The sequence below is a fragment of the Pseudomonas abietaniphila genome (genome assembly GCF_900100795.1).
In the GTDB taxonomy this organism is placed as follows: Bacteria; Pseudomonadota; Gammaproteobacteria; order Pseudomonadales; family Pseudomonadaceae; genus Aquipseudomonas; species Aquipseudomonas abietaniphila.
The window spans coordinates 115343-343285 of sequence record NZ_FNCO01000004.1; the positions used below are offsets into that span (position 1 = coordinate 115343).

Consider the following 227943-nt stretch of genomic DNA (forward strand, 5'->3'; position numbering starts at 1 on the left):
GGCGTGCGCCTCGGCAGGCACGCCGATGCGCAGGATCCCGGCAAACTGTCCGGCCATGTGCGTCATACGGCTTTCCAGCCAATTACCACCGTGATTTGCAATGCACGATGCGATCTGTTCGACCTGCCCCGGTTTGTCGGGGGCAAATACGGTGACGATAAGATGATCCACGGTCGATTCCTCTTCTTTACGTGTCCACAAGCCGGTGTGTGCGGCCTGCGCGGCTGTCGGGCAAGTATAGGCAAGGGCTCGTTGCGCGCCCGACTGCTTCCATGAGAAACAATCTGTGTACCATTTCCATAATTCTCTGGAACAATTCACAGGTTTTTTGAGAACATCCGTAACCCCGACGTGACCAAACGTGAAAATCCAGTCGCTCGGTGACATATTTAGTCTGATTTTCACACCGCGACGCATCATGTAGTATTCCGCCGCGTTCACTACATAAACGTTGGAACAATGCCTGACCCCGCATCGCCGCTCGTTGAAACCTGTTCCGCAAAGCGCACAACGCCTTTCTTTCAGGTCCTCACGGCCCCGGCCCAGCCGCCAGCAATGGCATGATCTGGCAAGGGCGAGCGGTTGATGTCGATGGCTTTAACAAGAGAGCGCTCGAGATTGAAGCGCAGATAGCTGAGCAGAGTGAGGCAAGCAATGACTGAACACGTTCAAGTCGGTGGCCTTCAGGTCGCCAAAGTCCTTCTGGATTTCGTGAACAACGAAGCCCTTCCTGGAACCGGTATCGAAGCCGCCGCGTTCTGGGCCGGCGCCGACAAGCTGATCCACGAGCTGGCGCCGAAGAACAAAGCCCTACTCGCCAAACGTGACGACTTCCAGGCGCGCATCGATGCCTGGCACCAGTCCAATGCCGGCAAGGCGCGCGACGCTGCCGCCTACAAAGCTTTCCTGCAGGAAATCGGTTATCTGCTGCCAGAAGCGGCGGACTTCCAGGCCTCGACGCAAAACGTCGACGAAGAAATCGCCCGCATGGCCGGTCCGCAACTCGTGGTGCCGGTCATGAACGCCCGTTTTGCCCTCAACGCTTCGAACGCCCGCTGGGGCTCGCTGTACGACGCGCTGTATGGCACTGACGCGATCAGCGAAGAAGGCGGCGCCGAAAAAGGCAAAGGCTACAACAAGGTCCGCGGCGACAAAGTCATCGCGTTCGCGCGCGCTTTCCTGGACGAAGCCGCGCCACTGGCCGCCGGCTCCCACGTCGACTCCACCAGTTACAAACTGGTCGACGGTGTATTGATCGTCGGCCTCAAGGGCGGCAGCAACACCGGGCTGCGTGACGACGCACAGCTGATCGGCTTCCAGGGCGACGCCTCGGCGCCCACCTCGATCCTGCTCAAGCACAACGGCCTGCACTTCGAAATCCAGATCGACGCTACCAGCCCGGTCGGCCAGACCGACGCGGCGGGCGTCAAAGACGTGCTGATGGAAGCGGCGTTGACCACCATCATGGACTGCGAAGACTCGATCGCGGCCGTCGACGCCGATGACAAGGTCGTGGTCTACCGCAACTGGCTGGGCCTGATGAAGGGCGATCTGTCCGAAGAGGTCTCCAAGGGCGGCGCGAGCTTCACCCGCACCATGAACGCCGACCGCGTTTACACCTCGCCTAAAGGCGAAGCCGTGACGCTGCACGGCCGCTCGCTGCTGTTCGTGCGTAACGTCGGTCACCTGATGACCATCGATGCCATCCTCGACAATCAGGGCAACGAAGTGCCGGAAGGCATCCTCGACGGCCTGCTGACCAGCCTGGCGGCAATCCATAACCTCAAAGGCAATACGTCGCGCGCCAACAGCCGCACAGGCTCGGTGTACATCGTCAAACCAAAGATGCACGGCCCGGAAGAAGTCGCGTTCACGAGCGAGCTGTTCGGCCGCATCGAGGACGTCCTGAGCCTGCCGCGCAACACGCTGAAGGTCGGGATCATGGACGAGGAGCGCCGCACCACGGTGAACCTCAAGGCCTGTATCAAAGCCGCCAGCGAGCGCGTGGTGTTCATCAACACCGGCTTCCTGGACCGCACCGGCGACGAAATCCACACCTCCATGGAAGCCGGCCCGGTCGTGCGCAAAGCGCAGATGAAGGGCGAGAAGTGGATCGGTGCCTATGAAAACTCGAACGTCGACATCGGTTTGAAGTGTGGCCTGCAAGGCCGTGCGCAGATCGGTAAAGGCATGTGGGCGATGCCGGACCTGATGGCCGCGATGCTGGAACAGAAGATCGCTCACCCGCTGGCCGGCGCCAACACCGCCTGGGTCCCATCGCCGACGGCGGCTGCGCTGCACGCGCTGCATTACCACAAGGTTGACGTGTTCGCCCGCCAGGCCGAACTGGCTCAACGCGCACCGGCCTCGGTCGATGACATCCTGACCATTCCGCTGGCGCCGAACACCGACTGGACGCCTGAGGAAATCCAGAACGAACTGGACAACAACTCGCAGGGCATCCTCGGTTACGTGGTGCGCTGGATCGATCAGGGCGTCGGTTGCTCGAAAGTGCCGGACATCAATGACGTCGGGCTCATGGAAGACCGCGCAACGCTGCGTATTTCCAGCCAGCACATCGCCAACTGGTTGCGTCACGGCGTGGTCAATGAGCGGCAGGTGATGGAAAGCCTGAAGCGCATGGCGCCGGTGGTGGATCGCCAAAACGCCAACGACGCGCTGTATCGCCCCCTGGCGCCGGACTTCGACAGCAACATCGCCTTTCAGGCGGCGGTCGAACTGGTTATCGAGGGCACTAAACAGCCGAACGGCTACACCGAGCCGGTGCTGCATCGCCGTCGTCGGGAGTTCAAGGCGAAGAACGGGCGTTAACAAGCCTCGTTAAACAAAAAGGCGGTGGGTCGCAAGACACACCGCCTTTTTTATTTTTCCTGTGGGATCCAGCCCCCACGGTTCTGCCCGCTGTGGCAATTTTCCGCACATCATCGCCGGCAAGCCGAACGGCTACGGCAATAATGACGCCTGTAGGAGCGCGCTTGCCCGCGAAAAGCCGATACATCCGACACATTTTTGCCGAATGTACCGATGCATCGCGGGCAAGCGCGCTCCTACAGCGGACTGCGGGGCGCTACGCCATCCCCAACTCGCGCTTCACCAACCGCAACAGCTGCTTGGTGTTGATCGGTTTGAGCAGAAAATCCACCACGCTCAGGTGCATCGCATCAATGGCATCACGCACGTGGGCGTCGCCCGAGACGATGATGATCGGCAGCGCTGCCCGATCCGAATCACGGACCTGGCGGATCAAATCCAGCCCGTCGCATGGCGCCATGCGCAGATCGGTGATCAGCAGCGCAATGGACGGTCGCGTCTGTAGCAGATGCATGGCACTGGTGCCGCCCGCCGCCGTAATGCAGCTGATGTCGTTGAGGCTGAGGATCTCGGAAAGAATTTCCCTGGCATCCTTGTCGTCATCGACGATCAACACCCGTTGTGGCGATTGCGATGGAGGCGCGAGCATCACCTCATTGAGGGCTTCGCGCTCTTCATCACTCAAAATGTCGTGATCGAACATACCCGTCTCATCTTCCTGTCGACTCCCATTCTGACAGCGCAAACAGACCAAATACGCTGCACGCTTTGTCGGCTTCCTGCCAGGCCGCAACGGCCTCTACGCGGTGCACATCGACATGGTTTTACACCAGGGACCGATGGCCTCCAACGCCTTTTCAATCGCCTAAGACTTACGTCCAATGGGCACTGCCTGATAAGCGGTCGACCATGGAGCCATAAAAACAAGTGGTACCCCCGTCATGAGCAAAGCGGACGCTTTCACCCAGGCAGGCAAAACAGCCGTGTTGCAGAACGTTCACGGCACCATGCAATTCCTGCAAAAATTCCCGCCATTCAACCAGATGGAGCATGCGCATCTCGCGTACCTGGTTGAACAGTGCCAGCTGCGTTTCTACGCTACGGATGAGAGCATCATCAAGCCTGGCGATGGGCCAGTAGAGCACTTTTATATTGTGAAACAGGGTCGGGTGGTCGGTGAACGCCCACATTCGGCCAAAGGCGGCACTGAAACCACGTTTGAAATCACCACGGGCGAATGCTTCCCCCTGGCCGCTCTGCTGGGCGAGCGCGCCACGCGCACCGAGCACCTGGCAGCCGAGGACACGTTCTGCCTGCAGTTGAACAAACAGGCATTCATCAAGCTGTTCGCGCTCTCCAGCGCCTTCCGCGATTTCGCCCTGCGAGGCGTCAGCAGCCTGCTCGAACAGGTCAATCAGCAAGTAAAGCAGAAGGCCGTGGAAACCCTCGGCACGCAGTACTCGCTGAACACGCGTCTGGGTGAACTGGCGATGCGTCATCCCGTGACCTGTTCGCCCGAGACGCCGCTGCGTGAAGCCGTGAAGCTGATGGACGAGCAGCAGGTCGGCAGTATCGTGATCGTCGACGACGCCAAGGCGCCGCTGGGCATCTTCACACTGCGTGATTTGCGTCAGGTGGTTGCAGACGTGAACGCTGACTTCGGGCAGCCGATCAGGCTCAGCATGATTCAGGCGCCCTTCTATTTAAGCCCCGATGCCAGCGCGTTCGATGCCGCCATCGCCATGACGCAGCGGCACATCGCCCACGTGTGCCTGGTCAAGGATCAACGCCTGTGTGGCGTGGTGTCGGAGCGCGACCTGTTTTCCCTGCAACGGGTGGACCTGGTGCACCTGGCCCGAACCATCCGCAGCGCCCCGCGCATCGATTCGCTGGGCAATATGCGCGGCGACATCGTGCAATTGGTTGACCGCATGTTGGCCCATGGCGCGTCCTCGACCCAGATCACCCAGATCATCACGCTGCTCAACGACCACATGGTCTGTCGCGTCATCGAGCTGACGCTGGAGGAAAAAGGTGACCCCGGCATTCCCTTCAGCTGGCTCTGCTTCGGCAGTGAGGGCCGTCGCGAGCAAACGCTTTACACCGACCAGGACAACGGCATTCTGTTCGAGGCCAAAGACGCCGCTGAAGCCGCCGCCATCCGCGGCCGCCTGCTGCCGATAGCCGAGCGCATCAACCAGGGTCTGGCGTTGTGCGGCTTCGCGCTGTGCAAGGGGGGGATCATGGCCAGTAACCCCGAACTGTGCCTGTCGCGGGTTGAATGGGCGCGGCGGTTCGGTTCGTTAATTCGCGAGGCGACGCCGGAAAACCTGCTGTCCTCCAGCATCTATTTCGACTTGCGCGTGGTCTGGGGTGATGAAAGCGCTGGCGAGCAACTGCGGCAGAGCATTCTGGCGCAGGTGGGGGACAACAAACTGTTCCAGCGCATGATGGCCGACAACGCCTTGCGCCAGCGCCCGCCCGTAGGGCGCTTCAAGGATTTCGTGGTGGCGCGCAAAGGCAGCGATAAAGACACGCTGGACCTCAAAACTCAAGGCCTCACCCCCTTCGTGGACGGCGCGCGGCTCCTCGCGCTGGCTAACGGCGTGGGGGCCAACAACACGCTCGAACGCCTGCGTCAGCTGGTGGCCAAAGAAGTCATCGACCCACTGGACGGCGCGGCCTATGAAGAGGCCTATCACTTCATCCAGCAAACCCGGATGCAACAGCACCAACAACAGAGTCGACAGAACCTGCCCTATTCCAACCGCATCGACCCAGACGTGCTCAATCACCTGGACCGGCGGATTTTGCGTGAGTCATTCCGTCAGGCGCAGCGCCTGCAAACCAGCCTGACCGTGCGTTATCAACTTTAAGCGACAGACCATGAACCTGTTTCAGTGGCTAAAACCACCCAAGCGCGCAAAAGCGCCAGACCTTACACCCGAGCAACTGCGGCGCCTGAGCGAGCTGCCCCGCCCTGCGGCCCTGAATGAAAACCCGCTGCGTCAACAACGCTGGGTGGTGCTCGATCTGGAAACCAGCGGCCTGAACATGAGCCGTGACGAGGTGCTGTCCATCGGAGCGGTGGTCATCGAAGACGGCGCTATCGATTTTGGTCAACCCTTCGAGCGCACGCTGCTGCGCCACGATCACAAACTCAGCCCCAGCGTCTTGATTCACGGGCTGGGGCCGAGTGCGATTGCCGCGGGCAGTGAACCGGTCGAGGCGCTGCTGGACTTCATGGAGTTCGTCGGCGACAGCCCGTTGCTGGCGTTTCATGCACCGTTCGATCAACACATGATTGGGCGTGCCTTAAAGGAAAGCCTGGGGTATCGCCTGCAACACCCGTTTCTGGACGTGGCCGAGATCGCGCCGATGCTGTGCCCGCAGGCCTGTCTGCGTCAGGCAGGGCTGGATGACTGGACCGCCTTCTTTGGCTTGCAAGCCGAAGAACGTCATCACGCCAGCGCCGATGCACTGGTGACCGCTGAACTCGCGCTGATCCTGTTCAGCCATGCGCGAAAGCAGGCAATGGACAGCCCCGCACAGCTGGACCAATGCCTGGCCAAGTGGCGACGCAGGCAGCAGTCCCATTCGTTTTGAGCGGATGACGTTTTGTCCGGCTGGTTCACCACAGGCCCTTTGGGAGAGAGCGTGGTCTGGGCGGTATTCCGACGAATGTGGAGAATCAGCGCCATCAACGCTGACTTCCCCACCGCGTTCGTCCGAGTGCGGCCCAGACCCTCGTAACCTCCGACTGCTCCTACAGGTTTCTCGGCGTCACTCGGATTCGCGGCTGACACAGACTCTGTAGGAGCCAGCTTGCTGGCGAAGGCGTCATGTCAGCCGACGTCGTCATTGGCTGTCCCATCGCATTCGCTGCCCTCGTAACCTCGGACGTCTTACAGGTCACGCGTGGGTCCGATGCCTCGCGGATGACGCTCCCACAGGGACGTGCTCCAAATACAGCTTTTAATTCCCCCGCCCAAACCGTTCAGCCGCAGAGTGATAACGACCAATTGCCAGCATTCATTGGCTCTGACACAATCGCGAATAATTCTCGTTAGTTACTTTGTTCTCTTCGGTGCGTCGTGTCGTCACTTCATCGTCCTCAACATCAGCTTGTCGGAACGCTCTATCGCGACCATCGCAGCTGGTTGCTGGCTTGGCTGAAACGCAATGTTGCCTGCCCGCACCGTGCCGAAGACCTGAGTCAGGACACCTTCACACGCCTGCTTGGCCGGGAGCAATTGACCGAACCCCGTGAACCCCGGGCGTTTCTGGTTCAGGTGGCCAAAGGTTTGCTGTTCGACTACTTCCGTCGAGCGGCGCTGGAACAGGCCTATCTCACCGAACTGATGCTGATTCCGGAAGCCGAACAGCCTTCGCTGGAAGAGCAGCAACTGATCCTCGACGACCTCAAGGCCATCGACCGTTTGCTTGGCAAGCTGTCGAGCAAGGCGCGCGCGGCCTTTTTGTACAGCCGTCTGGACGGCATGGCCCATGCCGAAATTGCCGACAAACTCGGTGTTTCCGTGCCCCGCGTACGCCAGTATCTGGCTCAGGGCATGCGTCAGTGCTATGTCGCGCTGTACGGCGAACCGACATGAGCATCACCACCCGCCCGGTCTCCTCGCAAGTGCTCGACGCCGCCATCGCCTGGCAGTTATGCCTGGATTGCGGTCAGGGCAGCGAAGCGGAGCGCGAAGAATTCGCCAAGTGGTACGCCGCGAGTGAAGAACACGCCCGCGCCTGGATGCAACTCGGCATGCTCGACCAGCGCTTTGTCGGCACCACCGGCCCGGCGCGTTCCGCGCTGCTGCGTTCGCGGGAAGGTGTTGGCCGCCAGGTCCGCAAGCTCGGCCGCGGGGTTGCGGGTGTCGCCATCGCGCTGGGACTGACCCTGTTTCTCGGCGACCGTTATCTGCCGGTCAATTACTGGCTGGCGGATCTGCGCACGGCGACCGGCGAGCAACGCACGATTCGTCTGTCGGACAACACCCTGATTCGTCTCAATACCCACAGCGCAGTGGACGTGCGATTCGATGCAAAGCAGCGTCGGGTGGTTCTTCAAGACGGCGAAATCTTCGTGGAAACCGGCAGCCATAACGACCCAAGGCCGTTCATCGTCGAAACCGACGAAGGCAGCATGCGTGCGCTGGGGACGAAGTTTCTGGTCAAGCGCGAGGACAACGGGACGTTGCTGAGCGTCCTGCAGTCCGCCGTCGCGGCTCATCCGCAAGCCGCCGACACCGAAATGATCCTGCGTGAAGGCCAGCAAATGCTGATTCAGCGGCACAGCCTTGGCCCGATGGTTGCGCTCGCGCCCGGAACCGACGCGTGGATGCGCGGCATGCTGGTGGTGGATAACGCACCGCTCAAGGACGTGATCGCAGAGCTGGCCCGGTACCGTCAGGGCCATCTGGGCGTGGCGCCGGAAGTGGCGGATTTGCGGATCACCGGCAGCTTCCCGCTGAAAGACACCGACCTGGCCTTGAAGGCGTTGATGCCGACCCTGCCGGTTGAAATCGAGCAGCGCACGCATTGGTGGGTGACCGTGGTGGCGAGCGCAGCCAAGCCGGCCAGCAAGCTTTAGCGCTGTCACAGGTGAAAAGCTGTGGGAGCGAATTCATTCGCGAGACGGCGGGACGGTCGATAGATATTCATCGCCTGAAATACCTCATCGCGAATGAATTCGCTCCCACAGAGTGGACTTCCTCCAAAAAGCTGGATGGGTCTCCAGCTTCTCGGGGGCAATCCAGAGTGTCGCTCATGCATGAAGTCAAATCGCCCAGCCACAAAGTGTGAATCTAAATTATTTTCGATTAGCCCTATCACTTTCCCGATCTCGTCCGGCACATAGGCATTGAGAACACTTTCCACTCAGGAGCCGCCCATGTCCCGCACGCTTCAAACCCTTCTGCGACCGACCTTGCTCGCTGCCGCTGTCGCCCTTGCGACGCCGCTGGCCTGCACGCAACTGCTGGCGGCCTCTCAGGCGTCCAGCGTTCGGGCCTACAATCTGCCAGCGGCACCGCTGTCGACTACGCTGACGCAGATCGCCAGTCAGGCGGGCATAGCCCTGTCGCTGGACCCGTCGCTGGCCGCCGGCCGTACATCGGCCCCGGTCCAGGGCCAGTTCGACGCACCCGGCGCCATGGCGCAAGCGCTGCGTGGCACGGGTTTGCAGTTGAGCCAGACGCCTGCCGGCACTTACAGCCTGATCGCAGCACCTGAGGGCGTGATGGCACTGCCTGAAACCAGCATTCAGGGGCGTCAGGACGGTTTTGAAAGCGCGTGGGGACCGACCGAAACCTACGCCGCCACTCGCACCGCCTCCGGCACCAAAACCGACACGGCGCTGATTGAAGCGCCACGTTCGATCTCTGTCGCCACTCGTCAACAAATGGACGATCGCGCGGTCCAGAACCTCGACGATGCCGTGCGCTACATGCCTGGCGTTGTGGCCAGCAGCTATGGCAGCGACAGCCGCGCCGAGTGGTTGAAGGTGCGCGGCTTCGAGCCGACCCAGTTCCTCGATGGCCTGCCGCTGCCGAAGGGCGCCTACGTGATGCCGAAGATGGAAACCTGGGACCTGGACCGCGTCGCTCTGCTGCGCGGCCCGGCTTCTTCGGTGTATGGCCAGACGCCTCCGGGTGGCCTGCTGGACATGGTCAGTCGTCGTCCTGAAGCCCAGGCCAGCCATGAAGTTCAGGTTCAGGTGGACAGCTACAACCGCAAGCAGATCAGCTTCGACAGCACCGGCAAGATCGACGATGCCGACACCTTCGAATACCGCGTGAGCGGCGTGGTGCGCGACAGCGGCACGTCGGTCGAGCACATCGATGACAAGCGCTACAACATCGCCCCCAGCCTGACCTGGAACATCAACCCGGACACCAAGCTGACCTTGCTCAGCCAGTTCAACCGCGACGATACCGGCATCACCAGCCAGTTCCTGCCGATTCAGGGCACCAAGTACCCGTCGGCGGCCGGCGAGATTCGCTACCACAAAAATCTGGGCGATCCGGACTGGGAATTCTACGACAAGACCTATTACGCGCTGGGCTACGCCTTCGAAACCCGCCTGAACGATGTCTGGCAGTTCAAGCAGAACCTGCGCTATACCAAGAGCGATCTGTCGTTCCAGGGCATCACCGCCGGCGGTTACTACGGCTCGGTTGCAGATGACGGCACCGTGCAGCGCGGCGCCAACATCGTGAACGAGGACATCAGCCAGTTCGCGCTGGACAACAACTTCCAGGCCGACTTCGACACCGGCATCGTCAAGCACACCCTGCTGCTCGGTGCCGACTACCAGCGCGTCAACCACAACTACAAGTGGCAGTACGGCAGCGCGCCGACCAGCAACATCATCAACCCGGTGTACGGCCAGGACTTCAGCAACGTCGCCTACACCGCGTTCCAGAACTACAACCAGAAGACCGACGACTTTGGCGTGTATGTTCAGGATCAGCTGGCTTTGGACAAATGGCGCCTGACGTTGGGCGGTCGTCAGGACCTGCTCAAGACCAAAACGAAGTTCTACAACCTCGCTGACGAACGTGACGACCGCACCGACAGTGCCTTTACCGGCAACGCGGCGCTGAGCTACGTCTTCGATTCCGGCTTCACGCCTTACATCTCCTACGCCGAGTCGTTTCAGGCGGAACAAGGCGGTGCGGCAGACGTTACTACCGGTCAGAGCAACGCGTTCAAACCCGGCACGGGCAAGCAATACGAAGTGGGCCTGAAATATCAACCACCCGGCAGCGACATCATGTTCACCGCTGCGGCCTATGACCTGACCCGCAAAGACATCGTGCTCAGCGATACCTTCGGCACATCGCGTCCGCTCGGGGAAGCCAAGGTCCGTGGTTTCGAACTGGAAGCGGTGGGTAACGTCACTGAAAACCTGAAAGTGACGGCTTCCTACACCTACGCCAACAGCAAAATGACCAAGGTCACCGATCCGCTGGACAAAAACCGTCCACTGCCACTGACGCCGGAAAACGCCGCCTCTATCTGGGGTGACTACACCTGGCACACCGGCGTGCTCGACGGGTTCGGTGTCGGGTTCGGTGCGCGTTACATCGGCGAAACCGAAAACATTGCCATCGGCAGCTATGGTTTCGTGGCCAACCCGAACTACGGCCACAGCAACGCTTACACCGTCTATGACGCTGCGGTTCATTACGACCTCGGCCGTCTGAACAACTCGCTCAAAGGCGTGAGCGTGTCGGTCAACGCCAACAACGTCTTCGACAAGGAATACATTTCCACCTGCGACGGCTTCTATTGCTACTACGGCGATCGTCGAAGTGTGCTCGCAAGCGTGGATTACAAATGGTAATGGTTTAAACTCTCATTTCTGAAAACAAGGGCCGCTCTTAACAGCGGCCCTTTTAGCTTTCGTTCAACCCGGTATTTGCCCCATGAAGAGCCAAACCATCCGCCGCTGGTCGTTCATCCACACGTGGAGCAGCCTGATCTGCACGCTGTTCCTGCTGATGCTTGCCATCACCGGTGTGCCGCTGGTGTTCCACCACGAGATCGAGGAGCTGACGGGTGGGGCACCGGTCCTCAAGGAAATGCCCGCCAATACGCCGCGCATGGACCTGCAGCAACTGGTGAAAGCCGCCCAAGCGCATCGTCCGGGCGAAGTGGTGCAGTATTTCAGCTGGGACGAAGACGAGCCCAACGGCATGTATGCCTTCATGGGCAAAACGGCGGGTGGCGATCCCAACGACACGCACACCTTCATGCTCGACGCGCGCAGCGGCGAGGCGGTGGAAACCCCATCGGCCAACGGCGGTTTCATGAACATCATGCTGCGTCTGCACGTGGACATGTACGCAGGACTGCCCGGCAAGCTACTGCTGGCCTTCATGGGCCTGCTCTTTGTGTTAGCGATTATTTCGGGTGTGGTGTTGTACGCCCCGTTCATGCGCCGACTGGATTTCGCCACCGTGCGGCCGAACAAATCGACCCGGGTGCGCTGGCTTGACCTGCACAACCTCATCGGCGTCGTCACCTTGACCTGGGCCTTTGTCGTCGGCTTGACCGGCGTGCTCAATGCCTGCGCCGACCTCGTGATCGCGCAATGGCGTAACGATTCGCTGGCCGCGATGGTTGCCCCCTATCGCGATGCGCCACCACTGACGGAGCGCGCACCGGCAACCGACTTGCTGCGCATCGCGCAGACCACCGTTCCGGGCTCGGAGCCATCGTTCATCGCGTTCCCCGGTTCTCGGTTTTCCAGCGAGCACCACTACGCGGTCTTCATGAAGGGCAACACGCACCTGACCTCACACTTGCTGACGCCCGTGCTGATCGATGCCGAAACCCTGAACGTAACCGCGATCGTCAGCAGCCCTTGGTACATGGACGCGTTGCTGCTCTCGCAACCGCTGCACTTCGGCGATTACGGTGGCATGCCGATGAAAATCCTCTGGGGCATTCTCGACGTGCTGACCATCATCGTCCTGGGCAGTGGCGTCTATCTGTGGTGGGTGCGCCGTCGCGCCGCAGCAACCGTCAACGTGCCTCAAGCGGTGGAAGCGGCATGACAAGGCACAAAAAGCACCCGGCGTTCTGGAAAACCTTCGCCAAGCCAACCTGGATCGCACTCCTGACCGCCATCGGCCTGTTCGCCGCGCTGCTGGGCGATGGCGCGTGGGATGTTCTTGCCTGGGTGGGCATGGCGATTCCAGCGTGGCTGAGCATCAAGGGGTTGATGGTGCGCCGCAGGATTTAATGGCGCCAATCGCGTCGGCCGTTCGGCCCGTTGCGGCCGGACATTGCGCAGCGCTCTGGGCCTGACTAGTCTAAGGGCCGGTTCGACCAGAGGAATGCCCATGTCTGCTCCCAGCATGACGCTGTACTACAACGCGGCTTCGCCTTTCGCGCGCAAAGTGTTGATTCTGCTGCACGAAACAGGACAGACAGGACGGGTCAATTTCAAACCGGTCAATGTCACCCCGGTCAATCCTCACCCTGAGGTGTGCCACGACAATCCGTGCGGAAAAATCCCGGCGCTCTGCTTGGCCGACGACAATGTCCTACACGACAGTCGGGTGATCCTCGATTATCTCGACCACCAGCATGTTGGCAATCCTTTGATTCCACGCGACGGCTCAGCACGCTGGAGACGCCTCACGCTGGCGTCCCTGGCGGACGCCGTGCTGGATGCCGCGGTGCTGAACCGCTACGAAACCTTCCTGCGGCCCGAAGAGAAGCGCTGGGACGAATGGGTCGATAACCAGAGCGAGAAAATTTCCCGCTCGTTGGCCTATTTCGAAACCGAAGCGGTCACCGAGCTAAGTGCGCACTTCGACATCGCGTCGATCAGCCTGGCCAGCGCGCTCGGTTACCTCGACTTCCGCCAACCCAATCTGGGCTGGCGCAGCCGCTACCCGCGCCTTGCCAACTGGTATTACGAAGTCAGCCAGCGTCCGTCGATGCTGGAGACCCAGCCACCTGCGTGAATCCCGCAGACTCGCCTGATTTCCCTGTGGGAGCGAATTTATTCGCGAGACGCCGGGACGGTCGATCAATATTCATCGGATGTACCACCGCATCGCGAATGAATTCGCACACAGTTGATCAGCGTCGCCCCTTGGGCCTTCTATCAGCACTCCGGTTTGTCGGCGGTATAACGACGCGCCGGGTTCACCGCTGCGCCGAACTCGCGCAAGGCTTTGGCACCGATCAGCAGCGGGTAGTTGAAGTGGCTGCGGTCGACCAGGTTGACCTCGACGGTACGCTTGACGTTGCCCAGGCACAGTTCCAGGTCCACCACCGGGCGTTTGGTCGGGTCGACCGGTTCATCGTCGTCCTCGCCATCGGAGCGGCCTTTGATACGGCTGATGCGCGACACTTTGTGCTCGTAGACCTTGTTGTCGGCATCCTTGGTGGCCAGGCGGAAACGCACCCAGTCGTCGCCATCACGTTTGAACAGTTCGATATCCTTGGCCGAGAGCGACGCCGTGAGGGCGCCGGTGTCCATTTTCGCCTTGAAGGTCTCGCCAATTTCAGAGACCTGAATGTATTCATAGCGACCATACAACGTCGGTTCGGCGGCCATGACGGGCAACGCCAGCAGGGACAGAAGCGCCAGAAGGGATTTCACGTAACAGATTCCTCGCAATGAATGGGCGTCGCACGGGCCCGATTTTAGACCGCAACTTTGCCGTTCGTTCGCTCACTAAGGTAGAACACGATCCTACGGCCCCGCGCGTGAAACATTTGTGAGCGACCGCTGGATTTGGCTCTCGGGGCATAGCTGCTTATCATTGCCAGCCCTTTTCATGACCACGAGTGATTTATGCGTCACCTGCTCACCGGTATGGCTGTCACGCTGCTGTTGTTGCTCAATACCCTGGTGCTGTTCGGCCCGCTGATGGTCTTCGCGCTGCTCAAACTGGTGTTCCAGAGCGAACTGCGCGACCGCTGCTCGTGGGCGGTGATGTGGATTGCCGAGACCTGGGTCGAGATCAACAAGCTGATCTTCAAGCTGTGCATCCCGACGCGCTGGGAAATCAGCGGCCACGAGGGACTGCGCGGCGACACGTCTTATCTGGTGATCAGCAACCATCAATCGTGGGTGGACATCCCGGCGCTGGTCCAGGCGCTGAATCGTCGCACGCCATTTTTCAAATTCTTCCTGAAGAAAGAACTGATCTGGGTACCGTTCCTGGGGCTGGCGTGGTGGGCGCTCGATTATCCGTTCATGAAGCGCTACACCAAAGCGTTCCTGGCGAAACACCCGGAGCTCAAAGGCAAGGATCTGGAGATCACCAAAGAAGCGTGCGAGCTGTTCAAGCGCCAGCCGGTCACGGTGGTGAACTACCTGGAAGGCACACGCTTTACCCCGGTCAAACACGCCGAACAGGCCTCGCCCTATCGCTACCTGCTCAAGCCCAAAGCAGGCGGTGTGGCGTTTGTTCTTGCCGCTTTGGGTGAGCAACTGGACGCGGTGCTCGACGTGACAGTGGTCTACCCCGGCGCCCGTATTCCCGGCTTCTGGGACCTGATTTCAGGTCAGGTGCCACGGGTGATCATCGACATCCAGACCTGCGAACTCGACCCCGCGCTATGGCAAGGCGATTACGAGAACGACCCGGTGTTTCGCGTGTATGTGCAGGAATGGGTGAATCGGTTGTGGGTTGAGAAAGATGCGCGGATACAGGCGTTGCAGGGAGAACGGACAAGCGGCTGATTCTTTTCAGGCGCGCGCCGAAGACCTTGTTCATGTCGCCCAAGTCAACTCAGCCTTGATCGCCTTGCCCGCTGTCACTGTCACTGTCACTGTCACTGTCACTGTCACTGTCACTGTCACTGTCACTGTCACTGTCACTGTCGATACGCTACTCAAACCTGAAAACAAAGCAACCCTGACCAAAATCCTTACCTGTTACGGCACCTGACAAGTGCCAGGTATCCTCACTAGCTAGAATCGGCCCACTGTAGACTCATCGTGTGCCGTGCATGGGCCATGCAGCCGATCTCGGTAACCCAACTCAAAACCTGCCTTGCAGCCAGTGAAGTCGTCGCAAACCAACTCGCCATTCCCGCTGCAAGGATGTTTCGGGCATGTTCGTCTGGGCAGCTCGGGCTGAAGCCGTAAACGAGCGCCGCCGATCAGAGAACGGCCCGGCGGTATAGGCCAGACGTACACGCCTTTTCAACATGATCGACACGAGTGCCTCATACCCCGCCGTTCGGGATCAGCAGTCAGGCTGCGGCCAGTCCTCCATCAATCAGGTAAATCGCGAAAGAAAAAGTCACGATCGACAGCACTGTACTGACCAGGATGGAGGTCGCGGCTTCACTCTGATAGGCGCCGGTCTGATTCGCGAACATCGCCGGGATAGTCGCCGACGGAAGCGCGCAAAGCAGGATCATCTGTTGGGCGTAAATCCCATGGGTGCCCATCACCACAGTGGCGGCGAACATCAACACGGGGTGAACAAACAGTTTGAGCCCAAGGTTGCCCCACACCTCACCCGACATTTTCAGTCTCTCGGACGACATGATCAGCCCCAGGCACAGCAGGGAAACACCAGGCGTTGCCTTACCGAGAAGATTGAGTGACTCCACAGCAATCGGCGGCAGCTTGAACTGCAGCAGCGAAATCAGAATGCCAAGAGCCGGTGCCCACATCAGCGGACGGCGTACCGCTCCCGACAGGCTCGACACGAACGCCTGGGTGCCACTGCCTTTTCCATCGGCGATAGTCAGCAGCATGGTTGTCAGCGGGATCATCGCAAGGCTCGCGACCAGGTTCAGCACCAGCACCGAATAAATGCTGCCGGCTCCGTACATTGTCGCGAGGATCGGGATGCCCATAAAGGCGGCGTCCGGGTACCCGTTGACGAAGCCCTTGAGTGTTGCGACCTTGAGATTGCGCGTGGTGAACCAGCCAATTGCCAGCGCGATCGCATACATGCCCATGATGCCGATAAACGTGGCCGCTACGAATTTGAAGTCAAAGAGCTGTTCACGAGGCGTGCTCGCCATCCCGACAAATAGCAGTGCCGGGAAAATCCATCCGAGTACCAGCCGACTGATCAGCAGGCTGTCCGAATGAGTGAGCCGGCCCCGCTTGCCAGCGATGTAGCCAAGCGCGATCACAAAGGCGACGGGCAAAATCGGCCCTACGATTCTGTCTAACATGTGCTCAATCCTCGTATTTATTTTTATCAAGAATGTCGTCGTGGCTGATCGATGCCGAAACGGCGGTGGTCGCGTTGGCGTCGATCAAGTGGTCGGTTAGGGTTTGAAGCGGTAGTCTCGAATGACGTCCTGGTCCGGCTCGATTCCAAGCCCCGGCCCTTGCGGCACGTCGATGCGGCCGTTACGCGGGATGATTGCGTCGCCATAGAGTTGTGCTTCGAGATCGAAGTAACGCCACTCGACCAGAGACTTCGCACCCCCCAGGGCGGCACTGCCATGCACGGCGGCCAACAGGCCCGGGCCGTCATAAAAGGCGTGAACCATCACGGTGACGCCATGGGCATTGGCCAGCGCATATACTTTTTGCAGTTCGGTGATGCCGCCCATTTTTGCCGGGCTGGGCTGGATGAAATCGACCGCGCCAGCCTCAAGCAGATGCTGGAAGTCCATCAGCGTCGACGCATTCTCGCCAGCCGCAACCGGAATCCCGCCGTGCTGGCGTACCCGTGCAAGGCCCGCATAGTCTTCCGGCGGCCACACCGGTTCTTCAATCCAGCGCAGGTTCAACGGGCGCAGTTTCTCGGTCATATCCAGTGCTTCACGCACCGACCACGGGGCGTTGACGTCGAGGGTGATCTCCACGCCGGGGCCTGCGGCTTCGCACGCGGCGCGGATGACGTCTGGGTTCACTTCATGCAGCTTGAGATGACGGAAACCACTGTTGACCGCGCGCTGCACATTGACCCGAATCAGTTCAGGGTCGGCATAGCGGATCAAGCTTGCATAGGCCGCGAGCGAAGTGGCTTCGCTGCCACCCAGGAGTTGGTAGATCGGTTTGCCAGCCGCTTTGCCGGCGATATCCCACAGCGCGATGTCAATGGCCGAGAGGCCATAGATGAACGCGCCACTGCGACCGAAGACGTGGAACTTCTTTTGCAGGTCGCCCTGCAATTTCTCGCGCCGCGTGACATCAGTGCCGATCATTTCGGGCGCCAGGATCGTGTCGATCACGACCTTCACTGCCGGTATCGCGGTGAAGCCAAAGGTTTCGCCCCAGCCGACGATCCCCTCGTCCGTGGTGACTTTAACCACCAAGGAATCGACCATCTGCAGGTCTTTCGGCCCCCACACCCCGCCGGCCGATGGACCGCCCGTAGTGAAGGGAATCCGAAGCGGAATAGTTTCGATGCTGGCAATTTTCATAGGGCCTCGCCTCAAGCAGGTTGCGTGGAAGGCGCGGCGATTTTCTGAGTTCGCCCGTGCCAGGTTGAGGCTAACGTACACGACGTCCTGTTGTCCTTCAACTGAACAACATGCGCCTCTCGCAGGCTCCGAGTCTAAAATCTACTCAACTAATTGTTTTATATGGATTTTAATTCTTATTACCAATACGAAATTCAGTTTTAACTGTTGGGAACAAGTCTTCTGATGTAGATTAAGAAGACAAGCGGAAGGATGAAAAAGAATGAGTGAAATGAATGTTCAACCCGTGGCGCGGCGACCTCATCTGGCTGAGCACATCGCCCGCTCACTGAGCGATGAGATTGCGTCTGGACGGTTGCGTCCCGGAGACCGCCTGCCCACTGAACAGTTTCTTTCGCAAAATTTCGGGGTAAGCAGGAACGTCGTACGGGAAGGGATCGCGACGCTTCGAGCGCAGGGTCTGATCCAGTCACGTCAGGGCGTGGGCGTGTTCGTCTCCGCGGCGCCCCAATCGGAGGAGCCTTCCACGCAGCGCAAGCCCACGTCTTTGCTGGACGGTGACAATACGATTCGCAACATGTTCGAAGTGCGGGCCGTACTGGAAAGCCAGGCTGCCGCGCTTGCGGCGACGCACATGACGGCTCACAAGCTGAAAATGATCCAGGCTGCGGTCCTGCGAATGCAGTACGAAGGCGAACCGACGCTGGACACCGTGAACGCCGACCTCGACTTCCATCGGGCCGTGGCCGCAGCATCTGGCAATGACTATCTCGAGACGATGATTCGCACGGTGCTCGAACCGATGCGGGCGCTGATCACCATGAACTTTGCGCGACGAGGCCCGGTGTTCAGCAATATTCCACATGCAGCACGCGGTGAGCATGAGGAGCTTGTGCAGGCGTTGACTGACCGGAATGCAGCGGCGGCACGTCAGATCATGGGGCAGCATATCGTCATTGCAGCATCCCGATTCGGCTACGACATTGCTTTCTTTTAATGTCGATCAGCAGATGGCAGTTGTCTCGTTATCCTACAAGAGAGCTTTCATTCCTGCCTGATACCTGGCCCTTATACCCGGCCGATCATGCCTGCTGTGCGTCAAAGCATTACTTGGCGCCCCACACCCCGCTCAGCGCCGACAACGCCGAACCGCTTGCGCCCTGCTGACCCAGGTATTGCAGGATCACCGGTACAAACTGGCTGACCATGCCGCTGTCCATCCCCAGCGCACCGAAGGCCTTGTTCACGTCGCCCATGCTTTGCACATTGCCCAGCGCGCTGCTGATAGCCGAGTTGCCGTTGCCAGAGCTGCCGCCGAGCATGCTGCCCAGACCGCCGAGGCTACCCAGTGCGGTAGTGCCCGACAGTTGATCGAGGCCCGGCACTGACTGGGTCAGGCTGGAGTAGTCATTGCCGGCCAGTTTGTTCTTGGCCAGTCCCAACAATGCGCCGGTTCCGCCTACCGCTTGTTGCGGCGTGACGTTCAGTTGTGTGCCCAGCGTGTTGAGCAGCCCGGCAGCTTCCGGGGCGGCGGTGGCTTTCTGTTGTCCGCCTGTGGCGCCGGAAACGGCGTTAGCCGCATCGTTCAGGTTGAAGGCGAAGACCGGTGATGCTGCAAGCGCCATCAAAGTCGCCAGTGCAGCGCCGCGTGTGTTTTTCATTGAAACCTTCATTGAACCCACCTCATTTGCCAGAGAACCGGCCATGGCCGGGTAAACACGCGTTGGACCCTTATGCAGAGATAAGTTCCAAAGGCCCAGCCTTCACCGCACCTGAGAAATAGATGCGCCGGCCTGCATCCACTTTATAGGCGGGCAACGTATCCCCTGCATGAGCCGCAAGGGTCGCGACTGCGTCGCCTGACAGGCGGTGGATTTCCCATTTCTCGGACGAGTAAAAAAGGTGAATGGAACTGCGGCTCAACCTGGACTAACCTGCCAGCATTCGGGCGACCAGCGGGGTCGTCGTCGTTTTCATGTCTGGAGAGTGCCCATTTCTTCTGTCGACGCCGATGAACTCCGGCAACTGCTGGCTCAGTGTTCACTGGGTAACCGCCGCGCTTTCGAAAGCCTCTACCGCAAGGTTTCGGGACACTTGTTTGCCGTGGCCCTTCGCTGCATGGGGCACCGCGACCAGGCTGAGGACGTGGTGCAGGAAGCCTTCGTGCGGATCTGGAACAGCGCCTCTCAGTACGATGCCAACCTCTCGGCGCCGATGACCTGGATGGTCAGCATCACGCGCAACAAGGCGATCGATCAGTTACGCAAACACCGCGAAGAGCCGCTGACCGACGAACAGGCCCAGGCGCTGTTCGATCAGGCACCTTCCGCGCACGAGCAAATGGAAAGCCACCGGGATGCCAAAGCACTGCAGCACTGCCTCGACACTCTCGAAGGCATGCAGCGTCAGTCGATCATCACCGCGTACTTCCATGGCGCATCCCACGGTGATCTGGTGACACAGCTGGCCGCGCCGCTGGGCACGGTCAAATCGTGGATACGCCGAGGCATGGAACGTCTGCGCAGGTGCCTCGAATCATGAACTATCGCCAACCCGAACTGCGCCGCGCACTGGCTGCCGATTACGCCATCGGCCTGATGCCCTCGACCGCTCGCAGACGCTTTGAAACCCTGCTGCTGGATGATCCGACACTGCGTGCGGAAGTGGCTCAATGGCAGGAAAACCTGGTCGGCTTGACCACATCCCTTGAGCCTCAACCGGTCCCTGGGCGGGTATGGCAACACATCCTCGCGAGGATCGAACCGCAGCGCCTGCACGTGCCGGAAAAACGGCCGTTCTGGAGCTGGATGCGCGTTACTGCGGTGGCCTGCACGCTGGTCGTCGCCGTCATCGTCGGCGTGATCTATAACCGTGACACGCCTGCCTTCAACGCCACGCTGGTCGCGTCCAACCAGCAACCGGCGCTGACGGTGCAAGCCTTTGACCGTTATCTGAACGTCGAGCCGGTCACCGTAGCGTCTGTGGAAACCGGTCGCAGTCTTGAACTGTGGGCCATTCCGGTAGATGGCGTTCCGGTGTCGCTGGGCGTCATCCCGGACAACGGAAAAGGCCGTGTCGAGCTGAACGAAAGCCAGCGCAAATTGCTCGGGACACAGACCACAATGGCGATCACGCTGGAACCCAAAGGTGGCTCGCCATCGGGCAAACCGACCGGGCCGGTTCTGTACAAAGGGCAGTTGGCATCGTTGTGACGCCGGTCACGGTACAGCGACGTCAATCAGCCTTTGTGGCTCGAAGAGCCGGGCAAGCTGACGCGTCCAGAGCGCCGACCCTGCCCGGAGAGGCGGGCGTCGGCTGAACACGTTGGCGAATTGTTCTCCATTGCGCAGCTTCTCACGCAGGCTCGTGAGCCTGAGTCCGCCTTGATGATCGCGCTCCCAGTAAAGCGGCTCGCTGAAATACCGCACCCGGGTCGCCACTTCCGGCGACGCTTTGATCCCCTGAAGATTCTGCCACCAGGACCTGTCCACGGGCGTTTTCTGCGCCTGGCGATGGGCGTGCAACGACGAGGGTGGCAGTCGTGCGTGGGTAATCAGCGAGAAACCGGACAGCCAAGGCGCCCATAAATGAGAGGCGCCACTGACAAAACATTCGCCCGGTGCAAAATCAGCCTCGCAGTCCTCTTGTTGACGGTACGCCGGTGCGATCCGGACATGCTGCCGATAAGCGGAGCGATACCCCGACTGACACACCTGCTTGGGAATACCCGCCCACATGCAAGCATTGGCATTCTCGAAGAACGCGGTGGAAGAAATCCAGCGCTGCGCATCCGGCCCCAGCTCGTCACTCGCCAATCCGGCGGGCACCACAAAAAAACACACCCCGATCCACACGAAAACCAATGTCTGTAGCGCCCGCATCAACATGTATTGCCCACGACCTGAAAAAAACCGGGCGGACAAATAGCACGCAGAACCGACGCTCGATACAAGCGGGGTCGTAAGTCAAAATTTCCTTTCTAAATTGCAGAAATGCCCTACGCGGTTCACTGCAACAGCTTACGACAGACACAAAAAAAGCGACCCGGAGGTCGCCTTTTTCTTGTCCCTTACGGCATCAAGCCGCGCTGAACAGCTTGTGTGGGTCGATCACAAATTTCTTCGGTACGCCCGCATCGAATTCGCCGTAGCCACGCGGTGCGTCGTCCAGACTGATCACCTGCACGCCGACCACTTCCGCGATGTTGATGCGGTCCCACATGATGGCTTGCATCAGTTGGCGGTTGTACTTCATGACCGGGGTCTGGCCGGTGTGGAAGCTGTGGGATTTCGCCCAGCCCAGGCCGAAGCGGATGCTCAGGCTGCCCATTTTGGCGGCAGCGTCGACCGCACCTGGGTCTTCGGTGACGTACAGGCCGGGGATACCGATCTTGCCGGCAACACGCACCACGCCCATCAGCGAGTTGAGCACGGTGGCCGGAGCTTCCGCCTTGACGCCAGCATGACCGTGACCACGGGCTTCGAAGCCCACGGCATCGACGGCGCAGTCCACTTCAGGCTCGCCCAGCAGTGCGGCGATCTGTTCGTGCAGCGGAGTGTCCTTAGACAGGTCGGCGATTTCGAAGCCTTGGGCTTTGGCGTGCGCCAGGCGAACAGGGTTGACGTCACCGACGATAACCACCGCAGCGCCCAGCAGACGCGCCGAAGCAGCAGCGGCCAGACCCACAGGACCGGCACCTGCGATGTACACCGAGCTGCCCGGGCCGACGCCGGCCGTCACTGCACCGTGGTAACCGGTTGGCAGAATGTCCGAGAGACAGGTCAGGTCGCGGATCTTTTCCATCGCCTTGTCACGATCAGGCAGTTTGAGCAGGTTGAAGTCGGCATAGGGCACCAGCACGTATTCGGCCTGGCCACCGGTCCAGTCGCCCATGTCGACATAGCCATAAGCGCCGCCAGGACGGGCCGGGTTGACGGTCAGGCACACGCCGGTGTGTTGTTCTTTGCACGAGCGGCACAAGCCACAGGCGACGTTGAACGGAACGGATACCAAATCGCCGATCTTCAGGTTTTCGACGCCGCTGCCCATTTCGATCACCTCACCGGTGATCTCATGGCCCAGAACCAGGCCGACCTGGGCCGTGGTACGACCGCGGACCATGTGCTGGTCAGAGCCGCAGATGTTGGTGGATACCACGCGCAGGATGACGCCGTGCTCAATCTTCTTGCCGCGCGGGTCCTGCATTTTTGGATAGTCAATTTTCTGTACTTCGACCTTGCCTGCGCCGAGATACACCACACCACGATTACCAGACATGCTTTCACCTCGCTGAATTGTTTTTATGGATGCAGCTGTGTAACGGAGAAATGCGTTGCTTGGTGTTGCTGCAACGCACTGGTTGCTCTGGTTTGAATTCGTTCATCGGCCCTGTAAGAGCGCTTGCCCGCGACCCAGACGGCGCGGTGTATCAGACAGACCGCGTCCGCGTTCATCGCGGGCAAGCGCGCCTACAGGTCAAAGCACTACAGTCCTGTTGGCGTTCAGGAACACACGCCGTTCAATGTGATACCCCACCGCCCGGGCCAGGGTCAGGCCTTCGATGTCGCGGCCCTTGGCGATCAGGTCCTCGGGGTAGTGACTGTGGTCCACCACCTCGACGCCCTGGGCGATGATCGGACCTTCGTCCAGATCGTTGTTGATGTAATGCGCGGTCGCACCGACCAGTTTCACGCCTTTGTTGTAGGCCTGGTGGTAAGGCTTGGCGCCCTTGAACCCAGGCAACAACGAGTGATGAATATTGATCGCGCGGCCGTCGAGCTTGCGGCACAACTCCGGCGACAGCACCTGCATGTAGCGGGCAAGCACCACCAGTTCAGCCCCTGTGTCTTCGATCACCTGCATCACCTTGGCTTCCTGCGAAGGCTTGTCGTTGGGGTCGAGGGGGAAATGGTAGTAGGGAATGTCGTGCCAGCGCGCCAAAGGTTCGAGATCAGGGTGATTGGACACCACCGCGACGACATCCATCGACAGCTGGTTGATGCGCTGACGGTAGAGCAGGTCGTTTAGGCAGTGATCGGCCTTGGAGACCATGATCACGACTTTTGGCCGGTAGTTCGGCGCCGTCAGCTCGAAGATCATGCCGAACGCTTCACCCCGTTCAGCCAGGCCTGCCCGAAAAGAGGCCTCATTGAAGCCATCAGGCTGACGGAATTCGACACGGATGAAAAAACGGCTGGAGAGCCGGTCATCGAACGAATGGTGCTCGGTGACGTAGCAGCCCTGCTCGAACAGGTAACGCGTCACCGCGTCCACCGTGCCCAATACGCTCGGGCAGTCGGCAGTCAAAATCCAGGTATCGGGGGCGCGGCTCATAGTTATTCCTCGGATCGTTCCCACGCTCTGTGTGGGAATGCAGTTCAGGACGCTCAGCGTCCTTCACATGGGACGCGGAGCGTCCCGGGATGCGTTCCCACGCGGAGCATGGGAACGATCAGTGCTTACGCCGCGACGCCCAGGCCGTACTCAGCGCTCGCGTCCTGCAGCCACAGCCACCAGTAATCGGCGAAGCTGCGGCGGATGACCAGTTCCCAGGTCTCTTCGCCGGTACGACGGATGACCAGTTGCGACTTGGCGAACACGGTACCGACGGCCTTGCCCACCGGGAAGTTGCTTGGGTGGACGTCATAGCTGGTGGACTTCATCAGCACTTCACGGACGTTCGGGCCGGTCAGCTCCAGCAGCGATTGACCGCCACTGACGTTGACCACCTGAATGTGCAGGCCGGCCAGCGCTTCACGCAGCTTCTGTTCGGCCGCGAACTCTTCGCCGGTCGGTACGATCAGTAGCCACTCATCCGGGCCCATCCATTGAATCGAGCTTTCACCACTGGTCACCAGCGCCAGTGCGCCCGGCAGTTCCATGCCCAGCGCCTTGTGCACGCCAGCGGCGAACGCTGGATCGTGGGCATCGCCACGAATAGTCAGGTGGCCCAGCAATTTTTTCTCGCGCAGCACCACACCCGGGTTGGTGCGGCCTTTGCCAACCAGGCTTTTCAGGTCGGCGTGAAACAGAGGTGACTCGACTTTGACGTCGGTCGTGGGCCGCTGTTGGTAAACGTTGGCTGTGGTCATAGAGCACCTGTTTTGAATTCTGTTGTGTTGCCGAAGCGCCTCACTGCAGGAGCGCGCTTGCCCGCGAATGCGCTGTGTCAGTCACCATTGATGTATTCGATCTGACGCATTCGCGGGCAAGCGCGCTCCTACAGGTCAAAACCGTGGGAGCGAACTTTCGCCCTCTTACTCCACGTTCTGCCGGTCACCCTTCGGATCGAAGAACACCGAGGACACGATTTCCGCCTCGATCACCGAGCCATCAGCCTGTGGCGAGAACACACGCTCGCCCATGCGCTTCAGACCGCCCTTCACCACGCCCATCGCGAACGAGTAACCCAGCGAGTTGGCCGCGTAGCTCGACGTCACGTGACCGACCATGGTCATTGGAATCGACTGCTTCGGATCGAACACCAGTTGCGCGCCTTCCGGCAGCCACTTGTTCGGGTCGACAGGTTTCAGGCCCACCAGCTGCTTACGCTGATCACGCACGCAGTCTTCACGGTTCATGCCGCGCTGGCCGATCCACGAGAACGGTTTGGTGCGACCCACACACCAGCCCATGTTCAGGTCGTCCGGGGTCATCGAGCCGTCGGTGTCCTGACCCACGATGATGAAACCCTTCTCGGCACGCAGTACGTGCATGGTCTCGGTGCCGTAAGGCGTCAGGTTGTACTTCTTGCCCGCCTCGGCGATTTTTTCCAGAACGCCCATGGCGTAGTCGGCCTGGATGTTCACCTCGTAGGAAAGCTCACCGGTGAACGAGATCCGGAATACGCGAGCCGGTACGCCACCGACCAGACCTTCTTTCCAGGTCATGAACGGGAAGGCTTCACGCTCCAGATCGATGTCGGTCACTTCGCTGAGCAGCTTACGGCTGTTCGGGCCCGACAGGGTCAGGGTCGCGTAGTGGTCGGTCACGGAGGTGAAGTACACCTTCAGGTCCGGCCATTCGGTCTGCTGATAGATTTCCAGCCATTGCAGCACGCGTGCGGCGCCGCCCGTGGTGGTGGTCATGATGAAGTGGTTGTCGGCGACGCAGGCCGTCACACCGTCGTCGAAGACCATGCCGTCTTCTTTACCCATCAGGCCGTAACGCGCCTTGCCCACGTCGAGCTTGGTCCAGGCGTTGGTGTAGATGCGGTTCAGGAACTCACGGGCATCCGGACCTTGAATGTCAATCTTGCCCAGGGTCGAGGCGTCCAGCAGGCCGACGCTGTCGCGCACGGCTTTGCATTCGCGGCGAACGGCGGCATGGATGTCTTCACCGGCTTTCGGGAAATACCAAGGACGTTTCCACTGACCGACGTCTTCGAATTCGGCGCCGTTCTTGACGTGCCAGGCGTGCAGCGCAGTGAAGCGCACAGGCTCGAAGATGTGACCGCAGTGACGACCGGCTACCGCGCCGAAGGTCACCGGGGTGTAGTTCGGGCGGAACATGGTGGTGCCCATCTCAGGAATCGAGACGTTCAGCGAACGGGCCGCGATGGCCAGACCGTTGACGTTACCCAGCTTGCCCTGATCGGTGCCAAAGCCCAGCGCGGTGTAGCGCTTGACGTGCTCGACCGATTCGAAGCCTTCGCGGGTCGCCAGTTCGATGGCGGCGGCGGTGACGTCGTTCTGCAGGTCGACGAACTGTTTCGGCGCACGGGACGTGCCCTTCTCGTGCGGCACCTGGAACAGCGCCAGAGTCGGTTCTTCGACGCGGCTCAAGGCCTTCGGCATGACGCCTTCGACCAGTTGGAAACCGGCTTCGCTGGCGGCACGAACACCCCCTTCAAAACCGTCGGCCAGCGAGTCAGCCAGTGCGTAGACGCCGTTCACACCACCGACGCAAACACGCTTCTGAGGTGCTTCACCCGGTACGAAACCCAGAATCTCTTCACGCCAGACCGGCTTGCCGCCCAAATGGGACGCCAGGTGAACGATCGGGCTGTAACCGCCGGAGCTGGCGATCAGGTCGCAGTCGAGCCATTCACCAGGGCTGGTCACCTTATGCGCTTTGACATCGATGGCCGCAACGCGAGCACCGGTGACGCGCTTGCTGCCACGGGCCTCGATCACGGCGCTGCCGGTGAGGATGCGGATGCCTTTGGCACGCGCCTCTTCAACCAGTGCGCCACGCGGGTTGTGACGGGCGTCAGCAACCGCGATGACTTGCAGACCGGCGTCGAGCCAGTCCAGCGCAACGCGGTAGGCGTAGTCGTTGTTGGTCGACAGCACCAGCTTCTTGCCCGGCGCCACGCCATAACGGCGAACGTAGGTGGAAACGGCACCGGCCAGCATGTTGCCCGGCACGTCATTGTTGCCGTAAACCAGCGGACGCTCGTGAGTACCGGTGGCCAGCACGACACGCTTGGCGCGGACGCGGTGCATGCGCTGACGCACCTGGCCGATCGGCGCACGGTCACCGAGGTGATCGGTCAGGCGCTCGTGAATGGTCAGGAAGTTGTGGTCGTGGTAGCCGTTCACGGTAGCGCGCGGCAGCAGGATCACATTGGACAGGCCTTTGAGCTCGGCAACGACCGTGGCCACCCACTCCGCCGCTGGCTTGCCGTCCAGGCTCTCGCGGGAATCCAGCAAACTGCCGCCGAACTCTTCCTGTTCATCAGCCACGATCACGCGAGCACCGCTGCGCGCAGCTGCCAGTGCAGCCGCCAGACCCGCTGGGCCTGCGCCGACCACCAGCACGTCGCAGTGGTGGTTCATGTTGTCGTAGGTGTCCGGATCGATTTCGGTCGGCGAACGACCGAGACCGGCCGCCTTACGAATGTACTTCTCGTAGGTCATCCAGAACGATTGCGGGTACATGAAGGTTTTGTAGTAGAAGCCCGGTGGCATCAGCTTGCCGCCGACCTTGCCGAGAATGCCCATCATGTCGGTGTTCACGCTCGGCCAGCCGTTGGTGCTGGTGGCGACCAGGCCCGAGTACAGCGCTTGTTGGGTCGCGCGCACGTTCGGGATCTGGGTGGCTTCGGTCGCGCCGATTTGCAGGACGGCGTTCGGCTCTTCGGAACCGGCCGCGAAGATCCCGCGAGGACGTGAGTATTTGAAGCTACGGCCGATGATGTCGACGCCGTTGGCCAGCAGGGCTGCGGCGAGGGTGTCGCCTTCAAAGCCTTGGTAGGTCTGACCGTTGAAGCTGAAGTTCAGGACCTTGCTGCGGTCGATGCGGCCGCCATTGGGCAGACGATTGGACTGGCTCATACCTTGTCTCCCTTCCCGACGGCTGGAACCTTGTTGACGAATTGCGGCTTGGTGCCAATCGGATAGGTTTCGAGAATTTCGTAAGTCACGGTGTCACGCGTGGCGTTGAAGTACTGACGGCAACCGGCGGCGTGAATCCACAGTTCGTGGTGCAGGCCTCGCGGGTTGTCGCGGAAAAACATGTAGTCGCCCCACTCTTCGTCGGTGCAGGCAGCCGGGTCCAGTGGACGCGGGATGTGAGCCTGACCTGACGCGTGGAATTCCTCTTCGGAGCGCAGTTCGCCACAGTGAGGACAGAAGATGTGCAGCATAGGAATTTCTCCTGTTAGTGGGCGACGGCAGCAGCGCCGTGTTCGTCGATGAGGGCGCCGTTGTGGAAACGGTCGATGGAGAACGGCTTGGCCAGCGGGTGCATTTCGCCTTTCGCCAGGCTCGCAGCGAAGACGTTGCCCGAACCCGGAGTCGCCTTGAAGCCACCGGTGCCCCAACCGCAGTTGAAGAACATGTTCGGCACAGGCGTCTTGGAGATGATCGGGCACGCATCCGGCGTGGTGTCGACGATGCCGCCCCACTGACGGTTCATGCGCACGCGCGACAGCACCGGGAACATCTCGACGATGGCCTGAATGGTGTGTTCGATAACCGGGTACGAACCGCGCTGACCGTAGCCCACCCAGCCGTCGATACCGGCGCCGATCACCAGGTCGCCCTTGTCGGACTGGCTGATGTAGCCGTGCACGGCGTTGGACATGATCACGCTGTCGATAATCGGTTTGATCGGCTCGGACACCAGCGCTTGCAGCGGGTGGGATTCGATCGGCAGACGGAAGCCCGCCAGCTTGGCCATGTGACCCGAGTTACCGGCGGTCACCACACCGACGCGCTTGGCGCCGATGAAGCCTTTATTGGTTTCAACGCCGATGCACACGCCGTTTTCCTTACGGAAGCCGGTCACCTCGGTTTGCTGGATCAGGTCCACGCCCAACGCGTCGGCGGCGCGGGCAAAGCCCCAGGCCACGGCGTCGTGACGCGCGACACCGCCGCGACGTTGAACCGTCGCGCCGATGATCGGGTAGCGGGTGTTCTTCGAGCAGTCCAGGTACGGGATTTCTTCGGCCACTTGCTTGCCGTTGAGCAGCTCGCCGTCCACGCCATTCAGGCGGTTGGCGCTGACACGACGCTCGGAATCACGCATGTCCTGCAGGGTGTGGCACAGGTTGTACACGCCGCGCTGGGAGAACATGACGTTGTAGTTCAGGTCCTGAGACAGGCCTTCCCATAGTTTCATCGCGTGTTCATACAGGTGAGCGGACTCGTCCCACAGGTAGTTGGAACGCACGATGGTGGTGTTACGGGCCGTGTTGCCGCCGCCCAACCAGCCCTTTTCGACCACGGCCACGTTGGTGATGCCGTGCTCTTTGGCCAGGTAGTAAGCCGTCGCCAGACCATGACCGCCGCCGCCGACGATGACCACGTCGTAGACTTTTTTCGGGGTCGGCGTGCGCCACATGCGCTGCCAGTTTTCGTGGTGGCTGAGGGAGTGTTTGAAGAGGCCGAAGCCTGAGTAATGTTGCATGGTGCTACTCCTGACTCAGCGGTAAACCGGGAAATCGGCGCACAGCGCGGCAACCTGACCGGCAACATTGGCCTCGACATCGGCGTCGCCGAGGTTGTCGAGAATGTCGCAGATCCAGCCGGCCAGCGTGATGCACTGGGTGACTTTGAAACCGCGGGTGGTGACGGCCGGGGTGCCGATACGAAGGCCCGAGGTCACGAACGGCGATTGTGGATCGTTCGGAACGGCGTTCTTGTTCACAGTAATGTGGGCGCGACCCAGTGCAGCGTCAGCGTCCTTACCGGTGAGACCCTGACGGATCAGGCTGACCAGGAACAAGTGGTTGTCGGTGCCACCGGAAACCACGTCGTAACCGCGATCGATGAACACCTGCGCCATGGCCTGGGCGTTGTCGATCACTTGCTGTTGATACGCCTTGAAGCCAGGCTCCATGGCTTCCTTGAAGCACACGGCCTTGCCGGCGATGACGTGCATCAGCGGGCCGCCTTGAGCGCCAGGGAAGACGGCAGAGTTCAGCTTCTTCTCGATTTCTTCGTTGGCCTTGGCCAGGATCAGCCCGCCACGAGGGCCGCGCAGGGTTTTGTGCGTGGTGGTGGTGACCACGTCAGCGTACGGCAGCGGGTTCGGGTACAGACCAGCAGCAACCAGACCGGCCACGTGGGCCATGTCCACGAACAGCAGCGCACCGACTTTGTCTGCGATCTGACGGAAGCGCGGGAAATCCAGGGTCTTGGAGTAAGCCGAGAAACCGGCAACGATCATCTTGGGCTTGTGCTCAACGGCCAGGCGCTCGACTTCGTCGTAATCGATCAGGCCGGTCTTGGTGTCGATGCCGTATTGAACAGCGTTGTAGAGTTTGCCCGAGGACGACACTTTGGCGCCGTGGGTCAGGTGACCGCCGTGGGCCAGGCTCATGCCCAGGATGGTGTCGCCCGCTTGAATGAGTGCCAGGTAGACCGCGCTGTTGGCCGACGAACCGGAGTGCGGCTGAACGTTGGCGTAGTCGGCACCGAACAGCTGCTTGGCGCGGTCGATGGCCAGTTGCTCGACCTTGTCGACGTGCTCGCAACCGCCGTAGTAACGCTTGCCCGGATACCCTTCGGCGTACTTGTTGGTCAGACCGCTGCCTTGAGCTTCCATTACGCGCTTGCTGGTGTAGTTCTCCGAGGCGATCAGCTCAATGTGATCTTCCTGACGCTGATCTTCGGCGTTCATCGCTGCCAAGAGTGCATCGTCATAACCCTGGATTTGGTCTTGCTTGCTGAACATCGCGGTTCTCCCAGCGGCGGCGCGGCGCCTGAATTATCGATAGGGCTTTGGATTGCCCCTTGGAAGCGATGGTATGGCCGACGCAGACTGCCTAGATGCCTACGGGCGCCACACAAAGGTGCGTTTACGACATGGATTGGCGGGGAGAGATAAATGCTCGGGCTCAGACCGATGCAGAGGACAAACTGTAGGAGCGCGCTTGCCCGCGATTGCGGCGTATCAGGCACCGTTGCAGTGTCTGGAAGAATGCTTCGCGGGCAAGCGTGCTCCTACAGAGAAGCGTGTTGCAAACAAAAATCCCCGGTCGAGACTAGGGTTTTTTGGGTGCGCATATGTCGCAATCAGACAGATCGACTCGCCGAACAAGTCGCGCGCTGACACGCATGTCCCTTTCTGACATTCCTCTTTATCGCCCCACCCCTTCAGACGAACGGGCGGTAAACCTGTCAAAACTGACAGTATTCAAATGCGCAAAGTGCGTTTACTTTCAATTCAACGGATTGAATAACAGCGGCTGCAAGAAGGAACTTGATTATGAGAACAATCGCCAGGTCGCATACGTTGACGCCTTCAGTCTGGAAGACGCTGGTATCAAAAAAGACCCGCCAGGCGTTGACGCCTGACCCCTTGCTCTTCCTTTCACAGAACGTGTTTCATGATTCAGAAAGACAAGGTTTCGTGAAGCTGAGGGTCATTCAAGAACTGCTGACGCTTGACGCCCTAGTAACAGTCTACGTTGAGGAAACGCAAGAGCTGCTCTCGACCCACGTATCCGTGGCGGACGCCAGATTTTACGCGACGACCCAAGATATCGTTCACCAGAACGGAGCCTTTAACTCCGTCATTCTCAAGGTCATTTCTTATGCAGAGGAAGTGGCGGTAGCCGATATCTATCTATGGGAAATACCCTCAACTGACGAGCCGGAAGCCATCGAGTCTGACTTACCGCTCTATCTTCCCAAAGGTACGAATTTTTATCTCAGCGCTACTGATGAAGACATCGTCGTCGACAGAACTTTCAGAGTGTCCGAGGAAGGCAACGTTTCGATTAACATCCGCACCGTGAACGGAGGCAGTTATTCCAGAATCGTCTCGACATCTGAAGCGGCAAGGTATGTACAACCAGGGGACTATTACGTCGAGAGCGGTTCAACCACGCTGTGCATGGTGTATGGCGTCACCACCCAACCGGACTCTCCGCTAACGCCGGTGATCAAATATACGGCGCTACCGGCTGCACCGAGCCCCGTCACGGCCTCGGCGCATTGCCGATAACGTTTAGCCTTTTTGTGCGACCAGACCGTCCGCCCGGAACATGCCGCGAATACCGCGCACCGCCTGGCGGATTCGGTCCTGGTTTTCGATCAGCGCGAAACGGACGTGATCGTCGCCGTATTCCCCGAAACCGACACCCGGCGAGACGCAGACCTTGGCCTCAAGCAGCATCTTCTTGGCAAATTCGAGCGAGCCCAGGTGCGCATAGGCTTCAGGGATCTTGGCCCAAACGTACATTGAGGCTTTCGGGTTTTCGACCATCCAGCCCAGCTCGTGCAGCCCTTTGACCAGCACATTGCGGCGCTGGCGGTACTGCTCGGCGATGTCGAGCACGCACTGCTGGTCGCCTTCCAGTGCCGCAATCGCCGCGACCTGCAGCGGCGTGAACGTGCCGTAGTCGTGGTAGCTCTTGATGCGGGCCAATGCGTTGACCAGTTCAGGGTTACCGACCATGAAGCCAATCCGCCAGCCGGCCATGTTGTAGCTCTTGGACAGGGTGAAAAACTCCACCGCGATGTCCTTGGCGCCCGGCACCTGCATGATCGAAGGCGCTTTCCAGCCGTCGTAGACGATGTCGGCATACGCCAGGTCGTGAACCACCAGCACGTCGTACTGTTTAGCCAGTGCGACCACGCGCTCGAAAAAATCCAGCTCGACGCATTGGGCGGTCGGGTTGGACGGAAAACCCAGAATCATCATCTTCGGCTTGGGGATTGAACCGCGAATGGCTTTTTCCAGCTCGGCGAAGAAGTCCACGCCCGGCACCAGCGGCACGGAGCGCACCTGGGCACCGGCGATCACCGCACCGTAGATGTGAATCGGGTAACTGGGATTGGGCACCAATACCGTGTCGCCCTGGTCAAGCGTGGCGAGCATCAGGTGCGCCAGGCCTTCCTTGGAGCCAATGGTGACGATGGCTTCGGTTTCCGGGTCGATGTCGACCTCGTAACGCTTTTTGTACCAGCTGGAGATCGCCCGACGCAGACGCGGAATGCCACGCGAAGTCGAGTAGCCGTGAGTGTCTTCACGTTGGGCGACAGTGACCAGTTTTTCGACGATGTGCGGCGGCGTTGCCCCGTCGGGGTTACCCATGCTCAGGTCGATGATGTCCTCACCACGACGACGAGCGGCCATTTTCAGCTCGGCGGTGATGTTGAACACGTAAGGGGGGAGTCGATCGATGCGCGCAAAGCGGCGCGGCGAACCTTGGTCAGCCATGAGATGCCTCTGAAGACGTAAGCGCCCGGAACCGTCCGAGCGACGCTGGTCACTGCGGTGACCTGGTGCGGAAGATAAAGGCGCTGATGGCGGTTTGTCTACAAGGTTTTCAGGGCCATGCAACAAACGGTGAATCGGCGCGAAACCTGTAGGAGCGCGCTTGCCCGCGAATGCGGTGTGTCAGTCACCGATGATGTATTTGATCTAACGCATTCGCGGGCAAGCGCGCTCCTACAGGGGAATTACGTCAGGCGAGAGCATGTCGCAGGCCAAACAACAGCAGGAAATGCAGCGGATAAATCAGATACGCCCAACGCCGCATCGGCCATACCGCGAACGCAGGTCGCCAGCGCAAGAGCGCCAGGCCGAGCCAAGGCCCGATCAGACAGGCAATCAACGCCCCGACCGAAATTGGATCGCCCCACAGCATGCCGTCGATGATCTTCGGCCACTCGTTGCTCAGCAGGCATATCACGCCCGGCAGGACCGCCAACCAAAGCGATCCCCTCAACACGAGCAGGAAAGCGGTCGGCAGCAACACGCCATAGGCGCCAAACATCAGCGACGGCGCGAATGCAACACCGATGCCCAGCGCCAGCACCGCCATGATCCGCATCGGCCACGACCCGCTGCTCGCCCCCTGGGCAACCAGCAGCCCGAGTACCAGCGTCGGCAGCACGTTGAGCGTCGTGACCTCACCGGCCATGTAGAGCCGATACGGCAACTCGGCGACCACTGAAAACATTCCCAGCCACGCCAGGTATTTCCAGCGAATCCCGGGGTCAACCGCTTGCGAAACGCTGCGCCCGACGTTGACTGCAATGGCCAGGCAAAACCACGCAAAGGCCAGCCTGCCGGGCACGTAAAGCCAGTCCGCCGACCATCCGACATAACGCAGGTGATCGAGCGCCATGCTTAACATCGCCAGCCACTTGAGCAGGTCCAGCGCGCGGTCACGCACCGGTCGTATCGCTGAATGTGCCTCGCTCATCGTGCTCCGGTGTTTGACTGAATTTTCTGACGCAAGAATGCATGACCAAACCGTTGAATCTTGGTTACAGTCGCAGCCTTCGATTACAGGGAACCGGCCATGTCAGACCAAAGCCAGCAGTTTGCCAGCGACAACTATTCGGGAATCTGCCCCGAAGCCTGGGCGGCCATGGAACAAGCAAACCATGGCCATCAACGCGCGTACGGTGACGACCAATGGACAGCGCGGGCGGCCGATCAATTCCGTCAGCTGTTCGAAACCGACTGCGAAGTGTTCTTCGCCTTCAACGGTACGGCCGCCAACTCGCTGGCCTTGTCATCGTTGTGCCAGAGTTACCACAGCGTCATCTGCTCCGAAACCGCCCACGTCGAGACCGACGAATGCGGCGCCCCCGAGTTTTTCTCCAACGGCTCCAAACTGCTGACCGCCCGCAGCGAGAACGGCAAACTGACGCCCGAATCGATTCGCGAAGTCGCGCTCAAGCGGGCCGATATTCATTACCCCAAACCGCGCGTCGTGACGCTGACCCAGGCGACCGAAGTGGGCAGCGTGTACTTGCCCGAAGAGCTGAAAGCGATCAGCGACACCTGCAAGGAACTGGGGCTGAACCTGCACATGGACGGCGCCCGTTTCGCCAATGCGTGTGCGTACCTGGGCTGCACGCCCGCCGAGTTGACCTGGAAAGCCGGCATCGACGTGCTGTGCTTTGGCGGCACCAAGAACGGCATGGCGGTGGGTGAAGCGATTCTGTTCTTCAACCATAAGCTGGCAGAAGACTTCGACTACCGCTGCAAACAGGCCGGGCAACTGGCGTCGAAAATGCGCTTCCTGTCAGCGCCTTGGGTCGGCCTGCTGGAAAACGACGCCTGGCTCAAACACGCCCGTCACGCCAACCGCTGCGCGCAGTTGCTCGCTGAGCTGGTGAAAGACATTCCCGGCGTGGAATTGATGTTCCCGGTGCAGGCCAACGGCGTGTTCCTGCAACTGTCAGAAGCCGCCATCGCTGCCCTGACGGCCCGGGGCTGGCGCTTCTACACCTTCATCGGCAACGGCGGCGCACGGTTCATGTGCTCGTGGGACACCGAGGAAGCCCGCGTGCGTGAACTGGCTGCGGACATCCGGCTGGTGATGGGGGCCTGATCGCCCCCGGTCTTCCTGACACCGCGAATGACCCTGTGGGAGCGAATTCATTCGCGATTGGCCGGTTCAGCCGACAGAAATCAATCAACTGGGCCTCCATCGCGAATAAATTCGCTCCCACAGGAATACGTCAGGCGGACTAGAGTGTGCGCACACCTGAAAGCGCTATCACCCCTGCGAAATCACCTTCTCGATCACCTCGACCGTCGCACTGACCTTGTCCTCATAACGGCTCAGCTCATTGGCATGTTGCTGTTTGAGTTCGATCTGCTTCGAGCACAGGTTCAGCGCCGCCAGCACCAGCAGACGGTCGCCGATGAGCGTCGGGTAACTGCGCTTGGTTTCCGACAACGCCGACTTGAGCATGACCACCGCCTCCATCAAGGTCTGCTCTTGTCCGGCAGGTGCCTTGATCGTGTAGTCGTTGCCAAGAATGGAAATGACTTTGGTGGCGTCGCGGTCAATGATCATGCGCTGACCGCACTGACGCTGGTGGCGCGATCAACCAGCGCCTGAATCCGAGCCGCCGTGGCGCCTTGTTTCTCTTCCTGCTCCAGCAGGCTCAACTGCAGACTGTCGTTGTCATCCCTGGCTTGTTTCAGCTCTTCTGTGAGCTGCGCGTTCGTGTTCTGCAGGTCCTGGTTTTGCTGCACCAGGTCACCGACGAGCTTTTCCAACTGGCTAAGGGATGCTTCCAACATTTTGATATCTCAGGCAAATTTCAAAGGGCGCGTACGATAAAGAAAAGTCACTTCAGCTACCAGTGAAATCAGGGCATTCACGCCACTACACCGACCAGAAAAGCACTTGTGTTGCTTCAATCCCGCAAACGCACGAGGGTCCTGATTGACTGCGTTTTGCCCATCTTGTTCCTGCTGTTCGTCAGATCAAGCGCCTGCGACATAAGCGCACAGCAACGGACCACAGGGGTCAAGTCCTCCTCGGGCCGACCGATAAGTATGGATCTCTGGCAACTCTCCCTTCTGCACGCACGGATCGCGGCTTTCTCAGGAACCGTCATGTCCCTACGCAATATGAACATCGCGCCCCGCGCTTTCCTTGGCTTTTCCATCATCGGTTTGCTGATGCTGATCCTCGGCGTCTTCGCCCTGACCCAGATGGGCAAGATCAACGACGCCACGGAGACGATGGCCACCAACAGCATGCCGAGCATCAAGTCGCTGGATAAGCTGACCGAAGCAAGCATTCGTCTGCGCGTGCTGTCCTACCGCCTGATGCTCAATCGCGATCCGGACACCCTGCAGAAAACCGTCGACCTGCTGGCCATGCGTAACAAGCAGATCGAAGAGGCACGGGCGGTCTACGTCAAACTGATCTCGGCTCCTGAAGAACAGGCGGCCTACGATCAGTACCTCTCCTTGCTCAACGACTATCGTCGACTCGAAGACCGCATGAAGTCACTGAGCAGCGCCAACAAACTCGATGAGCTGACCACGCTCCTCAGCGCCGATCTGCAGACCAACTCGGACCAGATGAACGTCGTGCTGGGCAAGCTGGTTGAGATCAATACCCAACAGCTCAATGACGCTAACAAGGATGCGGCGCAACAGTACTCGACCGCCTTCACCATGGTCGTCACGCTGCTGATCATCGCCACCGTCCTGACCCTGCTGTTCGCCTGGCTGCTGACCAACAGCATCACCCGCCCAATCGCCTCCGCGCTGAAAGCAGCTGAAGAGATCGCCGAAGGTGACCTGACCCACACGATTCACGTCGACGGCACCGACGAAGCCGGTCGCCTGCTGACCGCGATGCTGAAGATGCAGTCCAAGCTGCGCGATACGCTGCAGCGTATTTCCGGTTCGGCCACTCAGTTGGCGTCGGCTGCCGAAGAGCTGAACGCGGTCACCGATGAAAGCGCCCGTGGCCTGTCGCAACAAAACAACGAAATCGAACAAGCCGCCACGGCCGTCAACGAGATGACCAGCGCCGTCGAAGAGGTGGCACGCAACGCCGTGAGCACGTCTGAAGCTTCGAAAAACGCCACCAGCTCAGCCAGCGACGGTCGCGATCTGGTGCAGGAAACCGTCAGCGCCATCGAGCGCATGAGTGGCGACGTGCAGAGCACAGCGACCTTGATCGGCAACCTGGCGGACGAATCCCGCGACATCGGCAAGGTGCTGGATGTGATTCGTGGCCTGGCCGACCAGACCAACCTGCTCGCCCTCAACGCCGCGATCGAAGCCGCGCGTGCCGGTGAAGCCGGTCGCGGGTTTGCGGTCGTGGCCGATGAAGTCCGCGCGTTGGCGCACCGCACTCAGCAATCGACCAGCGAAATCGAACGCATGATCGGCAGCATTCAAGGCGGCACCGAACAGGCCGTGAACTCGATGCGCAGCAGCACCGAGCGCGCCGAATCGACATTGAACATCGCCAAAGGCGCAGGCGTGGCGCTGGACACCATTAACAGCGCGGTGGTGGAAATCAACGAACGCAATCTGGTCATCGCCAGCGCGGCCGAAGAACAGGCACAAGTCGCCCGTGAAGTGGACCGCAACCTGGTGAACATCCGTGATCTGTCGACTCAGTCGGCGACCGGCGCTCATCAAACCACTGCGGCGAGCAGCGAACTGTCGCGTCTGGCGGTGGATTTGAACGGTATGGTCGCGCGGTTCAGGTTGTAAAAAATCATCAACCTAGACACATAAACACTGTGGGAGCGAATTCATTCGCGATGAGGCCAAGCCAGGCGATACCTCTATATCGACTGAAAGTCCCATCGCGGATGAATCCGCTCCCACAGGAGTTATGACGCCGAATTAATCAATATTCGATACGAACGTCGCCTTTCGGCACGCTGCAGCACGACAGGATGTAACCCCCTTCCACGTCGTCGTCGGTAATCCCGCCGTTGTGCTCCATCTCCACTTCCCCGCTCAGTTTCATCACCTTACAGGTCCCGCAGATGCCCATGCCGCAGGCTTTCGGGATCATCAAACCCAGCTTCGCAGCCGCGGCATGAACGGTTTCGCCCGGCGCCACGCGAATGCTCTTGCCGGTGTCGGTGAACTCCACCTGGTGCAGTTCGGCCACATCGACTTCCGGCGCATCGGCCGCCTGCTCGGCGTGTTCGACCGCGTCGGCGCGCGCTTCCGGTGGCGTCGCACCAAAGGATTCTTCGTGGTACTGCGCCATGTTGAAGCCGTTGGCTTCCAGCAGGCGTTTCACGGCATTCATGTACGGCGTCGGGCCGCAGCAGAACACTTCGCGCTCCATGAAGTCCGGCGCCATCAGCTCGAGCATCTTCTGGTTCAGGTAACCGCGATAACCGGCCCACGGCTCGCCCAACCCGTGTTTCTCACAGACGATGTGCAGCGAGAAGTTGTTGATCCGCGACGCCATCTGCTCCAGTTCACGGTGGTAGATGATGTCTTTGGGTGAACGCGAGCTGTGCACGAAGACCATGTCGACGTTGGCGTTGGTGTCGTAATACCAGCGCGCCATGGACATGACCGGCGTGATACCGACGCCGCCACTGAGGTAGAGAATCTTCGGATTCGGGAAGTCGATGGCGTTGAACAAGCCGACCGGCCCGTGAACCGCCAGCTCCTGGCCTTCATGCAGGGTGTCGTGCAACCAGTTCGACACCTTGCCGCCCGGCACCCGCTTGATTGTGATCGAGAAGCTGTACGGCACCGACGGCGAACTGGAGATGGTGTACGACCGCATGATCGGCACGCCTTCGATTTCCAGCTCCAGGGTCACGAACTGCCCCGGCTTGAAAAAGAACAGGATCGGCTGGTCGGCCATGAAGCAAAAGGTGCGAACGTCCCAGGTTTCCTGGATCACTTTGACGACCCGCACCAGGTGGCGGCCATTGGCCCAAGTCTGGGTGTTGACCGGGCTGAGGAAACTCTGGGACATACTCACTCTCCACGGCCGACTGTCGGCCTCTTATGGTGGCGATTCTGCGTAACGCACGACGCGCCTATTTACCTATCAGCGACATTCACATACTTATGGCGACCAGGCCCGATCTATAGGGGTTACGTAGTCGGAAACGGATTCGGCCATGTCGCCCATGGATAAGGTTCACGTCGCGCCCGGCTACACACTCGCCGTCATTCGATTACAGATTTTTTATACATAAGGATGAGCGACAGAACGCACCGTCGCCTTGCCTGCAAACCACTCACACACAACCGTATTAGCCACATTCGTAGACCGTTGAAACCACGGTCTGAGGACTTGAAAGATGGACGTCACCGCAACTTTGAGCTTGGGCGATCCGCTGGAACCCGCACGCAAGGCAACCGCTGAAATGCTGCAGAACCGGGAGCGCACCTATTCGCTTCCGCAGCCTTTCTACAGCGATGAGCGGCTGTTTGAAATCGACATGCAGGAAATCTTTCAAAAAGAATGGCTGATTGCAGGCATGACCTGTGAAATTCCGGCCAAGGGCAACTTCCTGACCCTGCAGATCGGCAAGAACCCGATCCTGGTCGTGCGTGCGCCGGACGGCTCGGTCAACGCCTTCCACAACGTCTGCCGTCATCGCGGTTCGCGTCTGTGCACCAAGGAAAAAGGCAAGGTCGCCAAACTGGTGTGCCCGTACCACCAGTGGACGTACGAACTCGACGGTCGCCTGCTGTACGCAGGCACCGAAATGGGCGCTGACTTCGACATGAAGCAGTTCAGCCTCAAGCCTGTGAACTGCAAGGTCGCCGGCGGTTACATCTTCATCAGCCTGGCGACCAACCCGCCGGCCATCGACGAGTTCTTGCAGACGCTGAATCACTACATGGAACCGTACGACATGGAAAACACCAAGGTGGCGGTGCAAACCACCTTGATGGAAAAAGCCAACTGGAAGCTGGTGCTGGAAAATAACCGCGAGTGCTACCACTGCAACGGTTCGCACCCGGAACTGCTGAACACGCTGCTGGAATGGGACGACGTGACCGATCCACGCGCTGACCAGGCGTTCAAGGACCACGTTGCAGCCTCCGCCGCTGCCTGGGAAGCCGAGAAGATCCCGTTTGCTCACGCAAGCTTCGGTCTGCGCAACCGCATCGTGCGCATGCCGCTGCTCAAAGGCACCGTGTCCATGACCATGGACGGCAAACAAGGCAGCCAGAAGCTCATGGGCCGTATCAAGAACCCGGACCTGGGTTCGATGCGCATCCTGCACCTGCCGCACGCCTGGAACCACTGCATGGGCGACCACGTGATCGTGTTCACCGTGTGGCCGATCAGCGCTCAGGAAACCATGGTCACCACCAAATGGCTGGTGCACAAAGACGCCGTCGAAGGCGTGGACTACGACGTCGCGCGTCTGCGTGAAGTGTGGGACGCGACCAACGATCAGGATCGTCGTCTGGCTGAAGAAAACCAGCGCGGCATCAACTCCATCGCCTACCAGCCCGGCCCGTACTCGCAAACCTACGAGTTCGGCGTGGTGAACTTCATCGACTGGTACAGCGCCAAGCTCCTGGAAAACATGGGCGCCGAGCCTGCGCCGTATTTGAAAGGTGTGGCGGTTAATCACGAGTAAGGTTTATCCCTCGGAACCTGTGGGGGCTGCCGCAGGTTACGACGGTGGCGAATGAGGTGTATCAGACAGACCGCATTCGCCACCGTCGTAACCTCCGGCAGCTCCCACAGGTTTTCATGACAGTCCCCTTGACGCCACTCAAGCCTGGTCAAAAAACGATCAGAACTGCGCGACATTAGCCCCACCGCCCCTCAGCACCATCCACCAACAACTTATCCACAGCACAACCCACAGCAATTGTGGGAAAGTCGGTTTCTGGCTGTGCAAAAAGTTAATAAAAACCGTGACTTATTCAATAGGCCATATTACTCCCACGACTGATCATTTATTGACCAAAGTCGTACAGACCACGATTTATATGGCTCGCACGGGATAGCGAACACCTTATCCACAGAAGCGCCAACAGAGATTGTGCTTAACTCGGGTAGCTACGTCATGAGGTGTGGAAAAGTCGCTTGAATGCAGAGAACCGAAGGCTTAAGTCCACTTATTGCCAAAGAAATGCCGGATTGATCAGTTTTTGATCAATCCTTTGAAAGCCCGGGCTTATATGGCTCATAGGCGATGACGAACAACTTATCCACATAAGCGCTAACAGAGAATGTGGGCAACTGTGGACTGGCTCAGACCTTCGGGTGTGGAAAAAAGCGTTTAAAAACCTGCAGATACAGTGGTCAATATTTAATCAAAGGCTCAGAGCCCATCAGATACGTGGCCTGGAGAAGACAGCGAACACCTTATCCACAGGTGCGCTCACAGAGATTGTGAGTAGTTGCGTGGCATGAACACTTCTACTTTTATCTGCTCTCCTTCGTCCAACCCATCGAAGTAGTGGGTTCTCAAACGTTGCATGCCTGGTAATCGGGGACTCGCCGGTTGCGTTCTAGTAATGCTGGCGATACTGCCCCGCACGCGGTTGAGATCATCACTCAACGCCCCTTCAGATGAGGAGGTCACCTGACGAACAGGAAGGGCGCCCGGGATTTTTCGCATGGCCGGCGTTCTGCCGAACAACTGTGCGACTCGGTCAACAGCGGCCCTCCTCAGCTCTTTCCTGGCAACCAGGCTCTGAACACCCAACCCTACGCGGGTCAAGGCTCCCAATGCCGAGATCGCAGTGCCCACATGGGCGACGTAGCGCGCCTGTTTGACACCGGCAAGCGTCAACGTAGAAGCAGCGATTGCGAGGCTTGAACCGGTCAACGTCATTCGTGCAGCCACCAGGGCAGCCCCCACCGGCGGCCCGGCAACGGCGGCTGCTATTACGGTGGCGGCGATGGTAAAAGCGTGAAGGCCGATCGTCAGTACAGGCTGGAGCCAGTCAGGCGTTTGCCCTGTCGGATCTGCATAGTTGACCGGATCACCCAGGCAATAGGCGTAAGGGTTGAGCCCGCCTTTATCAAAGGGGCTTAGCACGTCGGGACGTTGAAAGCGCATCAGCGCAGGGTTGTAGATCCGATGGCCATTACCGAGGTGGTACCAGCCCGTGCCCCGTTCACGTAACTGGCCATTAAAACCCGAGTGGCTGACTGGCGCCGCATGACTGGGGTGTGCGCCATAAGCCGTGTAAGCCATATGACCTGACTCGGACGGCCCGAATCCTGCCAGCACAGTATTGTGGAGATCGGTGGCCAGGAGCAGCGAGCGAAAGGAAGGCGTGCACATCAGGCTGACTCACATGCCAGAAAGGTCTGTGGATAAGCCTAATGCTGCCGTTCGTTGTGGGTAACTAGTAGAAGTGATAGGCCCGCAGGGTCTACCGCACCACCCCTTCCTCCACCAACAACTTCAAAATCGCCGCAGCGCCTTCCTGAGCGCTAACCCCCTTGAGCACCTGTCCCCCACCGCCACTCGCCTTCGCCGTCGCAGCCTTCATGCGATCCGCACCGCTTTTGGCCTTGATGACTTTCAAGCGTTTCGGGCGAGGTTTGGCAGGGCTGAGTTCGGCGCCTGTGAATAACTCGTCAATGACGACGTCGATCTGCTCGACATCCAGCACGCCCCGTTGGGCAGGGCCGTAGGCGCTTTGGCGTGGCTTGGGCGCTGCGTTATCCACAGTGGCGAGAAATGGCAGCCGCACCTTGAGGCGACGACGCTGGCCGCGAGGCAACGCCTGGAGAACCTGGGCCGTGCCGTTGTTCATGGATTCGACCTCCGCCATGCCGACGACCAGCGGCCAACCGAGCTTTTCGGCGAGCAGATACGGCAACATGCCGGAGCCTTCGCCGGTTTCCGCCTGGCTACCTGCGAGGACCAACTGAACGCCGGATTCCCGGATGTAGTCGGTCAGCCCTGGCAAAGCATCCGCGCCCTCAGGCTGTTCCAGGACGTGCAGTTCGCTCAGGCCCATGCCGAGATACGCCCGCAGTGCAGGCTCTTCGGCGTTACCCGCGTGCAATACATGCAAGTTATCCCCAGCCAGTTGCAGGCCAAGCTCCACAGCACGCGCGTCTTGCTCTGCGCGACGCGGACGACCGGATGTTGGATGCGCTCCGATAGACACCAGGCTGATAACGTGGAGCGCGCTTTTATCCACAGGTATTTTTTTGTCAGGCTGCATCGCGTTTCGCCTCATTCCGGTACGCCGCGACGGCTTCGATCAGCGCGTCGAGGATTTCAGCGCTTTCGCCAATCACTGACAAATCAGCACGTTTGATCATGTCGCAGGTCGGGTCGAGGTTGATCGCCACGACTTTGTCGCACGCCCCGATGCCTTGTAAGTGCTGGATCGCGCCCGAGATACCCACTGCCACGTAGACACGCGCAGTGACCCAGGTGCCCGATGCGCCGACTTGGCGATCCCGGGTCATGAAACCATCGTCCACCGCCACGCGGGATGCGCCCTCCGTAGCGCCCAGCGCGGCGGCAGTGCGGTGGAACAGTTCCCAGTCCTTCACGCCATTGCCGCCGGAGAAAATGAATTCTGCTTCGGCCATGGGGATAAGTGCCGGGTCCACGGCGACGGCGCCGAGGTCTTCGATCCGGGCAATGCTGCGCGCGATGGCTGTGGACAACTCAACCGGCAGCGCTTCATGGCGGGTTTCGCTGACGGGCTCGGCACACTCAGCGGCGGCCAGAATCAGGCGCGAAACAGGACGTGAAAGGTCTTCGCGCCCAGCGCCTGCACGGCCTGTGCTGCGTTCGTCCTTGACCTGCCAGACGCGCGTCGCCGGGCGCTCACCCAGACTCGCCGCGAAACGACGGCCCAGCTCACCACCACCGCTGCGGCTATCGGGTAGCAACCAATGGCGGGGGTCGAACTGGTTATCCACAGCCCGAAGTCCCTGCACCCGTTGCTCGGGCGAATAACCGTTGAATTCACTGCCTTCCAGCACCAGCAGACGGTCCACGCCCGCCGTCTCGAATGTGCTCTCCTTATGCTCGCCGAAGACCACCGCCAGCACAGCGCCGTCTTTGCCGGCCAGGCTGTGAGCCAGTCCCAGCAAGTCGCGGTCGTGGCTGCTCAGGCGACCGCCGACCATGTCCGGGACCACCGCGATATAAAAAGCCGGCTCGGCGACTTGGTGCAGGGGCAACTGGACTTGAGCAGCGGCTGAGCGTTTGACGGCCCCGCCCTGCTGCGCGCCGCTGCGATCAATGCGCTTGATGCCGTTCGGGCCGATGAAGCCAATGCCGTGTACATTCTTGCGGATGACGCCGTTGGGCCCCATCCAGCTGGTTTGTGTCGGTTGCATGGCCGCGTGCAGCGGATGCAGACGGTTGCGGGCGATCCACTCGGCACGAGGGTCGCGGCGGATAATGTCGCTCATCAGTGCGCCTCCGCGGGTTCACGTTTGACCGGGGTCGGTTTGGCAGGTGCGGCGTCTTCAATCAGCGCATCGGCCACCAGTTCGGCGATGTCCTTGATCATCGGGCGCGGCTCGACCACGCCCTCGAGCATCGCGGTGCATTGTGGACAACCCACGGCCACCAGTTCTGCGCCGGTTTCGCGGATGTCTTCCATGCGCATGTCGGGGATACGTTGCTTGCCCGGGATGTCGGTGATCGGCGCGCCGCCACCGCCGCCGCAGCAGCGGGAGCGGAAACCGGAGCGTTGCATTTCCTTGACCTCGATACCCAGCGCCTTCAGCACATCACGCGGCGCTTCATACTCGCCGTTGTAACGGCCCAGGTAGCACGGGTCGTGGTAGGTCACGCTGGAGCCTTTGTGCTGCCCCAGATTAAGGGCGCCATCGCCGATCAATTCGGCCATGTAGGTGCTGTGATGCTGTACCAGGTAATTGCCATCGAAGGCGCCGTATTCGTTTTTCAGCACGTGAAAGCTGTGCGGATCGCAAGTGACGATGCGTTTGAAGCTGTACTTGCTCAGGGTCTGAATATTGCGCTTGGCGAGCATCTGGAACGTGGCTTCATCGCCGAGACGACGGGCGACGTCACCGCTGTCACGCTCTTCGAGACCGAGCACCGCGAAGTCGACTTTGGCGGCTTTCAGGACTTTGACGAAGGCGCGCAGCGTGCGCTGGTTGCGCATGTCGAAGGCAGCATCGCCGACCCAGAACAGCACATCAGCCGTCTTCTTCTCACTCATGACATTGAGGTTGAGGTCTGCCGCCCAGTTCATGCGCCCGCCCGGCGCGAAACCGCCCGGGTTGTCGGTGGCGATGAGGTTTTCCAAAACTTCGGCGCCCTTGTTCGGGGTCGCGCCTTTTTCAAGCGTGAGGTGACGACGCATGTCGACGATGGCGTCCACGTGCTCGATCATCATCGGGCACTCTTCCACACAGGCGCGGCAGGTGGTGCAGGACCACAGGGTTTCGGCATCGACCAGACCGTTGACGATCGGTTGATGGGGATTGCCACCGTGTTCGCCGACGGGTTTGCCGGGGTAAGGGCTGCCGGCGAAGTTGGCATCAGTGCCGCCCGCCAGACCGACGACCATGTCCTGAATCAGTTTTTTCGGATTCAGCGGCTGGCCTGCAGCATAGGCTGGGCAGGCGGCCTCGCACTTACCGCACTGCACGCAGGCGTCGAAGCCCAGCAGCTGGTTCCAGGTAAAATCCTTGGGTTTTTCCACACCCAGCGGCGCTGTCGGGTCATTCAGGTCCAGCGGCTTCAGGCCTGTAGAGCGGCCACCGCCAAAACGCTCGGCGCGACGGTGCCAGGCCAGGTGCAGCGCACCGGCGAAGGCGTGCTTCATCGGGCCGCCCCAGGTCATGCCGAAGAACAGCTCGGAAACGCCCCACAGCACACCAATCCCCAGAATGATCGCCAACAACCAACCACCGAAGTTTTCCGGCAGGATGCCCGCAACTGGCAAGGTCACCAGGAAGAAGGATGCGGAGAATGCCAGCAAGCTTTTCGGCAGCCGCATCCATGGGCCTTTCGACAGCCGTGAAGGCGGGTTGCGACGACGCAGGTAAACGAAGATCGCCCCGACGAACATCACCGCCGACATCAGCAGCAGCGCGTAACCGAGAATGCGGTTATGCAAGCCGAAACCGTGGACCAGAATCGCCAGAATGATCGATGCGACTGCGCCGCCCGCCGTCGCGACGTGGGTGTTGGCGATGTATTTGTCCCGCGCCACCACATGGTGCAGATCGACCATATAGCGCTTGGGCATCGCCAACAGGCCGCCCAGCAGATCGACCTTGGACGCGCGACCGTTGCGCCACATGGCCACCCGCCGCAAAGCACCCAGGACACCGAGGCCGAGGGCTGCGAACAGCAGGATTGGAAGAAGGGTGTTCAACATGTGGAGCTCCCAAAGACCAAGGGTCTCGTCAGGGGCTGATCGTTCCCACGCTCCGCGTGGGAATGCATACCGTGACGCCCCGCGTCACTGAAATAGACGCGGCGCGTCCATGCCGGCATTCCCACGCGGAGCGTGGGAACGATCATGTGTAATTAAAAGTCTTTGCAGAGCCGCAATGCGTCATAAATGGCAGCGTGTGTATTACGCTGCGCCACGCAGTCACCGATACGGAACAGCAGGTAGCCATCACCGGGTTGACTCAATGACGGTTGAGGCTGGATCGCGAACAGGGCGTCGATGTCGATCTGGCCCTTGTTACGTGAGTCTTCCTTCAAGCCGTAGTACAGCTCTTCGTCAGGACGCACGCCGTTCTCGATCACCACCTGATCAACCACCCGCTCCTCTTTGGCGCCGGTGTATTCGTTCTCCAGCACCGCCACCAGCTTGTCGCCTTCGCGGTAGACCTTCTCCAGCATCATGTCGCCGGTCATGATCACTTCTTTCGGGTACATGCTGCGGTAGTACGTCGGGAACGACGTACCGCCGATGGCCACGCCCGGCTTGATGTCATCGGTGACGATCTCGACCTGACTGCCTTTGTCCGCCATGAAGTCGGCCACCGACATCCCGGTGAATTCGCAGATGGTGTCGTAGACCAGCACGTTCTTGCCCGGCGCGACCTTGCCGTCGAGCACGTCCCAACTGCTGACCACCAGACCTTCGGCGGCGCCCCAGTGTTCGTTCTGCTCAAGGAACGGATGACCGCCTACTGCCAGCACCACCACATCAGGACGCAGGTCCATGATGGTCGGGATGTCAGCCGCCGTGCCCAGGCGCAAGTCGACCTTCAGGCGCGCCAGCTCCAGCTGATACCAGCGAGTGATGCCGGCGATCTGATCACGTTGCGGCGCCTTGGACGCCGTCACGATCTGCCCGCCGATGAAGTCTTTTTTCTCGAACAGCGTCACGTCGTGGCCCCGTTCGGCCGACACACGTGCAGCTTCCATACCCGCAGGACCGGCACCGACGATCACGACCTTGCGTTTCACGCCGGTGGTTTTCTCGATGATGTGCGGCACGCCCATGTATTCACGGGAGGTCGCGGCGTTCTGGATGCACAACACGTCCAGGCCTTGATACTGACGGTCGATGCAATAGTTGGCGCCGACGCACTGACGGATTTGGTCAACCTGACCCATCTTGATCTTGGCGATCAGGTGCGGGTCAGCGATGTACGCGCGGGTCATGCCGACCATGTCGACGTAGCCGCCTTCCAGAATGCGCGTTGCCTGGTTCGGGTCCTTGATGTTCTGCGCGTGCAGAACCGGTGCCTTGACCACTTCCTTGATACCGGCCGCCAGGTGCAGGAATGGCTCCGGTGGATAACTCATGTTGGGAATCACGTTGGCCAGCGTGTTGTGCGTGTCGCAACCCGAGCCCACCACACCGATGAAGTCGATCATGCCGGTCTGGTCGTAATACTTGGCGATCTCTTTCATGTCTTCATGGCTGAGACCGTCCGGGTGGAATTCGTCACCACAGATACGCAGACCGACGCAGAAGTCCGGACCAACCTCTTTACGCACGGCCTTGATCACTTCCAGACCGAAACGCATGCGGTTTTCGAAACTGCCGCCCCACTCATCGGTGCGCTTGTTGACGCGCGGGCTCCAGAACTGGTCGATCATGTGCTGGTGCACAGCCGACAGCTCGACGCCGTCCAGACCACCGGCCTTGGCGCGTGCAGCGGCGCTGGCGTAGTTGCCGATCACGCGCCAGATTTCTTCCGGCTCGATGGTCTTGCAGGTCGCGCGGTGAACCGGCTCACGGATGCCCGATGGCGACAAGAGGGTCGGCCAATGCTCGCCGTCCCAACGGGAACGACGGCCCATGTGGGTAATCTGGATCATGATCTTGGCGCCGTGCTTGTGCATGGCGTCAGCGAGATTCTGGAAGTGCGGGATGATCTTGTCGGTCGCCAGGTTGACCGACTTCCACCAGCCTTGCGGGCTGTCGATCGCAACGCTCGAAGAACCGCCACAAATGGCCAGACCGATGCCGCCCTTGGCTTTCTCCTCGTAGTACTTCACGTAACGGTCGGTGGTCATGCCGCCATCAGTGGCGTAGACCTCGGCGTGCGCAGTACTGAGGACGCGATTGCGGATAGTGAGTTTGCCGATCTGGATCGGCTGAAACATTGCTTCGAAAGCCATGGCAGGGTCCTCGGCTTACAACGGTTTTACGACAAACAAGCCATCTTCGTGGCCTTCTTCCGAACCGCCATAGACCTGCTCGGCCACGGTGCGAACGGAACTGCCTTTGGCAGCGAGGATCTGGTCCATGGCACCCGCGAACCAACCGGTGAACATGTAATCGACCTTGCGACCCACTTTGCCGTACACATACACGAACGCAGAATGCTCAAGCTTGACGCTGGCGGTGCCTTTATCGAGGTCGATTTCCTCGATCTTGAACAAGCCCCAGCCACGCTGCGACAGGCGGTTCATGTAGTGTTCGAAGACTGCAACGCCTTCGATGCCATGGCATTCGGCTTCTTTTTCGCACCAGTGCCAGGCGGACTTGTAACCGGCCTTATAGAGGATCTCGGCGTAGGCTTCAGCGCCCAGCACTTCCTCGATGCCCATGTGGTTGTTCACGAAGAAATGACGCGGCACGTACAGCATTGGCAAGGCGTCGGACGTCCAGACACCGGTTTCGCTGTCGACTTCGATTGGCAATTGCGGGGCGATCTTGGCCATGGAAACTTAACTCCAGAAAATTCAGGTGATGCCCTCTCCGCGGACGGGAGAGGGAAAAATTCAGTGATGAGGGCGCGTTAAGACTTATTCGCCCCAGACGTCGCCCAAGATGCGGACCCAGTTTTCGCCCATGATCTTGCGTACAACACGCTCCGAATGGCCGCGTTTGAGCAGAGTTTCGGTCAGATTCGGGAACTCGCCGACGGTACGGATACCCAGCGGGTTGATGATCTTGCCGAAGTTGGTCAGGCGACGGGCGTAGCCTTTGTCGTGGGTCAGGTATTCAAAGAACTCCTGGCCATGCCCCTGCGTGAAGTCAGTGCCGATACCGATGGCGTCTTCGCCAACGATGTTCATCACGTACTCGATGGCTTCAGCGTAGTCGTCGATGGTCGAGTCAATGCCTTTGGCCAGGAACGGCGCGAACATGGTCACGCCCACGAAGCCGCCGTGATCGGCGATGAACTTCAGTTCCGCGTCGGATTTGTTGCGAGGGTGCTCTTTGAGACCCGAAGGCAGGCAGTGGGAATAGGTCACTGGCTTCTTCGATTCAAGGATGACCTCTTCGGAGGTCTTGGAACCGACGTGGGACAGGTCGCACATGATGCCGACGCGGTTCATTTCCGCAACGATTTCACGGCCGAAGCCCGACAGGCCGCCATCGCGCTCGTAGCAACCGGTGCCCACGAGGTTCTGCGTGTTGTAGCACATCTGTACGATGCCCACGCCCAGCTGCTTGAAGATCTCGACATAGCCGATCTGGTCTTCGAAGGCGTGTGCGTTCTGGAAGCCGAACAGGATGCCGGTCTTGCCCAATTCTTTGGCTTTGCGGATGTCGGCGGTGTTGCGCACCTGGATCACCAGGTCGCTGTTGTCGCGGATCAGCTTCTGGCTCGACGCGATGCTGTTGACGGTCTGCTGAAAACCTTCCCACACCGAAACTGTGCAGTTGGCCATGGTCAGGCCACCTTTGCGCATGTCCTCGAACAGCTCACGGTTCCATTTGGCAATGATCAGCCCGTCAATAACGATGCTGTCGGCGTGCAATTCGGCTGGGCTCATCAGGCTGTCCCCTTTAGGTTAATCACGGGCCGGAACGTGTGCCGGCGCTTTGGGGCCAGCATATGCCTGAGGGTCGGAGGAGCCGGGTGCAAAAACGACAAGGGAATTGCCGAAAGCGTCAAGAAACGACAATGGGCGACCGCGAGCGTCTGCCGCCTGTGTTTGATAACTGTTCTTTGGCTCGCGCTTGGGCGAGAATTCGCTCCATCACTGAATCGGGAAGCTCCAATGAAGACGATTTTTCTGGCTCTGGCTCTATTCGCGACAGGCGCCCACGCGGCCGCTAACCCCGACGCCTCCCCTTGCGACGGCGTAGAAGATGACCATCAGACCCTCGGGTGCTCAGTGTCTCAACGCGACACGGCGGTCAAGCTGCTGGATGAGAACTTTCAGAACCTGCTGGAGCGGGTGAACACCCAGTACGGCGCCAACAAGGCCGAAGCGAACGACCTGATCGCCAAGCTGAAAACCGCCCAGGACGCCTGGAAGAAACTGCGCGACGCCGACTGCGCCGTTGAAGTCTTCCCGGCCAAACCCGGCAGCGAGGCATTCAACATCGACCAGAACGACTGCCTGGCGCGCACCAGTGATGAGCGCTCGGAGTACGTGGAAAGCATCCTCCAGCCTGAATGACGGTTGAATGCGTTACCCTGATGCCCGTTATCAGCTCAAGGTAGGCACATGAACATCTGCGGCGTAGAAATCAAAGGCAGCGAAGCGATCTTCGCTGTCGCCACTCGCGCATCCGGCGCCCTCGAACACGTGCAACTGGCGATTAAAAAGATCGCTCTTGAAGAGGATGACGAAGCCGTCAACGTCAAAAATTTCGCCACGCAGATCACCCGCTTCGTGCGCGACAACGGCATCGCCCACATCGCTATCAAAAAACGCAGCAAGAAAGGCGAGTTCGCCGGCGGCCCGACCACCTTCAAGATCGAGACGATTTTCCAACTGCTGGAGGACTGCGAAGTGGTTCTGCTGTCACCGCAGACGATCAATGCCCAGATGAAAAAGCACAATTTCGAGCTGCCAGCCGCGCTGAACAAGTATCAGCACGAAGCGTACAAGGCGGCGTGTTCGGCGCTGATGAAGGGCGCTAAGTAAATAGCCCTCGATCGTTCCCACGCTCCGCGTGGGAATGCAGCCCTGGACGCTCCGCGTCCGCTGTTGAGGGACGCAGAGCGTCTGCAGAGGCGCTACCACGCGGAGCGTGGAACGATCAGTAAACTCACTCCCACAGGCTATTTAGCGTCTGCCGAAACAGGTTTTGGCTCACGCGCGGCCCGCCCGCGATCTTCCCTCGGGCACACCACGAACCGCGCCTTGTAGCTGCGCGTGAAATACGACGGCGATTCAAAGCCGCACGCAATGCTGACCTCCAGCACACTCATGTCACTTTGGCGCAACAGTTGCCGGGCTTTCTCAAGCCGCAGGCCGAGGTAGAAGTTACTCGGCGTGTCGTTCAAGTGCAGACGAAACAGGCGCTCCAGCTGACGACGGGTCACCTGAATGCCCTCCGCCAGTTCAAGCGTACTGAGAGGCGGCTCGGTGTGTTGCTCCATCACCCCGATCACCTGCACCAGCTTCTTGTTGTTGATGCCGTAGCGCGTGGCAATCTGCATGCGTTGGTGATCTTTGCGCTGACGAATGCGGCCGAGCACGAATTGCTCGGACACCTTGATCGCCAGGTCCGGGCCGTGCGACTGACCGATCAGGTCGAGCATCAGGTCGATGGACGCCGTGCCGCCTGCCGAAGTAATACGACGGCGGTCGATTTCGAACAGCTCCTGGGTGGCCTGCAATTTTGGGTAGGTTTCCTTGAACGCGTCCAGCGCTTCCCAATGCAGGGTCAGGCGATAGCCGTCCAGCAAACCTGCCTCGGCCAGCACAAAGCTGCCGGTGTCGATTGCGCCCAGCGTCACGCCTTCCAGATCGAGTCGACGCAGCCAGTGTTCCAGTGTCGAGGTGTAAAACTTCAGCGGGTCGACACTGCCCATCACCCACAGCGTTGCGCCCTTTTTCAACGGTTCAAGTGCCGCATCGGCGTTGACCGACATGCCGTTGCTGGCAATCACCGGCCCGCCGTCCATGCTCAGGATGTGCCAGCGGTACAGCTCGCCACCAAACCGGTTGGCGACCCGCAACGGCTCCAGCGCCGAGACGAAGCCCATCATCGAAAAGCCGGGCATGAGCAAGAAGTAAAAATCCTGGGACATCGTCGAGAAATTCCTTGAGAGCACCGCTGACCTTGTAAGAGCGCGCTTGCCCGCGATTGCGGTGTGGCATTCGCGCAGAGGCCGACTGACACACCGCAATCGCGGGCAAGCGCGCTCCTACACGGAACTGAGTTCACAGACTGCTAACCAAATACACCCGTTCCCGAAACGCGGCAACCGCTCAGGTCGCTACCGTGCAAGAGCTTGTCGCCGCTGTGCGTTTTGAAGCGCTTTGGCCTGCGTAGCTTTGCACCTCAAAAGCGGGTGGCAAAAGCCCGCGTCAGACAAACGACCCTGGCCTGTAAGGAACCTCACTCATGAACCACGACGTCATCATCACCTGCGCACTCACCGGTGCTGGCGACACGACCGGGAAAAGCCATCTGGTCCCGATCACCCCGAAACAGATCGCCGCCGCTGCCGTTGAGGCCGCCAAAGCAGGCGCGACCGTCGTGCATTGTCATGTGCGAGATCCTGAAACCGGCAAGTTCAGCCGCGACGTCGAGCTGTACCGCGAAACCATGGACCGTATCCGTGAAGCGGACGTCGACATCATCGTCAACCTGACAGCCGGCATGGGCGGCGACCTGGAAATCGGCCCGGGCGAGCGGCCTACCGATTTCGGCCCGAACACCGACCTGGTCGGCCCTCTTACGCGCCTGGCCCATGTTGAAGCGCTGTTACCGGAAATCTGCACGCTGGACTGCGGCACGCTCAACTTCGGCGACGGCGACACCATTTATGTGTCCACTCCGGCCCAATTGCGGGCGGGCGCCAAGCGCATTCAGGAACTGGGTGTGAAGGCCGAGCTGGAAATTTTCGACACCGGTCATCTGTGGTTCGCCAAGCAAATGATGAAAGAAGGCCTGCTGGACAACCCGCTGTTCCAGCTGTGCCTGGGCATTCCGTGGGGCGCACCCGCCGACACCACCACCATGAAAGCGATGGTCGACAACCTGCCAGCCGATGTGGTCTGGGCCGGTTTCGGCATCGGTCGCATGCAGATGCCGATGGCAGCACAAGCGGTGCTGCTGGGCGGCAACGTACGGGTCGGGCTGGAGGACAACATCTGGCTGGATAAGGGCGTGCTGGCGAGCAACGGTGCACTGGTCGAACGCGCCAGCGAAATCCTCAGCCGCATGGGCGCACGGGTCATGACCCCTGCCGAAGGCCGCGTGAAGATGGGCCTGAAAAAGCGTTTCTGATCCCACCTAAAACCCCACCTTGTAGGAGCGTGGCTTGTCTCTGGGCCGCATCCGGACGATCTGGCGCGAAGCGGCAGCAATTCCGGCGAATGCGGTATGTCGACATATTCCATTCGCTGGATTTACGACCGGTACCCGGCCGATCGCGGGACAAGCCGCGCTCCTACACGTTCTCTGTGAACCCATTTGCGAGTAGTCACCATGACCTTCATCACCAACATCAAAACCTTCGCCGCACTCGGTAGCGGTGTCATCGGCAGCGGCTGGGTGGCTCGCGCCCTCGCCCATGGCCTGGATGTCGTGGCCTGGGACCCGGCGCCGGGCGCCGAAGCCGCGCTGCGCAAACGCGTTGCCAATGCCTGGCCTGCGCTGGAACACAAAGGCCTGGCCGCCGGCGCGTCGCAGGACCGTCTGCGCTTCGTCACGACCATCGAAGAATGTGTGCGTGACGCGGACTTCATTCAGGAAAGTGCCCCGGAGCGTCTGGACCTGAAGCTTGATCTGCACAGCAAGATCAGCGCCGCAGCAAAGCCGAACGCGATTATTGGCTCCAGCACGTCGGGCCTGCTGCCTTCGGAGTTCTACGAAAGCGCTACCCACCCCGAACGTTGCGTGGTCGGCCATCCTTTCAACCCGGTGTACCTGCTGCCATTGGTCGAAGTCGTTGGCGGCAAGAACACCGCGCCTGAGGCCGTTCAGGCGGCGATCAAGGTTTACGAATCGCTGGGCATGCGCCCCCTGCACGTGCGCAAGGAAGTCCCAGGTTTTATTGCCGACCGTTTGCTGGAAGCGTTGTGGCGTGAGGCCCTGCACCTGGTCAACGACGGCGTGGCCACGACCGGAGAGATCGACGATGCCATCCGTTTCGGCGCCGGCCTTCGCTGGTCGTTCATGGGCACTTTCCTGACGTACACGCTGGCCGGCGGCGACGCTGGCATGCGTCACTTCATGGCGCAATTCGGCCCGGCGCTGCAGTTGCCGTGGACCTACCTGCCAGCGCCGGAACTGACCGACAAGCTGATTGACGATGTCGTCGACGGCACCAGCGATCAGCTTGGAACGCACAGCATCTCGGCGCTCGAGCGCTATCGCGATGACTGCCTGCTGGCCGTGCTGGAAGCCGTGAAAACCACCAAGGCCAAACACGGGATGGCGTTTAGCGACTGATCCCGCGCGAAATGCCTCTGATCGTTCCGCACGCTCCGCGTAGGAATGCAGCCATGGACGCCCCGCGTCCCGCATGACGCAGAGCGTCAACCGATACGTGCCCACACAGAGCGTGGGTACGATCATGCTTTAGAAACAGGACATGTCCATGCCCGCACTAACCACCTACAAAACCCCAATCCTCGCCGATTGGGTCGATTACAACGGCCATCTTCGCGATGCGTTCTATCTGCTGATCTTCAGCTATGCCACCGATGCGTTCATGGACCGCATTGGCCTGGCCAGCGATGACCGCGATGCCAGTGGAAATTCGCTGTTCACCCTGGAGGCCCATATCAACTACCTGCACGAAGTGAAACTCGGCGAAGACGTTGAAGTGCGCACCCAGATCGTCGCCCAGGACCGCAAGCGCGTTCAGCTCTACCACAGCCTATTCAAGGCCGGTGGCGAGGAAGAACTGGCGGCCAGCGATCAAATGCTGCTGCACGTGGATCTCGCTGCGGGTCCCAAATCCACGCCGTTCAGCGAACAGTCGCTGGAAGCGCTGCGTCAGCTCACCGAAGCCCAACATGACCAACCGGCTCCCGCTTACGTGGGTCGCGTAATCGGGCTGCCCGCCAAGGCCTGAACCTCACGCCACAGCGCGCTTAGCGGTGGTCGGTGAAGCGACGCTGGCAGTGGGTTCGTCATCCAGCTTAATGAACATCGCCAACACCGGACCCAGCAACACGACAACAATAGATGCACTGAAAGCCGCCATCCAGTTCGTACCCGTTACGTCCAGCAACCAGCCGATCACCACAGGCGAGACGGCCCCCGCCACCGCCATGCCAAAGAACGTGCACGCGCTGGATGTCGCCGAATGCTCATGTGACACCTCTGTGCCGATGACCCACAGTGGGGAATCCGCGAGCTCAGAACAGAAGAACGAGAAGCTCAGGCCGGCCGCACAGATATAAATGTTCTGAGTGAACATCAACGGAATCAACCCGATGATCGACGCCAGAAAGCCAAAGATAATCAGGTCGCGTCGCGAGCGCAGCTTGTTGCCGGTGACCTTGAAGCGCCAGTCCGACAGCATCCCGCCTACCGCTGTGCCTACAGTCCCGCCAAGCAAGACGAACGTTGAAAACAACGCGGTCTTGGACAGGTCCATCCCGTAACGCTGTGTGAAAAACGACGGAATCCAGTTCAGGAAAAACCACAGCACCCAGCCATGACAAAAGCACGTCGCCGCTGCGGGCCAGACTTTGCGCAGCATGGTGGGCCAATGCACGGGGGTTGGCGCTTTGACGGGCTCGATGACCACCGCTTCGACCTGTTTCTTCGACTCCCCGAGAATGAAATACATGGCAAACATGTACACCAGCGTCAGCACGCCAAGGATGATGAACGCCGCACGCCAGGAGAACTGCAGAATCAGGAACGTGACGATCAGCGGTGCCAGCGCGTTGGCCAGCCGCCCGGAAGCATGCATGACACCCTGAGCCGTACCGCGTTGCGCGATGGGGATGGCCCTCGCGATCATCCGCGCCGCCGTGGGATAGATCGGCGCTTCACCAATACCGACGACGAAACGGGCAATCACCAGGATGACCAAGCCACTGACCAGACCCGTGGCGATGGTCGCCACCGACCAGATCACGCCGTACAACAGCATCGCTTTACGTGAACCGATCCGGTCGCTCAGCCAGCCGCCAGGAATCATGAAACAGCTGTAGGCGACCGCAAAGGCCGAGAACATCATGCCCAGGTTGGTATTGCTGAAGCCCAGCTCCTTGCTGATGGTGGGAGCGGCGACCGCAAGGTTCGTGCGGTCGACATACATGATGAAAGCCATGACGCAGAGCAACACGAACGTCAGTGTTGCCCTGCGCTTCTGCGCATGAGTCGGTAACATTTTATCCACCTGTTCTTATCTTTATCGTGGAACGAGCAGTCCGTTCGGACCGCTCGCGTCGCTAATTCGTACAGGGAACCTGTACCGCGACTTACTTGAAGAAGCCCTGGAGCACTTCATAGGTTTCGTCAGGGCATTCTTCCTGCAGGTAGTGACCTGAGGGCACTGTGGCCGTCTGCACGATGTTGGTCGCGTAACGGCTCCAGACTTCTGCGGCGTTGTGGTTACGGCCCACCCCGTCTTTTTCGCCCCAGAGAATCAACGCCGGGGTGTCGACACGACGACCTGAGTCGAAGTCAGCGGTGTCCATGTCCAGATCGATGCCGAACGTGGCCCGGTAGTCTTCGCACATGGCGTGGGTGGTCGCCGGATTCTTGATGCAGCGAATGTAATCGGCCAGCGCCTCGGGCCCGAAAAAGGCGGTTCCCTGGGCGGTTTTCGACAGTTTGCGCAGAATGAAGAACTCAGGATCGGCGTCCATCATCCGCTCAGGCGTCGGCGCATCCTGGGTCATGAAGAACCAGTGCCAGGAGAATTTCGCCCACTGACGCGTGACGTTATTGAGCAGGTGATGCTGCGGCAGCATGTCGACGAAGCCGGCCTTGAGTACTTTTTCTGGATGATCCAGGCACATGCGGTGCAGCACGCGGGCGCCACGGTCGTGCCCGGCCGCATTGAACCGCTCGAAGCCAAGCGACTGCATCACTTCGACCTGATCCTGCGCCATGGCGCGGAACGAATAATCAGAGTGATCACCGCCGCCCTCGGGCTTGGAGCTGTCGCCGTAGCCACGCAGGTCGGTGCACACCACGGTGAAGTCCTTCGCCAGACGTGGTGCGATTTTGTGCCAGGACAGGTGGTTAAACGGGTTGCCGTGCATCAGCAACAGCGGAGGACCCTCGCCGCCGACGACGGTTACGATCTCGGCGCCGCTGGTTTTGACGGTGGTTTTGGTGAAATTCTCGAACATGTCGCCAGCCTCTTCTTATCGATTTTATGCTTGGGTACGAACGTCCTTTTCTGCGGGAAGCATTCCTTGTCTCGGTCTAGGCAGTCGCCACTTCACGTTTGTGTTTGCGTGCCGCAGCGTTGTCTGTCGCGACCCTGAAGGCAGCGGCCATCGCGCCCACGTCCGCCTTGCCGGTGCCGACGATGTCGTAGGCCACGCCGTGGGCCGGGGTCGCGTAAACGGTTTTGAGGCCGCCGGTCAGCGTCACGCCCTGGGAGAAACCCAGTAGCTTGGTCGCGATCTGCCCCTGATCGTGGTACATGATCACCACGGCATCGAAGTCGCCGTTTCGCGCCTTGATGAATACCGTGTCCGACGGAAACGGGCCTTCGCTGGCCAATCCCTTGGCGCGCAGTTTTTCCAGCGTCGGGCGGATGATCGTGATCTCTTCGTCGCCGAACAGGCCGTTTTCGCCATTGTGCGGATTGAGCGCCGCCACGCCGATGCGCGGCGCCGGGTTGCCCAGCGCACGCAAGGTGTCGTGGGCCAGCTGCAGCGCGCCTTCGATGCGGTCCGGCTGGACCATATCAACGGCTTTGCGTAAGGCAACGTGCGAGGTCACGCGAAAGGTCGAGAACTGCGGGATGATATTGACTTCACCGAAGTAGCCGACATGATCGGTCCAGGCTGCGAACATCTGGTGCTCGTCGTGGTAGTTCCAGCCGCCGCGATGCAGACCGGCCTTGTTCAGCGGCGCGAAGCAGATGCCGTCCAGCTCTCCGGCGAGTGCCAGGTCGGTCATGATTTTCAAGGTTTCGCCGGTCAGGCGGCCGGACTCGGCGCTGACCTGCCCCCGCTCGAACAACGAGGGGTCGACGTTGTGCAGGTCCAGCAAGGGAACGGCTTCGCCGGCGTGGTCGGCTTCGCTCAACGTGGAGATTTTGACGTACGGAAGGGTCAGGCCAGCATCGCGCATGCCGAGCTTCAGCACGCGCTCGTCACCGATGATCACGACGTCAGCCCGTTCACGTGCCTGGGGTGTCGAGAGCAGTTTGACCACCAGCTCAGGGCCGATGCCTGTGACATCACCGAGCATTAGTCCAATCAGAGGCTTCATCAGGTGTTTCTCCGGTCAGGGGTGTTGTTCTTGTGGTGGCCCCCATCCTATTCCTGCCTCGATTCACAACAACGTGCAAACCGTGGGTGGCCAATTCACGGAATGTGGTTTCAAGATGTTTCACAACAGGTCTATAGGCTCCCCTCTGTGGGAGCGAATTCATTCGCGATGCTTACCTAAAGGCGACACCTCTCTGTCGGCTGTACCGGCTCATCGCGAATGAATTCGCTCCCACAGCTAGAGCCTGGCCTCCCCCGAAATCGAGCTCCCACAGAATCCCGGGCACAAAAAAGCCCGCATCACTGCGGGCTTTCTGTTTTCGGCTGACCGATCAATTCACGATCAGTTGACCTTGGCGTTCAACTCACCTTTGGCGTAACGCTCGAACATCTTCTCCAGGGAGATCGGTTTGATCTTGGAGGCGTTGCCGGCGGTGCCGAAGGCTTCGTAACGGGCGATGCAGACGTCGCGCATGGCGGTGACGGTTTGCGCCAGGTATTTACGCGGGTCGAACTCGCTCGGGTTCTGGGCCATGAACCTACGGATGGCACCGGTGGACGCCAGACGCAGGTCGGTGTCGATGTTGACCTTGCGCACGCCGTGCTTGATGCCTTCAACGATCTCTTCGACCGGTACACCGTAGGTTTCTTTGATGTCGCCGCCGAACTCGTTGATGATTTTCAGCCATTCCTGTGGAACGGACGACGAACCGTGCATCACCAGGTGAGTGTTAGGGATGCGCTTGTGGATCTCTTTGATGCGCTCGATCGCCAGGATGTCGCCGGTCGGCGGCTTGGTGAACTTGTATGCACCGTGGCTGGTACCGATGGCGATGGCCAGGGCATCCACCTGAGTCTTCTTCACGAAGTCAGCGGCTTCTTCCGGATCGGTCAGCATCTGGCTGTGGTCCAGAACGCCTTCAGCGCCAACGCCGTCTTCTTCACCGGCCATGCCGGTTTCCAGCGAACCCAGAACACCCAGCTCACCTTCCACCGAAACGCCACAGGCGTGAGCCATGGCAACGGTTTCCTGAGTGACGCGCACGTTGTACTCGTAGTCCGCCGGGCTCTTGCCGTCTTCGCGCAGCGAGCCGTCCATCATCACCGAGCTGAAGCCCAGTTGAATCGAACGCTGGCAAATGGCAGGGCTGGTGCCGTGGTCCTGGTGCATGACCACCGGGATGTGCGGGAATTCTTCGATTGCCGCCAGGATCAGGTGGCGCAGGAACGGCGCACCGGCGTATTTACGCGCACCGGCCGAAGCCTGAACGATCACCGGGGAATCGGTCTTGTCGGCCGCTTCCATAATGGCGCGCATCTGTTCCAGGTTGTTCACGTTGAATGCAGGAACGCCGTAGCCGAATTCGGCGGCGTGGTCCAACATCTGGCGCATGCTGATAAGTGCCATTGTCTGTCTCTCTCCCGGTAGGGTCGTTAATCGTGCGTGCCTGCCGTGTCGGCGGCTATTCAAATTATAGGGGCGTAATCCATGATCACCGCCCGGTGTTGCATCGGCCGAGCCGCCTGGCCCGTTAAGGCGCCTTGCAGCCGCGACCGATCAAATCGTTGGTAGCGTCCCAGTAAACCAGGCCTTCGCTGCCCTTGTTGTCGAACGCCAGCACACCGTTGCTGTACAACGCGCCGGATGCACCGGGCGCTGCTTGCAGACGGAAGACCTGCTCGCTCTGATTCAAGCGCACGTCCACCTCTTTGTTCGCTGGATCCGCATACCGCCAGTAAATCTCCGCTTTGCTGTCACAGACCCAGTGGGTCCAGCCCGCAACCGGTTCAGAAGCCTTCATGCTGGCGCAACCGCCCAGCAGCATCAGTGTCGCAAGGGCAATCAAGCCTTTCATTACCACTCCTGGATCCCCTGCGAAGCGTGACGCGTGTCAGTCACTTCGATACCCAGGGGCAGTTCTGTTTCAGATGTTCCGGTACGCCGTCAGTTCAGATTCAGCGACAGGCAACCGGTCCGACAGCGGGCATGAACTCGTATTTTTCCCAGACCTCAGGACCGCCGCGCTTGTAAACGATCGGTACGGTTTCAGCCTGCCAGCCAGCCTGATAGCAGCTGACCTGAAGCAGGTCGGGCGCGGTGCCAGACGCCGCTTGCGCTTCAGGCTTGCTCGCACAACCGACCAATAAACCCGCCATGATCAACAGCGGTAATGGCTTGAGCATCTCACTCCCCTTCACCCTGACCTGACATTCAGGCCTTGGCGCGTTGTTCCAGAACTTCCACGGCAGGCAATACCTTGCCCTCGACGAACTCGAGGAACGCGCCGCCACCGGTGGAAATGTAGGAGATCTTCTCGCCCACACCGTATTTGTCGATTGCAGCCAGGGTGTCGCCGCCGCCTGCGATGGAAAACGCAGGGCTTTCGGCAATCGCTTGCGCCAGCACCTTGGTGCCGTTGCCGAACTGGTCAAATTCAAACACGCCGACCGGACCGTTCCACAGAATAGTCTTGGAAGATTTCAACAAGTCGGCGAAATGCGCGGCAGTTTTCGGGCCAATGTCCAGAATCATGTCGTCATCGGCAACGTCAGCAATCAGCTTGACTGTGGCTTCTGCATCTTCGGCGAATTTCTTGGCGACCACGACGTCGACTGGCAACGGAACGCTGACTTTCGCGGCAATGGCGCGGGCAGTGTCCAGCAGGTCCGGCTCATACAGCGACTTGCCAACCGGGTGGCCGGCAGCGGCCAGGAAGGTGTTGGCGATACCGCCACCGACGATCAGTTGATCGCAGATCTGGCTCAGGCTGTTCAGCACGTCCAGCTTGGTGGAAACCTTGGAACCGGCAACGATCGCGGCCATCGGCTTGGCGGGTTTGCCCAGCGCCTTGCCCAGTGCGTCCAGTTCGGTCGCCAGCAGTGGGCCTGCTGCCGCCACTTTGGCGAACTTGGCAACGCCATGGGTCGAGCCCTCGGCGCGGTGAGCAGTGCCGAAGGCGTCCATCACGAACACGTCGCACAGGGCGGCGTACTTCTGCGCCAGGTCGTCGGCGTTTTTCTTCTCGCCCTTGTTGAAGCGCACGTTTTCGAACAGCACGATGTCGCCCGCTTTCACCTCGACGCCATCCAGGTACTCGGCCACCAGCGGCACTTCACGCCCCAATGCCTTGCTCAGGTAGTCGGCGACCGGCTTGAGGCTGTTCTCGGCAGAAAACTCACCCTCGGTCGGACGACCCAGGTGCGAGCACACCATGACGGCGGCGCCCTTTTCCAGCGCCAGCTTGATGGTCGGCAGCGAAGCAAGAATACGTGCGTCGCTGGTGACGACACCGTCCTTGACCGGGACGTTGAGGTCTTCGCGAATCAGTACACGCTTACCTTGCAGATCGAGGTCGGTCATCTTCAACACGGTCATGAGGCGTTCCCTGTTTTTTACTGTTGTTTATGGATGCTGTGCAAATAATGATCAGCAACATCCAGCATTCGATTGGCAAAACCCCATTCGTTGTCGAACCATGCCAGCACGTTGACCAGCCGCGGGCCGGAAACCCGTGTCTGGCTGGCGTCGATAATGGCCGAATGAGGGTCATGGTTGAAATCACAGCTGGCGTGCGGCAATTCGGTGTAAGCCAGCAAGCCTTTGAGCGGGCCGTTCGTCGCGGCCTCGCGCAGGATGCGGTTGATTTCCAGCGCATCGGTATCACGTGCGACCTGCACCGTGATGTCCAGGCAAGACACATTCACCGTCGGCACCCGAACTGCTTTGGCCTGAATTCGGCCGGCAAGTTCCGGAAGCAGGCGCTCGATACCACGCGCCAGACCAGTGGACACCGGAATGATCGATTGGAACGCCGAACGCGTGCGACGCAGGTCTTCATGATGATAGGCGTCAATCACCGGTTGGTCGTTCATCGCCGAGTGAATCGTGGTGATGGTGACGTATTCCAGGCCCAGCTCGCGGTTCAGCAGATCCAGCAACGGCACGCTGCAGTTGGTGGTGCAGGACGCTGCAGACACCAGCAGCTCTTGGCCCGTCAGGTTTTGCTGGTTGATGCCGTAGACGATGGTGGCGTCGACATCCGCCTCGCTGGCCATCGGCTGTGAAAACAGCACGCGCGGCGCACGAGCGGACAGAAAACGTTCGCCGTCGGCACGGGTGTTGTAGACACCCGAGCACTCGAGCACCAGATCGACGTCGAGTTCGTGCCAGTCGATGCCTTCCGGCGTCGCGCTGCGAAACACTTTGATGACGTGATCGTTGATGTGCAGAAAATCGCCTTCGACCCGCACTTCGCCGGGGAACCGGCCGTGTGTGGAGTCAAAACGCGTCAGGTATTCGAGACTGGCCATGTCGGCCAGATCGTTGATCGCCACCACTTCAAAGCCCGCCTTCGCACCTCGCTCGCACAGCGCGCGCAGCACGCAGCGGCCGATACGACCGTAACCATTGAGGGCGACTTTATAAGGGCGTGACTGAGGCATGGGGGTTCTCAAATTTGGTGGTGTTCAGAGAACCTGTAGGAGCGCGCTTGCCCGCGATTGCAATGTGTCAGCGAAGTATCCGGTGACAGGCAGATCGCAATCGCGGGCAAGCGCGCTCCTACAGAGAGAGCGCAGGCGACTTAGTCTTCCAGCAGCTCTTCTGCGGTGGAGAGGATGTTCTCCAGCGTGAAGCCGAACTCTTCAAACAACAGGTTCGCTGGCGCCGACTCACCAAAGGTAGTCATGCCGATCACGCGGCCTTCCAGGCCCACGTACTTGTACCAGTAGTCCGCGTGGGCGGCTTCGATGGCGATACGGGCGCTGACTTCCAGCGGCAGAACCGACTGCTTGTACTCCGCACTCTGGGTTTCGAAGACGCTGGTGCACGGCATGGACACCACACGCACGTTCTTGCCTTCAGCGGTCAGCTTGTCGAACGCCTGAACCGCCAGGCCGACTTCGGAACCGGTAGCGATCAGGATCAGCTCAGGTTCGCCGTTGCAGTCACGCAGCACGTAGCCACCGCGGTTGATGTTCTCCAGTTGCTGCGCATCGCGAGCCTGATGCTGCAGGTTCTGACGGGAGAAGATCAGCGCCGAAGGACCGTCGTCACGCTCGATGGCGTGCTTCCAGGCCACGGCCGATTCAACGGCGTCAGCTGGACGCCAGCAGTCAAGGTTCGGCGTAGTGCGCAGGCTGGTCAGTTGCTCGATCGGCTGGTGCGTCGGGCCGTCTTCGCCCAGACCGATGGAGTCGTGGGTGAACACATAGATGACACGCTTCTTCATCAGCGAGGACATGCGCACCGCGTTGCGGGCGTATTCCATGAAGATCAAGAAGGTGGCGCCGTAAGGCACGAAACCGCCGTGCAGGGCGATACCGTTCATGATCGCGCCCATGCCGAACTCACGCACACCGTAGTGCAGGTAGTTACCGTCAGCGTCTTCGCCGGTGATGCTCTTGCAACCTTTCCAGATGGTCAGGTTGGAACCGGCCAGGTCAGCCGAGCCGCCGAGGAACTCAGGCAGCAGCGGACCGAAGTTGCTCAGGGCATTCTGGCTGGCTTTACGGCTGGCGATGGTTTCGCCCTTGGCGTTCACTTCAGCCACGTAAGCAGCGGACTTTTCAGCGAAGTCGGCAGGCAGCTCGCCGCTCATGCGACGGATCAGCTCGTTGGCCAGCTCAGGGAATGCAGCGGAGTAAGCAGCGAAACGCTGATCCCACTCGGCTTCGGTGGCGAGGCCTTTTTCCTTGGCGTCCCACTCTGTGTAGATATCAGCCGGGATTTCGAACGGACCGTGGGTCCATTTCAGCGCGGCACGGGTCAGAGCGATTTCGTCGTTGCCCAGTGGAGCGCCGTGGCACTCTTCCTTGCCTTGCTTGTTCGGCGAACCGAAGCCGATGGTGGTCTTGCAGCAGATCAGGGTCGGCTTGTCGCTCTTGCGAGCGGTGTCGATGGCGGTCTTGATCTCGTCGGCGTCATGGCCGTCGACGTTGCGGATCACCAGCCAGCCGTACGACTCAAAGCGCTTTGGCGTGTCATCGGTGAACCAGCCCTCGACTTCGCCGTCGATGGAGATGCCGTTGTCGTCGTAGAACGCGACCAGCTTGTTCAGGCGCAGGGTGCCTGCCAACGAAGCGACTTCGTGGGAAATGCCTTCCATCATGCAGCCATCACCCATGAACACATAGGTGTGGTGATCGACGATGTTGTGGCCCGGGCGGTTGAATTGCGCGCCCAGGGTTTTCTCGGCAACGGCGAAACCGACGGCGTTGGCGAAACCCTGACCCAGCGGGCCGGTGGTGGTTTCAACGCCTGGTGTGTAGCCGTATTCCGGGTGACCCGGTGTGCGGCTGTGCAATTGACGGAAGTTCTTCAGGTCGTCAATCGACAGGTCGTAACCGGTCAGGTGCAGCAGCGAGTAAATCAGCATCGAGCCGTGGCCGTTGGACAGGATGAAACGGTCACGGTCAGCGAAGTTAGGGTTGCTCGGGTTGTGCTTCAGATAATCGCGCCACAGGACTTCAGCGATATCCGCCATGCCCATCGGGGCTCCTGGGTGGCCGCTGTTGGCCTTTTGCACGGCATCCATGCTGAGGGCACGAATGGCATTGGCACGCTCACGACGGCTGGGCATCGCTGATCTCCTGGGGCAGAAAGAAGTGGGACCTGAAAAAGGCGGCCATTTTCCCTCAGGCACTGCTTCGGAGCAATGACAGATACAGTCCGAAGCACGATTTTCCTGAGTTGTGGACGTTTTTTGCTCTGCCTTGTAAGCGATGTGCCCGCAAAAGGCAGAATCACGGCGCCTGGCCGTCGCCACCCATCGACCAATATCAAAACTTTTTGATATTGGTCTTGCAGCCTGTCCGGTCGATAACTAGACTGCCTGCCCTATGAACCTTCGCGTGCCTGCCATTAGCCATGACCAAAGCGACGAACTGGCTGCCTTGTGCAAGGCCGGTGGCGACCCGCTGCGTCTGAATGTGCTGCGTGCGCTGTCGAACGATTCATTCGGGGTGCTGGAACTGGCGCAGATTTTCGCCATCGGTCAGTCCGGCATGAGCCACCATTTGAAGGTGCTGGCCCAGGCGGATCTGGTCGCGACGCGCCGCGAAGGCAATGCGATTTTTTATCGCCGCGCCCTGCCCCACACTGAACAGATCGGCGGCAAGCTGCACGCGGCGCTGCTCGAAGAAGTCGATGGCCTGACACTGCCCGACGACGTACGAAGCCGGATCGGCCTGGTGCATCGTCAACGCGCCAACGCCAGCCAGGACTTCTTCGCCCGCACCGCAGAAAAATTTCGTGCCCAGCAGGACCTGATCGCAGGACTGCCTCAGTACCGCGACAGCCTGCTGTCGTTGCTCGACAAGCTAGGCTTCGGTGCCGACGCGACCGCGGTTGAAGTCGGCCCCGGCGATGGCGGGTTTCTGCCTGACCTGGCGCAGCGCTTCCGGCATGTCACAGGTCTGGATAACAGCCCGGCCATGCTCGAACTCGCACGTGCAATCTGCGAGCAGAAGGCGCTGAGTAATGTTGAGCTGAAACTGGCCGATGCATTGGCCAACGCTAATGTTTCCGGCGACTGCGTCGTCTTGAATATGGTGCTTCATCATTTCGCTGCACCGGCCGAAGCATTGAAACAATTGGCCAACCTGTTGCAACCGGGCGGTAGCCTCTTGGTGACAGAGTTGTGCAGCCACGACCAGAGCTGGGCCAAGGAGGCCTGTGGCGATCTCTGGTTAGGTTTCGAACAGGAAGATCTGGCCCGTTGGGCCATCGCTGCGGGGCTGGTCCCCGGGGAAAGCCTGTACATAGGCTTACGTAATGGTTTCCAGATTCAGGTCCGCCATTTTCAGCGACCGGCTGGCAACACTCACCATCGGTAATACTCAGGAAAACCGTCGAGATGAGCGAATACTCCCTTTTCACCTCCGAGTCCGTGTCCGAAGGGCATCCGGACAAAATCGCCGACCAGATCTCCGATGCGGTGCTGGACGCCATCATTGCCCAGGACAAACACGCTCGCGTAGCGGTTGAAACCCTGGTCAAGACCGGCGTTGCCATCGTTGCTGGCGAGGTCACCACCAGCGCGTGGGTTGACCTGGAGCAGATCGTTCGTGACGTGATCAGCGACATCGGCTACACCAGCTCCGACGTCGGCTTCGACGGCGCGACATGCGGCGTGATGAACATCATCGGCAAGCAGTCCCCGGACATCAACCAAGGTGTCGACCGTGCCAAGCCTGAAGATCAGGGCGCCGGCGACCAGGGCTTGATGTTCGGCTACGCCAGCAACGAAACCGCCGAACTGATGCCAGCGCCGATCGCGTTCTCGCACCAGTTGGTCAAGCGTCAGGCTGAAGCCCGTAAATCGGGTCTGCTGCCTTGGCTGCGTCCAGACGCCAAATCCCAGGTCACCTGCCGCTACGAAAACGGCATCGTGGTCGGCATCGACGCGATCGTTCTGTCGACTCAGCACAACCCTGAAGTCTCGTACGCCGACCTGCGCGAAGGCGTCATGGAGCTGATCGTCAAGCATGTGCTGCCAGCCGAGCTGCTGCACAAAGACACCCAGTTTCACATCAACCCGACTGGCCAGTTCATCATCGGTGGCCCGGTCGGTGACTGCGGCCTGACCGGTCGCAAGATCATCGTCGACAGCTACGGCGGCATGGCCCGTCACGGCGGCGGCGCGTTCTCCGGCAAGGATCCATCGAAGGTTGACCGCTCGGCTGCCTACGCTGGCCGTTACGTTGCCAAGAACATCGTCGCTGCCGGCCTGGCCGAGCGTTGCGAGATTCAGGTGTCCTACGCCATCGGCGTCGCTCAACCGACGTCGATCTCGCTGAACACCTTCGGCACCGGCAAGATCAGCGACGACAAGATCGTCAAACTGGTCCGCGAGCACTTCGATCTGCGTCCATACGCGATCACCACCATGCTCGACCTGCTGCACCCGATGTACCAGGAAACCGCCGCTTACGGCCACTTCGGCCGCACGCCGGAAACCAAGACCGTGGGCGACGACACCTTCTCCACGTTCACCTGGGAAAAAACCGACCGCGCCGCCGCTCTTCGCGCTGCTGCCGGCCTGTAAAACGCCCGGCTGCTTGATGCAGCCGACAGCGTCACAAAAAGCCCCTGTCGATGAGAATCGTTAGGGGCTTTTTGCATTCAGACCCTGCGCGCCACCAGTAAAAACGACGCAGCACTTGCCAGCAGTCCGGCGCAAATGCGGTTGAACAGACGCTTGCCGCTTGGCTTGGCGAACAACCGGCGTGCGTGGATACCCATGTAGCAATAAAGCGCGATGGCAATGCATTCGAGCCCGAGGAACATCGCGCCCAGTTGCGCGAACTGGGTGGTCATTGCGCCGGAACGGTCTACGAATTGAGGCAGAAAGGCGGTGAACAACAGAATCGCCTTGGGATTACCGATCGCGACCAAAAATTCCTGCCGGGCTAATCGCCCCAGCCCGACCTGAGAAACGGTCTCATCGACGTGGGAGTCCGCCCGAGCGCGCCACAGTTGCAGGGCCAGATAAAACAGGTACGCCGCGCCGACCATCTTGATCGCATGAAACAGCCACTCGGAGGTGTGTAGCACGGCGGTCAATCCTGCAGCCGCCAAGGCAATCATGATGGCGAACGCCAGTAAGCGCCCAAGCCCGCCGCTGCAGGCACGCGCGAAGCCATAGCGCGACGCGTTACTGATCGACAGCAGGTTGTTTGGGCCCGGTGCCATGTTCAGGGCGAAACAGGCAGGAATAAAAATGGCGAGGGTCGACAGGTCCATTTTGGTAGGCGTCCTTAGTAGGCGCAGGATTGAAACATCATTTTGCACTCGTCCTGACGCGGCTCAAGGGACAGCTATGCAGCGAAAGCGGGCTCGACTGTACCGGCCATGAAAAACGCGGTAACCAAGCGCAAAGGAACAAAATCGCCCCACATCCTAGCCTTCCCGTCTCAACCCCAGGCAAGGACGCTTCGATGCCGACTCTTCTTCGCACCGCTTTCGGTGTAGCACTCGCCCTCTGCTTCAACTCCGCCCACGCCCAACCCTGCCCCGACTGGCCTCCCGCCAAAGCCCGTAGCGAAATCTCTTCCCTGCACACCCAGATCGAACACTGGAACGACAGCTATCACCGACAGGGTGTCTCGCTGGTGGCCGATGAGCTTTACGACCAGTCAGTGCAACGGCTTTCACACCTTCGTGGCTGTTTTGCCAAACCGGCACCCATCGACGACAACCCGCTGAAGACCGCTGCGGGACCGAACGCGCATCCGGTGCCGCACACCGGCCTCAACAAACTCCCTGACGAACGCGCGGTGCAGGCGTGGCTCAAGGGGCGTGACGACCTGTGGATTCAGCCGAAGGTGGATGGCGTGGCGGTCACACTCGTTTATGAGGGCGGCAAGCTGGTGAAGGCGATCAGCCGAGGCGATGGGAACAAGGGGCAGGACTGGACGGGACATGCCCATCAGATCGCAGCGATACCCCCTCATCTGGCGTGGCAAAAGACACTGGTGTTGCAGGGCGAGCTGTATTGGCAATTGAGCGCCCACGTTCAGGCCGAGGCCGGAAGCCTGAATGCGCGCAGCAAAGTCGCCGGGCTGCTGGCGCGCACGTCCATCACCGAAGAGGACGGCGCAAACGTCGGGTTGTTCATCTGGGACTGGCCCGATGGCCCGGAAGGCATGCAAGACCGCCTGACCGGCCTGCGTGCGCTGGGCTTTGCCGACAGCGCGACCTTCAGTGAGCCCATCGGAAGTTTCGACCAGGCCAAAAACTGGCGCGAGCACTGGTACACGAGCCCGCTGCCATTTGCGACCGACGGCGTGGTCATCCGTCAGGGTGTGCGCCCTTCAGCAGAGCGTTGGCAAGCGAAGGCGCCTTACTGGATCGCGGCGTGGAAATATCCGTTCGCCCAGGTATTGGGTGAAGTTCGCAAGGTGCATTTCAACATCGGCCGAAGCGGGAAGATCACGCCCGTACTGGACATCGAGCCGGTGCAACTGGACGACCGGAAAGTCAGCCGCATCAGCGTGGGTTCCTTCAAGCGCTGGGAGACACTGGACATTCGACCCGGAGACCACGTGGCGATCAGTCTGGCGGGGCTGACCATTCCGCGGCTCGATGGCGTCGTCACACGTAACGTCGAGCGGGTGGAAATGAAGGTGCCTGATGCTGCGGATTACCACCCGCTGAGTTGCTGGCAGCCAACAGAGGGATGCGAAAGCCAGTTCCGGGAACGGTTGAAATGGCTGGGCAGCAAGAAGGGCCTGGGACTTGCGGGCGTAGGACCCGGCACATGGGACAAGCTGATAGACGCCGGACACCTCAATGGTTTGCTGGACTGGATGCCCCTCGAGGGTGCGCAGCTTGCTAACATTCCCGGTCTTGGCGACCAGAGCAGCGCTAAACTGCTGAAGAGTTTTCAGGGAGCGCGCGAACAATCGTTCGCAATTTGGCTCAAAGCCATCGGTTTACCGCCGACCGCAGGCGCTCAGTTGGGTGAGTCGTGGTCAGATCTATCGGCTCGCAGCGTGGATCAATGGCAAGCCGAGGCTGGTATTGGCCCGGGACGTGCGAAGCAGTTAACGGCCTTTTTTCAGGACCCGCACGTGCAAGCGCTGGCCGGACAGTTGCGAGAGCAAGGCATCAAAGGGTTCTAGTCATTTTTTGTCCCGGGCGATTGTGTCGAGCGTCCGGGCACCCGTTTTCAAGGAGCATTCATGAAATTCTTGTCACCGCTGATTGTGTTCACTGCCTGTGGCCTGTTGGCAGCCCCGCTGTTTGCCGCCGAACAGGCTCCCGACTTGAGCGGCTGTGCTGCCAAACGTCAGGACATCAGCACCCAGATCGAACAGGCCAAGGCCGCCGGTAATAGCGATCAGCAGTCGGGACTGGAAAAAGCCTTGAGCGAAGTCACCGCCAATTGCACCGATGCCAGCCTGCTCAAGCAGCAGGAACAAAAGGTGCTGGACGCCAAACGTGAAGTCAGCCGCCGCCAGGCCGATCTGAACAAGGCCATGAGCAAGGGCGACCCCGACAAGATCAACAAGCGCAAAGACAAGCTGGCCGAGTCGCGCAAGGAACTGCAGGACGCACAGGAAGAACTGGAGAAGGTTCAGCCGGATGAAGAGGATGAATAGTCATCAAGGGTGAGGGCTCGACCGATCTCGTTGGGGTTAACCTGCTCAAGAAGACTGAGGCACGATTGATATAGAAGCATGGACCGCTCGAAAGCCTTCGCGAGCAAGCTCGCTCCTACAGGTTCACCAGCGCCCCCGATGACGCGCTTCTGATCAATGATCCCGAAACTCTTTATGGCACGCGTCGCAGGCGTCTTCGACGTTGTTCATCGGCGGGATCATGTTGGCCGGCGTCAACGGCAGTTGCCGGGTCGCAATCACCAGCTCATCGGTACGCCTTTCGAGAATGCCAGCCAGTTCCTGAAAGCGGGCCTGTTTCTGCCACACGGCGTCTTTCGCACTGGTGTGCTCCGACTCTTTAACAGCTGGAAAATGCTTCCACGGCTCGTGAGACAACGCATCCAGCTTCACCGCGCCTTCCGCGAACTTCGGTCCGTCGAACGGCAGCCGCCCGCGCAGCATGCCGCCGATATCTTCGCTGGTTTTGAGCATTTGCTTGAAGATCGCCTTGCGTTGCCCCAGCGGCGAATCGGGATCGACACCCCCGCAAGCACTCAAGGCAAGGGCGCCGATCACCAACAGGCTGATCGCTTTCAACAAAGGGTGTCTTAGCGACAGTTTTCTCAACGCAACGCTCTTCGAGTTCATGGCGACGACTGCTGGAAAAAATGGTCGCCAGTATCTGCGCTCGCCTTGAAAAACCCAAGTGAATGATCGGCATCCCGATCAGACAGAAATGCCAAACAACGCGACGACCAGACCCAGGCCAATAAACCACACCAGCGAGCGCAGCGCCGCGAGGTCCGCCAGGTAGAAAATGATGTAGAGCAGGCGACTGGTAACGAACAGCACCGCCAGCACATCAATGGTGACCAACTGAGCGACGCCGGCAACGTGCGCGATGATCACGCCTGCAGCAAAACCCGGGATGGCTTCGAAGCTGTTCTGTTGCGCCGCATGGGCACGCCGCGGCAAACCTTCCAGCTTGTCGAGAAAGTCTCGCGGGTTGTGGTTCTGCCGGGTACTGAAACGACCACTGCCAAACTTGGCGATCGACGTACAGACCAGCGGCAACAGAATCACGATCAACACGCACCAGAAGGCAACGGTCATATTTGCAGCATCCTTTTTAGAATTTGAATTTCACCCAGAACATTCAGGTAGCACAGGCTAAGAGCCATGGCCGAACGAAAGGTTCTTTCCCATCATGCGGCCATCAAGGCCTGTAGGAAAGTTCTCGCTGCTGTCATGACGCGAGCGATTGGCTAAGATGCCAGCCATCACAGCCGATTTGGCTGGACACCGTGACTCAGGAGCCTGAATGCCTAGCGAAGAAGACACCACCGTCAGTGGTGCAGCGCCCATGATTCCCGACCAACGCCGGGAGCTGATGCTGCGTCAGTTACGCAAGCATCAAGTGCTCAGCGTGCATCAACTGATGGAAATGTTCGATTGCTCGCACATGACCATTCGCCGCGACATCGCCCTGCTCGAACAAAGTGGGCGTGCTTATTCGGTGACCGGCGGCGTACGCATCGCAAGCCAGGTGCACAGTGAACCCAGCCATCAATCCAAGGCAGTGATCGAACTCCCGCAAAAGCAGGCGATGGCCAGACTGGCAGCCGGTTTGTTGCACGCTGAGATGACGGTGTACCTGGACGCGGGCACCAGCACGCTGGAAATCGTGCCGCACATCGTCGCGCTGTCCGGGATGACGGTGGTCACCAATGACTTTGGCGTGGTCAACGCGCTCGCGGATGCGACCCATGTGGACGTGATTCACACCGGCGGCATGCTGGACCACCCGAACCGCTCCTGTGTGGGCGGTCTGGCGGCCGCAACGTTGCGTCAACTGGCGACGGACGTGGCGTTCATGTCCACCAGCTCCTGGGACCTGCAACGGGGCACGACCACACCTTCTGCGCTGAAGGTCGAGGTCAAGCAGGCGGCGATGCAGGCCGCGTCGCGCAGCGTGCTGCTGACCACCAGTTCCAAGTACGGCACGTTCGGCATGTACAAGGTCGCAGGCCTTGAGCAGTTCGACACCATCATCAGCGATGACGGGCTGGCCGAAGGCGCGGCGGAGAGTATTCGGGCGCAGGGCGTCGAGTTGTTGCTGGCGTCGGTGAGTAGAAATCAATAATGTCCAGTCCACGCCGCACGCCCCTCTAGGAGCCGGCTTGGTGAGGACGGCGTTCGGACGAATGCGGTGCATCACCAGCGTCTATGGCGACTGACACACCGCCTTCGCTGCCCTCGTAACCTCGGACGTCTCCTACAGGGACCGGGTTGTTGCATGAGCCTGTGTCCAGGCCTCAGACCTTTGGCCGGCTTGCTGGCGAAGGCATCCGTCCAGACACAACTGATTTGGCGGGTCTCCCGTATTCGCCAGCAAGCTGGCTACAATTGATGCGCGAAGCCCTCAAAACCTCTCAGCACCCAAGCCCCGACACGTATCGGGGCTTTTTTTCGTCGATTAAAAAGCGCCCTATGTTAAGTTTTGTTAATCCAAAAAATTACTTCACATTATCCGCTCATGGGTTCACTATCTTTAACAGATCAGAACAAACACCGTTCGAGTGCCTGACGCAACGATGGCGCTCAACCTGAGGAGAGCATCATGAATAACAAGAATGTCGGCGTCATTGGGCTGGGTGCCATGGGTTTGGGCATCGCTCGCTCCCTGTTGCGCAGTGGTTTCAACGTTCATGCCTGTGATGTCCGTGCTGCCGTGACCGAGCAATTCGCCAGCGAAGGCGGTGTTGCCTGCGACTCTCCCGCCAGCATGGCGGCCGCCTGCGACGTGATCATCACCGTCGTGGTCAACGCCGAGCAGACTGAAACCGTCTTGTTTGGAGAAAACGGCGCCGTTGCAGCGCTTAAACCCGGCAGTCTGGTCATTGGTTGCGCCACCGTTGCGCCGACCTTCGCCATCGAGTTGGGCCAGCGTCTGACCGAAAAGGGTCTGCTGTACCTCGATGCCCCGATCTCCGGTGGCGCAGCCAAAGCCGCTGCCGGTCAGATGACCATGATGACCTCCGGCCCTGCTGATTCCTACGCCAAAGCCGACGCCATCCTCAACGGCATGGCCGGTAAGGTGTATCGCCTGGGCGACGTCCACGGCCTGGGCTCCAAGGTCAAAATCATCAATCAGTTGCTGGCTGGCGTGCATATCGCTGCGAGCGCCGAAGCCATGGCGCTGGGCCTGCGCGAAGGCGTCGACGCCGACGCGCTGTACGAAGTGATCACCAACAGCGCCGGTAACTCGTGGATGTTCGAAAACCGCGTGCCGCACATCCTGAAGGCTGATTACACGCCGCTGTCCGCTGTGGATATTTTCGTCAAAGACCTGGGCCTGGTCCTGGATACCGCCCGCGCCAGCAAATTCCCGCTGCCGCTGTCGTCCACTGCGCACCAGATGTTCATGCAGGCCTCGACCGCAGGCTTCGGCCGTGAAGACGATTCCGCCGTGATCAAGATCTTCCCGGGCATCACCCTGCCCGCCGCCAAAGCCGCCAACGACTGAGGAACCGCAGATGAGCACTTCGACTCCGCGCCCTCTTCTGGGCTGCATCGCCGACGACTTCACAGGCGCCACCGACCTGGCCAACATGCTGGTGCGTGGCGGCATGCGCACGGTGCAGAGCATCGGCATTCCCAGCGCCGAGAGCCTGGCTGAGCTGGACGCCGACGCGATCGTCATCGCCTTGAAATCCCGTACCACGCCCGCGGCTGAAGCGGTCGAGGAATCCCTGGCCGCGCTGCAATGGCTGCGTGACCGTGGCTGCGAGCAGATCTTCTTCAAGTATTGCTCGACCTTCGACTCCACCGCCAAAGGCAACATCGGGCAGGTCAGCGAAGCGCTGCTCCAAGCCTTGAACAGCGACTTCACCCTCGCGTGCCCGGCATTCCCGGAAAACGGCCGCACGATCTTCCGTGGCCACCTGTTCGTGCAGGATCAGTTGCTGAACGAATGCGGCATGCAGAATCACCCGCTGACGCCGATGACCGACGCCAACCTGGTGCGCGTGCTGCAATCGCAGACCCGCAAGAAAGTGGGCTTGTTGCGTTACGACAGCGTCGCCAAAGGTGTGAACAGCGTGCGCGCGCGTATTGCCGAACTGCGCGCTGACGGCGTAACCATGGCGATTGCCGACGCACTGTCCGACGCCGACCTCTACACACTGGGCGAAGCCTGCGCCGACCTGCCGCTGCTGACAGGCGGTTCGGGTCTGGCGCTGGGTCTGCCAGGCAACTTCCGCAAAGCCGGCAAGCTGCGCGACGTCGACGCGGCCCAACTGGAGCAGGTGAACGGCGGCGAAGTCGTGCTCGCGGGCAGCGCTTCGGTTGCCACCAACGGCCAGGTCGCTGCCTGGCTGGACGCCGGACGCCCTGCACTGCGGATCGATCCGTTGGCGCTGGCCGATGGCAAGCCAGTTGTCGAAGACGCGTTGGCCTTTGCCCGCGATGCCGGTCAAACCGTTCTGATTTATGCGACCAGCAGCCCGGAAGAAGTCAAAGCCGTGCAACAAAAGCTCGGCGTCGAGCGCGCGGGCGCCATGGTCGAGGACGCGCTGGGCAAGATCGCTCGCGGTCTGCTGGACGCAGGCGTGAAACGTTTCGTCGTCGCTGGCGGCGAAACCTCCGGCGCTGTCGTTCAGGCGTTGGGCGTCAGCCTGTTGAAGATCGGCGCACAGATCGACCCGGGCGTTCCCGCCACCATCAGCAGCGGCGATCAGCCCCTCGCGCTGGCGCTGAAATCCGGCAACTTCGGGGGTCGCGATTTCTTCGACAAAGCCCTGAAGCAACTGGCCGGAGGTGCTCAATGAGTACTGCAACGAGCGCCGAAAATAAGCTGCGCGATGAGATCTGCGACATCGGCCGTCTGCTGTTCGGTCGCGGCTACACCGTGGGCAGCGCCGGCAACATCAGCGCACGCCTTGAAGACGGCTGGCTGATCACGCCGACCGACGCCTGCCTGGGCCGCCTAGACCCGACCGCCATTGCCAAGGTCAACCTGGCGGGCGAATGGGTGTCCGGCGACAAGCCCTCGAAAACCTTGATGCTGCATCGCGAGGTCTACGACCGCAATCCAGGCGTGGGTGGCGTGGTGCACACCCACTCCACGCATCTGGTGGCGCTGACCTTGGCCGGTGTCTGGCATCCGAACGACATTCTCCCGCCGATCACGCCCTATCAGGTGATGAAGGTCGGGCATATCCCTTTGATTTCTTACGAGCGCCCCGGCTCGCCAAAGGTCGCCGAGCAGGTGGCAAAGCTGGCGAACAGCGTGCGCGGCGTGATGCTCGAGCGTTTGGGGCCGGTGGTCTGGGAAAGCTCGGTGGCCAAGGCGGCTTACGCCCTGGAAGAGCTGGAAGAGACTGCTCGCTTGTGGCTGATGAGCAATCCTAAACCCGAGCCGCTGGACGCAGCGGCCCTGGAAGAACTGCGCCAGACGTTCGGCGTGAACTGGTAACCCGCACAGCACCTTGATCGGAGGCCTTATTCACGGCCTCTGGCACCCCGGCTTTTGCCGGAAACAATAACAACAGGACACAACATGACGCCTCTTATCCTCATGATCATCGCCGGAGCCGGCATCGCGCTGCTGCTGCTTCTGGTGCTCAAGTACAAATTCCAGCCGTTCGTGGCATTGATGCTCGTGAGCATCATCGTCGCGCTGGTTGCCGGGGTAAAACCGAGTGACCTGGTCGCGACCATCGAAGGCGGCATGGGCAAGACCCTTGGCCACATCGCGATCATCATTGCGCTGGGCGCCATGATCGGACGCATCATCGAACTCTCGGGCGGTGCAGAGGCGCTGGCCAAGACCCTGATCAACCGCTTCGGCAACAAGCGAACACCGCTGGCGTTGACCGTGGCCGGGTTCATGGTCGGCATTCCGGTGTTCTTCGAAGTTGGCGTGATCATCCTCATGCCACTGGCTTACGGCGTCGCCCGCGCAGCCCGCAAGCCGCTGCTGATTTTCGCGCTGCCAATGTGCGCCGCGCTGCTCTCCGTTCACGCCTTTCTGCCGCCGCACCCGGGTGCCGTTGCCGCTGCCGGTCAGTTGGGCGCAGACCTGGGTCGTGTCCTGATGTTTGGCCTGCCGATGGTGGCCGTGCTGTGCCTGATCGGCTACGTGATCGCCGGCCGCATGACGCGCAAAACCTACCCGATGACCGATGACATCCGCAGCGAGGTTTACGGTCCGCACATCACCAACCAAGACTTGGTGGATTGGGCCAACAACGATTACTCGAAAACCGCTGATGCCACGCACACCGGTCACGCGCTGGGTCTGGAAGAAAGCGCCAGCAGCCTCGCTGCCCGCCTGCCGAAAGCCCCTGCGCCGGGCGCCGGGATCATCATTGCGCTGATCCTGCTGCCGATCATCCTGATTTTGCTGGGTACGCTGGCAACCACCATGCTGCCCGCCGACTCGACGTTGCGCAGCATCTTGACCGTCCTCGGCGCACCGCTGGTCGCCCTGCTGATCGACACCCTGCTCTGCGCATGGGTTCTGGGTTCGCGCCGTGGCTGGAGCCGCAGTCAAGTGTCCGACGTGATTGGTTCGGCATTGCCGGGCGTGGCGATGGTGATCCTGATCGCCGGCGCTGGCGGTGTGTTCGGCAAGGTGCTGGTCGACACCGGTATCGGTGCGGTGGTCTCCGAAGCCCTGCGCAACACCGGCCTGCCGGTTCTGGCGCTGGGCTTCCTGCTGACACTGCTGTTGCGCGCCGTCCAAGGCTCGACCACAGTGGCGCTGGTGACCACCGCTGGCATCCTCAGCCCGCTGATCGCCACGTTGAACCTCAGCGCCAACCACATGGCCTTGCTGTGCCTGGCCATGGGCGGTGGCGGTCTGGCCATGTCCCACATCAACGACGCCGGTTACTGGATGTTCACAAAATTGGCCGGCCTGAACGTGGGTGACGGCCTGCGCACCTGGACGTTCCTGGTGACCGTACTCGGCACGCTGGGCTTCCTCATAACCCTGCTGCTGTGGCCTTTTGTCTGACCCGGTAGCCTGCTTTCCAGGAGAAAAACATGCCTCGTTTCGCTGCCAACCTCAGCATGCTGTACCCGCAACATGACTTCCTCGCGCGCTTTGGCGCGGCGGCAAGTGATGGCTTCGAAGCGGTGGAGTACCTGTTCCCGTACGATTTCACCGCCGCAGAGATCAAGCTGCGCCTGGAAAATTTCGGTCTGACCCAGGCGCTGTTCAACGCACCGCCGGGTGACTGGGCCAACGGCGAGCGAGGCATTGCTTCATTGCCGGGGCGTGAGAGCGAATTCCGCAGCGGCTTCCAGAAGGCGCTGGAATACGCCGCCGTGCTGGGGAACGACCGCATTCACGTCATGGCCGGCTTGCTGCCCAACGAAGAACTGCGCCAGAAGCACCATGCGGTGTATCTCGAAAACCTGAGCCATGCCGCTTACGAAGCGGCGAAAGTCGGCATCACCGTGCTGATCGAACCGATCAACACCCGTGACATGCCGGGCTTCTTCCTCAATCGTCAGGATCAGGGTCAGGCGGTGTGCAAGGAAGTGGGCGCGGGCAACCTGAAGGTGCAGTTCGATTTCTATCACTGCCAGATCGTCGAGGGCGACGTGACCAGCAAGCTGCGCCGTGACTTCGCCGGCATCGGTCACATCCAGATCGCCGGCGTGCCCGATCGACATGAACCGAACATGGGCGAAGTGAATTACCCATGGCTGTTTGAAGAGATCGACCGCCTGGGTTACACCGGCTGGGTCGGTTGCGAGTACCGCCCCAAAGGCGATACCAGCGAAGGTCTGCAGTGGTTGCGGGACTGGAAGGCGCGTAATCCGGGCTGAGTGACTTCATTAGCCCAACGCACCCCCTTGTAGGAGCTGCCGGAGGTTACGACGGTGGCGAACGCAGTGTGTCAGACATATCGCATTCGCCACCGTCGTAACCTCCGGCAGCTCCCACAGGTCTTATGGTGCCGCACAAGATCACTCGTTAATCACTTCGTCCTTGAACTGATCTTTCACGTAAGTAATTTCGGTCTTGCCGTGCGGTGCTGGCAGACCATCTTCGCCCAGGTTCACGAACACCATCTTCTCGACGGTCAGGATGCTTTTGCGCGTAATTTTGTTGCGCACCTGGCAGGTCAGGGTGATCGAGGTGCGGCCGAACTCAGTGGCGGTGATGCCCAGTTCGATGATGTCGCCCTGGCGTGACGCACTGACGAAGTTGATCTCGGAAATGTACTTGGTCACCACCCGCTGATTACCCAACTGAACGATGGCGTAAATCGCCGCTTCTTCGTCGATCCAGCGCAGCAGACTGCCGCCGAACAGCGTGCCGTTCGGGTTGAGGTCTTCGGGCTTCACCCATTTGCGCGTGTGGAAGTTCATGGTTCGCTCCTGATCGTCTGTCTGTTGATGACCAGCATAGTGCCAGCCCATGGCGTTTACCTCCATTGAGCATCGACTATGGTCGCGATTAGTCACTCGTCATTTAAACGCAACAACCTCTTGGGCTAACTCCCCGTCGCCGCTATAATCGCCACCGCTTCAAAAAACGGTCATCACCGCTTGATACCGTTTTCCCGCCACCTGTCCGAGGGGCGCTGCAGCAGGTCAAACCTGTCAGGCTCGGATGGGGCGTTGTTTGGTCAGGCTCATTGCTGCCGATCAAGCCTTAAACGCACAACGGCGCCCATTCGCACACTACGAATGGAGACTCTTATGAGCGCTGTACTGACGCCCAACGATTTCAACGACTACAAAGTCGCCGATATTTCCCTGGCTGCCTGGGGCCGTCGCGAGACCATCATCGCTGAATCCGAAATGCCTGCTCTGATGGGCCTGCGTCGCAAATACGCCGGTGAGCAACCGCTCAAGGGCGCGAAGATTCTCGGCTGCATCCACATGACCATTCAGACTGCCGTGCTGATCGAAACCCTGGTTGCCCTGGGTGCCGAAGTACGCTGGTCGTCCTGCAACATTTTCTCGACTCAAGACCAGGCTGCTGCGGCCATCGCTGCTGCCGGCATCCCTGTCTTCGCCTGGAAAGGCGAGACCGAAGCAGAGTACGAGTGGTGCATCGAGCAGACCATCCTGAAGGACGGTCAGCCGTGGGACGCCAACATGATCCTCGACGACGGCGGCGACCTGACCGAGATCCTGCACAAGAAATACCCGGCGATGCTGGATAAAATCCATGGCGTCACCGAGGAAACCACCACAGGCGTGCACCGTCTGCTGGACATGCTGGCCAAAGGCGAACTGAAGATCCCTGCGATCAACGTCAACGACTCGGTCACCAAGAGCAAGAACGACAACAAGTACGGCTGCCGTCACAGCCTGAACGACGCCATCAAGCGCGGCACCGACCACCTGCTGTCGGGCAAGCAAGCGCTGGTCATCGGCTACGGTGACGTGGGCAAAGGCTCGGCTCAGTCGCTGCGTCAGGAAGGCATGATCGTCAAGGTCACCGAAGTTGACCCGATCTGCGCCATGCAAGCCTGCATGGACGGTTTTGAACTGGTTTCGCCGTTCATCAACGGTGAAAGCGACGGCACCGAAGCAACCATCGACAAAGCGCTGCTGGGCAAGATCGACCTGATCGTGACCACCACCGGTAACGTCAATGTGTGCGACGCGAACATGCTCAAAGCGCTGAAAAAACGCGCCGTGGTCTGCAACATCGGTCACTTCGACAACGAAATCGACACCGCTTTCATGCGCAAGAACTGGGCATGGGAAGAAGTGAAGCCGCAGGTGCACAAGATCCACCGCACCGGCGCTGGCGAGTTCGACCCTCAGAACGACGACTACCTGATCCTGCTGGCCGAAGGCCGCCTGGTTAACCTGGGTAACGCAACAGGCCACCCAAGCCGCATCATGGACGGTTCGTTCGCCAACCAGGTGCTGGCCCAGATCTTCCTGTTCGGCCAGAAATACGCCGACCTGAGCCCGGCCCAGAAAGCCGAGCGCCTGACTGTTGAAGTTCTGCCGAAGAAGCTGGACGAAGAAGTCGCCCTGGAAATGGTACGTGGCTTCGGCGGCGTCGTGACCAAGCTGACCAAGACCCAGGCCGACTACATCGGCGTGCCGGTCGAAGGTCCGTTCAAGCCGCACGCGTACCGCTACTGATACGTCTGTAGGGAGGGTGTGCCCGGTATTGCGGGCACGCTCTCACAGAAACGACCACCGCCCCATGTAGGACCGCGCTTGCCCGCGATTGCATTTTGTCAGCAACCCATTCGGGTCTGAACCACCGCAATCGCGGGCAAGCGCGCTCCTACATGAGTCGGCGCAAGGCTCAAAACTTCCAAGGTTATGACCATGTCCCAAGACCGTCGCTACAGCTTCGAGTTCTTCCCTACGAAGACCGACGCTGGTCATGAAAAACTGCTCGCCACCGCTCGTACGCTGGCTGGCTACAACCCTGATTTCTTCTCCTGCACCTACGGTGCCGGGGGCTCCACGCGTGACCGCACGATCAACACCGTGCTGCAGCTGGAAAAAGAAGTGAACATCCCTGCCGCGCCGCACCTGTCGTGCGTCGGCGACAGCAAGGACGATCTGCGTGGCCTGCTCACGCAGTACAAGGATGCGGGCATCAACCGCATTGTCGCACTGCGCGGCGACCTGCCTTCCGGTATGGGCATGGCCAGCGGTGAGCTGCGTCACGCCAATGACCTGGTCACTTTCATCCGTGAAGAGACCGGCAGCCATTTTCACATCGAAGTCGCCGCTTATCCCGAGATGCACCCACAGGCGCGTAACTTCGAAGATGATTTGAAGAACTTCGTGCGCAAGGCCAATGCCGGTGCCGACAGCGCCATCACCCAATACTTCTTCAACGCCGACAGCTATTTCTACTTCGTCGAGCGTGCTGAAAAGATGGGCGTCAGCATTCCTGTCGTGCCCGGTATCATGCCGATCACCAACTACAGCAAGCTGGCTCGCTTTTCCGATGCCTGTGGCGCGGAAATCCCTCGTTGGATTCGTAAGCAGCTGGAAGCCTACGGCGATGACTCCGCCAGCATCATGGCGTTTGGCGAGCAGGTGATCACAGAAATGTGTGAGCGCTTGTTGCAAGGCGGCGCCCCTGGCCTGCACTTCTACACGCTGAACCAGGCAGAGCCTAGCCTGGCGATCTGGAACAACCTCAAACTGCCCCGCTGAGAGGCAGGAATTCCCTCTGGATCATCCGGTCACAATAAGGCAACGTTTCACCGGCAGGCTTCGTGATGACGAGGCCTGTTAAAGCCTTCATTGAAACGGAAACCCAAGCAGTTGACCTCCCTCAGTCAGATTACATCGCGCCCCCAACTGGTCTACCTCGTTTTCGGGGCCCAGACCTACCATCAAGAAGCGGTGTTCAGCATCGCGAGCGCTTTGGCCAAAGCAGGCGCCACAACCGACCGGCCATTCGACATCCAGGTGTTCAGCGATAACCCTGAGCCCTATCGCGACTTGCCGGTACGTGTCAGACCTATCGATGCAGACATGCGGCGCGAGTGGAGCGGCCCGCATCACTACCATTTCCGTTGCAAGCACGTCGTTGCACGCCTGGTCCTTGAGGAGGCGGAAAAAGCGATCCTGATCGACACCGATACCTTCTTCCTGGACGGCCCCATGAAGCTGTTTGAGAGGGTTCAACCTGACACCCTTCTCTGCAACGCGTTTCAAATCCGTTATGCCGACTGCAAAGAGACGGTTTTGTACACCGCGCTGGCGAAGACCCTGGCAGAACGGAATCTGGCCGACGATCAAATGAGGCTGGTGAACTCCGGGGTCATCGGGCTGACGCGCAACAATGCACCGATACTCGACACGTCGATCGCGCTGATGGATGAGTTTTTTCCAATGACGCCCGGCGCCATCACGCTGGAAGAGTTCTGCCTGGGCGTGGCCGCCTACCGCTCGCTCAAGATCGATCAATGCGCTGACCTGATTCATCACTACTGGAGCCGCAAGCCTGTGTTTCGCGCCAAGGTCCTCGCGTGGATACGCAAGCACCGTCACGACCCGCTCGGCGCCGGGGCGATGCACGACACCGAAAACGTTTCACCGAAACTTCCTCGGCCCGCCACCTGGCAGCGACTGATGTATAAAACCGCGACGCTGGTGGTGCCCCAGCCACAACGGCAATTTGTCCGAGAGGTTCTCTACGGTTGCTGCGAACACCCCAACGAATTCGACCGAGCGTGCTCACCCGTCTGGTGGGAAAAAGCGTTCAGCAACGCCGAGCACCGCCTGAAGAAGCCGATTGCACCCGCGCAATTGCGCCAATGGCTCGATCACTGGGCCGTTCGCCGTTTGCTGGGGCGCAGACGCACAGCGATCTATCAGCACCTTGTACAGATGCAAACACCTCGCTGACGCCCGGGCCAGAGACGCAGACTCATGTGCGTCTCTGGAAACACCCCTTCTATTTCGCGAGCGGGCCACGTAATCTCGCCCCCATGCCTCAGACTTCCCGACTGCTCTGCGCCGCTTTCCTCGCCTGCCTGAGTTTCAGTGCAATGGGCGAGAAGCTACGTATTGTCACGGAGCCCTGGTCACCCTACGTGACGGTCGATGACCAGCAGGCATCAGGGCTGGACTATGAAATGACGAACATCGTCTTCAAGCGACTCGGCATTGATGTGCAGTGGCAGTTTCTGCCCTGGAAGCGTTGTCTGATGATGGTTGAGCAGGGCGAAGCGGACGGTGTGCTGGACATCTTCAAGGTTGCCGAACGAGAAGACCTGCTCCTGTACCCGAACGAGCCACTGTCGGACGTGAACTGGGTGTTGTTCCAGTCCAACGACAGACCACACCCGTTCAACGCCCTCGACGATCTGCATGGCCTGACCATTGGTGTATCGCCGGGCTATCTGTACACCCCCGAATTCGACACCTCGAGCCTGTTTATCCGTGAGCCCGCGCCGAGTCATGAGGCAAATTTCGGCAAGCTGGTTCGCGGCCGCATCGATTTGCTGGTGACAGACCGCCTCGTCGGCCAGGAAACGATCCATCAGCTCAAGCTGCGCGACAAGGTGAGCCAGCTCCCTCTCGTGCTGGGCCGTCGTCCGCTGTACCTTGCGCTTCGGCGCAACGTGGGCATGGATTTGCTGATGCAGCGCTTCGGCGCAGAACTCAAGCGTTTCAAGCTGGAACCGGCTTATGCGCAGCTGGTGGCACGCTACACCGGAGAGGAACCGCCGACGCTCCCGGCGTCTTCCGGCGATCAATCGGCGATTGGCGTAGAAAAAACCGTTGAGCAGCATGAAAGCAGCGCGTTGTGATTGCTCTGTTATACTCCGGCGTTCCCGCCAGGCTTACGCCCGGATGCTCGGTTTCTCAGAAGACTTCTCGATCACGTCAACAGCGCTTCTTCTTTCACGCGCTTATGCCACGAGTTGAACTTACAGACCGCGACACGACCGGACGGAATTGAGCTTTCCAATGCCAATTTGCGGCGGGCCGATCTTCCCCCTATTCGGGCCCTTGGCCCCAACTTAAGACAGGATTACTCATGTCCTTTGCTTCCCTCGGTCTCTCCGAGGCTTTAGTCAGCGCCATCGAGGCTGCTGGCTATACCCAGCCTACTCCGGTGCAACAGCGGGCCATTCCCGCCGTGTTGCAAGGCCGCGATCTGATGGTCGCCGCTCAGACAGGTACTGGTAAAACCGGTGGTTTCGCCCTCCCGATTCTGGAGCGCCTGTTCCCCGCCGGTCACCCGGACAAATCCCAGCGTCACGGCCCGCGCCAACCGCGCGTACTGGTCCTGACCCCAACCCGTGAACTCGCAGCCCAGGTCCACGACAGCTTCAAGGTCTACGCCAAGAACCTCAAGTTCGTCAGCACCTGTATCTTTGGCGGTGTCGGCATGAACCCTCAGGTTCAGGCCATGGCCCGCGGTGTCGACGTCCTGGTCGCCTGCCCGGGCCGCCTGCTCGACCTGGCCGGCCAAGGCAGCGTTGACCTGTCTCACGTTGAGATCCTCGTCCTTGACGAGGCCGACCGCATGCTCGACATGGGCTTCGTTCACGACGTGAAGAAAGTCCTAGCGCGACTGCCTGCCAAGCGCCAGAACCTGCTGTTCTCGGCCACTTTCTCGGCCGACATCACCGCGCTGGCCGGCAAGCTGCTGCACAACCCGGAACGCATCGAAGTCACGCCGCCGAACACTACGGTCGAGCGTATCGAACAGCGCGTGTTCCGCCTGCCTGCCAATCACAAGCGTTCGCTGCTGGCGCACCTGATCACTCAGGGCGCGTGGGAGCAGGTGCTGGTGTTCACCCGTACCAAGCACGGCGCCAACCGCCTGGCCGAGTACCTGGACAAACACGGCCTGAGCGCCGTGGCGATCCACGGCAACAAAAGCCAGAATGCCCGCACCAAAGCCCTGGCCGACTTCAAGGCCGGCACCGTGCGCATCATGGTTGCCACCGACATCGCAGCACGCGGTCTGGACATCGACCAACTGCCGCACGTGGTCAACTTCGAGCTGCCGAACGTCGACGAAGATTACGTCCACCGTATCGGTCGTACCGGCCGTGCCGGTCGTTCGGGTGAGGCGATCTCCCTGGTCGCGCCTGACGAAGAAAAGCTGCTCAAGAGCATTGAGCGCATGACCAAGCAGAAGATTGGTGACGGCGACCTGATGGGCTTCGACATCAATGCCGTTGAAGCCGAGAAGCCGGAAGTGCGTGAGCGTCCCGACGTGCGCAACCCGCGCAACGCACGTGGTCCTCGTGGCGATGGCCCGAACGGCGGCGGCGGTGGTGGCGGTCGCAAGGACAAGGGCAAAGACAAAGGCAAGGAAAAACCGGCCGCCGCAGCCGCATCGGGCGAACGTCCTGCACGTCCGGCGCGTCAGCAAAAACCTCGCCAAGGCACGCCAACCAGCGAAGCACGCCCTTCGCAGCCGCCTGCAGCGCGCGCTGATCGCGCACCGGACGAGTTTCTGGATGACGAGGTCGACAACTTCGGTAACCGCGCCGATTACGTCAGCCCGTATCAAGGCAAGAACCAGCAAGGTCGCAATCGCCGGCCTGGCGCTCCAGCCACAGGTTCCGCTCCCGCACCACGCGGCCAGGCGCCCGGCCGTAGCGGCCCACGCGGCGGTTCGGCTACGGGTTCGGGCACAGGCGCCAGCACGGGTGCCGGTGCTCCTGCCAAGCGCAGCGGTCCGCGCAACGGTTCGGGTCGTGATGGCCAGGCGCGTCGTGAAGAGCAGCCTCGCAATCGCCGTCCTGCCCGTGAAGATCAGCCTGCCCGTCAAGAGCCCGCCGTGCGCGGCCCTCGCGACGGTCAGCCGGCACCGAAGATCATGCACAAGGAGTCGAAAAGCGATCGCTTCCCGTCCGCCGAACTGCTTGATCAACTGCCGAGCCGCCCACGCGGTGAAAAGCCAGCCCTGCTGACCCGCAATCGCGAAGGCTAAACAGCGCTGACTTTATCTCGGTGAAAAAACGCCCCGACTGGTTCGGGGCGTTTTTGTATCCGGGTGACCGAAATGCTTGCCTGACACACAGCTCCCACAATGAACACCGCTTGGATGAGCGCTTGCCAGCGCGTGAGCAAAGGCCAATAATTGCGTCTAGCTGCGTAGCTACGATGTAGCTACATATTTCAAGAGGTTATTACTATGGCCGCATTACTAAAGAACACCGACGTGCGCTGCCGCATAGATGAGGATTTGAAAGAGCGAGTGACGACCGTGCTTAACGCCTGTGGGTTGACGATTAGCGAAGCAATGCGCCTGTTCCTGCTGCAGGTCGTGGAAGCACAAGGGCTTCCGTTTGAGGTGCGTGTACCTTCGGATAAAACCGCCAAAGCCCTGATTCAGGCGCGAGAAATCCGGAGTCGATTTGATTCTATGGACGAGTTGTTAGAGGACCTGGATGGCAAAGAAGCACCCCAAGCGCACAGAAAGCAACGCGCCAAACCCAAAGCGGGCCCCTCTGCCTAGGCGAGTCGACTTCACGCCGGAGTTTAAAAAATCCTGGGAACGCTACAACAAGGCCGGGCGGCACGACATGAACGTCATGCGCGAGGTCATGGGAATGATCTGGGAAGGCCGGCCTTTACCACCCGAGTATCTTGACCATGAACTTAAAGGCGAATGGGCAGGGGCTCGAGAGTGCCACGTCGGAGGCGACTTCCTGCTGATTTATCAAATGACTGAGCGCCATTTGATCTTCGTCGACCTGGGCACCCATGCCGAGCTTTTCAAATAAAGTCATGGCACGTCCGACAAAAACGCCGCCCATCGGGCGGCGTTTTTTTGTTTCTGAAGCCCGAATTACTTGGCTTTGACGCCTTCGAACGAGATGTCGAAGGTGACGGTGTCGGACTGTGGACCCAGGTCCATCATCTTGCCGAAATCAGAGCGCTTGATGGTGGTGGTGCCGTTGAAGCCGGCACGGTAGCCGCCCCACGGGTCTTTGCCTTCGCCGTTGAAGACGGCTTTGATGACGATGGGTTTGGTGACGCCGTGCAGGGTCAGGTCGCCAGTGACATCAGCGGTGTCTTTGCCGTCAGCATTCTTGCCGGTCGACTTGACGCTGGTGGACACGAACTTGGCGTCCGGGTAGGTCGCGACGTCCAGGAAGTCCTTGCTGCTGATGTGTTTGTTACGCTCAGCGTGGTTGGTGTCAACGCTGGCAGTTTTGATGTCGATGCTGATTTTGCTGTCTTCAGGCTTGGCAGCGTCGAAGCTGAACGTGCCGCTCCAGTCCTTGAACGTACCGGTGATGAAGCTGTAGCCCAGGTGGCTGATCTTGAAATCGATGAAGGCGTGCTGGCCTTCCTTGTCGATGGTGTAATCAGCCGCCATTGCCTGACCGGCGGACAGCAGCGCGGTACCGAGGGCCAATGCAGCCAGTGTCTTTTTCAACATACGTCGTCTTCCTGTTTCAGTTGAGTTGAGCGTCAGGCCTTGCGGCCCAGCATACGAATGAGCGTTGCATCACGATCAATGAAGTGATGCTTCAGGGCAGCCAGACCGTGAAGTACTGCAAAGATCACCAGGGTCCAGGCCAGATACAGGTGCACTTCACCGGCAACGTCCGCCTGGTCGGGCAGTCCGCTGATCAGCGCGGGCACTTCAAACAAGCCAAACACCGGAATCCCGACACCTTCGGCGGTGGAAATCAGGTAACCGGCAAACATCACCAAAAACAGATCGAGGTACAGGAACGCATGCCCCAGTTTGGCAGCGACCCGCACGAAGCGACTGTGATTGGCCGGTGGCGGTGGCGGCGGACTGACAAAGCGCCAGACCACGCGAATCAACATGAACAGGAACAGGGTGATGCCGATGCTTTTGTGCAGATCGGGACCGGCCTTGCGCCAAGTGTCGTAGTAACCCAGCCCAACCATCCACAACCCGAGTGCAAACAACCCGAAAACGGTCAGCGCGACGCCCCAGTGCAGAACGATGCTGACCCAGCCATAGCGAGAAGAAGAGTTGCGTAACTGCATGGTGCGGTTCCTGTAAGTACAGCCTGTTAAAGCTGTGGAAAGACTAGCGGTTTACCTATCGAAAGAAAGCGCAAAATTTCGCTTTGAAATATCAGGAAATCCGATGGAAATTTCCTGTCTTATTCTTTTCCACGGCAGATTAACCCAACGTTATGAACTCCAGGTGAGGGCTGCCTCACCTTAAAACTCAGTCCCCTGATAAACACTCTAGACGCCCCGGTTATTCGCCAGACGAAAAAAAAGCGCGGTCTGCGGACCGCGCCTTTCTCATTTCAGCGTCGAGCTATCAGTTCTTGCTGTCTGCTGCCGGGGCCGCTGGCGTTGCGGCCTTATCGGTCGCAGGCTTGGCCGGCGCTTTCTTGGTGGCCTCGGTCTTGGCCGGTGCCTTGTGCGTCGTGGCTGGCTTGGCCGGGGCTTTTTTCACAGGCTCTTTTTTGGTCGACTCTTTCTTCGCCGGTGCCTTCTTCGCTGGCTCGACAACGGCAGGCTTGGCAGGCTCGACCACTGGAGCAGGCGGCGGCGTAACCGGAGCCGGTGCTGGCGCAGGTGCCGGAGCAGGCTCTGGCGCTTTTTCGGCCGGTTTTGGCTCAAGCTTGGACCCGCCGAACATGTTCGAGAAGAAACCACCAATACCACCGCCGCTTTCTTTCGCAGCAGGCTCAGGTGCTTTCGGCGGAGCGACCTTCACTGGCTCGAACGACTTGCCAGCGGCCAGGTCCTGAACCTGACTTGCGGCGCGTTGACCGGTGCGCAGCGCGCCTTCCAGCGTGCCCGGGTACAGGCTGTCGGTGTGCTCGCCCGCAAACGCTACGCGTTGCAGAGGCCGTTCCCACAAGCGCCAGTATTTGCTGATCTGGCCCGGACCAAACGCCAGGTAGGCGCCACCGGTGGAAGGATCGACGCTGGAGCGACGGATTTCGTAGCCGGTGAACGCGCCGCGTGCCTGCGGGTAGAACGCGTGCAGACGAATCAGCACTTGATCCACCAGTTGCTTGTCACCGAAAGCCTGCATGATCCGCGCGTTGTCGCCCGCGAGGTTGATCACCGCGTTGGCGCCGCCTTTCAGAGCAGGCTCGATCCACAGCATGCCCAGACCGGTGTTGCTGTAGATTTCGCCCGACATGCGCGCCTTGCTGTCCCAGACCGGCGTCTTGAACTTCAGCATGATCTGGTCATGCCAGCCGTAGTTGGTGCTCTTGATCGCGCCCTGATGCTGGGCATCCAGCGCCGGGGTCAGCGTGATCTTGCTCAGTGCACGCAGCGGCACGGCCAAGACCACGTAGTCAGCCTGATAACCCACCGACCCGACTTTGACGGTCACGCCGTCCTTGTCCTGGTTGATGGCCGACACCGGCGAGTTGGTCTTGATCACTTTCAGTTGTTTGACGAACTCTTCTGCCAGCACCGCGCTGCCGCCTGGCAGGCGCGCTGCACGACGGTCACGGTCGTCGACGTTGAGATTGACCCGCGATTGCTGCGCGAAATACAACAGCGACAGACGCGAAGGCTCGTCGTAACGGGTGCGAATCTGCTGATTGATCAACTGACGCGCGGTCGGTGGCAGGTTCAGACGGTCCAGCCAGTTGGCGACGTTGATCTGGTCCAACGCAAACAGCGTGCTGTTGGCGGCCGGGTTTTCCGGATCGGTGATCGAACGCGCCATGTCGTTCAGCGCCGTTTCGTAGCGCTTCATCGCTTCAGCGGTGGCCGGTTGCTTGGCCGCCAGATCCGCGGCAGAAAAATATTCGCCTTCGATCAGATAACCCGGTGTACGCACGAACTCGGGCGCGGGCACAGGCTTGAGCTTGAAGCGATCCAGGTACTGATTGAGCACCGGCTGCGCCTTGGCGTTGCCGATCCACTCGCTGCCCGCCAGGCCCGAACGGCCGCCGACGGTCGGTTTGGCTTCAAGCAAGGTCACTTGCCAGCCTTTGTTTTGCAGCTCGTAAGCCGCCGTAAGGCCTGCCAGGCCGCCACCGACGACAATCGCCGTATGCGGCTTATCTACGGCGAGCGCCGAAGCGCTGACCAGCCCAACCATCACCAGCGCACAGGCGCGCAGCCAACCAGAAAGCATTCAGCAAACTCCGGAATGAAACAGGGGAATTGTCGGATTTTGTTGTCCGATTCTTCAAAGAGCGCGAAGGATACGCCAGCCGTGAAAGGCCCGCCAGCAATGTCCGTCGGGCTCGTTTCCGGTGCCTGCCATGCGCGAAAGAATGCGCTAAAGGTTGTCCCTGCGTGGCGCATTGCATAGGCTTGCGCGATTGTTTGCCCTCGCGATGAGCGAGTCGTCACCAGGAGATTACCGATGGGCCTTAACGACCAGTGGATGCAGCGCGACCTTAAAGTCCTGTGGCATCCCTGCACCCAGATGAAAGACCACGAAAACCTGCCGCTGATCCCGATCAAGCGCGGGGAAGGCGTCTGGCTGGAGGACTTCGAAGGCAAGCGTTACCTCGACGCGGTCAGCTCCTGGTGGGTTAACGTCTTCGGCCACGCCAACCCGCGGATCAACCAGCGCATCAAGGATCAGGTCGATCAGCTGGAACACGTGATCCTGGCCGGCTTCAGTCATCAGCCGGTGATCGAACTGTCCGAGCGCCTGGTGGCGATGACGCCTGAAGGGCTGACGCGTTGCTTTTACGCCGATAACGGGTCGTCCTGCATCGAAGTCGCGCTGAAAATGAGCTTTCACTACTGGCTCAATCGCGGCAAGCCGAACAAGAAACGCTACGTCACGCTGACCAATAGTTATCACGGCGAAACCGTGGCGGCGATGTCGGTGGGTGATGTGCCGTTGTTCACCGAGACCTACAAAGCGCTGCTGCTGGACACCATCAAGGTGCCGAGCCCTGACTGCTACCACCGCCCCGACGGCGTGAGCTGGGAAGAGCACACCCGCACGATGTTTGCGGTCATGGAACAGACGCTGGCCGATAACCACGACACGGTCGCGGCGGTCATCATCGAGCCGTTGATTCAGGGCGCGGGCGGCATGCGGATGTACGACCCGATCTACCTCAAGCTGCTGCGCGAGGCCTGCGACCGTTACGGCGTGCATCTGATTCACGACGAAATCGCGGTCGGCTTCGGTCGCACAGGCACCATGTTCGCCTGTGAGCAAGCGGGCATCCGGCCTGACTTCCTCTGTCTGTCCAAGGCGTTGACCGGCGGCTACCTGCCGTTGGCGGCGTGCATCACCACCGATGACGTCTACGATGCGTTCTATGACGACTACCCGACGTTGCGCGCCTTCCTGCATTCGCACAGTTACACCGGCAACCCGCTGGCCTGCGCCGCAGCCCTGGCGACGCTGGACATCTTCGAGCAGGACAACGTCATCGAGAACAACAAGGCGCTGGCCCAGCGGATGAAAACCGCGACCGCGCATCTGGCGGATCATCCGAATGTCGCGGAAGTGCGTCAGACCGGCATGGCCGTTGCGATCGAGATGGTTCAGGACAAAGCGAGCAAGACGGCTTATCCGTGGCAAGAACGCCGTGGCCTGAAAGTCTTCGAGCATGCGTTGACCCGTGGCGCGCTGCTGCGCCCGCTGGGCAGCGTGGTGTATTTCTTGCCACCTTACGTGATCACGCCAGAGCAGATCGACTTCCTGGCCGAAGTGGCCAGCGAAGGCATCGACATCGCGACACGCAGCAGTGTGAGCGTGGCGGTGAGAAAGAACTTCCACCCGGATTTTCGTGATCCGGGTTGATTGAAATACAGACGCTGATGGTTCCCATGCTCTGCGTGGAAGCGACGGTCTGGACGCTCAGCGTCCATCTGTAAGGCGCTGAGCGCCACGGGATGCATTACCACGCGGAGCGTGGGAACGATCAGAATCTTAAACCTGTGGGAGCGAATTCATTCGCGAGACGCCCGTTCAGTCGACACATCTTCCTCGCCTGAACGATCGCATCGCGAATGAATTCGCTCCCACAGAGAAAATACGCAGTACCTGAAGAATTCACAGAGAAACAACCATGAGACTCTCCCGTTTTTTCATCGACGCCACCCTGAGCATCGGTGAACACGAATTGCCCGAAGCCCAAGCGCATTACATCGGTCGGGTACTGCGCATGGCCGAAGGCGATGCGGTGCAGCTGTTCGACGGCTCGGGTACGGAGTTCCGCGCCACATTGGTAGAAGTCGGCAAGAAGCGGGTACGCGTTCAGGTGGCCGAAAGCTTTGCGGGGCTGCCAGAGTCGCCGTTGCAAATCCATCTCGGCCAGGGCCTGTCGCGCGGCGAGCGGATGGACTGGGCGATTCAGAAAGCCACCGAGTTGGGCGTCACGCAGATCACCCCGATCGTCAGCGAACGCTGCGAGGTTCGTCTCAAGGATGAACGCGCCGAAAAACGTCAGGCCCATTGGCAGCAGATCGCGATCAGCGCCTGCGAGCAGTGCGGGCGCTCTGTGGTGCCGGTGGTCAATCCACCCGTCACGCTGGCGGACTGGCTTAAACACACTGAAGCCGATCTGAAGCTGGTGCTGCACCCGGTGGCCGAGCCGTTGGTCAGCCATGAGAAGCCTGCGACGCTGGCGTTTCTGATCGGACCGGAAGGTGGGCTCAATGACGCCGAAGTCGATCAGGCTCAGGACGCCGGCTTCCACGCCGCCCGCCTCGGCCCTCGGGTATTGCGCACAGAAACCGCACCGGTGGTGGCGTTGAGCGTGGCGCAGCAGCTGTGGGGTGACTTCTAGCTCAACGTTGCACTGATCAACGCTGTGGGAGCGAATTCATTCGCGAAAGAACGTACATCCGGTAGAAACATGTTGGGTGTACCGGCCAATCGCGAATACATTCGCTCCCACAGGTTTCGGGACCGTTCGAAAAAATGGCTGGAATGCCAGGCATCACTCCGGCAATTCCGACTGCCGCCGCCGGGCTTTCGCAGGCTCTGGCCTCGCGCAGGGCAGGAACTCCCCTCTCCCCGGCGTGCCCAGCGCGCTACCATCCCAGACCTTCTCCCCTCGGGCGAAGGTCATCGCGGGCCAGGCACTCAAACGCATACCCTCATACGGGGTGTAATCCACGTTGTGGTGGAGCAGCGTGTTGCTCAGCGCCAGATCCAGCCCCTCGTCCCAGATCACCAGATCGGCGTCTGCACCAATCGCAATGCTGCCTTTGCGCGGATACAAACCGTAGAGCCTGGCGGCGTTGGTCGCTGTCAGGGCGACAAATTCCTGCGGGCTGATCCGCCCCTTGCGCACGCCCTCCGACCACAACAGCGCCATGCGCGTTTCGATCCCGGGAATCCCGTTGGCCACCTCCGAAAAAGGAGCATCCGATCCGTGGGCGCGTTTGCCGTCCGATCCCTCGTAGCGAAACGGCGCGTGATCCGAAGAAAACACCTCGAACGAGCCATTCTGCAAGCCGTCCCAAATCACCTGTTGATTCCCCGCGTCCCTCGGCGGCGGGCTGCAGATACATTTCGCGCCTTCAAAACTGTCGTCGCAGCCCAGTGAATCCGCCGTCAGAAACAGATACTGCGGACAGGTTTCGCCATACACCTTTAAGCCCTGGCTCTGCGCCCAGCGAATCTGCTCGATGGCTTCGCGGCCTGACACGTGCACGATGAGGATCGGCACATCGACCAGCTCCGCCAGCGCAATGGCCCGATGAGTCGCTTCCCGCTCGACCAGCATCGGCCGTGAGGTCGCGTGATAGCGCGGCGCGCTGTGCCCGGCGGCCAACAACCGCTCGGTGAGCCAGGCAATACAGTCGCTGTTTTCGGCGTGCAGCATCACCATCGCGCCATGAGCCCGCGCCACCGACAGGGTTTCCAGAATCTCCCGGTCGTTGAGCTTCAGCGCGTCGTAGGTCATGTAGATCTTGAACGAGGTGTACCCCTCGGCGATCAGTTCGGGCAGCTCTCGGCGCAACACGTCTTCGGTGGGATCGGTGACGATCAGGTGAAATGCGTAATCGATCAGGGCCCGACCGTCCGCGCGGCGGTGGTAGTCCTCGACAGCCGCGCGCAGACTTTGCCCCCTCTGCTGGCAGGCAAACGGAATCACCGTGGTCGTCCCGCCACACGCCGCCGAGCGGGTGCCGCTTTCAAAATCGTCAGCCATGACCGAGCCGTCACCGGTCGGCTGGTCGAGGTGCACATGGCTGTCCACCCCGCCCGGCGTCACGGTCCGGCCGCGTGCATCGACTTCATCCGCAGCGTCCTGCAGGTCCAGCCCGAGGGCAGCGATACGCCCGCCGCGTACACCGATGTCGCACAGGAAGCTGTCTGCGGCGGTGACCACGTTGGCGTTACGGATGATCAGGTCGAAAGCCTGCATGTCGTGTTCTCCCTCAGGCGCGGCTGAGCCAGGCCTTGGCGATTTCTTCGCGGGTGGTGAACCACACGCCTTCATGGGCCTGGGCGTACTCGATGAACTGCTTGATCGCTCGTACGCGTCCGGGACGCCCGACCATGCGCGGGTGCAGCCCGATGGACATCATGCGCAGGCCATCGGCCGCCTCTTCGTACAGCACATCGAAACTTTCTCGCATGTACTCAAGGAAGTCGGACGCCTGGGACAGACCCGGCGAGTTCCAGTAGCGAAAGTCGTTGACGTCGCTGGTGTACGGCACGACCAGGTGCTGCTTGCCCTCGACGTCGACGAAATACGGCACGTCGTCGTTGTAGGCGTCGGAGTCATAGAGAAAGCCGCCCTCCTCGGCCACCAGCCGCCGCGTGTGGACACTGGCGCCATAACGGCAGTACCAGCCCACCGGGCGCTTGCCACAGGTGCGTTCGAACGATTCGATCGCCAGGCGAATATGCTCGCGTTCCTCGGCTTCGGTCAGGCGAAACACCTCCTCCCAGCGATAGCCATGGCTGCAGATTTCATGGCCCAGCTCGACGGCCGCTTTGGCGACATCCGGGTTCTGTTCGAACGCCACGGCGCAGGCGTGAAACGTGGCCGGGACGTTGGCCTTTTGCAGGATGTCCAGGATGCGCCAGATGCCGACGCGCGCGCCGTACTCGTACATCGACTCCATCGCCAGGTTGCGCACGCCCTCGGGAAACTGATAGCTGCCCCACTCGGTCATGCTCTCCTGATCGGGGTCTCCCATGGCCAGCGAGCGTTCAGAACCTTCTTCGTAGTTGATGACGAAGTTGATCGCCAGTCGTGCACCATTGGGCCAGGTGCCTTGAGGGCGCTGCCGGCCATAGCCGACCAGATCTCGAAGGGGTAAAGCCATAGATCCCGTCTCCTGCAACGTTCAAACCGTCGGTAAAACCGCCAGGCCAGGCCTTAGCAGTCGATGTTTTTCAATGCGTCGTGGCCCGGTCCATCCAGGTTCTGTCCCTCGCGGAACGCCAGGCCCATGGCCAGGGTTTGTGCAATACAGAACGCGGCCGTCAGGGAGCGGAAGCCCAGCAACTCGGCGTCGTTGACCTCGATCATCACCGACGCTTTTTGTCCGACCGGGCTGAGAATGCTGTCAGTGATCGCCACGATCGGCGTCCCGGCCGCCATCGCCTGCTGGCAGGCGTCGATGGTTTCCTGCGCATACGGCGGAAAGCTCACCGCCACCAGGACGTCATCGCTGTGCAGCGCACCGACCTGTTCACGCAGGCTGCCACCCAGTCCGCTGATGTGGACGGCGCGGCGTCCTACACGGCTGAGCGCATAGCTCAGGTAGGCCGCCATTGGAAACGAGCGACGCATCCCGACCACGAAGGTGGTACGCGCCTCTTGCAGCAATCCGATGGCTTTCTCGATGGCTTCGACCTGCTCGCCCTCGGCTAAATGTTCCAGCGAGACAATGTTGGCGCGGCTGAACGCCGAGAGCATGGCGCCGACATCCGTCGGATCGTCCAGCAATTGCTCACCGCGGTAGTGGCGGATGCGCTCTTTGAAGCTGCCCTGCCCGGCCTGTTGCAGAGGCTGCTTGAACAGCCGCTGCAGGTCGCTGAACCCTCCGAAACCCAAGGCTTGCGCCAACCGAATAAAGGCAGACGACGGGATACCCGAGATTTTCGCCAAGGCTGCGACGGTGTTCAGCGCGACATCGTGGGGATGTTCGTTCAGGTAATGCGCGGCATCTCGCTGGCGGGCGGTCAGCCGTTCCTGATGTTCGACGATGGCTGAGCGCAGCTCGGCGAGGGTTTGAGGTACAGGCATAAGTTGGCTCGATAAAAGTCAGGATGGACGCAGTTCTGTGATCGCCTGGGCCAGATGCTCTACCAGACGATTTAACTCATCGACGCTGTTGTAGTGAGCGATCGACACACGAACCACGCCGCCATGGCGTGTCAGGCCCAGTTGTTCGATCAGTCGGCGCGCGTAGAAGTCACCGAACCGGATCCCCATACGGTGGTTGTCGACACGCCGCACGATGTCTTCGGACTGAACGCCGTCAACCACGAAGCTGATGGTTGGCACACGGTCGCCATCGGTCACGCGGGATTTGCCGATGATGCGCACGCCCGGGGTTTCCCGCAGAAACGCCAGCAGGGTTTCGGCGAGCAGGTCCTCTTGCACTTCAAAGGCATCGAACGCTGCCTGCATCAATTGACGCGGCGTGCCGCTGGCGCCCAGACGTTGGCCGATGTCGATCAGGTAATCGCTGATCCCGATACAGCCATAAGAGAGTTCGTAGTTGAGGTTGCCCGGCTGCAGCTTGTAGGGGATGACGTCCTGACCAATGAAAAAGTGGTTGAGGCTGGGCAATTCCAGCAGCGCTTCGCGCTTGCCCCATAGCACCGCGAAGTGCGGGCCGAAGGTTTTGTAGAAACTGAACACGTAGTAGTCAGCGCCGCTGGCCTGCACGTCGACCAGACGATGGGGCGCGTAGGCCACGGCGTCGACACACAGCTTGCCGCCCACGGCATGGACCTTGCGCGCGACCTCGGCGACCGGATTGACGCTGCCGAGGATGTTCGACGCATGCGTCATGGCGACGTAACGGGTTTTCTCGCTGAGCAGGCCGTCCAGGTCGTTGAGCTCCAGGTCCAGGCTGTCCGGGCTGACTTCCCACACCCGCAGTGTGGCGCCGCGCTCTTCGCAGAGGCGTACCCACGGCCCGATATTGGCCTCGTGGTCGCAGTTGGTGACGACGATTTCATCACCCGGCTGAATCGACGGTGCGATGGCACGGCAAAGGATCTGCAACAGGTGCGTGGTCGACCCGCCCATCACGCACTCTTCCGGGTAGCGGGCATTGATCAGTTGTGCCACCGATTCGCGGGCCGTCATCACCCGCGCCCCGGCCTCCACCGACTCGCTGTAGGACGCACCCAGTTGCACGGCGCTGTTGAGCAAATAATCGGTGATCCGCTCGGCGACCGGCTTGAGCACCGCGGAACCGCCTGCGTTGTCCAGGTAGGCGTAACCGCTGCTCAGGGCAGGAAACTGACTGCGTACGTAATCGATGTCCAGGGCATTCAAGGAAGTGCTCTCCAAGGTCTGATCAGTGATGCAGGATGGCCTGCAAAAACGCGCGGGTTCTCGGCTCTTGCGGGGCCGTGAAGAAATCGTGCGGATTGTTCTGTTCGATGATTCGGCCGTTTTCCATGAAGATCACCCGGTCGGCGACCTTGCGCGCAAAGCCCATTTCATGGGTCACCACGACCATGGTCACGCCTGAACGGGCGAGGTTCTGCATCACGTCCAGCACTTCGCCCACCATCTCGGGATCGAGCGCTGAAGTGGGTTCGTCGAACAGAATCACGCGCGGCTCCATGGCCATGGTGCGGGCGATGGCGACACGTTGCTGCTGGCCGCCGGACAGTTGTCCCGGGTATTTCGCGGCGTGGGCGCCCATGCCGACCTTTTCCAGCAACAGGCGAGCGCGCTCGTTGGCGTCACGGCGCGACATGCCCCGCACACGTACCGGCGCCAGCGCGACGTTGGCGAGCACAGTAAGGTGTGGGTACAAATTGAAATTCTGGAAAACCATGCCGACTTCGCAGCGAATGCTTGCCAGTTTCGGACCGTTTTCGACCCGCTGGCTGGCCACGCGGATGTCGCCCTTCTGGTATTCCTCCAGCAGATTGATGCAGCGGATCAATGTTGATTTACCCGAACCGGAAGGTCCGAGAATCACCACCACTTCGCCCTGATCGACCGTCAGGTTGATGTCGCTCAACGCCTGAAACGGCCCGTAGAACTTGTCCACACGTTCGATTTCGATGACGGTACTCATGCGTTTTTTCTCCCCGAGCTGTTGCGTCGCTCGATCCAGCTCACCAGTTGCACCAATGGCAGCAGCAACAGCAGGTACATGACGGCAGCGCCCACCAGAGGCGTGGGGTTGGCCGCCAGCGCCTGAGCCTGCGTGGCTTGCTTGAGCAGATCCGGCATCGCCACCACCGAGGCCAGCGCGGTGTCTTTCATGACGTTGATGCAGTTGCTGGTCATGGGCGGCATGACGATGCGCATCGCCTGGGGCAGGATGATGTCGCGCATGGTGTTGAAGAAACTCATGCCCTGGGAGGCTGACGCTTCAAACTGTCCTCGCGGGATGGCTTCGATGCCGGAGCGGAAGATCTCTGCCGAATAAGCGCAGGAGACCAGCGAAAGCGCTGCCGTGGCCGCCGCGAACGACGAAAGACGAATGCCCACGAATGGCAGCGCGTAGTAAATCAGTACGAGCAGAACCAGCAGCGGGATCGAGCGCAGCACATCGATGTAGACCCGCGCCAGAAAGCGAATGGGTGCGAAGGCGTAAAGACGCAGCATCGCCAGCATCAACCCGCCGACCAGGCCGAGAATGATGCTGACCACGCCTAGCATCACTGTCACGCCCAGGCCGCGCAGCATCAGCGGCAGCGCATCGACAAACACGCTCCAGTTGAAGAAAGTCTGTAACAACTCCATTGCGATTCCTTGATAGCGGGCAGCGGCTGGCGTGGGGTGAGCAGTCAGGCATTACTTGAGGACATCAACCACTTTGACGGTGCTGGATTCCGGGTCAGCGTCAGCCCCGAACCACTTCTTGTGCAGCCCCTCGATCACGCCTTCCTTCTTCATGGCGGAGATGATGTCGTTGACCTGCGTCGCCGATTCCCAGCCTTTGGCGTGCATCAGCGAGTACTTTTCGCCGGTCGGAATACGCGCGACCACTTTGTACTGCGGCTTGTCCTTGATGTAGTACAGGACCGCCGGGATATCGCTGATGTAGCCGTCCATACGGCCCGACGCGAGGTCGAGCATGGCCGGTGAAAGGCCTTCGTAGCGGGACACTTCCTTGAACTTGTACTCGGCCTGATGCGCGTTCACCCACATGTCGCCGGTGGAGCCGGTGTCGACGCCGACCACCTTGCCATCCATGTCCTTGAGGCCTGTGATGCCGGATTTGGTCAGGACCGACAGCGACTGGTCACTGTCGTAGTACGGCTGGGCGAAGCCGACCGACTCAAGGCGTTTGGGGGTAATGGTGATCGAGGAAATGGCGATGTCCGCACGCTTGGACTGCACAGCGCTGAACAGGCCGTTGAACGGAATATTGACGAACTCGACGGTTTTGCCTGCACGTTTGGCGACTTCCTTCACGACATCGACTTCAAAGCCGACAATCTCGCCTTTCGCGTCCTGAAACTCCCACGGCACGTTGCCGACGTTGGCGCCGACAGTCCAGTCCGCAGCCCAGGTAGAAGCGGAAAATGCAGTTGCCACGGCCATGCCTAACAGTACTTTCACGTTCATGTCTTGCTCCCCGATTAATCAGTCAGTTCAAGAAGGCCGCCTCACCACTTCACTCGGCGTTTCGAGGATCAGACTAGGATGACGAATCAAATAATTCAACAAATAAAATAAATGAATTAAATGCTTCAATCGGGTGCGAAACGATTCTGGTTTGGTGCGCGCTCGGCAACGCTTACCGGCTGTGGGTGTGCAGAAAATGAACGATGAGCGCGCAGGCTTCCATGCACTGATGCAGCGCATGGATATCGGCAGACAGGGATCGCGGCGTTCCGATGGGTTGGGGCGTACAGTGCAGGAGCAAGAACCCCGCTAAAGCACATACCCCATGATCGCCACAAAATGCAGCAAGCTTCCGGCAATGACGAACAAGTGCCAGATGCCGTGCCAGTGGCGGAAACGTTTGTCGTACGCGAAGAAGATGATGCCGACGGTATAGAGCACGCCGCCCAACGCCAGCCAGGTAAACCCGGCCGTCCCCAGCGCGGCCATCAGCGGCTTGACGGCCACGAGCACGATCCAGCCCATCACCGCGTAGATCACGATGGACATCACTCGCGCCTCAGAACGCGGCTTGATCTCCTGAAGCATGCCGATCACCGCCAGGCCCCAGACAATCCCGAACAGCGTCCAGCCCCACGGCCCGCGCAAAGTCACCAGACAGAAGGGTGTGTAGCTGCCTGCAATCAGCAAATAGATCGAAAAGTGATCGACCTTCTGCATGATCACCTTCGCCCGGCCACGCACGCTGTGATAAACCGTCGAGGCGCTGTACAACAGCACCAGCGCCACGCCGTACACCGCAACACTGACGATTTTCCACACATCGCCGGTCAGACTCGCGATCACCAGCAGCCAGACCGCGCCGATCGACGCCAGTACCGCGCCCACGAGGTGGGTCCAGGCGTTGAATTTTTCTCCGTAGTACATCCGTATCAAACCTCTCTCAGTTGCACGACAGCCTGTAAGGCTCCCGCTTATGACGCCAAAGCGCAATGCATGTGTCAGCCTTGACGAGAATTTAATGCAGCCAGCTCCCGACGACTTCGGCACAATCGGGCGCTCGAAGAACAAGAAAGCGTTCCGGGAACGACACGATGCAGATCGACGAAGAGCTGACCCTCAAGAAGCTGGAAATCTTCCTGGCCTTCATGCGCACCGGCAATCTGGCGCGTGCGGCCGCAGAACTGCAGACCAGCACCGTCAGCGTTCATCGGGCGATTCACTCGCTGGAAAGCGCGTTGCGCTGTCCGCTGTTCAAGCATGAAGGCCGCAACCTGACGCCGATGGAAAGCGCCTACGTGCTGGAAGAGCGCGCGCAGAAGCTGGTGCAGGATGTGCTGAGTACGGTCGAACAAACCCGCGCGGCCGCTGGATTCTCCGCGGCGCGGTTCAAACTCGGGGCGTTGTACTCGCTGACGGTCAAGACCGTGCCGCAGCTGATCATGGGCCTGAAGATCCGCCGCAGCGAGCTTAATATCGATTTGATTCTGGGCTCGAACATCGACCTGTTCTACAAGCTGAAGAACATGGAAGTCGACGCCATTCTGGTGTCACTCAACGAGAGCGTGAACGATCCGGATTGCGAGCAACTGGCGCTTTTCTCTGACGATATCTTCCTGGCCACGCCGGCCGATTCGCCCTTCGCCCAACAAAGCGAGGTCGACCTGAGCGACCTGCGCGAGGCCACCTTCATCACGCTGACCCAAGGCTTCGCCACCCACCGTGACGGCGCACGAGTGTTTCAACAGGCAGGGTTCGAACCGAAAGTGGCGATGCAGGTGAACGACATCTTCACGCTGTTGAGTATGGTCAGCTCAGGCGTGGGCTACGCCCTGCTGCCGGGGAGAATCGCGGCCGTCTACGAGAACCGCGTGCGCCTGATACCGCTGCAGGCGAGGTATCGCATGCAGCAGCACATCGGCCTTGTGTTCCTCAAAGCCCGCGAGCGTGATCCGAACCTGCTGGCACTGTTGGCCGAGTGCCGAATGTATTCGAACCGGTTGGAGCAGGTTTAACGCGTTCCTGGTGGATGGTCGATGACCCACCGCATTCGTCGGAATGCCGCCCAGACCAAGCGCGCTCCTACAGTGTCAGCGTCGCCCCCAAGTCTTCGGAACGCCGAGCTCCCTGTAGGCAGTCCGAGGTTACGAGGGCCGCGAACGCGGTCTGTCATTCAGCATCGCCGTCGGCTGACATACCGCAATCGCAGGCAAGCGCGCTCCTACAGTGTCAGCGTCATCCCCAAGTCTTCGGAACGCCGCGCTCCCTGTAGTAGCAGTCCGAGGTTACGAGGGCCGCGAATGCGGTCTGTCATTTAGCATTGCCGTCGACCGACATACCGCAATCGCGGGCACGCTCCACAGTGTCAACTTCGTCCGCAAATCTTCGGAACGCCGCGCTCCCTGTAGGAGCAGTCCGAGGTTACGAGGGCCGCGAATGCGGTCTGTCATTCAGCATTGCCGTCGACTGACATACCGCAATCGCGAGCAAGCGCGCTCCTACAGTGTCAGCGTCGTCCCCAAGTCTTCGGAACGCCGCGCTCCCTGTAGGAGCAGTCCGAGGTTACGAGGGCCGCGAATGCGGTCTGTCATCCAGCATTGCCGGCGGCTGACATACCGCAATCCCGGGCAAGCGCGCTCCTACAGTGTCAGCGTCGTCCCCAAGTCTTCGGAACGCCGCGCTCCCTGTAGGAGCAGTCCGAGGTTACGAGGGCCGCGAATGCGGTCTGTCATCCAACATTGCCGTCGACTGACATACCGCAATCGCGGGCAAGCGCGCTACGGCCGTCGGCCAGCATCAAAAGCAGGGTGCGTATAGATCCAACAAGATCACCCCAAAATCCCGCGCACGATCAGGAACAACAGCGAAGGCCCCAGCAAGCAGCCCAATGCGGTGTAAAACGCCGCCGTCAGGCAGCCATAGGGCACAAGCTTCGGATCGGTAGCCGCCAGACCGCCCGCGACACCGCTGGAAGTACCCATCAGGCCACCAAAGATCACCGCGCTGCGCGGGTTATTGAGACCGATCATCGGCGCCACGAACGGCGTCACAACCATCACCAGGATGGCTTTGATCAACCCCGCTGCGATCGACAGCGCCATGACTTCGGAGCTTGCACCAATAGCAGCGCCGGTCACCGGACCGACGATATAGGTAACCGCGCCCGCACCGATGGTGGTGATGCTCACAGCGTCGGTGTAACCGAACGCCATCGCCACACCGACACCGGCCACAAACGACGTCCCTACGCCCACGAACAGCGAGAACACACCGACATACCCTGCACGCTTGAGCTCATTGACGCTCACGCCAAAACCGGTGGCGATGATGGCGAAATCACGCAGCATCGCACCGCCCAATAGCCCGATCCCCGAGAGCAACGGTAGATCGACGATGCCTTTCTGCCCGCCAGTGACCGCGCCACCGACATAGGCCAGCGCAAGTCCAAGAATGATGGCGATTGCCGAACCGTGCAGACGTCCTTTGGTAAACGTGCTGGAGATCCAGTACGACACCCACATGGTGATGCCGATGACCGCGAATCCACTCACCAGACCGTAGCCGTTGATAGCTTTCAAAATGGCGTCATACATGCTGATCACCCTACGGTCTTGGTTGAAGGAACAACGACATCGGCCTCAGGCTTTTTTTGACCAAGACGGGTCAATACCGGAACCAATAGAAAGGAAATGACGACAGCCAGGGTCCCGGCAATGATTGCCATCGGACCACCCTTCAACGCACCGTAGACATTTTGCTGCGCGGCCATGGCGACCACGATGGGGATATAGATCGCACTCCAGAACTCCACGCCTTGAGCGGTCTTGCTGTCCAGATAACCACGCTTGCTCAGCCAGCTCCCGAAACCGATCAGCAGCAGCATGGCAATACCGACACCACCGACGTTGGCTGGGACGCCGATCAGTTTGCCGAGGTATTCGCCCACTGATATACCCACCAGCGTGCAGAATGCTAGAAACGCGACACCATAAATAATCATTGTTATTGCCCTCAATTTGCATCGTCGAAGTTGTTGTTTTTGTGTTCCTTCGAAAGCAGCAGTCGGTTATGGGTGGCGACGTTCCTCCTCTCGCGACAGTGCGCTCAGCGTATCCAGCCGGGCGCCCTGGAAGGCGACTGCGGATCCTTGTTCAAAGACGCGCCGCGCCAGCCCCGTGAGGACGGTGCCGGGCGGCAATTCGATGTGCAGGCGTGCGCCACGCTCGTAGGCGGTCTGCACGGTGCTGCGCCAGTCGATGACCCGGCACATGTTGAACGCGAGGTCGTCACGCAATTTGTCGGCATTGAGTACCGGGCGGGCCGTGCTGCCGCTCAGGTACCTCAAGGTCGGCACCTGAACCGAAACCTGCGCAAAGGCCTGCGCCAGGGTTTTCGCGGGCTCGCTCAACAGCTCGCAGTGCGAAGGCACGCTGACCGCCAGGCGTTTGGCCGCCGCCGCGCCCTGCGCTTTAGCCAAGGCGGCGACACGGGCCAGCGCCTGATCGCTGCCGGCGATGACGAACTGGTTGTCGGCGTTGATGTTGGCCAGGTAAACCGGCGTGTCCGGGCTGTGTACCTGCGAGACCAGATGCTCGACCGTGGTTTGATCCAGACCGATCAACGCCGTCATGCCATAGCCCGTCGGGTAAGCGCTCTGCATCAATTCACCGCGCAGTGCCACCAGTCGCACGGCGTCGGAAAAGCTCAACGCACCGGCGATGACCGCTGCCGGGTAAGCGCCAATCGACAGGCCGGCCACGTAATCCGGTGCGCAGTTCTGGGCCATGAGCAGCCTCGAACAGGCGACGCCGGCAATCAGCAAACACAGCTGAACGGCACGGGTGGAACGCAACGCATCGGGCGTATCCAGATCCAGCACGTCCTCGTTGAGCGCATCGCTGGCTTCGCGCAGGCACTCACCCACCAACGGATCGGCGGGCAATGTGTGCAGCATGCCCGGCTGCTGGGCGCCTTGGCCTGGAAACACCCAGAAGCTGCTCATGCGGCACGCTCCTGTAACTGCCACGGATCGTCGACCAGGCGCGCGCCGTCATCAGCCTTGAGCAACACCTGACGCGCTGAGCCCGCCCATTCGCGCAAGGCCACAGCGCCAGCGGGCGTCTGCAGTTGCAGGTCGATTCGGCACATCGCGCCTTCCAGCGCATCGACCAGTGCGGCAGCCTGTTCACGACTGAAGAACGTTGAGGTGCGCAGGACCAGGTCAAGATCGCTGTCCTGATGCAGCACCGCCGTACCAGACGCCAGTTCGAACCCGACGCTCCCTGCAACGCCCCATGGCAAACCCACAGCGTCCAAAACCGGACGAATGTGCCTCAGCGCGCGCACGGCGGGCCAGTCGGCTGCCTGAATATCCGCCGCTTCGAGCAACTCTTCAGGGCGAACACGGCGCGTGATATCGGTCAGTCTCATGGCCATCGCATAACGCTGATCGCGCGAATGACCACGCACACCCACCGCCACCCACCCCTCGGCGACCTTCGCCCGACGCACCACCACCGGCTGCCCCGCGCCAACCACCTCGGTCACCCAAGCGGGAGCATCGGCAGGCACGTCAGCCACGGACAAACCCCACAACAAATCATGGGGCCAGACCGGCAGGCAGCTGTTCATTACCACTGCGCCCGCAGCAGTTCGCGCACTTTCGACGACGCCGAACGGTTCGGCGCGCCCAGTCGCGAACTCAGGTCATTGCCTCCCGCCTGAGCGTCTTTCACCGCGGCCGTCAGGCATTCCTGAACCGCCCTGATATCCGCCGCCGAAGGCTCTTCGATCTGGCTCACCGACAGGGTTTCCCACAACAATCCAAGGCCTGCGTAGCTGTCGATGTCGTACGCCATGGGCGGGATGCTCGCGGCGAGCTTTTCCAGTTCTTCGACGCTACGCAACGTCACGCGAGCGGCCGAAGCCTTGCCCATCGCATGCACCATCACGCCCGGATCACGCAGGGCGATCAGGCGGTTCGCCTGATAACCATGAGCGAGAAATGCACCCGACATCGCCTTGCCGACCAACAGCCCGATCACCGGATGACCCGCCAGACGTGCGCGGGCATAGGCGTCCACCGCACCCGCCAGCGCCTGATGAATGCCTAACGCTTCTTCACGGCGCCCATAGGCCTGGCTCGGCACGTCGATGATTGCGATCAGAGCACGTTTATTCTCGCTCTGGCGATCCAGCTCGATAGCCGTGTCCACGGCGTGCGCCAGGCCCCAGCCTTCCAGTAACCCGACCTCACCGTTGCGGGCGCGAGGAAAACGGTTATCCGGGTCGGCAACCACCGCAAGAAAACGCGCGGGTTGATCGCCCATTGTGCCGTCGGCGGCTTTAACGGACGTGGGCAGCCCCGTCACTTCAACTGCATTGGCCGCCAGCGCGTTGAACCACTTCAAACCACGGGTCGAATAGCTGCTCATGGCTGTTCTCCTTGATACAGGCTGCGCACAGCGGCGGGGTCGATCTGCGTCGTTGTGTCCACTTGACCAAGACGCTGCAGGAACAGCGCGTACTGGCTGCTGCGCTCCTGTTCGGGCTTGCCCTTGTGCAGCAGGTGTTCGACGTGCTGTTGAACGGCGGCAACGTCATCGGCAACGAACGCATCCACCAGGCCGCTGGCATAGCGTTGCTCGCCGCCGGTGATGCTCCAGATGAAAGGCCGGTCGCGCGAATCGTATTCTTCGATGCCCGCCTCCTGCTCGATCACCTGCGGGCCGTTCAGCCCCAGACGCGCTTCCTGAGTCACGACCAGATAACTGCACAAACCCGCCGCGATGGACATACCGCCGAAGCAACCGACGCTGCCCGCCACCACGCCAATCACCGGCTGATAGCGACGCAGATCGACGATCGCCGCATGAATTTCAGCGATGGCCGCGAGCCCGAGGTTGGCTTCCTGCAGGCGCACACCGCCGGTTTCCAGCAGCAACACCGCGGCGGTCGGAATGCCTTTGCGGTTATCCTCGGCCGCCAGCTCCAGTGCGCCGGCCATTTTCGCGCCGCCGACCTCGCCCATGCTGCCGCCTTGAAAGTTGCCTTCGATGGCACACACCACCACCGGCTTTCCGCCGATGGAACCTTTGGCGATCACCACGCCGTCGTCGGCTTGGGGCACCACGCCTTGCTTGGGTAACCAGGGCGACGTCATTCGCGCGAACGGATCGATCAGCTCCCGAAAACTGCCTGCGTCGAGCAGGGCGCGTGCACGCTGCCGCGCACCGAGTTCGACAAAGCTGTGCTGCTTCAACAAGTGGGCGTTATCAGTCATGACCGATCTCCTCGAAGCCCTGCTCCAACCGAAGCCGGACGACACCGGGCGTCGCACCGAAGTCGTGGATGTCGATGCTCATGGCCGGCGGCATCTGGCCGTCGAACATGCGCTCGAAAAGATGCTGCCAGCGGGCTGAACTGCCGTTCACCGACGTGACGACCTGAATGGTCAGTTTGCCCGGCAGACCGGGTTCCAGCATCACCTCAAGGTCACCGGAGCCGACACAACCCACCAGTGCACGTCCCAGCGGAGGCTGGCCAGCGGGGAATTCAAAAGACAAGGTTTCCATGATCAGACGTTCCTCGTTTCATCGCCGAGCGCAGGCTCAAGGCAATCGATAAACAGGCAAGCAGCGAGCAAATCGGCGGCACCACCCGGTGAGGCATTCAGGCTCAGCAATTGCTGATCCAGTTCGTGCAAGGCTCGCCGACCACTGAGGGTCGCGCTGCCACCGGCATCCAGCACACGTTGCGCGCCGCGCTGCATGGTGGAAAGGCCATGTTCGCCCGCGCGGTACAGCACGCAGGTGTCGGACAGCGTGGTCATGATCGCCAGCAGCGCATCCAGCCGCGCATTCTGTTCGCCATGGCCCGTCGCGCGGCTGCGTTGCAGTTGCGGCAACCCCTTTTGAGTGACTGCGGGGAAACCCATCTGCGCTTGTTCGCGCGCGCCCATTGCACCGTATTTACGGGCGACTTCGGCGCCGTGGCTGTGCTGAACCGGCAGGTTTCGATCCTCGATCAGCGCCAGGCAACCCGCACGCAAACCAAGGCCTGCAGCTGAGAGATCAGACGGATCGAGCGCCGCAGCGGTGACCAGCAACCCCAGTGCCCAGATCGCGCCACGGTGGGTGTTCACGCCTTGGGTGGTGCGCATCATCGCGACTTCGCCGTCCCGGCCGATCCGCCCGATCGCCTCGCGCAGCGGTTGGCCGATTTCGCCGATTTCAATGGCGACCTCCGCCATTTCCTTGAACGCAGGCCACAACGAAAGCGCCGAGGCGTGCATCAATCCCAAATGAAGATCCTGGTGCGCCCCGCTGCTGCGTCGGTCGACCAACGCCGGTTTCGGTGACAGATCGGCCTCGTCGATCAGTGCATCCACCGCGAGGTCGGCCAGTCGCTCAGCCAGCGGCAAGGATCGCGCAGAGGCTTCAAACGCTACGTTGAGTGCGCGCATCACCAACTCCTGAATTTCGCAGGCGGGTTGTACAAACCACCGGACCACTCCACCAGCTCGGCGATGCTTTTGGCGGCCAACAGCTCGCGACTGGCGTCGGTGCGACGAATGCCAAGGTCTTCGGGCAACGCGATCAACCCTTCACGGCGCATACGGGCGGTGTCTTTCGGGTTGTGGCGCAGGCCAATAGAGGTGACGCCCGCAACCGCAGCGATCATCGCCTGACGCTCTTCCAGCGTGCGCGCCTTGTACAGGTAAGCGATGCCTTCTTCGGTGAGCAAATGAGTCACGTCGTCGCCGTAGACCATGATCGGCGCCAGCGGCATGCCACTTTTCTTCGCCACCTCGACGGCGTCCAGTGTCTCGACGAACGTGGGCTTGCCGCCTTCCTGAAAGGTTTCGACCATCTGCACCACGAGCTTCTTGCCGCGCTCAAGGTACGCGTCGGTGTCCGGGTTCTGCTGGCGCATGTCGAGCCAGGCGGGCGTGCTGTGACGCCGACCACGCGGGTCATGCCCCATGTTCGGTGCGCCGCCGAAACCGGCGAGGCGCCCACGGGTGACCGTCGAAGAATGCCCGTCGCCATCCACTTGCAGCGTGGCGCCGATGAACAGGTCCACCGCGTACTGACCCGCCAGCTGGCACATCATGCGGTTGGACCGCATCGAGCCGTCGCGCCCCGTAAAGAACACGTCGGGCCGGGCAGCGATGTAGTTTTCCATGCCCAGTTCGGTGCCGAAGCAATGCACGCTTTCGACCCAGCCGCTTTCAATGGCAGGAATCAGGGTCGGGTGTGGATTGAGCGTCCAGTTGCGGCAAATTTTGCCCTTCAAACCCAGGGACTCGCCGTAGGTCGGCAGAATCAATTCGATGGCGGCGGTGTTGAAACCGATGCCGTGGTTGAGCGACTGAACGTTGTGTTTCTCGTAGATCCCGCGAATCGCCATCATCGCCATCAGTACGTGGACGGGCTTGATGTGGCGCGGGTCGCGGGTGAACAGCGGTTCGATGTAGAACGGCTTGTCGGCGACCACCACAAAGTCGACCCACGATGCCGGGATGTCCACACGCGGCAAGTCGCTGACGTCGTCCACCAACTGGTTGACCTGCACGATCACGATGCCGTCGCTGAACGCGGCAGGTTCGATCAGGGCAGGCGTGTCCTCGGTGCTGGCGCCGGTGTAGATGTTGCCCGCGCGGTCAGCCATAAAGCCGGCAGACAGCACGACATTGGGAATCAGGTCGACCAGCAGGCGGGAATACAGCTCGATGTAGGTGTGAATCGCGCCGATTTCCAGCAGGCCGTCTTCCAGCAACTGGCTGATGCGCAGGCTTTGCGTGCCCGCGAAAGAAAAATCGAGCTTGCGGGCGATGCCGCGTTCGAAGAGATCCAGGTGTTCGGCACGTCCGACGCTGGGCATGATCATGTGCAGGTCATGCAACTTGCCGGGATCGGCCTTGACCAGCGAACGGGAGAGGAAATCCGCCTGCTTCTGGTTGTTACCTTCAAGCACCACACGGTCACCGGGCGCAATCAACGCCTCCAGTGCCGCGACGATCTTGTCGGTGGGCAGTACAACGCCATCGGCGAAGGAACGCACTAGCTCGAGCCGCCGCTGCTTTTCGCTGCGACGACGCGACCAGCGCGGGTCAAGTTTCGTTGTTGTAGTCATGCTGACTCCACGAGTTCGCTGTCGTGGACCACATTAGGAGCTTGAGGGTTGAAGCATCAATCAAGCAGGGGCGTGGATCGTTACGGTTAGAGTAATGATTAATCGGCTGTCCTTATCTCGCGATCTGATATCGCGTGCTACGGCCTCCACCTGGCAGCTTCTGCAAACAGCCTTTTTCCAAGAGATCGGACAGATGGCGGGTGGCAGTGGCCTTACTGACCTTGGCAACGGCCTGATATTGCGCGGCACTGATGCCGCCTTCGAACCCAGTCCCTGCTTTTTCAGCGAGTAGATCGCCGTTAAGCAACCGGTTGAGCACCTTGATTTGCTCCAGGGACAAGCCGTCCTTCCTGTGCTGTTGCCAAAACCGCGCGTTGGCCAACACCCGATCAATCCGCAATACCGCCTGATCAAGTGTGTGAAGCAGGATTTGCAGGAACCACGAAAGCCATGGCGTCAGGTCCAGTGCGCCACACTGAGTGGCCTCAAGGATCCGGTAATACTCTTGCCGACTATTAAGAATGTCGGCCGACATGGCATAAAAACGAATAGCCTGATTTTCCCCCTGCGCCAGTGCCAAGTCGGTGATCGCCCTCGTCAACCGTCCATTTCCGTCATCGAAAGGGTGTAAGGTCACGAACCAGAAATGCGCGATACCTGCTCGTATCAGTGGGTCCAGTGTCGTGTCGAACTGGCTGCTGTTGAACCAGTAGAAGAAATCGTCCATGCGTTTCTCCAACCCCTCGCGAGGCGGCGCTTCGAAATGAACGACCGGACGGTCAATCCGACCCGACACCACCTGCATGGGCTCGGATCCTCTCAGAACCCCTACCCGAATATTGTTCGAGAGCAATGCCGACGAGTCAGGGAAAAGCAGACTGTGCCATCGCATCAGTCTTTCTGAAGTCAACGGCGCCTGATGCTGCTGTGTGGCATCAAGCATCAGCTCAGCCAAGCCTTCGCTGCGAGGCGTCACCCGCTCATCACTCTCGATGCCAAGCCGCCGCGCCAGAGATGACCTCACAGACCCGACGTTCAATTGCTCGCCTTCAATAGCGGACGAAGTGATGACGTTCTGCAGCAACGCATCCAGTTCGCTCTGCGCACTGGCATGAGTCCCCGCGGCACCCATCATGCCCATCAGCCTTCCCTGCGCCTGCGTGCAAGCCCGCAAGACAGGCGCCAACGTGTGCGCATCCCAAGTAAAAGCGGGCCATCTGGCACGCTGCCAAATCCATTTCAACGACTGACTCACAGAAACCTCGCGAAGAGTGAGCCGAATAAAACGTCTATTCGGCTCATTATATGAGCCAAATATGCGACCTATTCGGCTCATAGTCCACAGGGTCCAACGAAATATCGGGTAGCCGGTCGTGGAGGATTCGGTAAATGCGGTATGCCTGAAACGGCCAAGGCGTCTGATTTTACTGCCGCTTCGCGCCAGATCGTCCGAGTGCGGCCCAGAGCAAGCGCGCTCCTACGCCTTCGGCAGAAGCGGGGACGCATTTGCGCTTAAGGTTTTTGATTCTGGCCGCAGGCCAGAATCAAAGCCTGAAAACAACTCCGCTCAAATCCCCGGCCCAACCACTTGCACCAACCCCGCGTCCACCAGCCATTGTTCAAGCGCCACCAGGTCGGGGACTTTTGCGACAGTTTCGCCGACCTGCACCGCCGCCAGTTCCAGCTCTGAGAGCGCGACGTCGACGTAGCTGAGCTGGCTGTCGAGTTTGCAGGAACGCGGAATGCCTTGGGTCAGCAGGGCAATGAATTTGAGATCGGGGCGGCCACCCAGGGCGTTGAGCACAACGATGCGAGCCCGGCCACCGACACGGGCGCGACTGCCACACGCGGCTTCGAAGCTCAGCAGCGGCAGGCTGCGGTTGCGCCAGTTGATCGGCCCCAGGTACCACTGGGGTGCGGCCGGGTCGGCGATGCTGTCTTGATAGTCGATCAGCTCGGCCACGGCAACGTTGGGCAGCAGTAAGTGCCGGTCGCTCAACGGAATGAGCAAGCCGGTGAGGCTGGTCAGGCGGGTGGTCTGGGTGGTGGTGTCAGACATGCACATGACTCCAGTGCGCGATGCTCTCCAGCAACGCCGCTTCCTGATAAGGCTTGCTCATGTAGTCGTTTACCCCCAACGCCATGGCGCGGTCGCGGTGTTTTTGCCCGGAGCGGGACGTGATCATGATGATCGGCAAATGCTTGAGCGTTTCGTCTTCGCGCACTTTGCTGGCGACCTCAAAACCATCCATGCGCGGCATCTCGATGTCCAGCAACATCACGTCCGGCGTGTGTTCCTGCAGCAAGGCCATGGCGTCCACCCCGTCTTTGGCGGTCAATACGTTCATGCCGTTGCGCTCAAGCAACCGGCCGGTGACCTTGCGTACCGTGACCGAATCGTCCACCACCATCACCAGCAAGGGCCTGGCCTGCTCGGTCTCGACAAACGGCGTCGGTGCCTGCCCGGAGACTTGAAGCGCCAGCATTCGCGCATGCAAACGACGGATGTGTGCGAACAGGTCGAGAATCAACACCACACGCCCGTCCCCCAGAATCGTCGCGCCGGAAATCCCCTGAACGCCGGCGAATTGCGCCCCCAGGTTCTTGACCACAATCTCTCGAGAACCCGTCAGCGCATCGACCTGCACCGCCACCCATTGGTCATGCACATGCACCAGCAGCACGGGCAGCGGCTGTGTCTGACCCACCAACTTCGGCGGCTGGCCGTTGTTCAACAGTTCGCCCAGATACCGGAGTTCATAACTGCGTTCGCGGTATTGGTAACGCGGCGGTGTGGACTGGTAACAAGCCTCCAGCTCACTGGGCATGACCCGCACAATGCCTTCGACGCTGTTCAACGGCACGGCGTATTGCTCTTCGCCACACTGCACCATCAGGGCGCGATTGACCGACACAGAGAATGGAAGACGAATACGGAAACGCGCGCCCTGCCCCGAACGGGAATCGATGACCATCGAGCCGCCCAGCTCTTTGACCTCGGCATGCACCACGTCCATGCCGACGCCGCGCCCCGATATCTGAGTGATGGTCTCGGCGGTTGAAAAGCCCGCCTGCAAGATGAACTGCAGCGTGTCGTGCTCGCTCAGCTCTGCATCCGGACTGATCAGCCCACGCTTGATCGCTTTGCGACGCACCGCTTCGAAATCAACACCGGCGCCGTCATCGCTCATCTCGATGACGATATCCCCGCCCTCATGGGCCAGACTCAAGGTGATGTGACCCGTCTCCGACTTGCCGGCCGCCAGACGCTTCTCGCCGGTTTCCAGGCCATGATCGACGGCGTTGCGCAGCATGTGCTCCAGCGGCGCGACCATGCGCTCAAGGACGTTGCGGTCCATTTCGCCCTCGGCGTTGACCACGTCGAACCTGACCTTTTTGTTCAGTTCGCCCGACACCTGACGCACGATCCGACGTAAACGCGGCACCATGCGTTCGAATGGCACCATGCGCGTGCGCATCAGGTTTTCCTGAAGCTCGGTGTTCACCCGTGCCTGCTGCAACAAGAGGGTCTCGGCTTCGTGCGCCCGGGTCTCCAGCGTTTCCTTCAGGTCCATCAGGTCGGATGCAGACTCGAACAGCGCGCGTGATAGCTGCTGCAGTTGCGAGTGGCGGTCCATTTCCAGCGGGTCGAATTCTTCATAGCCCGATCGTTCGGACTGATGATCGCGACTGAGAATGCGACCCTGGGTTTCGATGTCCAGACGCCGCAACTGATCGCGCATCCGCTCGATGGTGGTTTCCATCTCGGCCAGGGTGACCTGTGCGTCGCTGACCTGCTGTTCGATGCGGCCACGGAAAATCGAGGTTTCCCCCGCGAGGTTGACCAGATCCTCCAGTTGTTCAGCCGGCACCTTGACCATTTCGGGTCCGGTGCGCTCGGCGTCGGGATCTGCGGCCGCCGCTGGAGCTTCTGCGCCGGGTGCAGGCGCCATCACCACCGGCTCTTCCTGAGGCTTGCTGGCGACTTCCTGGATCGCGCCAGACGACGAATACTGCGCAATGCTGTCGATCAGCAACGCGGGGTTGGGCAGCGGTTCATAACCGCGAACGGCATCGACCATGTCGGCGAGCATGTCGTGGCCGCTTTGCAGCAGACCGTTCAGCAACGCGCTGTTTTTCAGCGCCCCGGACGCCAGCCCCTCATACAACGACTCCAGCTCATGGGCGAGATCCCCGATCGGGACGATTTCGACCATCCGCGCGCCACCCTTGAGCGTGTGCAGGTCGCGCAGCAGGTTTTCGACTTCCAGCGTGTTCTGCGGATCGGCCTGCCAGCGCACCAGCGCCGCGCTGGAGCTCTCGATGATGTCGTCGGCCTCTTCGAGGAAGATCTCCAGCAACTCTGGATCACGCTCGTCCAACGGTTGAATCATCGAGCCGACGTTGCGCGCGCCACCCTCCTGCGGCAGCACATAACAGTGATTCTGGCGGAACCCGCGAATCGCCTCGATCACAGGCCCGGGATCGGCCAGCGGTACGCGGTTCTGCAGTTGTTCGAGCATCAGTGCCAAGTGATCGTGACTGCGCACCAGCAGCTGCGCCAATTCAGGCGTGTACGAGCAACGTCGGTCGATCAGGCCTTCGTACAGCGACTCCAGCTCGTGGCCAAGGTCGCCCACCTCGCCGATTTCAGCCATGCGCGCGCCACCCTTGAGGGTGTGCAGGTCGCGTTGCAGCGACGACAGCGGCAGCGGGTTTTCAGGGTCGTCCAGCCAGCGCTGCAAGGCCTGGCCCGCACCGTCCAGGATATCGACGGCTTCCTCGAGGAAGATGTCGACAATCTCCTGATCCAGGTCATCGCGTGGCAACGTTTGAGGCAGCTCGACCTCTTCGAATTCGGCGTCCACAACCCCCGTGGCCTCACCGAGCTCGGTCACGCTCGTGGCCAGCCCACCCTCGCTCTTGATCACGCCCATCGCGCCAGGATCCAGCGCTTCATCGAGCAACGCGCGCAATGCGTTGACGCGTTCAGGACATGCCTGGACTTGCTGTCCTGCAGCAATCTGATCGAGCATGTTGATCAGCGCTTCATGGGCGTTCTCGGCCTCATGAAAGAACCGTTCACTGACGACAAGGCTGCTTTCTTCCACCGCGCCGTACAGGTCCAGCAAGGCTTCGCACAGCTCGTCCACTTGCGGCAGGTCGGCCATGTGCGCGCCGTGCCCCAGCATGGTCAGCTCATCGAGCAGCGCATTGAGCTCCTGACGCTCTCCCGGGTGCTGCTGCCAGCGCTTGAGCAGGTTGTCAGCGTCCAGCAGGATGTCCATGCCTTCGGCGAGGAAGCTGGCGATGAGCTGCGGATTACGACGGCTGCGCAGCCCGTTGTTGTCGTCGCTGAGGGCCTCGGCCAGGCGCGCATCGAGCAACGCGCGAGCGGCATCGATGAGCGCCGCCGCACCGTCGATCGGCATCAACGGATCGACCTTCAGCTGCGCCAGCCCTTTGTGAAACAGGGGCTCGGCAGACCGCAGCAAGTCGATTTCAGGCTGACCAACCGCCAGCTGGTTGGTCTTGAACTCACGCACCAACTGGTCCAGCGGGCTTGCCAGTTCAGCCATGGGCAGCACGCCCGCCATATAGGCGCTGCCTTTCAAGGTATGCAGCGCACGCAGCAACTCATCGCTGAAGGCCGGAGACTCGTCCAGCGCGGACGCGTCCAGGTAACGGTTGAACGTTTCCAGGTGCGTCTGAGCTTCCTGACGGAAGATCTCCAGCAATTGCGGGTCGAAGCCCTCGTCTTCCGGCTGGACAGACTGAGCAGGCCCCGGCGTGGCAGGCTCGACCCTTCCGCCCTGGGCCAACGCGTGTGCGCGTGCGGCCAGCAGGTCGACATCGTCGCGCTGTCGTTGAACGTCTTCGGCGAAATCACGAATGACGTCCGGCAACAGCATCTGCACATCGACCAGCAACTGATGCACCTGACTGTCGGGCTCGACACTGCCCTCCAGCACGCGGTTCAGCAGGTTTTCCACCGACCAGGCCAGCTCACCCAGAATCAGGGCGCGAACCATCCGGCCACTGCCTTTGAGGGTGTGGAAGGCTCGGCGAACTTCGCCCAGTGCAGACACATTGCCAGCGTCCGCCAACCAGCGCGGCAGGTACTCGCGCAGCGCGGCGAGCACCTCATCGGCTTCCTCCAGAAATACGTCGCGTAGCTCATCATCCACCGCCGCCTCGCCCTTGGGCGGTGGCAACAGACTGGCCGGCACGTGCTGCGCGGGCGGATTGACCGTCGATAAAGGCGTCGCCAGCACTTCGGCAATACTTTTGCTGGGACTGACGAGCGCCTGCCGTTCATGCAGTTCGCTCAATTCTTCGTGACTGATGACCTCCTCGAGCACCGGCAGGTCGACGATGTCCGCGACCGGCGAATAACCCAGCTTGGCCAGGCTCTCTTGCGCCAGATCCAGCACGTGTTCACCCGGCGCTTCCGGGTCTTCGGCCATCCGCTCCAGGTAATACTCGATCCCGATGATGACGTCGGCGAAGTGATCGAGCTGCGACCCGACCGGGCGCGCTTCGTCGACCAATAGATGTTCGACGATGTAATCGTTGCAGGCCGCCAGCAGGCCAGCCGCCCGCGCCAGCGGAATCATCGCCAGCGCGCCGCGTACCTGAATGAGTTGGGCCGACAGCGGTGTCAGCCGTTCGCGATCCAGTTCGCCGTCGATGTAATCGTCGATGACGTCCTTGGCCTGTTGCAGCACAACGCGCGCTTCCTTGATCACCAACTGGTGGATCTGGCTCAGATCCGTGGTGGGCAGGCGACTCTCTTCAGGGCTGCTCTGATCGACCGTACCGGCCATGCCCGCCAACGTCGCTTCGACGTAAAGCAGGGCGCCAGCAACGTCCATCAAGCTGGCGTCATTGGGCTCGTGCTGTCCTTGCGCCATGCCCTGAACCACCGCCAACTGGTCGATGATGACTTTGCGCGGCTGGCCGAAACCCAGCACCGCCAAGGTATCGGCGATCTGTCGGAGCGGCGGCAACAAGGTGTTAAGTTCGCTGACGTGCTGACGATCGCCCCGCACGAAAACATCCAGACGCTCTTTGGTGCGGACCAGTTCGTCACACAGCGCAATGATCACCGAACGCATGGCATCGCGATCAGGCCCCGCCATCCGTGCCCGTTCTTCATTCACGAGCGCGCTTTCCGGCAACGCTTCGGCAAGGCCATATTGATCCTTCAAATCCATCATCCTCTGGGCCTGACTGTCAGACTTGGCGATGTAGAACAGAAGGCTTTTAAGGAGCTCGTCTGGCGCGGGCTGATTGATCCCGGCGATGCCCTGCTCAAGAAGACGCTTGAGCTCCTTGTCAGCATCCTTGAACAGGCTGCGCAGCGCCGGGCTGTTGGTGAAGTTGCCATTGGCCATGGTTTCGACCAGCGCCGACGTGATGCGCCATAGTGGCTCGAGCGGCGCGTCCTTGCACAAGGCTTCGAGGCGCGCAAACACCTTGCCCATGTAATCCAGCTGCGTGTGGACATCCTGCTCGCGCAGCAAGCCTACCAAGGCGGTTTGCAGGGTCTGACGCAGCTTGCGCAGTTTTGCCGGTAATTCGGGGCTGTCCCGCTCGGCCAGGGTCTGGGCATCGAGTGCAGGCACGCTGAGCAGGTGTGGCGAAAACAGACTGGTTTCCGAAAGCAGGCTTTCACCACGGGCGCTGCGCAGATCATTGAGCAGCGGCAACACCACTAGCGGCAAGTCGCGACGAGCGGAATGCACACGCTCCAGATACACCGGCAACTGACTCATCGCTTGATGCAGCAACTGAATCGCTTCGGTCTCTTGAACCACGTGCCCTTGTTGCAGGGCCAGCGCCAGCTGCTCGATTTCCTCGGCGAACAACGCAGCGCCATAGAACTCGATCATCTGCAGGCTGCCGTGCACCTGATGGATGAAGTCCAGGCAGACTTCCATCGCGGACGGGTCATGCGGACGCGCGACGAAGGCGTCCAGCGCCTGCCGTGCGTGCTTGAGGGTTTCGGCTATTTCGCCCTTGACCCACTCCAGGGCCACATAGTCGTGACGGTCAGCCATGGTGGCTCCAGTTGCCCAAGTCGTTTGGCGTGACGATCAATGCTGATCCCTTGATGCCGGCAGTGTAAAACCGGACACCGAGCGGCGCATCTCGCTGGCCATCTTCGCCAGATTACCCATGCTCTGCGCAGTGGCGGCCGTGCCCGACGTGGTTTGTGTGGTGGTCTGCTGGATGACGGTCATGGTGGCTGAAATCTGCTGACCCAACGCAGCCTGCTGTTGCGCGGCATGGGTAATGCTTTCCACAAGCGCGGCGAGCACCTTGGAAACCCCTTCAATTTCTTCCAGCGCCACACCGGCATCCTGCGCCAATCGTGCGCCACGCACCACTTCGGTGGTCGTCTGCTCCATGGAGATTACCGCTTCGTTGGTGTCATTTTGAATCGCCCGGACCAGCGTCTCGATCTGCTTGGTGGCTGACGATGAGCGTTCGGCCAGACGCTGAACTTCGTCCGCGACCACCGCGAAACCGCGCCCGGCATCGCCGGCCATGGACGCCTGAATCGCTGCGTTGAGTGCGAGGATGTTGGTCTGGTCGGCAATGTCGTCGATCAGGCTGACGATGTCGCCGATTTCTTGCGAAGACTCACCGAGGCGCTTGATCCGTTTGGACGTGTCCTGAATCTGCTCGCGAATGTTGTCCATGCCGTTGATGGTGTTGTGCACCACTTCGTTGCCCTTGTTGGCAATGGCCACGGAACGTTCCGCCACCGCGACCGACTCGGAGGCATTCGCCGACACCTGTTCCACTGAGCGGGACATGTCGTTGACCGCGTTGGACGCAGCCGCAATCTGCAGCGCCTGATGTTCGGACGCTGCGGCCAGTTGGGTCGCGGTGGTCTGAGTGTCCTTCACCGCGCCGAACACCTGCTCGGCCGTGAGGTTGATGGTCGCCACCAGCTCGCGCAGTTGATCGATGGAGTAGTTGATGGAGTCAGCAATGGCGCCGGTGAAGTCTTCGGTCACTGAGGCGGCCACCGTCAGATCGCCATCGGCCAGGTCTTCGATTTCATCGAGCAGGCGCATGATTGCCGTCTGGTTGCGTTCGTTCTTCTCGGCGGTTTCGCGCAGCTGACGGTTGGTTTCGCGCACCATCACCAGGCCGATCAGGATGATCGACGCCAGGGCCAGCAAGCCCAGGATGTAGCCGCCGTAGCTGTTGGTGGCACGACCGCCCGCCAGGTGCTCAAAGCTGTTGGCCAGCACCGACGCTTCGTCCAGCAAAGTTTGCGACAGGTTGAAAATGTTGCCTGCAGCCTCGCGCACCTCCAGCAGTTCCGGCGACGTTTCCAGAATTTCGTCTACCGATCCCGACACGAACTGGAACAACTCGGCAATTTCCGCCAGGCGTGCTTTGGCGTCGCGGTCTTCGACCTGAGTGATTTTCAGCGTCGCATTGCCTTCCAGCATGCCGTTGAGTACGCGACCGAACTGGCTGGCGTCACGTCCGAAGGCGTCAGCGGCCTGCACCGCCGTTTCGTCACCCGACAGCACCGTGTTCACCGCCCCCAGAATGCGCTCGGCGAGCAAGGACTGACGCTGGGCAAGCGCGACCTGACTGGCTGGGGCACGGTTCTGCAGAAGAATATCGACGACCTTCTCCGACTCGATCTGCAGTTGCGGAATGGTCTCGGCCAAGGTCGCCGCCACCTGATGCAGGGACAACACGGTTTGTTCGCGGGAGAGAATCACATCCGTGCTTTTTCGCAGGTTTTCCCAGTCAGTCTGCACGGCTTTGAGCTCATCGCCGACTTCAGCAGGCGCAGCGGGCAGGCCGGTGCTCTTGTCACCCTTTTTGAGGTATTGCCAACGGGTATCGAAGTCGTTTCGTGCATCGGCGAGAAGCTTGAACGCCGCTGCCTTGCCGGCCGCCGCTTCCGTGGCGTTCTTGGCGATCCGTTGTGACAACACGCGCAACTCGCCCGCGTGACCGATGTACTGCTTGTCGTAGTTGGATTGCGTGCTCAAGTACGCAAAGTTGACGAACAGCAACATGATAAAAACAATCAGGCCCACGAACAGCGCAATGATCTGCGAGCGGCTGCGTGCGCCTTCAAGTGACTTGCCGGTATTACTCATTTCTCAGGGCTCCGCCTGAAACTCGGTTTGTTTTTGGAGCGCTCGAACGTCGACAGTCGGGATGCACACGACTTACGGCAGGCACGCCCGGTATCGCGGACACGTCCGCGCCTGCGAAGACGATATGCGCCTTCGGTGCTCTGCCCGACCGTATTAAAGCGCGACATCCATGAACCCCGGCGACTGCACCAGGATTCTGGGACTGAACACCCGCCAGGCCTGCTCACGCAAGAATCGACCTTGAACATACGGGGCAATGGCGGGATCGCTGTCTTCGAGCGATTCCGGCATCAGACTGCGTTCACTGAAGTGCTGCATCCCCAGCACCTCATCGACCAGTAACCCGGCGAAGACCTCATGATGATCGATCACCAGTACCCGGCGTTGCTTGCGCAGCGGCGAGAGTTCGTGACCGAAGAAAGCACACAGGTCCATGATTGGCAGCAGTCGCCCGCGCAGGTTCGCGACCCCCTTGACCCAGGGTTTTACGCCCGGCAGCGTTGCATAACGTGGCTCGTGGAGAATTTCATCGACCTCGCCCATCGGCGCCACGTAGTAACGCTCGCCCATACGAAAGCCAATGCCGCTCCAGCCTTGCTGCCGGGTTTCCTGCAAAGGCAGTCCGGCAGCCAGAGAGCGGCAGCGCTGGTCGATATCGAGCAGCAGTTGAAAGGCGGTTTGCGACCGAGCCATGAACGCTGGCCGGCCTTCAGCCCGCCAGGACCGCGTTCAGGGTTTTCATGAGGGTTTCTTCATCCACGGGCTTGGTCAGGTAGTCCCGCGCGCCCTGGCGCTTGCCCCAGACTTTGTCGGTTTCCTGATCCTTGGTGGTGATCATGATCACCGGGATCATGTTGGTGTCAGCGTCTTTGGTCAGCTGACGGGTCGCCTGAAAACCGTTCAGGCCGGGCATGACGATGTCCATCAGCACAGCGTCGGGTTTTTCCTGACGCGCCAGCGCAACGCCGTCCGCACCATTTTCAGCCTTGAGGACCTCGTGGCCGTGTTTTTCCAGCATCCCGGTCAGCTTGTACATTTCAGTCGGCGAGTCATCGACGATCAGAATTCGAGCCATGGTGCTTCCCCATAGAAACAGCCGCCCCTGGGTGAGGGCACGGCATCAAGATAGTTGTTGTTCTACTGCAACGAACCCTGGCACATGGGCCTTGATCGCACTGAGCAGTTCTTCCTTGCTAAACGGTTTGGTCAAAAACTGATCAGAACCGACAATTCGCCCCTTGGCCTTGTCGAACAGCCCGTCCTTGGAGGACAACATGATCACCGGCGTAGACTTGAATGCCCGGTTGTTCTTGATCAACGCGCACGTCTGATACCCGTCGAGCCTGGGCATCATGATGTCGACAAATATGATTCTCGGATGATTATCAGCAATCTTGGCCAGCGCATCGAAGCCGTCTACGGCGGTGATCACTTCACAGCCGACGTTTTTCAACAGGGTCTCGGCGGTGCGACGAATCGTTCGCGAGTCGTCGATGATCATCACTTTCAAAGGGGCTGAATGCTGTTCCATGTCTGCTCTACCATCGCCGCGGCGATTCAGATGGGCTGCCTTCTGCCGGGCGTCTGGTGCTGGTCGGATCGCCAACCCCCTTTCTAGAGGGTTCGAATGACAACTGACGTGACGTCAGATGCCGAGCCTTTTTAGCACACTCTCCAGACGCAATCCATAAAGCAAATGCGCCACGCTTGCCCCTTGACCCCAAGCCTGCGCAGCGCCACCCTGACGCCTGTTTTCGGCCCGTTGCGGCCATTACCGATCAGAGGATATTGCCCCATGAGCATTCGCCTGGGAATTGTCATGGACCCTATCGAGCGCATCTCCTATAAAAAGGACAGCTCGTTGGCCATGCTCCTTGCAGCGCAGGCGCGCGGCTGGTCGCTGTTCTATATGGAACAGCACGACCTTTATCAGGATGCCGGGCAGGCCCGCGCGCGGATGAAGCCGCTTAAAGTGTTTGCCGATCCGGCGCACTGGTTCGAACTGGAGGCCGAAGTCGACAGTGGTCTGAACGACCTGGACGTGATCCTGATGCGTAAGGATCCGCCGTTCGACATGGAATTCGTCTACGCGACTTACCTGCTCGAGCAAGCCGAGCGTGCCGGCGTACTGGTGGTCAACAAGCCGCAGAGCCTGCGTGACTGCAACGAAAAGCTGTTCGCGACGCTGTTTCCGCAGTGCACGCCGCCGACGCTGGTCAGCCGCCGCTCGGACATCCTGCGTGAATTCGCCGCCAAGCATGGCGACGTCATTCTCAAGCCGCTGGACGGCATGGGTGGCGCGTCGATCTTCCGTCATCGCGTGGGCGACCCGAACCTGTCGGTGATTCTGGAAACCCTGACGAACCATGGCCAGCAGCAAATCATGGCGCAAGCGTACCTGCCTGCTATCAAGGACGGCGACAAGCGCATCCTGATGGTGGACGGTGAGCCTGTGCCTTACTGTCTGGCACGTATCCCGGCCGCCGGCGAAACCCGTGGCAACCTGGCTGCGGGCGGCCGAGGCGAAGCGCGTCCCCTGACTGACCGCGACCGCTGGATCGCCGCCGAAATCGGCCCGACCCTGCGCGAAAAAGGTCTGTTGTTCGTAGGACTGGACGTGATCGGCGAGCACCTGACCGAAATCAACGTCACCAGTCCGACCTGCATCCGTGAAATCGACAACGCGTTCGGCACGGACATTGGCGGGATGCTGATGGATGTGATCGAGAAGAAGCTGCAGGCCCGGTAGCGCAGCGTTTCTGTAGGCGCGCGCTGGCCCGCGATTAAGGTATGTCCGCCAATAACGATGTCGAATGTACCGACGTCATCGCGAGCAAGCGCGACCCTACAGTGGCGGTGCATCGTTTGTGCCGCCCACTAATCGGCCCGCCGATATCAAAGCCCAAGAACCCTCTGACATTGCGTTATCATGCGCGGCCTGAATTTCGCCCTAGGTGGGTTTCCGCAATGCTGGTTTGTGTGATTCCGGAGCGTCGATGAACGCTGCGGTCGACAGTGATCTCCCGATGGCCCTGACCCGTACCGCTGTGCGCCCGGCCGATCGCCTGGGTTTTACCCTGATGATCGCAGCCCTCGTGCACTTGGCGGTGATCCTTGGCGTGGGCTTCACCTACGTCAAACCCGAGAAGATCAGCCAGACGCTGGAAATCACCCTCGCCCCATTCAAGAGCGACACCAAGCCCAAGGATGCTGACTTCCTCGCCCAGGAAAACCAGCAAGGCAGCGGCACCCTCGACAAAAAGGCTGTGCCCAAGACCACCGAAATCGCGCCGTACCAGGACACCAAGATCAACAAGGTGACGCCTCCGCCCGCTGCCAAACCGGTGGTCAAGCAGGAAGCGCCCAAAACAGCTGTCGCCACCAAGGCGCAGGCGCCGCAAAAGACCGTCGCCAAGCGCGACGAAGTCAAACCCGAAGAAGCCAAGAAAGCCGCGCCGACGTTCGACAGCGCTCAGTTGAACAGCGAAATCGCCAGCCTGGAAGCCGAACTCGCCGATGAGCAGCAGGCGTATGCCAAGCGTCCGAAAATCCACCGCCTGAGCGCTGCATCGACCATGCGCGACAAAGGCGCCTGGTACAAAGAGGACTGGCGCAAGAAGATCGAGCGCATCGGCAACCTCAATTACCCCGAAGAAGCCCGGCGCCAGCAGATTTACGGCAGCCTGCGGATGATGGTGTCGATCAACCGTGACGGCTCTTTATATGAAGTGCTGGTGCTTGAGTCGTCCGGGCAGCCGTTGCTGGACCAGGCCGCTCAGCGAATTGTGCGCCTGGCGGCGCCATTTGCACCCTTCAGCGGCGACCTGGCCGATATCGACCGGCTCGAAATCATCCGCACGTGGAAGTTCGCCCGCGGGGACAAGCTGTCCAGTAATTGATTGAGTTAGGGGAGCCACTGCATAGCAGCCACTGTAGGAGCGTGGCTTGTGTCTGGGCCGCATTCGGACGATCTGCCGGGTACCGGCAGCAAAACCTGTGAATGCGGTCAATCAGGCGCACCCTGCTGACCGAATGTGCGACGGGTCCCCCGCCGATCGCGGGACAAGCCACGCTCCTACAGTTTTTGCGTCATGCACTAATCCCGTAGTTGTCACAACAGCCCCGCAGCGCCACACTAGGGCTCATGAAAAACGTCACTCCGTCGTACCTCAAGCATCAATTTCTGATCGCCATGCCCCACATGCACGATGAGAACTTCGCTCAGACCTTGACCTACATCGTCGAGCACAACGCCAATGGCGCAATGGGTCTGGTGATCAACCGACCGCAAAGCCTGTCGCTGGCGGACATTCTGGAGCAGTTGCGCCCTGAAATGTCGCCACCCGTTCGCTGTCAGCACATCCCCATTCACGGCGGCGGCCCGGTTCAAACCGATCGCGGCTTTGTCCTGCACCCGACCGGCCAGATTTTTCAGGCCACGGTCGATCTGGGCGGCATCTCGCTGTCCACCTCTCAGGACATCCTGTTTTCGATCGCCGACGGCTACGGACCTGATCAAAATTTGATCACCCTCGGCTATGCCGGTTGGGATGCCGGGCAACTCGAAGCCGAATTCGCCGCCAACGCCTGGCTGAACTGCGCGTTCGACCCCGCGATTCTGTTCGAACTCGACAGCGAACAACGCCTCGATGCGGCGGCTGCCAAACTGGGCGTGAACCTGAATCTGCTGACCAGCCAGGCGGGCCACGCCTGATGGCCGCACTGCGCCTGCTGCTGGGGTTCGATTACGGCACCAAACAGATCGGCGTGGCTGTCGGTCAGGTCATCACCGGCCAGGCCCGCGAGCTGTGCACCCTGAAAGCGCAGAACGGCGTTCCGGACTGGGACAAGGTCCAGGCACTGATCACCGAGTGGAAGCCCGACGCCATTGTCGTCGGCCTGCCGCTGAACATGGACGGCACGCCCAGCGAAATGAGCGCCCGCGCCGAGAAGTTCTCGCGCAAGCTCAACGGCCGGTTCAACCTGCCCGTGTACACCCATGACGAACGCCTGACCACCTTTGAAGCCAAGGGGGAACGCATGTCGCGCGGCGGGCAGCGTGGCAGCTACCGCGACAATCCGGTGGACGCCATTGCCGCAACGCTTCTGCTGCAAGGCTGGCTGGAAGCCAACAGCGCACTGTTCGACACGTGAGCGTCTTACACTGCGCGGCACTGCACTGCATTGAACAGCACTGAATTCGAGTTTAAGCCCGGCCAGCCGCAAGGCATGGGACCGGGCTTCTGAAGGAGCGACCATGAGCACCCTGCCCAACCCCGCCGAACTGATCACCCAGATGGCGATCGACCTGAACGCGCACCTGCATAAACGTGGCATCAGCGAGCCGCGTTTCATCGGCATTCGTACCGGCGGCGTCTGGGTCGCTCAGGCGCTGCTTCAAGCCCTGAACAGCCAGTCCCCGCTCGGCACGCTGGACGTGTCTTTCTACCGCGATGACTTCAGTCAGAACGGCTTGCACCCGCAAGTGCGCCCTTCCGAGCTGCCGTTCGAGATCGAGGGCCAGCATCTGGTGCTGATCGATGACGTCTTGATGAGCGGGCGAACCATTCGTGCCGCCCTGAACGAGTTGTTCGATTACGGACGCCCTGCCAGCGTCACGCTGGTATCGCTGCTTGATCTGGACGCTGCCGAGCTGCCGATTCGCCCGAATGTGACTGGCGCGACGCTCGATCTGTCTCCGAACGAGCGGGTCAAGCTGTCCGGTCCAACGCCACTGACGCTTGAACTGCAAGACCTTTCCATCGATTCCGCCGCCCTCTAAGAGTCCTTTGCGATGACGCCTCTCGACGCCAAGCGCCCGCTGCAGCTGAACCATCAGGGTCAGCTGCAACATTTTCTTTCGCTCGACGGTTTGCCCCGCGAACTGCTGACCGAAATCCTCGACACCGCTGACTCGTTCCTCGAAGTGGGCGCCCGAGCGGTGAAAAAAGTGCCGTTGTTGCGCGGCAAAACCGTGTGCAACGTGTTCTTCGAGAACTCGACCCGTACGCGCACCACCTTCGAACTGGCGGCGCAACGGCTGTCGGCGGACGTCATCACCCTGAACGTGTCGACCTCCTCGACCAGCAAAGGCGAGACCCTGTTCGACACGCTGCGCAACCTGGAAGCGATGGCAGCTGATATGTTCGTCGTACGTCACGGCGACTCGGGCGCGGCGCACTTCATTGCCGAGCACGTCTGCCCGCAGGTGGCGATCATCAACGGCGGCGACGGCCGTCATGCACACCCGACGCAGGGCATGCTGGACATGCTCACGATCCGCCGCCACAAGGGCAACTTCGAGAACCTCTCGGTGGCCATCGTCGGCGACATCCTGCATTCGCGCGTGGCGCGCTCGAACATGATCGCGCTCAAGGCGCTGGGCTGCCCGGACATCCGCGTGGTCGCCCCTAAAACCCTGCTGCCGATTGGCGTCGAGCAGTACGGCGTGAAGGTCTACACGGATCTGGCTGAAGGCCTGAAAGACGTCGATGTGGTGATCATGCTGCGCCTGCAACGCGAGCGCATGTCGGGCGGCCTGTTACCGAGTGAAGGCGAGTTCTACCGGCTGTTCGGCCTGACCACTGCCCGCCTGGCCGGCGCCAAGCCGGACGCTATCGTCATGCACCCCGGCCCGATCAACCGCGGCGTGGAAATCGAGTCGGCGGTGGCCGACGGCGCGCATTCGGTGATCCTCAATCAAGTGACCTACGGCATTGCGGTGCGCATGGCCGTCTTGTCCATGGCCATGAGTGGCCAAACCGCCCAGCGCCAGTTCGAGCAGGAGAACGCGCAGTGAAGTTCAGCATCATCAACGCTCGCGTCATCGACCCTGTCAGCGGTCTGGATCAAGTCATCGACGTTCACCTGGAAGCCGGAAAGGTCCTCGCCCTCGGCGCGGCACCGACGGACTTCACACCCTCGCAAACCATCGACGGCACAGGGCTGGTTGCAGCACCGGGCCTGGTCGATCTGAACGTATCCCTGCGCGAGCCGGGATACAGCCGCAAAGGCAGCATTGCGTCGGAAACCCGCGCGGCCGCAGCCGGTGGTGTGACCAGCCTGTGCTGCCCGCCCCGGACCAAGCCCGTCCTGGACACATCGGCGGTTGCCGAGCTGATTCTGGATCGCGCGCGCGAAGCCGGACACAGCAAAGTGTTTCCGATCGGCGCACTGAGCAAAGGCCTGGAAGGCGACCAACTGGCTGAGCTGATCGCCCTGCGCGACGCCGGCTGCGTGGCGTTCACCAACGGTCTGGTCAATTTCAGCAGCAACCGCACGCTCTGCCGCGCACTGGAATACGCGGCGACGTTCGACCTGACGGTGATCTTCAATTCGCAAGATGGCGATTTGGCGCAAGGCGGACTGGCACATGACGGCCCGACCGCTGCGTTCCTGGGCTTGCCAGGCATTCCGGAAACCGCTGAAACCGTCGCACTGGCCCGTGACCTGCTGCTGGTCGAGCAAAGCGGCGTGCGCGCTCACTTCACTCAGCTGACCAGCGCGCGCGGCGTGGCCTTGATCGCACAGGCCCAGGCCCGTGGCCTGCCGGTGACCGCAGACGTGGCGTTGTATCAGCTGATCCTCACCGACGAAGCGCTGATCGACTTCTCCAGCCTTTACCATGTGCAACCGCCGCTGCGCACCCGCGCTGACCGCGATGCATTGCGTGAAGCGGTGAAGTCCGGCGTGGTTCAGGCCATCTCCAGCCACCACCAGCCACACGAACGCGACGCCAAGCTGGCACCGTTCGGTGCGACGGAGCCAGGCATCAGCAGCGTCGAATTGCTGCTGCCACTGGCGATGACGCTGGTCGAGGACGGCCTGCTTGACCTGCCGACACTGCTAACGCGGCTGAGCGCAGGCCCTGCGGCGGCCTTGCGCCTGCCAGCGGGTCGACTGGCTGCTGGCGCGCCTGCGGATCTGGTGCTGTTCGATCCCGCCGCGTCTACCGTCGCCGGCGAGAAGTGGCTGTCGAAAGGCGAAAACTGCCCGTTCCTCGGCCATTGCCTGCCAGGCGCGGTGAAGTACACGTTTGTCGATGGGCGGATCAGTTACATCGGTTGATTCAAGCGGCCATGCCCGTATGGGCATGGCCGAACAGATTATCTGTGGGCGCGGGAATCACCCCCGCTGTGCGTTCTTCATGGAGATCTGATCATTCAGCGTCCAGAAGTCGTACAGCACCCCCAGAAACGCAAACCCGCCCGTCAGCAGGTAAAGGATGCCGGTGATCCACTTGCCCTGGTACATCCGGTGCACACCGAACACACCCAGAAATGTCAGCAAGATCCAGGCGACGCTGTAATCGGTGGTGCCCGCAGTGAATCTCAGGTCCGCCTCACGATCCATCGAAGGGATCAAAAACAGGTCGATCAGCCAGCCAATCCCGAGTAATCCCAAGGTGAAAAACCAGATCGTCCCGGTCACCGGCTTGCCGTAATAGAAACGATGGGAACCGGTAAAGCCGACGATCCACAGCAGATAACCCATGATCTTGCTGTGAGTGTCCGGACGTTGAACGTCAGGGTGATAGGTGTTCATTGCTTACCTCTTTTGCTCCGATAGAAAAAAATATGCGTAAGTTTTGTGACTTTCGTATCGCTCTCCGACGTATGGCTTGAACCTCTGCCCGTTCGCGCAAACCCTTGTTCTGCAAGGCGATGCCCACAACGATGTGACAGTTTTAATGCCGAAACTGACTCCACGGGCAGTAAATTGTTCGACAAGTGGGCTCAGAACCGGTGAAAAAGCTGTTATAAAGTTGCGCGCTGACCACTATGAGCCCTGCCTAATGCGTCCATTTTTCAAGACATGGCTAACTATTTGCCTATTTATGCCATTGGCCGCCCACGCCACCAATCGTGAGCAAGCGTTACCTTCGAGCTTTACGGGTTTTACCGCCAAAACCGAGTCATCGGAAACCGTATCGCGCAACATTGCCGCACAACGCGCAGCAATCGCCGCCCTCGAAGAAACGGCAACCCCGCTTGAGACCTCAAGCAAAAACAGCCGAGCAACCAAGGGCAAGAAGTCCCACAGTTCTCGCAAGATTTCGCAGAACACCGTCGCCCTCGCTAATGCAGGGCAGCCGGGCACCAAGCAAAGCAGCAATGTCGTCAACCGGGCCGTAAAAGCCATCGGTACGCCTTATCGTTGGGGCGGCACCAGCCCAACCAAAGGCTTCGATTGCAGCGGGCTGGTCAAATACGCGTTCAACGACGTGAGCGAAGTGGATCTGCCGCGCACCTCCAACGCCATGGCCGAAGGCCACGGTCAGAAGGTGGACCGCAAAGACCTGAAACCGGGCGACTTGCTGTTCTTCAACATCAAGAGCCGCAAAGTGAACCACGTTGCCATCTACCTCGGTGACGACCAGTTCGTTCACGCGCCTCGTCGCGGCAAGTCGGTGACCATCGATACGCTGAAAAAGCCGTATTGGGACAGCCACTACGTGGTTGCCAAGCGCGTACTGCCGAAGCAGGCGCCGACGCAGAAAGGCACGGTGCGGATCGCACAGCGCTGACAGGCGCCAATCTGTACGACGATGGAAACCTGTGGGAGCGAATTCATTCGCGAGAGGCCAGAACAGCCGATAGAGACTCATCGGATGTACGGGCCAATCGCGAATGAATTCGCTCCCACAGTCGCTTATTGTCAGCAATTAGAAGTTATCAGGCGTCTTCGCTTTTTCGCGCGCGCTTTCCCGGGTGATCAGGCCTTTGCTCACCAGATCCTTCAGGCACATATCCAGTGTCTGCATTCCCAGTGCCCCGCCGGTTTGAATCGAGGAATACATCTGCGCCACCTTGTCCTCACGGATCAGGTTACGGATCGCAGAGGTGCCGATCATGATCTCGTGCGCCGCCACCCGGCCACCGCCCACTTTCTTGAGCAACGCCTGGGAGACGATGGCGTGCAATGACTCGGACAACATCGAGCGAATCATCGACTTTTCCTGAGCCGGGAACACGTCCACGATCCGGTCGATACTTTTTGCCGCCGACGTGGTGTGCAGCGTGCCAAACACCAGGTGCCCGGTTTCCGCAGCGGTCAGCGCCAGCCGAATGGTTTCCAGGTCGCGCAGCTCGCCCACCAGAATCACGTCCGGGTCTTCCCGTAACGCCGAACGCAAAGCTTCGGAGAAGCCATGAGTATCGCGATGGACTTCACGCTGGTTGATCAGGCTTTTCTTGGACTCGTGAACGAATTCGATCGGGTCTTCGATGGTGAGAATGTGGTGGTGTTTGTTGGCGTTCAGGTAGTCGACCATCGCGGCGAGCGTCGTCGACTTGCCCGACCCGGTCGGCCCGGTGACCAGGACCAGCCCCCGAGGGACGTCCGTAATTTTCCGAAACACTTCCCCCATGCCCAGCTCTTCCATGCTCAGGACCTTCGAAGGAATGGTCCGGAACACAGCGCCTGCGCCACGATTCTGGTTGAACGCGTTGACCCTGAACCGCGCCACGCCTGGCACCTCGAAGGAAAAGTCCGTTTCCAGATCCTCCTCGAAGTCCTTGCGCTGCCTGTCGTTCATGATGTCGTAGATCAGCGCCTGGACTTCTTTCTGGTCCAGCGCCGGCAGGTTGATCCGCCGCACATCGCCATCGACACGAATCATCGGTGGCAGGCCGGCAGAGAGATGTAAGTCCGACGCGCCTTGCTTGGCACTGAAGGCAAGCAGCTCGGTAATATCCATACAGCTCCTCATCACATAGAATGCCGCAGACTTTAGCCCTGCTGGCGCAAATCAATGTCCACGATAGCAGAGAACATTTCAACGCTCGCAGAGCGAATTCACAACGCAGCGCAGGCGTCCCGGCGCGACCCCGGCTCAGTGGGTCTGCTTGCCGTGAGCAAGACCAAGCCGGCCAGCGATCTGCGCGAAGCGTACGCCGCCGGACTGCGCGATTTCGGCGAGAACTACCTGCAGGAAGCCCTCGGCAAACAGACCGAATTGAGCGACTTGCCCTTGATCTGGCATTTCATCGGCCCCATCCAGTCAAACAAGACTCGCGCAATCGCCGAGAACTTCGCCTGGGTACACTCCGTGGATCGCCTTAAAATCGCACAACGCCTGTCCGAACAACGCCCTGCCGATCTGCCCCCACTCAACATCTGTATTCAGGTCAATGTCAGTGGCGAAGCCAGCAAATCCGGCTGCACGCCTAAAGACCTGCCTGCGCTGGCCCAGGCGATCAGCGCGCTGCCTAATCTGAGATTGCGCGGTTTGATGGCAATTCCCGAACCGACAGAAGACAGCGACGAACAGAACGCTGCTTTTGCTGCTGTACGCACCTTGCAAGATCAACTGAACCTGCCGCTGGACACCCTTTCCATGGGCATGAGCCACGACCTGGAGGCCGCCATCGCACAAGGCGCGACCTGGGTGCGGATCGGCACTGCCCTCTTCGGCGCCCGCAATTACGGGCAGCCTTAACCTTTGCCTCACAGGAAATCGTTCATGAGCAAGACCCGTATCGCATTCATCGGCGCCGGTAACATGGCGGCGAGTTTGATTGGCGGCATGCGCGCCCAGGGCGTCGAAGCTGAATTGATCCGCGCCAGCGATCCCGGCGCAGAAACCCGCGAGCGTGTGGCCAAAGAGCATGGCATCACCGTGGTTGCTGACAATGCCGAAGCCATCGAAGGCGCTGACGTGGTGCTGCTGGCGGTGAAACCGCAGATGATGAAAACCGTCTGCGAAGCGCTCAAGCCAGCCCTCAAGCCGAACCAGTTGCTGGTGTCCATTGCGGCCGGCATCACCTGCGCCAGCATGAAGGCCTGGCTGGGCGAGCAACCCATCGTGCGTTGCATGCCCAACACCCCGGCGCTGCTGCGTCAGGGCGTCAGCGGCCTGTACGCCACCGCTGAGGTGACTCACGCGCAACGCCAGCAAGCCGAAACCCTGCTGTCCGCGGTGGGCATCGCCTTGTGGGTCGAGGAAGAAACGCAGATCGACTCCGTGACCGCCGTGTCGGGCAGCGGCCCTGCGTACTTCTTCCTGCTGATTGAAGCCATGACTGCCGCAGGCGTGAAGCTGGGGTTGTCGCAAGAGGTCGCCAAACAGCTTGCCGAGCAGACCGCGCTAGGCGCCGCGCGCATGGCGACCGAAAGCGATGTCGATGCCGCCGAGCTGCGTCGGCGCGTGACTTCGCCGGCGGGCACGACGGAAGCCGCGATCAAATCGTTCCAGGCGGACGGTTTTGAAGCGATGGTAGAAAAGGCGCTTGGCGCTGCCGCACATCGCTCGGCCGAAATGGCCGAACTGCTGGGCAAATAAGGAGCAATTCATGAATGCACTCACCGGCGCCACGATTTTCGTCATCCAGACGCTGATCAGCCTGTACCTGACCATCGTTCTGCTGCGCTTCGTGCTGCAACTGGTCAAAGCCAATTTCTACAACCCGCTCTGCCAGTTCGCGGTGCGCGCCACTCAACCGCTGCTCAAGCCTATCCGCCGGATCGTGCCCAGCGTGTTCGGTCTGGACACCTCGTCGCTGCTGCTGGCCATCGTGATTCAGGCACTGCTGATGGCGTTCGTGCTGATGATGACTTACGGCACCATCGGCGACGTACCGCATCTGCTGATGTGGTCGATCATCGGCATCACTTCGCTGCTGCTGAAAATCTTCTGGGTCGCGATGATCATCATGGTGATCGTGTCCTGGATCGCACCCGGCACGCACAATCCGGCTGCCGAACTGGCCTACCAGATCAGCGAGCCGATTCTGGCGCCGTTCCGCCGCATCATCCCCAACCTGGGCGGCCTGGACATCTCGCCGATCTTTGCCTTTTTGGCGATTCAGGTGTTGCAGTCGTACGTCATGCCTGAGCTGGCTGCCTATGCCGGTATGCCGCAGGAGCTGTGGCGGTTGATCTGAAACCTGGGGCGACGGAAGCCATCTTCGTCGCCCCGAATTTGCAGACGTACGCCGATCGCTTCTGCCGAAGGCGTGGGAGCGTGGCTTGTCCCGCGATCTGCAGCGCAGCGGCAGTAAAGGCTGAGAATGCGATCTTCCTGAACGATCGTGCTGTCCGAATTTAGGGGCGCTGCGCACCCCATCGCGGGACAACCCACGCTCCTACGCCCTGCGGGCAGAATCAAAAGCCCGACCGCCAGCGAATTCTAACTTTTAGTTTGTTGCCGCTACCCTGCGCGATCTTTAGACTTACGCCTCATTTCAGCGAGAGCAGGGTCGATGTCCACGGTCTTTCCCGAAGATTCTGTCGGTCTAGTCACGCCGCAAACGGCGCATTTCAGCGAGCCCCTGGCGCTGGCCTGCGGTCGCTCGCTGGCTGCCTATGACCTCATCTACGAAACCTACGGTCAGCTCAACGCCGCCAAAAGCAACGCGGTGCTGATCTGTCACGCCTTGTCCGGCCATCATCACGCCGCCGGTTACCACAGCGCCGAAGACCGCAAGCCGGGCTGGTGGGACAGCTGCATCGGTCCTGGCAAGCCCATCGACACAAACAAATTCTTCGTCGTCAGCCTGAACAACCTGGGCGGCTGCAACGGTTCCACCGGCCCCAGCAGCATCAACCCGGAAACCGGCAAGCCGTTCGGCGCCGACTTCCCGGTGTTGACCGTCGAGGACTGGGTCCACAGCCAGGCGCGTCTGGCCGACACCCTGGGCATCCTGCAATGGGCGGCCATCGTTGGCGGCAGTCTGGGCGGCATGCAGGCGCTGCAATGGACCATGACCTACCCGGACCGTGTTCGTCATTGCCTGGCCATTGCTTCGGCCCCGAAACTGTCGGCCCAGAACATCGCGTTCAACGAAGTCGCCCGGCAGGCGATTCTGACCGACCCCGAATTCCATGGCGGTTCGTTCCAGGAAATGGGCGTGATCCCCAAGCGCGGCCTGATGCTGGCGCGCATGGTCGGGCACATCACCTACCTGTCCGATGACTCCATGGGCGAGAAATTTGGCCGTGGCCTGAAGAACGAAAACCTCAACTACGACTTCCACAGTGTCGAGTTCCAGGTCGAAAGCTACCTGCGCTATCAGGGCGAAGAGTTTTCCGGCCGTTTTGACGCCAACACCTACCTGTTGATGACCAAGGCGCTGGACTACTTCGACCCGGCCGCGAACTTCAACGACGACCTGGCCGCCACCTTCGCCCACGTCACGTCCAAATTCTGCGTCATGTCGTTTACCACCGACTGGCGTTTCTCGCCCGCGCGCTCGCGCGAACTGGTGGACGCCCTGATGGCCGCGAAGAAGGACGTCTGCTACCTGGAGATCGATGCACCGCAAGGCCACGACGCCTTCCTGATGCCGATCCCGCGCTACCTGCAGGCCTTCTCCAGCTACATGAACCGAATTGCACTCTGAGGACACCATGAGAGCCGACCTGGAAATCATCCAAGACTGGATACCGGCAGGCAGCCGCGTGCTCGACCTCGGCTGCGGTGACGGCGAGTTGCTGGCCTGGCTGCAGAGCCACAAAAACGTCACCGGCTACGGCCTGGAAAACGACGCCGACAACATTGCCCGCTGCGTCGCGCGCGGCGTCAACGTCATCGAGCAGGATCTGGACAAGGGGCTGGGCAACTTCGCCAGCAACAGCTTCGACGTGGTGGTCATGACCCAGGCGCTTCAAGCCGTTCATTACCCGGACAAGATCCTCGACGAAATGCTGCGCGTCGGTCGCCAGTGCATCATCACGTTCCCCAACTTCGGTCACTGGCGTTGCCGCTGGTACCTGGCGAGCAAGGGCCGGATGCCGGTGTCCGAGTTCCTGCCGTACACGTGGTACAACACGCCGAACATCCACTTCTGCACCTTCGAAGACTTCGAGGAACTGTGCCGGGGTCGTTCGGCCAAGGTCATTGATCGGTTGGCCGTCGACCAACAGCATCGTCACGGTTGGGCCAGCAAGCTATGGCCTAATCTGTTGGGTGAGATCGGCATCTATCGGGTCAGCAGCCCGGGTCTGCAGGACCACAAGATCGCCGTGTGACCCCGACAATGAGGAGAATGATCATGGCTCGTCTGATCGCAATGTTCGGCCTGCTGTTTGCGCTTACCGCCCCGGCCATAGCCGCTGACAGTGCCAGCCTGAACCGACAACAGCAGTTTGGCGACGTGATCATTCACTACAACGCCTTTGCGTCGGGACTGTTGCAACCCAACGTCGCCAAGGACAACGGCTTGATCCGCAGCAAAGGACAGGCCGTCATTAACATCGCGGTGATCAAAGGCGACAAGACCGTCACTGCCGACGTCGACGGCTCGGTCGCCGATCTGACCGGGCGCAAGAAAGAATTGAGCTTCAGACCGGTCAGCGAAAACGGCTCGGTCAACTACATCGCCCAGTTCGCTGTAGAGCCCGACAGCTCGGCCACTTACGTCTTCACGATCAACGTCAAAGCGGGTGATGGCGATACGCACACACTCAGCTTCAACCAACAGATTTTCTCGGACCAATGATGAATTTCACCCAGCTCGTACTGGCCAGCCACAACGCCGGCAAACTCAAAGAACTGCAGGCCATGCTCGGTGGCAGCGTGCAACTGCGCTCGATCGGCGAGTTCAGCAGCGTCGAGCCTGAAGAGACGGGCCTGTCGTTCGTCGAGAACGCGATCCTCAAGGCACGCAATGCGGCGCGTATTTCCGGCCTGCCGGCGTTGGCTGACGATTCGGGCCTTGCTGTGGATTTCCTCGGCGGCGCACCGGGCATCTATTCGGCCCGTTATGCCGACGGTCAAGGCGATGCCGCCAACAACGCGAAGCTGCTGGACGCCCTCAAGGACGTACCTGAGGACAAGCGCGGTGCGCAGTTCGTCTGCGTGCTGGCGCTGGTTCGCCATGCCGACGATCCTTTGCCCATCCTCTGCGAAGGCCTGTGGCACGGACGCATCCTGACCGCTGCCAGCGGCGAGCATGGCTTCGGCTACGATCCGCTGTTCTGGGTGCCTGAGCGCAATCTGTCGAGCGCAGAACTGACGCCGGTCGACAAGAACCAGATCAGCCATCGCGCTCGCGCCATGGCCATTCTGCGTCAGCGTCTGGGCTTGCAATGACCCATGATGCCAACACCCGGCCGCTGATTCTCGGCGCGGCCGGTTTCAGCTCGGAGCAACCGCGTTCTCCTTTGTCCGAACTGCCTCCGCTGTCGCTGTACATCCACATTCCTTGGTGCGTGCGCAAATGCCCGTACTGCGACTTCAATTCCCATACTGCCAGCCCCGTGCTGCCGGAGCAGGAGTACGTCGACGCCCTGCTGGCCGACCTCGATCAAGACCTGCCGCACGTCTACGGACGCGAGCTGAGCACGATCTTCTTCGGCGGTGGGACGCCCAGCCTGTTCAGCGCCGACGCCCTCGGGCGCCTGCTCAAGGGCGTTGAGCAGCGTATTCGTTTTGCACCCGACATCGAAATCACGCTGGAGGCGAACCCGGGCACCTTCGAGCAAGTGAAATTCAGCGCGTATCGAGGCCTGGGCATCAATCGCCTGTCCATCGGCATCCAGAGCTTTCAGGAAGCCAAGCTCAAGGCGCTCGGTCGCATCCACAACGGCGATGAGGCCGTTCGCGCCGCCGACATGGCGCGTCAGGCCGGATTCGACAACTTCAACCTCGACCTGATGCACGGCCTGCCGGATCAATCGCAAGACGATGCCTTGGGTGATCTGCGTCAGGCCATCGCCCTCGCGCCGACGCACCTGTCCTGGTATCAGCTGACGCTTGAGCCGAACACCGTGTTCTGGAATCAGCCGCCGACGCTGCCGGAAGACGACATCCTCTGGGACATCCAGGAGGCGGGCCAGGCGCTGCTCAACGAAAACGGCTACGCGCAATACGAGGTCTCGGCCTACGCACAGTCAGGCCGTGCAGCGCGGCATAACCTGAACTACTGGAGTTTTGGCGACTTCATCGGCATCGGCGCGGGCGCTCACGGCAAGCTCAGTCACCCCGACGGACGCATCGTGCGGACCTGGAAAACACGTCTGCCCAAGGATTACCTGAACCCTGCCAAGTCGTATCAGGCCGGAGAGAAGCTGCTGGCGCTGGACGAAATGCCGTTCGAATTCCTGATGAACGCCCTGCGCCTGACAAAAGGCGTCGACGCTGCATTATTTCAGCGCCGCACCGGTCTAAGCCTCGATTTGCTGGCCAGCGCGCGCCAGCAAGCCGAACAACGGGGCTTGCTGGAGGCCGATCCGGCCCGGCTGGTCGCCACTGCCCGTGGTCAGTTGTTCCTCAATGACCTGCTGCAGTACTTTCTTCTTTAAGGCTTAACGCTAAGGACACTGAATGGACCTCGTACTTGACCTGCTGGCCACCGTCTCGCGTTGGAGTCGCAGCAACCTGTCGGAAATCGCACTGGCGTTGGTGGGTTGCCTGCTGATCCTGTTCGGCGCAGACATCAAAGGCTGGATCGAAGGACGCCTGAGCAGCTTTGCCGGCGCCTTGCGCGTGCCGGTCATGGCGTTGCTGTGCACCATCGGCAGCGGCGCGGCACTGATCTACGCCACCCCTTGGGTGGTTCGCGGGCTGAGCCAGTTCAACAACTACAGCCTGGCGCCGGTGTTGTTGGTGGTGCTGGTGTTGATTGGGGTTGTGGCGGACAGAAAGTAATCCACAGAGCCTGCATCGATCTCGACCTGTAGGAGCCGGCTTGCTGGCGAATGCGGTGGGTCAGTCAACATAAATGTGTCTGATCCCACGCATTCGCCATCAAGCCGGCTCCTACCATGATCGGTGTTCGGCGCTGATGACGGCCGCGTCAGATCAGGCGATCTTCTCGAACTTCAAATCCCAAACCCCATGCCCGAGACGCTCGCCACGGCGTTCGAACTTGGTGATCGGACGCTCCGCAGGGCGCGGGACGCATTTGCCGTCTTCGGCCAGGTTGCGATAACCCGGGGCGACGTTCATCACTTCCAGCATGTATTCGGCATAGGGCTCCCAGTCGGTCGCCATGTGCAGAATGCCGCCCGGCTTGAGCTTGCTGCGCACCAGCGCGGCGAACTCGGCCTGAACGATACGGCGCTTATGATGACGCGACTTGTGCCACGGATCCGGGAAGAACAGCATCAGACGGTCAAGGCTGTTGTCGGCCACGCAGCGGTTGAGCACTTCGATCGCATCGCAATCGTAGACACGCACGTTGGTCAGGCCTTGAGTCAACACGCCGTTCAGCAGCGCGCCGACACCGGGACGGTGCACTTCGACGCCGATGAAATCCTGATCGGGCGCGGCGGCGGCCATCTCCAGCAACGAGTGGCCCATGCCGAAGCCGATTTCAAGGGTGCGCGGCGCTGAACGACCGAACACCGCGTCGAAATCCACCGGCGCATCGGCCAATGGCAGCACGAACAGTGGCTTGCCCTGATCCAGACCACGCTGCTGGCCTTCGGTCATACGACCGGCGCGCATCACAAAGCTTTTGATGCGCCGATGATGGCTGTCATCGCCCTGCTCTTTACCGTCTTCGTCGTTCATCACTTCGTCGTCCGGAAGTGCATCGGGCTTTTGCGAATCAATCATCAACAGGCTCTTACTTGATCAGACCATCCAGCGGCGAGGACGCGCTGGCATAGAGTTTTTTCGGCATACGGCCAGCCAGGTAAGCCATACGGCCTGCCAGGATGGCGTGTTTCATGGCTTCGGCCATCAGCACCGGCTGCCCGGCGTGGGCGATGGCCGAGTTCATCAGCACCGCTTCGCAACCCAGCTCCATCGCGATGGTGGCGTCTGAGGCCGTGCCGACACCGGCATCGACCAACACCGGGACTTTCGATTCTTCGAGGATGATCTGCAGGTTGTACGGGTTGCAGATCCCAAGGCCAGTGCCGATGAGACCGGCCAGCGGCATGACCGCGCAGCAGCCGATTTCTGCCAACTGGCGAGCGATGATCGGGTCATCGCTGGTGTAGACCATCACGTCGAAACCGTCCTTGACCAGCGTTTCGGCGGCTTTGAGGGTTTCAATCACGTTGGGGAACAGGGTCTTCTGGTCGGCCAGGACTTCCAGCTTCACCAGGTTGTGACCGTCGAGCAGTTCACGGGCCAGACGGCAGGTGCGCACAGCCTCGATGGCGTCGTAGCAACCGGCAGTGTTCGGCAGGATGGTGTAGCGATCTGGCGGCAGCACGTCGAGCAGGTTCGGTTCGCCCGGGTTCTGACCCAGGTTGGTCCGGCGCACGGCGACGGTGACGATTTCGGCGCCCGAGGCTTCAATCGCCAGACGGGTTTCTTCCATATCCTTGTACTTGCCAGTGCCGACCAACAGGCGCGACTGGAAAGTACGACCCGCCACTGTAAACGGCTTGTCGCTACGAACATTGCTCATCGGAAATCCTCTTTACGGTTGAGGTTCTTGCAGTTCTTTCTGGATCGGGGCGCGGGGCGGCTGCGAACGACTAGCCGCCACCGATGGCATGCACCACTTCGACCTGATCGCCTTCGTTCAGCGTCGACGCGTCATGCTGGCTGCGCGGCACGATATCCAGATTGAGCTCGACCGCGATTCGACGCCCGGCCAGGTCCAGACGGGTCAGCAACGCCGCAACGGTCGCGCCGTCGGGCAGTTCAAAGGATTCACCGTTCAACTGAATGCGCATGCGAAGGGCAGCCATCATTTTAGGGGGCGAGCATTCTAGCCCGATCAGCCGGGATGACCAAGGCAAAGGCGTGCCATTCGTCTCAACCCGGACCTGCGGGTCAGGTTTGCCTTACAGGGTGTCGAGACCCAGCCGCCAGGCGGTCCAGCCGAGAATGAACCAGCCAATCAGGAAGCACAGCCCGCCGATCGGCGTGATGATGCCCAGTTTGCTCACACCGGTCAGGGTCAGCAGATAAAGGCTGCCGGAGAACAGAATGATGCCGAGCGTGAACGCGATCCCCGCATAGGTGACCAATCGACCCTGGATCTGCATCGCCAGCAGCGCCACGCCAAAGATCGCCAACGCGTGAATCAACTGGTACAGCACGCCGGTATGAAAGATCGCCAGGTACTCGGGGCTGAGTCGGTTTTTAAGAGCATGCGCGGCAAAAGCACCCAACGCAACGCCGGTGAATCCAAAGAAGGCGGCCAACATCAGAAACGTTCGTAACATATGCAACTCCAGGCAAAGTCGTTCAATGGCGCGTGGTCTGTATAATGGCCCGCTCAACGGGTTCGGCCAAGCCATCTCTATGCTGCGTTTCCTCCTTCGTCGTGTCGCCAAAGGCCTGCTCTGGTTCGCAGCGGCAAGTGTCGTGCTTGTTTTGATCTTCCGCTGGGTCCCTCCGCCGTTCACGGCGCTGATGGTAGAGCGCAAGATCGAATCATGGTTCGACGGCCAACCCATTGACCTGCAGCGCGACTGGGAGCCTTGGGAGAAGATCTCCGACGACCTGAAAGTTGCGGTCATCGCCGGTGAAGACCAGAAGTTCGCCGAGCATTGGGGTTTCGATATCGACGCCATTCAGGCCGCACTGGTTCACAACGAGCGCGGCGGCTCGATTCGCGGCGCCAGTACGCTCAGCCAGCAAGTGTCCAAGAACCTGTTCCTGTGGTCCGGCCGCAGCTTTTTCCGCAAAGGGCTGGAGGCGTGGTTCACCGCGCTGATCGAGGTGTTCTGGTCCAAGCAACGGATCCTTGAGGTCTACGTCAACAGCGTCGAATGGGACGATGGCGTATTCGGCGCCCAAGCCGCCGCGCAGCATCATTTCCATGTCAACGCCAGCCAGCTCTCGATGCAACAGGCGAGCTACCTGGCCGCCGTACTCCCCAACCCGCGCGAATGGAGCGCGAGCAACCCCAGCAGCTACGTGTCGCGGCGTGCGGGATGGATTCGCCAGCAGATGCGCCAGTTGGGCGGGGATGAGTATCTGGTGGGGTTGAATCACAGCCGTAAGTGGTGATGATCATGGACCACGTCGGAGTGTAGGAGCGCGTTTGCCCACGATGGCGGTCTGCCTGACACGTTCATAGGCGCCTGATGAAACGCAATCGCGGGCAAGCGCGCTCCTACATTGAGTGACCTCGCAGCGCGCAAACAAAAACGCCCCGATCGTCTCGGGGCGTTTTTCATTTCAGCGTTCGGCGCTTATGCAGCAATCGACAGCTTGAGCTTGTTCATCGCGCTCTTCTCGAGCTGGCGAATACGCTCTGCGGACACTTTGTATTTCTCCGCCAGATCGTGCAGCGTGGCCTTCTCTTCTGCCAGCCAGCGCTGGTAGAGGATGTCACGGCTGCGCTCGTCGAGGACGTTCAACGCTTCGTGCAGGTTGGCCGTCGAACTGTCGGTCCAGTCGGAATCTTCCAGCTGACGCGCCGGATCGTAACGATGGTCTTCCAGGTAGTTGGCCGGCGACTGGAACGCGCTGTCGTCGTCTGCTTCCGCAGCCGGGTCGAACGCCATGTCGTGGCCGGTCAGGCGGCTTTCCATTTCCCGCACTTCACGTGGCTCAACGCCGAGGCTTTCGGCCACGCGATGCACTTCTTCGTTGTTCAGCCACGCTAGACGCTTCTTCTGGCTGCGCAGGTTGAAGAATAGCTTGCGCTGGGCCTTGGTGGTCGCGACTTTCACGATCCGCCAGTTGCGCAGGATGAACTCGTGAATCTCAGCTTTGATCCAGTGCACGGCGAACGACACCAGACGCACACCCATTTCTGGGTTGAAACGCTTCACGGCCTTCATGAGGCCGACGTTACCTTCCTGGATCAGGTCAGCCTGAGCCAGGCCGTAACCGGAATAACTGCGTGCGATATGCACGACAAAACGCAGGTGGGCGAGCACCATCTGCCGAGCCGCCCCTAAATCCTGCTCGTAATAGAGACTCTCGGCCAGTTCACGCTCCTGCTCGGGCGTCAGCAAAGGAATGCTGTTTACCGTGTGCACATAGGCTTCCAGGTTTGCACCCGGAACCAAGGCATAAGCAGGTTGCAAAGAATTGGTCATACGAAAAAACCTCCGACACATGACTCGTGCAGTTCAGCACTGCGAAATTGACCGGGAACCGCTAAACAAGTTCCCTTAGCTGAAAAGTCAATAGATGAAACAAAATTTACGCTACGAAAATTACCCGAACATTAAGACTCAACGAGGTGCCAGCTCTCTCAAATGGCGTGCAACTGCGATCCACGCACCGATATACCCCAACAACACCGCCCCTAGCAAGAGCGACAGACCATCGGCCATGGGCACACCGGCCAGGGAAAAATTGCTGCCGTACAGCCCCGCGAGCCTGACCACGGCCTCATTGAGCCAGTCCAGACCGAACGCCAGCACACCCCACGAGAGTATCCCCGCGCCGAATCCGTACAGCGCGCCCATATAAAGGAAGGGCCTGCGCACGTAGCTGTCCGTACCGCCTACCAATTTGATGACTTCGATTTCGGTACGACGGTTCTCAATGTGCAGACGAATGGTATTGCCGATGACGAGCAAAAGCGCCACCACCAGCAACACCGTCAGACCGAACACGAAGCGATCACCCAGCTTGAGAATAGCCGCCAGACGTTCGACCCACACCAGATCCAGCTGGGCCTGCTGCACCTTCGGCAATTCAGCGAGACGTGTACGTAATGCCTCAAGCGCGGCTTTGTCAACTTCCTGCGGCGTGACCAGCACGACGCCCGGCAACGGGTTCTCCGGCAGCTCCTTGAGCGCCTCGCCCAAGCCCGACTGCTGCTGGAACTCGGTCAGGGCCTGATCGCGGCTGATGTACTCCGCTTCGGCGACGCCGGGCATTCCTTTGATCTGCGTGACCAGACCTTCGCCCTCACTTGGCGAAGCATCCAGTTGCAAATACAGCGAGATCTGCGCCGCACGCTGCCAGGATCCACCCAGACGCTCGACATTGCTCAACAGCAACGACAAGCCCATGGGCAAGCTCAACGCGACGGCCATCACCAGACACGTAAAGAAACTGCCGATCGGCTGCTTGCCCAGACGGCGAAGGCTGTCCAGCAAACTGGAACGATGGGCTTCGACCCAGGCATTGAACAACATGCCAAAGCTGGGGCCGTCGTCTTCATCGTGCTTCTTTTTCTTCTGCGGGCCTGGCTCGGCGGCCTTCGGCGCGACGCGTTCAGACACTTTAGGGCTGCGAGTGGCACTCATACGCCAGCCTCCCCGTCACCGATCAATCGACCACGCTGCAGCGTCAGCATGCGATGACGCATGCGCGCGATCAGCGCCAGGTCGTGGCTCGCGATCAGCACGCTGGTGCCCAGACGGTTGATGTCTTCGAATACACCCATGATCTCCGCTGCCAATCGTGGATCGAGGTTACCGGTCGGTTCATCCGCCAGCAGCAAGGCCGGACGGTGGACGATGGCGCGGGCGATGCCGACGCGCTGCTGTTGGCCTGTGGACAAGTCGCCGGGATACAGCTCGGCTTTGTCCGACAGCGCCACGCGCTCCAGCGCAGAATCGACGCGTTTGGTCACTTCCATCTTGGACAGGCCAAGAATCTGCAACGGCAACGCGACGTTATTGAACACCGTGCGATCAAACAGCAACTGGTGGTTCTGGAACACGACACCGATCTGCCGACGCAAAAACGGAATTTGCGCCGTGCTGATCTGGCCCAGGTCCTGCCCGGCCAACAGCAGCTTGCCGGTGGTTGGGCGCTCCATCGCCAGCAGCAGGCGCAGCAAGGTACTTTTACCGGCACCCGAGTGGCCGGTCACAAACAGAAACTCTCCACGACGCACTCGAAAGCTCAGCTCATGCAAGCCGACGTGTCCGTTCGGATAGCGTTTACCGACCTGTTCGAAACGAATCATGTGCGCTCCCGCTCGGCGAATAGGGCTTGAACGAAAGGTTCAGCCTCGAAAGTACGCAAATCGTCGATGCCTTCACCGACGCCGACGTAGCGAATCGGCAACCCGAACTGCTTGGCCAGCGCGAAGATCACGCCGCCTTTGGCAGTGCCGTCGAGTTTGGTCAGCGCCAGCCCGGTCAACTGGACCGTCTGGTTGAACTGTTTGGCCTGATTGATCGCGTTCTGACCGGTGCCCGCGTCCAGTACCAGCAGCACTTCGTGCGGCGCCTGCTCGTCGAGCTTGCCGATCACGCGGCGAACCTTCTTGAGCTCTTCCATCAGATTGTCTTTGGTGTGCAGACGACCGGCAGTGTCGGCAATCAACACATCAATGCCTCGTGCTTTAGCGGCCTGCACGGCGTCGAAAATCACCGAAGCGGAGTCAGCACCGGTGTGCTGGGCGATGACCGGGATTTTGTTGCGCTCGCCCCACACCTGCAATTGCTCGACGGCTGCGGCACGGAAGGTGTCGCCCGCCGCCAACATGACTTTCTTGCCTTCCAGTTGAAGCTTTTTCGCCAGTTTGCCAATGGTGGTGGTCTTGCCCGCACCGTTGACGCCCACGACCAGAATCACGAAGGGCTTGTGCTCGGATTTGATCACCAGTGGCGCTTCCACCGGCTTGAGCATTTCGGTCAGCTCGCTTTGCAACGACTTGTACAGCGCGTCACTGTCAGTCAGTTGTTTACGCGCCACTTTCTGCGTCAAGTTACGCACGATCAGCGAAGTTGCCTCAACACCAACGTCCGCGGTCAGCAAACGGGTTTCCAGCTCATCAAGCATGTCGTCGTCGATGGCTTTTTTGCCCAGAAACAGGCTGGCCATGCCTTCGCCCAGGCTGGCGCTGGTCTTGGACAAGCCCTGTTTGAGACGCGCGAAGAAACCAGGCTGCTTCGGCTCGGCTGTCCCGGATGCCGGGGCGGTCGCGGGAGCGGCAGGCGCTTCTACAACGGGCACGACCGGGGCACTCACCGGTGCTATGACCGGAGGCGGTGTGACTGGCAAAGGCTGCGACAACGCAGGCAGATCATCGCCGGCAACAGGGTCAGGCAAGGCCACCGGGATCGGCTCGATCGACGGCGGCACTTCGAAGGAGGTGACGTCGACAACCGCTGGCTGCACAGGCGCTTGAGGCGTCGCGAGGTCCGCCTGCACGTGCGAAGCGGTGTACGCCGGAATCTCAGGGGTAACGTGCGGCTCGCTCTCAGGCGTCAATGCGACCGGCTCTTCGGCAACCGGCAGTTTCAACCACGGCTCGGCGTCAGCGGGCTCGATAATCGGCGCGGGCGCGTGGGCGGTAATGGCCTCCGGCACGGGCTCGGCAGGTATGACGGGAGCAATCTGCGGCTCAGCAACGACTGGCGTCTGTTCGACGACAGGCTCGGGCGCTGCTGCAGGTACGTCTTGCGGCTGTTCGGCGACGGTTTCCTGCGGTTTTTTGCGCAGCCATCCGAACAGGCCTTTCTTCTCGCCAGCCGGGGCTGGGGTCTTCTTGTCGTCGTTGGAACCAAACATGGAGGACGGCTATCTCAAGGTAGCGACGCGCCAGAGCGGCGCCTCTGAAAATTCTGTCAATGCGAAACAGACTGCTTTTATGTCCGCTTGTTCATCAGTTGGCTGAGTGAGCTTTACTCGACAATCGCTCAACACTCCCGGCAATCCCTACAGAAATGCGCCATAGCAGCGCATTTCATCGTAGTCCGATTCCCAAGCATGAGTCTTAGACATAGTCGGCAGCCAAACTGGCCGCTATCCTAACACCCCCGCGCCCGCCGACGCTAAGTTCAAGCAGGCCGCCTCGAAGGTTCAAATTACGAATGAATGCTCTCGCCCGCTGTGCCGCAGGCCTGCTGCTCGGCACACTCTGTTTGCCCCTTGCAGCCAACGCCGCCGATCCCCAACCCACTTCCGAATTCACGCTGGATAACGGCCTGAAAGTGGTCGTGCGCGAAGACCATCGCGCGCCGGTCGTGGTGTCTCAGGTCTGGTACAAGGTCGGCTCCAGCTATGAAACGCCCGGCCAGACGGGCCTTTCCCATGCGCTTGAACACATGATGTTCAAAGGCAGTTCCAAGGCGGGTCCGGGTGAAGCGTCGCTGATCCTGCGCGACCTGGGCGCCGAAGAGAACGCCTTCACCAGCGACGACTACACCGCCTACTATCAGGTGCTGGCGCGTGACCGTCTGAGCGTAGCCTTCGAACTGGAAGCCGACCGCATGGCGACGCTGAAGCTGCCACCGGAAGAATTCGCCCGCGAGATCGAAGTCATCAAGGAAGAGCGCCGCCTGCGCACGGACGACAAGCCCAACGCCAAGGCTTACGAGCGCTTCAAGGCCATCGCCTACCCTGCCAGCGGCTATCACACGCCGACCATCGGCTGGATGGCTGACCTGGACCGCATGAAAGTCGAAGAGCTGCGTCACTGGTATGAATCCTGGTACGTGCCGAACAACGCCACGCTGGTGGTGGTCGGTGACGTGAAACCCGACGAAGTGAAGGTCTTGGCCGAGCGTTTCTTCGGTCCGATTCCGCGTCGCGATGTTCCACCTTCGAAAAAGCCGCTCGAATTGCCTGAGCCAGGCCTGCGCCAGATCACTGTTCATGTGGCGACGCAGATGCCGAGCCTGATGTACGGCTTCAACGTACCGAGCCTTTCCACCGCCACCGACCCTCAGTCGGTGAACGCACTGCGCCTGATCTCTGCCCTGCTCGACGGTGGCTACAGCGCACGCATCCCGACCCGCCTCGAACGCGGCGAAGAGCTGGTCACCGGCGCATCGTCGGACTACGACGCCTATACCCGTGGCGACAGCCTGTTCACCATCAGCGCCACGCCTAACCAGCAGAAGAAGAAAACCCTGGCCGACACCGAAGCCGGTATCTGGCGCCTGCTCGACGAACTGAAAACCAAGCCGCCGACCCAGGAAGAACTGGAGCGGGTGCGTGCCCAGGTCATCGCCGGGCTGGTTTACGAACGCGATTCGATTACCAGTCAGGCGAGCACCATCGGCGAACTGGAAACCGTCGGGCTGTCCTGGCGGCTCATCGACCAAGAACTGGCCGCGCTGCAAAGCGTGACGCCGCAAGACATCCAGAAAGCTGCACGCACCTATTTCACCCGCGAACGCCTTGCGGTCGCACACGTTCTGCCTGAGGAGAAAGCCCATGAGTAAGCGCAACGAAACACGCTTTGCGCGAACGCGGGCCCCTGCGTTATTGCTTGCCGCGACCCTCGGCCTGTTCGGTGCAGCTTCGGTGATGGCCGACACGACCGCTGACGCACCCAAGGCGATCGACAAAGCCGCCAACACTCTCGAATCGCTGAAAGAGCTCGACGGCAAAGCACCCGCCCGCCGGACGCTGAACATCCAGTCGTGGAAAACCGCCGAAGGCGCGCGCGTGCTGTTCGTCGAAGCCCATGAGCTGCCGATGTTCGATATGCGCCTGCTGTTCGCTGCAGGCAGCAGTCAGGACGGCGCGACGCCGGGTATCGCCCTGATCACCAACGCCATGCTCAACGAAGGCGTGAAAGGCAAGGATGTCAGCGCCATTGCCCAAGGTTTCGAAGGCCTGGGCGCCGACTTCGGCAACGGTTCCTACCGCGACATGGCCCTTGCGTCGTTGCGCAGCCTGAGTGCGCCGGACAAGCGTGAGCCTGCGCTGAAACTGTTCTCGGAAGTTGTCGGTAAACCTACTTTCCCGGCCGACTCGCTGGCGCGGATCAAGAATCAGCTGATGGCCAGCTTCGAGTACCAGAAGCAGAACCCCGGAAAGCTTGCGGGCGACGAATTGTTCAAGCGCCTGTACGGCGATCACCCCTACGCACACCCGAGCATGGGCACGGCTAAAAGCATCACGCCTATTAACCTGGCTCAGCTAAAAGCCTTCCATGCCAAGGCTTACGCAGCCGGTAACGCGGTCATTGCCCTGGTCGGCGACCTGTCCCGTTCGGAGGCGGAAGCCGTAGCCGCTCAAGTGTCGGCGTCGTTGCCGAAAGGGCCGGCCCTGGCCAAGACCGCCGCACCGACCGAGCCCAAGCCAGGCGAAACCCACATCGAGTTTCCGTCGAAGCAGACGCACCTGATGCTGGCTGAACTGGGCATCGACCGCGCAGACCCGGATTACGCTGCGTTGTCGCTGGGTAACTCGATTCTGGGTGGCGGTGGTTTCGGCAGTCGCTTGATGTCGGAAGTCCGCGAGAAACGTGGCCTGACCTACGGCGTGTCCTCGGGCTTTACCCCGATGCAGGCACAAGGTCCGTTCATGATTGGGCTGCAGACCCGCGCCGAACTGAGCGAAAACACGCTCAAGCTGGTCAAGGACATCACCCGCGACTTCCTCGCCAACGGCCCGACCCAGAAAGAACTGGACGATGCCAAGCGCGAACTGGCGGGCAGTTTCCCGCTCTCGACCGCCAGCAACTCGGCGATCGTTGGCCAACTGGGTGCCATTGGCTTCTATAATCTGCCCCTGACCTACCTCGAAGACTTCATGACGCAGTCCCAGAGCGTCACCGTCGAGCAGATCAAGGCGGTGATGAACAAGCATCTGGACGCTGACAAGCTGGTGATCGTGACTGCCGGTCCGACCGTCCCGCAGAAACCGCTGCCGCCCCCTACTGATAAACCCGCCGAGCAACCTCTCGGCGTTCCGGAGCACTAATGACCTCGACTTCCAAGCCGCCGCGTATCCACAAAGGGCACAAAATCCACACGGGCCTGGGCCAACTGCGGATTATCGGCGGCGAATGGCGCAGTCGGCGTCTGAGTTTCCCTGACGGCCCGGGCTTGCGCCCGACCCCGGATCGCGTGCGTGAAACGCTGTTCAACTGGCTGGCGCCTTATATCGAAGGCGCCCGTGTACTCGACCCGTTCGCGGGCAGCGGCGCGCTGTACCTGGAGGCCTTGTCGCGTGGCGCCAGCATGGGCCTGGCGCTAGACACCAACTCAACCGCCATTTCCAGCTTGCGCGAACACTTGGGCACCTTGCGCTGCACAGTCGGCAAGACGCACGCCACCGACGCACTGCGGTATCTGGAGTCGCAAGCGGCTGATCAGTTCGACGTGGTCTTTCTCGACCCACCATTTCATCAGAATCTGCTGACGCCCGCGTGCACGCTTCTCGAAGAGCGCAACTGGCTGGCGGATAACGCGTGGATCTACACCGAGAGTGAAACCGCGCCGTCGACCCTTGGCCTGCCGGGCAACTGGCGCCTGCACCGTGAGAAAAAGGCCGGGCAGGTGTATTACGCGCTATGGGAAAGAAGTGTTGCCGCGAGCTGACCGCCGTCCGTTCGTTCCCGCGTTCGGACTCAGCAACCCTCACCTGCAGACCCTCTGGGGCCCGCTCTGGCGAAAAACCATTCACATGGATCGTCGACGCGAGCGCATCTGGCTGGAGGACGGCGACTTCCTCGACATGGACTGGTACGGACCGCACGACGCCAAAGCACCCGTCGTGCTGGTGCTCCATGGCCTCACCGGCTCCTCCAACTCGCCGTACGTCGTTGGCTTACAGCAGGCAATGGAAAAACGAGGCTGGACCAGCGTCGCGCTGAACTGGCGAGGCTGTTCGGGCGAACCCAATCTACTTCCGCGCAGCTACCATTCCGGCGCGAGCGAAGACCTGGCCGCCGTCATCGCACATATCCGCACCGCACGACCACTGGCGCCGTTGTACGCGGTCGGCTATTCGCTGGGCGGCAACATTCTGCTCAAGCACCTGGGCGAGTCAGGGCTGGACAGCAACCTTCAAGGTGCGGCGGCGGTTTCGGTGCCGTTTCGTCTGGATGAGTGCGCTGATCGTATCGGCCTGGGTTTTTCCAAGGTCTATCAGCGGCATTTCATGCGTGAAATGGTCGGGTATATCCGCGACAAACAACGCCGCTTTCAGCATGAGGGCATGAACGAAGGCCTCGCCACCCTTGCCGCACTGGGTTCGCTGGACAATCTGCGCACGTTCTGGGACTTCGATGGAAAAGTGACCGCGCCACTCAACGGTTTTGTCGACGCTCAGGATTATTACCGCCGCGCCTCAAGCCGCTATTTCCTCGGAGCAATCCGCACGCCGACGCTGCTGGTGCAGTCCCTGGACGATCCGTTCGTATTCAAACACAGCCTGCCGGACGCAAGCGAGCTGTCCGCAAGCACGCAGTTCGACCTGCAAAACCAGGGCGGTCATGTGGGGTTTGTCGGCGGCACGATCAGAACGCCGACCTATTACCTGGAACAGCGGATTCCGGAGTGGTTGGTGGATGTGCATGGGGCTCAAGCAAGTCTGACACTTCGCCCTTGATTCCCCCCTGGGGCGTGAGAACAAGGCTTTCCCGCGGCGCAGATTCCGTTCGCCGACCCCGTAGGAGCCGGCTTGCTGGCGAAAGCGGTGTGTCATTCGCCGTCGATGTTGCTGACCCACCGCATTCGCCAGCAAGCCGGCTCCTACAATATCAGCGTCGTCCCGAAGTCTTCGTCACGACGCGAACCCTGTAGGAGACGTCCGAGGTTACGAGGGTATGGGCCGCACTCGGACGAATGCGGTGTGTCAGTCGCAGTTGATGCTGCTGACCCACCGCATTCGCCAGCAAGCCGGCTCCTACAGTATGAGTGCCGCCTTCAAGCCTTCGGAACGACGCGGACCCAGCCAGTCGGCCCCTGCCGTTCAACGCTGTTTTGGATCTGTGCAAGATCGTTCAAGACAGCGACATACCACCCGCCTACCATTCGGGACATAAGGAGAAACACCATGTCCCGTCATCAACTCTACGTTCGCGGTCTTCGCGACAGTGTGCCCATGCTCGTCGGCATTGCGCCGTTCGGCATCATCTTCGGAACCCTCGCCGGGGTCGGCGGTTTGTCGCTGTGGCAAGCGGTCGGCATGTCGATGTTTGTCTACGCAGGCTCGGCACAATTCATCGTCGTCAGCCTGATGGGCGCCGGGGCCAGCGCCGTGGTGATCCTGCTGACCACCTTCATCGTCAACCTGCGCCATGTGCTCTACAGCGCTACCTTGCAGCCGCAGGTGCAGGGTTTGCCGCAACGCTGGCGATTGCTGCTGGCGTTCTGGCTGACCGACGAAACGTTCGCGGTCGTGCAGCGCTACTACCTCGTCCACGGCCGCCAACCGCTGGCGCATTGGTATTGGCTCGGTGTGGCCAGCGCACTCTATGCCTGTTGGGTCGGCAGTTCGCTGGTGGGCGTGTTGTTCGGTCAGGCGGTGCCGGACATGGCGAGCTGGGGTCTGGAGTTCGCGATGCTGGCGACATTCATCGGCATTGTGGTGCCGCTGCTACGCAATCAACCGCAGATCGCCGCCGCACTGGCCGCGGGCGCCGTGGCACTGATGACCTGGTCGCTGCCGTACAAACTGGGGTTGATGGCGGCCGCATTCAGCGGGATTGCCGTGGGTGTTTTGCTTGAGCGTCGACAGGCTGCCAACCCTCACGACCGGTCGCACGCGGGGGCACAGTCATGAGTTATTGGTGGCTGATTCTGGGCATGACGGCGATCACTTTTCTGATGCGCTACAGCCTTTTCGCGTGGCCCAACCTGCGCTTCCCGCCGGTCGTGCGACAAGGCCTGCACTACGTGCCGACCGCCGTCCTGACCGCCATCGTGGTGCCCGGCATGCTGCTGCCGGACGGCGAGCATTGGCAGGTATCGTTTCAGAACGCTTACTTGCTGGCCGGCCTCGCCGCCATCGCGATTGCAGCGTTCAGCCGTAATTTGCTGGCCACCATTGGCGGCGGTCTGGTGGTGTTCTTTTTACTGCGGTGGGCGATGGGGCAGATTTAGCCCGAACTCGGCCAGATGTACCGCCCCTGTGGGAGCGAATTCATTCGCGAAAGGAGGGTTCATTCGATGCCTCGCCATCGGCTGCACCGCTCCATTGCGAATGAATCTGCACAGATCCAGTCCGGCAGCAGATCGATCAAGACTGCCAAACCGCTCAGCAGGAGCGCGTCACTCCCCCGTCGCTACCCCACGCGCCGGATCATTGATCCACTCGCTCCACGACCCTGCATACAACCCGCCCAGCGGATAACCCACCAGACACAATGCGAACAGGTTATGGCACGCCGTGACACCGGAACCGCAATAGGCCACCAACTGATCTGGCGAGCGCCCTTTCAAGGTTTGCGCAAACCGCTGCTTGAGCTGTTCAGCCGGAAGAAAACGCCCATCAGGCCCCAGGTTGTCGGTAAACGCTGCACACTGAGCGCCGGGAATGTGGCCTGCAATCGGGTCGATCGGCTCAACCTCGCCGCGAAAGCGCGCCGGCGCACGGGCGTCGATCAGGGTCATCTCTGGCGCTCCGAGCCGCGCCTGCAAGTCGGCCGCACTCAACACCAGGAATTCATCGGGCTTGCCCTGAAACGAGCCTTGTCGATGGTCCGGCGGGTCCAGACTCAAGGGCAGCCCCGCCGCGTGCCAGGCTTTCAGACCGCCATCGAGGATGTACACGCCATCACGCTTGCCCAGCCAGGCGAGTAACCACCATGCGCGGGCGGCGTATGCGCCTGGGCCGTCGTCGTACAGCACAACCTCGCTGTCGTTATTGACGCCCCAAAAACGCAGGCGCTCGATCAGCACTTGCGGATCCGGCAGCGGATGGCGACCGGTGACGCCTTTGGTGATGGGGCCGCTCAGGTCGTTGAGCAGGTCCGCGTAGGAAGAGCCCTCTATGTGACCTTCGGCATAGCTGCGCTGGCCGTAGTCCAGGTCATCAAGGGAGGAACGACAATCTAGAATCACAAGCCCCGGCTTTTGTTGGCGTTCGGCCAGTTGTTGCGGGCTGATCAATTGCGCGATGGACATGACAGGCTCCTGCAGACAGTGAAAGTGGCGATAGTGATAAGACAATCCAGTTGAGCGGATGAGCACGCTTCAGCTCGCGTCCTCCAGCGCCTTGTTCAGCGGCACGTAAAATTCGGCGCACAGCGCGTGCACAGCTTCCCGAGCGTCGGGTGTGACGTAAGCGAGCTCGAGCATCAGCACCTGATACACGCCGCGCCGAATGGCGTCTTCGTTCAGGTGCGTGGCGTTTTCCCGGGTGGTGCAGAGGAATCGCACCCAAGACGTCAAAATGATCCAGGCATTGAGCGTGAGCGATTCGATCTGGACCTTGTCCATCTCCAGAATCCCGGCTTCGACGAAGCCGCCGTAAATGGCCATGGCCTTGATCAGGCAATGCTGCGAAAACCGCCGATAACGTGCCGCCAGCTCAGAGTCGGCTTCGAGCAGGTGTTCAAGGTCGCGGTGCAGAAAACGGTAGCGCCACATGCCGTCGAGAATCGCTGTCAGGTAATGACGCTTGTCTTCGACACCCGGCAAGCGGCCTTTGGGCGGATGCAAAAAGCTGTCGACCAAGGCTTCGTATTCGGTGAACAGCTCGGCGATGATCGCCTGCTTGTTGGCGAAGTGGTAATACAGATTGCCCGGCGAGATCTCCATGTGCGCTGCGATGTGGTTGGTGCTGACGCTGCGCTCACCCTGCAGATTGAACAGCTCCAGGCTGCTCTGCACGATGCGTTCACGGGTCTTGATGCGTATGGTTTTAATGCGCGGCGCCATGCTCGACTCGAACGTTGGGACGTGACAGGAATGTGTCCGATCTTAACGCAAGGACCACGATGGGGTGCAGCCCTCACGACTCGACGGATGCCACCACCTTCGTCCGGGTGGCGATGGCCACGGCAAGGCCAATCAACACGGCGGCCACTGCCAGCGCGAGAATCACGCCTCGCAATCCTATCGACACAGCCAAAACACCCACCAGCAAACCGGCCAACGGTTGGGTCAGGTTGTTCAGCAGCGTAATGACGCCGACGGTCTTGCCGAAATCGCGCACCGGTATCACCCGCTGGCGAATGGTGCGCATGTAGACATTGAACATCTTGTCGAAGCCAACGACGAGCAGAAAACCCACCACATAGATCTCGGACGCCGCGCCCGTGGCAGTGATCAGCGCACCCAGCGTAATCGCGCAATACGACACCCGGCCAAGCACCGACAGCGGCAATGAGACCCGGGCGAGCCCGAACAGAATCAAAATAGTGACCAGCGCACCCGACGCTTGAAGCGCCGCGTAGAAGTCTTTGCTTTCACCGAATGAGCCAATGACCATGGCGGCCGAGCTGGCCAGCGTCACGCCTACGATGAGATTCACACCCGCCGCCAGACAGATGATCTTTTTGAGCTCGGCGGACTGACGGATGTGCCTGAAGGCAATTCGTAAGGGCTGAAACCAGATGTCTGCGTGCTGCTCGAACGTTTCCAGCGTCACGTTGCTGGAACGCTGCCACTCACGCATTGCGACGTCGGCCAGCACAAACAGCAACGCCACGCCAATCACCACACCTGGCCACGGGCAGAACTCCAGCGAGAGCGCTGCCAGCAACGGTCCGAGGACGAGCCCGGTCTGGTCGGCGATCTGTGAGTAGGACAGGGTCTTGCCGTATCGGTAATCCGCGAAGATATGGGGCATCACCACCTCACGCGCCATGATCCCCTGGGTGGTCAACACGCCGCAGATCGCGGAGAGCAGCACCAGCCAGTAAATCCCGCCAAACACCCCGTACAAGACAACAGCAACCATGCACACCACCGCGCGGTACATCTGACTGATGTGCAACAAACGAATCGGGGCGAACTTGTCGCACAACGCGCCGCAGATCGGGAACGCCAGAAAGCGCGGCAGCGTCTCGACAAAAAACGCCAGGCCCGCCCAAGAAGCGCTCTGGGTGGTCTGGAAGACGATCAGCGGCACCAGAAACAGCAGGACCTGATCGGCCAGCCGCGAAAGAAAAAGCGAAAAGAAGAACGCCAGATAGTCCGTACGCATTGAGACTCCATGTCAGGTGCTGCAAAGCGGTTCACCCGGAACCGGGCGCAAGCAGTCTGGCTCGCGGATTTGCGCTGCGCAAGGGGCATGACAACGTTGGCAATGACCTCGACAAGACCATTTGACTTTATAGAGCAATGACTCTAAAACAACGCTACAACGCCCAAAAGGAACTGCAGCAATGCCTGTTGAATCCGTCCGCCTGCCCCTGCCTGACGACCTACCCGACCCGCATGCCGAACTTCAGCGACTGTTCGATAATCAGCGCCGGGCCTTCGCGGCGAACCCCATGCCGGTCGCCGGGCAGCGCCTGCAGTGGCTCGACAGCCTTCGTCAATTGCTCAGCAACGAGCGCCAGGCGTTGATCGACGCCATCAGTGCCGATTTCAGCCACCGCAGCGCCGACGAGACGCTGCTCGCCGAATTGATGCCGAGTCTTCACAACATTCATTACGCACGCCGACATCTGAAAAAGTGGATGCGCGCGTCTCCGCGCAGCGTGGGCATGGCGTTCCAGCCCGCCTCGGCCAAAGTCATCTATCAGCCACTGGGCGTGATCGGTGTGATCGTGCCGTGGAATTATCCGCTGTACCTGGCGATTGGCCCGCTGGTGGGCGCCTTGGCGGCGGGTAATCGGGTGATGCTCAAGCTCAGCGAGTCCACGCCTGCGACAGGCGAGTTGCTCAAAAAGCTGTTCGCCCAGGTTTTCCCCGAAGACTTGGTGTCGGTGGTGCTGGGCGAGGCGGACGTCGGCGTGGCGTTTTCCCGACTGCCTTTTGATCATTTATTGTTCACTGGCGCCACCAGCGTCGGGCGACACGTGATGCGCGCTGCGGCAGAGAACCTGACGCCCGTCACGCTGGAGCTGGGCGGTAAGTCCCCTGCCATCGTCTCCCATGACGTGCCGTTGAAGGACGCTGCCGAGCGCATTGCTTTCGGTAAAACGCTGAACGCCGGCCAGACCTGTGTCGCGCCGGATTACGTTCTGGTGCCCAAGGACCGCATCGACGACTTTGTCGACGCCTACAAAAAGGCGGTTACGGGGTTCTATCCGACACTGGCGGACAACCCGGACTACACGGCGATCATCAACCCACGGCACATGGCCCGGTTGAACAGCTACCTGGCCGACGCGACGAGCAAGGGCGCGAACGTCATTTCTTTATACGAAGAGGGCCAAGGGAGGCGCATGCCGTTCAGCCTTGTACTCGACGTGAAGGACGAGATGCTGGTCATGCAGGACGAGATTTTTGGCCCGCTATTACCCATCGTCCCTTACGAGCGCATCGAGCAAGCATTCGATTACATCAATCAACGACCTCGCCCACTTGCGCTGTATTACTTCGGCTACAACAAGGCCGAGCAACAACGGGTGCTGGAGCGGACGCATTCCGGTGGTGTCTGTCTCAACGACACCCTGCTCCATGTCGCACAGGATGATTTGCCCTTCGGCGGTATCGGTGCCTCCGGGATGGGGCACTACCACGGTCACGAAGGTTTTCTGACATTCAGCAAGGCCAAATCCGTGTTCATCAAGCAGCGCTTCAATGCCGCGCGGCTGGTTTATCCACCGTATGGCAAGGCGATACAGAAGCTGATTCAGCGGTTGTTCGTGCGATGAGTGTCGCGGCTTCGGGCGTTTCCAGGCGGGGCGTTCTGAAATTTGGGCTCGGGGCGACCGTATTTCTGTCCACAGCAGGCGTGACGGCGAGTCTCAGCGGATGCTCAAGCACGACGGCCGCGCCGGGTTTCAACGTTTTGCGTGCCAGCGACATGCCGTTTTTGCAAGCGGTGATCCCGGTCATGATCGAGGGCGCAACGGCGGCGGTCACCGTAAAAAATGCGGTAGATGCCACGCTGCATAGCCTGGACAGCGGCTTGGCGCGACTGTCCCCGGAAATGCTCAAGCTGACTCAGCAACTGTTCGATGTGGTGGCGATGGCGATCACCCGAGGACCGCTGACGGGCATCTGGGGTCGTTGGGAAAACGCCGATGCCGAACAGATCCGGCATTTTCTCGGCCGCTGGCAAAACAGCTCGCTGAACCTTTTGCGTCAGGGTCACAGCTCGTTGCTGCAACTGGTGCTGATGGCCTGGTATGGCCGGGCCGAGTCGTGGGCCGCATGCGGCTATCCGGGGCCGCCGAAAATCTAACCCATAAAAACAATAAAAAACCGAGGTTCTATGCCTGTTCCCGACACGTTCCGCGAGGGTCTAGCTCGCGGCTGGAAAACCCATGACGGCTCGACGCTTGAGCAAGACCTGACGCTGGAAGCCGATGTCGCCATCATCGGCAGCGGCGCAGGCGGCGGCACTACGGCGGAAATCCTCAGCGCAGCCGGGCTCAAAGTGCTGATCATCGAAGAAGGGCCGCTGAAAACCAGCTCCGATTTCAACATGCTGGAGGACGAGGCGTATTCGACGCTGTATCAGGAAGGGATCGGCCGCATGAGCAAGGACGGCGCCATCACGATCCTGCAAGGCCGCGCGGTGGGCGGAACCACGCTGATCAACTGGACATCAAGCTTTCGTACGCCCGACCAGACCCTCGACCACTGGGTGCGCGAGCATGGCGTGAAAGGCCACAGCCCCGCCGAAATGGCACCGTGGTTCGACAAGATGGAACAACGACTGGGCGTCTCGCCGTGGATCGTGCCGCCAAACGCCAATAACGACGTCATTCGTCAAGGCTGCGAGGCGCTCGGTTATAGCTGGCATGTCATCCCGCGCAACGTGCGTGGTTGCTGGAACCTGGGCTATTGCGGCATGGGCTGTCCGACCAACGCCAAGCAATCCATGTTGGTGACGACGATTCCCGCGACGCTGGAACGCGGGGGCGAGTTGCTTTATCTGACGCGCGCCGAACGCCTGATCATCGAGAACGGCAAGGTACTCGGCGTGGAGTGCCAGGCGATGGATGAACGTTGCGTCGCACCCACCGGGCGCAAGATCACGGTCAAGGCGCGTCACACGGTGCTCGCCGGCGGCGGCATCAACAGCCCCGCCCTGCTGATGCGCTCCAAGGCACCGGACCCCCATGGCCGCCTGGGCAAACGGACGTTCCTGCACCTGGTGACGTTCTCGGCGGGCCTGTTCGACAAGGTCATCAACCCGTTCTATGGCGCGCCGCAATCGATCTACTCCGATCACTTCCAGTGGCGCGACGGCGTGACCGGGCCCATGGCCTACAAGCTTGAGGTCCCGCCTTTGCAGCCAGCACTGACCACTACGTTGCTGGGCGATTACGGTCCGAAGAATGCAGAACGCATGGCCCAGTTGCCGCACACGCACATGATGCTGGCGTTGCTGCGCGACGGCTTCCACCCCGACAGCGTCGGCGGAACGGTCGAACTGCGCGGCGATAACACGCCCGTGCTGGATTATCAGGTGTCGCCCTATGCCTGGGACGGCGTACGCCGCTCGCTGCACAGCATGGCCGAGATCCAGTTCGCGGGCGGCGCAAAGGCCGTCATGCCGCTACACGGTGATGCCGACTACGTGAAAACCGCCGCGCAGGCGCGCTCGCTGATCGACACCCTCAGCCTGGAAATCTTCCGCACGCGCCTGGGCAGCGCGCACGTCATGGGTGGCTGTGCGATGGGCGAAGATCCGAAGCACGCCGTTGCAGACAGTCTGGGCAGGCACCATCAACTGGAAAACCTGTCGATTCATGACGGATCGCTGTTTCCGACCAGCATTGGCGCCAATCCGCAGTTGTCGGTGTACGGGCTGACGGCAAAACTGGCGACGGGGTTGGCGGACAGATTGAAGCGCACGTGACGCATCACCCGTAAGAGCCGGCTTGCTGGCGAATGCGGTCGTTCAGGCAACCTCAATGTCACTGACCCACCGCATCGCTGCCCTCGTAACCTCGGACGTCTCCCACAGGTCCTGCTTTGCAATCAAGCTCTGTGGCATGCCTCAAACAGTTGGAAGACTCACGCCCAGATCGGGCAGACCAAGGTGTCTTGACTGCCGCGAGACCTGTAGGAGCTGCTGGAGGTTACGACAGTGGCGAATGTGGTGGGACAGGTACATCGGCGGTGACCGACACGCCGCATTCGCTGCCCTCGTAACCTCGGACGTCTCCCACAGGTACTGCTTTGCAATCAAGCTCTGTGGCATGCCTCAAACAGTTGGAAGACTCACGCCCAGATCGGGCAGGCCAAGGTGTCTTGACTGCCGCGAGACCTGTAGGAGCTGCTGGAGGTTACGACAGTGGCGAATGCGGTGGGACAGGTACATCGGCGGTGACCGACCCACCGCATTCGCTGCCCTCGTAACCTCGGACGTCTCCTACAAGTACTGCGCCGTTCCGATGATTGCGGTCGATATCTAATCTGTAGCCGGCTCCTACGAGGCCCTCTATCGCGGCCAGTCCTGCGGCCTGACTTGGCCGACCCAGTCTCCTGCGCTACCATCCGAGTCCCCTACGGACTCCGACCAGGACGACGCGATGAACCGAGTGTTGTACCCAGGCACCTTCGACCCTATCACCAAGGGCCATATCGATCTGGTCGAGCGTGCCTCGCGGATGTTCGACCAAGTGGTCATCGCCGTTGCCGCCAGCCCCAAGAAAAACCCGTTGTTTCCTCTGGAGCAACGCGTGGATCTGGCTCGCGAAGCGACCAAACACCTGTCGAACGTAGAAGTGGTGGGATTTTCAAGCCTGCTGGCGCATTTTGCCCAGGAACAGAACGCCAACATTCTGTTGCGCGGACTGCGTGCCGTCTCCGACTTCGAGTACGAGTTTCAACTCGCCAACATGAACAAACAGCTCGCGCCTGACGTGGAAAGCCTTTTTCTCACGCCGTCCGAACGCTACTCATTCATTTCATCTACGCTGGTCAGAGAAATTGCGGCGCTGGGGGGTGATATCACTAAATTCGTACACCCGGCGGTCGCTCAGGCGCTCAAGGAAAGGTTCCAGCCCGGTTCGTGAGTGATGTTCAGGTGCATACCGAGCGCTAATGCGGCACAATTCGCCGCATTAGTTTAGATATGCCCCGGTGTCGACCGCGGCAGGAGTATCCATGTCCCTGATCATCACCGACGATTGCATCAATTGCGACGTCTGCGAACCCGAGTGTCCGAACGAAGCGATTTCCCAAGGTGAGGAGATCTACGTGATCAACCCGAACCTGTGCACCGAATGCGTTGGCCATTACGACGAGCCGCAGTGCCAGCAAGTCTGCCCCGTGGACTGCATTCCGCTGGATGAGAACCACGTCGAGAGCAAAGATGAGCTCATGGCCAAGTACCAGTTGATTACCAGCAAGGCATAACCAAAGGCATATTTTGTCGGCATCCGCGCTTTCGCCGAAGACACTGGCTGTAATGCCTGTTGACCTGAGCGAGATACGCATGACATCGATGCTGGAGCGAATACCCTCGTTGTTTGGCGCAGTGCTTTCACTGAGCGCCCTTTCGGCTCAAGCCAGTCCTGATCACCCTGACCAGGCCGCGATCGCCAGCCCACACCCCATCGCCACCGCCGCCGGTCGGGAAATCCTGGTTGACGGCGGCAACGCATTCGACGCCGCCATCGCGATCAGCGCAACGCTTGCCGTGGTCGAACCTTACGGTTCGGGCATGGGCGGTGGAGGCTTCTTTTTACTGCGTCAGGCAGGGGAACCAGTCCAGTATCAGTTCCTCGATGCGCGAGAAAAAGCGCCGCTCAAGTCCAAGCTCAAGATGTTTTATCGCCACGGCGTTGCCCAGCCGGACCTTTCCCTGAATGGCCCGTTGGCGGCCGCGATCCCAGGGTTACCGGCTGCCTTGGTTGAACTCGCCGAGCGTTATGGCCGGTTGCCGTTGAGCATTTCCATGGCGCCTGCCATTCGTATTGCGTATCGCGGTTTCAAGGTCGATGAGGTGTATCGGGAGCGTGCCAGTTGGCGGTTGTTTGCCCTGCGCGCCAACAAGGAAAGCGCCCGCCTGTTCCTGCGCAACAACGACGTGCCTGACATCGGCGAAATCATCAAACAGCCCGAACTCGCGCAGACACTGGATCGTCTGGCGGACAAAGGTCGCGCCGGGTTTTACAGCGGGCTGACGGCACAAGCGATGGTCAGCGGGGTTCGCGCCGCGGGCGGCATCTGGAATTACCACGATTTCGAAGAGTACGAGGTCATCACCCGCACGCCACTGCGTTTCCAGCTGGCGGACCAGCGGGAGCTGATCAGCGCGCCTCCGCCTTCAGCGGGCGGCATTGCCTTGGCACAAAGCCTGTTCATGCTGCAGCAACTGCCGTGGCGGGAGTCGGAAAAAGTCCAGCGCGCCCATTACGTCGTGGAAGTGCTGCGACGCGCCTTTCGCGATCGGGTGTTATTCGGTGATCCTGACTTTGTGCCCAATCCGATCGCTCAGGTCCTGGCACCCGACTACCTGTTTGAGCTGACGGGCAGCATCGACCCTCATCGCGCCACGCCCAATAACATCCTGCCGCCCGCACCGCGCTGGCGCGAAGGTGACAACACCAGCCATTTCTCGGTCCTCGACAACGAGGGCAACGCCGTCGCCGCGACGCTCTCACTGAACCTGCCGTTTGGCTCGACCTTCACCGTGCCCGGCACGGGCGTGATTTTGAACGACGAAATGGACGACTTCGCGGTCGATCCCAAAGGCAGCAATACCTACGGGCTGGTCGGCAGCCAGGCGAACATCATCGAACCCGGCAAGCGTCCTCTGTCGAGCATGAGCCCGAGCTTCATTGAAAGTCCGCAGGCGTTCACCGCCTTCGGCACGCCAGGCGGCAGCCGGATCCCCAGCGTGGTGCTGTTGTCGATGCTGCAATACCTGGACGATCAGCCAGTGACCCAATGGACCTCGGCGCCGCGCTACCATCACCAATACATTCCGGACGTGCTGGAGTACGAGGCCGGCGCGTTCACCGAAGAGGAATTAAGTGACCTGCGCGAGCGCGGTTATCGCCTCAGGGAGACCAAGCGCGATTTCGGCAATCAGCAAGTGCTGTTGTGGCGCAAGAACAACGCCAAGGTAGAAGCCGCGAGTGATCCTCGCGGAATAGGTCTGTCAGCGACGTTCAGGCCCGATGCGCCGCTGAATCTGGTGCGGACCTGCACCGATCAGTCGTGCTTGCCGTAGCCGCTCGTGGTGCAACCCAGGCAGCGCACGAAGGCTGCTTTGCCCGGATCGACGACCAGTGCCTTGCCGGTCGCGCCGAGGTTACCGCCCGCCGCAGCGAACGGCGATGCGATCACGAACAGGCCCGCACCAATCACGGTTGCCACGATCAGCAGCGGACGCGCGATCAGCAGGTCGCCCATCATCGCGTAAGCCGGGGGATTCTGAATCTGGTACACCGGATCACCGCTGCCTGCGGCTTCAACCTGCGCCATGGCCGGTGTCATCTGCAAGCCGAAGAACACGGCCAGGGTAGCAGCGAGAATACGAAACGGGCGCATGGCGTGATCCTTCAGGCTCAACGAAAAAGTGATGGTGCTCACTATAAACAGGGATCGGGGTTAAGCAAGGGGATGTCTGTCTCATTCGCGACACACATCCCGTAGGACGCCGCGCTCTACTTCTGACACTTGGGGCAATAAACGCTCGCCCTCTGTCCCAGTTTGACGTCGCGCATCGTCGTGCCGCATACCTTGCACGGCTCTTCGCCGCGACCGTACGCGAACAATTCCTGCTGGAAATACCCCGGCTGACCGTCACCGCCAATGAAATCGCGCAGCGTCGTACCGCCCCGTTCGATGGCTGCCGCCAGAATGCGCTTGATCTCGACGGCCAGCTTTATATAGCGCGCCTTGGAAATGCTCTTGGCCTCACGACGCGGGTCGATGCCCGCCGCAAACAATGCCTCGGTCGCGTAGATATTGCCCACGCCTACCACCACCGCGTTGTCCATGATGAACGGCTTCACCGCCATCGACCGTCCGCGCGACAGCTCGTACAGCCGCAAGCCATCGAACAGATCGGTCAACGGCTCAGGCCCCAGACGCATCAACAACTCGTGGTTGTGAGGATCGAGACTCCAGAGCATTGCGCCAAAACGCCTCGGGTCGGTGTAACGCAGCGCCAGCCCGGATTCCAGTTCGATGTCGACGTGCTCGTGCTTGAGCGCGGGAAGCCCCGCTTCGACCAATCGCAGATTGCCCGACATGCCCAAGTGACTGATCAATGTTCCCACCTCGGCCTGAATCAGCAGGTATTTGGCGCGTCGCTCCACGACCACGATCTTCTGGCCGGACAGGCGCACGTCCAGATCCTCCGGAATCGGCCAGCGCAAACGCCGATCGCGAACAATCACGCGACTGACGCGTTGCCCTTCCAGATGAGGCGCGATGCCCCGACGGGTGGTTTCGACTTCAGGTAACTCAGGCATCAGGCAGCAGCTCGGAGGCGACGGGACCGCAGGCGCACGTGATCAGTGCGCGCTCAGTTCACGGATACTTTCTTTGAGGTTTTCGAAGTCGTAATCGGACAGGCCGACGTAATCGAGAATCAGATGACCGATGCTGTTCCATTCATGGTCAATGGCCTGATTCCCCAATACGCGATGGGACGAGCAGATGTGCTCGGCCATCTTAAGGGTCGCCAGCAGGTTTTTCAGCGGCGCATTGCGGCCCGAATCGTCCTGAAAGATCGCCAGCGCATTGTGATGGTTGGCGATGGCATTGCTGACATGTTCAGGCAGACGCCAGGACTTGGCCGTGAAATAGCCGACAACCGCGTGGTTCGTGTTGAGAATGCGGTTCTCCGTGTCCACCACCCGACACTCCGGCCCGGCTTTGGCGTAGGCCTCTTCCAGCACGTTCATGTACTCCGGGAAACGCTTGAGCATCAACGGCACGCCGCAGTCGTGGAACAAGCCCAGCGCGTAGGATTCGTCCACCGTCTGCGAGCCGAGTCGCTTGGCCAACGTGAGGCTGGTCATGGCGACATCCTGAGCGGTGTCCCAGAAGCGGTTGAGCACCACGATGGTTTCGTCAGTCATCTCGCCCTTGATCGACTGCGCGTTGATCAGGTTGATGACGGACCGGCTGCCCAGCAGATTCACCGCACGCTGAATGGAAGCGATCTTGTTGGCCAGACCGTAATGCGCCGAGTTGACGATTTTCAGCAGAGCGCCGGAGAGGCCGGGGTCCTGTGCAATCAACCGGGCGATCACACCCAGATCAGGGTCGGGCATGTACTGCTCCATCTGCAAATCGACCATGATTTGCGGCTGGGGCGGAACGCTGATGCCTTGCAACGCCTGCTGGATCTGCTCGGAAGTAAGCTCTTGGGACATAAGTACACACTCAAGGTCAGGGGGCGATTCTAACCTTTACCGCCCATGCTTCGACAACCGCTGAAACACTCTCTGGATCCGACAGACCGCTAGCCGGTTAATTCATCGCCAGACGCCCGCAAGCGAGATCACACGTTATAATCCCGCTCTTTTTTCCGGAGCGACGTCATGTCCCTGCCTAGCTTGCGCCTCAAGCCCAACGCCGACCGTCGCCTGCGCGCCGGTCACCTGTGGATCTACAGCAACGAAATCGACGTTGCCGCCACCCCGCTCAACGGCTTTGCTCCGGGCGCTCAAGCGATTCTGGAAGCAGCGGGCGGCAAGCCGCTGGGCATCGTCGCCATGAGCCCCAACAACCTGATCTGCGCGCGCTTGCTGTCGCGCGACGTCAAGCTGCCGCTGGACAAGTCGCTGCTGGTGCATCGCCTGAACGTCTGCCTGTCGCTGCGCGAGCGCCTGTTCGACAAACCGTTTTACCGCCTGGTGTACGGCGATTCCGACTTGTTGCCGGGCCTGGTGGTCGATCGTTTCGGCGATATCCTGGTGGTGCAGCTGGCCTCTGCGACCATGGAACAGCACAAGGACGATGTCCTGGCGGCCCTGATCCAAGTGATCAAGCCGAGTGGCATTTTGCTGAAGAACGATTCCGCCGCGCGCGACGCCGAGGGCCTGACCCGCTACGTCGAAACCGCATTCGGTCTGGTGCCTGAGTGGGTGGCGCTGGAAGAGAACGGCGTGAAATTTGAAGCGCCGGTGATGGAAGGCCAGAAAACCGGCTGGTTCTATGACCACCGCATGAACCGCGCGCGTCTGGCGCCGTACGTCAAAGGCAAACGCGTGCTGGACCTGTTCAGCTACATCGGCGGTTGGGGCGTGCAGGCCGGCGCGTTCGGCGCCAGCGAAGTGTTCTGCGTTGACGCCTCCGGGTTCGCGCTCGATGGTGTTGAACGCAACGCCGGGCTGAACGGTTTTGCCGAGAAAGTCACCTGCATCGAAGGCGATGTGTTTGAAGCGCTGAAAGAGCTGAAAGCGGCTGAAGAGCGCTTCGACGTGATCGTTGCCGATCCGCCTGCGTTCATCAAACGCAAGAAAGACCTGAAGAACGGCGAAGGCGCCTACCGTCGCCTGAACGAGCAGGCCATGCGCCTGCTGAGCAAAGACGGCATCCTGGTCAGCGCATCCTGCTCGATGCACCTGCCCGAAGATGATCTGCAGAACATCCTCCTGACCAGCGCCCGTCATCTGGACCGCAACATCCAGCTGTTGGAACGCGGCGGCCAGGGCCCGGACCACCCGGTACACCCGGCCATCCCGGAAACGCGCTACATCAAGAGCATTACGTGCCGGTTGTTGCCGAATAGTTGATTTTTTGGCGACCTGACTGACGCAATCGCGGGCAAGCGCGCTCCTACAACGGACCGCGTTTACCTGCGATGTACGCGGTGTACGCGGTGTACGCGGTGTACGCGGTGTACGCGGTGTGATGCAGCTCAAGAACGCCGCGGTCAACTGTAGGAGCGCGCTTGCCCGCGAAAAATCTCACAGCCAAACCGCATCCCAGAGCGGGTAATCCCCCACCCGCTTGACCAATCCGGCCCTCAACGGATTGGCAACGATGTAACGCGCAATCGCCTGCAAATCCTCCTCTCGCCTGACAGCCCTGTCGTGGTAACCCTTCTGCCAGACGCGAAGCGGCGTGTGACCAGACCTCATGATCGCAAGCGCGCTGCCGGATTTAACCCGCCGCATCAACATTCCCAAATTGCCCTGCCTCAATCTCACCAGCCAATGAAAATGGTCTGGCATGACAACCCACGCCAACGAGTCCGCGATGCCTTCCTGCTGAACACGGCGAAACTCGTCCACCACCAACCGGCCTGCCAACCAGTTGGAAAAGAGGGGTTGGCGGCCATGTACGACAGACGTCAGAAGATAAATCTGGCCATCACCCGAATATCGCCCCAACCTCAAATCGCAGGCCCTTTTAGATGCAGACATTCCCTTGTCCCTGAAAAAATGGTTCAAGGAAAGGCTAGTGCAAGCCTGAACCAACGAGGGTTGATCAAGTAATCAGATGTGTTCGGACTGGCGCTTTCGCGGGCAAGCGCGCTCCTACAGTCGAGCGTATTCCCATGTGATAACGCATTCATTTGTAGGAGCGCGCTTGCCCGCGAACAGGGCCTGCGGCATTTCAAAAACCAACCGTTCAGGCTCAAGTCCTCACGCTCAACACTTCCTGCCATTCCCTCCCGCCGCCACAGGTGTAGAATCAGCGCTATTCATCGCCAGTCATCCCCGGCGGGTTTATGAGCTCAGGCTGAGCGTACGGTGATCCCGTGTCGTTCGGTTTCTTCGCTGCATCCGGTCACTGCCTTTGCATACGACGTCACTAGAAGCTCACTCCCTTCCTTATTAGCCGATTAGCCGGAGTGCTCCAATGCCTGATTACCGTTCGAAAACGTCCACCCATGGCCGCAACATGGCCGGCGCGCGTGCTTTGTGGCGTGCCACGGGCATGAAGGATGAAGACTTCAAGAAGCCGATCATCGCCATCGCCAACTCGTTCACCCAGTTCGTACCGGGTCACGTGCACCTCAAGGATCTGGGCCAGCTGGTTGCCCGCGAGATTGAAAAGGCAGGCGGCGTCGCCAAGGAATTCAATACCATCGCCGTGGATGACGGCATCGCCATGGGCCACGACGGCATGCTGTACTCGCTGCCAAGCCGCGAAATCATCGCCGACTCGGTCGAGTACATGGTCAACGCCCACTGCGCCGACGCCATTGTCTGCATCTCCAACTGCGACAAGATCACCCCCGGTATGCTGATGGCCGCTCTGCGCCTGAACATCCCGGTGATCTTTGTTTCGGGCGGCCCGATGGAAGCCGGCAAGACCAAACTCGCCAGCCACGGCCTGGACCTGGTCGACGCCATGGTCATCGCCGCCGACTCGACCGCTTCCGACGAGAAAGTCGCCGAATACGAGCGCAGCGCGTGCCCGACGTGCGGTTCGTGCTCCGGCATGTTCACCGCCAACTCGATGAACTGCCTGACCGAAGCGCTGGGCCTGGCATTGCCCGGCAACGGTTCGACGCTGGCCACGCACAGTGACCGCGAGCAATTGTTCCTGCAAGCCGGCCGTACCATTGTCGACCTGTGCAAAACCTACTACCGCGATAACGATGACTCGGTCCTGCCGCGCAACATCGCCAACTTCAAAGCGTTCGAGAACGCAATGACGCTGGACATCGCCATGGGGGGTTCGACCAACACCATCCTTCACCTGCTGGCCGCCGCCCAGGAAGCCGAAATCGCCTTCGACCTGCGTGACATCGACCGTCTGTCGCGCAAAGTGCCGCAGCTGTGCAAAGTCGCACCAAACATCCAGAAGTACCACATGGAAGACGTCCACCGCGCGGGCGGCATCTTCAGCATCCTCGGTTCGCTGGCCCGTGGCGGTCTGCTGCACACCGACCTGCCGACCGTGCACGCCAAATCCATGGAAGAAGCGATCGCCAAGTGGGACATCACCCAGACCGACGACGAAGCGGTTCATCACTTCTTCAAGGCTGGCCCGGCAGGTATCCCGACGCAAACGGCGTTCAGCCAGTCGACCCGCTGGGAAACCCTGGACGACGACCGTGAAAACGGCTGCATCCGCAGCGTCGAGCACGCTTACTCGCAAGAAGGCGGCCTGGCCGTGCTGTACGGCAACATTGCGCTGGACGGTTGCGTGGTGAAAACCGCAGGCGTCGACGAGTCGATCCATGTGTTCGAAGGCAACGCGAAGATCTTCGAAAGCCAGGACAGCGCCGTTCGCGGCATCCTCGCTGACGAAGTGAAAGCCGGCGACATCGTGATCATCCGTTACGAAGGCCCGAAAGGCGGCCCGGGCATGCAGGAAATGCTCTACCCGACCTCGTACCTGAAATCCAAAGGCCTGGGCAAAGCTTGCGCATTGCTGACCGACGGACGCTTCTCGGGCGGCACGTCGGGCCTGTCCATCGGCCACGCTTCGCCTGAAGCGGCAGCCGGCGGCGCAATCGGTCTGGTGCGCGATGGCGACAAGGTGCTGATCGACATCCCGAACCGTGGGATCAACCTGTTGATCTCCGACGAGGAAATGGCGGCCCGTCGTGCCGAGCAGGACAAGAAAGGCTGGAAGCCTGTCGAATCGCGTCCTCGCAAAGTCACTACAGCGCTCAAGGCCTATGCCCTGCTCGCAACCAGTGCCGACAAAGGCGCGGTGCGCGACAAGGCGATGCTGGACAAGCTCGTGCCGTAAGCATTAACCGGTCATGAAAACACCCCGCAGGTCGGGGTGTTTTTTTGTCTGCGATTCTCTGGGATGGGCTGGCGTGTCGGTGGTTTCACGAGCCGACGGCGACGGTGATTGCGCCCAACAGCAGGCACAGACTGGCGACCAACGTTAAACGCAGTCGCATCGGCAAATACCAGGCGGGCAGCGTCGTGGCTTTGACCAAACGCCTGTCCTGCCAGTAGTGCGCGACGAAACCGAAAATCAGCAGCAGACACCCCAGCGGCGCCGCCAATAACATCGCGGGCCAGGCGATCAGCGCCGGTATGACGCTCCAGATAAACCGCTCGCGACACTGATCGGCGCTCAAGCCCTGCAAGGTCATGGCAAAGCCCCAATGCAAAGCGCCTACAAAGCTCAGGATCACCGCGCCGTAGGCGAGCAGCGCTTGCGTCCAGAGGGGACGGTATTCGGCTGAAAACAGGATCAGCAACAAGAGCCCAAGGAACGGCAGCAAACCGCCATACCCCAGCAGGCCGACATACCTTGGCGGCGAAGACACAGACATCGCTTTCATTTGAGCCCCTTTCCAGTCATTTACCTGTATGACTATGGCTCAAAAGTGCAATCCTGCTGAGCGCTTCACTTGAGGCAACCGCACAGATCCATTGCCCGTAACCCGTTGTCCAAGACCTCGATCCCTCGACGGTGAGCTTTTCCCATGAGTACCTTGATCTATTGGTTTCGTCAGGACCTTCGGTTAGCCGACAACCCTGCGCTCACGCAGGCCTGCGAGCAGGCCCAGGCGTTGCTGCCGGTGTACTGCGCCGCACCACAGACATTAACGCCGTGGGGCTTTCCTCGCAAAGGACCGCACCGCCAGTCCATAGAGAACGCTGCGGTGAGAGCGCTGGACGACCAGTTGAAGGCAAAAGGCAGCGCACTGCTGCATGTGGAGGGCGATCCCGTTGAGCAACTGATTGCCCTCGCACGGCGCCTGTCCGTCAAAAAGATTATCTGTGAACGCATCGCGGCCCCTGAGGAAGAGGCGCAGGTTGACGCGCTACGTGCTGCGGGCCTTCAGGTCGAGGATCACTGGCAATCCAGCTTGTTCGCGCTCGAATCGCTGCCGATGCACGTCGAGGAACTGCCGGACGTGTTCAGCAGCTTCCGCCGCTCGGTGGAAAAAGCCGGCACCGCCTCACGCCAAGTACTGGATGCCCCGGCGGCGCTGCCTGGGCTGCCAGACGGCGTAACCGCCGAGGCCATCCCGTGTCTATCGCCCCCCGACACGGATCCACGCTCGGCCTTTCCTTATCAAACGCCTGCGTTCGATGGCAGCGAGCAATCGGGGCGCCAGCATCTGCAGCGGTATTTCGACCGTCAACTGGCGAATAGCTACAAGGCCACACGCAACAACCTGAGCGCGGTCGACGACTCGACCAAATTTTCCCCCTGGCTTGCGCTGGGTTCATTGTCAGCTCCTCAGATTGATCAGGCCCTCAAGGCATTCGAAGCCGCGCAGGGCGCCAACGACAGCACGTACTGGATCTTTTTCGAGCTGCTGTGGCGCGACTATTTCCGTTTCCTGCACCTCAAGTACGGACGGCGCCTGTACCGAGCGAGCAGCCTGAACGGTGGCGCCGAGCCCAGTCACAACCCTCAGGGGTTTGAGCGTTGGTGCCGTGGCGACACAGGAGAGGCCTTGATCGATGCGGGCATGCGTGAGCTGGCGGCCACTGGATACCTCTCAAACCGCATGCGCCAGATCGTCGCCAGCTACCTGATTCATGAGCTTAAAAGCGACTGGCGCGCCGGTGCGGCGTGGTTCGAATCGCAGCTGGTGGACTACGACGTCTACAGCAATCAGGGCAATTGGCTGTACATCGCGGGACACGGGACGGATCCCAGAGGAGGAAGGCATTTCAACACGGCCAAGCAGGCCAATGATCATGACGCCGACGGGAGATACCGGCGTTTGTGGGGATAGCGTTGTGGAAATAAGGCATCGGCACGCGTTCCCTGCGTGCTGCTGCGTCATTCGTTTTACTGAATCTCGTCCGGTTTGACGATCACCCAGTTCTTGTCCGCCGTCACCGGCAGCCCTTCTTTGGCTTGCGCCTCGGCGTTGGTTTTCATCATGCCGTTGAGCTGAGTCATGTATTTATCTTTGCGGTTGACCCAAAGGTGGATACCGCCTTTGTTGACGTCGACGCTGTGGAACAGCATGTAGCCGTCACTCGTCGGCGTGTCGCCGCCGACCAATACCGGTTTTTTCCACTGATCAATGTAGGTCAGGATCGCCGCCTGTTTACCGGCCATCCAGGTGGCGGGCGTCCACAGGTACGGCGTAAGCTCCAGGCCCAGGTTAGCCTTCTCGTCGTACTTGCCTGCGGTGATCTGCTTGCGCGCGGTGGTCAGCTCGCCGGTGTCGCGGTTCTTCAGCAGCGTGGTCACGCCGATGACGTTCTGCGGTTTGACGTTGTAGCCGTACTTGGGATCGGACGCGACCATGCGCACCAGTTCTTCGGACGCGGCGGTCATCACGTAGACCTCGATGCCGTTTTCCATCAGCTTGTTGTAAAGCTCGGCCTGGCCGGTAAAGACCTTCGGCGGTTGTACCTCGATGGTTTTGACCACATCACCTTCGTAATAGGTGCTTGGGACCGGCTTGCCGGACGCCATCAGCTCGTCCACGTAACCTTTGAGTTCTTTGAGGGTAAAACCTGAGAACACCTGCGCGACCCATGGATAGCAGACCATGTCGTCGATTTCGCAAAGGCGGTAGTAGTAGCTGAACAGGCTTTCCTTGTGCTCAGCGGTGTCTTTGAACGGGATCAGCTTGAGGGAAGGATCGAGTTTTTCGCGCGTGATCAGCCCTTTGTTTTCCATGAACGGGAGCAGCGACTCTTCCAGGTCATAGCGGTAGCTGGTGTTGTCCATGTCGAAAACGGCGAAGTTACCTTTGTTGGCATTCGCCGCGATCATCGCGTTTAGCTGCTTGGCCGCAGGCTCGGGCCAGTGCTTGAGTTCCGTGGACATGGCCTGCCCGGCAAGGCCCAGACAGAGCGCGGCGGCCAACAGTTTTGGTGCGAGCTTCATAACGGTGTCCTCCCCTTTATCAGTTCGAGGCTGGACCGTAACAAAAAGCCATTACTGTTTTAATGCGTCAGCGACCGTGTGCGTTCTGAAGACGTCACGTTGAGGACTGTTCGCGACGAATGACATAAAAACGACATATTTGTGACGGCCGCTTTAGCAACTGTCGGCACCCCGATGGGAGCGAATTCATTCGCAGAAAATCGCCCGAGCGCTGGAAATCCATCGCCTGACATAAAGCATCGCGAATGAATTCGCTCCCACAGGTGGCCTGTGTTTTAAGCCTGATTGGCAGTGTTGCAGGATTCTCTGTGGGAGCGAATTTATTCGCGATAGCGATATCAGCCTCGTTCCCACACCTCAAAGCTGTACGCAGGCTTGTCATCCAGCGCCGGGTTTGGCGTGTCGGACACCTGTTTCCACTGCGCCTGATCGAACTCCGGAAACCAGGCATCACCCTCTGGGCTCAACGCCACGCGCGTCAGGTACAGACGATCAGCGTGCGCCAGCCCCTGTGCATAAAGCTGCGCGCCGCCAATCAGCATCACTTCGTCAACACCCTGCTCGGTCGCCCACTCCTCGGCGCGCTGCACGGCAGCTTCCAGCGAAGTGAAGACCTCTGCGCCCTCAAGCTGAAGGCCTGCCTGACGGGTCACGACGATGTTCAGTCGACCGGGGAGCGGACGGCCCAGCGAATCCCAGGTCTTGCGACCCATGATGATCGGCTTGCCCAGCGTGGTCGCCTTGAAGTACTTGAAGTCCCCCGGCAAATGCCAGGGCATGGAATTGTCGACGCCGATGACCCGGTTTTCACCGAGGGCGGCAATCAGGCTGAGGGGGAGATGTTTTTTCATGGCGGCGAGGATAGCAGAGGCCACGGAAGGATTCGTAGACCGGTACTGATCGCAATGCCGCGATGCGTCAAAAAAAGCTGCGCGAGCAAGCTCGCTCCCACAAAGTGTTGAGTAAGGCTGCAGGCGGTGAGCTTGCTCGCGATTGTGGTTGTCCAACAGACGCCAACCCTGCCGCTGTGCGCGATTACAGCCACAACGGTTATGCTCACTTCTGACTTCCCGAACGAGATACTGTGTGACTGCACTGACCCCCCTCGATGAATTGTGGCTGACCGAGGCCGTGCGCTTGCGTGAGCAGCACGCCGGCCCGCTGGAGGACAACGAGGCCAATCGCCGTGCCCGCGCCGGTGCGGGTGACCTGCTGACCCGCATCAAGCATCGCGCCCTGTCGCTCGCCGAACGCGACGGCATGCTCACGGCCCTGCACCACTGGAAACAAGGCGCCCGGCTTTCGCTGATCGTGCTGGCTGCGTTCGCTGTCGTCAGCGGTGCGGGTCTGGCGTTCGCGGCGCTGGGTGACGGACAAACGCCGGTCAATGTGTTCTGGGCATTGGGCAGCCTGCTCGGCTTGAACCTGATCCTGCTGATCAGTTGGGCGTTCGGCCTGATCTTCGCGGGCGGGAGCGCCGCCAGCCTCGGCCGCCTCTGGTTATGGCTCAGCGAGAAACTCGCCCGCGACGCTCAAGCGGCGCAACTGGCCCCGGCACTGATTCTGCTGCTGCAACGAAAACGGCTGAACCGCTGGGTGCTGGGCATCTGCGTCAACGGCCTTTGGTTACTGGCGCTGCTCAGCGCCCTCACCCTCCTGTTATTGCTCATGGCGACCCGACGCTACGGGTTTGTCTGGGAAACCACGATTCTGGGCAGCGACACCTTTGTCAGCCTGACCCAGAACCTGGGCACCCTGCCTTCGCTGCTCGGCTTCGGCGTGCCCACAGAAGACATGATCCGCGCCAGTGGCGACAGCGCACAAACGATCGAAAACGCTCGACAGGCGTGGGCCGCCTGGCTGGTCGGCGTGCTGGTGGTGTACGGCATCCTGCCGCGCTTGCTCCTGACGTTGCTGTGCTGCGTGCGTTGGCGCGCCGGCCGTCAGCAGTTGGCGCTGGATCTCAGCCAGCCCGGCTTTGCCGAACTGCGGGAACGCCTGATGCCAAGCAGCGAGCGCCTTGGTGTCAACGACGCAGCCCCCGCGCAACTGCATCAGGTGCAAACCGGCGCATCGACCCTCGAGAGCGAAGGTGCGCTGCTGGTCGCAGTCGAACTGGACGATCAACGCCCCTGGCCGCCTGAACTGCCAAACACCGTGGCCGATGCTGGCATTCTCGACAGCCGCGAATCCCGCAAAAACCTGCTCGACCAACTGACCCGCTACCCGCCCGCACGTCTGGCCATCGCCTGCGACCCGCGCCGCTCGCCTGATCGAGGCAGCCTCGCGCTGATTGCCGAGCTGGCACGATGCGCGGCTTCAACGCGTATCTGGTTGCTGCCTGCGCCGGCGGGTCAGGCGCTGGATGCCGACCGCCTTGGCGATTGGCATCAGGCGCTGCAGCAACTGGAGCTGAAGTGGGCGGACAGCGCGCCACTGACTTGGCTGGAGACCGGACATGACTGATACAGGCGCACGCCGGCCACTCAAGTTGGCAGTGGTGGGCCACACCAATGTGGGCAAAACCTCATTACTGCGCACGCTGACCCGTGATGTCGGATTTGGCGAAGTCTCGCACCGGCCGAGCACGACGCGCCATGTGGAAGGCGCGCGATTATCAGTCGATGGCGACGCGCTGCTTGAACTGTACGACACGCCCGGCCTTGAAGACGCGATTGCCCTGCTCGACTTCCTGGAGCGTCTTGATCGGCCCGGCGAACGCCTCGATGGCCCGGCACGTTTGGCGCGCTTTCTGGAAGGCAGTGAAGCCCGCCAGCGCTTTGAACAGGAGGCCAAGGTGTTGCGCCAGTTGCTGGCGTCGGATGCCGGCCTCTATGTGATCGACGCCCGCGAGCCGGTGCTTGCCAAATACCGCGACGAACTCGCCGTGCTTGCCAGTTGCGGCAAACCCCTGTTGCCGGTGCTCAACTTCGTCAGCAGTTCCAGGCACCGCGAGCCGGACTGGCGAGAGGCGCTGGCCCGACTTGGCCTGCACGCGCTGGTGCGCTTTGACAGCGTGGCACCACCGGAAGATGGCGAGCGGCGACTGTATGAAAGCCTCGCTCTGTTGCTGGAAAACTCTCGGGGTCAGCTGGAACGCTTGATCGCCGATCAACAGGCGCAGCGTGAGGTCCGTCGCCACAGCGCTGCGCGGCTTATCGCCGAGCTGCTGCTGGACTGCGCGGCGTGTCGACGCAGCGTCGCGACGACGTCTGATCAGGTGCAGTCAGCCATCGACGACGTGCGCAAAGCCGTGCGCCAGCGCGAACAGCGTTGCGTGGAAGCGTTACTCAAGCTGTATGCGTTTCGTCGGGAGGACGCGTCCGCCAGCGATCTGCCGCTGCTGGACGGGCGCTGGGGCGATGACCTGTTCAATCCCGAAACGCTGAAGCTGCTGGGCGTGCGGGTGGGCGGTGGCATCGCGGCAGGCGCGGCGGCGGGTGCGGGCGTGGACTTGCTGGTGGGCGGCATCACCCTCGGCGCGGCGGCGTTGGTCGGCGCCATTGCCGGCGGCGCACTGCAGACCGCACGCAGTTACGGTGGCCGTTTGCTTGGCAAGCTGAAGGGCCAACGCGAATTGACCGTCGACGACGCCGTACTGCGTCTGCTTGCATTGCGGCAGCGCCAGTTGCTGATTGCGCTGGAGGCTCGCGGTCATGCCGCCGTCGACAGCATCACGCTCGACACCCCACAGGACAAAACCTGGCGCGAAGGCAAACTGCCCGATGCGCTGCACAAAGCCCGGGCGCATCCGCAGTGGTCGTCGCTGAACCCGCGTCCCAAGCTTGATCAGACCGAGCGGCAGGAGCAGATCGAGGTGTTGGCCAAGACGGTTCTTATCTGAACATCACGAACCCTTGTAGGAGCAATCCGAGTTTGCGAGGGTCGCGATGCGGTGTGTCAGGCAAATCGCTTTCGCGACCGTCGTAAACTCGGATTGCTCCTACAGGGTTATGCGGCGAGCAGCCTGAGCGCCTTGTCCTTGAGAGTCTGCAGATCAATCACCGGCACGTTCATCTCTTTCGCCATTTCATCCCACTGACGCATCCGCAGGCTGACGCTGCACAGCGGGTCGCGCTCGAAGGCCTCCGCTTCTGATTCGCTCATTACGCCGCCCTGATATTCCAGCGTGCGCCGGCTCGCTTCGCTCAACTGGTCGTAGTAACCGGGCCGGCGAAGCGTCAGGTAGCGCTTGGCCTGGACGTGATATTCCACGAGCCTGGCGACCCGCTCACTAAACCCGCATTTGCGCAGATAATCGGCGCCCACTCGTTCGTGGCTGACCACGCCGTAGCCGCCCATGCTTGCTGCACCCGTATCGCTTTCACAGAGATGACCGATGTCGTGGAAGAATGCCGCCAGCACCACTTCGTCGTCATAACCCTCGGCCAGCGCCAGTTCGGCGGACTGCGACATGTGCTCGATCTGCGACACCGGCTCACCGATGTAATCGTCGCTGCCGCGTTGCGCGTAGAGTCCGAAGACCTCGTTAACCACCTGTTCAGCGGGTTGCATGGGTTTACCTCGATTCGGCGTGACTGGCGTGTCTGCCCACTCTACTCGCACTCTATTGCGAAGCGGTGGCAGCCGCCCACAGCTTGCCGACAGTCGCATCGATCATTTTGCGATAGGGGAAATGCGCACGGCCCGGTATGATCGCGCGCCCGATACACCCGGAACCCAACCGTCATGAAACCCACCTTGATCGCCGCCGCCGAACTCGACCGCCTTGAGACCTGGCAGAAATACTCCAGCCACATGTGCGGAGGCTGCGTGTCCAGCTGCTGCACGTTGCCGGTTGAAGCGAAGATCAAGGACCTGATCCGCATTGGCATCGTCGACGAGTTCGAACAGGGCGACAACCCGAAGAACATCGCCAAACGCCTGCAGAAGGAAGGGATCGTCGAGCGCTTCAATCAGAAATCCGGGATTTTTACCCTGCAGCGCATGAGCAACAACGACTGCCTGTACCTGGATCGCAAGAGCCGTTTGTGCACGATCTACGAGAAACGCCCGGACACCTGCCGCAACCACCCCAGGATCGGTCCGCGCCCAGGCTATTGCGCTTACAAGCCCAAAGAAGTGGTGCGCGAGAGCAGCGGGACGTTGAACTCTAACTCAGGGCGCGTGCCTTTGAAGTTCTGACAACATTCGCTACCACAAAGGGCATCTGTGTCTGACGCCTGGATTGGCGGCGTTGCAGGGTTTACCGTGGGAGCGAATTCATTCGCGAAAAATCGTCCGAGCGCTAGAGATGCATCGCCTGACATAACGCATCGCGAATGAATTCGCTCCCACAGAAATCTCCACGCCTTCCCATTTCCCATACAAACAAAAACGCCCCCGGCCTTTCGACCGGGGGCGTTTTCGTTCAGCCGGGGCTAGTTACGCCTTGGCTTTCTTGGCAGCGCGGGTACGCTCGCTTTCGTCGAGGATCTTCTTGCGAAGACGGATCGACTTAGGCGTGACTTCGCACAGCTCGTCTTCCTGGATGTATTCCAGAGCCTGTTCCAGCGTGAAGCGAACAGGTGGAACCAGAGCGATGGTTTCGTCTTTACCCGAAGCACGCATGTTGTCGAGCTTCTTGCCCTTGGTAGGGTTGACGCCCAGGTCGTTGTCACGGCTGTTCTGACCAACGATCTGGCCGTTGTAGATTTCCTGACCGTGTTCAACGAACAGCTTGCCACGCGCCTGCAGGGTTTCCAGGGAGTAGGTCAGTGCCTTACCGGTTTCAACCGAAACCAGAACGCCGTTCTGACGGCCAGACATGTGGCCCGACTTAACGGTGTCGTAGCGATCGAAGATCGAGGTCAGGATGCCAGCACCGTTGGTCAGGGTCAGGAACTGGTTACGGAAACCGATCAGACCACGAGCAGGGATGTTGTATTCCAGACGCACACGGCCTTTGCCATCCGGGACCATGTTGCTCAGGTCGCCTTTACGCAGACCCATCTCTTCCATGACCTTGCCCTGCGATTCTTCAGGGATGTCGATGGTCACGTTTTCGTACGGTTCTTGCTTGACGCCGTCGACTTCACGAATGATCACTTCAGGACGGCCCAGGGCCAGCTCGAAGCCTTCGCGACGCATGGTTTCGATCAGTACCGAGAGGTGCAGCTCACCACGGCCGGATACTTTGAACTTGTCAGCCGAGTCGCCTTCTTCAACGCGCAGTGCAACGTTGTACAGCAGCTCTTTGTCCAGACGGTCCTTGATGTTACGGGACGTCACGAACTTGCCTTCTTTACCGCAGAATGGCGAGTCGTTTACCTGGAAGGTCATGGAAACGGTTGGCTCGTCAACGGTCAGCGGCTTCATCGCTTCAACGACGGTCGGGTCGCACAGGGTGTCGGAGATGAACAGCTCTTCGAAGCCGCTGATGCAGACGATGTCGCCGGCAGCTGCTTCTTCGACGTCGATGCGGTGCAGACCGTGGTGACCCATCAGCTTGAGGATACGACCGTTGCGACGCTTGCCGTCAGCGCTGATCGCCACAACCGGGGTGTTCGGCTTGACGCGACCGCGAGCGATACGGCCAACACCGATGACGCCCAGGAAGCTGTTGTAGTCCAGTGCCGAAATCTGCATCTGGAAAGGACCGTCACGGTCAACTTTCGGCGCAGGGACGTGATCGACGACCGCTTGGTACAGCGGGGTCATGTCTTCGGCCATTTCGTTGTGGTCCAGACCTGCGATGCCGTTGATGGCAGAGGCGTAGACGACCTGGAAGTCCAGTTGCTCTTCGGTAGCGCCCAGGTTGTCGAACAGATCGAAGATCTGGTCCAGAACCCAATCAGGACGCGCGCCCGGACGGTCAACCTTGTTGATGACCACGATTGGACGCAGGCCGGCTTCGAACGCCTTCTTGGTCACGAAACGGGTTTGCGGCATAGGGCCGTCTTGAGCGTCGACCAGCAGCAGAACGGAGTCAACCATCGACATCACGCGCTCTACTTCACCACCGAAGTCGGCGTGGCCCGGGGTGTCAACGATGTTGATGTGGTAGCCATTCCAGTTGATCGCGGTGTTCTTCGCGAGAATGGTAATACCGCGCTCTTTTTCCTGGTCGTTGGAGTCCATCACGCGTTCGTCGTTGAGCTCGTTGCGCTCAAGGGTGCCGGACTGGCGCAAAAGCTTGTCGACGAGGGTGGTTTTACCGTGGTCAACGTGAGCAATGATGGCGATGTTGCGTAGATTTTCGATCACTTGTGTATCTCGATCAGAGGATTCGGTCAGCTGCTTAGTGTAGGCAGCTATGAACAGTAGAGCCGGCTAAAGCCGTTACGGCTGACGACTGGTGTCGGGGGGCCGGTGACGCAAGCCACAGGCAAACAGCCCCGGGCACTTAGCTCGGTCGATAAACGCGCACATTGGCATGCCCCTCACTGAGCAAATGATGAGCATGCAGGCGACTCATGACGCCTTTGTCGCAATACAGCAGGTACTGGCGCGTGTGATCCAGTTCCTTGAAACGGCTGTTCAGTGCAAAGAACGGCAGCGTTTGTACTTCAACGCCCGACAGTTCCAGCGGACGGTCTTCGGCTTCATCCGGGTGACGGATGTCGATGACCACTTGTCCGGCCAGAGCCTGACTGACTTCTTCGACCTGAACGTCCTGACCCAATTCCTCGATCACACGATCGATGGGCACCAGACGGGCGTTTTCGAGCGCACGCTCGAGTACCGCCATGTCGAATTCTTTTTCTTCATGCTCGACGCGGTTCCGTTTGGCCGCGGTCTTTGGATTGACCGAGATCACACCGCAGTATTCAGGCATGTGCCGGGCAAAATCGCCGGTGCCGATCTCGTCGGCCAGGTCGATGATGTCCTGCTTGTGACTGGCGATCAGCGGGCGCAGAACCAGCTTTTCCGTCACGCAATCGATGACCGACAGGTTAGGCAGTGTCTGGCTGGACACCTGTGAAATCGCTTCGCCGGTCACCAGCGCGTCGATTTCCAGCCTGTCGGCGATATTGGTCGCAGCGCGCAACATCATACGCTTCAATACTACGCCCATATGACTGTTATCGACTTTTCCGAGAATTTCTCCCAGAACTTCCTCGAACGGTACGCTGATGAACAGGACCCGTTGCGAGCTGCCGTACTTCTTCCAGATGAAGTGCGCGACTTCCATCACGCCCAGTTCATGGGCCCTGCCGCCCAGATTGAAGAAGCAGAAATGGCTCATCAGGCCGCGACGCATGACCTGATACGCCGCGACGGTGGAATCGAAACCGCCCGACATCAACACCAGCGTCTGCTCCAGCGAGCCCAGCGGATAACCGCCAATGCTGTTGTGCTGGCTGTGAATCACGAACAACCGTTTGTCGCGAATCTCGATGCGCACTTCAACTTCAGGCGCTTTCAGGGAGATACCGGCCGCACCGCATTCGCGACGCAGTTTACTGCCCACGTACTTCTCGACGTCCATCGAGCTGAAGTCGTGATGGCCGGCACGCTTGCAGCGCACTGAGAAAATCTTGCCCGACAGGGCATCACCGAAGTGCAGTTTGCACTTCTCGTAGATGTCATCCATGTCGCCCAGTGGGTACTGATCGACCTGCAGGAAATGGGCAATGCCGGGCATGCAGCTCAGGCGCTCGGTCATTTCGTGCAGGACCTTCGCATCCTCAACCTTCGTTTCGACCTCAAGGTTGTCCCACACGCCATCCACCACCAGCGCCGGATCCAGATCTCGGAGCACGGTGCGGATGTTTTTAGCCAGCTGCTTGATGAAGCGCTTGCGCACAGGCCGGCTTTTAATAGTGATTTCCGGGAAAACTTTGACGATTAGTTTCATGAAAACAGCGCGCGAGGTGCCGGTCGAAAAAGGGGGGCGCGGATTATAGCGGAAATTGCTCAAGGTTTAACCAGTTATCGTATAGCCGGTCATCAGCGCACCAAAAAGGGACTGTATACAATATTGACGCACCGATAAGGTGCGTGCCTTTTCACAATTGCGACGTTTTACGCCCTAAAACCGGTTGTTTTACGCGGAAAACCCAACACAGGGCACTGGCATGCAAATTGCTCCCTTGTGAGGCAGGTTGCCTTGGCCGACTATCGCGCCCGGCATCACCCAAATTAAAGGGCCCACAACTCCCCAGCCCTAATCCACCCCGGAGGACAACATGTCGAAGTCGGTTCAACTCATCAAAGATCATGACGTTAAGTGGATTGATCTGCGCTTCACGGACACCAAAGGCACTCAGCACCACGTGACCATGCCAGCTCGCGATGCGCTGGAAGACGATTTCTTCGAAGTCGGCAAAATGTTCGACGGTTCCTCCATCTCTGGCTGGAAAGGCATCGAAGCCTCCGACATGATCCTGCTGCCGGACGACGAAACTGCCGTTCTGGACCCGTTCACCGAAGAGCCGACCCTGATCCTGGTTTGCGACATCATCGAACCTTCGACCATGCAAGGTTACGACCGCGACCCACGCGCTATCGCTCACCGCGCCGAGGAATACCTGAAGTCCACCGGTATCGGTGACACCGTATTCGCCGGTCCAGAGCCAGAATTCTTCATCTTCGACGAAGTGAAGTTCAAATCCGACATCTCCGGTTCCATGTTCAAGATCTTCTCCGAACAAGGTTCCTGGATGTCCGACGCTGACATCGAAGGCGGCAACAAGGGCCACCGTCCTGGTATCAAAGGCGGCTACTTCCCGGTTCCACCGTTCGACCACGACCACGAAATCCGCACCGCAATGTGCAACGCCTTGGAAGAAATGGGCCAGGTCGTCGAAGTTCACCACCACGAAGTGGCAACCGCTGGCCAGAACGAAATCGGCGTGAAATTCAACACGCTGGTCAAGAAGGCTGACGAAGTTCAGACCCTGAAGTACGTGGTACACAACGTTGCCGACGCTTACGGCCGCACCGCGACCTTCATGCCTAAGCCTCTGTACGGCGACAACGGCTCGGGTATGCACGTACACATGTCCATCGCCAAAGATGGCAAGAACACCTTCGCGGGCGAAGGCTATGCCGGTCTGTCCGACACCGCCCTGTACTTCATCGGCGGTATCATCAAGCACGGTAAGGCGCTGAACGGCTTCACCAACCCGTCGACCAACTCCTACAAGCGTCTGGTCCCAGGTTTTGAGGCACCGGTCATGCTGGCCTACTCGGCTCGCAACCGTTCCGCTTCGATCCGTATTCCTTACGTCTCCAGCCCACGCGGCCGTCGTATCGAAGCACGTTTCCCGGACCCATCGGCTAACCCATACCTGGCGTTCGCTGCTCTGTTGATGGCTGGCCTGGACGGTATCCAGAACAAGATCCACCCTGGCGATGCAGCTGACAAAAACCTGTACGACCTGCCACCTGAAGAGGCTGCAGAGATCCCACAAGTTTGCGGCAGCCTGAAAGAAGCGCTGGAAGAACTGGACAAGGGCCGTGCGTTCCTGACCAAAGGCGGCGTGTTCAGCGATGACTTCATCGACGCTTACATCGCGCTGAAATCGGAAGAAGAAATCAAGGTACGTACCTTCGTACACCCACTGGAATACGAGCTGTACTACAGCTGCTGATCCAGTCGCGCCAGCGCCTGCTGCGTGAACGAGAGGCCTCCTTCGGGAGGCCTTTTTTATTGCGCGATCCGTTGGCTATAAATATGTACCGCAGATGAAAACGCGGCTTCCGGCAACCTTGTGTTTCTGCTCTTCTACAGCACAAGGATTTAGTTCATGTTCAAACCTGGCCCTGCTTGCCTGCTCCTGGCGATGATCACCCTCGGCGGATGCGTCACCGCTCAAACATCCGATATTTCCGTCGCTTCGGGCGTCCAGTCGACCGTTCTGCTGAAAAGCTCGAGTTCCTGGGACGGAATGTCTTATGACGCCTATCCTGCCGGCATACCTGAGCTGACCGTTTTGAACATCAAAATCCCCGCCAACACGGCCCTCAACTGGCACGAACACCCGATGCCCAATGCGGCCTATGTCGTGTCCGGCCATCTCAAAGTGGAAACCCGCGAGAGTGGTCAGTCGATTCTGCTCAAGCCAGGTGATGTACTGCCTGAAATGGTCAACAGGCAGCACCGAGGCGTCACGGGGAATACTGCAGTGGAACTCGTTGTCTTTTATGCGGGCACCGCGGGAATGCCGCTCTCATCCAGCCAACCTGTTAAAGAGTGATCGTTCGGTCATACACGAGTGCAAGACAATGCTTAAACAGCTTCAACTCGTTGCCTTAACCTGCGCCCTGGTGTCCACCGGCCTTTACGCGGCTCCCGCTCAACAGCCTCCCGCGCAGCTTCAGCCGCTCATTGAGGCCATGGAGCTGAGGCTGGACATTGCCAATGACGTGGCGCGCAGCAAATGGCACAGCGGCAAACCGGTGCAGGACAGTGAGCGTGAGCGTCAGGTGATCCGGAACGCCGAATCACGGGCGGGCGAATTCAAGCTGACGGGCGCCGATGTCCGGGAATTCATGACGGCCCAAATGGAAGCCAACAAGATGGTGCAATACGCGCGCATCGAACAGTGGCATGAAACCGGGCACTCTCCAGAGAAGCCCGAGGCCAGCCTGACCGACGGCATCCGGGGTCGTCTGGATACGCTGCTGCCGGTGCTGATGCGGAGCTACTCGGCGTTCCAGCCTTATCGCAACGATGCGAGATGCCCCGGCTGGGTGCAGTCACAGATCCAGCGACAGGCAGGTGATCCCGTCATCGTGACAGCGCTGCAACGAGCGGCAGGCGACCTCTGCCTCACAACGGCAGCCCCGTAAAACGGCGCGCCCGTGCGCGTCTCAAATGACACCGTCGGTCAGTATTCCTCTATGCTGCCCCGTACCGCGCCATGCATTTAGCGCGACACCATTGTTGGTTGTCCTGATCGCAGCACTGGAGTGTTCATGCGTCAATGTCTCGCCTTTCTGCTGCTGGTGCTTGCACTGCCCGCTGCCGCGCAGATCTACAAATATACCGACGCCAACGGCAATACGGCCTACAGCAACCAGCCGCCCAACGGCACCCGGGCCGAAACGGTCGAATTGCCACCGCTCAACAGCGTACCAACCGTTGCACCGGCGCCCGCTACCACGAGCCCGCCACAAAACCAGAGCCAGACACAGCAAAACACAGCGGCCTACGCCGTGCTGGAGCTGACCGACCTGCCGGATGGCGAAGCGTTACGCGCCAACAACGGCAGCTTTACGGTCGGCGTGGCAGTACAGCCGCGCCTGCAATCGGGCCATTTGCTGCAACTCGTAATCGATGGCAAGCCTTACGGCCAGCCCACCAATATCCCGCGCCTGCAAGTGATGGAGCTCGACCGTGGCGAGCACAGTCTTGCCGTACAGGTCCTGCAGGGCGCCCAGTTGATCCAGCAAAGCCAGACCATCACCCTCACAGTGCAGCGAGTCCATGTCGGTAAACCTTAAAACCACCTGGCTGCAATGCGCGCTCGTTGCGCTGTTGATGCTCATTGGTCACTCGGCCGCGGCCGAGGTGTACACCTACATCGATGCCGAGGGTAACCGGGTATTCACCGATCAACCACGACGCAATGCCAAAAAGGTCGACGTCGCCCCAAGCAATCAGATCAAGGCCGCCCCAAAGAAACCCAGCCAGGCATCCAGCGCCAAGACCAGGCCTGGCCCGCTATTCCGATACCAGTTGCTGCGCATTCTGGCGCCGGAGCCGGACAGCACGATCCGCGATATACAGGGCAACCTGATCGTGACGGTCACCAACGACCCCGAGCTACAACCCGGCCACACATACCGCCTGTTGCTGGACAGCAAGATGTATGGCGAAGCCACTCGCAGCCCGGTGTTTCCACTGACCAACATTGATCGCGGTACGCATCAACTGTCGGTCGAGATCGTTGACGAGTTCGGAAGGGTGGCGGAACGAACCCCCAACCAGCCGTTCCACATGATGCGGATCTCGCTGGCGCAAAAGCGTCTTGCCCAGCCCTGCAAGACCGACGATTACGGCGTGCGCCCTGAGTGTCCGATCAAGGACAAGCCGCCAGAAGAAAAGAGCAGCTTCCTGCCTTTTCTCTGATGACAGGAGCGTGACAAGCTAAGCTCCACAATGGTGCACAACCTGAACGAGCGTGCCGTTTAAAAGCCCATTTTGGTTCACGAATCATCTGCCGCTGCTCACTCTTCGGGCTGACTGTCCAAAAAACGCCCGAAATGACTCGATCAGCGCTTCTTTTCGGAGCCTTGGTTTGGTTTTTGCATTTTCTAACGAATAAGCGTCGGCAAGCCGCGTGACGAAAGGCTTTCCAACGCTGGCGAAGACCAACCAGAGCCTGCACGTTTGGGCCCTCCCACGTGTCATGTGCCAAAAGAGGTCAACGAGATTCATGACTATCAGCGATACGTTGCACCGACTGTTACTCGATAACCTGACCACTGCCACGATTCTGCTCAATTCGGACTTGCGCCTGGAGTACATGAATCCCGCAGCTGAAATGCTGCTGGCGATCAGTGGTCAGCGCAGCCACGGGCAATTCATCAGTGAGCTGTTCACCGAGTCCGCCGAAGCCCTCAGTTCGCTTCGCCAAGCGGTGGAACAGGCGCATCCGTTCACCAAGCGTGAAGCCATGCTGACTGCACTGACCGGCCAGACACTGACGGTCGATTACGCCGTGACGCCGATACTGTCGCAAGGCGAGACCATGCTGCTGCTGGAAGTCCATCCGCGCGATCGCCTGCTGCGTATCACCAAGGAAGAGGCCCAGCTGTCGAAGCAGGAAACCACCAAAATGCTGGTGCGCGGCCTGGCCCATGAAATAAAGAATCCGCTTGGCGGGATTCGCGGCGCCGCACAGCTGCTGGCGCGCGAACTGCCGGAAGAAAGTCTGAAGGACTACACCAACGTCATCATCGAGGAAGCTGATCGCCTGCGTAACCTGGTGGACAGGATGCTGGGCTCGAACAAGCTGCCCTCGCTGGCAATGACCAACGTTCATGAAGTGCTCGAGCGCGTCTGCAGCCTGGTTGAAGCCGAGAGTCAGGGCTGCATCACGCTGGTGCGCGATTACGATCCGAGCATCCCGGACGTCTTGATCGATCGGGATCAAATGGTTCAGGCAGTGCTCAACATCGTGCGCAACGCCATGCAGGCCATCAGCGGGCAAAACGAGCTGCGTCTTGGCCGGATCAGCCTGCGCACGCGCGCCATGCGCCAGTTCACGATTGGTCATGTGCGCCATCGTCTGGTGAGCAAGATCGAAATCATCGACAACGGTCCGGGCATCCCGGCGGAACTTCAAGAAACCATCTTCTACCCAATGGTCAGTGGCCGTCCGGACGGTACCGGGCTGGGCCTTGCCATCACCCAGAACATCATCAGTCAGCACCAGGGGCTGATCGAGTGTGACAGCCATCCTGGCCACACAACTTTCTCGATCTTCTTGCCGCTGGAACAAGGAGCAGCTTCGACATGAGCCGTAGTGAAACTGTCTGGATCGTCGACGACGACCGTTCCATCCGCTGGGTACTGGAAAAGGCCTTGCAGCAAGAAGGCATGACCACACAGAGCTTTGACAGTGCCGATGGCGTGATGAGCCGACTGGCCCGTCAGCAACCGGACGTGATCATTTCCGACATTCGCATGCCGGGCGCCAGTGGCCTGGACCTGTTGGCACGCATTCGCGAACAGCACCCGCGCCTGCCGGTCATCATCATGACTGCGCACTCGGACCTGGACAGTGCCGTGGCCTCGTATCAAGGCGGCGCCTTTGAATACCTGCCCAAGCCGTTCGACGTCGACGAGGCGGTTTCTCTGGTCAAGCGTGCCAATCAGCACGCGCAGGAACAACAGGGCATGGACGTTGCGCCCACCCTGACCCGCACCCCGGAAATCATCGGCGAAGCGCCGGCGATGCAGGAAGTGTTTCGCGCCATCGGCCGCTTGAGTCATTCCAACATCACGGTGTTGATCAACGGTGAGTCGGGGACCGGTAAAGAGCTGGTGGCTCACGCGCTGCACCGCCACAGCCCGCGCTCGGCCTCGCCGTTCATTGCGCTGAACATGGCGGCGATCCCGAAGGATTTGATGGAATCCGAACTGTTCGGCCATGAAAAAGGCGCGTTCACCGGTGCAGCCAACCTGCGCCGCGGTCGTTTCGAACAGGCCGATGGCGGCACATTGTTTCTCGACGAAATCGGTGACATGCCAGCCGATACCCAGACCCGCTTGCTGCGCGTGCTGGCCGATGGCGAGTTCTATCGCGTCGGTGGTCACACGCCGGTCAAGGTCGATGTACGGATCATTGCCGCCACGCACCAGAATCTGGAAACGCTGGTTCAGGCCGGCAAATTCCGTGAGGACTTGTTCCACCGTCTGAACGTGATTCGCATCCATATTCCGCGCATGTCCGATCGTCGCGAAGACATCCCGACGCTCGCCCGGCACTTCCTCAGCCGCGCCGCGCAAGAACTCGCGGTCGAGCCGAAGCTGCTGAAAGCCGAGACCGAGGAATACCTCAAGCACCTTCCGTGGCCGGGCAACGTGCGCCAGCTGGAAAACACCTGCCGCTGGATCACGGTAATGGCCTCGGGCCGTGAAGTGCACATCAGCGACTTGCCGCCCGAGCTGCTGAGCCTGCCGCAGGACGCAGCACCGGTCACCAACTGGGAACAAGCCTTGCGCCAATGGGCGGACCAGGCATTGGCACGCGGTCAGTCCAGCCTGCTGGACAGCGCCGTCCCGACCTTCGAACGCATCATGATCGAAACCGCCCTCAAGCACACCGCTGGCCGTCGTCGCGACGCTGCCGTACTGCTGGGCTGGGGCCGCAACACCTTGACCCGCAAGATCAAGGAATTGGGCATGAAGATCGACGGCGGGGATGATGACGAGGGTGATGAGGCCTGAGTGAACTGTCATTTGTGACAGTTTACGAACCGCTGGATGAGTGATTAGCTCCCTGAAGTGTCCAGGAAGACAGGGAGCTCAATCACATGAACGGATTCTGGCAACACGCCTTTCAATGGGGCATCGGCCAACGACTTCAACGCCGGCAAATCAAAAGTCAGGCGCGCCTGGTCGACTACTCGCTCGTCGAAATGGCAGCATTGCTGCGCACGGGCGAACTGACATCCCGGCAAATCACCCTCGCCTATCTTGAGCGCATTGATCAGCTCAATGGCCCGCTCGAGACGTACAACGACAATGGCGGCTATAACGCCTTTGTGCGTGTTGATCGCGAGCAGGCGCTCGCTCAATCACAAGACGCTGATGCATGGATCAACAATCCGGATGATCCGCGTGGCAGCGCGCCGATGCTTTGCGGCATACCCGTTGGCGTTAAGGACTCCATAGGCATCGTCGGCCTTGAGAGCAAGAATGGCGCCCCGGAATTCAGTACCAATTTCGCGCTTCGTAATGCCACCGCCGTCGCTCGGTTGCGCGATGCGGGGGCTGTCGTGCTGGGTCATACGATTTGCTCACGCTTTTCAGGCAGCACCGTCGGTGATTTCGGGTGTAACGCTTGGGACGTGGACAAAGTGCCCGGTGGGTCCAGCTCCGGATCCGCTATTGCCCCGATCGCTCGGCTGTGTGTCGCAACGCTTGGCGAGGAGACTGGCGGCTCGATGATCATTCCGGCCGCCGCCAACGGTGCCAGCGCCATCAAGCCTTCGCTGGGCTACGTATCGACCGGCGGCGTAATGCCCTTGCGCATAGGTTGGGACGTGGTCGGTCCAATGGCACGTTCAGTACAGGACGCCGCTCATCTTCTTGCCGCGATACAAGGCCCTGACCCCATTGGGGATCCACAGACGCTGTATACGCCGCTGCCGTTTCCACAGATGCCCACCACACCACGTCCGGGGGATACCCCACTGACGGGACTGACGATCGGCGTTCCACAGACTGACTGGATGTCAGCCTCAGCCGCTCCTCCGGTAAACACCTACGACCCGGACTATGGGCTGGCGTTTGAGCGCTTCAAGCAGCAGTTGCAGCAGCTCGGTGCAAGAGTGATCGAGTTTGAGGGAGTGAACATGGCTGAGGAGGTGAACCGCCTCTATTACGCAGGCCCCGTCCTATGGACGATTGAAAACCCCTACACCTCTGTAACCCCAGCAATGGCGACTACTTACTGCCAGCAATACGAAGCAAATTACTGGCAAGCCGTCGAAGACTTTGCTGCGGGCCGACCTGACGACGACAGGCAAACACTTCTGCGCTACTACGGCATGGCATTCACCCACCCTGTCATAGAACAGATGCCGTGCTCAGTGCGAATAGAAGCGGAGCAGCGACGTCGCGCGCAGATGGCTCTATGGCAAGACGCTCTGGATGAAGCGGGTGTGGATTTCATGTTGGTCATGCCATTGGGCGCGCATGTGGGGTTTCGAATGGGACTGGGCGAGCCCTCCGGATTGCAAAATCAACGGCTCTATTACGATCTGCCCAATGCACTGGGATGGCCCATGGTGACGTTTCCCATCGGCCATGGGACGACTGGCATCACCAGACAGCTGCCTGTAAACGCCGCATTCTGGGGACCACGCTTCAGCGACGCCTGCCTGGTTCAGGCGGCCATTGACTATCAGCACCATCATCCCGAGTACCATCAACAGGCACCGGATGACCCTCAGCTTCGAGCGCCTGCCCCGTATGCACACCCCTACTGGCCAATCACTCGCGAAAACTCGACAGATCCGCTGGTCAGAGAAGGCAGTCTGCGATCATGAACAGCGATCCGGCGGTTCAACTGCCCTTCTTCGTCATCGCCTGGCGCCCGGCCAACGCTCCGGCACAGCTGGTGCCGGATCGAGGCAAGCTTTACCTGACGGTGAGCTGGCGCGCGCCGCTGGGGGCGGTGAACTATCCCCGCCCCCAGCGAAGGGAGCCCTTTACTCCGCCGACGACGGCTTCTCCCACAGATTGATCCCGCCTTCCACGGCGAACCGATCAATCTCCGCCAGCTCTTCCTGGCTGAACTCAAGGTTGTCCAGCGCACCGACGTTTTCGATGATCTGCTCAGGGCGGCTCGCACCGATCAGCGCCGAGGTCACGCGCGGATCGCGCAGCGTCCAGGCCAGGGCCATCTGCGCCAGGCTCTGACCGCGGCGTTTGGCGATCTCGTTCAGCGCGCGGACGTGCTCGATGTTCTGCTCGGACAGGTGCGACGCCTGCAGCGAACCGCCGCCCGGACGGTTGACCCGTGCATCCTTCGGAATGCCGTTCAGGTATTTATCCGACAGCAGACCCTGCGCCAGTGCCGTGAAGGCAATAACGCCGGAGCCCAGTTCGTCGGTTGTGTCTAGCAGGTCCTTTTCAACCCAACGATTGAGCAGGTTGTAAGCGGGCTGGTGAATCAACAGCGGGACTTTCCACTCTTTCAGCAGACCGGCGATCTCGCGGGTTTTTGCGCCCGAGTATGAAGAAATACCGATGTACAGCGCCTTGCCCTGCTGTACCGCGGTCGCCAACGCGCCAGCGGTTTCTTCCAGCGGGGTGTCCGGGTCGAAGCGGTGTGAATAAAAGATGTCCACGTAATCCAGGCCCATGCGTTGCAGGCTTTGGTCGAGGCTCGCCAGCACGTACTTGCGTGAACCACCACCCTGACCGTAAGGGCCCGGCCACATGTCCCAGCCGGCTTTGGTGGAAATGATCAGCTCGTCACGGTACTGCTTGAAGTCTTCGCGCAGGAGGCGCCCGAAATTGATCTCGGCGCTGCCGTACGGCGGGCCGTAGTTGTTGGCAAGGTCGAAGTGGTTGATGCCCAGATCGAATGCGGTCCGCAGCATGGCGCGCTGCGTGTCCATGGGGGTGCTGTCGCCAAAGTTGTGCCACAGGCCCATCGACAAGGCCGGCAGCACCAGGCCGCTGCGGCCTACTCGACGATACGGGACGCGTTCATAGCGGTTTTGAGCAGCGATGTACGTCATTCAATCCTCTCTTTCTTGTCTGAATGATGAGTGGCCCGTTACGGCTCGGGTCTCTGTTTGGGATGTTCTACAGCTGAATCGGTTCAAGGGCTACGGGCGAGTTTTCCAACCCTGATGTACAGGAATAAGCACAACCGATGGCAAAGCGGTAAAGCGAGTATATTCAGCGTCGGCAACTGCCGAAAAATGCTTATTTCCTCTCGCTGGTATCGGTTTCTGATATGGATATTCGTCAACTCAGTGCATTCGTTGCGGTCTTTGAAGAGCGCAATATCACCTCGGCGGCTCAGCGTCTGTTCACCAGTCAGCCAACGCTTTCGGTCACCATTCGCCAGCTCGAAGAGGCACTGGGCACGACGCTGTTCCAGCGCTTGCCGCGCGGGGTGGACGTGACGGATGACGCACGCACACTTTATCCACAGGCTCGGCGATTGCTGGCCGAAGCCCATGCGTTGAGCAATCAGTTTCGGCAACGCAATGACCGGTTGGCCCTCGACATCGGCGTTGAAGGGGATATCGCCTCCAGCCACCTCGAAGCGTTTCTGGCCCTGGCCTATCAAGTAATCCCGAATCTGTTGCTCACGTTGCAGGAGGGCTGCAGCGGCGATGCCCGGCTATCGGTGGAGGAAGACTGCTGCGAGGACGAACTGTTTTTGCCGCTTTGGGAGGAACCGTTTGTGCTGGCGATGCCTGCCCGTCACCCTCTGGCAGAACAGGCCACGCTGGATGAGGCCGACCTTGCCAACGTTCAGTGGATCACCTGCCCCTCTCATCCCTCCCACCAGCGACTGATGGAGCTGTACAACCGCAGCTCCGCGTCTGTCGCCGCGACAGCGGGCACGTTCACACTGGCGCTGCGGCTGGTGGCAGCGGGCGCGGGCTTGGCGATGCTGCCTGAATCCATGGCCCGCCATCACTCAGGGGTGATGACCCGCGTCGCGAAAGCGCCCAACCTCACTCGCCGGGTCGGGCTGTGCTATGCGGCGCAGGCACTGGATACGCCGGCGCTGCGGTTGCTGCACGGACAGCTGCAGGGCGGCACCGCACTGTAGGCCCAGACCAGGCGCGCGCCTACAGGTTGCGGTGGATGCTGAAACCTGTGGGAGCGCTACTGCTCGCTAACGCACCAAATGCAAGAACTGCATGTGACGCTCGTACTGGTCGAGGATGTCGTTGATGACCTGCTCCTTGGTGTAACCGACCAGGTCGTAATCCTGACTCCCTTCGCTCAGATGAACCTCGGCGCGGTAATACCGGCGGTTGTTCAATTGCTTGGAGCCCATCCCTGCCCGGGCGAAGGAAGGCGTGAAATAGCCACGCATGGTCACCTGGTAGATGAACGGCCGCTCTTCGCCATGCCCGATTTCAAGGCCCACGGTGTGATTGGCCGGATCAGGCTGGGTCACCACGCTCAGGCCCTTTTCCACAAACACAGCGGTGACATCTTCAATGGCCGGACGCACGGTTTGGTCCAGAAACCGGTAGACCTCATCGCGCGACGGGAAATGCACCGCCTGACTCAGACGTTGACGCCAACCGCCGCGCCGAGCGCCCGATACCGGGGCCAGCGAATACAGCTGAGCGATCTGGCGCTGCGATTCCATGTAAAACGCTTTGTGCAGGCCCCACATCATCAGCAGCAGGATCAGCGAGAACGGCAACGACGTCAGCACCACGGCCGACTTCAGCGCATCGATGCTGCCGGAGAACAGCAGCCCGCTGGTAATCAACGCCGTCATCACACCCCAGAACACACGTAACCACTTCGGGCCGTCTTCATCCGGGCTGCCGCCTTTCGCGGAAAGCGTGGACAACACGACAGTGCCCGAATCCGCCGATGTCACGAAGAACACAAAGCTGATGAACACGGTGACGGCGATGACCGTCTTGCTCCATGGATAATTCTGCAGCATCAGGTACAGCGCCATGGACGGATCGTCGATGGCCGCTTGCCCTAATGCGGTCATGCCGTGGTTGAGCACTTGATCAATGGCGCTGTTGCCGAAGATCGACATCCAGGCCAGCGTGAAACCCAGAGGAATCAGCAGCACGCCAAAGACGAACTCGCGGATGGTCCGCCCACGCGAGATACGCGCGATAAACAGCCCAACGAAGGGCGACCAGGCAATCCACCACGCCCAATAGAACACGGTCCAGCCACCCAGCCAGTCGCTTGGACCGTTATACGCATAGACGTCGAAACTCTTGGATGGGAGCGCGCCGAGGTAATCGCCAATGTTCTGCACCAGCGTATTGAGCAAGTGCTGGGTTGGCCCGGCGAACAGCACGAAAAGCAGCAGCGCGCAGGCCAGCAGCATGTTGATGTCGGACATGACGCGCACGCCCTTGTCGACACCGGCGACCGCGACCAGAATCGCCGCGCCCATCATCAAGGTGATCAGGCCGACTTGAATCCACTGGGTGTGCGGCACGCCAAACAGGTAATCCAGGCCGGAGTTCAGGTGCAGTACGCCGAACCCCATGTCGGCCCCCAGACCGAAGATGGTCGCGATGATGCCGAAGCCGTCCACGGCATACCCGATCGGGCCGTTGATGCGTTTACCGATCAGCGGATACAGCGCCGAGCGCAGCGCGAGTGGCAGGTTATGGCGATACGCGAAGTACGCCAGCGCCATACCGACAAACGCGAACACGCCCCAACCGTGCAGACCCCAATGCAAAAACAGCAACTGCATGGCCTGGCGCGCAGCTTCAGTCGTACCGCCCTCGCCTTCAGGCGGTTGCATGAGGTGAGTCAGCGGTTCGGAAACGCAGAAGAAGAACAGCGTGATGCTGATCCCCGCGGCGAACAGCATGCCGGCCCACGACAGGTAGCTGAATTCGGGCTGATCGTGATCCGCGCCGAGCTTGATCTTGCCGTATCCCGAAAGGGCGGTGACCACGACAAACAGCAAATACAGCGTCATGGCGAGCATGTAATACCAGCCAACGGTGTTGGCAGCCCAGTTTTGAGCGGCCAGCAGCCACTCTCCAGCAGCCTCGGGAAAGCTGATGACGACGACACCAAAAACCAGAAGAAAGCTGGCGGCGAAGTAGAAAACAGGGGCGTTCATGCGAACGGGTGCGCTATTGGGAGCGCTCGGAATACTCATGCGAATACCGCCTTTCGGGCGGGCGAAACATCCATACAAATCTGATACGGCAAGGGCAGGCCTCCTGATGCGAGCGGGCAGCGAACCACCGGTTTAACTTGATTGAACGTTCAATTAAAGCACGGAAAGGGGGCAAAGGACCAATTGCAAGGGCCCAAAGGCAACGCATGAGCACACAGGAAGCGGGCTGAAAGCACCCTATTTAGGCGCGTGATTTGTCTCTGTGCCGCATCCGGACGATCTGCCGAGAATCGGCAGTAGAACCTGAAACCGCAGTGCTTCAGGTTCATGGTGCGGGTTGGTTTTACGACGGGTTCCCCCGTCGATCGCGGACACGCCACGTTTTTACAGAATGCGATACAGCGTCGAGACCCTACTTCTGACTCCCGTCGTCATGCTGCAAGTTCGCCTGATTGACGTTGCTGCCAGGAGGAACACCGCGGGTCAGCCAGACGTTACCGCCAATGGTCGAGCCCTTGCCGATGATGATGCGTCCCAGGATGGTCGCGCCCGCATAGATCACCACGTCATCCTCGACGATCGGGTGACGCGCATGGCCTTTCTGCAATTGGCCGTCTTCGTCGGCCGGGAAGCGTTTCGCGCCAAGCGTCACGGCTTGATAGATACGCACCCGCTCGCCGATGATCGCGGTTTCACCAATGACGACACCTGTTCCGTGATCGATGAAGAAGCTGGGCCCGATCTTCGCGCCGGGATGAATGTCGATGCCGGTCGCCGAATGCGCCAGCTCCGAACTGATCCGCGCCAGCAACGGCAGGCCGTTGTTGTACAAGTGGTGAGCAAGACGGTGATGGATCACAGCAAGAATTCCCGGGTAGCACAGCAGCACTTCATCAACGCTGCGCGCGGCCGGGTCGCCGTGATAGGCCGCCAGCACGTCGGTGTCGAGGATGCGGCGGATCTGCGGCAGTGCGCTCGCGAAATCCTGGATCAGTCGCTCGGCGTGTACATCGGCGCAACTGGCGTCCTCGCCACGCTGACGAGCGACGTACCGCAACTCAAGCCGCGCCTGAGCCAGCAGCGAGTTCAGCGCTACGTCCAGCGTGTGGCCGACATAGAAGTCCTCGCTCTCTTCACGCAGGTCTACCGGCCCGAGCCGCATCGGAAACAGCGCGCCACTCAAGGCTTCGAGAATGTCGCGAAGGGCTTCGCGGGAGGGCAACTCACGGCCTCCCTTCTCGCCGCTGACACGGCCGTTGCGGGTGCGCCAGTCATCACGTGCAGCGCGCAACTCACCCACAATGCGCTGCAACTGCCAGTGGCCGGTCACGCCCTGGGCGCAAGCCTCGGGAGACAATTCGGGAATAGTGCTCACGCAGGTTTCTCCTCATTTCGACGGCTCGTCAGGCTGGACATGGCCGAAGGTTGAGCCACTGTACGGCAAACATTTGGAGCAAAAAAATAACAATTTTAGTGAGGCTTTTGCCTGACGCCCGTAGGAAATCGTCAGGTTGCCCTGTAGGTGTCGTCTGCCTATAGTCCAGCGACTCACTTTAAGACGTACCGATATCACCATGATCAAACAACAGCTCGACCGTTTTAACCGCCTCGAACTGCTCGGCGCGCCTACCCCTCTGGAGAAGCTCGAACGCCTGTCGACCTGGGCCGGACGCGACATCTATGTGAAACGCGACGACATCACGCCACTGGCCATGGGCGGCAACAAACTGCGCAAGCTGGAATATCTGGCGGCGGACGCACTGGCGCAGGGCGCCGACACGCTGATCACGGCGGGCGCGATTCAGTCCAACCATGTCCGCCAGACGGCCGCGCTGGCCGCAAAACTGGGCCTGGGGTGCGTCGCCTTGCTGGAAAATCCCATCGCCACCGAGGACAGCAACTACCTGGGCAATGGAAACCGGCTGCTGCTGGACCTGTTCGACGTCAAGGTCGAGTTGGTCGAGAACCTCGACAACGCAGACGAGCAGCTGCAGGCGCTCGCGGCCCGCTTGCGCAACAGCGGCAAGAAACCGTATCTGGTGCCGATTGGCGGATCCAGCCCCATCGGCGCTTTGGGCTATGTCCGTGCCGGGTTCGAACTCGCTGAGCAGATTCGACAGAGCGGCGTCGAGTTTGCCGCCGTAGTGCTGGCCTCCGGCAGCGCCGGGACGCACAGCGGCCTTGGCCTGGCGCTGGCAGAAGCGCTGCCGCAATTACCTGTCATTGGCGTTACCGTGTCTCGCCCGGAAGAAACCCAGGCACCGAAGGTTCAGGGATTGGCCGAGCGTACGGCTGAACTGCTGGGCGAGCCGTTGCCCTCTGCCTTCAACGTTCATTTATGGGACGAGTATTACGGCCCACGTTATGGCGAGCCCAACGCAGGCACGCTGTCGGCGATCAAGCTGGTGGCGAGCCAGGAAGGTCTGCTGCTGGATCCGGTCTACACCGGCAAGGCCATGGCCGGGCTGCTGGACGGTATCGGCCGGCAGCGCTTCGACGACGGTCCGATCATCTTCCTGCACACCGGCGGTGCGCCTGCGTTGTTTGCGTACCCCGGCGTTTTTTCGGCTCATTGAGCCACGCTACGCACCCGTAGGAGCGTGGCTTGTCCCGCGATCGACTGCGCAGCAGTCGCAATTGCAGACCACTCGATACATCTGACGCACCGAGATATTTGAATTTGCTGCCGGTGCCCGCCAGATCGCGGGACAAGCCACGCTCCTACAGGTCGGCAGGCGCCACACCATTTCTATATGCATAAAACAAATAAGCGATTCGTTTTTAATTATTTTTAATCCTAAACCAGTGCTTCTATGATCGCGCCGAACCACCGTATGAATACCCGGCAGAGCACTGAAAAAGCTGGATAAAAGCGCGGTGCCAAAGTAGCTTCGTCAGGTCTGAAGCTTGCCTGACATTCCAATTAAAACAGGGGACTCACATGAACATGTCTGCAATCCGCCGCACCTTCCTGCTGTCGGCATTCAGCCTGGTGCTGGGCACCGGTCTGGTGACCCAGGCCGTCGCTGGCGAGCAATTGGCAACCATCAAAAAGAACGGCACCCTCAACGTCGGCCTGGAAGGCACTTACCCGCCGTTCAGCTTCGTGAGCGAAGACGGCAAGCTGACCGGTTTCGAAGTTGAGTTCTCCGAGGCGCTGGCCAAAGAACTGGGCGTCAAGGTCAAGCTGACCGCTACCCCATGGGCAGGCATTCTGGCCGCTCTGGATTCCGGGCGTCTGGACGTCGTGGTCAACCAGGTGACCATCTCCGACGAGCGCAAGAAGAAGTATGACTTCTCCGAACCGTACACCGTGTCGGGCATTCAAGCACTGGTGCAAACCAAGAACGCAGGCGTCATCAAGACCGCTGCCGATCTGAAAGGCAAAAAAGTCGGCGTAGGCCTGGGCACCAACTACGAAGAATGGCTCAAGGCCAACGTCCCGGACGCCATCGTCAAAACCTATGACGATGATCCGACCAAATACCAGGACCTGCGCGCAGGCCGCATCGACGCCATTCTGGTCGACCGTCTGGCTGCGCTGGAACTGGTCGCCAAGACCAAGGACCAGCTGGCCGTTTCCGGCGAACCATTCTCCCGTCAGGAAGCCGGCATCGCAGTGCGCAAGGGCGAACCAGAACTGCTGGACGCGCTCAACAAGGCCATCGACAAACTGCGCGCCGACGGCACGCTCGCCAAGCTGTCGCAAAAGTACTTCAAGGCTGACGTGACCAAATGATTCCAGAGAGCCTACAGCTCGCGCTGGACTCCGCGCCCTTTTTGCTCAAGGGTGCGTATTACACGGTGGGTCTGAGTCTGGGATCGATGTTTTTCGGATTGGTGCTGGGCTTCGGCCTGGCATTGATGCGTTTATCGAAGGTCTGGATCATCAGCGCCATCGCCAGGGTTTATGTGTCGTTCTTTCGCGGCACGCCCCTGCTGGTTCAGCTGTTCATGATTTATTACGGCCTGCCTGACCTCGGCATCGAACTCGATGCCATCAGTGCAGCCCTTATCGGTTTGTCGCTGAACATGGCCGCCTACGCCTGCGAGATCCTGCGCGCAGCGATTGGGGCCGTGGACAGAGGGCAGTGGGAAGCTGCCGCGAGCATCGGCATGACCCGCGCGCAGGCCATGCGCCGCGCGATCCTGCCGCAAGCCGCGCGCACCGCCTTGCCACCGTTGGGCAACAGCTTCATTTCGCTGGTCAAGGACACCGCCATGGCCGCCACCATCCAGGTACCGGAGGTGTTTCGCCAAGCGCAGCTGATTTCCTCGAGAACACTTGAGGTCTTCACCATGTATTTCACCGTCGCGGTGATCTACTGGGTGTTGTGCACGGTACTCGCGCACGTTCAGAACCGTCTGGAAGCACGGGCCAACCGCCACGACGTGGAGTCTTGAGGCATGATCACCGTTGAAAAACTGACCAAGGAATTCAAGGGCAACCAAGTCCTCAAGGGCATCGATTTGAACGTCGAGCCCGGCGAAGTGGTCGCCATTATCGGCCCCAGCGGGTCGGGCAAGACGACCTTTCTGCGCTGTCTGAATTTTCTGGAAGAACCCACCAGCGGGACCATCGTCGTTGGCGATATCAAGGTCGACAGCAGCAAACCGATCAGCCAGCAACAAGGGCTGATCCGACAACTGCGCCAGCACGTGGGCTTCGTGTTCCAGAACTTCAATCTGTTCCCGCATCGCACCGCGCTGGAAAACGTCATCGAAGGACCGATCGTGGTCAAGAAGATGCCCCGCGAGCAGGCCGTCGAGCTGGGGCGCACCCTGTTGGCCAAGGTCGGTCTGGCGGGCAAGGAAGATGCGTATCCGCGTCGTTTGTCCGGTGGGCAGCAGCAACGCGTGGCCATCGCCAGGGCGCTTGCCATGGAGCCAGAGGTGATCCTGTTCGACGAACCCACCTCGGCGCTGGACCCTGAGCTGGTGGGCGAAGTACTCAGTGCCATTCGGGCATTGGCAGAAGAAAACCGCACGATGGTCATCGTCACGCACGAAATGAGCTTCGCGCGGGACGTCGCTAACCGCGTGGTCTTCATCGACAAAGGCGTCATCGTCGAACAAGGCGAGGCGAAAGCGTTGTTTGCCAACCCGAAAGAAGAGCGAACTCGGCAGTTTCTGGAACGCAGCAGGAATTAGTCCTACATCACACGTATAAAAAGACGGCGCTAGTAAGCGCCGTTTTCTTTGCCCACAACATTTAGAAAAGTATGGACCTACCCAAACTCCCTCTAATACGCCCCTCTAATCGCGCCCATTCTTATCCATTACTTGAATGTATTGCACGCCGCGTAACCCCCTCTTCAAAGTCCCTGTAACACCCCACCAAATCTTTACAAATAACGCTGGCGTATGCCGTTGCACCCATGAGTCCTACATCCCGGCAGAACCGCCCGTTCCGGGTAGGACGGTGCCCCGCCACTTGCCACTGACAAGCAGGATACTTCCGTAAGAAATGTCCTTTTCTCCGGTTCACACGCCGTTACGCCTTTTTTGCCGTTGACATAAACGCGGCAACACAATTACCTCGATAGCAACTTACATAGCGCTCTTGAACAAATAACAAGCCCGAATTTGGATCCGTTTGTAATGTTTGCCAACACCGTGCATCGAGCGTGTACTAATCGCATCGATTTCAAGTAGCTATTGCGATGACAAACATCGCGGCACGCCTTATTCAGGCTTCACATTCAATGAGTATTAAAAGATGATCCAGACCCCCGTCAGCTACACGCCTGTCACGCTCCTGGCCCCCTGCCTGCCGCAGTCCATCAAACAAGGCATCGGTGCGCTGGCAGCGACCAACCTGTTGGTACACATCAATCCCTATCCCGAAATGGAGAGCGGTGACCTGATCGAGCTGTTCTGGGGAGACTGTTACGTTGCGTCAACACTTCTATCGGCGTCTGACATCGGTCATACATCCGTCCTACATGTGCCAGAGAGCTTTCTACGAAGTGGAAAGGTAAAGACCTACTACACAGTCACCAAAATAGGCGGTGATCCCGTGAAATCGCCGTGCCATAAACTCTGGGTCAAACTGGAGACTCCGGGCGGTCATTTGGTCAGCCCGGACGGCGAGGAAAATCAGGGCCTGGCACCCGTGAGGTTTGCAGACGTCACCCTGTGTCAGGGTCTGGCCCCGGAGCAGTTCAAAAAAGGCGTGGATATCATTCTGGAGCCTTACCTGAATATGGAGGTTCATGACGAAATCACCTTGCGCTGGGGTGACATGCGGATGGATTTGCCTGCACTCACTGAGAGCGAGGTGGGCCAAGAACTCACCGTTCACGTACCCGCCACTTTAATCAGCGAAGCAGAAGACGACTTGCATCAGGAAATCACCTACTGCGTCATTGATCGGGTGGGTAACAACTCGCGATGGGCACCTGCGCGCTCAATCAAAGCGCGTACAGAAGATTCGGACATTCCTGACGATTGAAACACCGCATCAACCGGCGGCATCGCGGGACGGGTGCAGGGACCGCGATTCGCCGCTTGCTTGAAACGTGGGCCATTTCACAGATGCGAAGCGGAACGGAAAACTCCCACAGCATCGAGCAACTGATCCTACAGATTCACTGAGGTCGAGGGAAAACAGGGCTGCTAGCCTCGGGGAAACCCTTCAGGAGGTGTTCGCCATGCGCTGCAAACCTGTCGTCAAATACGTGATCCTCATGCTGGTTTTCAGCTCATGCCTGGCGTATGCACAAACCGCCTGAACGGCCATCGAATTCGCCGCCAACCTTCTATGCTTATTCATAAATGCTAGTTTATTTAATTTTTATACACGCTTAGGGTATATGCACCGGACCACCGGACCATCGTGAGTTTGTCTGCCGCCATTGCGGTTTTGATTCGAGGTTCGAATGGTCAAGCACCCCTATCCCCGTGCTCTCGCTCGTGCAGGTCACCACCATGACTGAACTGAGCGCTCTGCCTGTCCAGCACACCCTGGACATTGCTCCCCCGTTGCTGCCCGCCACCGTTCTGCGTAACGATGCCGAAGCGCTTGCTGCCGCCCAGGAACTCGCCGCCCTCGTGCGCATCGCTGAAGTCAGCTTGCGGGAAGTGGACCACGGCCTGATCGAAGCCGCCCAAGCCATGGGCTGCCGCCGCTGGCACATCGTCTGGCACGTGCTGTTGCCCGAAGCGCTGCCCGGGATTGTCGGCGGCTTCACCATCACCCTGGTGACCATGATCAACTCCTCGGCCATGGCAGGCGCCATCGGCGCAGGCGGCCTGGGTGACATCGCCTACCGCTATGGCTATCAACGTTTCGACACGCAAGTGATGCTCACGGTGATCGTGCTGCTGGTGGTGCTGGTGGCTGTGATTCAGCTGGGCGGGGACAGGCTGGCGGTGCGGTTGAACAAGCGGTGATTGCGTAGGAATAATCAGCTCCCAAGGTAGGACCGCTCCATTTTGCTTCGAAGCAAAAAACAGTGACATCAAACCCGCTAGTCTCGGGCCACTTTTACTGGTTTAGTGACTGACAGATGGAAGAGAAGGATCTATCGGAGGCTGTTTTCAGTGAGTTTCACCAGCTGAAATCCAACGGAGTCGATCTAGGCTCACCTAGCTTGGTGAGGTTCAACCTCCAGAGCTCGATCATGACCTCCTGTCCGGTTACGTTGATATTGCCTCCACAATCCTGGGTAAACGGGGGCCCCGGGCTGGAAGTTATTAGCGGGATGCGCATTGCGGACACTACGCTTGCGGACACTACATTCGAAACGCTCTGGAATTGCACGAAAGAACACTATGGGCTTACGGTGGCTACGGCAATAGTCTCCACTGCGGGCATCCCGATCAGCAAAACAGCGGTCGGGACTTGGGTCTACACCGGTTCTAGCAAGACGACCAACATCGCCAGCCTGGTCGGCATGCGCTTTTTTCCGCGTACTCTCATAAGGCAACCCACAGTCGCCAGAATGGCCAAAGCCACCTTCGGTACGGTAAGAGTCTTCGGTGTAATTGGAAGAGGAATTCCTTTCGTAGCGGCCGGATTAGCGGTATTTGATCTGGTGAGCATAGGACTGTGCGCGTATGAGGCTAAAAATGGACGCTGAAGCAAATCGAGACGAGCTGACCCAACGGATCATCGAACTCTTCGTCTCGATCATCGGCTTCATTCCACGCGAAGCGGTATCGGCTCAAACCAACTTCATCAAAGATTTCGACATCATAGATGACGACATCACCTGCTTCATGATGCAGGTGAAGTGGCGCTATAAGCTGGCCCCACGTCCCGCAGATTGGGAGCAGATCGAAACCATCAATGAAGTCGTCGATCTGGTTCTTGGTAAGCGCTGAACATTACTCATTGCCCCCCGATCTGGCGCGCAGCGGCAGTAAATCCAGCACCCTTGAGCGTTCAGGCAAACCGCGTTGACCCAATCTGCTGCCGCTTCGCGCCAGATCGCGGGACAAGCCACGCTCCTACGCCCTGTGGGCAGAAGCGGGATCGCGGCCAACCCCACGGCCTTCGGACAGAAGCAGGGCCGCTGTAGACGCCGGATTTTTATCTGACGGTATACCGTCTGTTTTGATTCTGGCCGCAGGCCGTAGGAGCGACCGGGGTGGCGCTCCACCTTGCCCGCGATCTGGCGCGAAGCGGCAGTAAATCCAGACGCCGCGTTGTATCAGGAACACCTCGTTCTCCGGTTTTGCTGCCGGTTCCCGGCAGATCGCGGGACAAGCCACGCTCTTACATCCTGTGAGCAGAAGTGGGATCGCGGTCAACCCCACGACTCCGGGCAGACGCAGGGTCGCGGTTAACCCCATGGCCTCCGTGCTGAAGCGGGTTAGGGGGTTTTTCTCCTGAGCGATTGCCCAGAACCTGAGCAGGGGTATATTGGCGGCTTTCCTCGCTCAAACGGCCGCATGATGAAACTCGACCCGCAGGACCTCGCCCAGATCACTACCACCACGCTGGGTAACTACAACGCCGTCGCCGAAGGCTTCCGCGAAGGGACGCGGGATCACGATGTCAGTCAGAACATCGATGCGCTGCTGCGTAATATTCAGGGTCTCGCGCCGTTTCAGATTCTGGATTTCGGGTGCGGGCCAGGCCGGGACTTGCAGACGCTCACGGCCATGGGACACATCGCAACCGGGCTGGACGGCTCGGAACGTTTCGCCGAGATGGCCCGCGCGGACAGCGGATGCGAGGTGTTGCATCAGAACTTTCTGGAACTAGACCTGCCTGCCGGACGCTTCGACGGCATCTTTGCCAACGCCTCGCTGTTTCATGTCCCGCGTCAGGAACTCCCGCGTGTGCTGCGCGAGTTGAGAGCCGCCTTGAAACCGGACGGCGTGTTGTTCAGCTCCAATCCGCGCGGAGACAACCAGGAAGGCTGGAAGGGGGAACGCTATGGCTCCTTTCACGACTTCGAATCATGGAGCGCGCTGCTGACCGACGCCGGATTTGTCAAAGTGGAGCACTACTACCGGCCTGAAGGACTGCCCCGGGAGCAGCAGCCGTGGTTGGCCAGTGTGTGGCGAAAAGCCTGAGGGTGATTAAAGCTGAAGAAGCGCAGCGCCCTTCATAACCTGAAGTCGTTGTGCTGACTTCGAAGAAGTCTAAGCAGTGTCAAAAGTGACAGTATCTCGGCGTGAGGCTTGATTTTATGCTCAGCGTTCTATTCAACGAATGAACATAAACAACGAGCGAAACTCATGGACACCCTCATCAGAAATGGAAATTTCATTCATGCGCAACTGCCGCCCTGGCAGTCTCAACCAGAAAAACCGCCGTCTCCCCCGCGCTACATCGGTCAGAACGATGGCAATAGCATCGTGCTGCCGGAAGGGCTTGGCATCATCCAGACCTTCGCGTACAAGCCTATGCCGCTGCGGGTTACCTTTAGGGTAAAGACGCCGGACAACGCCACAAACCCGGAAGTCATGTGCGTGATCGGTATCGTCTGGCAGAACACGGAGGGTGGGCTAGACCCGACAATCAGTGGTGCATTTGTCTACACGACCGCAGAGTGGGTCACGCAGGAAATCATGTTTCCGGCGATCGCCGAGAAGAACATCGCATCGATCGCCTTTAGAGCAGCGACCCAAGCTGAAAAGGCGTTGAACCCCAAGTATCAGAACCCGAGCTTTGGCCCTGCTGAGTTTGCAGACTTCAAAGTGGTCTACGCGCCTGAAGAATAGCCCCAACGGCCGACGGTAGAGCGGGCCACACAGGGCCCGCTCATCCGTTCACTCCGCCGCAGGCTGCGCGTCTGAATCACCCTCGTCTTGCGTGTGCTTCTGCTTCTCGGCCTCAGCCTTCTCGCGCTGCTCCTGGGTCGGCTCCTTGATCTTGTACCAGGCCACGTACAGCGCAGGCAGAAACAGCAATGTCAGCAGCGTGGCGATGATGATCCCGCCGATCATGGCGTACGCCATCGGGCCCCAGAACACTTCTCGGGCAATCGGGATCATGCCCAGACTCGCCGCCGCCGCCGTGAGCAGAATCGGCCGACGACGATGTTCGGTGGCTTCGGCCACGGCGTCCCAAGGCAAATAGCCCGCCACTTCGTATTCGTGAATCTGCGTCACCAGGATCACCGAGTTGCGGATGATGATGCCGATCAGCGCGAGGATGCCGAGAATCGCCACGAAGCCCATGGGCGTTCCGGTCGGCACCAGCGCCAGCACGACGCCGATCAAGCCCAGCGGCGCGACGCTGGCGACGAGGAACATCTTCTGCACGCTGTGCAGCTGGATCATCAGGAATGTCGCCATCAGGAAGATCATCAATGGCACGACCTTGGCGATCGGACCTTGGGCCTTGCCGCTTTCTTCCACCGTACCGCCGGTGGCGACCTTGTAACCGACTGGCAGGCCGGCGGCGAACTTGTCGATTTCCGGCTTTAACTGTTTGACCAGATCGGTCGGCTGAATCTCGCCCTGCACCGCCGCCTTGAGCGTGATCGTCGGTTTGCGGTCCCGTCGCCAGACCAGCGGCTGCTCCAGCTCATACCGCACATTGGCGAACGCCAGCAGCGGAATCGAAGCGCCATTTTGCGTCACGATCTGCAGGTTCTGCAGGGTTTCCGGCGAGCCACGCTCGGCATCCACGGCCCGGCCGACGACGTTGATGAGGTAAATGTCATCGCGCACCTGGGTCACGTTGGCCCCGGTGACGATGCTGTTCATCAGTCGCGCCACGTCTTCCGACGACAACCCGAGCTGCCGGGCCTTGTCCTGATTGATGTCGATGCGCAGGACTTTGCCGGGCTCGTTCCAGTCGTAAATCATCTCGCCGATGTGCTGATTCTGATCAAGCAGCGTCGCCAGCTCGATGGCGTGCTGACGGACCTTGTCGATGTTGTCACCACTGACGCGGTATTGAATCGGTCGTCCCACCGGAGGCCCCATTTCCAGTGGTTGAAGGTAGGCGCTGATGCCGACGAAATCTTCACGCAGCCGCTTTCTCAAACGGTCGATCAGCGCACCCCGCTCCTCCAGCCCTTTGCTGACGATCACCAGTTGCGCGTAGTAAGGATTTTCCAGTTGTTGGTCCAGTGGCAGGTAGAAACGCACCGCACCCTGACCGATGTACGTGCTCCAGCGAACGATGTCCGGGTCGTCCTTGATCATCGCCTCCAGCTTGTCCACCGCTTTGCGCGTCTCATTGATCGAGGCGTTCTGCGGCAGGTTGAGGTCCAGCAGGATTTCCGGCCGGTCCGACGACGGGAAGAACTGGTTCTGCACGAAGCGCATGCAAAACAGCGACACCGCAAACAGCGCAATGGTAATGCCGATCGCCAGCCAGCGATGCCGCATGGCCCAGAACATCGAACCGTTGAAGGCGCGAGCGATGCGCCCAGGCGGCTTCTGTTCGTGCTTTTTGATCTTGTCGCTGAGGATGTGCACGCCGATCACGGGCGCAAACAACACCGCGACCACCCACGACACCAGCATCGCCACGGCAATCACCGCGAACAACGTGAAGGTGTATTCACCTGCCGAGCTGGCGTTGAGGCCGATGGGTACAAAACCCGCCACCGTTACCAGCGTACCGGTCAGCATCGGAAAGGCCGTCGACGTATAGGCAAAGGTCGCGGCCTGCTCTTTGGTGTCACCCAGCTCCAGGCGCGACACCATCATCTCCACCGTGATCATCGCGTCATCTACCAAAAGACCCAGCGCGATGATCAGGGCGCCCAGCGAGATCCGCTGCATGGTGATGCCGCTGTATTCCATGAACACGAAGACCATCGCCAGCACCAGCGGAATCGAACAGGCGACCACCAACCCGGCGCGCACACCCAGGCTGATGAAGCTGACGACCAGCACGATGATCACGGCCTCGAACAACGCGCTGGTGAAACCGCCAACAGCCTTCTCGACCACTTGCGCCTGATCGGAGACGTTGTGCACGCCCACACCGATGGGCAGGTCCGCCGTGGCCTGATCCATCCGTGCGTGAAGGTCTTTGCCGAACGCCTGGACATTGCCGCCCTTCTTCATCGCGATGGCCAGACCGATCGCGGTTTTGCCGTTGAAACGGAACTCCGGTTTCGCCGGATCGACATAGCCGCGACTGATTTCAGCAATGTCGCTCAGCCGGTAGAAACGATCGTTGAGCCGCAGGTTGACGGCTTCGAGGTCTTTTTCTGACTGGAATTGCCCGGAGGTTCGCACGGAAATCCGCTCGGGCCCGGCCTCGATCACACCCGCAGGGGTCACCGCGTTCTGCGACTGCAGGCTTTGCACGACCTGACGCTGATCCAGCCCCAGTGCCGCCAGTTTGCGGGTGGAGAAATTCAGGTAGATCACTTCGTCCTGCTGGCCGATCATCTGAATCTTGCCCAGCCCCGGCACATCGCGGATCTGCACCCGGACCTGCTCGACGTAGTCACGCAGTTGACGAAGCGTCAGGCCATCGGCAGTGAACGCGTAGATGGAGCCAAACACGTCACCGAATTCATCGTTGAACGCAGGCCCCTGAATCCCTTGGGGGAAGGTGCCGCGAATGTCGTCGATCTTCTTGCGCACCTGATACCAGATGTCCGGGATGGCCTCGGCGCTGGTGGTGTCGCGCAGGTAGACGTACACCGTCGATTCGCCCGGTCGTGTGTAGCTCTTCACGTAATCGAGGGAATCCAGTTCTTCGAGTTTTTTCTCGATGCGATCCGTGACCTGACTCAGGGTTTCATCGACCGTAGCGCCGGGCCAGCGGGTCTGAATGACCATGGTCTTGATGGTGAACGAAGGGTCCTCCTCACGCCCCAGGTTCATGTACGAAAACACGCCCATCAGCAGGCCGACGAACATCAGGTACCAGACGAAGGATTGATGCTTGAGCGCCCAATCGGAGAGGTTGAACGTCCCTTTCATCGTGGGCTGTCCTTATCGACTTTGACTTTCTGCCCCGGCTTGAGGCTGTTTACACCGGCGGTGACCACACGCTCGCCGCCCTTGACGCCAGAGACGACAAGGGTGTCGTCGCCTCGGCTGAGGACGTTGACGGGGTGCGGCGAGACCGTCTGGTTCTGCATGTCGACGATCCAGACCTGCGTCTTGCCGTCGACTTCCTGCAACGCGTTCGCCGGCAGTTCGATGCGTGGCTCGATCGCGGAGCTGAGCGTGACGCTGATGGCCGTGCCCAAACGGAACGCGGCGGGCGTGTCTGCCAGCGTCAGACGGGCGCGGCGAGTGCGGGTGGAGGCCTCGGCTTGAGGCTCCAGTTCACGCAGCGTCGCCGTGGTGTTGATGTCCGGCTCAAGCTGGCTGGCGACCTTGAACACCACATCCTGCGGCAGTTGCTCGGCCAAGGGCGCTGGCAGGTCGATGACGGCTTCCTTGATGTCCGGCCGCGCCAGCGTCACGACCTGCTGACCCGCGCTGACCACTTGGCCCGCTTCGGCCTTCCATTCGGTGACCACAGCCGCGTGATCGGTGCGCAATTCGCTGTAGCTCAACTGGTCCTGAGCCTGTTGCACCGAGGCCTTCGCCTGATTGAAGGATGACTGGGTGGTCTTCAGATCGGTGACCGCGACGTCCAGCGCTGCCTGCGCACCGACGCCTCGATCAAACAACTCCTGCTGGCGTCGGGCGTTGGCCTGCGCGTTGATGTACTGAGCCTCGACGCGCGCCAGGTCGCCCTGACTCGAGCGCAACTGGTTCTGCAGGTCGGTGGGATCGAGTGTCGCCAGTAACTGACCTTTCTCGACCTCGCTGCCGACATCGACGCTACGCGACGCGATGCGCCCCGACACCCGAAAACCCAGCGTACTTTCGTAACGCGCAGCGATGTTGCCCGCGAAACGTCCGAGATTCTCAGTCGCCTGCGCTTTGACCTCCATGTACAGCACCGGGCGCACGGGCTCAGGTGGCGGCTCTTCCTTGCTGCAAGCGCCAAGCATCAGGCCCGAAAGCACCATCAGTGACAGGCGCTTCATTGCGAATCCCCCGTCAGGTTCTTATAGGCAACGACCCTTTCCACCTGCATGTCGGGGTGCAGCAGTTGCGTGCCCGCCACCACCACTTTCTCGCCAGCCTTGAGGCCATCGACGATGATCACTTTCCCCGTGAGATACCGCCCGACCGTGACGCCTCTCAAGCTGACCTTATTCTGATCATCGACCACCCACACAGCCGGTTTACCCAACTGATCGCCCAGCCCTTTGGTGAGTGCGGACCACGGCAGCTCGACGCTCTGTTTCGCCGGGACGGTCAGCGCCGCGCTGACCACCGACCCCAGATCCATCCCTTCGGGCAACGAACTCAAGGCGATCTTCACTTGCAGCGTCCCGGTCTGCGCCGACACAGCGGGCGTCACCTCGCGCACCTTGCCGGTGGCTTTGATAGTCGGATTATCCAGCAGCGTGACTTCCACCGGCTGGTCGGTCGGCGGCTGAACGAACAGTGACTCGTAGACGTTGAACACGGCGTCGCGCTCGCCGTCACGGGCCTGGCTGAAGATCGGCATGGTGGCCTGCACCACCTGACCGACCTCGGCCTGGCGCGCAGTAATGATCCCCGGCGCGTCGGCGATCAACGAGGTGTATCCCAACTGCTCACGCGCGTTGGCCAGTTGCGCCTGAGCGGCTTTAAGTGCGCTCTGGCTGCTGCGCAATTGCGCTTGGGCCGAGTCGTATTCACTTTTGCTGGTATAGCCTTTAGGCAGGAGTTTTTGCTGGCGGACAAACGCGGCGGCGGTTTGTTTGACACGCGCCTGCTCGGCAGCTTCAGCCGCGATGGCCGAATCGACACTGGTCTGCAAATCCTTGGGGTCCAGTTTGGCGAGCACTTGTTTGGCGGTAATGCGATCACCGACATCGACCATCCGCTGAATGATCTTGCCGCCCACGCGAAACGACAGCTGCGTCTGTACGCGAGCCTGGATATCGCCGGTCAGCGAGACGGCAGCGGCAAACTCGGCGGTTTTGACGTCTTGCACCTGCACGCGCGGGAGCGCCGGATCGGCGGGCTTTTCCTTCCCGCAGCCCAACAGCAGTGTCAGGCACAGACCAAGTCCTAGAAACATCAAGCGGTTATGAAGAACCAAGGGTTGAGCGGGCATGCAAGCTCCTTGTGCCAATGCCTTTGCCTACACCACGCTGCCGAGCGCCGTCATGATGTGATCATGCGACTGTGAGCGTAGATCAGGGTTCCTCACACCGCTAAACTCCTTCGAACCTGTTCATCGCCTGCATACGCACGCAGCAAGGGAAGCTCGATGCTCACCACTTTGGCCGTCGCCAACTACCGCTCGATCAACACGCTGGTCGTACCCCTCGCACGCCTAAATCTGATCACCGGCCCCAACGGCAGCGGCAAATCCAATCTGTATCGGGCGCTGCGTTTGCTGGCGGAAACCGCTCAGGGTGGCGTCATCAGCGCGCTCGCCCGGGAAGGCGGGCTGAAATCCACCTTCTGGGCCGGCCCGGAGAGCATCAGCCGACGCATGCGCAATGGCGAGGTGGACATTCAAGGCGGTCCACGCAAAGAGGTCGTGCGACTACGTCTGGGTTTTGCAGCGGCGGACTTCAGCTATGCCATCTCACTGGGACTGCCGCCACCCCCAACGGCCAACACGGCATTCGGCCTTGATCCAGAGATCAAGCGCGAGTGCATCTGGGCGGGCTCGCTGTATCGCACGGCAAGCCTGCTGGTGGATCGTGCAGGTCCGATGATCCGCACGCGTGAAGGCCGCAATTGGGACGTCCTGGCGCAACACACTCCAACCTTCGACAGTCTGTTCGATCAAGTCGGCAACCTGCGCTCATCACCGGAAGTGCTGCAATTGCGCGAGAGCATTCGCGGCTGGCGATTTTATGATCACTTTCGCAGCGATGCCGACGCGCCGGCACGCAAGGCTCAGTTGGGCACTCGCACGCCGGTGCTGCATCACGACGGCCGGGATCTTGCGGCCGCGCTGCAAACGATTCGTGAGATTGGTGAACCCGAGGCGCTGGATGCCGCAATCAGCGACGCCTTCCCCGGCGCGCGGGTGCAAATCAACGCGCAGGCCGGCGGGCTGTTCGCACTGGAGTTTTATCAACAGGGATTGCTGCGGCCGTTATCCGCTGCGGAGTTATCGGACGGTACGCTGCGCTATCTGTTACTGATTGCCGCGCTGCTGACCCCGCGTCCGCCGACCATGATGGTACTCAACGAACCGGAAACCAGCCTGCACCCCGACCTACTGCCCGCACTGGCCAGACTGATCATGCGTGCATCACAACGTTGTCAGGTGTGGGTCGTGTCCCACGCCAGCCGCCTGATCGCCGCTCTGGAGCAAGACCCCGAGTGCAACTGCATCGTGCTGGAGAAGACGCTGGGACAGACGGGAATCGTCGGACAGGGAATGCTGAATGAACCGGCGTGGCATTGGCCGGATTGAGCCCGAATACAGGACCATGGTCATGTCGGAGCGCATCCCGCGTCGAACGCGGATTCGTACTCGCCGTCGTATGTACGTCGGACACCGCCCGATGACCTCCACCAGATTTACGCCGGATGAAAATCCCCTGTAGGAGCTGCCGGAGGTTACGACGGTGGCGAATGCGGTGGGTCACTCACCATTGATATCGCTGACCCCACGCATTCGTCCAAACGCCCCCCACACCAAACCGGCTCCTGCACACCATGGCCCAACTAAAAATCCGGGTGACAGCGCTGTAACTGTAGGAGCTGCCGGAGGTTACGACGGTGGCGAATGCGGTGGGTCACTCACCATTGATATCGCTGACCCCACGCATTCGTCCAAACGCCCCCCACACCAAGCCGGCTCCTGCACACCATGGCACAACCACAAATCCGGGTGACGGCGCTGCAACTGTAGGAGCTGCCGGAGGTTACGACGGTGGCGAATGCGGTGGGTCATTCAACATTGATATCGCTGACCCCACACACTCGTCCAAACGCCCCCCGCACCAAGCCGGCTCCTGCACACCATGGCACAACCACAAATCCGGGTGACGGCGCTGCAACTGTAGGAGCTGCCGGAGGTTACGACGGTGGCGAATGCGGTGGGTCATTCAACATTGATATCGCTGACCCCACACACTCGTCCAAACGCCCCCCGCACCAAGCCGGCTCCTGCACACCATGGCACAACCACAAATCCGGGTGACAGCGCTGTAACTGTAGGAGCTGCCGGAGGTTACGACGGTGGCGAATGCGGTGGGTCACTCAATATTGATATCGCTGACCCCACACATTCGTCCAAACGCCCCCCTGCACCAAACCGGCTCCACCATCACGTTTTGCATCAAGCCAATGGATCAGCTCCCCGCACCACCATGGGCTTCTTCAAAGAAGAAATCCTTCCAGCTGTCAGCCTTGTTCTTCAGCACGCCAATCTCATGCAGTTTCTCGGCGTAGATGAAGGTGCGTTGCGGCACGACGGTGAAGTCGATTTCAGGATCGGACACGATCTTTTCCACCAACGGCAGCGGCAACTTGGATTTCTCGACCTCGATGTACGTCTTCGCCGCTGCTGGTTTGTCGGCCTTGATGATCTTCTCGGCTTCGACCAGCGCGTCGTAGAAGGCTTTATAGGTCTTCGGGTTCTCGTCGTGGAATTTCTGCGTGGTGTAAAGCACGTTGAACGTGGCCTGACCGCCAAGCACGTCGTAAGAGCTCAGCACCTTGTGCACGTTCGGGTTTTCCAGCTCCTGATACTGGAACGGCGGGCTCGAGAAGTGCGCGCTGATTTCAGAACCGCCCGCGATCAGCGCCGAGGTGGCGTCCGGATGCGGCAGGCTGACGGAGATGTTGTCGAATTTCTTGTAGTTGTCGTTCCCGAACAGCTTGGCCGTTTCGATCTGTAAGGTCCGCGACTGGAAGCCCACGCCTGCCGCAGGAACGGCAATGCGATCTTTATCGGTGAAGTCGTTGATCGTCTTCACGTCCGGTTTGTTGCTGAGCAGGTAGTTAGGCATCGAGCCCAGCGAGGCGATGGCTTTGACGTTCTGCTTGCCCTTGGTGCGGTCCCAGATGGTCAGCATCGGCGGCACGCCAGCCGACACCACGTCCAGCGCCCCGGCCAGCAGCGCTTCGTTCATGGCAGTGGCGCCCGAAATGCTGTTCCAGTCGACCTTGATGTCGATGCCCTGCTCCTTGCCGTGCTTCTCGATCAGCTTCTGCTGTTGCACCACGTCGAGAATCAGATAACCGATCCCGAACTGTTGGGCGATGCTGATCTTGCCCTCGGCATGAGCGCCTGTGCTCAACAGCGCGCCGACCAGACCGACCGTGGCTGCCAGTGCGGTCAGCACCGGGTATTTGGATGAAGTCCCCATAGAATCCTCACAATAAACGCGAAAAGTGTTGGAAAGCTTCATGTCCGGCGGTCCGGTCCACTCAGCGAAATATTGTTCTGATGAGCGATCAGCGCTGCATGCCCCACCGTTTTACGGTCAGGCGCTCGACATTGCTGAACAGCAGGTTTTCCACCAGCAGACCGATGATGATCACCGCTGCCAGGCCCGCGAACACCTTGTCGGTGTACAACTCATTGCGGTTCTGGAAGATGTACCACCCAAGCCCGCCTTTGCCCGACGATGCGCCGAAGACCAGCTCGGCGGCGATCAGGGTGCGCCAGGCAAACGCCCAGCCGATTTTCAGGCCCGCCAGAATCGACGGCAGTGCCGCCGGAATCAGGATGTACCAGACAAAGCGCAAGCCCTTGAGGCCGTAGTTGCGACCGGCCATGCGCTGGGTTTCCGAGACACCGAGAAATCCGGCGTAGGTGTTCAGCGCCAAGGCCCACAACACCGAATGCACCAGCACGAAGATCAGGCTGTTCTCGCCCAGGCCAAACCACAGCAGCGACAACGGCAACAGCGCAATGGCCGGCAGCGGGTTGAACATCGCGGTCAGCGTCCCGAGCAGGTCGCGGCCCAATTGCGTGGACACCGCCAGGGTGGTCAGACCGAAGGCCAGAACGATGCCGATCAGGTAGCCCTTGACCAGCACGGTCAGGGAAATCCAGACCTTGGCCAGCAGCTCGCCTGAGACGACGCCGTCGGCAAAAGCCTGGGCGGTTTGCAGGAAGCTGGGCAGCAGCAAGTCGTTGCCCTGAATGCGCGCGGCAATTTCCCAGATCACCGCCAGGGCGATCAGAATCACGCTCTTTCGCACCCAGCTCAGTTGCCAGATGCGTTGTGCCAGAGGAATGTCGCGGGCCAGGTCTTCCTGAGTGAAAGGCTCCAGCGCGACTTCGTACTCCTCGCGGATTGGGGGTGAAAGGCTCATGGTGTTTTCTCTTGATTAGGTCGCTCGGCAGACCACTCTCCTGTGGGAGCGAGCTTGCTCGCGAAGAGGCCCGTACAGACAACAGGAAGTGCGGCGTCTGGCAGTACGTCTTCGCGAGCGAGCTCGCTCCCACACGTGATCGGCGTTCTGCGGATCAATACGCGATACGAATATCCTGAAACCGCAGGTCCTGCTCGACCGCAGGCACGTCACCCTCGTCGAACAACAGGTTGTGGATGCGTTGTGCCGAGCGCTGGAAATCCACGCCGCCCAGGCTTTTCAGGTCGTACTGATGGCTGTTGATCTCGGCGCGGACACGCCCCGGATGCGGCGACAGCAGCAAAATCCGGTTGCCCACCACCAGCGCCTCTTCGATGGAGTGGGTGACGAACAGCAGCGTGAAGCGCACCTCTTCCCACAGCTCCAGCAACTCTTCCTGCATCTTGCGACGGGTGAGTGCGTCGAGGGCCGCGAACGGCTCGTCCATCAGCAGGATTTTCGGCTGCATCGCCAAGGCGCGGGCAATCGCGACACGGGCTTTCATACCGCCCGACAACGTGTGCGGATAGGCGTTGGCGAAGGCACTCAAACCCACCTTTTCCAGGTAATGCCGCGCGCGCTCTTCGGCTTCACGGCGCTTGAGCGTGCGTGAGGCCAGCAGCGGAAACATGACGTTCTCGATCACCGTCTTCCACGGCGGAAGCTGGTCGAACTCCTGAAACACCACGATGCGGTCCGGACCCGGTTCCTTGACCTGCTGACCGGCCAGACGAATCTGCCCTTCGCTGGGCTGAATAAAACCGGCAACCGCCTTGAGCAAGGTCGACTTGCCGCACCCCGAAGGACCGAGCAACACGAAACGATCGGCAGGATCGATTTCGAAACTGACTTGATGAGTGGCCCGCACTACGCGTTCCGGCGTGCGGTATTCAAGGCTTACGCCCTGGACTTGCAACAGCGCTTCAGCGGTAGGCTGATTGGCCTGTTGCGCATTCAAGCGATCGCTAGCCGTGTGGCTTTGCAGAACAGCGTTCATGGAACGGGGCTCCTGAATAAGGGCTGCCGGAATCGAGGCGGCGTGAATCAGAACGGCGCATCGCCCTGGATGGTGGTGCGATGCAGTCGGCGGCGCAGGTGATCGGGTGTACCGCCGGCCAGGTGAATCAGCGAACGGTTGTCCCAGAACACCATGTCGTTTTCCTGCCACGTGTGGCGGTAGACGCCTTCGGGACGAACGCTGTGCGCGTAGAGCTCGTTAAGGATCTGCTGACTCTCGTCCTCGGGCAGACCGACGATGTGGGTGGTGAAACCTTCGCTGACGAACAGCGCCTTGCGCCCGTTTTCCGGGTGGGTCCGCACAATCGGGTGGCTGACGACGGCCACTTGCGCCAGCTGCTCGGCGCTGAGCGTCGGACGCCAGTTTTCGGCGTTACGGCCATCGCGATAACGGGAGGTGTAACTGTGGACCGCGCTACGCCCTTCGACCGCTTTACGCAGGTGCTCAGGCAAGGTGTCCCACGCCAGGTGCATGTCGGCGAACAGCGTGTCGCCGCCTTCGCTTGGCAGCTCCTGGGCATAAAGCATCGAACCGAGGCTTGGCAGCTCCTTGTAGGACAGATCCGAGTGCCAGTATTTTCCGGCATCACCCAAACCCACCGGCTCACCGTTCTCGACGATGTTGGAGACGATCAGGATTTCCGGGTGGTTGGCGAGCAGGAACTGCTTGAGGACGTGAATCTGCAGCACGCCGAAACGGCGACTGAAATCGATCTGTTGCTGCGGGGTGATCTGCTGATCGCGGAACACCACGACGTGGTAATCCAGGTGCGCACGGTGCACGCGGGCAAAGTCGGCGTCATTCAGCGGGCGGGACAGGTCCAGGCCGATGATTTCCGCGCCCACCTTTTCGGCGAATGGACGCACATCGAACTGTTGATCCGGCGCTTGGGCGGTCAAGGAAGCTTGGGAGGCTGCTGGCATGAGAACTCCGACTCCAGAAAAGGCATAGGGCTTAGGTGTCGGAACTTTATAGCTATAAGAAAAGAAATTTAAATATCGTTAGAGCATATGGATAGCGCTGAAAGAACTAGGGCCAGCTCAATGCCACTATCCGTAACCGGACCGATACCAAATTCTTATCATTGGGCGAGAACCCGAAGTGCATGCTTGCTGTCTATTCCGCATCTCGCAGCAAGGCACTGCCTGCGAACGAACCGATGTCAGGGATGAGAAGAAAGAGAGGATTGGCCATGCCAGTACGCGGCAACGATAACGACCATTCGCATGAAAAAGCGCATGAAGACAACGTGAAACTGCTCATCGCTCTGCGCCGCGCCCTGGGCACCCATGCAAAAACGCCGACGCAGGTACAAGCCGTCGGCGGGAGAAACGTGGGTCGCTGATCCCGGACGCTGCAATAACTGTGGGAGCGAATTTATTCGCGAGAGGTTAGTCAGGCCGGTACATTCCGATGGCCCTGCCCACTTTTCGCGAATGAATTCGCTCCCACAGGTTACTCGTCAATCCTGGATCACATCGATCCCTTCAATCAGAACGCTGGCAATACCGCGCCGTCATACTTCTTGTTGATGAAGTCTTTGACTTGCTGGCTGGTCAGCGCCTTCGACAGCTTCTCGATCGCGTCGGTGTGAGCGTTGTCGGTACGGGTCACCAGGTAGTTCACGTACGGCGAGTCCGAACCTTCCAGAATCAGAGCGTCCTTTTTCGGGCTCAGCTTGGCTTCCAGCGCGTAGTTGGTGTTGATCATGTCCAGATCGACCTGATCCAGAACGCGCGGCAGTACTGCCGATTCCAGCTCGCGGAATTTGAATTTCTTGGGGTTGGTGGCGATGTCTTTCGGGGTCGCCAGCGCATCGGTCGGGTTCTTCAGGGTGATCAGACCGGCTTTCTGCAACAGCAACAGCGCACGACCGGCGTTGCTGCCTTCGTTAGGAATGGCAATGGTTGCGCCTTCTGGCAGCTCAGCCAGCGACTTGTACTTCTTCGAGTAACCGCCGAACGGTTCGACGTGTACGCCAACGCCAGTCACCAGCGTTGCGCCTTTACCCTTGTTGAAGCCATCCAGATACGGCTTGGTCTGGAAGTAGTTGGCGTCCAGACGTTTCTCGTTCAATTGAACGTTGGGCTGCACGTAGTCGGTGAAGACTTTGATTTCCAGGTCCACGCCTTCTTTGGCCAGCTCAGGCTTGATCAGCTCGAGGATCTCAGCGTGCGGGACCGGAGTGGCACCGACTACGAGTTTCTCGCCGGCGTGCGCCGCGCCAATGGAGAGGGCAGCCGCCAGTGCGGTGAACAACAACGTCTTTTTCATGCGATTTCCTTAGGAAAAATCCGGTCGCCTTGTGGGCAACTCTGTCTCGATAGTGCCGCGGGTACGACCCTTGGCAGGGTGGCGGCTGGAGCGGACATTACCGAGATTTTTTATTCCGAGACAATACTTTTTCGTCGGATGTTTATGCTTTTTGGTTCTCAGAAAGCATTTTGCCAGCAGATGTCCTTGTAACAGGTGTCTAGATTGCGGCTTTCACCCCCGGTACAAGCCTTTGTAGGCGCGCGCTTGCCCGCGATTGCGGTATGGCAGTGACATTTATATGGCTGAAATACGGCAATCGTCTGGATGCGGCCCACAACAAGCGCGCGCCTACAAAAGCGGCTCAGCGTTTTCCTGGCAAATTCAGGTGTTCAGGAAGGATTTCCGCCCCGCTGCTCACCAGCAAGGCGAAGTGAATAACGTTCTCCAGCTCTCGCGTGTTGCCGGGCCAGTAGTGCGCTTCCAGCACCTGCTGCGCCGCCTCGCTGATCAGCGGCATGTCGAAGTCCAGACGCTGGCTGTAGATCCCAAGAAAATACTCCGCCAACGGCAAGATGTTGCCCGGTTGCTCACGCAGTGACGGCAAGTCCAGTCGCCCCTCGCTGAGGTAGCGATACAGCCTTTCGTGAAACTTACCGGCGGCCACGGCCAGGCTGAGGTCGATGCTGGTCGCGGCCACGAGTCTCACGTCTACGGGAGTTGGCTGCTGCGCCCCTACCCGCGTGACTTCATGGTTTTCCAGCGCAGACAGCAATTTGATCTGGATCGACAGCGCAAGGTCGGCGATTTCGTCCAGATACAGCGTCCCGCCCGTCGCGGAACCGAACCAGCCGGCTCGGCTGCTGACCGACCCACTGTGAGCGCCCGCGGCGTAACCAAAGAGCTCCGCATCGGCATAGGTCGGACTGACGGCCCCGCAGTTCACGGACACAAACAAACCCGAGCGGTCGCTGCCTCGGTGGATGTGCCGCGCCAACAATTCCTTGCCCGTGCCCGGCTCGCCCCGAATCAACACCGGCAAATCCAGTGGCGCCAATTGCTCCATTTCTTCGCGCAAACGACGAGAGCGAGGATCGATGAAGACCAACGCCTTGGCGCGAATACTCAAGGGGCTTTTTTCAGCGTCGGGGAAGGTCAGCAGCGGCTGAGTCGGTGTTTGATTCAAAGGAGTGGAATGGCTCATGGCAGTCTCCCGCCCAAGGCTTCCATCGACCTGAGCGTTAAAAAAAAGGCCGCAGCGCCTGTGCGTTCGCTGCGGCCAAAAAAGCGGTGATGAACAGGTGTTCAGGCACGACGCCGGGCCGATTGCTCGATACGACCTTGCAAGCGGTACAGGTAAGCAAAACCCTGCTCCCAGCGTTGGTGGCCGGACTTGACGTTGATGTGCCCGGCACCGCTGAGAATGCCGATTTCGGCGCCCCAGTTACGGGCCATCTCCATGGCACGCAAGGCGCTGACGGCGGAGTCATTGTCGGAGCTGACCACTTGGCTCGGGAACGGCAACAGGTGCTCGGGCACCGGCGCAAAGTTGCGAAGGGCAGGCGGGCAGTTCGCACGCTCGACATCGGCAGGCGCCACCAGCAACGCCCCGCGCACCTGACGCAGGGTGTCCAGCGGAGCTAGCTGCGCCCAATGCGCGACGGTCACGCAGCCCAGACTGTGGGCGATCAGAATCACCGGGGAGCTGTCGGCCGCGATCACTCGTTGCAACTCGCCAACCCAGTCTTCACGGCGGGGTTTAAGCCAGTCAGCCTGTTCCACGCGCACGCTGTTGGGCAGGCTTTTCTGCCAGTGCGTTTGCCAATGGTCGTCGGCAGATCCTTGCCAGCCTGGCACGATCAGGTAACGGATCGATTCGTTATGCATGGCCTTCGCCTCCTGCATTTTTGCGTTCATGGCGGCGAGTATAGGGACGGGACATATATTAGCAAAAAGAATAAGAAGATATTTATTAATAACCGAAAATCATATGCCGCACGCTCAGGCGAGAGCTCTGCAAAAAAAGAGGGCCACCCCCTGCCTTAAGGAGTAGCCCTGAGAAATCACGCTGTCTGCCCCCAGCTCGCCGGGGATGAGTGGAGAATACGGTTGGGTTGTTACAGAAATTTTTATGGTGGAAAACTTTTCGCAGCCGAGCACCTCGCCCTGTGGGAGCGAATTCATTCGCGAGACGCCGGTGCATCCGATAAACGTCTATCGACCGTCACACCTTTCGCGAATGAATTCGCTCCTACAGGTTCAACCGCGTACGGGCTTGAGTGCGTTTTTTCCTTCTGCTGCATGGAGCGTCGCAAACCGGTTCGCCCGGCCGAACGTTCCGAAGTCATTGAACCGCACACCCATTTCGGCCATCACCTTGTGCGCCACGGGCGCCGTCATCTGGCGGATATAGAACGGCTCCTTCACCACGAAGTGATGAATGCCGTGGGTACTGCCGAAGTTGAAGCAGAACGCCTGAAGCGGCCACAGCCACCAAGGGTTGAGCACTTGGGTCTGCTGCATGACGTTGCCGGACTCGACATCGCCGTAGTAATGCATGTTCGAACTGACGAAATGCAGACAGAAGGTCCTCAGCACGTTGGGCCCGACGATCACGACCACCGCGATGTCGATCACCTGCATGACCGCGAGGGTGTTGGCCGACCAGTCGACGGACGTACCCATCAGGCTGGCGATCCCGTTGGCCGCGTGAAACCCGAGAAACACATACCACGCGCCCCAATTGAGCAACGCCAGCGGTGCGTACACCCGCAACGTGCGTTTCAGAATGCTGAACTTATGCGCCCAGGTTTTCGCCCGCAGCATTCGAATCAGCGACGACATCACGTTATCGCCCACCATCAGCAGCCGCGCGATGCCCCAAGGCTCGCCGTTGGTGATGGCGCGCTCCTCCATGTCGGCCTCGGTACCGGACACTTTGTGGTGATTGAGGTGCAAATGCCGACGAATCCAGGGATTGATGGTGCTCGGCCGCGCCATCCACACCAGCGCCAGCATCAGGTTGTGCGGCACACGCTGTTTGCGGAAATACATGCTGTGGATCAGGTCGTGCTCAAGCTCGTGGGTCAGCGAGGCGAAGAATGCGTTGAGCAGCAGGCACACCCACCAGGCCATGTAGCCGCCGAGATAGAGCGCTGCGCTGCCGAGCATGCCCGCCAGTGCAAAGACCAGGATGCCGGCTCCGATTGCGTCTTGATGGGCAAGGATCGGGTAGCGCTCGCGCAGGGCGTTGCCATGCGCCATCACCACCGCGCGAATATGCGCTGATCGCTGCTGCGCATTCAGTCCGGCAGCACTTGCAGAAGTGTTGTGCATGCTTCCATTCTCCGGTTTTATTATTGAAATATGTTTCAACGTGAAACCACTGCTTCACTGTGCCGTACGCGCCGTGAAGCCGCCCGGCCGTGAACGCCAACCTGTTGACCGGAAGCGCCAATCTGTATGCCTGAGCCGAGTATTCTCGCCAGCTGGACCCGCGCCCTGCGCAAGCAACTCGACGCCCTCGGCCTCGACAGTCTCGCGTTGAGTCAGGCTGCGGGCCTCGATCCGCAATTGATGGACGATCCGAATGCGCGCTACCCGGTCACCGTCACCACGCGTTTGTGGCAACTGGCGGTGCAGGCCAGTGGCGACCCGGCCTTGGGCTTGCGGGTGTCGCGCTTCGTCAGTCCGACGACCTTTCACGCACTCGGCTACGCGCTGGTGGCCAGCGGCTCGCTTCGAGAAGTGTTCGAGCGCATCGTGCGTTATCACCCGGTGGTGAGCGACGCGCTGGACCTGAGCTTTGAACGCGTAGGCGACCGTTATAAATTTCGCTTCCGCGTGCCGGAAGGCGGACCGATGCCGGCAAATGAGGCCATGGACGCCTTTGCAGCGATCTACGTGCGCACCTGTCGAAACCGATTGGGGCGTCATTACGCACCGCTCGCCGTGCATCTGGTGCGGCCAGAACCGGCAGACCCGAAACCCTGGCATGACGTGTTTCGCGCGCCACTGTTTTTCGGCGCACCGGAAAACCTGCTGGAGTTCGCCTGCGCCGATTTCGACAGCCACTTGGACGACGCCAACCCTGAACTGGCTGAGCACAACGAAGCCGTGCTCGACCGCGCCCTCGAAAAACTCAACCCACTGACGTGGGAACGCAAGGTGCGCGGCGCTATCGAGACACAACTCCCGGAAGGCGAGCCGTCGGCGGAACGCATCGCCCAGCACCTTCATCTGAGCCTGCGCAGCCTGCAGCGACACCTTGCGGACGAAGGCTGCAGCTACGACCTGCTGCTCAATCAGTGCCGACAGAATCTGGCGCTGCAGCACATGCGCGATCCCGGCAGCTCACTGGGCGAAATCGCCTACCTGCTGGGGTTTGCCGATACCAGCAGTTTCAGTCGGGCGTTCAAGCGTTGGACCGGCATGACGCCCAGTCAGTACCGCGACAGCATGATTCGCTGATCAGGCGAGCAAGGGTGTGAGACGGTGCAACGCCGCCTTGCGCAGCCGGTCGGTATCGAGGATGCAGATGGAGTCGTGATCCCGCCGCAGAATGCCGCGCTCGGCAAACTGCGCAATCACCCGGTCGACCACCTCAGGCGCCAGCCCCAACCGACGCCTGGACAGCACGTCGCGAATCGAGACGACGCGCACGGATCGATTCATGTCGCCGTACCCTTCGGTGAGCAGCAGCAGGCGGAACGCGACGCGCTCGTCGGTCGGCATCAGCGTCACCTCATCGGGATGCGGCACCGTCAGCCCCAACTTGCGCCCCAGCAAGTGGGTGAACCCGCGCCAGTGATGCGGATGGGCCTGCAGCAACGCCTCAAGCGGAGCCTGAGGGATGTGCAACAGGATGATCTGGTCTTCGGCGTAGGCATCGTGCTGACGGGGCAGGTCGTCGAACAGCGACACCTCGCCGAACCAGTAAGGCCGTACCGGCATTGGCTGAGGTCGCCATTGTTGTTGGCTATCAGGGTCGTTGAAGCGGATTGAGCCGTCGAGCAACGCGTACAACCCGCAGGCCGGGGCGCCGGATTCGAAAACCCGCTTGCCGGGCGTCACGCGCCGCTGCCGCATGACGGTCAGCAGGCTATCCTGCAAGGAGCCGGGCAACCCGCTGAACCATTTGTCGTTGTCTAACCATGAGCGCCATTGGGTTCCATTCGTCATGTGAATCTCCTTTTTCTCACTGGCGTTTTATTGCAGGCTGAGCCTTCAGGTGGCCCGGCCGGAAAAATCAGCGGCATGATCCACGCATCAAGGGAGGAATAACAATGAAAAACCTCGTCGATCACCTCAGCCAGTACGCGGCGTACCACCGTGATACGCGAAATATCCTCACCCACTTCGTCGGCGTCCCGCTGATTGTTCTGGCGGTGACCGTGCTGTTGTCACGGCCCGGCTGGAGCAGCTGGTCGCTGGGCGAGCTGTGGCTATCACCCGCCTTGTTGGCCACCGTGGCGGCCACGTTGTTCTACCTGCGGCTGGACAGACCGTTTGGCGTTGCCATGGGCGTCGTGCTGGCGCTGTTTCTGTGGATTGGCGCGCACCTGGCGCAACAGAGCACGCTGGTCTGGCTCAGCTCCGGCGTCGGTCTGTTCGTGGTCGGCTGGGTGATCCAGTTCGTGGGACATTATTACGAAGGTCGCAAACCCGCGTTCGTCGACGACGTCACAGGCCTGATCATCGGCCCGCTGTTCGTGGTGGCCGAAGCCGCCTTTCTGATGGGGATGCGCAAGAAGTTGCAGAACAACATCGAAGGCAAGGTGGGGCGCACTCACAAACGGAATTTGAAGAAGGCTGCGGTTTAAGCGCGAGCCAATCAACTGTAGGAGCGTGGCTTGTCTCTGGGCCGCATCCGGACGATCTGGCGCGAAGCGGCAGTAAAAATGGTTGAATGCGGTGTGTCAGTCACATCGCATTCGTAACGTTGCTGCCGGTACCCGGCAGATCGCGGGACAAGCCACGCTCCTACAGGGTTCCGCCTGATCCTGTATCAGATACTCTCCACCTTCTGCCAGACCTTCGGCTTGAAGAACAACGTCTCCCCGCGGGCCAGTCCGATCAGGCTGTCGTGGTCCTTCACCACTTCCGCTTCGATCAGGTCCGGTTGCCCTTCGACCTTCAGCGTCACGCGTGTTGTCGCACCCAAAGGCCGAATGTCGCGCACTTCGGCCGCGTGATGCCCTTCCACTTCATGACGCGACAACGACACCTCGTGCGGGCGGAACAGCACGTGGTTGTCTTCGCCCAGGTGCAGACGGTTGGAGTCACCCAAAAAGTGATAGACGAAATCGCTGGCCGGGTTCTCGTAGACCTCGCCCGGCGAGCCGATCTGCTCGATCACGCCCTTGTTCATCACCACGATCCGGTCGGCGACTTCCATGGCCTCTTCCTGATCGTGGGTCACGAACACCGACGTCAGGTTGATGTCTTCGTGAAGACGCGCCAGCCAGCGGCGCAGTTCTTTACGCACCTTGGCGTCCAGCGCACCGAACGGCTCATCCAGCAGCAATACCTTTGGCTCCACGGCCAGTGCGCGTGCCAGCGCAATACGTTGACGCTGACCGCCGGACAGCTGCTCCGGATAGCGATCCGACAACCAGTCCAGCTGCACCATGTTGAGCAGCTCATGGACCTTGGCGGCGATCTGGCTTTCGGTCGGGCGCTGGTTTTTCGGCTTCATCCGCAGGCCGAACGCGACGTTGTCGAACACCGTCATGTGGCGGAACAACGCGTAGTGCTGGAACACGAAACCAACATTGCGATCACGGACATCGTGACCGGATACGTCTTCGCCGTGGAAGACGATGCTGCCCTGATCCGGCGTTTCCAGCCCGGCAATAATGCGCAACAGCGTGGTCTTGCCACAGCCGGACGGACCCAGCAACGCCACCAGCTCGCCACTCTGGATATCCAGATTGATGCTGTTGAGGGCCTTGAAGGCGTTGAAGTTCTTGCTGACGTTACGGACTTCGATCGACATGAATTATTCCTCCGCCGCGCTTTGGCGCAGACGGCTAATGCGCGCTTCGCTCCACTGCTTGAGCAGCAGGATGAACAACGCAAGGATCAGTAACAGGCTCGCCACGGCAAATGCAGCCACGTGGTTGTACTCGTTGTAGAGAATCTCGACATGCAGCGGCAGGGTGTTGGTCACGCCGCGAATGTGGCCGGACACGACCGACACCGCGCCGAACTCGCCCATCGCCCGCGCGGTACACAGCACCACGCCGTAGATCAGGCCCCATTTGATGTTGGGCACGGTCACGTGCCAGAACATCTGCCAACCGTTGGCACCCAACAGCCGTGCCGCCTCTTCTTCCTGCGTGCCTTGCTCCTGCATCAGCGGGATTAGCTCGCGCGCCACGAACGGCACGGTCACGAAGATGGTGGCCAGCACAATGCCTGGCAAGGCAAAGACGATTTGAATGTCGTGATCCTGCAGCCAGGGGCCGAAGATACCCCGGGCGCCGAACATCAGGATGTAGACCAGACCGGCGATGACCGGCGAAACCGAGAACGGCAAATCGATCAGCGTGACCAGAATCGCTTTGCCGCGAAACGAGTACTTGCTCACGCACCAAGCGGCCGCGACACCGAATACCACGTTCAGCGGCACGGAAATCAACACGGCATAGACCGTGAGCTTGAGCGCCGAGAGCGCATCCGGCTCAAGAATCGCCGTGAAAAATCCGCCCAGACCGTTTTTCAGGCCCTGACTGACGACCACGAACAGCGGCAACAACAAAAACAACGCAAAGACCAGCCAGGCAAGGCCAATCAGAATGCGCCGCGACACCGCGCTGCCACGACGGGCAGCATTGGCGGAGGAAGCGGCAATAAGCGATGGACCGGACATACGTGCGCCTCCTCAGTTAGGGGTTTCGATGCGTCGCTGCAGCAGGTTGATCAGCAGCAACAGAATGAAGGACACCACCAGCATCAGCACACCGATGGACGTTGCGCCGGCGTAGTCGTATTGATCGAGCTTGACCATGATCAGCAGCGGCAGGATTTCGGTCTTCATCGGCATGTTGCCCGCGATGAAAATCACCGAGCCGTACTCGCCCACACCTCGCGCGAACGCCAGCGCAAAGCCGGTCAGCCAGGCAGGCAGCAACGCCGGCACGAGAATGTAGCGGAACACCTGGATCGGGCGCGCGCCCAGACAGGCTGCGGCCTCCTCGACTTCACGGGGAATATCGGCCAGCACCGGTTGCACCGTGCGCACCACGAAGGGCAGCGTGACGAAGGTCAGGGCCAGGGTAATGCCGAGCGGGGTGTAGGCGATCTTGAAGCCCAGATCGGCGGCAAACTGGCCCACCAGACCGGTCGGGGTGTACAGCGCGGTCAGCGCAATACCGGCAACCGCGGTAGGCAGTGCAAACGGCAGGTCGATCATCGCGTCGATGATCTTGCGCCCCGGGAAGGTGTAGCGAACCAGCACCCAGGCGAGCAGCGTACCGATGATGCCGTTGATGATTGCGGCATAGAACGCGGTGCCGAAGCTCAACTTGAGGGCGGCCAGCACGCGCGGTGCGGTCACGATGTTCCAGAATTGGGCGGCGCTCAGTTGAGAGGCATGAATGAACATGGCCGCCAGCGGTATCAGCACAATCAAGCTGAGATACACCAAGGTGTAGCCCAGCGTCAGCCCGAAGCCGGGTATGACGGGGGATATGCGTCGAGACATAAGTGTCCTTGGTTAACACACGTTACCCGGAACGGGTCCGGGTCGTTTGATTCCGATGTAGGCGCGCGGCGGAAAATCTATCAGAAAACTCATTGTCCGCTACGGCATCTCCTGTAGGAGTGAGCTTGGTCTGGGCCACATCCGGAAGATAGCAGCGAGTCAGTCACCCAGGCCGCGTCGCAGAGGACGCCTTCGCCAGCAAGCCGGCTCCTACAAGAGCGCTACGTCCAGCCCGCCCCTCTTACTGCGGGATGTAGATCTGGTCGAAAATCCCGCCATCGTCGAAGAATTTCGGTTGAGCCGATTTCCAGCCGCCGAAGTCCTTGTCTATGGTCAGCAGGTTCAGTTTAGGGAACTGCTTCTCGTACTTGGCGGCCACTTCCTTGTCACGTGGACGGTAGAAGTTCTTCGCCGCGATTTCCTGACCTTCCTTGCTGTACAGGTGCTTGAGGTACTCGGTCGCGATTTCGGTGGTGCCATGCTTCTCGGCATTCTTCTCGACGACGGCGACCGGAGGCTCGGCCAGAATCGACAGCGAAGGCACGACGATGTCGAACTTGTCCGCACCGCCGTCTTCTTTCAGCGCCAGGAATGCTTCGTTTTCCCACGCCAGCAGCACGTCGCCCTGACCGTTGTTGACGAAGGTAATGGTCGAACCGCGCGCGCCGGTGTCCAGCACAGGCACATGCTTGAACAGTTTTCCGATGTATTCCTTGGCCTTGGCTTCATCGCCACCGCCGGATTTCAGGCCATAGCCGTAGGCCGCCAGGAAGTTCCAACGTGCACCGCCCGAGGTTTTAGGGTTCGGTGTGATGACCGACACGCCATCCTTGATCAGGTCGCCCCAGTCGTGAATGCCCTTAGGGTTGCCCTTGCGCACCAGGAACACGATGGTCGAGGTGTACGGCGTGCTGGCGTCCGGCAGCTTGGTCTGCCAGTCAGCCGGAAGGGTCTTGCCCAGCTTGGCGATCTCATCGATGTCACCGGCCAAAGCCAGCGTTACCACGTCAGCAGGCGAGCCATCGATGACCGAACGGCCTTGCTTGCCCGAGCCACCGTGAGACTGGTTGATCTTGACGGTGTCGTCCGGGTGGGATTTTTTCCAGAAGTTGATGAATTCGGCGTTGTAGTCCTGATACAGCTCGCGGGTCGGGTCATAGGACACGTTCAGCAGCGTGAAATCCTTGGCAACGGCGGAACCGGCAAACACGGCACTGGCGAGAGCGGCCAGCGCGTAACGGCGAATGGACATGAATCAAGCCCCTGGAAATTGTGTGTTGTTGGCTTTTTCTAGTTTTAAGTGCTTGGTGTTCTTCTGTAGGAGCGCGCTTGCCCGCGATGCGATTGTCCGGCCCCTGGATTCGTGGCGTCTGGACGGGCTTTTCGCGGGCAAGCGCGCTCCTACAGGTGCATCAGCTGGGTTTGTTACCCGGGTTCTGCAGACGGAATTTTTCCTTGCGCTCGATCTGGACCACTTGTGCGTTGTGCACGGTGATTTCAACCGCGCCAAAACGCAGGTCACGTAGCGCGCTCTGAATTTCTCGCAGAATGCTTGCTTCGTCCTGGCCGTCAACGCTACGTAGAGATGCGCTCATGATCGTGCTCCTTGATGGGTTGCCCGCAGCGGCGTGGGGAAGGCGGCTGCTTGTGGCGTGGGAGCGATAGTAGAAGCGCGGGGTTATTCTTAAAAATACTATTTAAGAATGCAGATATAACCAAAAGGCATTTGATGGGTTTTCAGCTCATTGGAGCCTGTTGCCCCTCAATGAGCACACCACAAATCGCTGCAGGCGCGCGCTTGCCCGCGAAGAAGGGGCCGCGGTCTCTCAGCATTGCGCGTTATCGTTTATCGCGGGCAAGCGCGCTCTTACAGTCGAGGGGTCAGGCCAACGAGAACACCGGCGCATGCTGCCAGTCGATCTGCTCGGCAGGCATCGGTCGGGCAAACCAGTAGCCCTGGCCCAGCTCGCACTGGTTATTCAGCAGAAAATGCGCCTGCTCGGCTTGCTCGATGCCTTCAGCCAGCACCCGCATGCCCATCGCCTGAGCGAGCGCGATGATTGCGCGGACGATAGCAATATCGTCCTCATCGTCCGGCAGGCCCGCCACAAATCCCTGATCGATCTTCAGTGTCTGCACGGGCATGCGTTTGAGCCGCAGCAGCGAGGAATACCCCGTGCCGAAGTCATCGATCGACAGTTTCAGGCCCAACTCACGCAGGCGATGCATCTGCTCGATGGCCTGCTCGGGATCCTCCATGACCGCGCTTTCAGTGACTTCCAGCTCCAGGCAGTGCGGCGCCAGCCCTGTTTCACTCAGCACTTGCGCCACGCGGCGATCCAGATCGCCCCGGCCAAACAACCGGCTCGACACGTTGACCGCCACGAATGACAGCCCGATACCGTCTCCGAGCCATCGCCGCATCTGCCGACACGCCTCGGTCAGCA

210 protein-coding genes, 4 pseudogenes and 1 riboswitch (2 of these 215 only partly in view) are annotated in these 227943 nt (G+C 60.2%); of the genes and pseudogenes, 102 read left to right on the forward strand and 112 right to left on the reverse strand.

What is annotated here, in order from left to right; translation table 11 throughout:
- Window positions 1-171, reverse strand: partial view of a glycine cleavage system transcriptional repressor gene (locus BLS87_RS09690; protein WP_074752270.1) — the 5' portion only. It extends 348 nt beyond the left edge of the window; the window shows 171 of its 519 coding nt (coding positions 1-171); it begins with the start codon at window positions 169-171; its stop codon lies beyond the left edge, outside the window.
- A gap of 483 nt (window positions 172-654) precedes the next feature.
- Between BLS87_RS09690 and BLS87_RS09695 the strand changes: the two genes are divergently transcribed.
- The gene (locus tag BLS87_RS09695; RefSeq protein ID WP_074752271.1) at window positions 655-2832 is read left to right on the forward strand and encodes a malate synthase G; all 2178 of its coding nucleotides are present in this window, start codon (window positions 655-657) and stop codon (window positions 2830-2832) included.
- A gap of 256 nt (window positions 2833-3088) precedes the next feature.
- On the opposite strand, the gene BLS87_RS09700 is transcribed toward BLS87_RS09695, so the two are convergent.
- Entirely contained in the window at window positions 3089-3535 is a 447-nt protein-coding gene (locus tag BLS87_RS09700; protein WP_074752272.1) for a response regulator, read from the reverse strand.
- Window positions 3536-3773: 238 nt separating this feature from the next.
- On the opposite strand from BLS87_RS09700, the gene BLS87_RS09705 reads away from it, so the two are divergent.
- From BLS87_RS09705 to BLS87_RS09740, 8 genes are all read left to right on the forward strand, one after another.
- Complete coding sequence (locus tag BLS87_RS09705; protein WP_074752273.1) at window positions 3774-5708, forward strand: putative nucleotidyltransferase substrate binding domain-containing protein; 1935 nt, start codon at window positions 3774-3776, stop codon at window positions 5706-5708.
- Between the two features lie 10 nt (window positions 5709-5718).
- Window positions 5719-6438, forward strand: coding sequence for a 3'-5' exonuclease (locus BLS87_RS09710; protein WP_074752274.1), 720 nt, complete (start codon window positions 5719-5721; stop codon window positions 6436-6438).
- A 488-nt stretch (window positions 6439-6926) separates the two neighbouring features.
- Window positions 6927-7445: an RNA polymerase sigma factor gene (locus BLS87_RS09715; protein WP_074752275.1), complete on the forward strand. Its 519-nt coding sequence runs from the start codon at window positions 6927-6929 to the stop codon at window positions 7443-7445.
- Complete coding sequence (locus BLS87_RS09720) at window positions 7442-8431, forward strand: FecR domain-containing protein (protein ID WP_074752276.1); 990 nt, start codon at window positions 7442-7444, stop codon at window positions 8429-8431. Before BLS87_RS09715 ends, BLS87_RS09720 begins: the two co-directional genes overlap by 4 nt.
- Window positions 8432-8731: 300 nt before the next feature.
- Window positions 8732-11188: a TonB-dependent siderophore receptor gene (locus BLS87_RS09725; protein ID WP_074752277.1), complete on the forward strand. Its 2457-nt coding sequence runs from the start codon at window positions 8732-8734 to the stop codon at window positions 11186-11188.
- Window positions 11189-11270: 82 nt separating this feature from the next.
- Entirely contained in the window at window positions 11271-12404 is a 1134-nt protein-coding gene (locus BLS87_RS09730) for a PepSY-associated TM helix domain-containing protein (protein ID WP_074752278.1), read from the forward strand.
- Window positions 12401-12592, forward strand: coding sequence for a hypothetical protein (locus tag BLS87_RS09735; RefSeq protein WP_074752279.1), 192 nt, complete (start codon window positions 12401-12403; stop codon window positions 12590-12592). Before BLS87_RS09730 ends, BLS87_RS09735 begins: the two co-directional genes overlap by 4 nt.
- 100 nt (window positions 12593-12692) lie before the next feature.
- Window positions 12693-13322 carry a glutathione S-transferase family protein gene (locus tag BLS87_RS09740; protein ID WP_074752280.1) on the forward strand — a complete coding sequence of 210 codons (630 nt, stop codon included), beginning with the start codon at window positions 12693-12695 and terminating at the stop codon, window positions 13320-13322.
- 143 nt (window positions 13323-13465) lie between these two features.
- Here the strand turns inward: BLS87_RS09740 and rloA2 are convergent, their stop codons facing one another.
- Complete coding sequence (gene rloA2 / locus BLS87_RS09745; protein ID WP_074752281.1) at window positions 13466-13966, reverse strand: retropepsin-like aspartic peptidase RloA2; 501 nt, start codon at window positions 13964-13966, stop codon at window positions 13466-13468.
- Window positions 13967-14161: 195 nt separating this feature from the next.
- On the opposite strand from rloA2, the gene BLS87_RS09750 reads away from it, so the two are divergent.
- The gene (locus BLS87_RS09750) at window positions 14162-15055 is read left to right on the forward strand and encodes an acyltransferase (RefSeq protein WP_074752282.1); all 894 of its coding nucleotides are present in this window, start codon (window positions 14162-14164) and stop codon (window positions 15053-15055) included.
- A gap of 263 nt (window positions 15056-15318) precedes the next feature.
- On the opposite strand, the pseudogene BLS87_RS33710 reads toward BLS87_RS09750, so the two are convergent.
- The 3 genes and pseudogenes from BLS87_RS33710 to BLS87_RS09760 all read right to left on the reverse strand — a co-directional run.
- Window positions 15319-15471: pseudogene (locus tag BLS87_RS33710) on the reverse strand (IS66 family transposase); the annotation flags it as partial.
- A 99-nt stretch (window positions 15472-15570) separates the two neighbouring features.
- Window positions 15571-16542, reverse strand: coding sequence for an AEC family transporter (locus BLS87_RS09755; RefSeq protein ID WP_244165822.1), 972 nt, complete (start codon window positions 16540-16542; stop codon window positions 15571-15573).
- 66 nt (window positions 16543-16608) lie between these two features.
- A complete protein-coding gene (locus BLS87_RS09760; RefSeq protein WP_074752284.1) occupies window positions 16609-17715 on the reverse strand; it encodes a mandelate racemase/muconate lactonizing enzyme family protein in 1107 nt (368 codons plus the stop codon).
- 262 nt (window positions 17716-17977) lie between these two features.
- Between BLS87_RS09760 and BLS87_RS09765 the strand changes: the two genes are divergently transcribed.
- Window positions 17978-18712, forward strand: coding sequence for a FadR/GntR family transcriptional regulator (locus BLS87_RS09765; protein WP_074752285.1), 735 nt, complete (start codon window positions 17978-17980; stop codon window positions 18710-18712).
- Between the two features lie 109 nt (window positions 18713-18821).
- Here the strand turns inward: BLS87_RS09765 and BLS87_RS09770 are convergent, their stop codons facing one another.
- Complete coding sequence (locus BLS87_RS09770) at window positions 18822-19376, reverse strand: DUF2780 domain-containing protein (RefSeq protein ID WP_074752286.1); 555 nt, start codon at window positions 19374-19376, stop codon at window positions 18822-18824.
- Window positions 19377-19617: 241 nt separating this feature from the next.
- Between BLS87_RS09770 and BLS87_RS09775 the strand changes: the two genes are divergently transcribed.
- Together BLS87_RS09775 and BLS87_RS09780 are read left to right on the forward strand one after the other, a co-directional pair.
- Complete coding sequence (locus BLS87_RS09775; protein ID WP_074752287.1) at window positions 19618-20256, forward strand: sigma-70 family RNA polymerase sigma factor; 639 nt, start codon at window positions 19618-19620, stop codon at window positions 20254-20256.
- Window positions 20253-20927, forward strand: a complete 675-nt coding sequence (locus BLS87_RS09780) for an anti-sigma factor (protein ID WP_074752288.1) — start codon at window positions 20253-20255, stop codon at window positions 20925-20927. Before BLS87_RS09775 ends, BLS87_RS09780 begins: the two co-directional genes overlap by 4 nt.
- 6 nt (window positions 20928-20933) lie before the next feature.
- On the opposite strand, the gene BLS87_RS09785 is transcribed toward BLS87_RS09780, so the two are convergent.
- The 8 genes from BLS87_RS09785 to glyA all read right to left on the reverse strand — a co-directional run bounded on the left by BLS87_RS09785 (window position 20934) and on the right by glyA (window position 30837).
- On the reverse strand, window positions 20934-21530 hold the full coding sequence (locus BLS87_RS09785; protein ID WP_167362047.1) for a DUF1190 domain-containing protein: 597 nt from the start codon (window positions 21528-21530) through the stop codon (window positions 20934-20936).
- Between the two features lie 262 nt (window positions 21531-21792).
- A complete protein-coding gene (gene fdhA / locus BLS87_RS09790; protein ID WP_074752290.1) occupies window positions 21793-22992 on the reverse strand; it encodes a formaldehyde dehydrogenase, glutathione-independent in 1200 nt (399 codons plus the stop codon).
- A 198-nt stretch (window positions 22993-23190) separates the two neighbouring features.
- Complete coding sequence (purU, locus tag BLS87_RS09795; protein WP_074752291.1) at window positions 23191-24048, reverse strand: formyltetrahydrofolate deformylase; 858 nt, start codon at window positions 24046-24048, stop codon at window positions 23191-23193.
- A gap of 125 nt (window positions 24049-24173) precedes the next feature.
- Window positions 24174-24806 (reverse strand): sarcosine oxidase subunit gamma, encoded by a 633-nt coding sequence (locus BLS87_RS09800; RefSeq protein ID WP_074752292.1) that lies wholly within the window; start codon window positions 24804-24806, stop codon window positions 24174-24176.
- A gap of 165 nt (window positions 24807-24971) precedes the next feature.
- Window positions 24972-27992, reverse strand: coding sequence for a sarcosine oxidase subunit alpha (locus BLS87_RS09805; protein WP_074752293.1), 3021 nt, complete (start codon window positions 27990-27992; stop codon window positions 24972-24974).
- The gene (locus BLS87_RS09810) at window positions 27989-28303 is read right to left on the reverse strand and encodes a sarcosine oxidase subunit delta (protein ID WP_074752294.1); all 315 of its coding nucleotides are present in this window, start codon (window positions 28301-28303) and stop codon (window positions 27989-27991) included. Before BLS87_RS09810 ends, BLS87_RS09805 begins: the two co-directional genes overlap by 4 nt.
- Window positions 28304-28317: 14 nt before the next feature.
- Window positions 28318-29568 (reverse strand): sarcosine oxidase subunit beta family protein, encoded by a 1251-nt coding sequence (locus tag BLS87_RS09815; protein WP_074752295.1) that lies wholly within the window; start codon window positions 29566-29568, stop codon window positions 28318-28320.
- Between the two features lie 15 nt (window positions 29569-29583).
- Window positions 29584-30837, reverse strand: coding sequence for a serine hydroxymethyltransferase (gene glyA / locus BLS87_RS09820; RefSeq protein ID WP_074752296.1), 1254 nt, complete (start codon window positions 30835-30837; stop codon window positions 29584-29586).
- A gap of 534 nt (window positions 30838-31371) precedes the next feature.
- Here glyA and BLS87_RS09825 point away from each other — a divergent pair.
- Complete coding sequence (locus BLS87_RS09825; RefSeq protein ID WP_074752297.1) at window positions 31372-32112, forward strand: hypothetical protein; 741 nt, start codon at window positions 31372-31374, stop codon at window positions 32110-32112.
- Window positions 32113-32115: 3 nt separating this feature from the next.
- Here the strand turns inward: BLS87_RS09825 and alaC are convergent, their stop codons facing one another.
- Both alaC and BLS87_RS09835 read right to left on the reverse strand, forming a co-directional pair.
- The gene (gene alaC, locus BLS87_RS09830) at window positions 32116-33330 is read right to left on the reverse strand and encodes an alanine transaminase (RefSeq protein ID WP_074752298.1); all 1215 of its coding nucleotides are present in this window, start codon (window positions 33328-33330) and stop codon (window positions 32116-32118) included.
- A 247-nt stretch (window positions 33331-33577) separates the two neighbouring features.
- Complete coding sequence (locus BLS87_RS09835; protein WP_074752299.1) at window positions 33578-34321, reverse strand: TraX family protein; 744 nt, start codon at window positions 34319-34321, stop codon at window positions 33578-33580.
- A 99-nt stretch (window positions 34322-34420) separates the two neighbouring features.
- On the opposite strand from BLS87_RS09835, the gene BLS87_RS09840 reads away from it, so the two are divergent.
- Window positions 34421-35461 (forward strand): threonine aldolase family protein, encoded by a 1041-nt coding sequence (locus BLS87_RS09840; RefSeq protein WP_074752300.1) that lies wholly within the window; start codon window positions 34421-34423, stop codon window positions 35459-35461.
- Between the two features lie 168 nt (window positions 35462-35629).
- Here the strand turns inward: BLS87_RS09840 and BLS87_RS09845 are convergent, their stop codons facing one another.
- Both BLS87_RS09845 and BLS87_RS09850 read right to left on the reverse strand, forming a co-directional pair.
- Window positions 35630-35932, reverse strand: coding sequence for a cell division protein ZapA (locus BLS87_RS09845; RefSeq protein ID WP_074752301.1), 303 nt, complete (start codon window positions 35930-35932; stop codon window positions 35630-35632).
- A complete protein-coding gene (locus tag BLS87_RS09850) occupies window positions 35929-36162 on the reverse strand; it encodes a hypothetical protein (protein WP_074752302.1) in 234 nt (77 codons plus the stop codon). The genes BLS87_RS09845 and BLS87_RS09850 overlap by 4 nt, the downstream gene beginning before the upstream one ends.
- Before the next feature lie 333 nt (window positions 36163-36495).
- Between BLS87_RS09850 and BLS87_RS35180 the strand changes: the two are divergent.
- Window positions 36496-37251: pseudogene (locus BLS87_RS35180) on the forward strand (MCP four helix bundle domain-containing protein); the annotation flags it as partial.
- On the forward strand, window positions 37243-38106 hold the full coding sequence (locus BLS87_RS35185; protein WP_425262214.1) for a methyl-accepting chemotaxis protein: 864 nt from the start codon (window positions 37243-37245) through the stop codon (window positions 38104-38106). The pseudogene BLS87_RS35180 and the gene BLS87_RS35185, both read left to right, overlap by 9 nt.
- Before the next feature lie 139 nt (window positions 38107-38245).
- Here BLS87_RS35185 and gbcB read toward each other — a convergent pair whose 3' ends face one another.
- Window positions 38246-39346, reverse strand: coding sequence for a glycine-betaine demethylase subunit GbcB (gbcB, locus tag BLS87_RS09865; RefSeq protein ID WP_074752305.1), 1101 nt, complete (start codon window positions 39344-39346; stop codon window positions 38246-38248).
- Between the two features lie 331 nt (window positions 39347-39677).
- Between gbcB and gbcA the strand changes: the two genes are divergently transcribed.
- Complete coding sequence (gene gbcA, locus BLS87_RS09870; protein WP_074752306.1) at window positions 39678-40976, forward strand: glycine-betaine demethylase subunit GbcA; 1299 nt, start codon at window positions 39678-39680, stop codon at window positions 40974-40976.
- Window positions 40977-41729: 753 nt separating this feature from the next.
- Here gbcA and BLS87_RS09875 read toward each other — a convergent pair.
- The 7 genes from BLS87_RS09875 to BLS87_RS09905 all read right to left on the reverse strand — a co-directional run bounded on the left by BLS87_RS09875 (window position 41730) and on the right by BLS87_RS09905 (window position 50513).
- The gene (locus BLS87_RS09875; RefSeq protein WP_083370654.1) at window positions 41730-42641 is read right to left on the reverse strand and encodes an RHS repeat-associated core domain-containing protein; all 912 of its coding nucleotides are present in this window, start codon (window positions 42639-42641) and stop codon (window positions 41730-41732) included.
- A 91-nt stretch (window positions 42642-42732) separates the two neighbouring features.
- The gene (etfB, locus tag BLS87_RS09880; RefSeq protein ID WP_074752308.1) at window positions 42733-43536 is read right to left on the reverse strand and encodes an electron transfer flavoprotein subunit beta; all 804 of its coding nucleotides are present in this window, start codon (window positions 43534-43536) and stop codon (window positions 42733-42735) included.
- Window positions 43526-44746 carry an electron transfer flavoprotein subunit alpha gene (gene etfA, locus BLS87_RS09885; protein ID WP_074752309.1) on the reverse strand — a complete coding sequence of 407 codons (1221 nt, stop codon included), beginning with the start codon at window positions 44744-44746 and terminating at the stop codon, window positions 43526-43528. The genes etfB and etfA overlap by 11 nt, the downstream gene beginning before the upstream one ends.
- Window positions 44746-46692: a dimethylglycine demethylation protein DgcB gene (gene dgcB, locus BLS87_RS09890; RefSeq protein WP_074752310.1), complete on the reverse strand. Its 1947-nt coding sequence runs from the start codon at window positions 46690-46692 to the stop codon at window positions 44746-44748. Before dgcB ends, etfA begins: the two co-directional genes overlap by 1 nt.
- 152 nt (window positions 46693-46844) lie before the next feature.
- Window positions 46845-48905, reverse strand: a complete 2061-nt coding sequence (dgcA, locus tag BLS87_RS09895; RefSeq protein ID WP_074752311.1) for a dimethylglycine demethylation protein DgcA — start codon at window positions 48903-48905, stop codon at window positions 46845-46847.
- Between the two features lie 15 nt (window positions 48906-48920).
- The gene (locus tag BLS87_RS09900) at window positions 48921-49451 is read right to left on the reverse strand and encodes a DUF5943 domain-containing protein (protein WP_074752312.1); all 531 of its coding nucleotides are present in this window, start codon (window positions 49449-49451) and stop codon (window positions 48921-48923) included.
- Between the two features lie 84 nt (window positions 49452-49535).
- Window positions 49536-50513, reverse strand: a complete 978-nt coding sequence (locus tag BLS87_RS09905; RefSeq protein ID WP_074752313.1) for a dipeptidase — start codon at window positions 50511-50513, stop codon at window positions 49536-49538.
- 228 nt (window positions 50514-50741) lie between these two features.
- On the opposite strand from BLS87_RS09905, the gene BLS87_RS09910 reads away from it, so the two are divergent.
- Entirely contained in the window at window positions 50742-51146 is a 405-nt protein-coding gene (locus tag BLS87_RS09910; RefSeq protein ID WP_074752314.1) for a lysozyme inhibitor LprI family protein, read from the forward strand.
- A gap of 48 nt (window positions 51147-51194) precedes the next feature.
- Window positions 51195-51617, forward strand: a complete 423-nt coding sequence (locus tag BLS87_RS09915; RefSeq protein WP_074752315.1) for a DUF3010 family protein — start codon at window positions 51195-51197, stop codon at window positions 51615-51617.
- A 137-nt stretch (window positions 51618-51754) separates the two neighbouring features.
- On the opposite strand, the gene BLS87_RS09920 is transcribed toward BLS87_RS09915, so the two are convergent.
- A complete protein-coding gene (locus BLS87_RS09920; protein ID WP_074752316.1) occupies window positions 51755-52729 on the reverse strand; it encodes a GlxA family transcriptional regulator in 975 nt (324 codons plus the stop codon).
- A 317-nt stretch (window positions 52730-53046) separates the two neighbouring features.
- Between BLS87_RS09920 and cdhC the strand changes: the two genes are divergently transcribed.
- From cdhC to BLS87_RS09935, 3 genes are all read left to right on the forward strand, one after another.
- Entirely contained in the window at window positions 53047-53934 is an 888-nt protein-coding gene (cdhC, locus tag BLS87_RS09925) for a 3-dehydrocarnitine:acetyl-CoA trimethylamine transferase CdhC (protein ID WP_074752317.1), read from the forward strand.
- 201 nt (window positions 53935-54135) lie between these two features.
- Entirely contained in the window at window positions 54136-55101 is a 966-nt protein-coding gene (locus BLS87_RS09930; protein WP_074752318.1) for an L-carnitine dehydrogenase, read from the forward strand.
- A 148-nt stretch (window positions 55102-55249) separates the two neighbouring features.
- Entirely contained in the window at window positions 55250-55729 is a 480-nt protein-coding gene (locus tag BLS87_RS09935) for a thioesterase family protein (RefSeq protein ID WP_074752319.1), read from the forward strand.
- Between the two features lie 3 nt (window positions 55730-55732).
- Here the strand turns inward: BLS87_RS09935 and BLS87_RS09940 are convergent, their stop codons facing one another.
- The 9 genes from BLS87_RS09940 to tkt form a co-directional block, all read right to left on the reverse strand.
- Window positions 55733-57001 carry an MFS transporter gene (locus BLS87_RS09940; RefSeq protein ID WP_074752320.1) on the reverse strand — a complete coding sequence of 423 codons (1269 nt, stop codon included), beginning with the start codon at window positions 56999-57001 and terminating at the stop codon, window positions 55733-55735.
- 91 nt (window positions 57002-57092) lie between these two features.
- A complete protein-coding gene (locus tag BLS87_RS09945) occupies window positions 57093-57971 on the reverse strand; it encodes an alpha/beta fold hydrolase (protein ID WP_074752321.1) in 879 nt (292 codons plus the stop codon).
- A 76-nt stretch (window positions 57972-58047) separates the two neighbouring features.
- Window positions 58048-59067, reverse strand: coding sequence for a PdxA family dehydrogenase (locus tag BLS87_RS09950; RefSeq protein ID WP_074752322.1), 1020 nt, complete (start codon window positions 59065-59067; stop codon window positions 58048-58050).
- A 342-nt stretch (window positions 59068-59409) separates the two neighbouring features.
- Window positions 59410-60474 carry a class II fructose-bisphosphate aldolase gene (gene fba, locus BLS87_RS09955; protein ID WP_074752323.1) on the reverse strand — a complete coding sequence of 355 codons (1065 nt, stop codon included), beginning with the start codon at window positions 60472-60474 and terminating at the stop codon, window positions 59410-59412.
- A 124-nt stretch (window positions 60475-60598) separates the two neighbouring features.
- Window positions 60599-60922, reverse strand: a complete 324-nt coding sequence (locus tag BLS87_RS09960; protein ID WP_074752324.1) for an MliC family protein — start codon at window positions 60920-60922, stop codon at window positions 60599-60601.
- A 100-nt stretch (window positions 60923-61022) separates the two neighbouring features.
- On the reverse strand, window positions 61023-61250 hold the full coding sequence (locus tag BLS87_RS09965; RefSeq protein WP_074752325.1) for a putative periplasmic lipoprotein: 228 nt from the start codon (window positions 61248-61250) through the stop codon (window positions 61023-61025).
- A 28-nt stretch (window positions 61251-61278) separates the two neighbouring features.
- A complete protein-coding gene (locus BLS87_RS09970; protein ID WP_074752326.1) occupies window positions 61279-62442 on the reverse strand; it encodes a phosphoglycerate kinase in 1164 nt (387 codons plus the stop codon).
- Window positions 62443-62459: 17 nt separating this feature from the next.
- Entirely contained in the window at window positions 62460-63509 is a 1050-nt protein-coding gene (epd, locus tag BLS87_RS09975; RefSeq protein ID WP_074752327.1) for an erythrose-4-phosphate dehydrogenase, read from the reverse strand.
- A 140-nt stretch (window positions 63510-63649) separates the two neighbouring features.
- The gene (gene tkt, locus BLS87_RS09980) at window positions 63650-65647 is read right to left on the reverse strand and encodes a transketolase (protein WP_074752328.1); all 1998 of its coding nucleotides are present in this window, start codon (window positions 65645-65647) and stop codon (window positions 63650-63652) included.
- Window positions 65648-65906: 259 nt separating this feature from the next.
- On the opposite strand from tkt, the gene BLS87_RS09985 reads away from it, so the two are divergent.
- Window positions 65907-66902 carry an ArsR/SmtB family transcription factor gene (locus BLS87_RS09985; protein WP_074752329.1) on the forward strand — a complete coding sequence of 332 codons (996 nt, stop codon included), beginning with the start codon at window positions 65907-65909 and terminating at the stop codon, window positions 66900-66902.
- A 20-nt stretch (window positions 66903-66922) separates the two neighbouring features.
- The gene (gene metK, locus BLS87_RS09990) at window positions 66923-68113 is read left to right on the forward strand and encodes a methionine adenosyltransferase (protein WP_062385395.1); all 1191 of its coding nucleotides are present in this window, start codon (window positions 66923-66925) and stop codon (window positions 68111-68113) included.
- A 77-nt stretch (window positions 68114-68190) separates the two neighbouring features.
- On the opposite strand, the gene BLS87_RS09995 is transcribed toward metK, so the two are convergent.
- Complete coding sequence (locus BLS87_RS09995) at window positions 68191-68811, reverse strand: LysE family translocator (RefSeq protein WP_074752330.1); 621 nt, start codon at window positions 68809-68811, stop codon at window positions 68191-68193.
- A 194-nt stretch (window positions 68812-69005) separates the two neighbouring features.
- Here BLS87_RS09995 and ligB point away from each other — a divergent pair, with 194 nt between their 5' ends.
- Together ligB and BLS87_RS10005 are read left to right on the forward strand one after the other, a co-directional pair.
- The gene (gene ligB, locus BLS87_RS10000; RefSeq protein ID WP_074752331.1) at window positions 69006-70691 is read left to right on the forward strand and encodes an NAD-dependent DNA ligase LigB; all 1686 of its coding nucleotides are present in this window, start codon (window positions 69006-69008) and stop codon (window positions 70689-70691) included.
- 60 nt (window positions 70692-70751) lie between these two features.
- Window positions 70752-71171 (forward strand): DUF1090 domain-containing protein, encoded by a 420-nt coding sequence (locus BLS87_RS10005; protein ID WP_074752332.1) that lies wholly within the window; start codon window positions 70752-70754, stop codon window positions 71169-71171.
- A gap of 153 nt (window positions 71172-71324) precedes the next feature.
- Here the strand turns inward: BLS87_RS10005 and BLS87_RS10010 are convergent, their stop codons facing one another.
- Entirely contained in the window at window positions 71325-71819 is a 495-nt protein-coding gene (locus tag BLS87_RS10010) for a c-type cytochrome (protein ID WP_074752333.1), read from the reverse strand.
- A gap of 78 nt (window positions 71820-71897) precedes the next feature.
- Window positions 71898-72284, reverse strand: a complete 387-nt coding sequence (locus BLS87_RS10015) for an MAPEG family protein (protein ID WP_074752334.1) — start codon at window positions 72282-72284, stop codon at window positions 71898-71900.
- Window positions 72285-72492: 208 nt separating this feature from the next.
- On the opposite strand from BLS87_RS10015, the gene BLS87_RS10020 reads away from it, so the two are divergent.
- The 6 genes from BLS87_RS10020 (at window position 72493) to otnI (ending at window position 79013) form a co-directional block, all read left to right on the forward strand.
- Window positions 72493-73314: a DeoR/GlpR family DNA-binding transcription regulator gene (locus BLS87_RS10020; protein ID WP_074752335.1), complete on the forward strand. Its 822-nt coding sequence runs from the start codon at window positions 72493-72495 to the stop codon at window positions 73312-73314.
- A gap of 477 nt (window positions 73315-73791) precedes the next feature.
- The gene (gene ltnD, locus BLS87_RS10025) at window positions 73792-74697 is read left to right on the forward strand and encodes an L-threonate dehydrogenase (protein ID WP_074752336.1); all 906 of its coding nucleotides are present in this window, start codon (window positions 73792-73794) and stop codon (window positions 74695-74697) included.
- A gap of 10 nt (window positions 74698-74707) precedes the next feature.
- A complete protein-coding gene (gene otnK, locus BLS87_RS10030) occupies window positions 74708-76000 on the forward strand; it encodes a 3-oxo-tetronate kinase (RefSeq protein ID WP_074752337.1) in 1293 nt (430 codons plus the stop codon).
- Window positions 75997-76647, forward strand: a complete 651-nt coding sequence (gene otnC / locus BLS87_RS10035) for a 3-oxo-tetronate 4-phosphate decarboxylase (RefSeq protein WP_074752338.1) — start codon at window positions 75997-75999, stop codon at window positions 76645-76647. Before otnK ends, otnC begins: the two co-directional genes overlap by 4 nt.
- An 84-nt stretch (window positions 76648-76731) precedes the next feature.
- Window positions 76732-78192 (forward strand): GntT/GntP/DsdX family permease, encoded by a 1461-nt coding sequence (locus BLS87_RS10040; RefSeq protein WP_074752339.1) that lies wholly within the window; start codon window positions 76732-76734, stop codon window positions 78190-78192.
- Between the two features lie 29 nt (window positions 78193-78221).
- Window positions 78222-79013: a 2-oxo-tetronate isomerase gene (gene otnI / locus BLS87_RS10045; RefSeq protein WP_074752340.1), complete on the forward strand. Its 792-nt coding sequence runs from the start codon at window positions 78222-78224 to the stop codon at window positions 79011-79013.
- A 141-nt stretch (window positions 79014-79154) separates the two neighbouring features.
- Here otnI and BLS87_RS10050 read toward each other — a convergent pair whose 3' ends face one another.
- On the reverse strand, window positions 79155-79559 hold the full coding sequence (locus BLS87_RS10050) for an acyl-CoA thioesterase (RefSeq protein WP_074752526.1): 405 nt from the start codon (window positions 79557-79559) through the stop codon (window positions 79155-79157).
- Window positions 79560-79760: 201 nt separating this feature from the next.
- Window positions 79761-79872, forward strand: a riboswitch (S-adenosyl-L-homocysteine riboswitch).
- A gap of 20 nt (window positions 79873-79892) precedes the next feature.
- Between BLS87_RS10050 and ahcY the strand changes: the two genes are divergently transcribed.
- The 7 genes from ahcY to BLS87_RS10085 all read left to right on the forward strand — a co-directional run bounded on the left by ahcY (window position 79893) and on the right by BLS87_RS10085 (window position 87388).
- Window positions 79893-81302, forward strand: coding sequence for an adenosylhomocysteinase (gene ahcY / locus BLS87_RS10055; protein ID WP_062385413.1), 1410 nt, complete (start codon window positions 79893-79895; stop codon window positions 81300-81302).
- A gap of 192 nt (window positions 81303-81494) precedes the next feature.
- A complete protein-coding gene (gene metF / locus BLS87_RS10060; RefSeq protein ID WP_074752527.1) occupies window positions 81495-82340 on the forward strand; it encodes a methylenetetrahydrofolate reductase [NAD(P)H] in 846 nt (281 codons plus the stop codon).
- A gap of 111 nt (window positions 82341-82451) precedes the next feature.
- The gene (locus BLS87_RS10065) at window positions 82452-83540 is read left to right on the forward strand and encodes a hypothetical protein (protein WP_074752341.1); all 1089 of its coding nucleotides are present in this window, start codon (window positions 82452-82454) and stop codon (window positions 83538-83540) included.
- An 83-nt stretch (window positions 83541-83623) separates the two neighbouring features.
- Window positions 83624-84448: a substrate-binding periplasmic protein gene (locus tag BLS87_RS10070; protein WP_074752342.1), complete on the forward strand. Its 825-nt coding sequence runs from the start codon at window positions 83624-83626 to the stop codon at window positions 84446-84448.
- A gap of 230 nt (window positions 84449-84678) precedes the next feature.
- Window positions 84679-86592: an RNA helicase RhlE2 gene (gene rhlE2, locus BLS87_RS10075; RefSeq protein ID WP_074752343.1), complete on the forward strand. Its 1914-nt coding sequence runs from the start codon at window positions 84679-84681 to the stop codon at window positions 86590-86592.
- A gap of 204 nt (window positions 86593-86796) precedes the next feature.
- Window positions 86797-87120 carry a type II toxin-antitoxin system RelB/DinJ family antitoxin gene (locus BLS87_RS10080; protein WP_074752344.1) on the forward strand — a complete coding sequence of 108 codons (324 nt, stop codon included), beginning with the start codon at window positions 86797-86799 and terminating at the stop codon, window positions 87118-87120.
- Window positions 87053-87388 (forward strand): type II toxin-antitoxin system YafQ family toxin, encoded by a 336-nt coding sequence (locus tag BLS87_RS10085; RefSeq protein WP_074752345.1) that lies wholly within the window; start codon window positions 87053-87055, stop codon window positions 87386-87388. The genes BLS87_RS10080 and BLS87_RS10085 overlap by 68 nt, the downstream gene beginning before the upstream one ends.
- Window positions 87389-87453: 65 nt before the next feature.
- Here the strand turns inward: BLS87_RS10085 and BLS87_RS10090 are convergent, their stop codons facing one another.
- The 3 genes from BLS87_RS10090 to BLS87_RS10100 all read right to left on the reverse strand — a co-directional run bounded on the left by BLS87_RS10090 (window position 87454) and on the right by BLS87_RS10100 (window position 90711).
- The gene (locus tag BLS87_RS10090) at window positions 87454-88050 is read right to left on the reverse strand and encodes a YceI family protein (RefSeq protein WP_074752346.1); all 597 of its coding nucleotides are present in this window, start codon (window positions 88048-88050) and stop codon (window positions 87454-87456) included.
- A 32-nt stretch (window positions 88051-88082) separates the two neighbouring features.
- Window positions 88083-88634, reverse strand: coding sequence for a cytochrome b (locus tag BLS87_RS10095; protein WP_074752347.1), 552 nt, complete (start codon window positions 88632-88634; stop codon window positions 88083-88085).
- Between the two features lie 286 nt (window positions 88635-88920).
- Complete coding sequence (locus tag BLS87_RS10100) at window positions 88921-90711, reverse strand: FAD-dependent oxidoreductase (RefSeq protein ID WP_074752348.1); 1791 nt, start codon at window positions 90709-90711, stop codon at window positions 88921-88923.
- A gap of 234 nt (window positions 90712-90945) precedes the next feature.
- On the opposite strand from BLS87_RS10100, the gene BLS87_RS10105 reads away from it, so the two are divergent.
- Window positions 90946-92352, forward strand: a complete 1407-nt coding sequence (locus BLS87_RS10105; protein WP_074752349.1) for an adenosylmethionine--8-amino-7-oxononanoate transaminase — start codon at window positions 90946-90948, stop codon at window positions 92350-92352.
- Window positions 92353-92620: 268 nt separating this feature from the next.
- Window positions 92621-93340, forward strand: coding sequence for a 16S rRNA (uracil(1498)-N(3))-methyltransferase (locus tag BLS87_RS10110; protein ID WP_074752350.1), 720 nt, complete (start codon window positions 92621-92623; stop codon window positions 93338-93340).
- Between the two features lie 153 nt (window positions 93341-93493).
- Here BLS87_RS10110 and hydA read toward each other — a convergent pair whose 3' ends face one another.
- The 8 genes from hydA to trhA all read right to left on the reverse strand — a co-directional run bounded on the left by hydA (window position 93494) and on the right by trhA (window position 101218).
- The gene (gene hydA / locus BLS87_RS10115) at window positions 93494-94930 is read right to left on the reverse strand and encodes a dihydropyrimidinase (RefSeq protein WP_074752351.1); all 1437 of its coding nucleotides are present in this window, start codon (window positions 94928-94930) and stop codon (window positions 93494-93496) included.
- A gap of 13 nt (window positions 94931-94943) precedes the next feature.
- Window positions 94944-95840: an allantoinase PuuE gene (locus BLS87_RS10120; protein WP_074752352.1), complete on the reverse strand. Its 897-nt coding sequence runs from the start codon at window positions 95838-95840 to the stop codon at window positions 94944-94946.
- 53 nt (window positions 95841-95893) lie between these two features.
- On the reverse strand, window positions 95894-96766 hold the full coding sequence (locus tag BLS87_RS10125) for a MurR/RpiR family transcriptional regulator (protein WP_074752353.1): 873 nt from the start codon (window positions 96764-96766) through the stop codon (window positions 95894-95896).
- A gap of 18 nt (window positions 96767-96784) precedes the next feature.
- Window positions 96785-98047, reverse strand: a complete 1263-nt coding sequence (locus tag BLS87_RS10130) for a cysteine desulfurase-like protein (protein WP_244165824.1) — start codon at window positions 98045-98047, stop codon at window positions 96785-96787.
- Window positions 98048-98054: 7 nt separating this feature from the next.
- Window positions 98055-98789, reverse strand: a complete 735-nt coding sequence (locus tag BLS87_RS10135) for an amino acid ABC transporter ATP-binding protein (protein ID WP_074752355.1) — start codon at window positions 98787-98789, stop codon at window positions 98055-98057.
- Window positions 98786-99463 carry an amino acid ABC transporter permease gene (locus tag BLS87_RS10140; RefSeq protein WP_074752356.1) on the reverse strand — a complete coding sequence of 226 codons (678 nt, stop codon included), beginning with the start codon at window positions 99461-99463 and terminating at the stop codon, window positions 98786-98788. Before BLS87_RS10140 ends, BLS87_RS10135 begins: the two co-directional genes overlap by 4 nt.
- A 51-nt stretch (window positions 99464-99514) precedes the next feature.
- Entirely contained in the window at window positions 99515-100291 is a 777-nt protein-coding gene (locus BLS87_RS10145) for a transporter substrate-binding domain-containing protein (protein WP_074752357.1), read from the reverse strand.
- Between the two features lie 309 nt (window positions 100292-100600).
- The gene (gene trhA / locus BLS87_RS10150) at window positions 100601-101218 is read right to left on the reverse strand and encodes a PAQR family membrane homeostasis protein TrhA (RefSeq protein WP_074752358.1); all 618 of its coding nucleotides are present in this window, start codon (window positions 101216-101218) and stop codon (window positions 100601-100603) included.
- Window positions 101219-101385: 167 nt separating this feature from the next.
- On the opposite strand from trhA, the gene BLS87_RS10155 reads away from it, so the two are divergent.
- The gene (locus BLS87_RS10155) at window positions 101386-102306 is read left to right on the forward strand and encodes a LysR family transcriptional regulator (RefSeq protein WP_074752359.1); all 921 of its coding nucleotides are present in this window, start codon (window positions 101386-101388) and stop codon (window positions 102304-102306) included.
- An 813-nt stretch (window positions 102307-103119) separates the two neighbouring features.
- Here the strand turns inward: BLS87_RS10155 and madM are convergent.
- The 16 genes from madM to pilG all read right to left on the reverse strand — a co-directional run bounded on the left by madM (window position 103120) and on the right by pilG (window position 122101).
- The gene (madM, locus tag BLS87_RS10160) at window positions 103120-103884 is read right to left on the reverse strand and encodes a malonate transporter subunit MadM (RefSeq protein WP_074752528.1); all 765 of its coding nucleotides are present in this window, start codon (window positions 103882-103884) and stop codon (window positions 103120-103122) included.
- 5 nt (window positions 103885-103889) lie between these two features.
- Complete coding sequence (gene madL, locus BLS87_RS10165; RefSeq protein WP_074752360.1) at window positions 103890-104291, reverse strand: malonate transporter subunit MadL; 402 nt, start codon at window positions 104289-104291, stop codon at window positions 103890-103892.
- 66 nt (window positions 104292-104357) lie between these two features.
- Window positions 104358-105293 (reverse strand): malonate decarboxylase subunit epsilon, encoded by a 936-nt coding sequence (mdcH, locus tag BLS87_RS10170; RefSeq protein WP_074752361.1) that lies wholly within the window; start codon window positions 105291-105293, stop codon window positions 104358-104360.
- The gene (locus BLS87_RS10175; RefSeq protein ID WP_074752362.1) at window positions 105290-105928 is read right to left on the reverse strand and encodes a malonate decarboxylase holo-ACP synthase; all 639 of its coding nucleotides are present in this window, start codon (window positions 105926-105928) and stop codon (window positions 105290-105292) included. The genes mdcH and BLS87_RS10175 overlap by 4 nt, the downstream gene beginning before the upstream one ends.
- Window positions 105922-106725 (reverse strand): biotin-independent malonate decarboxylase subunit gamma, encoded by an 804-nt coding sequence (mdcE, locus tag BLS87_RS10180; protein ID WP_074752363.1) that lies wholly within the window; start codon window positions 106723-106725, stop codon window positions 105922-105924. The genes BLS87_RS10175 and mdcE overlap by 7 nt, the downstream gene beginning before the upstream one ends.
- Window positions 106722-107573, reverse strand: coding sequence for a biotin-independent malonate decarboxylase subunit beta (locus BLS87_RS10185; RefSeq protein ID WP_074752364.1), 852 nt, complete (start codon window positions 107571-107573; stop codon window positions 106722-106724). The genes mdcE and BLS87_RS10185 overlap by 4 nt, the downstream gene beginning before the upstream one ends.
- Window positions 107566-107865 carry a malonate decarboxylase subunit delta gene (locus BLS87_RS10190; RefSeq protein WP_074752365.1) on the reverse strand — a complete coding sequence of 100 codons (300 nt, stop codon included), beginning with the start codon at window positions 107863-107865 and terminating at the stop codon, window positions 107566-107568. The genes BLS87_RS10185 and BLS87_RS10190 overlap by 8 nt, the downstream gene beginning before the upstream one ends.
- 2 nt (window positions 107866-107867) lie before the next feature.
- Window positions 107868-108755: a triphosphoribosyl-dephospho-CoA synthase gene (locus BLS87_RS10195; RefSeq protein WP_074752366.1), complete on the reverse strand. Its 888-nt coding sequence runs from the start codon at window positions 108753-108755 to the stop codon at window positions 107868-107870.
- Window positions 108755-110428, reverse strand: a complete 1674-nt coding sequence (gene mdcA / locus BLS87_RS10200; protein ID WP_074752367.1) for a malonate decarboxylase subunit alpha — start codon at window positions 110426-110428, stop codon at window positions 108755-108757. Before mdcA ends, BLS87_RS10195 begins: the two co-directional genes overlap by 1 nt.
- A 112-nt stretch (window positions 110429-110540) precedes the next feature.
- A complete protein-coding gene (locus BLS87_RS10205; RefSeq protein ID WP_425262215.1) occupies window positions 110541-111671 on the reverse strand; it encodes a Fic family protein in 1131 nt (376 codons plus the stop codon).
- A gap of 324 nt (window positions 111672-111995) precedes the next feature.
- Window positions 111996-112487, reverse strand: coding sequence for a chemotaxis protein CheW (locus BLS87_RS10210; RefSeq protein ID WP_074752369.1), 492 nt, complete (start codon window positions 112485-112487; stop codon window positions 111996-111998).
- Window positions 112480-118491, reverse strand: a complete 6012-nt coding sequence (locus BLS87_RS10215; protein ID WP_074752370.1) for an Hpt domain-containing protein — start codon at window positions 118489-118491, stop codon at window positions 112480-112482. Before BLS87_RS10215 ends, BLS87_RS10210 begins: the two co-directional genes overlap by 8 nt.
- A 36-nt stretch (window positions 118492-118527) precedes the next feature.
- The gene (locus BLS87_RS10220; RefSeq protein WP_074752371.1) at window positions 118528-120570 is read right to left on the reverse strand and encodes a methyl-accepting chemotaxis protein; all 2043 of its coding nucleotides are present in this window, start codon (window positions 120568-120570) and stop codon (window positions 118528-118530) included.
- Window positions 120571-120723: 153 nt separating this feature from the next.
- Window positions 120724-121263, reverse strand: coding sequence for a chemotaxis protein CheW (locus BLS87_RS10225; protein ID WP_074752372.1), 540 nt, complete (start codon window positions 121261-121263; stop codon window positions 120724-120726).
- A 16-nt stretch (window positions 121264-121279) separates the two neighbouring features.
- Window positions 121280-121645: a twitching motility response regulator PilH gene (gene pilH, locus BLS87_RS10230; protein WP_002551739.1), complete on the reverse strand. Its 366-nt coding sequence runs from the start codon at window positions 121643-121645 to the stop codon at window positions 121280-121282.
- Window positions 121646-121690: 45 nt separating this feature from the next.
- Window positions 121691-122101 (reverse strand): twitching motility response regulator PilG, encoded by a 411-nt coding sequence (gene pilG, locus BLS87_RS10235; protein WP_074752373.1) that lies wholly within the window; start codon window positions 122099-122101, stop codon window positions 121691-121693.
- A gap of 264 nt (window positions 122102-122365) precedes the next feature.
- Between pilG and gshB the strand changes: the two genes are divergently transcribed.
- From gshB to BLS87_RS10270, 7 genes are all read left to right on the forward strand, one after another.
- Window positions 122366-123319 carry a glutathione synthase gene (gene gshB / locus BLS87_RS10240; protein WP_074752374.1) on the forward strand — a complete coding sequence of 318 codons (954 nt, stop codon included), beginning with the start codon at window positions 122366-122368 and terminating at the stop codon, window positions 123317-123319.
- 247 nt (window positions 123320-123566) lie between these two features.
- Window positions 123567-124469, forward strand: a complete 903-nt coding sequence (locus BLS87_RS10245) for an energy transducer TonB (protein WP_074752375.1) — start codon at window positions 123567-123569, stop codon at window positions 124467-124469.
- A gap of 245 nt (window positions 124470-124714) precedes the next feature.
- Window positions 124715-125284 carry a YqgE/AlgH family protein gene (locus tag BLS87_RS10250; protein WP_074752376.1) on the forward strand — a complete coding sequence of 190 codons (570 nt, stop codon included), beginning with the start codon at window positions 124715-124717 and terminating at the stop codon, window positions 125282-125284.
- Window positions 125284-125724, forward strand: a complete 441-nt coding sequence (gene ruvX, locus BLS87_RS10255) for a Holliday junction resolvase RuvX (RefSeq protein ID WP_074752377.1) — start codon at window positions 125284-125286, stop codon at window positions 125722-125724. The genes BLS87_RS10250 and ruvX overlap by 1 nt, the downstream gene beginning before the upstream one ends.
- A gap of 103 nt (window positions 125725-125827) precedes the next feature.
- Window positions 125828-126352: a bifunctional pyr operon transcriptional regulator/uracil phosphoribosyltransferase PyrR gene (gene pyrR / locus BLS87_RS10260; protein ID WP_074752378.1), complete on the forward strand. Its 525-nt coding sequence runs from the start codon at window positions 125828-125830 to the stop codon at window positions 126350-126352.
- 12 nt (window positions 126353-126364) lie between these two features.
- Window positions 126365-127369 (forward strand): aspartate carbamoyltransferase catalytic subunit, encoded by a 1005-nt coding sequence (locus BLS87_RS10265; RefSeq protein ID WP_074752379.1) that lies wholly within the window; start codon window positions 126365-126367, stop codon window positions 127367-127369.
- Window positions 127366-128637, forward strand: a complete 1272-nt coding sequence (locus BLS87_RS10270; protein ID WP_074752380.1) for a dihydroorotase — start codon at window positions 127366-127368, stop codon at window positions 128635-128637. Before BLS87_RS10265 ends, BLS87_RS10270 begins: the two co-directional genes overlap by 4 nt.
- A 57-nt stretch (window positions 128638-128694) precedes the next feature.
- On the opposite strand, the gene BLS87_RS10275 is transcribed toward BLS87_RS10270, so the two are convergent.
- Entirely contained in the window at window positions 128695-129114 is a 420-nt protein-coding gene (locus BLS87_RS10275; RefSeq protein WP_074752381.1) for an NINE protein, read from the reverse strand.
- A gap of 250 nt (window positions 129115-129364) precedes the next feature.
- Here BLS87_RS10275 and BLS87_RS10280 point away from each other — a divergent pair, with 250 nt between their 5' ends.
- Window positions 129365-130096, forward strand: a complete 732-nt coding sequence (locus BLS87_RS10280; RefSeq protein WP_074752382.1) for a C40 family peptidase — start codon at window positions 129365-129367, stop codon at window positions 130094-130096.
- Window positions 130097-130234: 138 nt separating this feature from the next.
- Here the strand turns inward: BLS87_RS10280 and BLS87_RS10285 are convergent, their stop codons facing one another.
- Window positions 130235-131269, reverse strand: coding sequence for a type IV pilus twitching motility protein PilT (locus BLS87_RS10285; RefSeq protein ID WP_074752383.1), 1035 nt, complete (start codon window positions 131267-131269; stop codon window positions 130235-130237).
- A 54-nt stretch (window positions 131270-131323) separates the two neighbouring features.
- Here BLS87_RS10285 and BLS87_RS10290 point away from each other — a divergent pair, with 54 nt between their 5' ends.
- The 9 genes from BLS87_RS10290 to BLS87_RS10330 all read left to right on the forward strand — a co-directional run bounded on the left by BLS87_RS10290 (window position 131324) and on the right by BLS87_RS10330 (window position 138160).
- Window positions 131324-132010, forward strand: a complete 687-nt coding sequence (locus tag BLS87_RS10290) for a YggS family pyridoxal phosphate-dependent enzyme (protein ID WP_074752384.1) — start codon at window positions 131324-131326, stop codon at window positions 132008-132010.
- 24 nt (window positions 132011-132034) lie between these two features.
- Window positions 132035-132853, forward strand: a complete 819-nt coding sequence (proC, locus tag BLS87_RS10295) for a pyrroline-5-carboxylate reductase (protein ID WP_074752385.1) — start codon at window positions 132035-132037, stop codon at window positions 132851-132853.
- Between the two features lie 10 nt (window positions 132854-132863).
- Window positions 132864-133454, forward strand: coding sequence for a YggT family protein (locus BLS87_RS10300; RefSeq protein WP_074752386.1), 591 nt, complete (start codon window positions 132864-132866; stop codon window positions 133452-133454).
- Between the two features lie 318 nt (window positions 133455-133772).
- Window positions 133773-134912, forward strand: coding sequence for a homoserine O-succinyltransferase MetX (metX, locus tag BLS87_RS10305; protein ID WP_074752387.1), 1140 nt, complete (start codon window positions 133773-133775; stop codon window positions 134910-134912).
- Between the two features lie 7 nt (window positions 134913-134919).
- On the forward strand, window positions 134920-135540 hold the full coding sequence (metW, locus tag BLS87_RS10310; RefSeq protein WP_074752388.1) for a methionine biosynthesis protein MetW: 621 nt from the start codon (window positions 134920-134922) through the stop codon (window positions 135538-135540).
- Window positions 135541-135563: 23 nt separating this feature from the next.
- On the forward strand, window positions 135564-136010 hold the full coding sequence (locus BLS87_RS10315; RefSeq protein ID WP_074752529.1) for a DUF4426 domain-containing protein: 447 nt from the start codon (window positions 135564-135566) through the stop codon (window positions 136008-136010).
- Window positions 136007-136603 carry an RdgB/HAM1 family non-canonical purine NTP pyrophosphatase gene (gene rdgB, locus BLS87_RS10320; protein WP_074752389.1) on the forward strand — a complete coding sequence of 199 codons (597 nt, stop codon included), beginning with the start codon at window positions 136007-136009 and terminating at the stop codon, window positions 136601-136603. The genes BLS87_RS10315 and rdgB overlap by 4 nt, the downstream gene beginning before the upstream one ends.
- Window positions 136600-137814 carry a radical SAM family heme chaperone HemW gene (gene hemW / locus BLS87_RS10325; RefSeq protein WP_074752390.1) on the forward strand — a complete coding sequence of 405 codons (1215 nt, stop codon included), beginning with the start codon at window positions 136600-136602 and terminating at the stop codon, window positions 137812-137814. The genes rdgB and hemW overlap by 4 nt, the downstream gene beginning before the upstream one ends.
- Before the next feature lie 22 nt (window positions 137815-137836).
- Window positions 137837-138160 (forward strand): DUF3392 domain-containing protein, encoded by a 324-nt coding sequence (locus BLS87_RS10330; RefSeq protein ID WP_062385487.1) that lies wholly within the window; start codon window positions 137837-137839, stop codon window positions 138158-138160.
- 153 nt (window positions 138161-138313) lie between these two features.
- Here the strand turns inward: BLS87_RS10330 and trmB are convergent, their stop codons facing one another.
- From trmB to BLS87_RS10350, 4 genes are all read right to left on the reverse strand, one after another.
- Complete coding sequence (gene trmB, locus BLS87_RS10335) at window positions 138314-139027, reverse strand: tRNA (guanosine(46)-N7)-methyltransferase TrmB (protein WP_074752530.1); 714 nt, start codon at window positions 139025-139027, stop codon at window positions 138314-138316.
- Window positions 139028-139082: 55 nt separating this feature from the next.
- Window positions 139083-139877, reverse strand: a complete 795-nt coding sequence (locus BLS87_RS10340) for a thiazole synthase (protein ID WP_074752391.1) — start codon at window positions 139875-139877, stop codon at window positions 139083-139085.
- Window positions 139878-139947: 70 nt separating this feature from the next.
- The gene (gene thiS / locus BLS87_RS10345; RefSeq protein WP_074752392.1) at window positions 139948-140148 is read right to left on the reverse strand and encodes a sulfur carrier protein ThiS; all 201 of its coding nucleotides are present in this window, start codon (window positions 140146-140148) and stop codon (window positions 139948-139950) included.
- A gap of 111 nt (window positions 140149-140259) precedes the next feature.
- Complete coding sequence (locus tag BLS87_RS10350) at window positions 140260-140643, reverse strand: DUF423 domain-containing protein (RefSeq protein ID WP_074752393.1); 384 nt, start codon at window positions 140641-140643, stop codon at window positions 140260-140262.
- A gap of 79 nt (window positions 140644-140722) precedes the next feature.
- On the opposite strand from BLS87_RS10350, the gene mtgA reads away from it, so the two are divergent.
- Complete coding sequence (mtgA, locus tag BLS87_RS10355) at window positions 140723-141433, forward strand: monofunctional biosynthetic peptidoglycan transglycosylase (protein ID WP_074752531.1); 711 nt, start codon at window positions 140723-140725, stop codon at window positions 141431-141433.
- A 185-nt stretch (window positions 141434-141618) separates the two neighbouring features.
- On the opposite strand, the gene rpoH is transcribed toward mtgA, so the two are convergent.
- From rpoH to ftsY, 4 genes are all read right to left on the reverse strand, one after another.
- The gene (rpoH, locus tag BLS87_RS10360) at window positions 141619-142473 is read right to left on the reverse strand and encodes an RNA polymerase sigma factor RpoH (protein WP_062385495.1); all 855 of its coding nucleotides are present in this window, start codon (window positions 142471-142473) and stop codon (window positions 141619-141621) included.
- 138 nt (window positions 142474-142611) lie between these two features.
- Entirely contained in the window at window positions 142612-143637 is a 1026-nt protein-coding gene (ftsX, locus tag BLS87_RS10365; RefSeq protein WP_074752394.1) for a permease-like cell division protein FtsX, read from the reverse strand.
- Window positions 143634-144305 (reverse strand): cell division ATP-binding protein FtsE, encoded by a 672-nt coding sequence (ftsE, locus tag BLS87_RS10370; protein WP_074752395.1) that lies wholly within the window; start codon window positions 144303-144305, stop codon window positions 143634-143636. The genes ftsX and ftsE overlap by 4 nt, the downstream gene beginning before the upstream one ends.
- Window positions 144302-145858, reverse strand: coding sequence for a signal recognition particle-docking protein FtsY (ftsY, locus tag BLS87_RS10375; RefSeq protein WP_074752396.1), 1557 nt, complete (start codon window positions 145856-145858; stop codon window positions 144302-144304). The genes ftsE and ftsY overlap by 4 nt, the downstream gene beginning before the upstream one ends.
- Window positions 145859-146160: 302 nt before the next feature.
- Here ftsY and BLS87_RS10380 point away from each other — a divergent pair, with 302 nt between their 5' ends.
- The 6 genes from BLS87_RS10380 to BLS87_RS10405 all read left to right on the forward strand — a co-directional run bounded on the left by BLS87_RS10380 (window position 146161) and on the right by BLS87_RS10405 (window position 152133).
- The gene (locus BLS87_RS10380) at window positions 146161-147516 is read left to right on the forward strand and encodes a M16 family metallopeptidase (RefSeq protein ID WP_074752397.1); all 1356 of its coding nucleotides are present in this window, start codon (window positions 146161-146163) and stop codon (window positions 147514-147516) included.
- The gene (locus BLS87_RS10385; protein WP_074752398.1) at window positions 147509-149005 is read left to right on the forward strand and encodes a M16 family metallopeptidase; all 1497 of its coding nucleotides are present in this window, start codon (window positions 147509-147511) and stop codon (window positions 149003-149005) included. Before BLS87_RS10380 ends, BLS87_RS10385 begins: the two co-directional genes overlap by 8 nt.
- Window positions 149005-149625: a 16S rRNA (guanine(966)-N(2))-methyltransferase RsmD gene (rsmD, locus tag BLS87_RS10390; protein ID WP_074752399.1), complete on the forward strand. Its 621-nt coding sequence runs from the start codon at window positions 149005-149007 to the stop codon at window positions 149623-149625. Before BLS87_RS10385 ends, rsmD begins: the two co-directional genes overlap by 1 nt.
- Complete coding sequence (locus BLS87_RS10395) at window positions 149612-150637, forward strand: hydrolase (RefSeq protein WP_074752400.1); 1026 nt, start codon at window positions 149612-149614, stop codon at window positions 150635-150637. The genes rsmD and BLS87_RS10395 overlap by 14 nt, the downstream gene beginning before the upstream one ends.
- Before the next feature lie 447 nt (window positions 150638-151084).
- Complete coding sequence (locus BLS87_RS10400; protein WP_074752401.1) at window positions 151085-151813, forward strand: AzlC family ABC transporter permease; 729 nt, start codon at window positions 151085-151087, stop codon at window positions 151811-151813.
- Entirely contained in the window at window positions 151810-152133 is a 324-nt protein-coding gene (locus BLS87_RS10405; RefSeq protein WP_074752402.1) for an AzlD domain-containing protein, read from the forward strand. Before BLS87_RS10400 ends, BLS87_RS10405 begins: the two co-directional genes overlap by 4 nt.
- Window positions 152134-152301: 168 nt before the next feature.
- On the opposite strand, the gene BLS87_RS10410 is transcribed toward BLS87_RS10405, so the two are convergent.
- From BLS87_RS10410 to BLS87_RS10420, 3 genes are all read right to left on the reverse strand, one after another.
- Window positions 152302-153156, reverse strand: coding sequence for a sulfurtransferase (locus BLS87_RS10410; protein ID WP_074752403.1), 855 nt, complete (start codon window positions 153154-153156; stop codon window positions 152302-152304).
- Between the two features lie 69 nt (window positions 153157-153225).
- Window positions 153226-153912, reverse strand: coding sequence for a TetR/AcrR family transcriptional regulator (locus tag BLS87_RS10415; RefSeq protein ID WP_074752404.1), 687 nt, complete (start codon window positions 153910-153912; stop codon window positions 153226-153228).
- 73 nt (window positions 153913-153985) lie between these two features.
- Window positions 153986-155182 carry an MFS transporter gene (locus tag BLS87_RS10420; protein WP_074752405.1) on the reverse strand — a complete coding sequence of 399 codons (1197 nt, stop codon included), beginning with the start codon at window positions 155180-155182 and terminating at the stop codon, window positions 153986-153988.
- Between the two features lie 181 nt (window positions 155183-155363).
- Between BLS87_RS10420 and BLS87_RS10425 the strand changes: the two genes are divergently transcribed.
- From BLS87_RS10425 to ggt, 6 genes are all read left to right on the forward strand, one after another.
- Complete coding sequence (locus tag BLS87_RS10425; protein ID WP_074752406.1) at window positions 155364-156803, forward strand: coniferyl aldehyde dehydrogenase; 1440 nt, start codon at window positions 155364-155366, stop codon at window positions 156801-156803.
- Window positions 156800-157336 carry a twin-arginine translocation pathway signal protein gene (locus BLS87_RS10430; RefSeq protein ID WP_074752407.1) on the forward strand — a complete coding sequence of 179 codons (537 nt, stop codon included), beginning with the start codon at window positions 156800-156802 and terminating at the stop codon, window positions 157334-157336. Before BLS87_RS10425 ends, BLS87_RS10430 begins: the two co-directional genes overlap by 4 nt.
- A gap of 30 nt (window positions 157337-157366) precedes the next feature.
- On the forward strand, window positions 157367-158962 hold the full coding sequence (locus BLS87_RS10435) for a GMC family oxidoreductase (protein ID WP_074752408.1): 1596 nt from the start codon (window positions 157367-157369) through the stop codon (window positions 158960-158962).
- 676 nt (window positions 158963-159638) lie between these two features.
- The gene (gene coaD, locus BLS87_RS10440) at window positions 159639-160124 is read left to right on the forward strand and encodes a pantetheine-phosphate adenylyltransferase (RefSeq protein ID WP_074752409.1); all 486 of its coding nucleotides are present in this window, start codon (window positions 159639-159641) and stop codon (window positions 160122-160124) included.
- Between the two features lie 91 nt (window positions 160125-160215).
- Complete coding sequence (locus BLS87_RS10445; RefSeq protein ID WP_074752410.1) at window positions 160216-160467, forward strand: YfhL family 4Fe-4S dicluster ferredoxin; 252 nt, start codon at window positions 160216-160218, stop codon at window positions 160465-160467.
- A gap of 79 nt (window positions 160468-160546) precedes the next feature.
- Window positions 160547-162289, forward strand: a complete 1743-nt coding sequence (gene ggt, locus BLS87_RS10450) for a gamma-glutamyltransferase (RefSeq protein ID WP_425262212.1) — start codon at window positions 160547-160549, stop codon at window positions 162287-162289.
- On the opposite strand, the gene BLS87_RS10455 is transcribed toward ggt, so the two are convergent.
- The 3 genes from BLS87_RS10455 to BLS87_RS10465 form a co-directional block, all read right to left on the reverse strand.
- A complete protein-coding gene (locus BLS87_RS10455; protein WP_074752411.1) occupies window positions 162271-162609 on the reverse strand; it encodes a multidrug transporter in 339 nt (112 codons plus the stop codon). The genes ggt and BLS87_RS10455 overlap by 19 nt on opposite strands.
- 116 nt (window positions 162610-162725) lie before the next feature.
- Window positions 162726-163538, reverse strand: coding sequence for a bifunctional DNA-formamidopyrimidine glycosylase/DNA-(apurinic or apyrimidinic site) lyase (gene mutM / locus BLS87_RS10460; protein WP_074752412.1), 813 nt, complete (start codon window positions 163536-163538; stop codon window positions 162726-162728).
- Between the two features lie 42 nt (window positions 163539-163580).
- Window positions 163581-164447: an HDOD domain-containing protein gene (locus BLS87_RS10465; protein WP_074752413.1), complete on the reverse strand. Its 867-nt coding sequence runs from the start codon at window positions 164445-164447 to the stop codon at window positions 163581-163583.
- Between the two features lie 168 nt (window positions 164448-164615).
- Between BLS87_RS10465 and BLS87_RS10470 the strand changes: the two genes are divergently transcribed.
- Entirely contained in the window at window positions 164616-165812 is a 1197-nt protein-coding gene (locus BLS87_RS10470; RefSeq protein WP_074752414.1) for a class I SAM-dependent rRNA methyltransferase, read from the forward strand.
- A 174-nt stretch (window positions 165813-165986) separates the two neighbouring features.
- Here BLS87_RS10470 and BLS87_RS10475 read toward each other — a convergent pair whose 3' ends face one another.
- The gene (locus tag BLS87_RS10475) at window positions 165987-166445 is read right to left on the reverse strand and encodes an REP-associated tyrosine transposase (protein ID WP_074752415.1); all 459 of its coding nucleotides are present in this window, start codon (window positions 166443-166445) and stop codon (window positions 165987-165989) included.
- A gap of 439 nt (window positions 166446-166884) precedes the next feature.
- Here BLS87_RS10475 and ilvD point away from each other — a divergent pair, with 439 nt between their 5' ends.
- The gene (gene ilvD, locus BLS87_RS10480; protein ID WP_074752416.1) at window positions 166885-168732 is read left to right on the forward strand and encodes a dihydroxy-acid dehydratase; all 1848 of its coding nucleotides are present in this window, start codon (window positions 166885-166887) and stop codon (window positions 168730-168732) included.
- Between the two features lie 85 nt (window positions 168733-168817).
- Here ilvD and BLS87_RS10485 read toward each other — a convergent pair whose 3' ends face one another.
- Window positions 168818-169282 carry a DUF3429 domain-containing protein gene (locus BLS87_RS10485; RefSeq protein ID WP_074752417.1) on the reverse strand — a complete coding sequence of 155 codons (465 nt, stop codon included), beginning with the start codon at window positions 169280-169282 and terminating at the stop codon, window positions 168818-168820.
- 144 nt (window positions 169283-169426) lie between these two features.
- Between BLS87_RS10485 and BLS87_RS10490 the strand changes: the two genes are divergently transcribed.
- The gene (locus BLS87_RS10490) at window positions 169427-170695 is read left to right on the forward strand and encodes a DASH family cryptochrome (protein WP_074752418.1); all 1269 of its coding nucleotides are present in this window, start codon (window positions 169427-169429) and stop codon (window positions 170693-170695) included.
- A 56-nt stretch (window positions 170696-170751) separates the two neighbouring features.
- Here BLS87_RS10490 and BLS87_RS10495 read toward each other — a convergent pair whose 3' ends face one another.
- Window positions 170752-171807 (reverse strand): HAD family hydrolase, encoded by a 1056-nt coding sequence (locus tag BLS87_RS10495; protein ID WP_074752419.1) that lies wholly within the window; start codon window positions 171805-171807, stop codon window positions 170752-170754.
- A gap of 338 nt (window positions 171808-172145) precedes the next feature.
- Complete coding sequence (locus BLS87_RS10500; RefSeq protein ID WP_074752420.1) at window positions 172146-172658, reverse strand: dihydrofolate reductase; 513 nt, start codon at window positions 172656-172658, stop codon at window positions 172146-172148.
- A gap of 235 nt (window positions 172659-172893) precedes the next feature.
- Here BLS87_RS10500 and BLS87_RS10505 point away from each other — a divergent pair, with 235 nt between their 5' ends.
- Together BLS87_RS10505 and BLS87_RS10510 are read left to right on the forward strand one after the other, a co-directional pair.
- Complete coding sequence (locus tag BLS87_RS10505) at window positions 172894-174273, forward strand: DUF2868 domain-containing protein (RefSeq protein ID WP_074752421.1); 1380 nt, start codon at window positions 172894-172896, stop codon at window positions 174271-174273.
- Complete coding sequence (locus BLS87_RS10510; protein WP_074752422.1) at window positions 174266-175651, forward strand: GTPase/DUF3482 domain-containing protein; 1386 nt, start codon at window positions 174266-174268, stop codon at window positions 175649-175651. The genes BLS87_RS10505 and BLS87_RS10510 overlap by 8 nt, the downstream gene beginning before the upstream one ends.
- 107 nt (window positions 175652-175758) lie before the next feature.
- Here the strand turns inward: BLS87_RS10510 and BLS87_RS10515 are convergent, their stop codons facing one another.
- The gene (locus tag BLS87_RS10515; RefSeq protein ID WP_074752423.1) at window positions 175759-176322 is read right to left on the reverse strand and encodes a phosphonate degradation HD-domain oxygenase; all 564 of its coding nucleotides are present in this window, start codon (window positions 176320-176322) and stop codon (window positions 175759-175761) included.
- A gap of 174 nt (window positions 176323-176496) precedes the next feature.
- On the opposite strand from BLS87_RS10515, the gene BLS87_RS10520 reads away from it, so the two are divergent.
- Window positions 176497-176952, forward strand: a complete 456-nt coding sequence (locus BLS87_RS10520) for a YkgJ family cysteine cluster protein (RefSeq protein WP_074752424.1) — start codon at window positions 176497-176499, stop codon at window positions 176950-176952.
- A gap of 240 nt (window positions 176953-177192) precedes the next feature.
- Here BLS87_RS10520 and typA read toward each other — a convergent pair whose 3' ends face one another.
- Window positions 177193-179013, reverse strand: a complete 1821-nt coding sequence (gene typA, locus BLS87_RS10525) for a translational GTPase TypA (protein ID WP_074752425.1) — start codon at window positions 179011-179013, stop codon at window positions 177193-177195.
- Window positions 179014-179152: 139 nt separating this feature from the next.
- Window positions 179153-180607 carry a tRNA uracil 4-sulfurtransferase ThiI gene (gene thiI / locus BLS87_RS10530; protein WP_074752426.1) on the reverse strand — a complete coding sequence of 485 codons (1455 nt, stop codon included), beginning with the start codon at window positions 180605-180607 and terminating at the stop codon, window positions 179153-179155.
- A 331-nt stretch (window positions 180608-180938) separates the two neighbouring features.
- Here thiI and glnA point away from each other — a divergent pair, with 331 nt between their 5' ends.
- From glnA to BLS87_RS10575, 8 genes are all read left to right on the forward strand, one after another.
- On the forward strand, window positions 180939-182345 hold the full coding sequence (gene glnA / locus BLS87_RS10540) for a glutamate--ammonia ligase (RefSeq protein WP_062385596.1): 1407 nt from the start codon (window positions 180939-180941) through the stop codon (window positions 182343-182345).
- Window positions 182346-182501: 156 nt separating this feature from the next.
- Window positions 182502-182951: a cupin domain-containing protein gene (locus tag BLS87_RS10545; protein WP_074752427.1), complete on the forward strand. Its 450-nt coding sequence runs from the start codon at window positions 182502-182504 to the stop codon at window positions 182949-182951.
- A gap of 28 nt (window positions 182952-182979) precedes the next feature.
- A complete protein-coding gene (locus tag BLS87_RS10550) occupies window positions 182980-183546 on the forward strand; it encodes a chorismate mutase (RefSeq protein ID WP_074752428.1) in 567 nt (188 codons plus the stop codon).
- A gap of 126 nt (window positions 183547-183672) precedes the next feature.
- Window positions 183673-184200 (forward strand): DUF4124 domain-containing protein, encoded by a 528-nt coding sequence (locus tag BLS87_RS10555; RefSeq protein ID WP_074752533.1) that lies wholly within the window; start codon window positions 183673-183675, stop codon window positions 184198-184200.
- A gap of 10 nt (window positions 184201-184210) precedes the next feature.
- Entirely contained in the window at window positions 184211-184828 is a 618-nt protein-coding gene (locus BLS87_RS10560) for a DUF4124 domain-containing protein (RefSeq protein WP_425262216.1), read from the forward strand.
- 307 nt (window positions 184829-185135) lie between these two features.
- Complete coding sequence (gene glnL, locus BLS87_RS10565) at window positions 185136-186221, forward strand: nitrogen regulation protein NR(II) (RefSeq protein ID WP_074752430.1); 1086 nt, start codon at window positions 185136-185138, stop codon at window positions 186219-186221.
- Entirely contained in the window at window positions 186218-187654 is a 1437-nt protein-coding gene (ntrC, locus tag BLS87_RS10570) for a nitrogen regulation protein NR(I) (RefSeq protein WP_074752431.1), read from the forward strand. The genes glnL and ntrC overlap by 4 nt, the downstream gene beginning before the upstream one ends.
- An 86-nt stretch (window positions 187655-187740) precedes the next feature.
- Complete coding sequence (locus tag BLS87_RS10575) at window positions 187741-189480, forward strand: amidase (protein WP_074752432.1); 1740 nt, start codon at window positions 187741-187743, stop codon at window positions 189478-189480.
- A gap of 162 nt (window positions 189481-189642) precedes the next feature.
- Here the strand turns inward: BLS87_RS10575 and mgrA are convergent, their stop codons facing one another.
- Window positions 189643-190680 (reverse strand): L-glyceraldehyde 3-phosphate reductase, encoded by a 1038-nt coding sequence (gene mgrA, locus BLS87_RS10580; RefSeq protein ID WP_074752433.1) that lies wholly within the window; start codon window positions 190678-190680, stop codon window positions 189643-189645.
- A 221-nt stretch (window positions 190681-190901) separates the two neighbouring features.
- Between mgrA and BLS87_RS10585 the strand changes: the two genes are divergently transcribed.
- Complete coding sequence (locus BLS87_RS10585) at window positions 190902-191732, forward strand: LysR family transcriptional regulator (RefSeq protein ID WP_074752434.1); 831 nt, start codon at window positions 190902-190904, stop codon at window positions 191730-191732.
- 66 nt (window positions 191733-191798) lie between these two features.
- Here BLS87_RS10585 and betT read toward each other — a convergent pair whose 3' ends face one another.
- Together betT and epsC are read right to left on the reverse strand one after the other, a co-directional pair.
- Window positions 191799-193754 (reverse strand): choline transporter BetT, encoded by a 1956-nt coding sequence (gene betT, locus BLS87_RS10590; RefSeq protein ID WP_167362050.1) that lies wholly within the window; start codon window positions 193752-193754, stop codon window positions 191799-191801.
- A 412-nt stretch (window positions 193755-194166) separates the two neighbouring features.
- Complete coding sequence (gene epsC / locus BLS87_RS10595; RefSeq protein WP_074752534.1) at window positions 194167-195111, reverse strand: serine O-acetyltransferase EpsC; 945 nt, start codon at window positions 195109-195111, stop codon at window positions 194167-194169.
- A 217-nt stretch (window positions 195112-195328) separates the two neighbouring features.
- Between epsC and BLS87_RS10600 the strand changes: the two genes are divergently transcribed.
- The 10 genes and pseudogenes from BLS87_RS10600 to BLS87_RS10645 all read left to right on the forward strand — a co-directional run bounded on the left by BLS87_RS10600 (window position 195329) and on the right by BLS87_RS10645 (window position 203933).
- Entirely contained in the window at window positions 195329-196330 is a 1002-nt protein-coding gene (locus BLS87_RS10600) for a D-cysteine desulfhydrase (RefSeq protein WP_074752436.1), read from the forward strand.
- 365 nt (window positions 196331-196695) lie between these two features.
- Window positions 196696-197493, forward strand: a complete 798-nt coding sequence (gene tcyJ, locus BLS87_RS10605) for a cystine ABC transporter substrate-binding protein (RefSeq protein WP_074752437.1) — start codon at window positions 196696-196698, stop codon at window positions 197491-197493.
- Window positions 197490-198158, forward strand: coding sequence for a cystine ABC transporter permease (gene tcyL / locus BLS87_RS10610; RefSeq protein WP_074752438.1), 669 nt, complete (start codon window positions 197490-197492; stop codon window positions 198156-198158). The genes tcyJ and tcyL overlap by 4 nt, the downstream gene beginning before the upstream one ends.
- A 3-nt stretch (window positions 198159-198161) precedes the next feature.
- Window positions 198162-198905: an L-cystine ABC transporter ATP-binding protein TcyN gene (gene tcyN, locus BLS87_RS10615; RefSeq protein WP_074752439.1), complete on the forward strand. Its 744-nt coding sequence runs from the start codon at window positions 198162-198164 to the stop codon at window positions 198903-198905.
- A gap of 568 nt (window positions 198906-199473) precedes the next feature.
- Window positions 199474-200208 carry a hypothetical protein gene (locus BLS87_RS10620; RefSeq protein WP_074752440.1) on the forward strand — a complete coding sequence of 245 codons (735 nt, stop codon included), beginning with the start codon at window positions 199474-199476 and terminating at the stop codon, window positions 200206-200208.
- A 602-nt stretch (window positions 200209-200810) separates the two neighbouring features.
- Window positions 200811-201149: pseudogene (locus BLS87_RS10625) on the forward strand (ABC transporter permease subunit); the annotation flags it as partial.
- Window positions 201150-201265: 116 nt separating this feature from the next.
- Window positions 201266-201838 carry a hypothetical protein gene (locus tag BLS87_RS10630; protein ID WP_074752441.1) on the forward strand — a complete coding sequence of 191 codons (573 nt, stop codon included), beginning with the start codon at window positions 201266-201268 and terminating at the stop codon, window positions 201836-201838.
- Entirely contained in the window at window positions 201828-202082 is a 255-nt protein-coding gene (locus tag BLS87_RS10635; RefSeq protein ID WP_074752442.1) for an acyl carrier protein, read from the forward strand. Before BLS87_RS10630 ends, BLS87_RS10635 begins: the two co-directional genes overlap by 11 nt.
- A 573-nt stretch (window positions 202083-202655) precedes the next feature.
- Window positions 202656-203282, forward strand: coding sequence for a class I SAM-dependent methyltransferase (locus tag BLS87_RS10640; RefSeq protein WP_074752535.1), 627 nt, complete (start codon window positions 202656-202658; stop codon window positions 203280-203282).
- Window positions 203283-203447: 165 nt separating this feature from the next.
- Window positions 203448-203933: a hypothetical protein gene (locus BLS87_RS10645; RefSeq protein WP_074752443.1), complete on the forward strand. Its 486-nt coding sequence runs from the start codon at window positions 203448-203450 to the stop codon at window positions 203931-203933.
- A 48-nt stretch (window positions 203934-203981) separates the two neighbouring features.
- On the opposite strand, the gene BLS87_RS10650 is transcribed toward BLS87_RS10645, so the two are convergent.
- The 3 genes from BLS87_RS10650 to BLS87_RS10660 are packed head-to-tail and all read right to left on the reverse strand — an operon-like array spanning window position 203982 to window position 209262.
- The gene (locus tag BLS87_RS10650; protein ID WP_074752444.1) at window positions 203982-207110 is read right to left on the reverse strand and encodes an efflux RND transporter permease subunit; all 3129 of its coding nucleotides are present in this window, start codon (window positions 207108-207110) and stop codon (window positions 203982-203984) included.
- The gene (locus BLS87_RS10655) at window positions 207107-208174 is read right to left on the reverse strand and encodes an efflux RND transporter periplasmic adaptor subunit (protein WP_074752445.1); all 1068 of its coding nucleotides are present in this window, start codon (window positions 208172-208174) and stop codon (window positions 207107-207109) included. Before BLS87_RS10655 ends, BLS87_RS10650 begins: the two co-directional genes overlap by 4 nt.
- A complete protein-coding gene (locus tag BLS87_RS10660; protein ID WP_143024359.1) occupies window positions 208171-209262 on the reverse strand; it encodes an efflux RND transporter periplasmic adaptor subunit in 1092 nt (363 codons plus the stop codon). The genes BLS87_RS10655 and BLS87_RS10660 overlap by 4 nt, the downstream gene beginning before the upstream one ends.
- 192 nt (window positions 209263-209454) lie before the next feature.
- On the opposite strand from BLS87_RS10660, the gene BLS87_RS10665 reads away from it, so the two are divergent.
- Entirely contained in the window at window positions 209455-210621 is a 1167-nt protein-coding gene (locus tag BLS87_RS10665; RefSeq protein ID WP_074752447.1) for an AAA family ATPase, read from the forward strand.
- Window positions 210622-211504: 883 nt separating this feature from the next.
- On the opposite strand, the gene BLS87_RS10670 is transcribed toward BLS87_RS10665, so the two are convergent.
- From BLS87_RS10670 to BLS87_RS10685, 4 genes are all read right to left on the reverse strand, one after another.
- Window positions 211505-212524: an ABC transporter substrate-binding protein gene (locus BLS87_RS10670; RefSeq protein ID WP_074752448.1), complete on the reverse strand. Its 1020-nt coding sequence runs from the start codon at window positions 212522-212524 to the stop codon at window positions 211505-211507.
- Between the two features lie 88 nt (window positions 212525-212612).
- Window positions 212613-213479, reverse strand: coding sequence for an ABC transporter permease (locus BLS87_RS10675; RefSeq protein WP_074752449.1), 867 nt, complete (start codon window positions 213477-213479; stop codon window positions 212613-212615).
- Between the two features lie 154 nt (window positions 213480-213633).
- Window positions 213634-214515, reverse strand: coding sequence for an ABC transporter ATP-binding protein (locus BLS87_RS10680; protein WP_074752450.1), 882 nt, complete (start codon window positions 214513-214515; stop codon window positions 213634-213636).
- A 47-nt stretch (window positions 214516-214562) separates the two neighbouring features.
- Window positions 214563-215459, reverse strand: coding sequence for a TauD/TfdA dioxygenase family protein (locus tag BLS87_RS10685; RefSeq protein ID WP_074752451.1), 897 nt, complete (start codon window positions 215457-215459; stop codon window positions 214563-214565).
- A gap of 269 nt (window positions 215460-215728) precedes the next feature.
- Here BLS87_RS10685 and BLS87_RS34145 point away from each other — a divergent pair, with 269 nt between their 5' ends.
- Window positions 215729-215881 carry a hypothetical protein gene (locus BLS87_RS34145; protein WP_167362048.1) on the forward strand — a complete coding sequence of 51 codons (153 nt, stop codon included), beginning with the start codon at window positions 215729-215731 and terminating at the stop codon, window positions 215879-215881.
- A gap of 146 nt (window positions 215882-216027) precedes the next feature.
- Here the strand turns inward: BLS87_RS34145 and BLS87_RS10690 are convergent, their stop codons facing one another.
- The 4 genes and pseudogenes from BLS87_RS10690 to BLS87_RS10705 form a co-directional block, all read right to left on the reverse strand.
- Window positions 216028-216810, reverse strand: a complete 783-nt coding sequence (locus BLS87_RS10690; protein WP_074752452.1) for a MetQ/NlpA family ABC transporter substrate-binding protein — start codon at window positions 216808-216810, stop codon at window positions 216028-216030.
- A gap of 355 nt (window positions 216811-217165) precedes the next feature.
- Window positions 217166-217993, reverse strand: a pseudogene (locus tag BLS87_RS10695) (sigma 54-interacting transcriptional regulator); the annotation flags it as partial.
- 101 nt (window positions 217994-218094) lie between these two features.
- Window positions 218095-218676 carry an alpha/beta hydrolase gene (locus BLS87_RS10700; RefSeq protein ID WP_074752536.1) on the reverse strand — a complete coding sequence of 194 codons (582 nt, stop codon included), beginning with the start codon at window positions 218674-218676 and terminating at the stop codon, window positions 218095-218097.
- A 372-nt stretch (window positions 218677-219048) separates the two neighbouring features.
- Entirely contained in the window at window positions 219049-220125 is a 1077-nt protein-coding gene (locus BLS87_RS10705) for a fatty acid desaturase (RefSeq protein ID WP_074752453.1), read from the reverse strand.
- A 126-nt stretch (window positions 220126-220251) separates the two neighbouring features.
- Between BLS87_RS10705 and BLS87_RS10710 the strand changes: the two genes are divergently transcribed.
- Window positions 220252-221259, forward strand: coding sequence for an AraC family transcriptional regulator (locus BLS87_RS10710; protein ID WP_074752454.1), 1008 nt, complete (start codon window positions 220252-220254; stop codon window positions 221257-221259).
- Here BLS87_RS10710 and BLS87_RS10715 read toward each other — a convergent pair whose 3' ends face one another.
- Entirely contained in the window at window positions 221260-221970 is a 711-nt protein-coding gene (locus BLS87_RS10715) for a Crp/Fnr family transcriptional regulator (protein ID WP_074752455.1), read from the reverse strand.
- A 104-nt stretch (window positions 221971-222074) separates the two neighbouring features.
- Here BLS87_RS10715 and BLS87_RS10720 point away from each other — a divergent pair, with 104 nt between their 5' ends.
- Entirely contained in the window at window positions 222075-222611 is a 537-nt protein-coding gene (locus BLS87_RS10720) for an Mpo1 family 2-hydroxy fatty acid dioxygenase (RefSeq protein WP_074752456.1), read from the forward strand.
- 185 nt (window positions 222612-222796) lie between these two features.
- On the opposite strand, the gene BLS87_RS10725 is transcribed toward BLS87_RS10720, so the two are convergent.
- From BLS87_RS10725 to dibA, 6 genes are all read right to left on the reverse strand, one after another.
- The gene (locus BLS87_RS10725; protein WP_074752457.1) at window positions 222797-223786 is read right to left on the reverse strand and encodes a sulfate/molybdate ABC transporter ATP-binding protein; all 990 of its coding nucleotides are present in this window, start codon (window positions 223784-223786) and stop codon (window positions 222797-222799) included.
- Window positions 223787-223789: 3 nt separating this feature from the next.
- Window positions 223790-224662 carry a sulfate ABC transporter permease subunit CysW gene (gene cysW / locus BLS87_RS10730; RefSeq protein ID WP_074752458.1) on the reverse strand — a complete coding sequence of 291 codons (873 nt, stop codon included), beginning with the start codon at window positions 224660-224662 and terminating at the stop codon, window positions 223790-223792.
- Between the two features lie 12 nt (window positions 224663-224674).
- Complete coding sequence (gene cysT / locus BLS87_RS10735) at window positions 224675-225496, reverse strand: sulfate ABC transporter permease subunit CysT (RefSeq protein WP_074752459.1); 822 nt, start codon at window positions 225494-225496, stop codon at window positions 224675-224677.
- 241 nt (window positions 225497-225737) lie between these two features.
- Window positions 225738-226748, reverse strand: a complete 1011-nt coding sequence (locus tag BLS87_RS10740) for a sulfate ABC transporter substrate-binding protein (RefSeq protein WP_074752460.1) — start codon at window positions 226746-226748, stop codon at window positions 225738-225740.
- Between the two features lie 160 nt (window positions 226749-226908).
- Window positions 226909-227091: a sulfur starvation response protein OscA gene (gene oscA, locus BLS87_RS10745; RefSeq protein ID WP_074752461.1), complete on the reverse strand. Its 183-nt coding sequence runs from the start codon at window positions 227089-227091 to the stop codon at window positions 226909-226911.
- Between the two features lie 286 nt (window positions 227092-227377).
- Window positions 227378-227943 carry the final stretch of a phosphodiesterase DibA gene (gene dibA / locus BLS87_RS10750; protein WP_074752462.1) on the reverse strand. Its footprint extends 1357 nt past the window's final position, so only the last 566 of its 1923 coding nucleotides appear in the window; the start codon falls outside the window, past its right edge — the gene reads right to left on this strand; the stop codon is at window positions 227378-227380.

What these genes read in the sequence shown, in the direction of transcription:
- BLS87_RS09695 (WP_074752271.1), top strand. Translation starts at nt 655, where the DNA reads ATGACTGAACACGTTCAAGTCGGTGGCCTTCAGGTCGCCAAAGTCCTT.
- BLS87_RS09700 (WP_074752272.1), bottom strand. Translation starts at nt 3,535, where the DNA reads ATGTTCGATCACGACATTTTGAGTGATGAAGAGCGCGAAGCCCTCAAT.
- BLS87_RS09705 (WP_074752273.1), top strand. Translation starts at nt 3,774, where the DNA reads ATGAGCAAAGCGGACGCTTTCACCCAGGCAGGCAAAACAGCCGTGTTG.
- BLS87_RS09710 (WP_074752274.1), top strand. Translation starts at nt 5,719, where the DNA reads ATGAACCTGTTTCAGTGGCTAAAACCACCCAAGCGCGCAAAAGCGCCA.
- BLS87_RS09720 (WP_074752276.1), top strand. Translation starts at nt 7,442, where the DNA reads ATGAGCATCACCACCCGCCCGGTCTCCTCGCAAGTGCTCGACGCCGCC.
- BLS87_RS09725 (WP_074752277.1), top strand. Translation starts at nt 8,732, where the DNA reads ATGTCCCGCACGCTTCAAACCCTTCTGCGACCGACCTTGCTCGCTGCC.
- BLS87_RS09730 (WP_074752278.1), top strand. Translation starts at nt 11,271, where the DNA reads ATGAAGAGCCAAACCATCCGCCGCTGGTCGTTCATCCACACGTGGAGC.
- BLS87_RS09735 (WP_074752279.1), top strand. Translation starts at nt 12,401, where the DNA reads ATGACAAGGCACAAAAAGCACCCGGCGTTCTGGAAAACCTTCGCCAAG.
- BLS87_RS09740 (WP_074752280.1), top strand. Translation starts at nt 12,693, where the DNA reads ATGTCTGCTCCCAGCATGACGCTGTACTACAACGCGGCTTCGCCTTTC.
- BLS87_RS09750 (WP_074752282.1), top strand. Translation starts at nt 14,162, where the DNA reads ATGCGTCACCTGCTCACCGGTATGGCTGTCACGCTGCTGTTGTTGCTC.
- BLS87_RS09760 (WP_074752284.1), bottom strand. Translation starts at nt 17,715, where the DNA reads ATGAAAATTGCCAGCATCGAAACTATTCCGCTTCGGATTCCCTTCACT.
- BLS87_RS09765 (WP_074752285.1), top strand. Translation starts at nt 17,978, where the DNA reads ATGAGTGAAATGAATGTTCAACCCGTGGCGCGGCGACCTCATCTGGCT.
- BLS87_RS09770 (WP_074752286.1), bottom strand. Translation starts at nt 19,376, where the DNA reads ATGAAAAACACACGCGGCGCTGCACTGGCGACTTTGATGGCGCTTGCA.
- BLS87_RS09780 (WP_074752288.1), top strand. Translation starts at nt 20,253, where the DNA reads ATGAACTATCGCCAACCCGAACTGCGCCGCGCACTGGCTGCCGATTAC.
- fdhA (WP_074752290.1), bottom strand. Translation starts at nt 22,992, where the DNA reads ATGTCTGGTAATCGTGGTGTGGTGTATCTCGGCGCAGGCAAGGTCGAA.
- purU (WP_074752291.1), bottom strand. Translation starts at nt 24,048, where the DNA reads ATGAGCCGCGCCCCCGATACCTGGATTTTGACTGCCGACTGCCCGAGC.
- BLS87_RS09800 (WP_074752292.1), bottom strand. Translation starts at nt 24,806, where the DNA reads ATGACCACAGCCAACGTTTACCAACAGCGGCCCACGACCGACGTCAAA.
- BLS87_RS09805 (WP_074752293.1), bottom strand. Translation starts at nt 27,992, where the DNA reads ATGAGCCAGTCCAATCGTCTGCCCAATGGCGGCCGCATCGACCGCAGC.
- BLS87_RS09810 (WP_074752294.1), bottom strand. Translation starts at nt 28,303, where the DNA reads ATGCTGCACATCTTCTGTCCTCACTGTGGCGAACTGCGCTCCGAAGAG.
- BLS87_RS09815 (WP_074752295.1), bottom strand. Translation starts at nt 29,568, where the DNA reads ATGCAACATTACTCAGGCTTCGGCCTCTTCAAACACTCCCTCAGCCAC.
- glyA (WP_074752296.1), bottom strand. Translation starts at nt 30,837, where the DNA reads ATGTTCAGCAAGCAAGACCAAATCCAGGGTTATGACGATGCACTCTTG.
- BLS87_RS09825 (WP_074752297.1), top strand. Translation starts at nt 31,372, where the DNA reads ATGAGAACAATCGCCAGGTCGCATACGTTGACGCCTTCAGTCTGGAAG.
- alaC (WP_074752298.1), bottom strand. Translation starts at nt 33,330, where the DNA reads ATGGCTGACCAAGGTTCGCCGCGCCGCTTTGCGCGCATCGATCGACTC.
- BLS87_RS09835 (WP_074752299.1), bottom strand. Translation starts at nt 34,321, where the DNA reads ATGAGCGAGGCACATTCAGCGATACGACCGGTGCGTGACCGCGCGCTG.
- BLS87_RS09840 (WP_074752300.1), top strand. Translation starts at nt 34,421, where the DNA reads ATGTCAGACCAAAGCCAGCAGTTTGCCAGCGACAACTATTCGGGAATC.
- BLS87_RS09845 (WP_074752301.1), bottom strand. Translation starts at nt 35,932, where the DNA reads ATGATCATTGACCGCGACGCCACCAAAGTCATTTCCATTCTTGGCAAC.
- BLS87_RS09850 (WP_074752302.1), bottom strand. Translation starts at nt 36,162, where the DNA reads ATGTTGGAAGCATCCCTTAGCCAGTTGGAAAAGCTCGTCGGTGACCTG.
- BLS87_RS35185 (WP_425262214.1), top strand. Translation starts at nt 37,243, where the DNA reads ATGCAGTCCAAGCTGCGCGATACGCTGCAGCGTATTTCCGGTTCGGCC.
- gbcB (WP_074752305.1), bottom strand. Translation starts at nt 39,346, where the DNA reads ATGTCCCAGAGTTTCCTCAGCCCGGTCAACACCCAGACTTGGGCCAAT.
- gbcA (WP_074752306.1), top strand. Translation starts at nt 39,678, where the DNA reads ATGGACGTCACCGCAACTTTGAGCTTGGGCGATCCGCTGGAACCCGCA.
- BLS87_RS09875 (WP_083370654.1), bottom strand. Translation starts at nt 42,641, where the DNA reads ATGTGCACGCCTTCCTTTCGCTCGCTGCTCCTGGCCACCGATCTCCAC.
- etfB (WP_074752308.1), bottom strand. Translation starts at nt 43,536, where the DNA reads ATGCAGCCTGACAAAAAAATACCTGTGGATAAAAGCGCGCTCCACGTT.
- etfA (WP_074752309.1), bottom strand. Translation starts at nt 44,746, where the DNA reads ATGAGCGACATTATCCGCCGCGACCCTCGTGCCGAGTGGATCGCCCGC.
- dgcB (WP_074752310.1), bottom strand. Translation starts at nt 46,692, where the DNA reads ATGTTGAACACCCTTCTTCCAATCCTGCTGTTCGCAGCCCTCGGCCTC.
- dgcA (WP_074752311.1), bottom strand. Translation starts at nt 48,905, where the DNA reads ATGGCTTTCGAAGCAATGTTTCAGCCGATCCAGATCGGCAAACTCACT.
- BLS87_RS09900 (WP_074752312.1), bottom strand. Translation starts at nt 49,451, where the DNA reads ATGGCCAAGATCGCCCCGCAATTGCCAATCGAAGTCGACAGCGAAACC.
- BLS87_RS09905 (WP_074752313.1), bottom strand. Translation starts at nt 50,513, where the DNA reads ATGAGCCCAGCCGAATTGCACGCCGACAGCATCGTTATTGACGGGCTG.
- BLS87_RS09910 (WP_074752314.1), top strand. Translation starts at nt 50,742, where the DNA reads ATGAAGACGATTTTTCTGGCTCTGGCTCTATTCGCGACAGGCGCCCAC.
- BLS87_RS09915 (WP_074752315.1), top strand. Translation starts at nt 51,195, where the DNA reads ATGAACATCTGCGGCGTAGAAATCAAAGGCAGCGAAGCGATCTTCGCT.
- BLS87_RS09920 (WP_074752316.1), bottom strand. Translation starts at nt 52,729, where the DNA reads ATGTCCCAGGATTTTTACTTCTTGCTCATGCCCGGCTTTTCGATGATG.
- cdhC (WP_074752317.1), top strand. Translation starts at nt 53,047, where the DNA reads ATGAACCACGACGTCATCATCACCTGCGCACTCACCGGTGCTGGCGAC.
- BLS87_RS09930 (WP_074752318.1), top strand. Translation starts at nt 54,136, where the DNA reads ATGACCTTCATCACCAACATCAAAACCTTCGCCGCACTCGGTAGCGGT.
- BLS87_RS09935 (WP_074752319.1), top strand. Translation starts at nt 55,250, where the DNA reads ATGCCCGCACTAACCACCTACAAAACCCCAATCCTCGCCGATTGGGTC.
- BLS87_RS09940 (WP_074752320.1), bottom strand. Translation starts at nt 57,001, where the DNA reads ATGTTACCGACTCATGCGCAGAAGCGCAGGGCAACACTGACGTTCGTG.
- BLS87_RS09945 (WP_074752321.1), bottom strand. Translation starts at nt 57,971, where the DNA reads ATGTTCGAGAATTTCACCAAAACCACCGTCAAAACCAGCGGCGCCGAG.
- BLS87_RS09950 (WP_074752322.1), bottom strand. Translation starts at nt 59,067, where the DNA reads ATGAAGCCTCTGATTGGACTAATGCTCGGTGATGTCACAGGCATCGGC.
- fba (WP_074752323.1), bottom strand. Translation starts at nt 60,474, where the DNA reads ATGGCACTTATCAGCATGCGCCAGATGTTGGACCACGCCGCCGAATTC.
- BLS87_RS09960 (WP_074752324.1), bottom strand. Translation starts at nt 60,922, where the DNA reads ATGAAAGGCTTGATTGCCCTTGCGACACTGATGCTGCTGGGCGGTTGC.
- BLS87_RS09965 (WP_074752325.1), bottom strand. Translation starts at nt 61,250, where the DNA reads ATGCTCAAGCCATTACCGCTGTTGATCATGGCGGGTTTATTGGTCGGT.
- BLS87_RS09970 (WP_074752326.1), bottom strand. Translation starts at nt 62,442, where the DNA reads ATGACCGTGTTGAAGATGACCGACCTCGATCTGCAAGGTAAGCGTGTA.
- epd (WP_074752327.1), bottom strand. Translation starts at nt 63,509, where the DNA reads ATGCCTCAGTCACGCCCTTATAAAGTCGCCCTCAATGGTTACGGTCGT.
- tkt (WP_074752328.1), bottom strand. Translation starts at nt 65,647, where the DNA reads ATGCCCAGCCGTCGTGAGCGTGCCAATGCCATTCGTGCCCTCAGCATG.
- BLS87_RS09985 (WP_074752329.1), top strand. Translation starts at nt 65,907, where the DNA reads ATGAACCTTCGCGTGCCTGCCATTAGCCATGACCAAAGCGACGAACTG.
- metK (WP_062385395.1), top strand. Translation starts at nt 66,923, where the DNA reads ATGAGCGAATACTCCCTTTTCACCTCCGAGTCCGTGTCCGAAGGGCAT.
- BLS87_RS09995 (WP_074752330.1), bottom strand. Translation starts at nt 68,811, where the DNA reads ATGGACCTGTCGACCCTCGCCATTTTTATTCCTGCCTGTTTCGCCCTG.
- ligB (WP_074752331.1), top strand. Translation starts at nt 69,006, where the DNA reads ATGCCGACTCTTCTTCGCACCGCTTTCGGTGTAGCACTCGCCCTCTGC.
- BLS87_RS10005 (WP_074752332.1), top strand. Translation starts at nt 70,752, where the DNA reads ATGAAATTCTTGTCACCGCTGATTGTGTTCACTGCCTGTGGCCTGTTG.
- BLS87_RS10010 (WP_074752333.1), bottom strand. Translation starts at nt 71,819, where the DNA reads ATGAACTCGAAGAGCGTTGCGTTGAGAAAACTGTCGCTAAGACACCCT.
- BLS87_RS10015 (WP_074752334.1), bottom strand. Translation starts at nt 72,284, where the DNA reads ATGACCGTTGCCTTCTGGTGCGTGTTGATCGTGATTCTGTTGCCGCTG.
- BLS87_RS10020 (WP_074752335.1), top strand. Translation starts at nt 72,493, where the DNA reads ATGCCTAGCGAAGAAGACACCACCGTCAGTGGTGCAGCGCCCATGATT.
- ltnD (WP_074752336.1), top strand. Translation starts at nt 73,792, where the DNA reads ATGAATAACAAGAATGTCGGCGTCATTGGGCTGGGTGCCATGGGTTTG.
- otnK (WP_074752337.1), top strand. Translation starts at nt 74,708, where the DNA reads ATGAGCACTTCGACTCCGCGCCCTCTTCTGGGCTGCATCGCCGACGAC.
- otnC (WP_074752338.1), top strand. Translation starts at nt 75,997, where the DNA reads ATGAGTACTGCAACGAGCGCCGAAAATAAGCTGCGCGATGAGATCTGC.
- BLS87_RS10040 (WP_074752339.1), top strand. Translation starts at nt 76,732, where the DNA reads ATGACGCCTCTTATCCTCATGATCATCGCCGGAGCCGGCATCGCGCTG.
- otnI (WP_074752340.1), top strand. Translation starts at nt 78,222, where the DNA reads ATGCCTCGTTTCGCTGCCAACCTCAGCATGCTGTACCCGCAACATGAC.
- BLS87_RS10050 (WP_074752526.1), bottom strand. Translation starts at nt 79,559, where the DNA reads ATGAACTTCCACACGCGCAAATGGGTGAAGCCCGAAGACCTCAACCCG.
- ahcY (WP_062385413.1), top strand. Translation starts at nt 79,893, where the DNA reads ATGAGCGCTGTACTGACGCCCAACGATTTCAACGACTACAAAGTCGCC.
- metF (WP_074752527.1), top strand. Translation starts at nt 81,495, where the DNA reads ATGTCCCAAGACCGTCGCTACAGCTTCGAGTTCTTCCCTACGAAGACC.
- BLS87_RS10070 (WP_074752342.1), top strand. Translation starts at nt 83,624, where the DNA reads ATGCCTCAGACTTCCCGACTGCTCTGCGCCGCTTTCCTCGCCTGCCTG.
- rhlE2 (WP_074752343.1), top strand. Translation starts at nt 84,679, where the DNA reads ATGTCCTTTGCTTCCCTCGGTCTCTCCGAGGCTTTAGTCAGCGCCATC.
- BLS87_RS10080 (WP_074752344.1), top strand. Translation starts at nt 86,797, where the DNA reads ATGGCCGCATTACTAAAGAACACCGACGTGCGCTGCCGCATAGATGAG.
- BLS87_RS10085 (WP_074752345.1), top strand. Translation starts at nt 87,053, where the DNA reads ATGGCAAAGAAGCACCCCAAGCGCACAGAAAGCAACGCGCCAAACCCA.
- BLS87_RS10090 (WP_074752346.1), bottom strand. Translation starts at nt 88,050, where the DNA reads ATGTTGAAAAAGACACTGGCTGCATTGGCCCTCGGTACCGCGCTGCTG.
- BLS87_RS10095 (WP_074752347.1), bottom strand. Translation starts at nt 88,634, where the DNA reads ATGCAGTTACGCAACTCTTCTTCTCGCTATGGCTGGGTCAGCATCGTT.
- BLS87_RS10100 (WP_074752348.1), bottom strand. Translation starts at nt 90,711, where the DNA reads ATGCTTTCTGGTTGGCTGCGCGCCTGTGCGCTGGTGATGGTTGGGCTG.
- BLS87_RS10105 (WP_074752349.1), top strand. Translation starts at nt 90,946, where the DNA reads ATGGGCCTTAACGACCAGTGGATGCAGCGCGACCTTAAAGTCCTGTGG.
- BLS87_RS10110 (WP_074752350.1), top strand. Translation starts at nt 92,621, where the DNA reads ATGAGACTCTCCCGTTTTTTCATCGACGCCACCCTGAGCATCGGTGAA.
- hydA (WP_074752351.1), bottom strand. Translation starts at nt 94,930, where the DNA reads ATGCAGGCTTTCGACCTGATCATCCGTAACGCCAACGTGGTCACCGCC.
- BLS87_RS10120 (WP_074752352.1), bottom strand. Translation starts at nt 95,840, where the DNA reads ATGGCTTTACCCCTTCGAGATCTGGTCGGCTATGGCCGGCAGCGCCCT.
- BLS87_RS10125 (WP_074752353.1), bottom strand. Translation starts at nt 96,766, where the DNA reads ATGCCTGTACCTCAAACCCTCGCCGAGCTGCGCTCAGCCATCGTCGAA.
- BLS87_RS10135 (WP_074752355.1), bottom strand. Translation starts at nt 98,789, where the DNA reads ATGAGTACCGTCATCGAAATCGAACGTGTGGACAAGTTCTACGGGCCG.
- BLS87_RS10140 (WP_074752356.1), bottom strand. Translation starts at nt 99,463, where the DNA reads ATGGAGTTGTTACAGACTTTCTTCAACTGGAGCGTGTTTGTCGATGCG.
- BLS87_RS10145 (WP_074752357.1), bottom strand. Translation starts at nt 100,291, where the DNA reads ATGAACGTGAAAGTACTGTTAGGCATGGCCGTGGCAACTGCATTTTCC.
- trhA (WP_074752358.1), bottom strand. Translation starts at nt 101,218, where the DNA reads ATGTACTACGGAGAAAAATTCAACGCCTGGACCCACCTCGTGGGCGCG.
- BLS87_RS10155 (WP_074752359.1), top strand. Translation starts at nt 101,386, where the DNA reads ATGCAGATCGACGAAGAGCTGACCCTCAAGAAGCTGGAAATCTTCCTG.
- madM (WP_074752528.1), bottom strand. Translation starts at nt 103,884, where the DNA reads ATGTATGACGCCATTTTGAAAGCTATCAACGGCTACGGTCTGGTGAGT.
- madL (WP_074752360.1), bottom strand. Translation starts at nt 104,291, where the DNA reads ATGATTATTTATGGTGTCGCGTTTCTAGCATTCTGCACGCTGGTGGGT.
- mdcH (WP_074752361.1), bottom strand. Translation starts at nt 105,293, where the DNA reads ATGAGCAGCTTCTGGGTGTTTCCAGGCCAAGGCGCCCAGCAGCCGGGC.
- mdcE (WP_074752363.1), bottom strand. Translation starts at nt 106,725, where the DNA reads ATGAGCAGCTATTCGACCCGTGGTTTGAAGTGGTTCAACGCGCTGGCG.
- BLS87_RS10185 (WP_074752364.1), bottom strand. Translation starts at nt 107,573, where the DNA reads ATGACTGATAACGCCCACTTGTTGAAGCAGCACAGCTTTGTCGAACTC.
- BLS87_RS10190 (WP_074752365.1), bottom strand. Translation starts at nt 107,865, where the DNA reads ATGGAAACCTTGTCTTTTGAATTCCCCGCTGGCCAGCCTCCGCTGGGA.
- BLS87_RS10195 (WP_074752366.1), bottom strand. Translation starts at nt 108,755, where the DNA reads ATGCGCGCACTCAACGTAGCGTTTGAAGCCTCTGCGCGATCCTTGCCG.
- mdcA (WP_074752367.1), bottom strand. Translation starts at nt 110,428, where the DNA reads ATGACTACAACAACGAAACTTGACCCGCGCTGGTCGCGTCGTCGCAGC.
- BLS87_RS10210 (WP_074752369.1), bottom strand. Translation starts at nt 112,487, where the DNA reads ATGTCTGACACCACCACCCAGACCACCCGCCTGACCAGCCTCACCGGC.
- BLS87_RS10215 (WP_074752370.1), bottom strand. Translation starts at nt 118,491, where the DNA reads ATGGCTGACCGTCACGACTATGTGGCCCTGGAGTGGGTCAAGGGCGAA.
- BLS87_RS10220 (WP_074752371.1), bottom strand. Translation starts at nt 120,570, where the DNA reads ATGAGTAATACCGGCAAGTCACTTGAAGGCGCACGCAGCCGCTCGCAG.
- BLS87_RS10225 (WP_074752372.1), bottom strand. Translation starts at nt 121,263, where the DNA reads ATGGCTCGGTCGCAAACCGCCTTTCAACTGCTGCTCGATATCGACCAG.
- pilH (WP_002551739.1), bottom strand. Translation starts at nt 121,645, where the DNA reads ATGGCTCGAATTCTGATCGTCGATGACTCGCCGACTGAAATGTACAAG.
- pilG (WP_074752373.1), bottom strand. Translation starts at nt 122,101, where the DNA reads ATGGAACAGCATTCAGCCCCTTTGAAAGTGATGATCATCGACGACTCG.
- gshB (WP_074752374.1), top strand. Translation starts at nt 122,366, where the DNA reads ATGAGCATTCGCCTGGGAATTGTCATGGACCCTATCGAGCGCATCTCC.
- BLS87_RS10245 (WP_074752375.1), top strand. Translation starts at nt 123,567, where the DNA reads ATGAACGCTGCGGTCGACAGTGATCTCCCGATGGCCCTGACCCGTACC.
- BLS87_RS10250 (WP_074752376.1), top strand. Translation starts at nt 124,715, where the DNA reads ATGAAAAACGTCACTCCGTCGTACCTCAAGCATCAATTTCTGATCGCC.
- ruvX (WP_074752377.1), top strand. Translation starts at nt 125,284, where the DNA reads ATGGCCGCACTGCGCCTGCTGCTGGGGTTCGATTACGGCACCAAACAG.
- pyrR (WP_074752378.1), top strand. Translation starts at nt 125,828, where the DNA reads ATGAGCACCCTGCCCAACCCCGCCGAACTGATCACCCAGATGGCGATC.
- BLS87_RS10265 (WP_074752379.1), top strand. Translation starts at nt 126,365, where the DNA reads ATGACGCCTCTCGACGCCAAGCGCCCGCTGCAGCTGAACCATCAGGGT.
- BLS87_RS10275 (WP_074752381.1), bottom strand. Translation starts at nt 129,114, where the DNA reads ATGAACACCTATCACCCTGACGTTCAACGTCCGGACACTCACAGCAAG.
- BLS87_RS10280 (WP_074752382.1), top strand. Translation starts at nt 129,365, where the DNA reads ATGCGTCCATTTTTCAAGACATGGCTAACTATTTGCCTATTTATGCCA.
- BLS87_RS10285 (WP_074752383.1), bottom strand. Translation starts at nt 131,269, where the DNA reads ATGGATATTACCGAGCTGCTTGCCTTCAGTGCCAAGCAAGGCGCGTCG.
- BLS87_RS10290 (WP_074752384.1), top strand. Translation starts at nt 131,324, where the DNA reads ATGTCCACGATAGCAGAGAACATTTCAACGCTCGCAGAGCGAATTCAC.
- proC (WP_074752385.1), top strand. Translation starts at nt 132,035, where the DNA reads ATGAGCAAGACCCGTATCGCATTCATCGGCGCCGGTAACATGGCGGCG.
- BLS87_RS10300 (WP_074752386.1), top strand. Translation starts at nt 132,864, where the DNA reads ATGAATGCACTCACCGGCGCCACGATTTTCGTCATCCAGACGCTGATC.
- metX (WP_074752387.1), top strand. Translation starts at nt 133,773, where the DNA reads ATGTCCACGGTCTTTCCCGAAGATTCTGTCGGTCTAGTCACGCCGCAA.
- metW (WP_074752388.1), top strand. Translation starts at nt 134,920, where the DNA reads ATGAGAGCCGACCTGGAAATCATCCAAGACTGGATACCGGCAGGCAGC.
- BLS87_RS10315 (WP_074752529.1), top strand. Translation starts at nt 135,564, where the DNA reads ATGGCTCGTCTGATCGCAATGTTCGGCCTGCTGTTTGCGCTTACCGCC.
- rdgB (WP_074752389.1), top strand. Translation starts at nt 136,007, where the DNA reads ATGATGAATTTCACCCAGCTCGTACTGGCCAGCCACAACGCCGGCAAA.
- hemW (WP_074752390.1), top strand. Translation starts at nt 136,600, where the DNA reads ATGACCCATGATGCCAACACCCGGCCGCTGATTCTCGGCGCGGCCGGT.
- BLS87_RS10330 (WP_062385487.1), top strand. Translation starts at nt 137,837, where the DNA reads ATGGACCTCGTACTTGACCTGCTGGCCACCGTCTCGCGTTGGAGTCGC.
- trmB (WP_074752530.1), bottom strand. Translation starts at nt 139,027, where the DNA reads ATGAACGACGAAGACGGTAAAGAGCAGGGCGATGACAGCCATCATCGG.
- BLS87_RS10340 (WP_074752391.1), bottom strand. Translation starts at nt 139,877, where the DNA reads ATGAGCAATGTTCGTAGCGACAAGCCGTTTACAGTGGCGGGTCGTACT.
- thiS (WP_074752392.1), bottom strand. Translation starts at nt 140,148, where the DNA reads ATGCGCATTCAGTTGAACGGTGAATCCTTTGAACTGCCCGACGGCGCG.
- BLS87_RS10350 (WP_074752393.1), bottom strand. Translation starts at nt 140,643, where the DNA reads ATGTTACGAACGTTTCTGATGTTGGCCGCCTTCTTTGGATTCACCGGC.
- mtgA (WP_074752531.1), top strand. Translation starts at nt 140,723, where the DNA reads ATGCTGCGTTTCCTCCTTCGTCGTGTCGCCAAAGGCCTGCTCTGGTTC.
- rpoH (WP_062385495.1), bottom strand. Translation starts at nt 142,473, where the DNA reads ATGACCAATTCTTTGCAACCTGCTTATGCCTTGGTTCCGGGTGCAAAC.
- ftsX (WP_074752394.1), bottom strand. Translation starts at nt 143,637, where the DNA reads ATGAGTGCCACTCGCAGCCCTAAAGTGTCTGAACGCGTCGCGCCGAAG.
- ftsE (WP_074752395.1), bottom strand. Translation starts at nt 144,305, where the DNA reads ATGATTCGTTTCGAACAGGTCGGTAAACGCTATCCGAACGGACACGTC.
- ftsY (WP_074752396.1), bottom strand. Translation starts at nt 145,858, where the DNA reads ATGTTTGGTTCCAACGACGACAAGAAGACCCCAGCCCCGGCTGGCGAG.
- BLS87_RS10380 (WP_074752397.1), top strand. Translation starts at nt 146,161, where the DNA reads ATGAATGCTCTCGCCCGCTGTGCCGCAGGCCTGCTGCTCGGCACACTC.
- BLS87_RS10385 (WP_074752398.1), top strand. Translation starts at nt 147,509, where the DNA reads ATGAGTAAGCGCAACGAAACACGCTTTGCGCGAACGCGGGCCCCTGCG.
- rsmD (WP_074752399.1), top strand. Translation starts at nt 149,005, where the DNA reads ATGACCTCGACTTCCAAGCCGCCGCGTATCCACAAAGGGCACAAAATC.
- BLS87_RS10400 (WP_074752401.1), top strand. Translation starts at nt 151,085, where the DNA reads ATGTCCCGTCATCAACTCTACGTTCGCGGTCTTCGCGACAGTGTGCCC.
- BLS87_RS10405 (WP_074752402.1), top strand. Translation starts at nt 151,810, where the DNA reads ATGAGTTATTGGTGGCTGATTCTGGGCATGACGGCGATCACTTTTCTG.
- BLS87_RS10410 (WP_074752403.1), bottom strand. Translation starts at nt 153,156, where the DNA reads ATGTCCATCGCGCAATTGATCAGCCCGCAACAACTGGCCGAACGCCAA.
- BLS87_RS10415 (WP_074752404.1), bottom strand. Translation starts at nt 153,912, where the DNA reads ATGGCGCCGCGCATTAAAACCATACGCATCAAGACCCGTGAACGCATC.
- BLS87_RS10420 (WP_074752405.1), bottom strand. Translation starts at nt 155,182, where the DNA reads ATGCGTACGGACTATCTGGCGTTCTTCTTTTCGCTTTTTCTTTCGCGG.
- BLS87_RS10425 (WP_074752406.1), top strand. Translation starts at nt 155,364, where the DNA reads ATGCCTGTTGAATCCGTCCGCCTGCCCCTGCCTGACGACCTACCCGAC.
- BLS87_RS10430 (WP_074752407.1), top strand. Translation starts at nt 156,800, where the DNA reads ATGAGTGTCGCGGCTTCGGGCGTTTCCAGGCGGGGCGTTCTGAAATTT.
- BLS87_RS10435 (WP_074752408.1), top strand. Translation starts at nt 157,367, where the DNA reads ATGCCTGTTCCCGACACGTTCCGCGAGGGTCTAGCTCGCGGCTGGAAA.
- coaD (WP_074752409.1), top strand. Translation starts at nt 159,639, where the DNA reads ATGAACCGAGTGTTGTACCCAGGCACCTTCGACCCTATCACCAAGGGC.
- BLS87_RS10445 (WP_074752410.1), top strand. Translation starts at nt 160,216, where the DNA reads ATGTCCCTGATCATCACCGACGATTGCATCAATTGCGACGTCTGCGAA.
- ggt (WP_425262212.1), top strand. Translation starts at nt 160,547, where the DNA reads ATGACATCGATGCTGGAGCGAATACCCTCGTTGTTTGGCGCAGTGCTT.
- BLS87_RS10455 (WP_074752411.1), bottom strand. Translation starts at nt 162,609, where the DNA reads ATGCGCCCGTTTCGTATTCTCGCTGCTACCCTGGCCGTGTTCTTCGGC.
- mutM (WP_074752412.1), bottom strand. Translation starts at nt 163,538, where the DNA reads ATGCCTGAGTTACCTGAAGTCGAAACCACCCGTCGGGGCATCGCGCCT.
- BLS87_RS10465 (WP_074752413.1), bottom strand. Translation starts at nt 164,447, where the DNA reads ATGTCCCAAGAGCTTACTTCCGAGCAGATCCAGCAGGCGTTGCAAGGC.
- BLS87_RS10470 (WP_074752414.1), top strand. Translation starts at nt 164,616, where the DNA reads ATGTCCCTGCCTAGCTTGCGCCTCAAGCCCAACGCCGACCGTCGCCTG.
- BLS87_RS10475 (WP_074752415.1), bottom strand. Translation starts at nt 166,445, where the DNA reads ATGTCTGCATCTAAAAGGGCCTGCGATTTGAGGTTGGGGCGATATTCG.
- ilvD (WP_074752416.1), top strand. Translation starts at nt 166,885, where the DNA reads ATGCCTGATTACCGTTCGAAAACGTCCACCCATGGCCGCAACATGGCC.
- BLS87_RS10485 (WP_074752417.1), bottom strand. Translation starts at nt 169,282, where the DNA reads ATGAAAGCGATGTCTGTGTCTTCGCCGCCAAGGTATGTCGGCCTGCTG.
- BLS87_RS10490 (WP_074752418.1), top strand. Translation starts at nt 169,427, where the DNA reads ATGAGTACCTTGATCTATTGGTTTCGTCAGGACCTTCGGTTAGCCGAC.
- BLS87_RS10495 (WP_074752419.1), bottom strand. Translation starts at nt 171,807, where the DNA reads ATGAAGCTCGCACCAAAACTGTTGGCCGCCGCGCTCTGTCTGGGCCTT.
- BLS87_RS10500 (WP_074752420.1), bottom strand. Translation starts at nt 172,658, where the DNA reads ATGAAAAAACATCTCCCCCTCAGCCTGATTGCCGCCCTCGGTGAAAAC.
- BLS87_RS10510 (WP_074752422.1), top strand. Translation starts at nt 174,266, where the DNA reads ATGACTGATACAGGCGCACGCCGGCCACTCAAGTTGGCAGTGGTGGGC.
- BLS87_RS10515 (WP_074752423.1), bottom strand. Translation starts at nt 176,322, where the DNA reads ATGCAACCCGCTGAACAGGTGGTTAACGAGGTCTTCGGACTCTACGCG.
- BLS87_RS10520 (WP_074752424.1), top strand. Translation starts at nt 176,497, where the DNA reads ATGAAACCCACCTTGATCGCCGCCGCCGAACTCGACCGCCTTGAGACC.
- thiI (WP_074752426.1), bottom strand. Translation starts at nt 180,607, where the DNA reads ATGAAACTAATCGTCAAAGTTTTCCCGGAAATCACTATTAAAAGCCGG.
- glnA (WP_062385596.1), top strand. Translation starts at nt 180,939, where the DNA reads ATGTCGAAGTCGGTTCAACTCATCAAAGATCATGACGTTAAGTGGATT.
- BLS87_RS10545 (WP_074752427.1), top strand. Translation starts at nt 182,502, where the DNA reads ATGTTCAAACCTGGCCCTGCTTGCCTGCTCCTGGCGATGATCACCCTC.
- BLS87_RS10550 (WP_074752428.1), top strand. Translation starts at nt 182,980, where the DNA reads ATGCTTAAACAGCTTCAACTCGTTGCCTTAACCTGCGCCCTGGTGTCC.
- BLS87_RS10555 (WP_074752533.1), top strand. Translation starts at nt 183,673, where the DNA reads ATGCGTCAATGTCTCGCCTTTCTGCTGCTGGTGCTTGCACTGCCCGCT.
- glnL (WP_074752430.1), top strand. Translation starts at nt 185,136, where the DNA reads ATGACTATCAGCGATACGTTGCACCGACTGTTACTCGATAACCTGACC.
- ntrC (WP_074752431.1), top strand. Translation starts at nt 186,218, where the DNA reads ATGAGCCGTAGTGAAACTGTCTGGATCGTCGACGACGACCGTTCCATC.
- BLS87_RS10575 (WP_074752432.1), top strand. Translation starts at nt 187,741, where the DNA reads ATGAACGGATTCTGGCAACACGCCTTTCAATGGGGCATCGGCCAACGA.
- mgrA (WP_074752433.1), bottom strand. Translation starts at nt 190,680, where the DNA reads ATGACGTACATCGCTGCTCAAAACCGCTATGAACGCGTCCCGTATCGT.
- BLS87_RS10585 (WP_074752434.1), top strand. Translation starts at nt 190,902, where the DNA reads ATGGATATTCGTCAACTCAGTGCATTCGTTGCGGTCTTTGAAGAGCGC.
- betT (WP_167362050.1), bottom strand. Translation starts at nt 193,754, where the DNA reads ATGAACGCCCCTGTTTTCTACTTCGCCGCCAGCTTTCTTCTGGTTTTT.
- BLS87_RS10600 (WP_074752436.1), top strand. Translation starts at nt 195,329, where the DNA reads ATGATCAAACAACAGCTCGACCGTTTTAACCGCCTCGAACTGCTCGGC.
- tcyJ (WP_074752437.1), top strand. Translation starts at nt 196,696, where the DNA reads ATGAACATGTCTGCAATCCGCCGCACCTTCCTGCTGTCGGCATTCAGC.
- tcyL (WP_074752438.1), top strand. Translation starts at nt 197,490, where the DNA reads ATGATTCCAGAGAGCCTACAGCTCGCGCTGGACTCCGCGCCCTTTTTG.
- tcyN (WP_074752439.1), top strand. Translation starts at nt 198,162, where the DNA reads ATGATCACCGTTGAAAAACTGACCAAGGAATTCAAGGGCAACCAAGTC.
- BLS87_RS10620 (WP_074752440.1), top strand. Translation starts at nt 199,474, where the DNA reads ATGATCCAGACCCCCGTCAGCTACACGCCTGTCACGCTCCTGGCCCCC.
- BLS87_RS10630 (WP_074752441.1), top strand. Translation starts at nt 201,266, where the DNA reads ATGGAAGAGAAGGATCTATCGGAGGCTGTTTTCAGTGAGTTTCACCAG.
- BLS87_RS10635 (WP_074752442.1), top strand. Translation starts at nt 201,828, where the DNA reads ATGGACGCTGAAGCAAATCGAGACGAGCTGACCCAACGGATCATCGAA.
- BLS87_RS10640 (WP_074752535.1), top strand. Translation starts at nt 202,656, where the DNA reads ATGAAACTCGACCCGCAGGACCTCGCCCAGATCACTACCACCACGCTG.
- BLS87_RS10645 (WP_074752443.1), top strand. Translation starts at nt 203,448, where the DNA reads ATGGACACCCTCATCAGAAATGGAAATTTCATTCATGCGCAACTGCCG.
- BLS87_RS10650 (WP_074752444.1), bottom strand. Translation starts at nt 207,110, where the DNA reads ATGAAAGGGACGTTCAACCTCTCCGATTGGGCGCTCAAGCATCAATCC.
- BLS87_RS10655 (WP_074752445.1), bottom strand. Translation starts at nt 208,174, where the DNA reads ATGAAGCGCCTGTCACTGATGGTGCTTTCGGGCCTGATGCTTGGCGCT.
- BLS87_RS10660 (WP_143024359.1), bottom strand. Translation starts at nt 209,262, where the DNA reads ATGTTTCTAGGACTTGGTCTGTGCCTGACACTGCTGTTGGGCTGCGGG.
- BLS87_RS10665 (WP_074752447.1), top strand. Translation starts at nt 209,455, where the DNA reads ATGCTCACCACTTTGGCCGTCGCCAACTACCGCTCGATCAACACGCTG.
- BLS87_RS10670 (WP_074752448.1), bottom strand. Translation starts at nt 212,524, where the DNA reads ATGGGGACTTCATCCAAATACCCGGTGCTGACCGCACTGGCAGCCACG.
- BLS87_RS10675 (WP_074752449.1), bottom strand. Translation starts at nt 213,479, where the DNA reads ATGAGCCTTTCACCCCCAATCCGCGAGGAGTACGAAGTCGCGCTGGAG.
- BLS87_RS10680 (WP_074752450.1), bottom strand. Translation starts at nt 214,515, where the DNA reads ATGAACGCTGTTCTGCAAAGCCACACGGCTAGCGATCGCTTGAATGCG.
- BLS87_RS10685 (WP_074752451.1), bottom strand. Translation starts at nt 215,459, where the DNA reads ATGCCAGCAGCCTCCCAAGCTTCCTTGACCGCCCAAGCGCCGGATCAA.
- BLS87_RS34145 (WP_167362048.1), top strand. Translation starts at nt 215,729, where the DNA reads ATGCCAGTACGCGGCAACGATAACGACCATTCGCATGAAAAAGCGCAT.
- BLS87_RS10690 (WP_074752452.1), bottom strand. Translation starts at nt 216,810, where the DNA reads ATGAAAAAGACGTTGTTGTTCACCGCACTGGCGGCTGCCCTCTCCATT.
- BLS87_RS10700 (WP_074752536.1), bottom strand. Translation starts at nt 218,676, where the DNA reads ATGCATAACGAATCGATCCGTTACCTGATCGTGCCAGGCTGGCAAGGA.
- BLS87_RS10705 (WP_074752453.1), bottom strand. Translation starts at nt 220,125, where the DNA reads ATGCACAACACTTCTGCAAGTGCTGCCGGACTGAATGCGCAGCAGCGA.
- BLS87_RS10710 (WP_074752454.1), top strand. Translation starts at nt 220,252, where the DNA reads ATGCCTGAGCCGAGTATTCTCGCCAGCTGGACCCGCGCCCTGCGCAAG.
- BLS87_RS10715 (WP_074752455.1), bottom strand. Translation starts at nt 221,970, where the DNA reads ATGACGAATGGAACCCAATGGCGCTCATGGTTAGACAACGACAAATGG.
- BLS87_RS10720 (WP_074752456.1), top strand. Translation starts at nt 222,075, where the DNA reads ATGAAAAACCTCGTCGATCACCTCAGCCAGTACGCGGCGTACCACCGT.
- BLS87_RS10725 (WP_074752457.1), bottom strand. Translation starts at nt 223,786, where the DNA reads ATGTCGATCGAAGTCCGTAACGTCAGCAAGAACTTCAACGCCTTCAAG.
- cysW (WP_074752458.1), bottom strand. Translation starts at nt 224,662, where the DNA reads ATGTCCGGTCCATCGCTTATTGCCGCTTCCTCCGCCAATGCTGCCCGT.
- cysT (WP_074752459.1), bottom strand. Translation starts at nt 225,496, where the DNA reads ATGTCTCGACGCATATCCCCCGTCATACCCGGCTTCGGGCTGACGCTG.
- BLS87_RS10740 (WP_074752460.1), bottom strand. Translation starts at nt 226,748, where the DNA reads ATGTCCATTCGCCGTTACGCGCTGGCCGCTCTCGCCAGTGCCGTGTTT.
- oscA (WP_074752461.1), bottom strand. Translation starts at nt 227,091, where the DNA reads ATGAGCGCATCTCTACGTAGCGTTGACGGCCAGGACGAAGCAAGCATT.